217 protein-coding genes, 6 tRNA genes, 1 pseudogene and 1 riboswitch (2 of these 225 cut by a window edge) are annotated in these 222206 nt (G+C 60.9%); of the genes and pseudogenes, 102 read left to right on the forward strand and 122 right to left on the reverse strand.

The window, feature by feature from the left end; all coding sequences use genetic code 11:
• The 3 genes from AADW22_RS12070 to acnA form a co-directional block, all read right to left on the reverse strand.
• Positions 1-3470, reverse strand: partial view of a translocation/assembly module TamB domain-containing protein gene (locus AADW22_RS12070; protein WP_407473802.1) — the 5' portion only. The gene continues 688 nt to the left of window position 1, outside the view; the window shows 3470 of its 4158 coding nt (coding positions 1-3470); the start codon lies at positions 3468-3470; the stop codon falls past the left edge of the window.
• The gene (locus AADW22_RS12075) at positions 3467-5290 is read right to left on the reverse strand and encodes an autotransporter assembly complex protein TamA (protein WP_407473803.1); all 1824 of its coding nucleotides are present in this window, start codon (positions 5288-5290) and stop codon (positions 3467-3469) included. The genes AADW22_RS12070 and AADW22_RS12075 overlap by 4 nt, the downstream gene beginning before the upstream one ends.
• Positions 5291-5588: 298 nt before the next feature.
• Positions 5589-8363 (reverse strand): aconitate hydratase AcnA, encoded by a 2775-nt coding sequence (gene acnA, locus AADW22_RS12080; protein WP_005854263.1) that lies wholly within the window; start codon positions 8361-8363, stop codon positions 5589-5591.
• A gap of 234 nt (positions 8364-8597) precedes the next feature.
• Between acnA and AADW22_RS12085 the strand changes: the two genes are divergently transcribed.
• Positions 8598-9296 (forward strand): DUF1223 domain-containing protein, encoded by a 699-nt coding sequence (locus AADW22_RS12085; RefSeq protein WP_407473804.1) that lies wholly within the window; start codon positions 8598-8600, stop codon positions 9294-9296.
• Between the two features lie 28 nt (positions 9297-9324).
• Here the strand turns inward: AADW22_RS12085 and AADW22_RS12090 are convergent, their stop codons facing one another.
• The 3 genes from AADW22_RS12090 to purB form a co-directional block, all read right to left on the reverse strand.
• Complete coding sequence (locus AADW22_RS12090; protein ID WP_407473805.1) at positions 9325-10227, reverse strand: lysophospholipid acyltransferase family protein; 903 nt, start codon at positions 10225-10227, stop codon at positions 9325-9327.
• A gap of 126 nt (positions 10228-10353) precedes the next feature.
• Positions 10354-10878 (reverse strand): hypothetical protein, encoded by a 525-nt coding sequence (locus AADW22_RS12095; RefSeq protein WP_341205443.1) that lies wholly within the window; start codon positions 10876-10878, stop codon positions 10354-10356.
• Positions 10879-11057: 179 nt separating this feature from the next.
• Complete coding sequence (purB, locus tag AADW22_RS12100; RefSeq protein ID WP_005854277.1) at positions 11058-12362, reverse strand: adenylosuccinate lyase; 1305 nt, start codon at positions 12360-12362, stop codon at positions 11058-11060.
• 254 nt (positions 12363-12616) lie between these two features.
• Between purB and AADW22_RS12105 the strand changes: the two genes are divergently transcribed.
• The gene (locus AADW22_RS12105) at positions 12617-13765 is read left to right on the forward strand and encodes a trans-sulfuration enzyme family protein (RefSeq protein WP_407473806.1); all 1149 of its coding nucleotides are present in this window, start codon (positions 12617-12619) and stop codon (positions 13763-13765) included.
• Between the two features lie 68 nt (positions 13766-13833).
• Here the strand turns inward: AADW22_RS12105 and AADW22_RS12110 are convergent.
• Positions 13834-13919 (reverse strand) — tRNA-Leu (locus AADW22_RS12110).
• 174 nt (positions 13920-14093) lie between these two features.
• Here AADW22_RS12110 and AADW22_RS12115 point away from each other — a divergent pair.
• From AADW22_RS12115 to AADW22_RS12130, 4 genes are all read left to right on the forward strand, one after another.
• Positions 14094-14765: a DsbA family protein gene (locus tag AADW22_RS12115; protein ID WP_278375451.1), complete on the forward strand. Its 672-nt coding sequence runs from the start codon at positions 14094-14096 to the stop codon at positions 14763-14765.
• 36 nt (positions 14766-14801) lie between these two features.
• Entirely contained in the window at positions 14802-15479 is a 678-nt protein-coding gene (lipB, locus tag AADW22_RS12120) for a lipoyl(octanoyl) transferase LipB (RefSeq protein ID WP_407473807.1), read from the forward strand.
• A gap of 298 nt (positions 15480-15777) precedes the next feature.
• Positions 15778-17451, forward strand: coding sequence for a cytochrome c oxidase subunit I (gene ctaD / locus AADW22_RS12125; protein WP_005854284.1), 1674 nt, complete (start codon positions 15778-15780; stop codon positions 17449-17451).
• A gap of 237 nt (positions 17452-17688) precedes the next feature.
• Positions 17689-17763: transfer RNA gene (locus AADW22_RS12130), tRNA-Gly, on the forward strand.
• Positions 17764-18442: 679 nt separating this feature from the next.
• Here the strand turns inward: AADW22_RS12130 and AADW22_RS12135 are convergent.
• On the reverse strand, positions 18443-19168 hold the full coding sequence (locus AADW22_RS12135) for a hypothetical protein (protein WP_407473808.1): 726 nt from the start codon (positions 19166-19168) through the stop codon (positions 18443-18445).
• Positions 19169-19420: 252 nt separating this feature from the next.
• Here AADW22_RS12135 and AADW22_RS12140 point away from each other — a divergent pair, with 252 nt between their 5' ends.
• Positions 19421-20365: a PleD family two-component system response regulator gene (locus AADW22_RS12140; RefSeq protein ID WP_407473809.1), complete on the forward strand. Its 945-nt coding sequence runs from the start codon at positions 19421-19423 to the stop codon at positions 20363-20365.
• A gap of 2 nt (positions 20366-20367) precedes the next feature.
• On the opposite strand, the gene AADW22_RS12145 is transcribed toward AADW22_RS12140, so the two are convergent.
• Both AADW22_RS12145 and AADW22_RS12150 read right to left on the reverse strand, forming a co-directional pair.
• Complete coding sequence (locus AADW22_RS12145; RefSeq protein ID WP_235183796.1) at positions 20368-20598, reverse strand: hypothetical protein; 231 nt, start codon at positions 20596-20598, stop codon at positions 20368-20370.
• Between the two features lie 101 nt (positions 20599-20699).
• A complete protein-coding gene (locus AADW22_RS12150) occupies positions 20700-20939 on the reverse strand; it encodes an Lrp/AsnC ligand binding domain-containing protein (RefSeq protein ID WP_005854294.1) in 240 nt (79 codons plus the stop codon).
• Between the two features lie 150 nt (positions 20940-21089).
• Here AADW22_RS12150 and hisB point away from each other — a divergent pair, with 150 nt between their 5' ends.
• Together hisB and hisH are read left to right on the forward strand one after the other, a co-directional pair.
• Positions 21090-21677, forward strand: a complete 588-nt coding sequence (hisB, locus tag AADW22_RS12155; RefSeq protein ID WP_037944584.1) for an imidazoleglycerol-phosphate dehydratase HisB — start codon at positions 21090-21092, stop codon at positions 21675-21677.
• A gap of 2 nt (positions 21678-21679) precedes the next feature.
• On the forward strand, positions 21680-22318 hold the full coding sequence (gene hisH, locus AADW22_RS12160; RefSeq protein ID WP_005854298.1) for an imidazole glycerol phosphate synthase subunit HisH: 639 nt from the start codon (positions 21680-21682) through the stop codon (positions 22316-22318).
• Positions 22319-22333: 15 nt separating this feature from the next.
• Here the strand turns inward: hisH and AADW22_RS12165 are convergent, their stop codons facing one another.
• On the reverse strand, positions 22334-22726 hold the full coding sequence (locus tag AADW22_RS12165) for a DUF2147 domain-containing protein (protein ID WP_005854300.1): 393 nt from the start codon (positions 22724-22726) through the stop codon (positions 22334-22336).
• 130 nt (positions 22727-22856) lie between these two features.
• A complete protein-coding gene (locus AADW22_RS12170; RefSeq protein ID WP_005854302.1) occupies positions 22857-23246 on the reverse strand; it encodes a DUF2147 domain-containing protein in 390 nt (129 codons plus the stop codon).
• A 143-nt stretch (positions 23247-23389) separates the two neighbouring features.
• On the opposite strand from AADW22_RS12170, the gene hisA reads away from it, so the two are divergent.
• The 3 genes from hisA to AADW22_RS12185 all read left to right on the forward strand — a co-directional run bounded on the left by hisA (position 23390) and on the right by AADW22_RS12185 (position 25260).
• Positions 23390-24106, forward strand: coding sequence for a 1-(5-phosphoribosyl)-5-[(5-phosphoribosylamino)methylideneamino]imidazole-4-carboxamide isomerase (gene hisA / locus AADW22_RS12175; protein ID WP_064215638.1), 717 nt, complete (start codon positions 23390-23392; stop codon positions 24104-24106).
• Positions 24107-24196: 90 nt separating this feature from the next.
• Positions 24197-24958, forward strand: coding sequence for an imidazole glycerol phosphate synthase subunit HisF (gene hisF / locus AADW22_RS12180; protein ID WP_064215639.1), 762 nt, complete (start codon positions 24197-24199; stop codon positions 24956-24958).
• Positions 24955-25260: a phosphoribosyl-ATP diphosphatase gene (locus AADW22_RS12185; protein ID WP_037944588.1), complete on the forward strand. Its 306-nt coding sequence runs from the start codon at positions 24955-24957 to the stop codon at positions 25258-25260. Before hisF ends, AADW22_RS12185 begins: the two co-directional genes overlap by 4 nt.
• A 50-nt stretch (positions 25261-25310) precedes the next feature.
• Here the strand turns inward: AADW22_RS12185 and AADW22_RS12190 are convergent, their stop codons facing one another.
• The 3 genes from AADW22_RS12190 to rlmB all read right to left on the reverse strand — a co-directional run bounded on the left by AADW22_RS12190 (position 25311) and on the right by rlmB (position 27114).
• Entirely contained in the window at positions 25311-25778 is a 468-nt protein-coding gene (locus AADW22_RS12190; protein WP_184581706.1) for a CoA-binding protein, read from the reverse strand.
• Positions 25779-26009: 231 nt separating this feature from the next.
• Positions 26010-26327, reverse strand: a complete 318-nt coding sequence (locus AADW22_RS12195) for a hypothetical protein (protein ID WP_407473810.1) — start codon at positions 26325-26327, stop codon at positions 26010-26012.
• Between the two features lie 10 nt (positions 26328-26337).
• A complete protein-coding gene (rlmB, locus tag AADW22_RS12200; protein ID WP_037944591.1) occupies positions 26338-27114 on the reverse strand; it encodes a 23S rRNA (guanosine(2251)-2'-O)-methyltransferase RlmB in 777 nt (258 codons plus the stop codon).
• Between the two features lie 127 nt (positions 27115-27241).
• On the opposite strand from rlmB, the gene AADW22_RS12205 reads away from it, so the two are divergent.
• From AADW22_RS12205 to AADW22_RS12215, 3 genes are all read left to right on the forward strand, one after another.
• Positions 27242-27325 (forward strand) — tRNA-Tyr (locus AADW22_RS12205).
• 121 nt (positions 27326-27446) lie between these two features.
• On the forward strand, positions 27447-28451 hold the full coding sequence (locus AADW22_RS12210) for a hypothetical protein (RefSeq protein ID WP_407473811.1): 1005 nt from the start codon (positions 27447-27449) through the stop codon (positions 28449-28451).
• A gap of 122 nt (positions 28452-28573) precedes the next feature.
• The gene (locus AADW22_RS12215; RefSeq protein WP_260003297.1) at positions 28574-29866 is read left to right on the forward strand and encodes an O-acetylhomoserine aminocarboxypropyltransferase/cysteine synthase family protein; all 1293 of its coding nucleotides are present in this window, start codon (positions 28574-28576) and stop codon (positions 29864-29866) included.
• 93 nt (positions 29867-29959) lie between these two features.
• Here AADW22_RS12215 and AADW22_RS12220 read toward each other — a convergent pair whose 3' ends face one another.
• Positions 29960-30658 (reverse strand): SIMPL domain-containing protein, encoded by a 699-nt coding sequence (locus AADW22_RS12220; RefSeq protein WP_254704214.1) that lies wholly within the window; start codon positions 30656-30658, stop codon positions 29960-29962.
• A gap of 224 nt (positions 30659-30882) precedes the next feature.
• Here AADW22_RS12220 and AADW22_RS12225 point away from each other — a divergent pair, with 224 nt between their 5' ends.
• A complete protein-coding gene (locus AADW22_RS12225; RefSeq protein ID WP_407473812.1) occupies positions 30883-33543 on the forward strand; it encodes a hypothetical protein in 2661 nt (886 codons plus the stop codon).
• 66 nt (positions 33544-33609) lie between these two features.
• Here AADW22_RS12225 and hppD read toward each other — a convergent pair whose 3' ends face one another.
• Positions 33610-34704, reverse strand: coding sequence for a 4-hydroxyphenylpyruvate dioxygenase (gene hppD, locus AADW22_RS12230; RefSeq protein ID WP_037944596.1), 1095 nt, complete (start codon positions 34702-34704; stop codon positions 33610-33612).
• A 133-nt stretch (positions 34705-34837) separates the two neighbouring features.
• Here hppD and AADW22_RS12235 point away from each other — a divergent pair, with 133 nt between their 5' ends.
• Both AADW22_RS12235 and AADW22_RS12240 read left to right on the forward strand, forming a co-directional pair.
• Positions 34838-35296, forward strand: coding sequence for an Lrp/AsnC family transcriptional regulator (locus AADW22_RS12235; protein ID WP_005854326.1), 459 nt, complete (start codon positions 34838-34840; stop codon positions 35294-35296).
• A gap of 45 nt (positions 35297-35341) precedes the next feature.
• On the forward strand, positions 35342-37279 hold the full coding sequence (locus AADW22_RS12240; RefSeq protein WP_407474595.1) for a cation:proton antiporter: 1938 nt from the start codon (positions 35342-35344) through the stop codon (positions 37277-37279).
• A gap of 79 nt (positions 37280-37358) precedes the next feature.
• Here AADW22_RS12240 and AADW22_RS12245 read toward each other — a convergent pair whose 3' ends face one another.
• From AADW22_RS12245 to AADW22_RS12265, 5 genes are all read right to left on the reverse strand, one after another.
• Positions 37359-37874: a CarD family transcriptional regulator gene (locus AADW22_RS12245; RefSeq protein ID WP_009825020.1), complete on the reverse strand. Its 516-nt coding sequence runs from the start codon at positions 37872-37874 to the stop codon at positions 37359-37361.
• A gap of 306 nt (positions 37875-38180) precedes the next feature.
• Positions 38181-38519, reverse strand: coding sequence for a ferredoxin FdxA (fdxA, locus tag AADW22_RS12250; RefSeq protein WP_005849180.1), 339 nt, complete (start codon positions 38517-38519; stop codon positions 38181-38183).
• 52 nt (positions 38520-38571) lie between these two features.
• Entirely contained in the window at positions 38572-38958 is a 387-nt protein-coding gene (locus tag AADW22_RS12255; RefSeq protein WP_407473813.1) for an RNA-binding S4 domain-containing protein, read from the reverse strand.
• Positions 38959-41886 (reverse strand): helicase-related protein, encoded by a 2928-nt coding sequence (locus AADW22_RS12260; RefSeq protein WP_407473814.1) that lies wholly within the window; start codon positions 41884-41886, stop codon positions 38959-38961. It lies immediately after the preceding gene.
• An 18-nt stretch (positions 41887-41904) separates the two neighbouring features.
• The gene (locus tag AADW22_RS12265; RefSeq protein ID WP_184581699.1) at positions 41905-42471 is read right to left on the reverse strand and encodes a tetratricopeptide repeat protein; all 567 of its coding nucleotides are present in this window, start codon (positions 42469-42471) and stop codon (positions 41905-41907) included.
• Between the two features lie 75 nt (positions 42472-42546).
• Here AADW22_RS12265 and AADW22_RS12270 point away from each other — a divergent pair, with 75 nt between their 5' ends.
• The 5 genes from AADW22_RS12270 to AADW22_RS12290 all read left to right on the forward strand — a co-directional run bounded on the left by AADW22_RS12270 (position 42547) and on the right by AADW22_RS12290 (position 48405).
• Positions 42547-42837, forward strand: coding sequence for an SCP2 sterol-binding domain-containing protein (locus AADW22_RS12270; RefSeq protein WP_407473815.1), 291 nt, complete (start codon positions 42547-42549; stop codon positions 42835-42837).
• A gap of 1 nt (position 42838) precedes the next feature.
• Complete coding sequence (locus tag AADW22_RS12275) at positions 42839-43783, forward strand: alpha/beta fold hydrolase (protein WP_064215649.1); 945 nt, start codon at positions 42839-42841, stop codon at positions 43781-43783.
• Positions 43784-43897: 114 nt separating this feature from the next.
• Complete coding sequence (locus AADW22_RS12280; RefSeq protein ID WP_407473816.1) at positions 43898-44917, forward strand: ligase-associated DNA damage response exonuclease; 1020 nt, start codon at positions 43898-43900, stop codon at positions 44915-44917.
• Complete coding sequence (locus AADW22_RS12285; RefSeq protein WP_407473817.1) at positions 44914-46512, forward strand: ATP-dependent DNA ligase; 1599 nt, start codon at positions 44914-44916, stop codon at positions 46510-46512. Before AADW22_RS12280 ends, AADW22_RS12285 begins: the two co-directional genes overlap by 4 nt.
• 72 nt (positions 46513-46584) lie before the next feature.
• The gene (locus AADW22_RS12290; RefSeq protein ID WP_407473818.1) at positions 46585-48405 is read left to right on the forward strand and encodes a M3 family oligoendopeptidase; all 1821 of its coding nucleotides are present in this window, start codon (positions 46585-46587) and stop codon (positions 48403-48405) included.
• Between the two features lie 102 nt (positions 48406-48507).
• On the opposite strand, the gene AADW22_RS12295 is transcribed toward AADW22_RS12290, so the two are convergent.
• From AADW22_RS12295 to AADW22_RS12310, 4 genes are all read right to left on the reverse strand, one after another.
• The gene (locus AADW22_RS12295) at positions 48508-48777 is read right to left on the reverse strand and encodes a DksA/TraR family C4-type zinc finger protein (protein ID WP_005849195.1); all 270 of its coding nucleotides are present in this window, start codon (positions 48775-48777) and stop codon (positions 48508-48510) included.
• 52 nt (positions 48778-48829) lie between these two features.
• Positions 48830-49795: a Gfo/Idh/MocA family protein gene (locus tag AADW22_RS12300; RefSeq protein ID WP_407473819.1), complete on the reverse strand. Its 966-nt coding sequence runs from the start codon at positions 49793-49795 to the stop codon at positions 48830-48832.
• 129 nt (positions 49796-49924) lie between these two features.
• Complete coding sequence (gene rpoH, locus AADW22_RS12305; RefSeq protein ID WP_005849199.1) at positions 49925-50821, reverse strand: RNA polymerase sigma factor RpoH; 897 nt, start codon at positions 50819-50821, stop codon at positions 49925-49927.
• A gap of 166 nt (positions 50822-50987) precedes the next feature.
• Entirely contained in the window at positions 50988-52022 is a 1035-nt protein-coding gene (locus tag AADW22_RS12310; RefSeq protein ID WP_407473820.1) for an RluA family pseudouridine synthase, read from the reverse strand.
• Here AADW22_RS12310 and AADW22_RS12315 point away from each other — a divergent pair.
• Positions 52021-52305, forward strand: coding sequence for a DUF6476 family protein (locus AADW22_RS12315; RefSeq protein ID WP_037944608.1), 285 nt, complete (start codon positions 52021-52023; stop codon positions 52303-52305). The two genes, AADW22_RS12310 and AADW22_RS12315, sit on opposite strands and share 2 nt — an antisense overlap.
• A gap of 90 nt (positions 52306-52395) precedes the next feature.
• On the opposite strand, the gene AADW22_RS12320 is transcribed toward AADW22_RS12315, so the two are convergent.
• Positions 52396-52472, reverse strand: a tRNA-His gene (locus AADW22_RS12320).
• A gap of 148 nt (positions 52473-52620) precedes the next feature.
• Between AADW22_RS12320 and AADW22_RS12325 the strand changes: the two genes are divergently transcribed.
• Entirely contained in the window at positions 52621-52821 is a 201-nt protein-coding gene (locus AADW22_RS12325) for a DUF6324 family protein (protein WP_005849205.1), read from the forward strand.
• A 91-nt stretch (positions 52822-52912) separates the two neighbouring features.
• On the opposite strand, the gene AADW22_RS12330 is transcribed toward AADW22_RS12325, so the two are convergent.
• A complete protein-coding gene (locus tag AADW22_RS12330; RefSeq protein WP_009825034.1) occupies positions 52913-53380 on the reverse strand; it encodes an MmcB family DNA repair protein in 468 nt (155 codons plus the stop codon).
• Between the two features lie 93 nt (positions 53381-53473).
• On the opposite strand from AADW22_RS12330, the gene AADW22_RS12335 reads away from it, so the two are divergent.
• The gene (locus AADW22_RS12335) at positions 53474-54802 is read left to right on the forward strand and encodes a hypothetical protein (protein ID WP_407473821.1); all 1329 of its coding nucleotides are present in this window, start codon (positions 53474-53476) and stop codon (positions 54800-54802) included.
• The gene (locus tag AADW22_RS12340; protein ID WP_407473822.1) at positions 54799-55566 is read left to right on the forward strand and encodes a hypothetical protein; all 768 of its coding nucleotides are present in this window, start codon (positions 54799-54801) and stop codon (positions 55564-55566) included. Before AADW22_RS12335 ends, AADW22_RS12340 begins: the two co-directional genes overlap by 4 nt.
• 277 nt (positions 55567-55843) lie before the next feature.
• Here the strand turns inward: AADW22_RS12340 and nusB are convergent, their stop codons facing one another.
• From nusB to AADW22_RS12365, 5 genes are all read right to left on the reverse strand, one after another.
• Positions 55844-56323: a transcription antitermination factor NusB gene (gene nusB, locus AADW22_RS12345; RefSeq protein ID WP_009825037.1), complete on the reverse strand. Its 480-nt coding sequence runs from the start codon at positions 56321-56323 to the stop codon at positions 55844-55846.
• Positions 56320-56868: a 6,7-dimethyl-8-ribityllumazine synthase gene (locus AADW22_RS12350; RefSeq protein ID WP_009825038.1), complete on the reverse strand. Its 549-nt coding sequence runs from the start codon at positions 56866-56868 to the stop codon at positions 56320-56322. The genes nusB and AADW22_RS12350 overlap by 4 nt, the downstream gene beginning before the upstream one ends.
• A 5-nt stretch (positions 56869-56873) precedes the next feature.
• A complete protein-coding gene (gene ribB, locus AADW22_RS12355) occupies positions 56874-57998 on the reverse strand; it encodes a 3,4-dihydroxy-2-butanone-4-phosphate synthase (RefSeq protein WP_005849217.1) in 1125 nt (374 codons plus the stop codon).
• Between the two features lie 136 nt (positions 57999-58134).
• A complete protein-coding gene (locus AADW22_RS12360; RefSeq protein WP_064216609.1) occupies positions 58135-58704 on the reverse strand; it encodes a hypothetical protein in 570 nt (189 codons plus the stop codon).
• Positions 58701-59288 (reverse strand): riboflavin synthase, encoded by a 588-nt coding sequence (locus AADW22_RS12365; protein ID WP_037944614.1) that lies wholly within the window; start codon positions 59286-59288, stop codon positions 58701-58703. Before AADW22_RS12365 ends, AADW22_RS12360 begins: the two co-directional genes overlap by 4 nt.
• Positions 59289-59396: 108 nt before the next feature.
• Between AADW22_RS12365 and AADW22_RS12370 the strand changes: the two genes are divergently transcribed.
• The 3 genes from AADW22_RS12370 to AADW22_RS12380 all read left to right on the forward strand — a co-directional run bounded on the left by AADW22_RS12370 (position 59397) and on the right by AADW22_RS12380 (position 64015).
• On the forward strand, positions 59397-60716 hold the full coding sequence (locus AADW22_RS12370) for a capsule biosynthesis protein (protein WP_407473823.1): 1320 nt from the start codon (positions 59397-59399) through the stop codon (positions 60714-60716).
• A gap of 167 nt (positions 60717-60883) precedes the next feature.
• Positions 60884-61969 carry a polysaccharide biosynthesis/export family protein gene (locus AADW22_RS12375; protein WP_005849224.1) on the forward strand — a complete coding sequence of 362 codons (1086 nt, stop codon included), beginning with the start codon at positions 60884-60886 and terminating at the stop codon, positions 61967-61969.
• A 9-nt stretch (positions 61970-61978) separates the two neighbouring features.
• Positions 61979-64015, forward strand: a complete 2037-nt coding sequence (locus AADW22_RS12380) for a capsular polysaccharide biosynthesis protein (RefSeq protein WP_407473824.1) — start codon at positions 61979-61981, stop codon at positions 64013-64015.
• 81 nt (positions 64016-64096) lie between these two features.
• On the opposite strand, the gene ribD is transcribed toward AADW22_RS12380, so the two are convergent.
• Positions 64097-65200, reverse strand: a complete 1104-nt coding sequence (gene ribD, locus AADW22_RS12385) for a bifunctional diaminohydroxyphosphoribosylaminopyrimidine deaminase/5-amino-6-(5-phosphoribosylamino)uracil reductase RibD (protein WP_407473825.1) — start codon at positions 65198-65200, stop codon at positions 64097-64099.
• Between the two features lie 2 nt (positions 65201-65202).
• Positions 65203-65670 carry a transcriptional regulator NrdR gene (nrdR, locus tag AADW22_RS12390; protein ID WP_005849229.1) on the reverse strand — a complete coding sequence of 156 codons (468 nt, stop codon included), beginning with the start codon at positions 65668-65670 and terminating at the stop codon, positions 65203-65205.
• Positions 65671-65863: 193 nt separating this feature from the next.
• Between nrdR and AADW22_RS12395 the strand changes: the two genes are divergently transcribed.
• On the forward strand, positions 65864-66535 hold the full coding sequence (locus tag AADW22_RS12395; RefSeq protein WP_407473826.1) for an SDR family oxidoreductase: 672 nt from the start codon (positions 65864-65866) through the stop codon (positions 66533-66535).
• Positions 66536-66537: 2 nt separating this feature from the next.
• Here AADW22_RS12395 and AADW22_RS12400 read toward each other — a convergent pair whose 3' ends face one another.
• The 7 genes from AADW22_RS12400 to AADW22_RS12430 form a co-directional block, all read right to left on the reverse strand.
• The gene (locus AADW22_RS12400) at positions 66538-66951 is read right to left on the reverse strand and encodes a secondary thiamine-phosphate synthase enzyme YjbQ (protein WP_407473827.1); all 414 of its coding nucleotides are present in this window, start codon (positions 66949-66951) and stop codon (positions 66538-66540) included.
• A 34-nt stretch (positions 66952-66985) separates the two neighbouring features.
• A complete protein-coding gene (locus AADW22_RS12405; protein ID WP_132997390.1) occupies positions 66986-67384 on the reverse strand; it encodes a hypothetical protein in 399 nt (132 codons plus the stop codon).
• A gap of 17 nt (positions 67385-67401) precedes the next feature.
• A complete protein-coding gene (locus AADW22_RS12410) occupies positions 67402-67812 on the reverse strand; it encodes a hypothetical protein (protein WP_407473828.1) in 411 nt (136 codons plus the stop codon).
• Positions 67813-67953: 141 nt separating this feature from the next.
• Positions 67954-69936 carry an RNA polymerase sigma factor RpoD gene (gene rpoD / locus AADW22_RS12415; RefSeq protein WP_005849238.1) on the reverse strand — a complete coding sequence of 661 codons (1983 nt, stop codon included), beginning with the start codon at positions 69934-69936 and terminating at the stop codon, positions 67954-67956.
• A 134-nt stretch (positions 69937-70070) separates the two neighbouring features.
• A complete protein-coding gene (gene dnaG, locus AADW22_RS12420) occupies positions 70071-72044 on the reverse strand; it encodes a DNA primase (RefSeq protein ID WP_407473829.1) in 1974 nt (657 codons plus the stop codon).
• 171 nt (positions 72045-72215) lie between these two features.
• The gene (locus AADW22_RS12425) at positions 72216-72524 is read right to left on the reverse strand and encodes a hypothetical protein (protein ID WP_005849241.1); all 309 of its coding nucleotides are present in this window, start codon (positions 72522-72524) and stop codon (positions 72216-72218) included.
• 254 nt (positions 72525-72778) lie between these two features.
• The gene (locus tag AADW22_RS12430) at positions 72779-74209 is read right to left on the reverse strand and encodes a Glu/Leu/Phe/Val dehydrogenase (protein WP_037944623.1); all 1431 of its coding nucleotides are present in this window, start codon (positions 74207-74209) and stop codon (positions 72779-72781) included.
• 344 nt (positions 74210-74553) lie between these two features.
• Here AADW22_RS12430 and AADW22_RS12435 point away from each other — a divergent pair, with 344 nt between their 5' ends.
• Genes AADW22_RS12435 through AADW22_RS12445 form a run of 3 tightly spaced genes read left to right on the forward strand, consistent with a single transcriptional unit; the run spans position 74554 to position 77092 of the window.
• Positions 74554-75996 carry a TadE/TadG family type IV pilus assembly protein gene (locus AADW22_RS12435; RefSeq protein WP_289084179.1) on the forward strand — a complete coding sequence of 481 codons (1443 nt, stop codon included), beginning with the start codon at positions 74554-74556 and terminating at the stop codon, positions 75994-75996.
• Complete coding sequence (locus AADW22_RS12440) at positions 75993-76532, forward strand: TadE/TadG family type IV pilus assembly protein (protein ID WP_005849245.1); 540 nt, start codon at positions 75993-75995, stop codon at positions 76530-76532. Before AADW22_RS12435 ends, AADW22_RS12440 begins: the two co-directional genes overlap by 4 nt.
• Positions 76532-77092 carry a TadE/TadG family type IV pilus assembly protein gene (locus AADW22_RS12445; protein WP_064216599.1) on the forward strand — a complete coding sequence of 187 codons (561 nt, stop codon included), beginning with the start codon at positions 76532-76534 and terminating at the stop codon, positions 77090-77092. Before AADW22_RS12440 ends, AADW22_RS12445 begins: the two co-directional genes overlap by 1 nt.
• Positions 77093-77151: 59 nt before the next feature.
• On the opposite strand, the gene AADW22_RS12450 is transcribed toward AADW22_RS12445, so the two are convergent.
• The 5 genes from AADW22_RS12450 to AADW22_RS12470 all read right to left on the reverse strand — a co-directional run bounded on the left by AADW22_RS12450 (position 77152) and on the right by AADW22_RS12470 (position 79927).
• On the reverse strand, positions 77152-77646 hold the full coding sequence (locus tag AADW22_RS12450) for a hypothetical protein (RefSeq protein ID WP_005849249.1): 495 nt from the start codon (positions 77644-77646) through the stop codon (positions 77152-77154).
• A gap of 113 nt (positions 77647-77759) precedes the next feature.
• Complete coding sequence (locus tag AADW22_RS12455; protein ID WP_407473830.1) at positions 77760-78269, reverse strand: periplasmic heavy metal sensor; 510 nt, start codon at positions 78267-78269, stop codon at positions 77760-77762.
• A gap of 3 nt (positions 78270-78272) precedes the next feature.
• The gene (locus AADW22_RS12460; RefSeq protein WP_235208518.1) at positions 78273-78635 is read right to left on the reverse strand and encodes a hypothetical protein; all 363 of its coding nucleotides are present in this window, start codon (positions 78633-78635) and stop codon (positions 78273-78275) included.
• The gene (locus tag AADW22_RS12465; protein WP_373276847.1) at positions 78622-79224 is read right to left on the reverse strand and encodes an RNA polymerase sigma factor; all 603 of its coding nucleotides are present in this window, start codon (positions 79222-79224) and stop codon (positions 78622-78624) included. The genes AADW22_RS12460 and AADW22_RS12465 overlap by 14 nt, the downstream gene beginning before the upstream one ends.
• A gap of 55 nt (positions 79225-79279) precedes the next feature.
• Positions 79280-79927, reverse strand: coding sequence for an EF-hand domain-containing protein (locus AADW22_RS12470; protein WP_407473831.1), 648 nt, complete (start codon positions 79925-79927; stop codon positions 79280-79282).
• A gap of 212 nt (positions 79928-80139) precedes the next feature.
• Between AADW22_RS12470 and AADW22_RS12475 the strand changes: the two genes are divergently transcribed.
• Together AADW22_RS12475 and AADW22_RS12480 are read left to right on the forward strand one after the other, a co-directional pair.
• Positions 80140-80544 (forward strand): DUF983 domain-containing protein, encoded by a 405-nt coding sequence (locus tag AADW22_RS12475; protein ID WP_005849256.1) that lies wholly within the window; start codon positions 80140-80142, stop codon positions 80542-80544.
• A 48-nt stretch (positions 80545-80592) separates the two neighbouring features.
• Positions 80593-81288: an NUDIX hydrolase gene (locus AADW22_RS12480; RefSeq protein ID WP_407473832.1), complete on the forward strand. Its 696-nt coding sequence runs from the start codon at positions 80593-80595 to the stop codon at positions 81286-81288.
• Here AADW22_RS12480 and AADW22_RS12485 read toward each other — a convergent pair.
• The 5 genes from AADW22_RS12485 to AADW22_RS12505 are packed head-to-tail and all read right to left on the reverse strand — an operon-like array spanning position 81285 to position 86181.
• On the reverse strand, positions 81285-82202 hold the full coding sequence (locus AADW22_RS12485; protein WP_407473833.1) for an EamA/RhaT family transporter: 918 nt from the start codon (positions 82200-82202) through the stop codon (positions 81285-81287). The genes AADW22_RS12480 and AADW22_RS12485 overlap by 4 nt on opposite strands.
• A 15-nt stretch (positions 82203-82217) precedes the next feature.
• A complete protein-coding gene (locus AADW22_RS12490) occupies positions 82218-83693 on the reverse strand; it encodes a carnitine 3-dehydrogenase (RefSeq protein WP_407473834.1) in 1476 nt (491 codons plus the stop codon).
• Positions 83690-84193 (reverse strand): lipocalin family protein, encoded by a 504-nt coding sequence (locus tag AADW22_RS12495; RefSeq protein WP_407473835.1) that lies wholly within the window; start codon positions 84191-84193, stop codon positions 83690-83692. The genes AADW22_RS12490 and AADW22_RS12495 overlap by 4 nt, the downstream gene beginning before the upstream one ends.
• A complete protein-coding gene (locus AADW22_RS12500) occupies positions 84190-85098 on the reverse strand; it encodes a 3-keto-5-aminohexanoate cleavage protein (protein ID WP_037963816.1) in 909 nt (302 codons plus the stop codon). The genes AADW22_RS12495 and AADW22_RS12500 overlap by 4 nt, the downstream gene beginning before the upstream one ends.
• Before the next feature lie 42 nt (positions 85099-85140).
• Positions 85141-86181: an aldo/keto reductase gene (locus AADW22_RS12505; protein WP_317938453.1), complete on the reverse strand. Its 1041-nt coding sequence runs from the start codon at positions 86179-86181 to the stop codon at positions 85141-85143.
• 166 nt (positions 86182-86347) lie between these two features.
• On the opposite strand from AADW22_RS12505, the gene AADW22_RS12510 reads away from it, so the two are divergent.
• A complete protein-coding gene (locus tag AADW22_RS12510; protein ID WP_005849273.1) occupies positions 86348-87577 on the forward strand; it encodes an MFS transporter in 1230 nt (409 codons plus the stop codon).
• Positions 87578-87632: 55 nt separating this feature from the next.
• Complete coding sequence (gene metG, locus AADW22_RS12515; protein WP_407473836.1) at positions 87633-89345, forward strand: methionine--tRNA ligase; 1713 nt, start codon at positions 87633-87635, stop codon at positions 89343-89345.
• A gap of 100 nt (positions 89346-89445) precedes the next feature.
• Here the strand turns inward: metG and AADW22_RS12520 are convergent, their stop codons facing one another.
• The 3 genes from AADW22_RS12520 to AADW22_RS12530 form a co-directional block, all read right to left on the reverse strand.
• On the reverse strand, positions 89446-90681 hold the full coding sequence (locus AADW22_RS12520; protein WP_407473837.1) for an ATP-binding protein: 1236 nt from the start codon (positions 90679-90681) through the stop codon (positions 89446-89448).
• 117 nt (positions 90682-90798) lie between these two features.
• Positions 90799-90885: transfer RNA gene (locus tag AADW22_RS12525), tRNA-Leu, on the reverse strand.
• Positions 90886-90982: 97 nt separating this feature from the next.
• Complete coding sequence (locus AADW22_RS12530; protein ID WP_005849280.1) at positions 90983-91438, reverse strand: Lrp/AsnC family transcriptional regulator; 456 nt, start codon at positions 91436-91438, stop codon at positions 90983-90985.
• A 128-nt stretch (positions 91439-91566) separates the two neighbouring features.
• Between AADW22_RS12530 and putA the strand changes: the two genes are divergently transcribed.
• The 3 genes from putA (at position 91567) to AADW22_RS12545 (ending at position 96167) form a co-directional block, all read left to right on the forward strand.
• Positions 91567-94986, forward strand: a complete 3420-nt coding sequence (gene putA, locus AADW22_RS12535; protein WP_340244111.1) for a bifunctional proline dehydrogenase/L-glutamate gamma-semialdehyde dehydrogenase PutA — start codon at positions 91567-91569, stop codon at positions 94984-94986.
• 69 nt (positions 94987-95055) lie between these two features.
• On the forward strand, positions 95056-95799 hold the full coding sequence (locus AADW22_RS12540) for a rhomboid family intramembrane serine protease (protein ID WP_407473838.1): 744 nt from the start codon (positions 95056-95058) through the stop codon (positions 95797-95799).
• Positions 95796-96167: a GFA family protein gene (locus AADW22_RS12545; RefSeq protein ID WP_064216588.1), complete on the forward strand. Its 372-nt coding sequence runs from the start codon at positions 95796-95798 to the stop codon at positions 96165-96167. The genes AADW22_RS12540 and AADW22_RS12545 overlap by 4 nt, the downstream gene beginning before the upstream one ends.
• Before the next feature lie 62 nt (positions 96168-96229).
• On the opposite strand, the gene AADW22_RS12550 is transcribed toward AADW22_RS12545, so the two are convergent.
• The gene (locus AADW22_RS12550; RefSeq protein WP_005849287.1) at positions 96230-97015 is read right to left on the reverse strand and encodes an inositol monophosphatase family protein; all 786 of its coding nucleotides are present in this window, start codon (positions 97013-97015) and stop codon (positions 96230-96232) included.
• Positions 97016-97175: 160 nt separating this feature from the next.
• Between AADW22_RS12550 and AADW22_RS12555 the strand changes: the two genes are divergently transcribed.
• From AADW22_RS12555 to AADW22_RS12565, 3 genes are all read left to right on the forward strand, one after another.
• Complete coding sequence (locus AADW22_RS12555) at positions 97176-98216, forward strand: NADP-dependent oxidoreductase (protein WP_005849292.1); 1041 nt, start codon at positions 97176-97178, stop codon at positions 98214-98216.
• A 126-nt stretch (positions 98217-98342) separates the two neighbouring features.
• Entirely contained in the window at positions 98343-98849 is a 507-nt protein-coding gene (locus AADW22_RS12560; protein ID WP_005849294.1) for an antitoxin Xre/MbcA/ParS toxin-binding domain-containing protein, read from the forward strand.
• Complete coding sequence (locus AADW22_RS12565; protein WP_005849296.1) at positions 98846-99343, forward strand: RES family NAD+ phosphorylase; 498 nt, start codon at positions 98846-98848, stop codon at positions 99341-99343. The genes AADW22_RS12560 and AADW22_RS12565 overlap by 4 nt, the downstream gene beginning before the upstream one ends.
• Positions 99344-99355: 12 nt before the next feature.
• Here AADW22_RS12565 and AADW22_RS12570 read toward each other — a convergent pair whose 3' ends face one another.
• Positions 99356-100261, reverse strand: coding sequence for a LysR family transcriptional regulator (locus AADW22_RS12570; protein WP_005849298.1), 906 nt, complete (start codon positions 100259-100261; stop codon positions 99356-99358).
• 96 nt (positions 100262-100357) lie between these two features.
• Here AADW22_RS12570 and metF point away from each other — a divergent pair, with 96 nt between their 5' ends.
• Both metF and AADW22_RS12580 read left to right on the forward strand, forming a co-directional pair.
• The gene (gene metF / locus AADW22_RS12575; RefSeq protein ID WP_407473839.1) at positions 100358-101224 is read left to right on the forward strand and encodes a methylenetetrahydrofolate reductase [NAD(P)H]; all 867 of its coding nucleotides are present in this window, start codon (positions 100358-100360) and stop codon (positions 101222-101224) included.
• Between the two features lie 73 nt (positions 101225-101297).
• Positions 101298-101783: a PaaI family thioesterase gene (locus tag AADW22_RS12580; RefSeq protein WP_005849301.1), complete on the forward strand. Its 486-nt coding sequence runs from the start codon at positions 101298-101300 to the stop codon at positions 101781-101783.
• Positions 101784-101827: 44 nt separating this feature from the next.
• Here the strand turns inward: AADW22_RS12580 and AADW22_RS12585 are convergent, their stop codons facing one another.
• Positions 101828-104125: a xanthine dehydrogenase family protein molybdopterin-binding subunit gene (locus tag AADW22_RS12585; RefSeq protein ID WP_407474596.1), complete on the reverse strand. Its 2298-nt coding sequence runs from the start codon at positions 104123-104125 to the stop codon at positions 101828-101830.
• Between the two features lie 194 nt (positions 104126-104319).
• Here AADW22_RS12585 and AADW22_RS12590 point away from each other — a divergent pair, with 194 nt between their 5' ends.
• Positions 104320-107256 (forward strand): valine--tRNA ligase, encoded by a 2937-nt coding sequence (locus AADW22_RS12590; protein ID WP_407473840.1) that lies wholly within the window; start codon positions 104320-104322, stop codon positions 107254-107256.
• Positions 107257-107463: 207 nt separating this feature from the next.
• Here AADW22_RS12590 and AADW22_RS12595 read toward each other — a convergent pair whose 3' ends face one another.
• Positions 107464-108255 (reverse strand): crotonase/enoyl-CoA hydratase family protein, encoded by a 792-nt coding sequence (locus AADW22_RS12595; protein WP_407473841.1) that lies wholly within the window; start codon positions 108253-108255, stop codon positions 107464-107466.
• A 137-nt stretch (positions 108256-108392) separates the two neighbouring features.
• On the opposite strand from AADW22_RS12595, the gene AADW22_RS12600 reads away from it, so the two are divergent.
• Together AADW22_RS12600 and AADW22_RS12605 are read left to right on the forward strand one after the other, a co-directional pair.
• Entirely contained in the window at positions 108393-109496 is a 1104-nt protein-coding gene (locus tag AADW22_RS12600) for a pyridoxal phosphate-dependent aminotransferase (protein WP_288959718.1), read from the forward strand.
• 53 nt (positions 109497-109549) lie between these two features.
• Positions 109550-109732 (forward strand): hypothetical protein, encoded by a 183-nt coding sequence (locus AADW22_RS12605; protein WP_353627976.1) that lies wholly within the window; start codon positions 109550-109552, stop codon positions 109730-109732.
• Here AADW22_RS12605 and AADW22_RS12610 read toward each other — a convergent pair.
• Entirely contained in the window at positions 109729-110937 is a 1209-nt protein-coding gene (locus AADW22_RS12610) for a pyridoxal-phosphate-dependent aminotransferase family protein (RefSeq protein ID WP_407473842.1), read from the reverse strand. The two genes, AADW22_RS12605 and AADW22_RS12610, sit on opposite strands and share 4 nt — an antisense overlap.
• A gap of 149 nt (positions 110938-111086) precedes the next feature.
• Between AADW22_RS12610 and AADW22_RS12615 the strand changes: the two genes are divergently transcribed.
• Positions 111087-112946, forward strand: a complete 1860-nt coding sequence (locus AADW22_RS12615) for an ABC transporter ATP-binding protein (RefSeq protein ID WP_005849313.1) — start codon at positions 111087-111089, stop codon at positions 112944-112946.
• 20 nt (positions 112947-112966) lie between these two features.
• On the opposite strand, the gene AADW22_RS12620 is transcribed toward AADW22_RS12615, so the two are convergent.
• Positions 112967-113641 (reverse strand): TIGR04283 family arsenosugar biosynthesis glycosyltransferase, encoded by a 675-nt coding sequence (locus tag AADW22_RS12620; protein ID WP_407473843.1) that lies wholly within the window; start codon positions 113639-113641, stop codon positions 112967-112969.
• Between the two features lie 66 nt (positions 113642-113707).
• On the opposite strand from AADW22_RS12620, the gene AADW22_RS12625 reads away from it, so the two are divergent.
• The gene (locus AADW22_RS12625; protein WP_407473844.1) at positions 113708-114451 is read left to right on the forward strand and encodes a YgfZ/GcvT domain-containing protein; all 744 of its coding nucleotides are present in this window, start codon (positions 113708-113710) and stop codon (positions 114449-114451) included.
• A gap of 214 nt (positions 114452-114665) precedes the next feature.
• Here AADW22_RS12625 and efp read toward each other — a convergent pair whose 3' ends face one another.
• Positions 114666-115229, reverse strand: a complete 564-nt coding sequence (gene efp, locus AADW22_RS12630) for an elongation factor P (RefSeq protein WP_009825091.1) — start codon at positions 115227-115229, stop codon at positions 114666-114668.
• Between the two features lie 220 nt (positions 115230-115449).
• Between efp and AADW22_RS12635 the strand changes: the two genes are divergently transcribed.
• Complete coding sequence (locus AADW22_RS12635; protein ID WP_005849321.1) at positions 115450-115770, forward strand: DUF6280 family protein; 321 nt, start codon at positions 115450-115452, stop codon at positions 115768-115770.
• A 299-nt stretch (positions 115771-116069) separates the two neighbouring features.
• On the opposite strand, the gene AADW22_RS12640 is transcribed toward AADW22_RS12635, so the two are convergent.
• The 12 genes from AADW22_RS12640 to AADW22_RS12695 all read right to left on the reverse strand — a co-directional run bounded on the left by AADW22_RS12640 (position 116070) and on the right by AADW22_RS12695 (position 128236).
• Complete coding sequence (locus tag AADW22_RS12640; RefSeq protein ID WP_039912143.1) at positions 116070-116405, reverse strand: DUF1992 domain-containing protein; 336 nt, start codon at positions 116403-116405, stop codon at positions 116070-116072.
• A gap of 159 nt (positions 116406-116564) precedes the next feature.
• Entirely contained in the window at positions 116565-117614 is a 1050-nt protein-coding gene (locus AADW22_RS12645; protein WP_407473845.1) for a hypothetical protein, read from the reverse strand.
• 74 nt (positions 117615-117688) lie between these two features.
• The gene (locus AADW22_RS12650) at positions 117689-119125 is read right to left on the reverse strand and encodes a TolC family outer membrane protein (RefSeq protein WP_407473846.1); all 1437 of its coding nucleotides are present in this window, start codon (positions 119123-119125) and stop codon (positions 117689-117691) included.
• Between the two features lie 57 nt (positions 119126-119182).
• Positions 119183-119836, reverse strand: coding sequence for a protein-L-isoaspartate O-methyltransferase family protein (locus AADW22_RS12655; protein WP_407473847.1), 654 nt, complete (start codon positions 119834-119836; stop codon positions 119183-119185).
• A gap of 198 nt (positions 119837-120034) precedes the next feature.
• Positions 120035-120108, reverse strand: a tRNA-Cys gene (locus AADW22_RS12660).
• A gap of 137 nt (positions 120109-120245) precedes the next feature.
• A complete protein-coding gene (gene proB / locus AADW22_RS12665; protein WP_009825097.1) occupies positions 120246-121406 on the reverse strand; it encodes a glutamate 5-kinase in 1161 nt (386 codons plus the stop codon).
• 157 nt (positions 121407-121563) lie between these two features.
• A complete protein-coding gene (locus tag AADW22_RS12670; RefSeq protein WP_009825098.1) occupies positions 121564-122007 on the reverse strand; it encodes a thioesterase family protein in 444 nt (147 codons plus the stop codon).
• Entirely contained in the window at positions 122007-123167 is a 1161-nt protein-coding gene (locus tag AADW22_RS12675; RefSeq protein WP_407473848.1) for an iron-containing alcohol dehydrogenase, read from the reverse strand. The genes AADW22_RS12670 and AADW22_RS12675 overlap by 1 nt, the downstream gene beginning before the upstream one ends.
• Before the next feature lie 256 nt (positions 123168-123423).
• Positions 123424-125685 carry a phosphoenolpyruvate--protein phosphotransferase gene (gene ptsP / locus AADW22_RS12680; RefSeq protein WP_005849365.1) on the reverse strand — a complete coding sequence of 754 codons (2262 nt, stop codon included), beginning with the start codon at positions 125683-125685 and terminating at the stop codon, positions 123424-123426.
• A 161-nt stretch (positions 125686-125846) separates the two neighbouring features.
• Positions 125847-127085, reverse strand: a complete 1239-nt coding sequence (locus tag AADW22_RS12685; protein WP_407473849.1) for an aspartate kinase — start codon at positions 127083-127085, stop codon at positions 125847-125849.
• A 161-nt stretch (positions 127086-127246) separates the two neighbouring features.
• Positions 127247-127720 (reverse strand): DUF1178 family protein, encoded by a 474-nt coding sequence (locus AADW22_RS12690; RefSeq protein WP_407473850.1) that lies wholly within the window; start codon positions 127718-127720, stop codon positions 127247-127249.
• A gap of 57 nt (positions 127721-127777) precedes the next feature.
• On the reverse strand, positions 127778-128236 hold the full coding sequence (locus AADW22_RS12695; protein WP_243250566.1) for an NUDIX hydrolase: 459 nt from the start codon (positions 128234-128236) through the stop codon (positions 127778-127780).
• 108 nt (positions 128237-128344) lie between these two features.
• On the opposite strand from AADW22_RS12695, the gene modA reads away from it, so the two are divergent.
• Genes modA through modC form a run of 3 tightly spaced genes read left to right on the forward strand, consistent with a single transcriptional unit; the run spans position 128345 to position 130844 of the window.
• On the forward strand, positions 128345-129073 hold the full coding sequence (gene modA / locus AADW22_RS12700; RefSeq protein ID WP_407473851.1) for a molybdate ABC transporter substrate-binding protein: 729 nt from the start codon (positions 128345-128347) through the stop codon (positions 129071-129073).
• Positions 129070-129759: a molybdate ABC transporter permease subunit gene (modB, locus tag AADW22_RS12705; RefSeq protein ID WP_074634645.1), complete on the forward strand. Its 690-nt coding sequence runs from the start codon at positions 129070-129072 to the stop codon at positions 129757-129759. Before modA ends, modB begins: the two co-directional genes overlap by 4 nt.
• The gene (gene modC, locus AADW22_RS12710) at positions 129756-130844 is read left to right on the forward strand and encodes a molybdenum ABC transporter ATP-binding protein (protein ID WP_407473852.1); all 1089 of its coding nucleotides are present in this window, start codon (positions 129756-129758) and stop codon (positions 130842-130844) included. The genes modB and modC overlap by 4 nt, the downstream gene beginning before the upstream one ends.
• Here modC and AADW22_RS12715 read toward each other — a convergent pair.
• Together AADW22_RS12715 and AADW22_RS12720 are read right to left on the reverse strand one after the other, a co-directional pair.
• A complete protein-coding gene (locus tag AADW22_RS12715; RefSeq protein ID WP_407473853.1) occupies positions 130841-131605 on the reverse strand; it encodes an EcsC family protein in 765 nt (254 codons plus the stop codon). The two genes, modC and AADW22_RS12715, sit on opposite strands and share 4 nt — an antisense overlap.
• Before the next feature lie 53 nt (positions 131606-131658).
• Positions 131659-132192 (reverse strand): GNAT family N-acetyltransferase, encoded by a 534-nt coding sequence (locus AADW22_RS12720; protein ID WP_009825105.1) that lies wholly within the window; start codon positions 132190-132192, stop codon positions 131659-131661.
• Positions 132193-132229: 37 nt separating this feature from the next.
• Here AADW22_RS12720 and AADW22_RS12725 point away from each other — a divergent pair, with 37 nt between their 5' ends.
• The gene (locus tag AADW22_RS12725) at positions 132230-132835 is read left to right on the forward strand and encodes a flavin reductase family protein (protein ID WP_168592508.1); all 606 of its coding nucleotides are present in this window, start codon (positions 132230-132232) and stop codon (positions 132833-132835) included.
• 78 nt (positions 132836-132913) lie between these two features.
• Here AADW22_RS12725 and AADW22_RS12730 read toward each other — a convergent pair whose 3' ends face one another.
• Complete coding sequence (locus AADW22_RS12730; protein WP_005849385.1) at positions 132914-134575, reverse strand: SulP family inorganic anion transporter; 1662 nt, start codon at positions 134573-134575, stop codon at positions 132914-132916.
• A 168-nt stretch (positions 134576-134743) separates the two neighbouring features.
• On the opposite strand from AADW22_RS12730, the gene AADW22_RS12735 reads away from it, so the two are divergent.
• Positions 134744-135616 carry an S-methyl-5'-thioadenosine phosphorylase gene (locus AADW22_RS12735; RefSeq protein WP_009825108.1) on the forward strand — a complete coding sequence of 291 codons (873 nt, stop codon included), beginning with the start codon at positions 134744-134746 and terminating at the stop codon, positions 135614-135616.
• A gap of 215 nt (positions 135617-135831) precedes the next feature.
• Positions 135832-136362, forward strand: a complete 531-nt coding sequence (locus AADW22_RS12740) for an adenine phosphoribosyltransferase (RefSeq protein ID WP_009825109.1) — start codon at positions 135832-135834, stop codon at positions 136360-136362.
• 17 nt (positions 136363-136379) lie between these two features.
• Here the strand turns inward: AADW22_RS12740 and AADW22_RS12745 are convergent, their stop codons facing one another.
• The 3 genes from AADW22_RS12745 to AADW22_RS12755 are packed head-to-tail and all read right to left on the reverse strand — an operon-like array spanning position 136380 to position 139218.
• A complete protein-coding gene (locus AADW22_RS12745) occupies positions 136380-137801 on the reverse strand; it encodes an FAD-binding oxidoreductase (RefSeq protein ID WP_407473854.1) in 1422 nt (473 codons plus the stop codon).
• Between the two features lie 51 nt (positions 137802-137852).
• On the reverse strand, positions 137853-138638 hold the full coding sequence (locus tag AADW22_RS12750) for an SseB family protein (protein ID WP_132997710.1): 786 nt from the start codon (positions 138636-138638) through the stop codon (positions 137853-137855).
• The gene (locus AADW22_RS12755) at positions 138631-139218 is read right to left on the reverse strand and encodes a uracil-DNA glycosylase family protein (protein WP_407474597.1); all 588 of its coding nucleotides are present in this window, start codon (positions 139216-139218) and stop codon (positions 138631-138633) included. Before AADW22_RS12755 ends, AADW22_RS12750 begins: the two co-directional genes overlap by 8 nt.
• A 126-nt stretch (positions 139219-139344) precedes the next feature.
• On the opposite strand from AADW22_RS12755, the gene AADW22_RS12760 reads away from it, so the two are divergent.
• The 5 genes from AADW22_RS12760 (at position 139345) to kdsA (ending at position 143995) form a co-directional block, all read left to right on the forward strand.
• The gene (locus AADW22_RS12760; RefSeq protein WP_407473855.1) at positions 139345-139701 is read left to right on the forward strand and encodes an ArsR/SmtB family transcription factor; all 357 of its coding nucleotides are present in this window, start codon (positions 139345-139347) and stop codon (positions 139699-139701) included.
• Positions 139702-139713: 12 nt separating this feature from the next.
• Positions 139714-140616 carry a cation diffusion facilitator family transporter gene (locus AADW22_RS12765; protein WP_407473856.1) on the forward strand — a complete coding sequence of 301 codons (903 nt, stop codon included), beginning with the start codon at positions 139714-139716 and terminating at the stop codon, positions 140614-140616.
• A gap of 202 nt (positions 140617-140818) precedes the next feature.
• Positions 140819-141478, forward strand: a complete 660-nt coding sequence (locus AADW22_RS12770; protein WP_005849402.1) for an ABC transporter ATP-binding protein — start codon at positions 140819-140821, stop codon at positions 141476-141478.
• Positions 141456-143165: a capsule biosynthesis protein gene (locus AADW22_RS12775; protein WP_407473857.1), complete on the forward strand. Its 1710-nt coding sequence runs from the start codon at positions 141456-141458 to the stop codon at positions 143163-143165. The genes AADW22_RS12770 and AADW22_RS12775 overlap by 23 nt, the downstream gene beginning before the upstream one ends.
• Complete coding sequence (kdsA, locus tag AADW22_RS12780; protein ID WP_407473858.1) at positions 143162-143995, forward strand: 3-deoxy-8-phosphooctulonate synthase; 834 nt, start codon at positions 143162-143164, stop codon at positions 143993-143995. Before AADW22_RS12775 ends, kdsA begins: the two co-directional genes overlap by 4 nt.
• A gap of 18 nt (positions 143996-144013) precedes the next feature.
• On the opposite strand, the gene AADW22_RS12785 is transcribed toward kdsA, so the two are convergent.
• From AADW22_RS12785 to trmB, 8 genes are all read right to left on the reverse strand, one after another.
• A complete protein-coding gene (locus tag AADW22_RS12785) occupies positions 144014-144658 on the reverse strand; it encodes a phosphoribosylanthranilate isomerase (RefSeq protein WP_407473859.1) in 645 nt (214 codons plus the stop codon).
• A 34-nt stretch (positions 144659-144692) separates the two neighbouring features.
• Complete coding sequence (locus tag AADW22_RS12790; RefSeq protein WP_009825117.1) at positions 144693-145043, reverse strand: LapA family protein; 351 nt, start codon at positions 145041-145043, stop codon at positions 144693-144695.
• A complete protein-coding gene (gene ihfB, locus AADW22_RS12795) occupies positions 145043-145327 on the reverse strand; it encodes an integration host factor subunit beta (RefSeq protein WP_005849411.1) in 285 nt (94 codons plus the stop codon). The genes AADW22_RS12790 and ihfB overlap by 1 nt, the downstream gene beginning before the upstream one ends.
• A 275-nt stretch (positions 145328-145602) precedes the next feature.
• A complete protein-coding gene (gene rpsA, locus AADW22_RS12800; RefSeq protein ID WP_235183804.1) occupies positions 145603-147279 on the reverse strand; it encodes a 30S ribosomal protein S1 in 1677 nt (558 codons plus the stop codon).
• A gap of 316 nt (positions 147280-147595) precedes the next feature.
• Entirely contained in the window at positions 147596-147973 is a 378-nt protein-coding gene (locus tag AADW22_RS12805; RefSeq protein WP_407473860.1) for a rhodanese-like domain-containing protein, read from the reverse strand.
• Positions 147974-148065: 92 nt separating this feature from the next.
• Positions 148066-148680: a d(CMP) kinase gene (locus AADW22_RS12810; RefSeq protein WP_037944691.1), complete on the reverse strand. Its 615-nt coding sequence runs from the start codon at positions 148678-148680 to the stop codon at positions 148066-148068.
• Positions 148680-150032 carry a 3-phosphoshikimate 1-carboxyvinyltransferase gene (gene aroA, locus AADW22_RS12815; protein ID WP_074634656.1) on the reverse strand — a complete coding sequence of 451 codons (1353 nt, stop codon included), beginning with the start codon at positions 150030-150032 and terminating at the stop codon, positions 148680-148682. The genes AADW22_RS12810 and aroA overlap by 1 nt, the downstream gene beginning before the upstream one ends.
• 91 nt (positions 150033-150123) lie before the next feature.
• The gene (gene trmB / locus AADW22_RS12820; RefSeq protein WP_235183805.1) at positions 150124-150825 is read right to left on the reverse strand and encodes a tRNA (guanosine(46)-N7)-methyltransferase TrmB; all 702 of its coding nucleotides are present in this window, start codon (positions 150823-150825) and stop codon (positions 150124-150126) included.
• A gap of 200 nt (positions 150826-151025) precedes the next feature.
• On the opposite strand from trmB, the gene AADW22_RS12825 reads away from it, so the two are divergent.
• Positions 151026-152636, forward strand: a complete 1611-nt coding sequence (locus AADW22_RS12825; protein WP_289089414.1) for a BCCT family transporter — start codon at positions 151026-151028, stop codon at positions 152634-152636.
• A gap of 66 nt (positions 152637-152702) precedes the next feature.
• Here AADW22_RS12825 and metK read toward each other — a convergent pair whose 3' ends face one another.
• The 8 genes from metK to miaB form a co-directional block, all read right to left on the reverse strand.
• Complete coding sequence (metK, locus tag AADW22_RS12830) at positions 152703-153887, reverse strand: methionine adenosyltransferase (protein ID WP_005849425.1); 1185 nt, start codon at positions 153885-153887, stop codon at positions 152703-152705.
• 4 nt (positions 153888-153891) lie between these two features.
• Positions 153892-153939, reverse strand: a riboswitch (SAM-SAH riboswitch).
• An 8-nt stretch (positions 153940-153947) separates the two neighbouring features.
• Positions 153948-155465 (reverse strand): apolipoprotein N-acyltransferase, encoded by a 1518-nt coding sequence (gene lnt, locus AADW22_RS12835; protein ID WP_407473861.1) that lies wholly within the window; start codon positions 155463-155465, stop codon positions 153948-153950.
• Positions 155465-156373 carry a hemolysin family protein gene (locus tag AADW22_RS12840; RefSeq protein ID WP_037944697.1) on the reverse strand — a complete coding sequence of 303 codons (909 nt, stop codon included), beginning with the start codon at positions 156371-156373 and terminating at the stop codon, positions 155465-155467. Before AADW22_RS12840 ends, lnt begins: the two co-directional genes overlap by 1 nt.
• 20 nt (positions 156374-156393) lie before the next feature.
• Entirely contained in the window at positions 156394-156918 is a 525-nt protein-coding gene (gene ybeY, locus AADW22_RS12845; protein ID WP_037944698.1) for an rRNA maturation RNase YbeY, read from the reverse strand.
• A gap of 67 nt (positions 156919-156985) precedes the next feature.
• A complete protein-coding gene (locus AADW22_RS12850; protein ID WP_009825126.1) occupies positions 156986-157975 on the reverse strand; it encodes a PhoH family protein in 990 nt (329 codons plus the stop codon).
• A 154-nt stretch (positions 157976-158129) separates the two neighbouring features.
• Entirely contained in the window at positions 158130-158441 is a 312-nt protein-coding gene (locus tag AADW22_RS12855) for a hypothetical protein (protein ID WP_005849430.1), read from the reverse strand.
• Positions 158442-158456: 15 nt separating this feature from the next.
• A complete protein-coding gene (locus AADW22_RS12860) occupies positions 158457-159032 on the reverse strand; it encodes an OmpA family protein (RefSeq protein ID WP_005849431.1) in 576 nt (191 codons plus the stop codon).
• Between the two features lie 220 nt (positions 159033-159252).
• Positions 159253-160572, reverse strand: coding sequence for a tRNA (N6-isopentenyl adenosine(37)-C2)-methylthiotransferase MiaB (miaB, locus tag AADW22_RS12865; protein ID WP_180827981.1), 1320 nt, complete (start codon positions 160570-160572; stop codon positions 159253-159255).
• 114 nt (positions 160573-160686) lie between these two features.
• Here miaB and AADW22_RS12870 point away from each other — a divergent pair, with 114 nt between their 5' ends.
• Positions 160687-161562 (forward strand): glycosyltransferase family 2 protein, encoded by an 876-nt coding sequence (locus tag AADW22_RS12870; protein ID WP_037944702.1) that lies wholly within the window; start codon positions 160687-160689, stop codon positions 161560-161562.
• Positions 161563-161604: 42 nt separating this feature from the next.
• Here AADW22_RS12870 and irrA read toward each other — a convergent pair whose 3' ends face one another.
• Positions 161605-162024 carry an iron response transcriptional regulator IrrA gene (gene irrA, locus AADW22_RS12875; RefSeq protein ID WP_005849434.1) on the reverse strand — a complete coding sequence of 140 codons (420 nt, stop codon included), beginning with the start codon at positions 162022-162024 and terminating at the stop codon, positions 161605-161607.
• A 193-nt stretch (positions 162025-162217) separates the two neighbouring features.
• On the opposite strand from irrA, the gene fabA reads away from it, so the two are divergent.
• From fabA to AADW22_RS12890, 3 genes are all read left to right on the forward strand, one after another.
• Positions 162218-162727 carry a bifunctional 3-hydroxydecanoyl-ACP dehydratase/trans-2-decenoyl-ACP isomerase gene (gene fabA / locus AADW22_RS12880; RefSeq protein WP_005849435.1) on the forward strand — a complete coding sequence of 170 codons (510 nt, stop codon included), beginning with the start codon at positions 162218-162220 and terminating at the stop codon, positions 162725-162727.
• Between the two features lie 177 nt (positions 162728-162904).
• Positions 162905-164134 (forward strand): beta-ketoacyl-ACP synthase I, encoded by a 1230-nt coding sequence (gene fabB, locus AADW22_RS12885; protein ID WP_005849436.1) that lies wholly within the window; start codon positions 162905-162907, stop codon positions 164132-164134.
• A 9-nt stretch (positions 164135-164143) separates the two neighbouring features.
• Positions 164144-164935: an enoyl-ACP reductase gene (locus tag AADW22_RS12890; RefSeq protein WP_005849437.1), complete on the forward strand. Its 792-nt coding sequence runs from the start codon at positions 164144-164146 to the stop codon at positions 164933-164935.
• Positions 164936-165058: 123 nt separating this feature from the next.
• Here the strand turns inward: AADW22_RS12890 and AADW22_RS12895 are convergent, their stop codons facing one another.
• Both AADW22_RS12895 and AADW22_RS12900 read right to left on the reverse strand, forming a co-directional pair.
• Positions 165059-166171 carry a class I SAM-dependent RNA methyltransferase gene (locus AADW22_RS12895; protein ID WP_407473862.1) on the reverse strand — a complete coding sequence of 371 codons (1113 nt, stop codon included), beginning with the start codon at positions 166169-166171 and terminating at the stop codon, positions 165059-165061.
• Positions 166172-166267: 96 nt separating this feature from the next.
• Positions 166268-166696 carry a peptidylprolyl isomerase gene (locus AADW22_RS12900; RefSeq protein ID WP_005849439.1) on the reverse strand — a complete coding sequence of 143 codons (429 nt, stop codon included), beginning with the start codon at positions 166694-166696 and terminating at the stop codon, positions 166268-166270.
• 183 nt (positions 166697-166879) lie between these two features.
• Here AADW22_RS12900 and AADW22_RS12905 point away from each other — a divergent pair, with 183 nt between their 5' ends.
• From AADW22_RS12905 to AADW22_RS12945, 9 genes and pseudogenes are all read left to right on the forward strand, one after another.
• On the forward strand, positions 166880-167566 hold the full coding sequence (locus AADW22_RS12905; protein ID WP_407473863.1) for a haloacid dehalogenase type II: 687 nt from the start codon (positions 166880-166882) through the stop codon (positions 167564-167566).
• The gene (locus tag AADW22_RS12910; RefSeq protein ID WP_407473864.1) at positions 167566-168390 is read left to right on the forward strand and encodes an alpha/beta fold hydrolase; all 825 of its coding nucleotides are present in this window, start codon (positions 167566-167568) and stop codon (positions 168388-168390) included. The genes AADW22_RS12905 and AADW22_RS12910 overlap by 1 nt, the downstream gene beginning before the upstream one ends.
• On the forward strand, positions 168387-169358 hold the full coding sequence (locus AADW22_RS12915; RefSeq protein ID WP_260003499.1) for a threonine/serine dehydratase: 972 nt from the start codon (positions 168387-168389) through the stop codon (positions 169356-169358). The genes AADW22_RS12910 and AADW22_RS12915 overlap by 4 nt, the downstream gene beginning before the upstream one ends.
• Positions 169359-169379: 21 nt before the next feature.
• The gene (gene pcaD / locus AADW22_RS12920; protein WP_407473865.1) at positions 169380-170168 is read left to right on the forward strand and encodes a 3-oxoadipate enol-lactonase; all 789 of its coding nucleotides are present in this window, start codon (positions 169380-169382) and stop codon (positions 170166-170168) included.
• Entirely contained in the window at positions 170161-170871 is a 711-nt protein-coding gene (locus AADW22_RS12925) for an alpha/beta fold hydrolase (protein ID WP_407473866.1), read from the forward strand. Before pcaD ends, AADW22_RS12925 begins: the two co-directional genes overlap by 8 nt.
• A 3-nt stretch (positions 170872-170874) precedes the next feature.
• Positions 170875-172200 carry a lyase family protein gene (locus tag AADW22_RS12930; RefSeq protein WP_407473867.1) on the forward strand — a complete coding sequence of 442 codons (1326 nt, stop codon included), beginning with the start codon at positions 170875-170877 and terminating at the stop codon, positions 172198-172200.
• 25 nt (positions 172201-172225) lie between these two features.
• Positions 172226-172492: pseudogene (locus AADW22_RS12935) on the forward strand (MFS transporter); the annotation flags it as partial.
• A 143-nt stretch (positions 172493-172635) separates the two neighbouring features.
• A complete protein-coding gene (locus AADW22_RS12940) occupies positions 172636-173727 on the forward strand; it encodes a zinc-binding dehydrogenase (RefSeq protein ID WP_407473868.1) in 1092 nt (363 codons plus the stop codon).
• Between the two features lie 63 nt (positions 173728-173790).
• A complete protein-coding gene (locus tag AADW22_RS12945) occupies positions 173791-175023 on the forward strand; it encodes a mandelate racemase/muconate lactonizing enzyme family protein (RefSeq protein ID WP_407473869.1) in 1233 nt (410 codons plus the stop codon).
• Positions 175024-175068: 45 nt separating this feature from the next.
• Here AADW22_RS12945 and AADW22_RS12950 read toward each other — a convergent pair whose 3' ends face one another.
• Positions 175069-176292 (reverse strand): acyl-CoA dehydrogenase, encoded by a 1224-nt coding sequence (locus AADW22_RS12950; RefSeq protein WP_407473870.1) that lies wholly within the window; start codon positions 176290-176292, stop codon positions 175069-175071.
• Positions 176293-176390: 98 nt separating this feature from the next.
• Here AADW22_RS12950 and AADW22_RS12955 point away from each other — a divergent pair, with 98 nt between their 5' ends.
• The gene (locus AADW22_RS12955; protein WP_037945092.1) at positions 176391-177284 is read left to right on the forward strand and encodes a LysR substrate-binding domain-containing protein; all 894 of its coding nucleotides are present in this window, start codon (positions 176391-176393) and stop codon (positions 177282-177284) included.
• Positions 177285-177393: 109 nt separating this feature from the next.
• The gene (locus AADW22_RS12960) at positions 177394-177750 is read left to right on the forward strand and encodes a hypothetical protein (protein ID WP_005849451.1); all 357 of its coding nucleotides are present in this window, start codon (positions 177394-177396) and stop codon (positions 177748-177750) included.
• Between the two features lie 98 nt (positions 177751-177848).
• Here the strand turns inward: AADW22_RS12960 and AADW22_RS12965 are convergent, their stop codons facing one another.
• Positions 177849-179405, reverse strand: coding sequence for a bifunctional UDP-sugar hydrolase/5'-nucleotidase (locus tag AADW22_RS12965; RefSeq protein ID WP_037944716.1), 1557 nt, complete (start codon positions 179403-179405; stop codon positions 177849-177851).
• A 169-nt stretch (positions 179406-179574) separates the two neighbouring features.
• Here AADW22_RS12965 and AADW22_RS12970 point away from each other — a divergent pair, with 169 nt between their 5' ends.
• From AADW22_RS12970 to AADW22_RS12980, 3 genes are read left to right on the forward strand one after another with little or no spacing between them, the layout of a single operon-like run.
• Complete coding sequence (locus AADW22_RS12970) at positions 179575-179922, forward strand: DUF952 domain-containing protein (RefSeq protein WP_037945094.1); 348 nt, start codon at positions 179575-179577, stop codon at positions 179920-179922.
• Positions 179922-180353, forward strand: coding sequence for a DUF1330 domain-containing protein (locus AADW22_RS12975; protein WP_407474598.1), 432 nt, complete (start codon positions 179922-179924; stop codon positions 180351-180353). Before AADW22_RS12970 ends, AADW22_RS12975 begins: the two co-directional genes overlap by 1 nt.
• Positions 180350-181393, forward strand: a complete 1044-nt coding sequence (locus tag AADW22_RS12980) for a quinone-dependent dihydroorotate dehydrogenase (protein WP_184581607.1) — start codon at positions 180350-180352, stop codon at positions 181391-181393. Before AADW22_RS12975 ends, AADW22_RS12980 begins: the two co-directional genes overlap by 4 nt.
• Positions 181394-181460: 67 nt before the next feature.
• On the opposite strand, the gene AADW22_RS12985 is transcribed toward AADW22_RS12980, so the two are convergent.
• Genes AADW22_RS12985 through AADW22_RS12995 form a run of 3 tightly spaced genes read right to left on the reverse strand, consistent with a single transcriptional unit; the run spans position 181461 to position 183749 of the window.
• Positions 181461-182825, reverse strand: coding sequence for an MATE family efflux transporter (locus tag AADW22_RS12985; RefSeq protein WP_407473871.1), 1365 nt, complete (start codon positions 182823-182825; stop codon positions 181461-181463).
• Positions 182818-183330 carry a PaaI family thioesterase gene (locus AADW22_RS12990; protein WP_064217103.1) on the reverse strand — a complete coding sequence of 171 codons (513 nt, stop codon included), beginning with the start codon at positions 183328-183330 and terminating at the stop codon, positions 182818-182820. Before AADW22_RS12990 ends, AADW22_RS12985 begins: the two co-directional genes overlap by 8 nt.
• The gene (locus AADW22_RS12995) at positions 183327-183749 is read right to left on the reverse strand and encodes a PaaI family thioesterase (RefSeq protein ID WP_005849458.1); all 423 of its coding nucleotides are present in this window, start codon (positions 183747-183749) and stop codon (positions 183327-183329) included. Before AADW22_RS12995 ends, AADW22_RS12990 begins: the two co-directional genes overlap by 4 nt.
• A gap of 114 nt (positions 183750-183863) precedes the next feature.
• Between AADW22_RS12995 and AADW22_RS13000 the strand changes: the two genes are divergently transcribed.
• Positions 183864-184241: a MerR family DNA-binding transcriptional regulator gene (locus tag AADW22_RS13000; protein WP_005849459.1), complete on the forward strand. Its 378-nt coding sequence runs from the start codon at positions 183864-183866 to the stop codon at positions 184239-184241.
• Between the two features lie 119 nt (positions 184242-184360).
• Here the strand turns inward: AADW22_RS13000 and AADW22_RS13005 are convergent, their stop codons facing one another.
• Both AADW22_RS13005 and AADW22_RS13010 read right to left on the reverse strand, forming a co-directional pair.
• Entirely contained in the window at positions 184361-184606 is a 246-nt protein-coding gene (locus AADW22_RS13005) for a hypothetical protein (RefSeq protein WP_005849460.1), read from the reverse strand.
• 100 nt (positions 184607-184706) lie between these two features.
• Complete coding sequence (locus AADW22_RS13010; protein ID WP_037944721.1) at positions 184707-185453, reverse strand: LuxR family transcriptional regulator; 747 nt, start codon at positions 185451-185453, stop codon at positions 184707-184709.
• Positions 185454-185684: 231 nt separating this feature from the next.
• Here AADW22_RS13010 and AADW22_RS13015 point away from each other — a divergent pair, with 231 nt between their 5' ends.
• The 7 genes from AADW22_RS13015 to AADW22_RS13045 all read left to right on the forward strand — a co-directional run bounded on the left by AADW22_RS13015 (position 185685) and on the right by AADW22_RS13045 (position 192921).
• Entirely contained in the window at positions 185685-186086 is a 402-nt protein-coding gene (locus AADW22_RS13015) for a MerR family DNA-binding transcriptional regulator (protein ID WP_037944722.1), read from the forward strand.
• Positions 186087-186174: 88 nt separating this feature from the next.
• Positions 186175-187956 carry an acyl-CoA dehydrogenase C-terminal domain-containing protein gene (locus AADW22_RS13020; RefSeq protein WP_184581599.1) on the forward strand — a complete coding sequence of 594 codons (1782 nt, stop codon included), beginning with the start codon at positions 186175-186177 and terminating at the stop codon, positions 187954-187956.
• A gap of 54 nt (positions 187957-188010) precedes the next feature.
• On the forward strand, positions 188011-188223 hold the full coding sequence (locus AADW22_RS13025; protein ID WP_005849464.1) for a hypothetical protein: 213 nt from the start codon (positions 188011-188013) through the stop codon (positions 188221-188223).
• Positions 188224-188524: 301 nt separating this feature from the next.
• On the forward strand, positions 188525-189163 hold the full coding sequence (locus AADW22_RS13030; protein ID WP_407473872.1) for a glutathione S-transferase family protein: 639 nt from the start codon (positions 188525-188527) through the stop codon (positions 189161-189163).
• Positions 189164-189181: 18 nt separating this feature from the next.
• Complete coding sequence (locus tag AADW22_RS13035; protein ID WP_132997737.1) at positions 189182-190393, forward strand: acetyl-CoA C-acetyltransferase; 1212 nt, start codon at positions 189182-189184, stop codon at positions 190391-190393.
• Entirely contained in the window at positions 190393-190692 is a 300-nt protein-coding gene (locus tag AADW22_RS13040; protein WP_317938505.1) for an acetyl-CoA acetyltransferase, read from the forward strand. Before AADW22_RS13035 ends, AADW22_RS13040 begins: the two co-directional genes overlap by 1 nt.
• A gap of 27 nt (positions 190693-190719) precedes the next feature.
• Positions 190720-192921, forward strand: coding sequence for a 3-hydroxyacyl-CoA dehydrogenase NAD-binding domain-containing protein (locus AADW22_RS13045; RefSeq protein WP_407473873.1), 2202 nt, complete (start codon positions 190720-190722; stop codon positions 192919-192921).
• Positions 192922-193006: 85 nt separating this feature from the next.
• Here the strand turns inward: AADW22_RS13045 and AADW22_RS13050 are convergent, their stop codons facing one another.
• On the reverse strand, positions 193007-193657 hold the full coding sequence (locus AADW22_RS13050; RefSeq protein WP_304950969.1) for a sulfotransferase family 2 domain-containing protein: 651 nt from the start codon (positions 193655-193657) through the stop codon (positions 193007-193009).
• 140 nt (positions 193658-193797) lie between these two features.
• Here AADW22_RS13050 and AADW22_RS13055 point away from each other — a divergent pair, with 140 nt between their 5' ends.
• Positions 193798-195423 (forward strand): AMP-binding protein, encoded by a 1626-nt coding sequence (locus AADW22_RS13055; protein ID WP_407473874.1) that lies wholly within the window; start codon positions 193798-193800, stop codon positions 195421-195423.
• 6 nt (positions 195424-195429) lie between these two features.
• Here the strand turns inward: AADW22_RS13055 and AADW22_RS13060 are convergent, their stop codons facing one another.
• Positions 195430-195954 (reverse strand): GNAT family N-acetyltransferase, encoded by a 525-nt coding sequence (locus AADW22_RS13060; RefSeq protein ID WP_005849471.1) that lies wholly within the window; start codon positions 195952-195954, stop codon positions 195430-195432.
• A gap of 105 nt (positions 195955-196059) precedes the next feature.
• On the opposite strand from AADW22_RS13060, the gene AADW22_RS13065 reads away from it, so the two are divergent.
• Positions 196060-197073, forward strand: coding sequence for a hypothetical protein (locus tag AADW22_RS13065; RefSeq protein ID WP_037966171.1), 1014 nt, complete (start codon positions 196060-196062; stop codon positions 197071-197073).
• Positions 197074-197160: 87 nt separating this feature from the next.
• Here AADW22_RS13065 and AADW22_RS13070 read toward each other — a convergent pair whose 3' ends face one another.
• The 5 genes from AADW22_RS13070 to AADW22_RS13090 form a co-directional block, all read right to left on the reverse strand.
• Positions 197161-198486 (reverse strand): SPOR domain-containing protein, encoded by a 1326-nt coding sequence (locus AADW22_RS13070; protein ID WP_348000909.1) that lies wholly within the window; start codon positions 198484-198486, stop codon positions 197161-197163.
• A gap of 90 nt (positions 198487-198576) precedes the next feature.
• On the reverse strand, positions 198577-199218 hold the full coding sequence (upp, locus tag AADW22_RS13075; RefSeq protein ID WP_005849474.1) for a uracil phosphoribosyltransferase: 642 nt from the start codon (positions 199216-199218) through the stop codon (positions 198577-198579).
• Positions 199219-199384: 166 nt separating this feature from the next.
• Complete coding sequence (locus AADW22_RS13080) at positions 199385-200578, reverse strand: phosphopentomutase (protein WP_407473875.1); 1194 nt, start codon at positions 200576-200578, stop codon at positions 199385-199387.
• Entirely contained in the window at positions 200578-201882 is a 1305-nt protein-coding gene (locus tag AADW22_RS13085) for a thymidine phosphorylase (RefSeq protein WP_243250613.1), read from the reverse strand. Before AADW22_RS13085 ends, AADW22_RS13080 begins: the two co-directional genes overlap by 1 nt.
• 3 nt (positions 201883-201885) lie before the next feature.
• On the reverse strand, positions 201886-202281 hold the full coding sequence (locus AADW22_RS13090) for a cytidine deaminase (protein ID WP_132997742.1): 396 nt from the start codon (positions 202279-202281) through the stop codon (positions 201886-201888).
• Between the two features lie 252 nt (positions 202282-202533).
• Here AADW22_RS13090 and AADW22_RS13095 point away from each other — a divergent pair, with 252 nt between their 5' ends.
• Positions 202534-204807: an NADP-dependent malic enzyme gene (locus AADW22_RS13095; RefSeq protein ID WP_037944737.1), complete on the forward strand. Its 2274-nt coding sequence runs from the start codon at positions 202534-202536 to the stop codon at positions 204805-204807.
• A gap of 60 nt (positions 204808-204867) precedes the next feature.
• Here AADW22_RS13095 and AADW22_RS13100 read toward each other — a convergent pair whose 3' ends face one another.
• The gene (locus tag AADW22_RS13100; protein ID WP_005849481.1) at positions 204868-204996 is read right to left on the reverse strand and encodes a hypothetical protein; all 129 of its coding nucleotides are present in this window, start codon (positions 204994-204996) and stop codon (positions 204868-204870) included.
• Between the two features lie 304 nt (positions 204997-205300).
• On the opposite strand from AADW22_RS13100, the gene AADW22_RS13105 reads away from it, so the two are divergent.
• Positions 205301-207196, forward strand: a complete 1896-nt coding sequence (locus tag AADW22_RS13105; RefSeq protein WP_407473876.1) for a propionyl-CoA synthetase — start codon at positions 205301-205303, stop codon at positions 207194-207196.
• Positions 207197-207267: 71 nt separating this feature from the next.
• On the opposite strand, the gene AADW22_RS13110 is transcribed toward AADW22_RS13105, so the two are convergent.
• Both AADW22_RS13110 and AADW22_RS13115 read right to left on the reverse strand, forming a co-directional pair.
• Positions 207268-207465, reverse strand: a complete 198-nt coding sequence (locus AADW22_RS13110; RefSeq protein ID WP_005849485.1) for a CsbD family protein — start codon at positions 207463-207465, stop codon at positions 207268-207270.
• A gap of 111 nt (positions 207466-207576) precedes the next feature.
• Positions 207577-208332: an NAD kinase gene (locus AADW22_RS13115; protein WP_407473877.1), complete on the reverse strand. Its 756-nt coding sequence runs from the start codon at positions 208330-208332 to the stop codon at positions 207577-207579.
• A 171-nt stretch (positions 208333-208503) separates the two neighbouring features.
• Between AADW22_RS13115 and glyA the strand changes: the two genes are divergently transcribed.
• The gene (glyA, locus tag AADW22_RS13120) at positions 208504-209781 is read left to right on the forward strand and encodes a serine hydroxymethyltransferase (RefSeq protein ID WP_132997743.1); all 1278 of its coding nucleotides are present in this window, start codon (positions 208504-208506) and stop codon (positions 209779-209781) included.
• Positions 209782-209944: 163 nt separating this feature from the next.
• Here the strand turns inward: glyA and AADW22_RS13125 are convergent, their stop codons facing one another.
• The gene (locus AADW22_RS13125; protein ID WP_180828006.1) at positions 209945-210319 is read right to left on the reverse strand and encodes a hypothetical protein; all 375 of its coding nucleotides are present in this window, start codon (positions 210317-210319) and stop codon (positions 209945-209947) included.
• 54 nt (positions 210320-210373) lie between these two features.
• Here AADW22_RS13125 and AADW22_RS13130 point away from each other — a divergent pair, with 54 nt between their 5' ends.
• The 4 genes from AADW22_RS13130 to AADW22_RS13145 all read left to right on the forward strand — a co-directional run bounded on the left by AADW22_RS13130 (position 210374) and on the right by AADW22_RS13145 (position 216634).
• A complete protein-coding gene (locus AADW22_RS13130; RefSeq protein WP_407474599.1) occupies positions 210374-211138 on the forward strand; it encodes an alpha/beta fold hydrolase in 765 nt (254 codons plus the stop codon).
• Between the two features lie 148 nt (positions 211139-211286).
• Entirely contained in the window at positions 211287-214646 is a 3360-nt protein-coding gene (carB, locus tag AADW22_RS13135; RefSeq protein ID WP_407473878.1) for a carbamoyl-phosphate synthase large subunit, read from the forward strand.
• Positions 214647-214810: 164 nt separating this feature from the next.
• Complete coding sequence (locus AADW22_RS13140) at positions 214811-215935, forward strand: beta-ketoacyl-ACP synthase III (RefSeq protein WP_340287857.1); 1125 nt, start codon at positions 214811-214813, stop codon at positions 215933-215935.
• A 120-nt stretch (positions 215936-216055) separates the two neighbouring features.
• Positions 216056-216634, forward strand: a complete 579-nt coding sequence (locus AADW22_RS13145; RefSeq protein ID WP_005849498.1) for a thymidine kinase — start codon at positions 216056-216058, stop codon at positions 216632-216634.
• On the opposite strand, the gene AADW22_RS13150 is transcribed toward AADW22_RS13145, so the two are convergent.
• The 5 genes from AADW22_RS13150 to AADW22_RS13170 all read right to left on the reverse strand — a co-directional run bounded on the left by AADW22_RS13150 (position 216631) and on the right by AADW22_RS13170 (position 219833).
• The gene (locus AADW22_RS13150; protein WP_386168365.1) at positions 216631-217581 is read right to left on the reverse strand and encodes a 2-hydroxyacid dehydrogenase; all 951 of its coding nucleotides are present in this window, start codon (positions 217579-217581) and stop codon (positions 216631-216633) included. The genes AADW22_RS13145 and AADW22_RS13150 overlap by 4 nt on opposite strands.
• The gene (locus AADW22_RS13155) at positions 217578-217916 is read right to left on the reverse strand and encodes a tRNA-binding protein (RefSeq protein WP_005849502.1); all 339 of its coding nucleotides are present in this window, start codon (positions 217914-217916) and stop codon (positions 217578-217580) included. Before AADW22_RS13155 ends, AADW22_RS13150 begins: the two co-directional genes overlap by 4 nt.
• The gene (proC, locus tag AADW22_RS13160) at positions 217909-218724 is read right to left on the reverse strand and encodes a pyrroline-5-carboxylate reductase (protein WP_407473879.1); all 816 of its coding nucleotides are present in this window, start codon (positions 218722-218724) and stop codon (positions 217909-217911) included. The genes AADW22_RS13155 and proC overlap by 8 nt, the downstream gene beginning before the upstream one ends.
• 34 nt (positions 218725-218758) lie before the next feature.
• Positions 218759-219259, reverse strand: coding sequence for a YbjN domain-containing protein (locus AADW22_RS13165; RefSeq protein WP_005849506.1), 501 nt, complete (start codon positions 219257-219259; stop codon positions 218759-218761).
• 331 nt (positions 219260-219590) lie between these two features.
• Entirely contained in the window at positions 219591-219833 is a 243-nt protein-coding gene (locus AADW22_RS13170; protein WP_005849508.1) for an accessory factor UbiK family protein, read from the reverse strand.
• 96 nt (positions 219834-219929) lie between these two features.
• Here AADW22_RS13170 and lgt point away from each other — a divergent pair, with 96 nt between their 5' ends.
• The 3 genes in view from lgt to pgeF are tightly spaced (each overlapping or abutting the next) and all read left to right on the forward strand, a layout consistent with a single transcriptional unit that may run on beyond the window.
• Positions 219930-220814 carry a prolipoprotein diacylglyceryl transferase gene (gene lgt / locus AADW22_RS13175; protein WP_005849509.1) on the forward strand — a complete coding sequence of 295 codons (885 nt, stop codon included), beginning with the start codon at positions 219930-219932 and terminating at the stop codon, positions 220812-220814.
• A complete protein-coding gene (locus AADW22_RS13180) occupies positions 220811-221875 on the forward strand; it encodes a class I SAM-dependent methyltransferase (protein WP_407473880.1) in 1065 nt (354 codons plus the stop codon). The genes lgt and AADW22_RS13180 overlap by 4 nt, the downstream gene beginning before the upstream one ends.
• On the forward strand, positions 221872-222206 hold the 5' end (the start) of the coding sequence (gene pgeF / locus AADW22_RS13185; protein WP_342579871.1) for a peptidoglycan editing factor PgeF. It continues 421 nt past the right edge of the window; only the first 335 of its 756 coding nucleotides appear in the window; its start codon is at positions 221872-221874; the stop codon falls past the right edge of the window. Before AADW22_RS13180 ends, pgeF begins: the two co-directional genes overlap by 4 nt.

Below are 222206 nucleotides of genomic sequence, written 5' to 3' on the forward strand. Positions count from 1 at the left end.
CCAAACCCCGGCCCGCTGTCGCCACTTGCCGCGGGATCCGTGCCCGCGTCGGCACCGGTCAAACCGGCCTTGCGACGGGTCGCCACAACATCTGCTGGCGCGCCGATGAAATCGATCTGTGGAATATCACCGATGCTGGTCATACCGGTTGACGGCACGCTTACCTCGGTCTCGCCCACGTCGATCTGACCGCTGATATTCGCCCCCCCCGAAAGCGGTCCCGCAAGACGCAGGTTGCCATCAAGCGACGTGCGATACAGCGATGGATCGATCAGCACGAGGTTGTTCAATCCGATCTGGATATCGGCGGGCAGTGATCCGGTCAGGGTCACCGCCCCGCCCGCCTTGATCTGCCCCCCGTCCGCGCTGCGCGCAGATAGGTCGATTTGCGCGCGATTATTGGCCAGCCGGATATCCGCTGCGATGTCCTGAAGTGTCACCCGAAGGTTGGGGGCGGACAGCGACGCGTTAGAGGTTTGAATGCTCCCGTTGACCGACCCAAGTGCCGGCGGCCCGTTCACCGTCAAATCGAACCGTGCCTGACCTTGCAAGCTCCGCGGCGCAATGAACGGGGCGGACAGCCCCAATGGCGCGTTCCCGTTCACGTCAAGGTTCAGATTGCCATCGCTGCCCACAAGCCCCGCGATCGTGGCACGGGTGCCCGCTGGTCCGGTGGCGTTCGTATTGACCCGCCAGCCAGCGCTTTCCTGCTGTGCGGTACCGGTCACATTCAGCGGGCCGGACAGTTTTGGCACCACGGCCCCCAGATTGGGGATCGTGACATCATAATTCAGCGCGGGCGCATCCCCCGTGACAACCCCCTGCACAGACGCCCGGGCCGCATAGGGGCCCGTCGCGTTTGTATCTACGGCGATGCCGGCGGGCGTTTGCCGCACCGATCCTTTTGCCGCCAGCGGGCCGGACACGCCCGGCACCAGCGGCTGCACATTTGGCACCGACACGTCAAACGTCAGCGACATATCGGGGCCTGTGGCCAAGCCTTCGACCATCGCGCGCGCGCCATATGGGCCTGTCGCGTTGGTGTCGACGAAGAACCCCTTTTCCGTCTGACGCACGGTCCCTGTCGCCGCAAGTGGCCCGTTCACCTGTGGCACCACCGCCTGAAGATTCGGGACCGATGCGTCGAAAGAGATATCGACCATAGGTGTTAACATCCCCTGAACTGCAACCTGCGCGGCGTAGGGGCCACTGGCTTTCGCGTCGATCTGGAACCCTTCTTCCAACTGCTTGAGGTTGCCCGACGCCTCTACCGCGCCGGTCACCTGAGGTGCAAAAGCCTCTACCCGCGGGATCGAGGCGCTAAAGTCCAGATCCAGCGGCGTCAGCAGACCCTGGACCGAGGCGGTAACATCTTCGGGGGCGGAGGCTTTGGTGTCGACCTGCCACCCGTCCGGCGTCTGGCGGAGCACACCATCCAACGCGATAGGGCCCTCGACCGGCGCGTCGGGCACAAAGTCACGCAGTTCGGGCACATCGGCGGTGAAGTTGAGCACCGCATTCTCGCCCGTTGCCAGCCCTTTGGCGGTCAGCGCGGCTCCGTAGGGGCCGTCCGTCACGGCATCAACAGTCCAGCCACGGGTGTCCTGCTCGGCCTCGGCCTTGATCGTGATGGGACCGGAATATTGCGGCAGCACGGTCGCGATATCGTTCAGCTTTGCATCAAACCGCGCTTGCGACTTATTGCTGCGCAGCTCGACGCCACCGCTGGCGGTCAATGCGTCATTTTCCAGCAGCAGGTCACGCACGAAGGTGCCCGTCTCGTCACGCGATGCGCCAAGGCTTAGCGTCGTGTCGCCGACCAGCAATGCGTCCGCCTGTTCGATCCCCACTTTCAAATCTTGCGTCAGGCCAGAGATGTTCAGGTCGAACGTCCCGTCCAGTGGCGTGATCTGACCCGCGATCTCTACATTCGCGGCCCCGTCCATCTCGCGTCCGGCAAGAGCGGAAAAGCGGCTGATGTCAGTGGCTTCAAGGCGGGCTTTCAACTGGGTAAGAAAGCTATCGGCTGGCCCGCTAATCGTGACATCGCCGGTCAGACCATAATCCGCGCCAGAAAGATCAAGCCCCGTGATCTGAACCGGTGTGCCTTCGGTATAGGCGATGGTTGTACGTCCATTGATGGACTGGCCGACAGCTTCGGAAACCGCGGCGTTGGTCAGCGTCAGCCCGTCAGCCGAAAATGCCAGATCGCCCATGAATTCGCCGACGGTCCCTGCAGCACCTTGCAACGTCCCGTTCAGCGTCAGTTGCGTCGCGTCAATCGCCAGCGCGTCTGTGGCCAGTTCGGTCACGTCGAACGTCGCGTCAATCGCGTCGCCATCTTGCGCGTTATAGTTCACATCAAGCCCGACGCGCCGCACGTAAGTATCGCCTCCGGCCACTGGCAGCAAAACGCGACTGCCATCGGCGCTGGCAACAGTGCCCGTGATGTCGATCAGGCTGGGCCAGTTGTCGCTGTTCAGCGTGACCTTGCCCTGCAATTCCGCGGATTGCGCCTTGAGGGCAAAATCGCTGACCTCGACACCGCCTTCAGCCTGCACCAAAGCATCCACGGTCAGCGCGACATCGGGGCCAAAAAATTCGCGGTACTGCGACAGGATCAGCGCGGTCACGTCGCCGTTCAGGTCGGCCTGAATACGGCGGTCAGGTGCGGCGCTATCGCCTTGGGCGGCAACGATAACCTGACCGGCAAGCCGTTGTTCGCCGTCGGTCGAAAGGTTGATATCCGTCGCGAAATCAGAAAGCGGCCCCTGCCCCGCAATCACCAGATCGACGGACGGCTCATCAGGCAATTTCAGCGTGCGCGAGATGATGCCCTTGGCTTCCTCTGAAAGGGTCACGGCCATGTCCAGCAGGCTGTCATTGCGATCCAGATCAGCGGTGATTTTGAACTCGCCCTTCTTGCCATCGGTGCGCGCGGCCAGAATATCTACCGTCGCCGTGTCGTCATTCAACAGCGCCGTGGCTTGAACGGTCAGTGTGGCCGCTTCGCCCAGAATTGGCGCACCCAGATTGATCTCGTCGACCGAAAAGTCAGCCACATCGATGGCGACGGGCAGATCGGGGATCGCGGGAAAGGTAAAGGGTTTCGCCTCGGGATCGGGGAGCGTTTCTTCCTGCGCCACCGGCAATCGCGGCACGCTCAGCCGCTTTGCGGTCAGGGCCTGCACCTCCAGCCGACCGCGCAACAGTGCGGATCGGTTCCAGTCCAACTCCACCTCTTCCAGCGTCAGCCAGACCCCTTGGTCGTCAGCGATGGTCATCCGGTCGAACCGCGCGCGCGAGCTGAGCGCACCCGCGAAACCGTCAATACTGACCGTGCGGCCCGCGCCGCTGAGGGCGTCTTGGATCGTGCGGGTCAGGAAGCCTTTGTCATCCTCTTGGGCCGAAGCGACAGAGCCGACAAAGATCAGGGCAAAAACCAGAAAGCTGCGCATGAAGTGGATCAAAACGATTGTCCAATACCGATATAAACTTGAAAATTCTCATCTGTTTCGGGGCCCGACACAGGCACCGCGAGGTCGACGCGGATGGGGCCGATGCCCGTGGCATAGCGCAGACCAAGCCCTGCGCCTGACTGCCAAGTGCCTGAACCATCGTAGAATTCCTCGGCACCGATGTAGCCTGCGTCGGCAAAGGCCACGACGCCGATCTTGTCGCGTACCTGCCAACGTGCCTCTGCGGATAGGCCAGCAAAGCTGCGACCGCCCACTGTATCGCCACTGGCCAGATCAACGCCAAGCGATTGGTAGGGTTGCCCGCGCACGGTGCCGCCGCCGCCGGAATAGAACAGATAGTCCGCGGGCGATTCAGCCAGTGTCGGGCCATAGACCGAGCCGAGCTGTCCCCGCAGGGCAAAGGTCACGGGCCGCGTGGTGCCAAAGGTTTTATAGCCGCGCACGTCGATGTAGGTGCGCACGCCGTTATCCGACCCCGACAGCGCCACAAAAGGCGTCACGCTGGCCTTGGCGTAGTAGCCATCTTTCGCATCAAGCCGATTGTCGCGGTAATCATGTTCCGCGCTTAGGGGCAGCGTCAGCAACGTATATTTGTTCTCGCCAAAAGCGTCGCGGGTTTCAGCGGTACGCAAACCGACGCCAAGCGTATAGGTCCGTTCCTCGCTGGCGATGCGTTCGATCCCGGCCTCAAGGTCGAGCTGACGCGAGAAATAGTTCACCTCGTCAAGCTGTTCGATCTCGGCCAGCGCGTAGAAATTCGTGTCGGCATTAAAGGTCGCAGGGCGTTCAAAACGTGTGCCAAGACGATAATCTGTGCCGCCGGAATCGCCGCCGATCCCCGACACCTCGCCCTCGACACGTAGGCTTTCGGCACCGCCCAGCAGGTTACGGTGCAGCCAGTAGGTGCTGACGCTGAGCCCTTCAAGCGACGACAGTTCCCCGCCGAAACCAAAGCGCCGCTTGGGCGCGTCAGTGATCTGCGCTGTAATCGGCAGAACATCGGGCGCGGTGATCTGTTCGGCCTCGATCATCGCGACAGAGCTGAAAGCGCCCGTGCGCCGCAACCGTGTGGCGGCCAGATCAAGTTGCTCTTGTGAATAGACCTCTCCGGTGGGCAGGCCGGCGATTTTGACGATCCGGCGCAGGCGCACATCGCTTTTTCCCTTTACCGTCAACTCTCCGAAACGCAGTCGCGGTCCCGGACGCAGACGCAGGGTTGCCGCCAGCGTGGCATCGGGCACGCGGGCGGTCAGCTGCTGGTCGGCCAGTTCGGCTTTGGCGTGGCCCTGATCGCGCCAGCCTTCGATACCGGCGGCGACGGCCTCTTTCATGACGCCGAGACTTGCGGTTTCACCTGCGGCGAATTGTTCGGGCAGCTCGGTTTCGGGGGCGACAGGGGCGATTTCGGCCTTGGAAAAGCTGAACTTGCGACCGGTTTCGATATTGATCACAGCGCGGTTGATCTGGCGCGGCGGGGCGACCGGCGCGATGGCAGAGGCGTCTACACCGTCGATGGTAATCTTGATGACCGCAGCAAAATACCCTTCGTCATAGAGCACGGCCAGAAGGCGGGCATAATCGGCCTGCGCGGCAGCCAAAAGCTCTTGCGTGGTGGGGTCTGCATCTTCGTCTGTTTGTTCGCGCAGAAGCGATCCGCCGAGCACCGTCTCGTATAGATCAGAGTCCTTATCGATGCCGGTGATGTCGAGCGTCGCCGCGAGACCCACCGTGCATCCTCCCCAGACCAAAGCTGCCGCGGCCGTAGACGCCCGCAAGAACTTTGCAAAACTGTCTGATTGAAAATGCCCCATGCGGTGCTCCCTGTACTCATAGAACGACGTGCCGTTGGGTGAGACATAGAGCGCGCGACCGCAACGTCAGCAAACTTGTTTATTATTCCCTTGTGCATAGCGGAAAGCGCCTGCCATCGGCAAACAGTCTGTTGGCCAAAATCGCGATTGTGAACCGCAAAACACATCCGGTTATGTCATTTTACGCAAGCAGGCGGAAGTTTGCCGTGAAAATGGCGGCGCATATGCAAAACGCCCGCCAGGGGGAACCTGACGGGCATTCTTTTCAAGGCCGTGCGAAACGGCCAGTGGCCGGTGGTTAGGCCGATTTCGCGAGGTTGCGCAGCACGTAGTGCAGAACGCCACCGTGTTCGATGTATTCAATCTCGATCGCGGTATCGATCCGGCATTTGATCATGATCTCTTTGACCGAGCCATCTGCCATTGTGATCGTGCAAGGCACTTCTTGCAGCGGCTTGATGGTGTCCAGACCGCTGATCGAAACGGTTTCGTCACCGGTCAGGCCCAAGCTCTTGCGGGTGTCGCCGTTGGTGAACTCGAACGGGATAACACCCATGCCAACCAGGTTGGAGCGGTGGATACGTTCAAAGTTCTCGGCGATGACCGCCTTGACGCCCAGCAACGCCGTGCCTTTGGCCGCCCAGTCACGGGACGAACCCGCGCCGTATTGTTCACCACCGAAGATGACCAGCGGCGTGCCGTTTTCCTGATGCGCCATAGCCGCGTCAAAGATCGAGGTCTGTTCGCCATCGGGGCCTTTGGTATAGCCGCCCTCAACACCGTCCAGCATTTCGTTCTTGATACGGATGTTGGCGAAAGTGCCGCGCATCATGACCTCGTGGTTACCACGACGGCTACCGTACGAGTTGAATTCACGCACAGGCACCTGACGTTCCACCAGATACTGACCCGCTGGCGTGGTTTCCTTGAAGGAACCGGCAGGCGAGATGTGGTCGGTCGTGATCATGTCACCCAGAACGGCAAGCACTTTGGCGTTCTCGATGTTGGTGATCACACCCGGCTCTGGCGACATGCCCTGGAAGTAGGGCGGGTTCTGCACATAGGTCGAGGTTGGTGGCCAGTCATAGGTCTTGGCGTCGGTGGTTTCGACGGACTGCCACTTTTCATCGCCCTTGAAGACGTCGGCATATTTTTCCTGGAAGGCTTCGCGGGTCACGGTCTGCTCGACCAGATCAGCGACTTCCTTGGATGTTGGCCAGATGTCTTTCAGATAGACGTCATTGCCGTCCTTGTCCTGACCCAGCGGGCTGTTGGCCAGATCGACGTTCATGTCACCGACCAGCGCGTATGCCACGACCAAGGGAGGCGACGCCAGATAGTTGGCGCGCACGTCAGGCGAAATCCGCCCTTCAAAGTTCCGGTTACCCGAGAGGATCGATGTCCCGATCAGGTCGTAGTCGTTGATCGCCTTGCTGATCGGTGCTTCGAGCGGGCCAGAGTTACCGATACAGGTGGTGCAGCCATACCCGACGAGGTTGAAGCCGATGGCGTCCAGATCCTCTTGCAGGTTTGCGGCCTCAAGATAGGCGGACACAACCTGGCTACCGGGCGCGAGCGACGTCTTGACCCAAGGCTTGCGTGTCAGACCCAAGGCACGCGCCTTGCGTGCAACCAGACCGGCACCGATCATCACATAGGGGTTGGACGTGTTGGTGCACGATGTGATCGACGCAATGACGATGGACCCGTCATGCAGCTGGTAGTTGCCATCTTCGGTTTGGACGTAGCCACGCTTGTGGTTGCCCTCGTCACCGGGGATGTCTTGAGGCTCGGGCTGGCCGCCCTCACCTTCCCAGCGGACTTCGGCGTTGGCTGTGGTGTCTTTACCTTCGCGCACGCCCTTCACGTATTCTGCAAATGCAGTGTGTGCCGAGGTCAGTGCAATGTAGTCTTGCGGACGCTTCGGACCCGAGATCGCAGGCACGATGGTGCCCATGTCGAGCGACAGAGTGTCGGTGTAAACCGGCGCATAGTCATCGCCGCGCCACATGCCGTTTTCCTTGGCATAGGCTTCGACCAGCGCGATGCGGTCTTCATCACGGCCGGTGGTGCGCATGTAACGCAGGGTTTCGGCGTCGATCGGGAAGAAGCCGCAGGTCGCACCGTATTCGGGGGCCATGTTAGCAATTGTCGCGCGGTCCGCCAGAGGCAGGCTATCAAGGCCGGCACCGTAGAATTCAACGAATTTACCAACCACGCCCTTCTCGCGCAGCATTTCGACCACTTTCAGTACCAGATCGGTCCCGGTAGTGCCTTCCATCATGGCACCGGTCAGTTCAAAGCCGATCACCTCGGGGATCAACATCGAAATCGGCTGACCCAGCATCGCGGCTTCGGCCTCGATCCCGCCAACGCCCCAGCCCAGAACGGCCATGCCGTTTACCATTGTGGTGTGGCTGTCGGTCCCGACGAGCGTGTCAGGATATGCGACTTCGACGCCGTCCTGATCCTTGTCGGTCCAGACGGTCTGCGCCAGATATTCAAGGTTCACCTGGTGGCAGATGCCGGTGCCGGGGGGCACAACGCGGAAGTTGTTAAACGCCTTCTGACCCCATTTCAGGAAGGTATAGCGTTCGATGTTGCGCTCGTATTCGCGGTCAACGTTCATCTGGAACGCGCGCGGATTGCCGAACTCGTCGATCATGACCGAGTGGTCGATGACAAGATCAACAGGGTTCAGCGGGTTAATCTTGTCGGCATCGCCACCCAAGGCAACCAGCCCGTCGCGCATCGCCGCAAGGTCGACAACTGCGGGAACACCGGTGAAATCCTGCATCAACACGCGTGCGGGACGGTAAGCGATCTCGCGCGGGTTCTGGCCGCCCTTGGCACCCCATTCGGCGAAGGCCTTGATGTCATCGACGGTGACAGTTTTGCCATCTTCGAAACGCAGCATGTTCTCGAGCACCACCTTAAGCGCGGCTGGCAAGTTAGAGAAATCACCCAGACCGGCTTCCTGTGCTGCAGGAATCGAATAATAAGCGATGGATTGGCTGCCCGAAGATAGAGTTTTGCGGGTTTTGGCGGTGTCCTGGCCAACGAAGATGGTCATGGATGGCTCCCTTTATGGGTTAAAAAAGGTCGGTGACTTGGGGCCTAAATGCCTTATTGCGCGGGTCGTTTCAACTGCAAACACGCGCTTCTGGCGCTTTTGTATACCGTTGTGTACTGGATTGAGGCATTTCATACGCAATCCCGTGACGTTACAGCGCCTCAACAAAGGTTGAGTGGTAATTACAACGGGTGCAGTCTACGAATTGAGCATCCAAACCGAAAGTACCCTGCGATGCCCCGCCTGTTTACGTCCCTGATTGCCGCTGGCCTGCTGTCCATAGCGCCCGCTTTTGCTCAGGATCGCCCCGTTGTCGTCGAACTCTATACCTCGCAAGGGTGCTCTTCCTGCCCTCCTGCTGACGAGATGTTTGCCGAGCTGTCCAAAAGGGACGACGTGATCGCGCTGGCGCTGCATGTGGATTATTGGGACTATATCGGCTGGCAAGACCCCTTTGGTGCGCCTGAGCACGCCGAACGCCAGCGCGCCTATGCGCTGACTGGTGGGCGGACGTCGATTTACACGCCCGAGATGATCGTCAACGGCCAGTCCGATGTGGTCGGTGCCAAACCCATGAAGCTGATGGAGGCGATCAACAAGCACAAAGAAGACGCCCCGCAGGTCGACCTATCTATCGCACGCGACGGGGAAACCCTGCGCATCAACGCGCATACGGTATCGGGTGCCGCCGGACCGTTTGACGTGCACATGTTGCGCTATCACCCGATGGCGGTCACGCAGGTCAAACGCGGCGAAAACGCGGGCCACACGTACGAGAATTATAACATCGTCGAAGGCTGGCAGACGGTTGACCAGTGGGACGGGCAAGCGCCGCTATCACTCTCTGCCGCCATCACCGGCGATATGCCGGTGGTTGTGCTGGTGCAGCGCAGCAACGCGGGGCCGATCGTGGCAGCGGCGCGGATCAAATAGTCGTTCAAAACACCTAGATATTTAGGCATTAATTGTCGTGGATGCGCCAGCGACGATGGACCCAGAACCATTGCTCGGGATCCGCTTTGACCCGTGCGGTAAGACTGTCATTCAACGCCTGCGTCATCGTGACAGCATCGCTGTGTGGCACAGGTGCCTCCAGCACCGTTTCGAATGACACCCCATCAGCTTGTCGAATGCCGTAGAACGGGATCAACAGCGCATCATAGCGCAGTGCCAGCTCGGCGGCAGAAAGCGCTGTATTGGCAGGTTGCCCCAAGAAATCGAGCGCCGGCGCGCCAAAGACGTGTTGATCAAACAGCAGTACAAGCTGCCCGCCCTCTTTTAGATGCCGTACGAAACCCGCCGTGCCGCGTCGGCCTTGCGGGAAGACAGGGCCGCCGAAAGCCTCCATCGTTTGGACGTAATGCGCGTTGAAATAAGGGTTTTTCATGTTGCGGTAGAGCCCGCCGATGTCATACCCTCGCGCCACAAGACAGGCACGCATCGCTTCGTAGTTGCCATAGTGGCCCGTCACCAGAATGACCGGTTTGCCTTGTTCTGCCGCTTTTTCCAGCGCCGCGACGCCTGCGCCGGTCGGCGTATTCTTTGCCATACGCTTGGGGAAGTCGCGCGCTGAATAGTTTTCGATAAAGCTGCGCCCCACGTTGTTAAGGCACTTTGAAGCAATTTCTGCGCGCCGTTCTTGCGGCATCTGCGGCCAAATCATCGCAAGATTTTCAAGCGCCCGCGCCCGATATCCCGCGACCGGCCCGATCACATGTTGAACAACCCAGCCGACGAAGGCTATGCGCGCTTTATACGGCAGCACCAAGGCCAGTCGAATAAGGCCGACGATAAAGGCATTGGTCAGGTAGTGCCCTGCACGTCGGCTAAATCGAACTTTCTTGGGATATTTGGGACTGGCCATGCGCATCTGCCTGCAAGGAAAAGCGCCCCTAAGGGGCGGGGCCTGCCGTTCATACCGCGCAGGGCCCCGCGCAACAAGCGTGTTTCACCCAGGCGGCAATGCGCCACCGGATGCAACAGCGGCTGGTTAATAGCTAAACGTCTGACCGGTTGCGATCGCTGTCCGCAAGGAGGTTTCGGCCCATGTCCCTGCCCCGCCATGCGCGCGAATGGCACGAAGTTCGGCCAAAGCTTCGGGGATATCGCCCTGCTCTACCAAAGCTTGCCCGCGATAGGACCGCGCGAGAACATTCGCAGGGTTGACTGCCAGCGCACGCGCATAGAACGCCATTCCGCCAGCTTGGTCGCCCATTTTGCGCGACGTGAACCCCATGTAGGTCAATCGACGATCGTCCTGCTCAGGCATAGCGGCAAGTACGATCTGCGCATCCGAATATTCCCCTGCATAGGCCAGTTCACGAACAGTTTGATAAAGGTCATCCGGTGTTAACCGGCTATCCTTTGCATCGATACAGGTCTTTGACTTCTTGTCATACACCTGCCCGTCTTCGCACTTCACAACGGGCTTGGGTGGGGACGTATCATTGGAGCCAGCGGCAAAGGCCGCGAAAGGAATAGCCAATGACAGGATGGACGCAAACACAACACGCATACTCAAACACTCCTGAACTAAATACACGGCTGATGTTAGACGATCCGCGCCATAGGTAAAGCACTAGGTTCAAACCTACCGTCTCGATATGGCGCGAGATAGGGCATTAATACGCAGCTTTTGAATCAAAAAGGCTGCACCGCCGTCAAGCGATGCAGCCCTGAATGCCTGCGCGTGTATCAGTCCTTGAAGACGCGCTTAAAGATCGTATCCACATGTTTGGTGTGGTAACCCAGATCGAATTTTTCTTCGATCTCTTCTGCACTTAGTGCGGCCAGAACCTCTTCGTCAGCCAGCAGCTCGGTCTTGAAATCCTTGCCGTCTTCCCAGACCTTCATGGCGTTGCGCTGAACCAGCTTGTAGCTATCTTCGCGGCTCACGCCGGCCTGCGTGAGCGCGAGCAAGACACGTTGCGACATCACAAGACCGCTAAACTTGTTCATATTTGCCAGCATATTGTCAGGATAAATCAGCATATTGTCGATGACGCCGGTCAAACGGTGCAGCGCGAAGTCAAGGGTGATGGTGGTGTCGGGGCCGATCGCACGCTCCACGCTGGAGTGGGAGATATCGCGTTCATGCCACATGGTGACGTTTTCCATCGCTGGAATCACAGCCATGCGAATTGTACGGGCCAGCCCGGTTAGGTTCTCGGTCAGCACAGGGTTTTTCTTGTGCGGCATCGCCGAAGACCCCTTCTGACCCGCCGAGAAAAACTCCGCCCCTTCCAAGACTTCGGTCCGTTGCATGTGCCGCACTTCGGTCGCAACGTTCTCGATAGAGCTGGCGATCACACCAAGTGCTGCGAAGAATGCCGCGTGACGGTCACGGGGGATGATCTGCGTGCTCACGGGTTCGGGCGACAGGCCCAGCTTTTCGCAGACATGTTCCTCGACCCGCGGATCGATATTCGCAAATGTCCCCACAGCGCCGGAAATCGCACCGGTAGCAATCTCGGAGCGTGCTGTTTTCAGCCGCGTCAGGTTGCGGTCCATCTCTGCATAAAAGCGCGCAAAGGTAAGGCCCATCGTTGTGGGTTCAGCGTGGATCCCGTGGCTGCGCCCGACGCGCACAGTATTTTTATGTTCCATGGCACGGCGTTTCAGCGCGGCCAGCAGCAAGCCCATATCTTCGATCAGAATATCAGCTGCGCGGGTTAATTGCACGTTAAAGCAGGTGTCCAATACGTCAGAAGAGGTCATCCCCTGGTGCACAAAACGCGCCTCGTCGCTGCCCACATGCTCTGCCAGATGCGTCAAGAACGCAATAACGTCATGCTTTGTAACGGCTTCAATCTCGTCAATCCGCGCGACGTCGAACTCGACATCTTTGGCTTTCCAAACCGCCTCCGCATTTTCGCGCGGGATCACCCCAAGGTCAGCCATGGCGTCACAGGCATGCGCCTCGATCTCGTACCAGATGCGGAACTTGGTTTCGGGGGACCAGATCGCAACCATCTCGGGGCGGGAATAACGGGGAATCATGTGGTGATACCTTTGTTTTGGGGTGTTTTGATGTACGCGCGGGATAGACCGCGGGGGGGTAAAGAACAAGTCTGAACCCTTGCGCCACCAAGGCAGGGACGCTTGCTGCCTCGCCGATAGGCGCCTCCGGCGGGAGTTTTCAGAGCAAAATGAAGAAGGGGCGGGTTTGTCCCATTCAGGTCTGGCAGTTTACCTTCGGACAGGCAAAGGTGCCGCAAATTGAATATATTACGCCATTAGGGAATCGCTAAGAAATGTCTGATACGTCTCGCTTAAGCCCCGCTACGATTGCTGCCCAAGCAGCGGGAGCGGTTGATGCGCAAACCGGCGGGGTGGTCCCGGCGCTGCCTATGGCCACGACCTATCTGCGGGATGAAGCATACCAACCGCTGCGTGCAGACAACATCTACCTGCGCGATCAGAGCGATATTGTACGCGTTGCAGAAAAAGTGCTCTCTCAACTGGAGGGGGCGAAAGAATCGCTGCTGTTCCCGTCAGGCATGGCAGCGCTTGCCGCCGTCTTCCGTACCGTCCCAAATGGCGGGCGCGTGCTGGTGCAAAGCCAGATTTACTGGGGCACCACCAAGTGGATCCGGGATTTCTGCACCCGGCGTGACATTGAGCTGCGAGAGGTCGAAGCCTCTGACAAGGCGGCGTTTGCCGCCGCCTGCGAGAGCTTTAAACCAACCTTGGCGCTCATCGAAACGCCGTCAAACCCGTGGCTTCGCGTGGTCGATATCCAAGCTGCGGCTGATGCGGTGCATAGCGCAGGTGGGTTGCTCGTGGTGGATAGCACGGCCGCGACGCCGATTCTGCAACAGCCGCTTAAACACGGTGCCGACGTTGTAATGCATTCTGCCACAAAGGGCATTAATGGACATTCGGACGTATTGGCGGGCGTTCTGGCGACCAATGACGTCACGGGCCGCGTGTGGGAAGATATCAAAGCGGACCGGCATGATGCAGGCGCGGTTATCGGCCCGTTTGAAGCATGGTTGCTGGTCCGCGGGATGCGCACCCTGCCCCTGCGCGCCAAGCAAATGTCGTGCAACGCCATGGAATTGGCAGAATTTTTGCAAAATCACCCGAAAATCGAAGAGGTTCTCTATCCGGGTCTTGCGTCACATACGGGCCACGAATTGGCGACGCGGCAAATGTCAGGAGGATTTGGGTCGCTTTTGTCGTGCATTGTAAAGGGTGGCGGCGCAGCGGCGCTGGAGGTTGTTGGCAAGCTGGAAGTTTTCCATCGCGCAACGTCTTTGGGCGGGGTCGAAAGCCTTGTCGAACACCGCCACACGATCGAACCCCACACCGGGATTCCCGAAGGGTTGCTGCGTTTATCGGTGGGGATTGAAGATATCGAAGATCTAAAACGCGACTTGAGCCAAGCGCTTGATGCATAAAGATACTTCGGGGCGCTCGCGCCCCGGGACCCCATGTCTTTCGAAGATGATTTGAAGGATACAACCAGTGGTGCGGTCGGAGAGACTCGAACTCTCACGGGTGTTACCCCACAGCGACCTCAACGCTGCGCGTCTACCATTCCGCCACGACCGCACGCCATGGTTGGTGAGGGTCGTTTAGACAAACTCTTTCACAAAGTGAAGAGCAAAATTGCGCCAGATTAAGTCCTTGTTCAGATTCGTGTGATTTATCATTCAATCGGGCGGGGTGGCTTGAAAAACAGTGCGAAGACGTAAACTTAAAGGAGGATATGAATCGAGGAACAATATGACCCAAGCGCCCATAGATCCCCCTGCCCTGCAGATCGACATCGTTTCTGACGTGATGTGCCCTTGGTGTATTGTCGGGTACCGCCAGCTAGAGCAGGCGTTAGCCGCCTTGAATATCGGCGCGTTCATCCGCTGGCACCCTTTCGAGCTCAACCCCCAAATGGGCCCCGAAGGACAGAACCTGACCGAACATATTACCGAAAAATATGGTGCATCACCTGAGCAATCGGCGCAAAACCGTGCGCATCTTGTGCAGCTTGGCACCGAACTTGGAATCGACTTCAATTTCAACGCCGATAGCCGCATCGTCAACAGCTTTGCCGCGCACCAGCTGCTGGATTGGGCTCAAGATCAGAACCTGCAGCACCCTCTTAAGCTTGCTTTGTTTGAAGCACATTTTACGAAGGGATTGGATGTTTCAGACCAAAGTGTTCTTGTTGATGTCGCTGCAGATGTCGGATTGGATCGTAGTTCTGCACAGGACGTTCTCGACAGCGGCAGCCATGTAGAACGTGTTCGCGAACGCCAGTCGGTTTGGACATCGCAGGGGATTTCCGGCGTGCCTTCAATGATCTTCGCGGGCAAATACCTTGTGACTGGTGCGCAGGGTGTCGATAATTATGTGCAAATTATCCAGAAAGTAATTCAAGAGGTAAGCGCCGCGGAATGACTGTTTCGTTTACCTCGGCTCAATGGTGCGCACAGAATGGTTGAATGGATCACCTCCAAGGGCCTTGTCGATTACCGGGAAGCCGAAGCATGGATGGAGGAACGCGCGGCCCTTATCGCCGCGGGAAATGCCGATGAATGCGTCTGGCTTGTAGAGCATGCTCCGCTATATTCTGCGGGCACCTCAGCAAAATCAGAAGATTTGACTGACCCCAAGCGGTTTCCGGTATATGAAACGCGCCGCGGCGGACAGTACACATACCATGGGCCGGGGCAGCGGGTTGTTTATGTGATGCTGGACGTCGGTAAACGCGGCCGGGACGTCAGACGTTTTGTTCAAGACCTTGAACATTGGGTGATCGCGACCCTTGCAAGCTTTACCATCAAAGGCGAGATCAAGGAGGGGCGCGTCGGCGTCTGGGTGGAACGTCCCGAGAAACCGCTCACGGCGCAGGGTGGCATTCGCGAAGATAAAATCGCGGCGATCGGTATCCGACTTAGAAAATGGGTCAGCTTTCACGGAATCAGCATAAATGTTGATCCAAATCTTGAGCATTTTTCCGGGATCGTCCCCTGTGGGATCCAAGAACATGGCGTTACGTCTTTAGTTGACCTTGGCCTGCCAGTTATGATGGAAGACGTTGATATCGCCCTGAAAGCGCAGTTCGACACGGTTTTCCCTCCGCTGTCTGAATACGCGCCCAAAGACGGATAATGTTCCTCGCCGCTCAAACGTTTCACTGCGCTTGTGCTATTTCCGCCGCGGCTTTACGGTTTCTTCATCGCTAGAGGCGTATGTCATCCAGCATGATGAGCACTTCTGACACCTCCTCCCCCCGTCACGACAAGGCTGTGCGCCTCCGACACAGTTTGATAAATGATCTGTCTTTTTTCGTGCCCTGCGTCAAAGGCGGCCATTGCCCATATTGGCAAGCCGCACTAGAACGAACCTTAATTCAATGCGCGCCCCCTGTCGGGGCGTGAGTTGACAACCCAATCTCAGGAGGCACCGCATGGCAGACGCAGCCATTCACGGGCAAGACCATCACGACGAGCGCGGATTTTTCACGCGCTGGTTCATGTCCACAAACCACAAAGACATCGGGCTATTGTACCTGATTGTTTCGGCCCTCGTTGGCTTTATCTCTGTATGTTTCACCATATATATGCGCTTGGAGCTTATGCACCCAGGCGTGCAATATATGTGTATGGAAGGCGCGCGGTTTATCGCTGATAGCGCAGCGACCTGTACGCCAAACGGCCACCTTTGGAATGTTCTGATCACCGCGCACGGCATCTTGATGATGTTCTTCGTGGTTATCCCCGCTTTGTTCGGTGGTTTCGGCAACTATCTGATGCCATTGCAAATTGGCGCGCCTGACATGGCGTTCCCGCGGATGAACAACCTCTCTTTCTGGCTATATGTTGGCGGCACAACGCTTGCAGTCTGCTCCGTGCTGACACCCGGCGGCAGCGGCCAGCTTGGGTCAGGTGTGGGCTGGGTTCTCTATCCTCCGCTCTCTGTTCGTGAAGGCGGCATGTCGATGGATTTCGCGATTTTCGCTGTGCACGTATCCGGTGCGTCGTCGATCTTGGGTGCGATCAACATGATCACAACATTCCTCAACATGCGCGCCCCTGGCATGACGTTGTTCAAAGTGCCGCTGTTCAGCTGGTCCATCTTTGTTACAAGCTGGTTGATCCTTCTGTCCCTGCCCGTTTTGGCCGGTGCCATCACCATGCTTTTGATGGATCGCAACTTCGGATTCGCATTCTTTGACCCAGCAGGCGGTGGTGATCCGGTTCTGTATCAGCACATTCTGTGGTTTTTTGGTCACCCCGAAGTGTATATCATTATTCTTCCAGGCTTCGGCATCATCAGCCACGTCATCGCAACCTTCAGCCGCAAACCTATCTTCGGATATCTTCCGATGGTTTGGGCGATCATCGCGATTGGCGCATTGGGCTTCGTCGTTTGGGCGCACCACATGTACACCGTTGGTATGTCTCTGAACCAACAAGCTTACTTCATGTTGGCCACCATGGTTATCGCGGTGCCGACGGGCGTTAAGGTATTCAGCTGGATTGCGACCATGTGGGGTGGTTCGGTTGAATTCAAAACACCTATGCTGTGGGCCTTCGGCTTCCTGTTTCTTTTCACCGTTGGCGGTGTGACAGGTATCGTTCTCTCGCAGGCAGCTGTGGACCGCTACTACCACGACACATACTATGTGGTTGCGCACTTCCACTATGTGATGAGCCTTGGTGCCGTCTTCGCGATCTTCGCCGGTATCTATTTCTACCTGCCGAAGTTCACGGGCCGCATGTATCCTGAATGGGCTGGCAAGCTGCACTTCTGGGCGATGTTCATTGGCGCGAACCTGACGTTCTTCCCACAGCACTTCCTGGGCCGGCAGGGCATGCCACGCCGCTATATCGATTACCCCGATGCGTTTGCATATTGGAACCTGTGGTCGTCGATCGGCGCGTTCCTCAGCTTTGCGTCCTTTATCTTCTTCTTCGGTGTTATGTTCTACACGTTGACACGTGGGGCCCGCAGCCCAGCTGCGAACCCTTGGAACGAATATGCGGACACTCTGGAATGGACGCTGGCAAGCCCCCCACCAGAGCATACGTTCGAAATTCTTCCCAAGCAGGAAGAATGGGACAAACAGCCTAGCCACTAAGCTAGCACACCATTGAAATGAGAGGCTCCAACGGCGGTTGGGGCCTTTTTTCGTTCTACCCGGGCTCTCGGTACAGTTTCATAAAGACGAATGTTTATCGGCGGTTAGCCAAAATCTTACCGCGTCCCCCCGTAAAATAAGGGCTTCCCAAAATTGTCTGAAATTAATTTCGAAAAATGTTATTTTTCCTCTTGCGGCTCACCGCCGCTATGGGTATTCCACGCCCTACCAGAGGATGCGGGCGTAGCTCAGGGGTAGAGCATAACCTTGCCAAGGTTAGGGTCGGGCGTTCGAATCGCCTCGCCCGCTCCAACTGGTTCTCTGCTTACCCAGCAGGACAGCAAGGCCACCTTCGGGTGGCCTTTTGCTGTTCCGGGCTCCTGTAACAATGCAGCTGTTCACAGGCCTGCAAAGGACCAGCACACTTACCAGTTCGGACAACGATCCGTGCGTTTATGCCCAGTCTAGCACTCTGATCAGGGATGAAGCAGGCACGGCTGCGGCGCAAAATATACTGTCGCCACAATGATACGCCCAAGCGGCACGTGACAAAGCTTTCACCGCTGAATGCCCTCACTCTACGGCCTACAAGGGCTCCCTAGGCCTCTCTCTGAGGGCAGCAGCACAACAGGCCCGATACCCCTCCCCCGTTGCTACGAGAGCACCTGAGGCGTCTCAGGCCTGTACCAACGAAGCTGGGGCAAGTGGATACTCGCGAGGCTCTACGCGCTCAGCCTGTCCTTGCGGATCATCGCTGATGAGTTGGATTAAACGCCCCAGGCGCGTGCCGCAGAGTCAAATACAGAGCACGTTTCAATATGGCAACGAACGAGTTTCTGCCGACGCCTAACGTCAGTCAAATACCGTTGTGATCAAAAGAAAAAAGCGGGCGCTGAAAGCACCCGCCTGCGTCGGCTTATACCTGTTCGAATGATGGCACTATGAACACGACCGCCATACAGCAAACGCCGGTGACGCAATTATTTTCCGCTTAAAGAAGAGATATCGTCGAACGTGCTGATAGTGTTTCACGCTCCATCTGCTCGATGGCGCGAATGTGCCACTCCAAACCGGTTTGACCCTGATCGGCCGCTTCGGCCAAGTTGTTCTGCGCCAGCTTCGCCTGGTCGGCCGACAGAACCAACGCCTCGGCGACCTCTGCGCGGCTGGTGCGTATATCGGCAAGCTGCGCGTCATAGGCATCCTCCGAAATCGCCCCTGAGGCCTTGAGCTGATTCAACGTCGCCACATCTTCTTGCTGCTGTGCGAGCATCTGGGGAAGATGTGTCGTGATATCATCCAGCTGGTCATTGGACTTGCGGATACTGCGCACGAGGTCATTCGCGGAAACCAGCTCCATCCGTTGGGCGACTTCTCGTTTGCCAGCGAGATTCCCACTCACCGCACCAACAACGCCACCGGCCGCAGCGGCTCGCAGACAGCCCGAGGCATCGGATGCGGCAAGCACCGAGATACCGCAGCCCACCGCGGCACCAACCGCGGCATGCTTGATTGTGGAGTTGCGGACAATATCGCGCATCAACGCGTCAAGCGCGGCGGTTTGCTCCACCATACCGGCGTCATTCTCACGGTTTTCCTTGAAGCTTAGCGTGCCGGACGAAGGGCCGAATTGCGCAGCGCGATCGGCAGTGGGCGCAGCACATCCTGAAACAAGAACGGCAGCGGCGAGGGAAATCGTTAGAACAGTGGTTTTCATTACATAGATCCGTTGAGCTAGGCGTATTCGCGACAAATAGACGAAAATTATGCCGATTTTACGGCATGTTCGCCATGAAGTTTTCCGACGTTAACGTTTATCTATTCACCTTCGTGCCACAAATGCCCATAGTTCCCGCACAGGGTGAATTTTTTAAAAAGTCATATTGTTGCCGGTTTTGTTCACTATCGTTTAGGGAGTTCGACATAGGTTGCCTCGGAGCCCCGAAGCAAATCTTGGAAGGAGACCACATTGAAAATTCTAGCAGTCGACGATGATCCATTCATTCTAGAACTCCTTCCCGCGATGTTTGAACAGGCAGACCTGAACGATCTGCACACGGCCCCTTCGGGTCCGGCTGCTCTCGACATGATCAAAGCTCAGAAGGTGCCATTCGATTGCATGCTGCTGGACGTCGATATGCCGGAAATGGACGGGATCGAGCTTTGCCGAAGAATTCGCACTGTCCCCGGGTATGAGGATAAACCGATTTTGATGCTGACGGCGAAGACAGATTCGATCTCTATCGAGAAAGCGTTTGCCGCCGGTGCGAATGACTACATCGCCAAGCCATTTAACCTGAAGGACATCTACAACCGCATTCGCGTGGCCGAACGCCTGTTGGTGTCGTCCAAGACCATCAAACGCATCGACGCGAACGACCTGTCCAAAGAAGGCACACAGGTAGCTGAAGATATCACACTGGCCGACAAGGTCTTTTTGGCGAATGTCGGCAGGCTGATCCTGTCATTCTCCCTTGGGAACTACATTACGCAGCTCGATCGGAGCGAACTGGACAACTATCAGGTTTTCGGCGTGTCGATTGATGACGCGGAACGTATTTTCGAAGAAACGTCACAACAGGGGTTCCTTCATATCCTCACCAGCGTGGCAGAAACCCTGACCGACCTTATCACCTGCCCCCATCTGCTGATGTCCTACGAAGGCAACGGTGCCTTCCTGTGTATCACGCGCGACCCGAACCTGCCCGAATGGGACCGGATGGAGGCTGGCCTACAGGCCAAGCTGGATGCGCTGAACTTGCTAAGCGATGATCTGAAGCAAGAGAGCATCAGCCTGTCAGTCGGCACGCCCATTGCGCCGAATGCGAACCGGACGCAACGGGTGAAAAAGACCTTCGAACGGGCGCTATCGCGGGCTGAAATGCGCTATGCGAGCAAATGCGCCGCCGCCTGATCCTAGTTGATCGGGAATTGCACCAGACACTGCGCCGCATGTTTACGGTAATCCTCTAGCGTCTGATCGATCGAGCGGCGGTCGCGCATTTTGCCCATGGCCGATTTCTTTTGCGCCCGCGTGCCGCTCACATGGCGTTCTAGGATCAGGACCGTTACGCCCAGCATGATGGTCTTCTCATCCTCACCGATCATGTCCGCACGCGCCAAGGTCACCGCCGTATAGGCGATCATATTGGCGCAGCGCAGCGCCGCGGCCTCTTCCCCTTCATAGGTAAGCGCATGCGCTGGCCCCCAAAGAACAGATCCGCAAAGAAGCGCAGAAAGCAGGAGCCTCAAAACGCTTTGAACGTCATCGTTGTAAGCGAACGTTCAATCCCTTCGATGTCCAGAAGGTTATCGTTGATGTAAACGCCAATATCTTTTCCCGAAGGAATATAAAGCTTCATCAAAAGATCGTAATCACCAGAGGTTGAATACAGCTCGGAGTGTATTTCCCGCAGCGCGACCTCTTCGGCAACGCGATACGTACTGCCGGGCCGGCACCGGATCTGGATAAAAACGCAGGTAGACATGGACAGGCCTTAGGCTGGTTACAACACGTCCAAGCTGACATAAGGGGGCAACAGCCGCAATCGCTGATTGGGACCGATCGGCATCGAAACGCTTTGTCTTGGCGCGACGGCCTGCCCTGCTATAAGAGCCCGAAAGACGGAGATATTCATATGCGCCAGACCACCATCAATCGTTCGACCGCAGAGACCGAGATCAGCGTCGAAATCAACCTCGACGGGACAGGGTCCTACGCCAACCACACGGGCATCGGGTTCTTCGATCACATGCTGGATCAATTGGCGCGTCATTCGCTGATCGATATGAAAATCAGCGCAAACGGCGACCTTCACATTGATGATCACCACACCGTCGAGGACGTAGGCATCACGCTGGGCCAAGCGCTAAGCACCGCATTGGGCGACAAACGCGGCATTCGCCGATACGGCGCGTGCCTGCTCCCAATGGACGATGCCTTGGTGCGTACCGCGCTTGATCTTTCGGCGCGGCCTTTCTTGATCTGGAATGTGAACCTGCCGACTGCAAAAATCGGGAATTTCGACAGCGAATTGGTACGTGAGTTTTTCCAGGCGCTCAGCACGCATGGCGGGATCACCTTGCACATTGATATGCTGCATGGCCTGAACAGCCACCACATCGCCGAGGCCGTCTTTAAGTCTGTCGCCCGCGCCCTGCGCGAAGCGGTAGAAACCGACCCTCGGAAATCTTCTGATATCCCCTCGACCAAGGGTGCGCTGTAACGATGTTAACCGCGATTATCGATTACGAATCGGGCAACCTTCATTCGGCGCATAAGGCGTTCGAACGGATGGCGCGTGAGTGTAATGCTGGCGATGTGGTGGTCACTGCTGACGCCGATGTCGTGGCGCGCGCCGACCGCCTTGTTCTGCCCGGCGACGGCGCATTCCCCTCCTGCATGGCCGCGCTGAAAGGCCAAAGCGGCATCTATGCCGCAATGGTTGAATCCGCCGTCGACAAGGGCCGCCCCTTCCTCGGGATCTGTGTGGGCATGCAGTTGATGGCATCCATGGGGCGCGAGTATGAAGACACAGCAGGCCTAGGCTGGATCAGTGGCGAAGTGACCAAGATCACGCCACGCGACCCATCCCTAAAAGTACCGCATATGGGATGGAACGACCTTGTCATAGACCACCCTCACCCCGTTTTCGACGGAATCGAAACCGGGGATCACACGTATTTTGTCCATAGTTTCCATATGGATGTACAGGACGAGTCCGAGCGGTTGGCGCATGTCGATTATGCTGGTGACGTCACTGCTGTTATCGGCCGTGACACCATGATCGGCATGCAATTCCACCCGGAAAAAAGCCAGACAACCGGCCTTCGTATGATTGCGAACTTTCTGAACTGGCGCCCCTGAACCGGGCACCGCCTTCTACCGAAGGCGGGTCCAGATCATTTCGTCGCAAGCATTTCCTGTGCAGGTCTGTAACCGCATCGCATTGCCGTCGACCAACATCTTCGCCTTATGTTTTTTTGAGGCAGAAGGCTCCAGCAACGTGCCGACATAGCTCCCGTCTGGTTGCGGCTTCATATCCCAGAAGACCCGTTTGCCAACCGCTGTAGAGCGTTTGTCATATCCACGCCGATCCTTGGCACGCTCGACGGTGCCGCATAACGCAGGCCCGCAGGGCTTCGCCCGTACGTGAACAACCAATCCGTTAACATCCGGCGCAGATTTCCAGACACCTTCAACTACATCAGCAAATACAGTGGTCGAAGAAGCTGCAAAAATAGCAGCATAGAAAATATATTTTGTTAAAAACATCGTATCACTCCCCCAAGCGACACATGCCTTACAGCTTTTTAGCAACGCACCAAAAAACCAAGGCGCGGGCATATTCTACACCCGCGTCCCGATTCGCGCAAATCCCACTCATTTGGGATGGAAATGAAGCTTACTGGACCCGCTGCCAGTCCTGCTTTGAACACAGCAACCCGCCCGCGACACAGCCCGACAGTTTCAGGCTGTTACCGGCAACGGTCATCTTGCCGATGTAGATTTTGTTGTTTGAAGGTCGCCAAACCTTACCTGCATATTTGCCGCTCCCGTCAGGTTTCATGTCGATGACCAACTGCTTTCCGATATTTTCGGACTTATATTCGCCCGACGCGTTGAACGTCCGCTGAATCGTACCGCAGATCGCCCCACCACAGGGGGTCATTTTGACATGCGCATAAGCCCCGTCATCCGGTTGCGTTTTCCAAACGCCAACCGCCGGGTCGGCAGCCATGGCTGTTCCTGCAAAACCAATGCCAACGATGGCCGCAATAATCGTTCTTTTCATGATATATCCTCCCGATATGCTCTCAGATTGAAGCGAATACGACGATTCAGGCAAGCTTGACGTAGGGGACACCTCTGCCGCGTTGCAAAAACCCGCCCGCCGTGGCAATTGAAACCAACTCCCCCAATGCCAAGGGCAACACTATGATCCTCTACCCCGCTATTGACCTTAAAGACGGCCAAGCCGTTCGTCTTGTGCACGGCGACATGGAAAAATCCACTGTTTTCAACGATGACCCCGCGGCGCAGGCCCGTGAGTTTGTGGATGCGGGCTGCACTTGGCTTCACTTGGTGGACTTGAACGGTGCCTTCGCAGGGACGCCGGTCAATGCCGCCCCGGTGGAAGCGATTTTGAAGTCTTGCAACGTCCCCGCCCAGTTGGGAGGCGGCATTCGCGATATGGCGACGATCGAAGCTTGGCTGGACAAGGGTCTCGCACGCGTCATTCTGGGCACTGTCGCGGTCGAAAATCCCGCTTTGGTGCGTGAAGCAGCGCGAGCTTTTCCAGGCAAGGTCGCGGTCGGCATTGACGCCAGAAATGGTCGCGTGGCAACCAAGGGATGGGCTGAGGAAACCGATGTAATGGTTACAGATCTCGCTAAATCTTTCGAAGATGCAGGTGTCGCGGCGTTGATCTACACCGATATCATGCGAGATGGGGCCATGGGCGGTCCAAACATTGACGCCACCGCCGCTTTGGCGCGTGCCGTCAATATTCCTGTCATCGCCTCCGGGGGCGTCAGCTCCCTTGCCGACCTTGAGGCGCTGAAAAAAACTGGCGTGATATCCGGTGCCATTTCCGGCCGGGCGCTTTATGATGGCGCGATCGACCTGAGCGAAGCTTTGAAGGCCCTCGCCTGAGTTTCCAAATGGTTTCAAATCCTCGGGTGGTTTGGAGGGCAGACAGCCCTCCAAAGGTTTGTTCCGCTGCCCCGTCGCGAGAAAGAAGACATGCTTAAGACCCGTATTATTCCCTGCCTCGATGTCGCCGATGGTCGCGTTGTCAAAGGCGTTAATTTTGTTGGCTTGCGCGATGCCGGTGACCCGGTTGACGCAGCGATCGCATATGACGCTGCAGGGGCGGACGAGCTTTGTTTCCTTGATATCCACGCCACACACGAAAACCGTGGTACCATGTTCGACCTGGTCACACGCACAGCCGAACACTGCTATATCCCGCTTACTGTAGGTGGCGGTGTACGCACCGTTGCAGATGTTCGCGCCCTGCTTTTGGCTGGCGCCGACAAGGTCAGCTTTAACTCTGCCGCGGTGGCTAATCCGGACATTATTGCGCAGGCAGCAGACCAATTCGGCAGCCAGTGCATCGTCTGTGCCATCGATGCGAAAACCGTCGCCCCCGGGAAATGGGAGATTTTTACCCACGGTGGCCGCAAACCCACGGGCATAGATGCCGTCGAATTCGCAAAGACGGTGACAGAGAAAGGCGCGGGAGAGATTCTGCTTACCTCCATGGATCGTGACGGTACCAAGCAAGGGTTTAACATTCCGCTAACGCGCGCGATTTCCGACGCGGTTTCTGTGCCTGTCATCGCCTCTGGCGGTGTCGGAACGCTGGATCATCTTGTCGATGGCGTCGTTCAGGGCGGCGCTTCAGCGGTGCTCGCAGCCTCGATCTTTCACTTCGGCGAATTTACGGTCGCTCAGGCGAAACAACACATGGCTGATGCCGGTATCCCAATGAGGCTCTCATGACGCTCGACGATCTATTTGAAACAATCCAATCAAGAAAAACTGCTGATCCATCAAGCAGTTGGACGGCGCAGCTTTTGGCAAAAGGTCCCGAGAAATGCGCCGAAAAATTCGGTGAAGAAGCGGTCGAAGCGATCATCGAGGCCGTGAAGGACGATAAAGCTGGCCTGACGTCGGAAGCCGCAGATGTGCTGTACCACCTGCTTGTCATGCTCGCATCCCGCGACGTCGCGCTGTCAGATGTACTGGATGAACTGAGCCGCCGACAGGCGCAAAGTGGCCTCGCTGAAAAAGCCGCCCGCTAACACGGGGCACGTTTACCACAGTATATTTCTTGACGCGTAGCAAACTGGGGTCAAAGCTTGCTGGAGATTATTCCCGTTGCAAAGCCTCCCATGCGCAATTCGCCGAAAAGGCGCTGATATTCAATCTTCGGGCATCTGTTTTGAATAACGGTCACGCCCTTTGCTTCCGCTTTTGCGGCAGCTTCAGGATGCTGCACCCCGATTTGCATCCAGATCGTCGCCAGATCAGGAAACACCTCTAATGCCTCGTCAACGATTTCTGGCACAGTCTCTGACCGTCTAAAAATATCGACCATGTCAACGCCACCTTCGATGTCTGACAGCTGCGAAACCACCGTTACCCCCAATAGTGTCTTCCCCGCATGCACCGGATTTACCGGAACAATATCGTAGCCCTTGGTCTTCAAATATCGCGCGACATAATAGCTTGGCCGAACCGGGTTCAACGAAGCCCCCACGACCGCGATACGCTTCGTCTGCGTCAGAATATTTTTCAATTGGGTATCGGTGTAGGTCATGCTTCTTACTAAACCTCTAACGGTTCAAAAAAAAGCGCCCTCGACGATAAACGTGAGGGCGCAAAGGTATGGAACGAGGGACAGTTAGGTGATCGGCGAGAGTTCCAAACTCGCCGTCATACACGATAGGTAGGAACGATTTGCTCCATTCAAAGTGCATGTGACAAATCCGTGAAGAAACGATGAATGCGCCAGCCATTTTCCGCCGAATCTCGCTCCTGACAGCGTAAACTAGTCAAATATATCGTCGATCACATCCGCGACCTCACTCGCGACCTTTGTGATCCAGGTTTTCTTTTTCTTCACTTTTCGATGCTTAGGCTTGCGAATAGCAGCTGCCGCTTGGGCATGTGGAAATTTCCGCAGCCCCGCCGCAGGCCTGCCGCTGGTATTGGGCTTTTCAGAATTGCGAGGGAGCGGAATTTGTTTCAGATCATGCAATGGTGCGCCGCATTGTGCGCAAGCCAGCTCGTGCCGCCCTGCCCCCAATGTCAGCGCTGCCTTGCTGCCGCAAAAACAGCATGTCGCGATTTTTGTCGGGTAACTCATGCAATTATGCTCAGCTGTGATCCCGCGACGCATATAGCGCGATCGCCGCTGCATTTGACACGTTTAGCGAACCGAACCCGCCCCCTGCGTCGATTCGGACCAGCGCATCGACGGTTTCTTTGGTTTTTTCACGCAGACCTGGCCCTTCGGCCCCCAGCACAAGCGCCACCGGACGGTCGCGCTTCCCCTCCAGCGCAGATTCGACAGTCATATCGGCTTCGCCGTCCAGACCAAGAACAAGATACCCCATCGATTGAAGCTCCTTGATCGCGTCGGCTAGGTTCCGGACACGCAAATACGGCTGCCTCTCCAGCGCGCCACTCGCTGTTTTCGCAAGCGCCCCGGTCTCGGGCGCAGCGTGATGACGCATGCCCACAACCGCCGATGCGCCTAATACCTCTGCGGACCGCAGAATTGCACCAACGTTATGGGGGTCTGTCACCCGATCCAGCAGCAACACGCGCGGTGCTTCAGCCCCGATGCAGACATCCTTGAGCGCCCCCCAACTCAGCGGTTTGACCTCTAGTACGGCTCCTTGATGCACGGACCCGGGGTCCAGCGGCGGGCGAAATTTTCGCGGATCAACGACCTCTGGTTCAATGCCGGCCTTGGCAATCGCCTCTTCCAGCTTGATCTGAGCATTCGGCGTGACCATCAGCTTAATCTTTTCACGCGCGGGATTTTCCAGCGCGTCGCGCACCGCATGAAGGCCAAACAACCAAACTGTTTGGTTCGCATCTGCCTTCTTTTCCTGCTCTTTTTGCACAACCCACTTAGGTTTTTTCATCGCCGAACCTTCTATCTTTCATCGCAAGGTAAAATTCCCTGCATTTCGCGCCGGTTTTCGCCTTGACGCCTATACTGCCCGCTTGTAATCACGCCTTCACATCCGGTGCAATGCACAGGGTGAAAGTGGGCGACAGGCCGCAAGGTGTGGCAGGGGACTGTAACTCCCTCGCGGAGACGCACGCCTGGTTCGATTCCAGGGTCGCCCACCACTTTCCCCTCTTCGACTATCCTCAAGTATAGCGGCACAGCCGTTTGATACATTGTGTTCCGATGTGAATTTGTGACACATCTTATGCATTTAGAACGCATACGAAATGATAGGGGTGACCCGTGTCCCATGCTTCCCGGCCGGATCAGGCTTTCAACATCGCGATCGTCGGGCAACACGGGCGGCTGGCTTATGAGGCTCTGTTGTTTGCTGCATCGCTGCGCCACCACAGCCCCCATTTTTCGGGCAACCTCTATGTGATGGAGCCGCAGCCCGGCCCGCTTTGGTCGGGAGATCCACGAATCAAGAACCCCGATGTTATCAGCGCGCTCCACAATCTTGGCGCAGAGGTGATCCCGTTTGACACAAAGTACTTCGGCGAGAGCTATCCATATGGAAATAAAATCGAAATGCTCAATGCGCTTCCAAAAGCTGAGCCCTTCGTTTTCTTCGATACGGACACGTTGATCACTGGCGACCTGATGTCGGTCCCCTTCGACTTTGACCGCCCGATGGCATCCATGCGGCGCACAAACACATGGCCTGTTCCCCAGCTGTACGGACCACAATACGCCGGTCTGTGGAAATCCCTTTATGACAAGTTTGACCTAGATTTTGACAGCAGCCTCGACCTGTCTCAGCCCGACGACTATTGGCAACGGTATCTGTATTTCAACGCAGGCTTCTTTTTCTATCGCTGCCCTCACGAATTTGGTGAAAAGTTTTTGCACTATGCCCTGGCGATCCGCGATGACGCGCCGGAAGAGCTGTGCGCGCAGTCTTTTGACCCTTGGCTTGACCAAGTCGCGTTGCCGCTGGTTATTCATGCGCTTGGTGGGTCGCGCGATACCTTGCCTGACGGGCTGATCGACGGGTCTGTTAGCTGCCACTATCGCCTGCTGCCCTTGCTTTACGCACGCGAACCGGACCACGTCGTTGAGACTTTAGAAACGATTGCAGCACCAAATAAACTGAAGAAAGTTTTAAAGGGTTCGGAGCCGATCAAGCGGATGGTCTATCAAGGCCGCGGTCGCAAGGCGCGGGCTCTCTTTGATCAGGACAACCTGCCGCGCAAAGAGCAGGCCATTCGGAACCGTTTGAAATCAAACGGCTACTGGATGCGGTAGCGTCGACCGCATTTTATCCGAGTCGGCAAACAACATCCTAAGCGTGACAGAAGCGACCTACAGCTTGTGCGTTCACATCGGTTCACCTAACCATATTGAAGACAATTTTAGGGAGAACAACGATGACAGATAGCCCCAACTATGGTTTTGATACCCTGCAGATACACGCAGGGGCCAAACCTGATCCGGCGACCGGTGCGCGGCAGACGCCGATCTACCAAACCACGGCCTATGTGTTTCGCGATGCGGACCACGCGGCGGCGTTGTTCAACCTGCAAGAGGTGGGGTTCATCTATTCCCGCCTGACGAACCCGACCGTTGCTGTCTTGCAGGAACGCATCGCCACGCTTGAGGGGGGCGTTGGTGCCGTGTGTTGCTCTTCCGGGCACGCGGCACAGATTATGGCATTGTTCCCGCTGATGGGGCCGGGCAAAAACATTATCGCCTCTACCCGTCTATATGGGGGCACGGTGACGCAGTTCAGCCAAACGATCAAACGTTTCGGTTGGTCTTGCAAGTTTGTCGACTTTGACGACGTTGATGCCGTGAAAGCAGCGGTTGACGACGATACCCGTGCGATCTTTGGCGAAGCCATTGCCAATCCTGGCGGCTACATCATGGACGTACGTGCCATTGCCGACGTGGCGGATGCGGCAGGCGTTCCGCTGATCATCGACAACACAACCGCGACACCCTACCTGTGCCGCCCAATCGAACTTGGCGCGACTCTGGTGGTACATTCGACGACGAAATACCTGACCGGCAACGGCACGGTAACAGGCGGCTGTATTGTGGATTCAGGCAAGTTCGATTGGTCCGCGAATGATAAATTCCCGTCGCTGAGCCAGCCGGAACCTGCTTACCACGGTCTCAACTTTCACGAGACCTTTGGCGGCTTGGCCTTTACCTTCCACGGCATCGCGATCGGTTTGCGGGATCTTGGCATGACAATGAACCCGCAGGCCGCGCATTACACCCTGATGGGGACAGAGACACTTTCGCTGCGCATGGAACGCCACGTAGAAAACGCCCAGAAAATCGCGACTTGGCTCGAGAATGATGACCGTGTCGACTATGTCACCTATGCGGGGCTCGAATCCTCGCCCTATTTCGAGCGTGCGAAAAGCGTTTGCCCCAAAGGGGCCGGCGGGTTGTTCACCTTTGCGGTGAAGGGCGGATACGACGCCTGCGTCAAATTGGTAAATGCGTTGGAGATTTTCAGCCATGTCGCAAATCTTGGCGACACCCGGTCGCTGATCATCCACTCTGCCTCCACCACGCACCGTCAGCTTAGCCCCGAGCAGCAAGAAGCCGCGGGCGCCGGCGCGAATGTTGTGCGCGTTTCCATCGGGACAGAGGATGCCGCCGACCTGATCGCCGATCTAGATCAAGCGCTGTCCAAAGCGACGGCTTAAGCTACGACCTATAAAAGACCCCCGCCAAAGCAACCCTTCGGCGGGGGTATGTTTACCCATTCAAACCTTCAAATGCCGCGAGGCAGCAGAGGTTTAGTCAGCCTCGGCGATTTCGAACTGCAGCGTGACTTGCGCGCTGATGTCGATCTCTCCGGTCTCGATGGGCATATCCATACTTTTCATCTGGGCACCCCGCATCTCCATCGGGCGGAAACCCTGGCTCGATTCGGACATGCTGGTGAGTTTACCAAGCTTAACGCCAGCGGCATCTGCAAGCTGCTGCGCACGCGCCATCGCATCCTCAACGGCCCTCTCTCGGGCCTTGGCCAGCGCCGCTGCATTATCCTGCAAGCCGAACTGCAAGCCGTTAAAATCATTCGCGCCCTCGGCCACGACCGCATCCAGCAATTGCCCAAGTTTGCTTAGATCGCGAACCGTTACACTGACGGTGTTACCCGCCTCGTAGCCCGATACTTCCACCGGGGACGCATCTTCGCGGGGGCGATTGTCATAGACGGGCCGCAGATAAAGCCCGCTGGTCTGACGGTCGAGGCCCGCGATCTTCAATGTGTCCAATTGGTCTAGAATGCCGCGCACTTTTTCAGACGTCTGCGCCATTGCGTCCGAAGCAGAGGCCGCCCGCTCGCTCACGCCCAAGCGGATCGTCGCGGTATCAGGGGCAAGCGATACAATGCCCTCGCCATTCACGGTGATCCCCTGAGGTGCTTGTTGCGCCAACGCCCCTGACGCAAAACCGGCACAGACGATCGCAGCAATTTTCAACATTCGCATATTCATGACCTTTTTTTACTGTGATATCCCTTGGCAACATATGTGGCCTCCCGCCTAAGTTGCCGCAAGCCTCCTCTGCGCTCCGCTCTTTTCATGAGCAAACTACTGCTCTATTCTTTTGCTGTGAACGGGCGCTCTGTTTTGCAGGCGATCCCCATGGTATTGGCAATCTGCTGCCGTCCGAATGTCCCACCGTCCCAATGCCTCTAGTCAAAAGCGTTCCAATGAAGCCCAATTTTGCACTGTCTCTCTCCTTCGAAGGTATTCGCCTCCTGCACCGCGCCCCTGATGGATGGCGGCAGGTGGGTGAAGTGGCCGTCGACGCGGAGGATATGGCCGCCCAACTGGCCGCCTTGCGAAGCACCGCCACCGCGCTAGAGCCGAGCGGCCTGCGCAGTAAGCTGCTGATTCCGAACGATCAAATCAAATACATGACAATCGACACCGCAGGGCTTAGCGATCAGGCGCGGCGCGAACAGGCCGAAGTGGCCCTTGATGGCGCGACGCCCTATGCCGTCGAAGATTTGGTCTTTGACATCAGCAATGACGGCCCCCGCACGCATATCGCCGCCGTCGCCCGCGAAACACTGGCCGAGGCCGAGGCCTTCGCGACCGAGCATCGTTTTCACCCCGTCAGCTTTGCCGCCCAGTCCGACGATCATGATTTTACCGGCGAGGCATTTTTCGGCCCAACAGACTCCGCCCCCAAATGGTTGGAGCCGGGCGATTCTGTGGAGCGTGACAAAGGGCCATTCGTTATCCTGGGCGATGTGGAGCTGCCTCCGGAGGATACTTTGCCGCCGAAAGGTGATACGGCTGCTGAGACGGAAAACCCCGGTAAAGCCGATGATGTGACGGCGGATGCGTCGCAGGAGGGTGACAGCACGTCGGATGCTCCGGCGGCTGATGCCGCAAAGCCGGAAGCAAAGACGGCTGATGCGCCTCAGCCTGCAAGCCAGAAACCAGCAGACGCCCCCGCGCCCAAAGCGGCAAAGCTTGACGCGCCTCGCGTTGCACCCGCGTCCCCATCGGTGACGCCCCCGCCACGCAGGGCGTCGGCCCCTGCCCACGCCAAAACGCCCGAAGTGTCAACTGGAAAGGCACCGGCACCCGCGGTACTGAAACCAGATGCCACATCTGTTGAAAAAAATGGGGCAGCGACACCCAAGCCCGCGCCCGCCGTGTCCAAAGCCCCGCCCGCGGCACCTGCCGCACCGAAAGCCCCCGCGGATTTTTCCAGCCGACGCAGCGCGCCCATCGTCACGGGTGCCGCCGTGCGCGGTAGCGTGCAGCCCTTGTCGCACACGGGCGGGCCGGTCCCCGATAGCAGTTCGTTAACCGGTGCCAAACACACACAGCCCGCCAAGTCGTCGCCTTTCGGCTTTCTGAAACGCCGCAAGCCCCGCGCGACACCACCTCCGCCCAAACCAATCGCCGCAAAAGCGGCCCCCATTCCCGGCAAGGCCCTTGCCACGGGGGCCAGCGAAGTCGACCAGATGACCGTTTTCGGGGCCCGCAAAGAGCAGTCCATCGGAGGCAAGCCGCGCTTTTTGGGGCTGGTTCTGACCGCAGCTTTGCTGGTGTTCCTCGCGGGCGTTGCAGCTTGGGCGTCTGTCTTCCTTGATGATGGGTTAGCGCTTTCGCGGCTCTTTGGCGGTCGTGACACCACGCAGACCGCCTCTGCCCCACCGGAGCCGGTGGTCAAACAGCAGGTGGAAAGCCGTGAGGACCCCATCATACCGCAGGCCCCGCCCGAGACTACGGCTGACACCACTGTCGCCGCGCTTGATCCCACGCTCAGCGATGAAGACGGTGCGGTTTTGGACGCGATGCGCGTGCCACAGCAGCTGCAACCGCGCGAGCTGACCGCGCAGGAAATCGAAGCGAAATACGCGACAACCGGCATTTGGGCCATCGCGCCAAAGACACCAAAAGCGCCGTCGATGGTGACGCTGGATGATCTGTTCATGACCAGCATCGATCCCGTCAGCACCTCGAATGACGCTGTTGCACTGCCGACGCTCGCGTCCTTTGGCGGGGATACGGTCGATATCAGTTCGGCCCCTCCGGCGGCGGCGGGCACGTCGTTCACGCTGGATGATCGTGGTCTGGTTGTTCCAAGTCCGAATGGCACGTTGAACGCGGATGGGGTTTTGGTTTTAGCCGGGAAACCGGCCCGTGTGCCCCCTGCGACCCTCGCCCGCCCCGGTGCGGTCGAAGAGGAAGAGGTTGAGGATACGGTTGTTGCGGCCCTGCTCGGCTTTCGCCCCAAGCTGCGCCCCGAGGATCTGCCCGAACAGAACGAGCGCGCCAATCTGGGCGGGGTGACCCGCAACGAACTTGCCGCGTTCCGCCCCACCCTGCGCAGCGCCGACGTCATCAGGGCCGCCGCTGCAGCCAAACAAGCCGAGGTTGACGCCGCAGCAGAGGCAGCAGCCGCCGCGATCAAAGCCGCCTTGCCGCAAGAGCCGGTGAACAACGCGACGCAATACGCGACAGAGGTGTCCAAGCGACCAGACACGCGCCCCGGTAACTTTTCGCGCATCGTACGTCGGGCCGAACGGGCGCAGCCTGCGCCTGTGACGGTCGCCAGTGCGCCGGCTGCGGTCACGCCACAGGTAGTACAGCCTTCGGTGCCGTCGAAAGCCTCCGTATCTAAGCAGGCAACTGTGAAAAATGCGATCAAACTGCGTCAAATCAATCTGATCGGGGTCTACGGCAAACCATCAAGCCGCCGCGCCTTAATCCGGCTGAGCAACGGGCGGTACCAGAAGGTTGCCGTCGGGGATCGTCTGGATGGCGGCCGCGTCTCCGCGATTGGCGAGGCCGAATTGCGGTATAACCGCCGCGGGCGCGATGTCGTGCTCAAGATGCCGCGCGGCTAAACCACGCAAGATCTGACTGCTCGCTACATGAAAAAGCCGCATCCGAAGATGCGGCTTTCTGTCGTTTCAGGCTTCGCTCAACTCGCCACTGTCGATTTGTTCTTGCTCGATGCTTTCGAACAGCGCCTTGAAGTTCCCTTCGCCAAAACCGTCGTCCCCTTTACGCTCGATAAACTCGAAGAAGATCGGCCCGATGACAGTTTTCGAGAATATCTGCAGCAAAATACGGGTTTCGCCGCCATCGACGACCCCTTCCCCGTCAATAAGGATGCCGTGTTTTTTCATCCGATCAAGCGGCTCTTGGTGGCCGGTGACGCGATCCTTGCTCATCTTATAGTAGGTCTCGGGCGGGCCGGGCATGAATTTCAACCCGTTGTCCGCAATGGCATCTGTCGCATCATAGATGTTCCGCGCGCCCACGGCGATGTGCTGGATCCCCTCGCCGTTGTATTTCTTGAGATAGGCCACGATCTGCCCCTTCTCGTCGCGATCCTCGTTGATCGGGATACGGATGCGGCCGCAGGGAGATGTCAGCGCGCGCGAGGTAAGGCCGGTAAACTTGCCTTCAATATCGAAAAACCGGATCTCGCGAAAATTGAACAGATCGCCGTAGAACTTGAACCAGACGTCCATGTTCCCCTTAAAGACATTGTGGGTCAGGTGATCGAGATAGTAGAAACCGACGCCAGCGGGTTTGGATTGCGCGATCCAGTCGTATTCCTCGTTATAGGGCGACGTGTCGTAGTACTGATCCACAAAGTAGATTAACGACCCGCCGATCCCCTTGATCGCGGGCACATCCAGCACCTTGCCTGCGCCTGTATATTCCTCCGCCCCTTTGGCAACAGCGTGGTCCAGCGCCTTTTGCGCATCCACAACCCGCCAGCCCATCGACGGCGCACAGGGGCCATGCTCGGCCACAAAGCCTGCGGCAAAGCTGTCAGGGTCAGCGTTCAGCACATATGTGATGTCCCCCTGCTGCCAGAGTTCGATTTTCTGCGTCTTGTGGTTCGCCACATGGGCATAGCCCATACGGGTAAATAGATCGCGAAGCTCCTGCGGGTCGGCGCTGGCGAACTCGACGAATTCGAACCCGTCGGTGCCGGCCGGGTTTTCATCGGTGATTTTGGATTTTTCGGCGTCATGCGGAAACGGACCCATGAGATGCTCCTTTAATAGCGTTCGTGCGCAGTCTATCGCCGGAATCACGCTATCTTTGCGCAAACATACAAGTGTGACTGGCTATTCGCGCGGGGTTGACGCATGGTTTTATCATTCTATGTGAGAATACCGCATGACATTAGATGATATCGATAAACGCCTGCTGGCGGCGCTGCAAAAGAACGCACATCTCACGGCTCAAGAGCTGGGAGAGAAGCTGCACCTATCCCCGTCCCAAGCAGGTCGGCGGCGGCAACGGCTTGAAACCGAAGGGTATATCCAAGGCTATACGGCTCGGCTCAACCCCGAACGGTTGGGGCTGACGGTACAGGGCTTTGTGCAGGTCCATCTGGGCACCCACGGGCCCGAACATTCCGCCAGCTTTGCGCGGCTTTTGGCCACCCGCCCCGAAATCGTTAGCGCCTGGACGATGACGGGGGATGCGGATTATTTGCTGCGCGTCTATTGTGCAGACCTGCCCAGCCTGAACCGCCTCATCCATGATGTGCTGCTCCCCCATGGTGCTGTCGCAAAAGTGCATAGCCAGATCGTTATGGATCAGCTTAAACGAGACGGGCCCTTGCCCACCTGATTGACCCGCTCGGGGCCTGCCCGACACAAAGAAAGTATGCCCCTTATGGAAGGTTTCCTGTTTCAAGCCTCGATCTATCTCGCTGCGGCGGTGATTGCGGTTCCCATCGCATCGCGTCTGGGGCTGGGGTCGGTGCTGGGATATCTCGCGGCGGGGATCCTGATCGGGCCGGCCTTCGGGCTGGTTGGATCGGAGACCAAGGATTTGCAGCATTTCGCCGAATTTGGTGTGGTGATGATGCTGTTCCTCATCGGGCTAGAGCTTGAACCCCGCGCCCTGTGGAACATGCGCCACCGGCTGCTGGGGCTTGGCGGGATGCAGGTCGTGCTTAGCGCTGCGGCGCTGATGGGCATCGCGATGGCCTATGACCAACCGATGGGTGTGGCGATTGCGATCGGCCTCACGCTGTCGCTGTCGTCAACCGCGATCGTGCTGCAAACCCTTTCAGAAAAGGGTTTGATGCAAACAGCGGGCGGTCGGTCCGTCTTTTCGGTGCTGCTGACGCAGGATATCGCGGTGATCCCGATCCTCGCGTTCCTGCCGCTGCTTGTGGCGCAGCTGCCCGCGCAAATGCGACCGGACGGGTCGATCTCGGTGAACCCCGAGGATGCCGCCCACGGGACAGAAGCAGCCTCGGGGCACGGTCCTGCGGCGGCGGGTCATGGTGCGGAAACCGCGCAGGCGGCAATTTCACTGGTGCAGGGGCTGCCGGGTTGGGCCATCACGCTGGTCACCTTGGGTGCCATTGCCGGGATCATCATCACCGGCGTGTTTTTCACCCGCCCCGTTTTCCGGTTTATCCATGCCGCCAAGCTGCGCGAGATGTATACCGCTTTGGCCCTGCTGATCGTCGTCGGGATTTCCTTCCTGATGATGCTGGTGGGCCTGTCGCCCGCACTTGGGGCCTTCCTTGCGGGGGTGGTGCTGGCCAGCAGCGAATTCCGGCACGAACTGGAAACCGACCTCGAGCCGTTCAAAGGGCTGCTGCTGGGGCTGTTCTTCATCACCGTGGGGGCGGGTATTAACTTTGACCTGCTGTTCGCCGATACGATCATCATCGTCGGGATGGCGCTGCTGGTTATTCTGGTGAAGGGCCTGATCCTTTACGGGCTTGGCACCCTGTTCAAGCTGCAAGGGCGCGACCGTTGGCTCTTTGCGCTTGGTCTGGCGCAGGCGGGTGAATTCGGCTTTGTGCTGGTCAGCTTCTCGGTCGCCACGGGGGTCATGCCCAATGACGTGGCCGAGACATTGTTGCTGGTCGTCGCCCTATCGATGCTGATCACACCGCTGCTGTTCATCACCTATGACCAGATCAGCAAACGGATGGATACGAAATCCGGCCCCATCGTTGCGGACGAGATTGACGAGCAAGGCACCGTGATCATCGCAGGTGTCGGGCGGTTCGGGCAGATTGTGAACCGTCTGGTGCAAGCCAGCGGCTTTCGCACCGTCGTTCTGGACCACAACCCCGAAACCATCGCCGTCATGCGCCGCTTTGGCTTCAAGGCGTTTCTGGGCGATCCGACCCGCGCTGATATTCTGCGCAAGGCCGGTCTGCGCGATGCCAAGGTTCTGGTCGTCGCGCTGGATGATCCCAAGTCGGCCTTGCAGCTTATCGCCTATGCGCGCAAGGAACGGCCCGACCTGCATATCGTAACCCGCGCCCATGACCGGACGGATGTGTACCAACAATACCAGGCCGGCGCGAATGACATCGTGCGCGAGATGTTCGACAGCTCGCTTCGGGCGGGGCGCTATGTGTTGGAAAACCTCGGGCTCTCCGACTACGAGGCGGCAGAGGCGCAGCGGATGTTCTATTCGCACGACCGTGCGTCTGTCCGCGAGCTGGCGGCCCTGTGGCGCCCTGACATCCCACCAAGCGAGAACAAAGCCTATGTGGCCCGCGCGAAAGAGCTACAAAAGGATCTGGAAACCGCGTTCCTGAACCGGATCGACCAAGAGGATAAGACCCAAGGGTCGTAGCCCCCCTCGCCCTTCAGACACCAAAAAGCCGCGCCCGATATGATATCAGGCGCGGCTTTTCTAAATTTAACGGATGCGATCAGGCCGCGGCGACGCGGCTTTCCAACACATCACCGACCTGCTTGGAGGCCGCCAGTTCGTCCCCACCGGCGACGGCGGCAACTTCACGGGTCAGACGCTCAAGCGCGGCTTCATACAGCTGACGCTCGGAATAGCTTTGCTCGCGCTGGTCGTCGGTGCGGTGCAGGTCGCGTACGACTTCGGCGATGGCGATCAGATCACCGGAGTTGATCTTTTGCTCATATTCCTGCGCGCGGCGCGACCACATGGCGCGTTTGACCTTGGCCTTCCCCTTCAGGGTTTTCATCGCATGGCTGATCACGTCAGGGCTGCTAAGCGCGCGCATGCCAATTTCTGTGGCCTTATGGGTGGGCACCCGCAGCGTCATCTTGTCTTTCTCGAACGCGATCACGAACAGCTCCAGCGAGATGCCCGCGACTTCCTGCTCTTCGACCGAGATGATCTGACCAACGCCATGCGCCGGATAAACAACGAATTCATTCGGGCGGAAATCTAGCTTCTTCGACTTGCTCATACAGTGGCTCCTTGGGCGCGGGGACGGCCCGCATGGGTAAATATGCTGTCACAACGACAAAGGCCGACCGGCCCAAAGAGCCGTCAGCCTCATTTCATAACTTCAGATGTTCTGGTTCAACCTGTGCAAAACGGTTGAGATTTGGCGCGTAGGTATCATCATTTGCGACAACGTATATCACAAAATTGCCCCCCCCGAAAGCGGGGGGCGGCATAGATTCGATCAAATACGTGTTAATCGAATAAATAAAGGGGATCAGGTGGTGTCACACGCAGCGATCAGCCCATGCGCCCAAGTCCGAATCGCTTAGCCGCCTTCGCCGGGTGCTTCAGAGAAATACTTCTCCAGCTTGCCCTCTTCACCATCACGTTCCTCTGCCTCGGGCAGTGGGTCTTTCTTGGTGATGATCACGGGCCAAAGTTCGGAGTATTTGCGGTTGAATTCAACCCACTTCTCCATGTCCGGCTCTGTATCGGGGCGGATCGCGTCGGCGGGGCATTCAGGTTCGCAAACGCCGCAGTCGATGCATTCATCTGGATGAATGACCAACATGTTTTCGCCTTCATAGAAGCAATCCACCGGACATACTTCAACGCAGTCAGTGTATTTGCAGGCGATACAGGCATCGTTAACGATATAGGTCATAACATCATCTTTTATGGCAGGTTTAACGCAGGAGATACGTCAGCACAGCGTATCATTCAAGGTGGCGCGCCCGAGAAAGATCAAGCACGCGGCGATCACGCTTACTGGGGCGCCCTTTTCCCTCAAATGCCGGATTTTCAGGTTGTATTTTCTCGGATCGGGGGACCGGCGGGGACAGATCGGTGTAAAGCGTTTGCGCCTCGGGGGCCGGACCACGGCGGGTGCCGATGCCATCTATCTGGATCACCCGCACATCGTCGCCCATAGCAAAGGTCAGCACGTCGCCAACCACAACCAGCGTCGCACGCTTTTGCGCGACGCTGCCGTTGACCCTGACGGCTCCCGCTTGCACGCGGGCAGCCGCCAGAGAACGCGTTTTATAAAACCGCGCATGCCACAGCCATTTATCAAGCCGCAGCTTTGTCGGCGCTTCGGACAATTACTTGTTGTCTTTCAGCCCCATCAGCGCAGCGGCGAATGGGTTGTCGGGGTCGATCGGCTTTTCGGCACGGGCGGGCTTGCTGCTGAACTTCTGGGCTTTGCCGCCCTTGTCCCCGCGTGGTGCACCCTTTTTGCCACGCGGTCCGGGTTTCCCCTTCCCTTGTGGGCGATCCCCGCCGCCGCGACGCTGGCCTTGGGCATTGCCACGGGGCGTTCGCCCCCAGGTGAAGACATAATATGTCTCAAGCTCGGCACCTGCGATATCGGCGTCAGGCGCTGTGCCTTGGGGGTTTTCCTCGGCAGGGGTGTCGGGGATGTGGTCGTCGACCTCCGGTGTCTCGGCCAGTTCCTCGACCATCGGGGCGATCCCGTCGTCGGGCATATCCGCGGTTGCGGGCACTATGTCATCCGCCTGAGCAGCCGCCGGATCTTCGACGATACCACCGGCTGGTTGCTCGTCCGCGACATCCATCACGGGCGTCTCGGCATCTGCGCCTTTGTCGGCAGCCATCGGCGCACCGTCATGAGGCACGACAGTATCAACTGCTTTTACCTTGGTGCGCTCGGCCTTTTCGGCCTTATAGCCCAGACCTTCCATCAACGTGGCGAATTGTTCAAGCGTCATGCCCGTGATCGACAGCATATCGGCCTTCGCCTCGAACCCGCCGCGCGAATCTTCGGAGCGCAGCATATCGGCCAGACGTTCCAGCATATCGATACGGATCGCGCGTTCACCAGCATTACGGTACCCAGCCATCGTCGCAGCGCCTTCGGGCGCGCTGGTGTCTACGGGGATGGTGACCAGCCCAGGGGGCGGCGATTCAGGGAATTCGTTCAGCCCCTTGGAAATCGACCATAGCACCAGACGCAAACGGGTCGGCGCAGGCTTCAGCAACAACGGCATAAAGATGGTGAACTGACCAAAGCGCAAACCATGCTTGCGCAGCGCGCCACGGGCGTCCTGATCCAGGGCTTTCACCTCATCCGCCACATCAGCGCGGGGCAGAATACCAAGGTTTTCAACCATGCGGAAGGCAAAGCCACGAGCCAGACCAGTCAGCGCCTCATCCTTTGACAGGGCGATCAGTGGCTCGAACAGGGCTGCGACCTTGCGATCGATGAAATGCTGCAAGCGGCGCTGCACTTTTTGCGCGACCTCGGGGCCCGCAACGTCATCGACGAAGACCTCGACACCGGGCTTCAGCGGATCGGAGCCCGCAACCAGTTTACCCACGGCAGAGCTGCCCCACATGAGGCCGCCCTGCTCTGTGAAATCAATCTCTGTATCAGGCGCGTTGTAGAAACGATCCGCCCGCAAATGGAACTGAGGAGCCAGCGCCTGCAACGATGCAGCTTTGATCGTTTTATCTTCGGCAACGCCTGCGCCTTTGTCTTGGCGAAAGCGGAACCCGTCCAGCTTGCCAACAAATTCGCCTTCAACGGTTACTTCACCGGTCTCGTTTACTTCGGCCACCATGGCTTCCTTCTGTCCTAGCCGGCGCAAAAGCACGGATGTGCGCCGATCTACAAATCTTTGGGTCAGACGCTCGTGCAGCGCATCCGACAGTCTGTCTTCTACGACACGCGCCTCGTGTCGCCAATGGCTTTCGTCACCTGTCCAGCCTTTGCGCTGTGTCACGTAGGTCCAGGTGCGAATAAACGCCAATCGTTTGGATAACGCATCAATGTCGCCATCGGTTCGATCTATGCGTTTAATTTGCCGCGCCAGCCAGTCGTCGGGGATCGAACCGCGCTGGTGCAGGAAGTTGAAAATCTGCTCCAGCAGGCTGGCGTGCTCTGCATGGCTTATTCCACGAAAGTCGGGAATCCGGCAGACATCCCACAGTAGGCGCACCGATGGCCCATCGGTACAGCGCGCCGCGATCTCGGCATCAACGGCGAGATTCTTGAGCGCGCGCAGATCATCGGCCTCGCGCGCTTTGAACAAGCGTTCATTGTCCGGCGACATTTCAAGCGTCTGGATCAGCCGGTCAATGGACCCGAACTGCAGCGCGGGGTTGCGCCAGTTGAGCTTGTTCTGCGGTGCGAACTGATGATCCATAATGGCCCGCGCGACACCATCATCAAGCGGAGACGCATCGCCCGTGACACCGAATGTACCGCTCTTGAACCCGCGCCCTGCCCGTCCGGCAATCTGCGCCAGTTCGTTCGGGGCCAAGGGTCGCATCCGACGCCCGTCAAACTTGCTGAGCGCCGAGAAAGCGACGTGGTCCACATCAAGGTTCAACCCCATCCCGATGGCATCAGTCGCCACCAGATAGTCGACCTCGCCATTTTGATACATCGCGACCTGCGCGTTACGTGTGCGCGGGCTGAGCGCGCCCATAACCACCGCCGCACCGCCCTTCTGACGCCGGATCAGCTCTGCAATCGCATATACATTCTCAACCGAAAAACCAACGATTGCGCTGCGTGGACGCATCCTGCTTATCTTTTTCTGACCAGAATAGATCAATTCCGACATTCTCTCACGCCGGATGAACTGCGCCTCTGGCACAAGCGCCGCGATTGAGCCGCGCATGGTGTCGGACCCCATGAAAAGCGTCTCGTGTTGACCGCGCGCACGCAAAAGACGGTCGGTAAAGACATGCCCCCTCTCAGGATCCGCACAAAGCTGGATTTCATCGACCGCAACCAGATCAGCGCCCATACCTTCGGGCATCGCCTCGACAGTGCAGACCCAATATTGGGTGCGCGGCGGCACGATCCGTTCTTCGCCTGTGACCAGTGCCACGATGGACGGGCCACGCAGGGCAACGATGCGGTCATAGACCTCGCGGGCGAGCAAACGCAGCGGCAGCCCGATCACCCCCGTGCGATGCGCCAACATCCGTTCGATTGCATAGGTCGTCTTGCCTGTATTGGTCGGGCCCAAAACGGCCACGACCCTGCTGTCACCTGCCACCAGAAATTCCTTAGATCGTTAAAGCGTGCGCCCGATTCCGTCGCGCCGCAGCCCGTCGAGCGCCCTTTGCGCGTTATCATGGTGAGGGTTAATGCTTAACACTCGGCGATAGAGATCGGCAGCCGCCCGCAGATCGCCAAACTCCTGCAGGATCGCCCCCAGACCGAAGATGGCGTTATACTGCTGCGGGTTCAAGGCAAGCGTCGTTTCCAGATCATCGATTGCAGGGCCATAGAGACCTGCGGCGAAATAGGCCTGTGCACGGGCGTGATAGCCTTCGGCAAAATCAGGGGCGTGATCCGTCAGAGCTGTCAGATGGTCGATCGCCAAGGTGGTGTCCCCCTCTGACATGGCATCACGACCACGGGAATATAGCAAATCCATCGCGGCCGAGCCGGACCGCGCCCACGCGCGCTGCACATCACGTTCGATTCGCGCCGCCTCTGCCGCGGGGGCATCGCGTAAATCCTGCAGCAATTCCGCCGCCGCGGGGGGCGACATTTGCGCGAAACTTATACCCCCAAGCAACACCCAGAGACCAAGTGCCGCGACGGTATGTTTGAGGTTGACGATGCGGTTGCCCATAACAAGAGTGAATGTAACAGGCTGCCGCCACAATTCCAGACGTGTCGGCACCATTTGCCAAGAAAAGGGCCTATGATGAGCGATATTGTGAACCAAGCTGTAACAGTGCTGAACGAAAAACTGGCGGGGGCCGACTTTGACGGCACAGCCAAGTTCGACATCGAAGACGAAGGCACTGTCATGATGGATTCGACCGGCGCACGCGCCGCGGATGAAGAAGCGGATGTAACCCTTTATGCTGACGCAGAAACTTTCCAGGCGATCCTGTCCGGCGACACCAACCCGACCGGTGCCTTCATGAGCGGCAAGCTCAAGATTGACGGCGACATGGGCATGGCGATGAAGCTGGCGTCCGTTCTCTCCTAATATGCTGGAAACCGCGCCCTTTTTCACCGACATTGCGCCGCTGCCCGAAACGGGTCAGGCGCATTGGGCCGAGACATCGGATGGTAAAAAGCTGCGCGTCGCGCATTGGCCGCTGGACGGGGCAAAGGGCACCGTGCTGCTTTTCCCCGGCCGCACCGAATACGTGGAAAAATATGCGATGACCGCAAGCGCCTTTGCGAAAAAGGGGCTGGCGGTCATGGCGATTGATTGGCGGGGGCAAGGTCTGTCGGACCGGTTGATCCCCGACCGCAACATCGGCCATGTCGATGTCTTCTCTGACTATCAAAAAGACGTGGCGGCCATGATGCGGACAGCCCGCGCCTTGCAGCTGCCGCGCCCGTATTTCCTGCTGGCGCACTCCATGGGCGGGGCCATCGGCCTGCGCGCCTGTATGGAGGGTCTGTCGGTGCAGGCAGCCGCCTTTACCGCGCCGATGTGGGGGATCCATATCGCGCCGCATATGCGTCTGGTGGCGGCGGGGCTGTCCAACCTGATGCCGCGCATCGGTCAGGGCTACAAGCTGCCCATGGGCACGCAGGCGGCATCCTATATCTCGACCGCACCGTTCGAGAACAACATGCTCACCACCGACCCCGAGATGTACGAGATGATGCGCACGCAACTGGCGGCCCATCCCGACCTGTCTTTGGGCGGGCCCAGCTTTATCTGGCTGCGCGAGGCTTTATCCGAGACCAAGCATCTGTCCCTGCGCGCCGCCCCCAGCCTGCCCTGCGCCACATTCCTCGGGTCCAACGAACGTATCGTGCACAAGGGCCGCATCCACGCTCGAATGGAGACTTGGAAAGGCGGTAAGCTGCATATCATTGACGGCGCAGAGCACGAAGTGCTGATGGAAATCCCCGCCACCCGCGACAAAGCGGTGGATGAGATGGCGGCCCTGTTCTTTGGAAACGCCAAAAAATAGCGCGGATCGCAGGATGAACCTCCGCCTGCAACCTACCGCTATTCCAACGGAAAACTCGGCATCGACGAGGATTTTCTCACCCACCCTGTTCAAACGCGCGCGCCCCGCTAGCTTATGCGCATGGCCAAGCAACCTGTTCTGACATTCAACGAAAACGGCATTTATTGCCCCGCGGGTGATTTCTATATCGACCCGTGGCGGCCTGTGGACCGTGCCCTGATCACCCACGGGCATTCCGATCACGCCCGCTGGGGCATGAACCGTTACCTTGCCACCGACATCGCCCTGCCCGTCATGCGCCACCGTTTGGGCGACATCACCGCTGACGGCATCGCATATGGCGAGGTGCGGCAGATCGGCGGGGCGCAGGTGTCGTTTCACCCCGCCGGCCACGTCCCCGGCTCTGCCCAGATACGCGTTGAGGTCGACGGCGAGGTCTGGGTTGCCTCGGGCGATTACAAGGTGGTCAATGACGGGCTGTCCGACCCGTTCGAGCCGGTGAGATGTCATCACTTCATCACCGAAAGCACCTTTGGCCTGCCGGTGTTTCGCTGGGCTGAGCAAGCCGCCGTGGCGGCAGAGATTAACGCATGGTGGGCAGGCTGCGCGGCACAGGGCAAAACGGCGTTTCTGGGGGCTTACGCCTTGGGCAAGGCCCAACGTTTGCTATCGATGCTCGACCCCGACATCGGCCCGATCCTGACCCACACCGCGACCGAGAACACCAACCGCGTCATGCGCGATCAGGGGATCCCCCTGCCCGACACGATCCTCGCCGATGCGGATCTGAACCCCAAGGATCACCGCGGCGCGATTGTGCTGGCCCCACCCGGTGCCTTGGGCAGTGCGTGGTCGAAAAAATTCGGCCCGCAGGAAACCGGTTTTGCCAGCGGATGGATGGCCGTGCGGGGTGTACGTCGACGTCGTGCGGGCGATCGCGGCTTTATCATCTCGGACCATGCGGACTGGGATGGGCTGCTGTCGGCGATCAGAGCAACCGAAGCCGAAAACATATATGTGACACATGGTTACACCGATGTCTTCAGCCGGTTTCTGGCCGATAGCGGCTGGCAAGCGCAGGTTGTGCCGACCCAGTTCGAAGGTGAGTCCCTCGATAAGGACGCAAGCGAATGAAACGGTTTGCTGCGCTGTTCAACGCCATCGACCAAAGCACCAAGACGACAGTGAAAGTCGCCGCACTGGCCGATTATTTCAGCGCGGCACCGGATGACGACCGGCTATGGACCATCGTCCTATTTTCCGGCCGCCGCCCCAAACGCGCCGTCACCACCACCAAGCTGCGCGAATGGGCCGCCGAGCGCGCGAACATCCCCCTGTGGCTGTTCGAGGAAAGCTACAGCATCGTCGGCGATCTGGCCGAGACGATCACGCTCGTTCTGCCCCCCAACCCGACGCAGGATGATCAATCGCTTGCCGCGTGGATCGCGGCACTGCGCGAGATTTACACCCAGGATGAAGAGGCCCGCAAAGCCTTTGTCCTTGACGCATGGGCGACGCTTGGCGGGACCGAACGGTTTATCTTCAACAAGCTGATCACCGGCGGGTTTCGAGTGGGCGTCAGCCAAAAGCTGATGACCCGCGCCCTGTCTCGCGCCACAGGCAAACCCGAACCCGAGCTGGCGCATCGCCTCATGGGGAACTGGCACCCCGACGACACCACATGGCATGGGCTGGTAGAGGCAGAGGATGCCTCTGCCGACGCATCGCGCCCCTATCCCTTCTATCTGGCCTATGGGCTGGAAGCCGAGCCGCAAGAACTGGGGGATCCGCAAGACTGGCGAGCCGAATGGAAATGGGACGGCATCCGCGGGCAATTGATCCTGCGGGACGGTGCCTATTTCGTCTGGTCGCGCGGTGAAGAGCTGATGACCGACCGCTTCCCCGAGCTCGCCCGTGCAGTGGACTTCATGCCCGACGGCACGGTTCTGGACGGCGAGCTGTTGGTCTGGCCTGACGGTCAGCCTGCGCCCTCCTCCTTCAATGCGCTGCAAGCCCGGATTGGCCGCAAGATCGTGCCGAAGAAACTGCTGGCCGAAGCCCCTGTGGTGCTGCACGCCTACGACCTGCTGGAATGGCAGGGCCAAGATATTCGCTCCCGCCCCTTTGCCGAGCGCCGTGCGCTGCTGGAACAGGCCTGCGCCGCCCTGCCCGACGATGCGCCGATCCGCCTGTCGCCGCAACTGACCTTCCCTACATGGGATGCACTGGCCGACCAACGCGCCACCGCACGCGAAGCGCAGGCCGAAGGGGTCATGCTGAAACGTGCCGACAGCCCCTATCTGGCGGGGCGTAAGAAGGGCGATTGGTGGAAATGGAAGCTGGACCCGCTGACCATTGATGCGGTGATGATCTATGCCCAATCCGGGTCAGGACGACGCGCCAACCTGTTCACAGACTTCACCTTTGCGGTCTGGAACGGCAATGATCTGGTGCCTTTTACCAAAGCCTATAGTGGTCTGACGGATGCCGAGTTTCGCAAGATCACGGCCTGGGTGCGCAAGAATACGCTCGAAAGGTTTGGTCCCGTGCGCAAGGTCACCCCGCATCATGTGTTCGAGATCGCCTTCGAAGGCATCCAGCGCAGCACGCGGCATAAATCAGGCGTCGCCTTGCGCTTTCCGCGGATGCTGCGCTGGCGGCAGGACAAGCCCCTGCAAGAAGCCAACACATTGGCCGATCTTGAAGAAATGCTGCGGATTTACGGCTAATCCGCGCCGCCATCGCCTTGCTTTGCCGCGGACCCGTGCTTAGGTAGATTTAACGTCAAAAAGAGGTTTTTCATGTTTCAACTGCCCGTCCCCGTCCTTGATGCCAACGCCGGTTCCGGGGCCTCTGCCTTCGGCAAGCTGCCTGAATGGAATCTTGACGACCTGTACACCGGTGAAGACGCGCCCGAGCTCAAGCGCGATCTGGACTGGCTTGAAGAGGCCTGCCGCAGCTTTGCCGAAGATTACGAAGGCAAACTGGCCGAACTGGATGCCAACGAATTGCTGGACTGTGTGCTGCGCAATGAGAAGATCAACCAGATCGCCGGTCGCATCATGTCTTACGCGGGGCTGCGCTATTACCAGCTGACCACCGATTCCGTCCGTGCAAAATTCATGTCGGACGCGCAGGAGAAGATCACCAACTTTACCACGCCGCTGGTATTCTTCACGCTTGAGCTGAACCGGCTGGAGGATGACCACCTTGCCAACCTGCTAAGTCAAAAAGCGGATCTGGCGCGGTATAAGCCGGTGTTCGACCGTATCCGCGCGATGAAAGATTACCAGCTTTCCGACGAGATGGAGAAGTTCCTGCATGATCTGGGCGTCGTCGGCGACGCATGGGAGCGTCTGTTCGATGAAACCATCGCCGGCCTGGAATTCGAGGTAAACGACGAGCCGCTGAACATCGAAGGCGTGCTGAACCTGCTGACCGACCCGTCGCGTGATCTGCGCGAAGCCGCGGCGCGCGAATTGGCAGATGTGTTTCAGGCCAATATCCGGACCTTTGCCCGCGTGCATAACACGCAAGCCAAGGAAAAAGAGGTCATCGACCGCTGGCGCGGGATGCCCACACCGCAAACCGGCCGCCACCTGTCAAACCACGTTGAGCCCGAGGTGGTCGAAGCATTGCGCGATGCGGTGGTCAACGCCTACCCCAAGCTCAGCCACCGCTACTACGAGCTGAAACGCAAATGGCTGGGCCTCGACACCATGCAGGTCTGGGACCGCAACGCCCCCCTACCGATGGAAGATCCCAAAACCGTCAGCTGGGAACAGGCCGAAAAGACCGTCATGGACGCCTATAACGCCTTCGATCCCCGTATGGGCGAAATCGCAGCCCCCTTCTTTACCGAAGGTTGGATCGATGCAGGCGTCAAACCGGGTAAAGCCCCCGGTGCCTTTGCCCACCCCACCGTGACCGACGTGCACCCTTATGTGATGCTGAACTACTTGGGCAAACCGCGCGATGTGATGACACTGGCGCATGAGCTGGGCCACGGCGTGCATCAGGTGCTGGCCGCAGGTCAGGGCGAGATGTTATCCTCCACACCGCTGACCTTGGCCGAAACCGCCTCTGTCTTTGGCGAGATGCTGACCTTCCGCAAGATGCTGGACGGGGCCAAAACTAATGCCGAGCGCAAAGTGCTGCTGGCCGGCAAGGTTGAGGATATGATCAACACGGTCGTGCGCCAGATCGCCTTTTATGATTTCGAATGCAAACTGCACGACGCCCGCCGTGGTGGAGAGCTGACACCAGACGATATCAACGCGCTGTGGATGTCGGTGCAGGGCGAGAGCCTTGGGCCAGCGTTTGAATTCATGGACGGCTACGAGACCTTCTGGGCCTATATCCCCCACTTCGTCCATTCGCCCTTTTATGTCTATGCCTACGCCTTCGGCGACGGCTTGGTAAACGCGCTGTATGCGGTCTACGAAGAAGGCGAGCCGGGTTTTGAGGACAAGTATTTCGATATGCTGAAAGCGGGCGGATCGAAGCACCACAAGGAGCTTCTGGCCCCCTTCGGCCTTGATGCCTCTGACCCCGCGTTCTGGGATAAGGGCCTGTCGATGATTTCGGGCTTCATTGATGAACTGGAAGCGATGGAGGATTGATCCGGCGGGAAGGCATAAGAGTTTAATGCCTTCGGCGAGGATTTAAGACCATTTGGAAATTGGTCGGGGCGGTGCAGATGCAGCGCCCCGTTTTGCTTTTGGCTATTTCAGCTGGCTGTCTTTGCTGCCGCGCCGGTTGATGCCACCGCGGGCCTGCGCCAGACCGTCCCGTTCGCGCACGCAATCAATGCAGAGCTTTACGCCCGGCAAGGCTTGGCGGCGCGCCTCGGGGATCGGCTCTTCGCATTCGGCGCAATGGGTGCGGCTTTCGCCCTGAGGGGCCTTGCGCGCCTTGAGGCGGGCCAGTTCATCGTTGATCGACGCTTCGATCTGTTCACTGACAGCGCCGTCTTTCGCCCATCCTCCGGCCATGATCATCCCCCTTGCGTGTTACCCCTTATAGGTAGGGCGCATGCCCCAAGGCTCAACCCCCAGCGGCAAAGGCCATATCCGTCATGCGTTGCGTGCCGCGGCTGAATTCAAGCGGACAGGGATAGGCCGCGCCCTCGGTCACTGACGCGCCAAAGTTTTCGACCTGCTGCACATAGTGGTTAACGCCGGGGAAGCGTTCGACGGTGGTGCTGTTCTGTGTGGTCTCGAGATGCAGCTCGGCCTGGGAATAGACCGTCGGGTTGAACGGGCAGGTCAGACGCAGAATACCTTTTTCGCCGTGAATAACGACCTGCTGAAACGGGAACATACGCATGGACACGGTTGCGGAAAGGTCAAACCCGTCGAAGCGGGCCGCGACCTGTGCGAAGACATCGACATCGTTTTCATAGTCGATCTCGGCATGGGAGATCGCGGTCGGCTCTTGCCCCGTGACGAAGCGAGTGCAGCCAAAGGCATAGGTGCCGATGTCCGGCAGCACGCCCCCACCGGCCTTGGGGTCGTTGCGGATGTTGCCGGTATCGTCGTTGAAGAACGAGAAGTTGACCGCCACGTGGCGCAGCCGACCCAGGCTGCCCGATTGCACGATCTCTCGGGCGCGTATCCATTGGGGGTGATGGACGATCATGAAGGCTTCGGCCGCCAGCAGGCCCGTGGAATCGCGTGCGGAGATCAACTGCTCATAGTCTTGCGCCTGCATCGCCATCGGCTTTTCGCATAAGACATGCTTGCCCGCCTTCAGCGCCTTGAGCGTCCATTCCACATGCAAATGGTTGGGCAGTGGGATATAGACCGCGTCGATATCCGGATCGGCGAGCAGCGCCTCGTAGCTGCTGTGCACTGCAAGCTGCGGGGCAAAGGCCTGAAATGGCGCGGCTTTGTCAGGGTGAGATGTGGCGAGGGCAACCAGTTCGGCCCCTTTCGCCGCGTGGATGGCCGGGGCCATCTGTTCTTGTGCGAATTGGGCAGCCCCGAGGATGCCCCAGCGTAGCGTTTTCATCGTGATCCCCTGATGTTTGGTGTCGCGCGACTGTAGGAGGAGCCGCAGCAGATCATCAAGGGGCGCATAAAAAATCCCCGCAAAGCGACGCGCCTTGCGGGGATCAATGTTCAAAACCGTGGCTGGCGATCAGGCGGTGCCCATCAGACCTTTTTCACGGGCCAGATCACGCATGCGTTTTTGCAGTTTCTCAAAGGCGCGCACCTCGATCTGGCGGATACGCTCGCGGCTAACGTCATACTGGCTGCTCAGATCTTCGAGCGTGACCGTTTGGTCCGACAAGCGACGTTGGGTCAGGATGTCTTTCTCGCGGTCATTGAGCACATCCAGCGCCTCTGCCAGCATCTCGCGGCGGGTTTCCAGTTCGTCCCGTTCCTCGTAGTCGGTGGCCTGGTCGGCGTCTTCGTCTTCCAGCCAGTCCTGCCACTGCATCGTCCCCTCGCCTTCGGAGCCGACCGTGGCGTTCAAGGACGCATCACCGCCCGACATACGGCGGTTCATAGAGATGACTTCGGTTTCAGTCACGCCAAGGTCCGTCGCGATGCGTTTGACGTTATCGGGGTGCAGATCGCCTTCTTCCAGCGCGCCGATGCGGTTCTTGGCCTTGCGCAAATTGAAGAACAATTTTTTCTGGCCCGAGGTCGTGCCCAGTTTCACCAGCGACCAAGACCGCAGGATATATTCCTGGATCGAGGCGCGGATCCACCACATGGCGTAGGTCGCCAGACGAAAGCCTTTTTCAGGATCGAAGCGTTTGACCGCCTGCATCAGGCCGACGTTGGCTTCTGAAATCACCTCTGCCTGCGGCAGACCGTAGCCGCGGTAGCCCATGGCGATCTTGGCCGCCAAACGCAGGTGCGAGGTGACCATGCGATGCGCGGCTTCGGTGTCTTGCTCTTCGACCCACCGTTTGGCGAGCATGTATTCTTCTTCCGGCTCCAACAGGGGAAACTTGCGGATTTCCTGCATATAGCGGTTCAATCCGCCTTCCGGTGTTGGCGCTGGCAGATTTGCGTAATTAGCCATCTTTGTCCCTTTCCCCAATTTCCGGGGCCCATGTTATTAGGATTAACATAGATATGGAGAGGGCCCCGCTCCGTTTCAAGTGCCCAGCCTAACGCATGGGACGGTGAATTGGGCCCAATAATCCTTAAAAAACCGTTTTACTACAGGTCGATCACACAACTGTGCACTAGGGCAAGTTGTAGCCTACGGCCCCGAGCAGGTCGGTCATATCGCCGGGCAGCGGCGCTTCGAAGCGAACGTAGTCGCCCGTGACCGGATGATCGAACCCCAGTACCGCCGCATGCAGGGCCTGGCGCGGAAAGCTGCGCACCGCTTCGGCGGCGGTGTCAGAGACCGCACCTTTTGCGAGCTTGCGTTTGCCACCGTAGGTCGGGTCGCCCACCAATGCGTGACCGGCATGGGCCATATGCACCCTGATCTGATGGGTACGGCCGGTTTCAAGCCAGCATTCCATCAGCGCCAGAACCTCTGGATTGCCAAGCCGCGCAACGGTGCGCGCACGGGTCACGGCGTGGCGGCCGCCCTGAAAGAACACGGCCTGACGCTGACGGTCGGTACGGTGACGCGCCAGCTGCGTGGTGAGCTTGAGGATATTGCCCGGCTCGAAGCTGGCCCCCTTCACCCCCCGTAAGCGCGGATCGTTGGCATCCGGCACGCCGTAGACCAAGGCCTGATAATAGCGTTCAACGGTGTGTTTCTCGAACTGTTTGGCCAGCCCGTGGTGGGCTGCGTCAGACTTGGCGACAACCAGCAGACCCGAGGTATCCTTGTCGATCCGGTGCACGATGCCTGGACGTTTCATGCCGCCCACCCCCGACAGGTCATCGCCGCAATGCGCTAGCAGCGCATTGACCAACGTCCCCGACGGGCTGCCCGGCGCAGGGTGAACCACCATGCCTGCGGGCTTGTTGATCACGATCAGATCCGCGTCTTCAAAGACGACCTCCAACGGGATTTCCTCGGCGAGGATATGACTGTCTTCGGCCTCTTCCACATCGACGGTGATCTGCTGCCCCGCTTCGGCACGGCTGCGCGGGTCGGTTACCACTGCCCCGTCGACACGCACGGCCCCTTGTTCCAGCAAACGCCCCAGCCGTGTGCGCGACAGGTTCGCATCCTCTGGCACATCGCGCGCAAGCGCCTTATCAAGGCGAGGTGGCGGGCTGTCCGCGATGGTAAACGTAATTTGACGGTGCGACATGACTGATCCTTCCGAGCCCCCGAACATCAAATTCCTGCGGCGGCTGGTGACGGTGCTGACCGCCACAATGATTTTCGGCCTTCTAGTCGTGATCGGGCTACTTGTCATCCGCTTCTCGAACAAGAGCCCCGATTTACCGGCCTCTATCACCCTGCCCGACGGCGAAAAAGCGGTGACCTTCACCCAAGGCCCCGACTGGTATGCTGTGGTGACACAGGAAGATGTGATTCTGATCTTTGACCGGATGACAGGCGAGCTGCGGCAGCGCGTTACGATCGAGTAACGCGCGCAGCCTATGCGCCACAGTGCCGAGGCAATGCGCACAAATACATCACGCCCATCAGACATGTGGTCTTTTTTTTGGGGGGGGGAGTGGTACCACCTCCTGGTCTCGAACCAGGGACCTCCTGATCCACAATCAGGCGCTCTAACCAACTGAGCTAAGGCGGCACTGCGGTCGATCTAGCGTTCATGAAAAAGGAATGCAAGCACATATCCGTCGCAAACTTCGATTTGTCCTGTCGCAGGTGAGAATGGCAAAACTTGCCATTTCCAGCGCCGCAGGGTACGGGACCTGACACAGTTTCGGAGAAACCTCATGGGCATCGACACAGAACGCGACATTGAAGCCAACCTGCAAATCGGGCCAACCGATAAGGGCATGGTCCGGCTGTTCATCGAAGCGGAAGGCGGGATCGAGATCCCGATGGATTTCACCACGGATGAAGCCGTTGAAATCGCGGAAGAGATTATGGCCGCTGCCCATCGTGCGGGCAAAGCTGGCAAGAACAAGCGATAAGGCACGTTGCCCGGTCGGGATGGGGGCCAGCCCCCGCCGCGCCTTTGCGCGGCACCCCCGGGATAGTTTCCATTTGGAATATTGATGTGCCCTAGCCCCACTGCGGCATGGCATGCGGGTCGCGCAACATATGCAGCCGGCGCGCGGCATGGGTGGCAAAAAGATGGGTCATCTTTTTGCGGCGCGCGGCAGCCAGTCGGGTTTCCGGCCCCATGCGCACGAGCTCTGCCCCGTAGCTGTCGCCGATAAACAGGCCGGTGTCCTCGGGCAGCAGGTCGACGTCGAAATCCGCATCCACCGCCCAAAAGAACCTGTCGGCCCATTCGAGGTACCCGTCCCATTTGCTGTCGGACATGAAATCGGCGCGGCTGGATTTGCATTCGACGATCCAGATCTCCCCCTTGGGACCAAGCGCCATCACATCCACACGCAGCCCCCGTGTCGGCACCAGTTCCTCAACGCTCGCGAAACCGAGTGCGGCAAGCTGGCGGGTCACACCACGGGCAATCAACTGTCCGGGTTGCAAGGTCGGGGCGGTCATCAGGTCGGTCTGGGTCATGGGGGTAATATGAACAATTCATGAACATCAGGCAAGCGCTTGGTAATCCGCAGCGCGCAACCTATCTAGTTCAAAAGAAAACAGGGTGGGCATATGGCGCGCGACGGCGAAAACTCGACACATCAACAGCGCGGCATCCGTTATGCGCGCGAACTTGAAGGGCATCTAGGCTGGCTCGATACGTTTTCGGGCACAGCGCTTGGGGTACTGGCGGTGGCGTCGGGCATCTACACCTATCTTGGGGTATCGTCTTTGCTGGATGACAACGGGGCGATGTCGGCCTTTGCCGCGATCGCCTATTCCGCTGCTGTTTCCGTGGGCATCTTTGTGTTCTGGTCCTATATGCTGCGCCTGTTTCCGGCGGTGCGCAGCGCCCGTGCGCGGGTCGGGCTGTTGGGGGCCATGTCGCTGGGAAGCGTCGCGATCATCGCCATGTCGAGCTGGCTGAACGCCGCCGCCCTTGCCGGATCTGCAGCGGTGGAACAGCATCTGGCCGAGACCGTGCAGGATTACCAAGGCTCCTTGGAGCGCGCGCATGAGATCACCCTTTCCGCCCAAGGGCTGGAGCGTGACGTTGCCCGTGTCCGTCAAAGCTTCGAGGATCTGAGCGAACAGGAGGCCACGGGCGGGCTGTCGGGCTTGGCGGGGCGTGGTGCCGTGTTCCGCGTGCTGCGTCAGAAATCGGCAGAGCTGTCGGGGCTGGAGGCGCAGATCGCCACCCAGACCCCGCTGGTCAATGACGCCTTTGTCGAGGGCAACCAGATCCTCAGCCGGATGCGTGCGCTGACGGTCGAGCCCGGTCCGGTGGAAGCGCGATCAGTCGAATTTTCCGAACAGGCGGTACGGCTTGCCGGGTTGATCACGCGCTTGCGGCAACTGTCAGTCGCCCCGCTAGTCGAACGCGCCGCGCAAGATCTGTCGGCCTCTGTCGTGCTGCCCGAACTGGATGGCAGCAGTGTCGAGGTGCGGGGCAATCAGGCCTCGACCATCAGTGCCGTGCTTGAGGTTCTGGCCCAACGTGCCGCAACACTGGAGCGTGCAGCCCAAGACGTGCTGGCCATGGCCCCGCCAACAGAGACGACCTACACCCCGATTTCCAGCGCCGATGCGGTGATCAAATACGCGCGCAACTTCGTGCCCTCCTGGGCTGGCGCGATTGCCATTGATCTGTTGCCCGCCGTGTTGGTCTTCATTCTCGCCATCACCCAAGGCGCGATCCGCGAAGGTCGCGAGGGCAGCGCGATCGAGGAAACACTCACCCTCGCCGAACTGCGGGCCGCGGTGCTGGCGATGCGTGACATGGATGCGGCGATGAAGGGCACATCTGTTGATGAGGACGCGCATGATGACCGCGATGAAAGCGCGCCCCGTGATATCGTGACCGAGAATCCTGCCCTTAGCACGCCTTCGAAAACCACATGAAACTGCGACGTGATCCTTCCAAACGCCCTCCCGTGGCACGGGTTCTGGGCGGCGTTCTGATCTTTCAGCTGGGATTGGCGGGGCTGCTTTTTTGGGGTGATCTGGACGAGGGGCTGCGCCTGCCCGGCTTTGGCCCGCGTGCCCCGGGGCTGACCGAACCCACGCGCCCCGGCGACCAAACCCGCCGGTTTCAACCCGACCGCGCCCGCCCCGGCGGCCGCCCCATGCCGGACACACCCCTGCCCGAACGGCTGACCCTGACCGTGGTCGAAGGCGGCGCGCGCGTGCTGCTGGAAGGGGGCATCATGGCGGGTGATGCCGAACGCATCGAGAAACAGATCTCCGCGCTTGATCCCCAACCAGAGGGCGTGATCCTGAATTCCCCCGGTGGGTCGGTCAGAGACGCGCTGCGTCTGGGGCGGTATCTGCGGGATGCTGAGCTCACGACCGCCCTGCGCAGCGGCGATATCTGCTATTCCGCCTGCCCCTATCTATTGGCCGCAGGCACCAGCCGCGACGTGCCAGAGGATGCCTCTGTCGGGGTGCACCAGCATTTCTTCGGTGAAAGCACCCTGCTGCCCGCCTTTGTCGCGGTGGAGGACATCCAGCGCGGCCAAGGCGAGGTCATGACCTATCTGGATCAGATGGGCATCGACCCGCTGGTCATGCAGCACGCGCTGGTCACGCCGCCTGATGAAATCTATCTGCTGCTGCCCGAAGAGCTGACCCGCTACCGCTTTGTCGAAAACACCGAGCCAAGCTAGAATACCCCTTGTCGCAGGCTATGGTCGCGCCTACTTAACGGGGGTGACGGGTTCTGCCCTGTTTGTAAAAGTTACATTCCAGTGGCCTTAAGCAAATCCGAGGGAGCTGGCTCTGTTCGAGCCCTGGTTCGTTTATCTGGCGCCCACCTGTACATACAGGTCCTCGGGAATATAGAACAGAACGGCAGCGGTGGTCCCGTCACACTTTCCCGAAAATATCAGATTTTTCGCTGGCTCGTCGCTGCCTACCAAAGACGATGATCTGAGCCTGTCCGGCTCAGAACTCTTCCGGACGGGCTTCGCGGGCCATATGATCCAGAACGGCGTTCACGAACTTCGGCTCGTCGCCCCCCTCAAAGAATGCACGGGCGACGTCGACATATTCGTTGATCACGACCCGCGGCGGCGTTTCCTGCGCGCGCAGCTCGGCACCGGCGGCGCGGAACAAGGCACGCAAAGTAGGGTCGATCCGCGCAATGGCCCATTTAGCCACCAGCGCACGGTCGGTCATCTGGTCAATCGCCGCCTGATAGTTCACCGCCGTCTCAAGCAGGTCTGCAAAATGCCGGATGTCACCATCGATCATTTCCTGACCGTCGTAAGTGGCGCCAAAGCGGTGCTCAAGGAACTCCTTGCGCACGGTGTCAAAGCTTTGCGAGGAATGCTCCATCTGGAACAGGGCCTGCACGGCATAAAGCCGCGAAGCTGATTTCATCTTGCGTTTTTGATTGCCCGAAAGGCCGGCGGAGGATGTCATGCTGTCTTGGGTCCGTCATTGTCGCCCGCCATCAGATATTCATCCGAGCGCGGCTTGAAACCGATGTCTTTGCGAATGTCGCCCCACTTACGGCTCAGCGCGATCAGATGCAAGGCCGCAGCTGCCGCACCGCCCCCCTTGTTTTGCCCCGCCGGATCAGCGCGCACGGCGGCCTGTTCGTGGTTCTCGACGGTCAGGATGCCGTTGCCGATACAGATGCCCTGCAACCCCATCAGCTGCAAAGCGCGGCTGCTGTCGTTGCACACGGTCTCGTAATGGGTCGTCTCGCCGCGGATGACACAGCCAAGCGCCACGTAGCCGTCGAAATTGCTCTTGCGGTCAGAGATGCCGATGGCGGTCGGGATTTCCAGCGCGCCGGGCATTTCCACCACGTCCCATTCAGCCCCGGCGGCCTCGAGCTCTGCCTTGGCGCCTTTCAGCAAACCCTCGGCGATGTCCGAGTAATAGGGCGAAATGACGATCAGAACCTTAACCGGCGTGTCAAAACGCGGTGTGGTCAGCGTCGTATGATTTCCAGCAGCCATTGCATTTACTCCTGCGTGATGGGGCGCGTGCCCACGATGCTAAGGTCATAGGCGTCCAGCCCCAGATAGCGCGTATCGGGGTTATCCGTCAGCAAGATCAGCTTGTGCAACCCAAGGCTCGCCATGATCTGCGACCCAAGGCCGGTGCGTTTGACGGTACGGGGGCGATCATCCTCTTCGTCCTCGAAACGCAACCGCGGGTCGGGATCGCGGAACAACAGCACCGCGCCACGGCCTTCGTCCGCGATGATCTGCATCGCGCGTGGCAATTCGTCGGCGGGGCTTGGCCCGAGGCCGAGGATATCCTCAAGCGCGTTGATCGCATGGGTGCGAACTAGAACCGGCGCATCCGTCGTAATATCGCCCTTGGACAGGACCACATGATCGGTGCCGCTGATCTCGTCGGTGAAAATCTGCATCTTCCAGTCACCCCCATAGGCAGAGGTTACGGTGCGGCTGTCGCGCTCCACCAGCAGGTTGTCATGCTTGTGGCGATAGGCGATCAGATCGCTGATCGTGCCGATCTTCATGTCGTGCTGCTGACAGAAGGCAACCAGATCCGGCAGGCGGGCCATGGTCCCGTCTTCCTTCATGATCTCGCAGATCACACCCGACGGATGCAGCCCCGCAAGGCGCGAGATATCGACGGCAGCCTCGGTGTGGCCCGCGCGGACCAAGACACCGCCATCGCGTGCGCGCAGCGGAAACACATGCCCCGGCGTGGCGATATCCACCGCGCCTTTATCCTCGTCGATGGCGACCTTGACGGTCAGCGCACGGTCGGCGGCGGAAATACCGGTGGTCACCCCCTCGCGTGCTTCGATCGATACGGTAAAGGCTGTTTCATGGCGGGCAGAGTTATTCACCGCCATCATCGGCAGACCCAGCGTGTTGACCCGTTCCTCGGTCATCGGCAGACAGATCAGCCCGCGCCCGTGGGTGGCCATAAAATTGATCGCATCCGCATCCGCAAATTGCGCAGGGATTACCAGATCGCCTTCGTTCTCGCGGTCTTCGTGGTCGACCAGCACGAACATGCGACCCTGCCGGGCCTCTTCGATGATCTCTTCGATGGGCGCGATGGCATCCGCCAATTCAGCCTCGACCGGTCCGGGCGTTTCAAATTGCATGGGGTCACCTCAATCGTTGTTGCATTGGCACATACCCCACCCCACGCGCCTTTGCCAGAGCAGGGCCGCCCCCCGCCCTGCTTCATTTTGCCAAATAAACTCAATTCCGCACCGTCATCCCGCGCGACGGTCCGCGTTAAGCGCCGAAATAGCGCGCGGCCTCCACATAGCCCGCCGCCTTGCTTGCAGTGGCCCAGTCCCGTTCCAATCCGGTGTCGCCGATGATCAGCACCTGATCGCCGACCAGCTTGCGCCCTTGAACCACCTGCCCCAGATGATCGCGCATCGCGCTCCAGCTGTCGGTGAACTTGGGGGCCTCGGCCACGTGATCCAGCACGGGATTCGCCTGTGCCACACTGTCGGGGCGCAGCGGGCGATGTACCAGCGCCAGCTTTTGGGCGCGCTGCACCTTGTCCAGCACCTCGGCCTCGCGCAGGGGGATATGCGGTGCCCCCGCACGCACCACCCGCAGCGCATTGGACGAGAACAGCAGCGCCAGAATATCGCGCCCCGTGGCCTGACGGATCGCGGCATAGGCCTTGTAGTCCAACCCCAGCTCGCGGGCGCGCGCCACGCGCATCTTGACCACCATCAGCGGGATCGCTGAAGGCATCGCCGCCTCGCGTGCCTTTTGCCACTGGAAAGCGCGCCACTTCTGGCCGCGCTCAAGGCTGGGGCCCTGATTATGTCCGATCCCCGCGATCACGACATTTCTGCCAGCCGCGCAACATAGCGGGCCAATGTGTCGATCTCCAGGTTGATGCGGTCCCCGACAGCGACATCACCCCATGTGGTCACCTCTTTGGTGTGGGGGATAAAGTTGATGCCGAAATCGCAGCCGTCGACCTCGTTCACGGTCAGCGAGGTGCCGTTCAGCGCGACAGAGCCTTTGGGGGCAATGAAACGCGCCAAGTCTTCGGGCGCGCGCAGGGTCACGCGGGTGCTGTCGCCCTCATCGCGCAGCGCCACCACCTCGGCCACACCATCGACATGGCCCGACACGATATGCCCGCCCAATTCGTCCCCGACCTTCAGCGCGCGTTCAAGGTTCAGACGGCGTCCGACCTCCCATGCGCCAAGGTTGGTCTTGTCCACGGTCTCGGCGCTGATCTGCACCTCGTACCAATCGGCCCCCAGATCCACCACGGTCAGGCACACGCCATCACTGGCGATAGAGGCCCCCATATCGATGCCGCTGGTATCATAGCCCGTTTCGATCCGCGCGCGCAGGTCGCCTTGCTGCTCAAGCTTGGTGATCTTTCCGATGTCCGTGATAATGCCTGTAAACATGCGCCTGCCTCTTCTATACTGGTCGCTACCGAAGTAGACCTCTGCCCGCAGCATGACAAGTCCACAGACACGCCACATTTTCGCCGGTATCCGGTGTTTGTCTGCCCGATGACCAAGATAAACCGAAAGCAACCGATGAACGCCGCAGCACCCCGTGAACGGGTCTTCCTTTTCCTGCAAGGGCCGCATGGCCCCTTCTTCAACCGTCTGGGCAAGATGCTTCGTCTGGCGGGGGCGCAGGTCTGGCGTGTGGGGTTCAACGCAGGCGATCGGGCCTTCTGGTTCCACCCGCGCAGCTATATCCCGTTTCGCGGAACAGCTGACACGTGGAAAGACACCTTTGTTGCGCTGCTCGCCGACAAGGGTGTCACAGATATCGTGCTTTATGGCGACACCCGCCCGATCCACGCCCAAGCCGTGGCCGAGGCCAAGGCCCGCGGGCTGACCGTGCATGTCTTTGAAGAAGGCTACATGCGCCCCTATTGGGTCACCTATGAACGCGGCGGGTCCAACGGCAATTCCCGGCTGATGGACATGACCATCGAACAGATGCAGGCCGCACTGGCCAATTCGGATATGGAGGCCCCCCTCCCCCCCGGTCATTGGGGTGATATGCGCCAGCATGTGTTCTATGGCGCGCTCTATCACTGGTTTGTGCTCTTCCGGAACGGCGACTACCGTAACTTCCGCCCGCACCGGAGCTTGCCGGTGACCAAGGAGTTCAAGCTGTACCTCAAGCGGCTGCTGCTGATGCCCGCGCTGGCGCTGGACCGGCTGATCGCAACGCTGCGTATCCGGCTGGGCGGCTTCCCCTACCATCTGGCACTGCTGCAGCTGGAGCATGACAGCTCGTTCCAGGAACACTCCTCCTTCGAGACGATGACCGATTTCCTGACCGTGGTGCTGGAAGGCTTCGCCAAGGGCGCGCCGCGCCACCATCATCTAGTTGTGAAGGCCCATCCGCTGGAAGACGGCCGCGCACCGCTGCGCCGCGTGGTCAAACAGGTGGCGCGGGATTTAGGTGTCGCGGACCGGGTGCATTTCGTGCGCGGCGGCAAGCTGGCGCAGCTGCTCAACGATGCCCGCACCGCCGTTACCGTGAACTCCACCGCCGGTCAGCAGGTTCTGTGGCGCGGAATTCCGCTCAAGGTGTTTGGCAGCGCCGTCTATGCGAAACCCGAATTCGTCTCGGACCAGCCGCTGGCGCAATTCTTTGCCGCCGCCTCGCGCCCCGATAACAAGGCCTACAAGGATTATCGCCGGTATTTGCTGGAAACCTCGCAGGTACCGGGCGGATTTTATGCGGCACGCGCGCGCACGCAGTTGATGCGGCAAGTGGTCGATATGATGCTTGCCCCCGAAGACCCCTACGACGCGCTAGAGCTGGGAACCGCGGCACCAAGGCAACAGTTGCGGGCCGTCACCTGAGCGTTTTTCGCCCAGACAGTAGCTTTTCGATCCAATCTGCGCTAAGCCGATGATAATTACGCCGAAAAAATCGGCGAATTCGAGGCAGAACAAGAACAGGTCGAGGAGACCGGGCAGTGAAATCCGTACCCTTCCGGTGGGCGCGTCCCATCGCATTACTTGCGGCTATGGCCGTGGTATCTTCATGTGGCCTTCCGCAGGTTGGCCCGAACAAACGTCAGATCTTTGCCGGATCGGTCCAGAAGGAAGGCGACGCATTTGTTGTCGCCGTCAACGACCGTGTGACCCGCGCCACCGCCGTCGCCCCCGCGCTTGGCTTTAGCCCGGGGTTCATCAACGCCGGTCAGCTTGGGTCGGATACGATCAACCCCGGTGATACGCTGGGGCTGACGATCTGGGAAAACGTCGATGATGGCTTGCTGGCCGCCCAAGGGGCCAACGCCACCGTGCTGGAAGAAGTGCAGGTCGACGGATCGGGGTTCATCTTTGTGCCCTACGCGGGCCGGATCAAGGCCGCTGGCAATTCCCCCGAAGCGATCCGCCGCATCATCACCAACAAACTGTCCGAACAAACGCCAGACCCGCAGGTTCAGGTGCGCCGTCTGGCCGGTGACGGGGCGACCGTGTCGCTTGTCGGCTCTGTCGGGGCGCAGGGTGTCTATGCGATTGAACGCCCGACACGCACGCTTGCCACCATGCTGGCGCGGGCCGGTGGTGTGACCATCACCCCCCAGATCGCGCAGGTCACCGTGCTGCGTGGCAATCAGCGGGGCAAAATCTGGCTTGAAGATCTTTACAGCCACCCAGAGCTCGACATCGCCCTGCGCGGCGGGGATCGCATCCTGATCGAGGAAGACACACGGTCCTTCGTGGCCCTTGGTGCCACCGGCGCGCAGCAGAAAGTCCCGTTCGAGACCAAGAACCTGTCGGCGCTTGAAGGCATTGCACAGGTCGGCGGCCTCAACGCGGGCACCGCTGACCCGACAGGTGTTTTCGTCTTCCGCAACGAACCCGAAGCGGTCGTGGCACAGGTTCTGGGCCGCAATGACCTGCAAGGCGCACAGCGCATGGTCTATGTGCTTGACCTGACCAAGCCCAACGGCATGTTCATGGCCCGCGATTTCGTGATCCGTGATGGCGATACGCTCTACGTCACCGAAGCCCCCTTCACCCAATGGAGCAAGGTCATCTCCTCGATCACGGGGTCGGCCAGCTCGGTCAACAACCTGTCGTCGCTCGCGTCGAGCAACTGATCTGGGCCGATGGCTTTAGGGCCTGAAATATACGACACACCCGCCGCCGGTTCCCCACGGGACCGGCGGCTTTTTGTGTTTAACGGCGGCTTCATCACCAACCGACGGGTGCGGCGCATCTTGCAGCTGTCGGGCTATAGCCTGCATCTGGGCATGCCGCGCGACGGGGATGCCATCGCTGTCTGGGGCAATGCTGGCACCGCGCATCGTGGGTTGGCCGTTGCATCCAAAAAGGGGCTACCCGTTGTCCGCGTCGAAGACGCGATGCTGCGGTCGCTGTTTCCCGGTCGCGCAGGCGAGCCGCCGCTGGGGCTGCTGATCGATCACAAGGGGCTGCATTTCGACCCGGCACAGCCCTCCGAGCTTGAGAACATCCTGACCAGCCACCCGCTGGATGACACGGCTTTGCTGGACCGCGCGCGCGGTGCCATCCACCGCATCACCGAGGCGCATCTGACCAAATACAGCGGGTTCGACACCGCGCACCCCGCGCCGGATCCCGGCTATGTGCTGGTGATCGACCAGACCTTGGGTGATGCGTCGGTCGCGGCCTCGGGCGCGGACCGGTCGCGGTTCCTTGAGATGCTGGTCTTTGCCCAGCAAGAGAACCCCGGCGCGCGGATCATCATCAAGACCCATCCGGAAACCGCAAAGGGCTATCGCAGCGGGCATTTCGGGCCTGAGGACGCCAACGACCGCATCACCCTGCTGACCGCCCCCATCAGCCCTTGGACCCTGTTTGAAGGGGCCGTGCGTGTCTATACCGTGTCGTCACAAATGGGGTTCGAGGCGATCTTTGCAGGCCACAAGCCACGGGTCTTCGGGCAGCCCTTCTATGCGGGGTGGGGCCTGACCGAAGACGAATTCCCCGTGCAGCGGCGGCAACGTGTGCTGACCCGTGCGCAACTTTTTGCGGGGGCGATGATCCTTTATCCAAAATGGTACGATCCGCACCGTGACTGCCTGTGTGATCTGGAAACGGTGATAGAGGCGATGGCCGCGCAAACTCGGGCCTGGCGCGAAGACCACCGGGGCTGGGTCGCCTCTGACATGCGCCTGTGGAAACGTCAGCCCTTGCAGCGTTTCTTTGGCCGCTGGTCGCCGGTGACCTACCAGAATGATCCAAAGGCCGCCCGCGCCACAGGCAAGCCCTGGATGGTCTGGGCCTCGAAAGCAACGCAGGCCCATGCCGGTGCCCTGCGGGTGGAAGACGGTTTCCTGCGCTCGCGCGGATTGGGGGCCGATCTGGTGCCGCCCCTGTCGCTGGTCTGCGATGATCTGGGTATCTACTATGACCCGCGCAGCCCCAGCCGGTTGGAACAGCTGATCACGTCGCGCGCCAAAATGCGCCCCGACCAGTCGCGCCGCGCGGCACGGTTGATTGCGGTGCTGCGCGACGCGGGGCTAAGCAAGTATAACCTTGGCGGCGGTGGCGATCTGTGCGCCCTGCCCGCCGGACGGCGCATTCTGGTACCGGGTCAGGTGGAGGACGACGCCTCCATCCGTGCGGGCACCGAAGCGGTATCCACCAATCTGGCGCTGCTACACGCCGCGCGCGCCGCGCATCCCGACGCCGTGATCCTGTACAAGCCCCATCCCGATGTAGAGGCCGGGCTGCGCCTTGGCGCGATTGACGCAGGCGGGCTGGCGGACCGTGTGCTCACCGATGCCGACCCCATCGCTCTGCTGGCGCATGTGGATGAGGTTTGGACCATGACATCGCTGCTGGGGTTCGAGGCCCTGCTGCGCGGCGTCAAGGTGGTGACCTTAGGTGCCCCCTTCTACGCGGGCTGGGGGCTGACCGAAGACCGCGGCGATATCCCGGCGCGGCGAAGGGCAGAGGTGAGCATCGAAGGTTTGGCGCATGCCGCCCTGATCGATTATCCGCGCTACTTTGATCCGCGCAGCGGTACCGCCTGCCCGGTCGAGGTGGTGGTAGAGCGGTTGGCCTCGGGTGATCTGTCGCGGCGCGGGGTGGCGAACCGGGTGCTGGCGAAGCTGCAGGGCGTGTTTGCCACACAGGCGCATTTGTGGCGGCGGCGATAGCACAGCGGGGCCAGCCCATGTGCAGATCAGAGGCGGGGGCCAGCCCCCGCGCCCCCGGGATTTTAAGCCATTTGGAAGGGGTTAGGCGGGCGTGTTGCCGCGGGCCCAGATGTGGAGGAGGTCGGGGCCGATGCGCGAAGTTTCGGTCAGGGTGAAACGCGGGGCCTGTGCCAGACGTTGAAGCTGCAGCGGCGCGATGGCGGGCAAGCCGTCCGCGCCAAGGGCCAGACCCGCCGTAAACCCGACGAGTTGATCCACGAGATCCGCCTTTAGCAGCGTCGCAGCCAGTCCGCCGCCACCCTCGCAGAAGATGCGTGTCAGACCGTGGCGTCCAAGCTGCTGGAGCATGTCATCGGCGTCGATTTGGCCCATCTTTGGTGCGCAAGAGATCAGCGTCGCGCCAAGGCTTTCCCAGGTCTCGATCAGCTCTGCCGGGGCCTTGGGGCCGTGGCAAAGGATCAGGGGGATGTCATTGGCGGTTCTGGCGAGCGCGCCATTCAGCGGGATGTCCAGCCCGTTCGACACAACAATCCGTGTCGGCTGGCGCGTGGTGCCAAGGTCGCGCACGGTCAGGCTGGGGTCATCCTGCCGCGCCGTGCCACCGCCCACCATGACCGCATCATGGCGACTGCGCATGGCATGGACCACGCGGCGGGCGGGCGCGGCTGTGATCCATTGGCTTTCGCCCGACGCGGTGGCAATGCGACCGTCAAAGCTGTTCGCGAGCTTGAGCGTCACCATCGGGCGGCCTTCGTCGACACGCAGGAAAAAGCCCAGATGATCCGCGCGGGCTTCATCTTCGAGCACGCCCACGTCAACGATAATGCCCGCCGCACGGAGGATCGCAATGCCCTTGCCGCTGACGCGTGGATCACTGTCGGTGCAGGCAATCACCACGCGCGCAGGCTTGGCGGCGACAAGCGCATCGGCGCAGGGCGGCGTCTTGCCGGTATGAGCGCAGGGTTCGAGGGTGACATAGACCGTCGCCCCCTGTGCCGCAGGTCCGGCCTGACGCAGCGCTTGGGGTTCCGCATGGGGCCTGCCGCCCGGCTGGGTCCAGCCACGCCCGACAATGCGGCCTTGTTGCACGATGACGCAGCCCACGGCGGGATTGGGCCAGACAGCCCCCTGCCCGCGCCGGCCCAGCGACAAGGCCAGCGCCATAAAGCGCGCGTCGTCAGGCATGTTTATTCGTCCGCAGGGGTATCGGGTCGCAGTTCCTGCACGAATTTATCGAAATCATCTGCCGCCTGAAAGTTCTTGTAGACGCTGGCAAAGCGGACGTAGGCGACGGTGTCGATGCGGGCCAGCGCCTCCATCACGATCTCGCCTATCTGTTTCGATCCGACATCGGTTTCGCCCATGCTTTCCAAACGGCGCACGATGCCGCTGATCATCTGATCGATCCGTTCCGGATCAATCGGGCGTTTCTGCATCGAGATCCGGATAGAGCGTTCCAGCTTGTCACGGTCGAAATCCTCGCGCTTGCCCGAGGTTTTGACGACAACCAGATCGCGCAGTTGCACCCGTTCGTAGGTGGTAAACCGGCCCCCGCAGGCGGGACAGAAACGGCGGCGGCGGATCGAAACGTGATCCTCGGCCGGGCGGCTGTCTTTAACTTGGGTGTCGATATTTCCGCAAAACGGGCAGCGCATGGCCGGTCCCCTTATCTTAAACCTGCTCAATAGGGGGTGAAACACCCCCATTCCCCAAAACTATAGGACCAACGCGAGGTTTTGGGTAGGGGCGAAATGCCCATCTATATGTTGTAGCGGGGAAAACTGCCCTGAACTTTGCCTGATACCATGCGTTGTCCCTGCAAGACGACTGATCTGAAAGGAATTCACTATGACCAAGACGCTTTTCATCACCGGAGCCTCAAGCGGGATCGGTGCTGCCACCGCCCGCGCTGCGGCCAAGGCCGGCTGGAACGTCGGGCTGTTCGCCCGCAGCGAAGACAAGCTGAAAGATCTCGCGCGCGAGATCGGGGATCAGGCGCTGGTGCTGACCGGAGATGCCACGCAATACGACGATCAGGAACAGGCCATGAGCCGTCTTGCCCAGAAGTTCGGGCAAATCGATGCTGTCTTTGCCAATGCAGGACGGGGGACATCGCCGGGCGGCACCGAAAAGGGTGACCCGGACGACTGGAAATCGATGGTCGATCTGAACGTGATGGGCGCGCTCTATACGGCCCATGCCGCTATGCCATATCTGCGCAAGACCACGGGGCAGTATGTTGTGACCGGTTCCGCCGCAGGACGCCGCCACATCAAGGGGTCGATCTACGGCGCGACCAAGTTCTTTATCCATGGCTTTGCGGGCAACCTCGCCGACGAAATGGCGGAATGGGGTGGGCGCTGTATGGTTGTCTCTCCCGGTATGGTGGACACGGCGTTCTTTGACGAAGCCAAGCCCGACAAGCTGAAACCAGAAGACGTGGCATCGGCCGTGATGCACGCGCTAGAGGCACCGGCCCACGCAGCCGTGCGCGAGATCCACCTGATGCCGGTGGATTGAGGTCAGGCGAAATGCACCGCGATGCGCCTGCTATGGGGCGCGTCGCGGTGTTCGAAGAGATAGATGCCTTGCCATGTGCCCAACACCATGCGGCCTGCAACCACGGGGATGCTGAGCGTAACGGGCAGCACTGCCGCCTTGATATGCGCGGGCATGTCATCTGGTCCTTCCAGCGTATGCCGGAGGTAGGACATTGACGGGTGATCCGCAGGCGGCACCAGACGCGAGAAATAGGCCAGCAGATCGCGCTGCACATCCGGGTCCGCGTTTTCCTGTATAAGCAGCGAGGCGGAGGTATGGCGCAGAAACAGTGTCACCAACCCGTCAGAGCGCTGCCCCGATAGCGCCTGATGCACCTGATCCGTCACCTCGTAGAGCCCCTGCCCGCCGGTCTTGACCGTAAACTCGCTATTCATTCCGCCCGCCTTGTGCTGATGGGTCAGGCTAGCCTCAACGCCCGGGCGATTGCAAACCACCGCAGAGCGTGATCCCGTGGCTGATGGTCATGGCCGACCCGGCCTTAGTCAAGGATCCGCCCAGGATCACGACGGGCGATGGGGTCAGCCCCGCGGGATCCAGCGTGAAGGTGACGCCACCATCGCCGCCAAAACCACGCGCGCGCGGCTCGCTTACATAAAGCTTCTGACTGTCCTGCGCGCCCATTTCGCGCAGCGCATAATCCGCCGCGGCACACCAATGCCCGCGCGCACCAAAGCCGGTGCTGCCGCTGATATGCACGCCGCCCTCGGTGGGTGTGAAAGTCAGACGGTCATTCGGCACATAGGCCTGTGCGAAGGCCGGGGTCGTTGCCAATGCGGCCAGTACGAAAGCGGTGGTCAGGGTTTTCATTGTGGTATTCCTGGTTTTCAAAAGTCTTTAAGTTCAAGGATGTAGTCCTTGCAGAACTGGATGGCGTGGCCCACGGGCAGGGCCTGACCCGCGTTGCGCACCGATACCGAATAGGATTTGAACGCAGGCTCCGACAGCTCTGCATCATTCAGGGTAAAGACGACGCCCTTGCGCCCTACCCCGCTGATAGATGGCCCGCGCGGCGTCTTGACGTAGATCTCAGCAGCGCTTGGCGTGCCCAGCCTTTCCTCGGCAAATTCGGCGGCGGCACACCACATGCCCCGGGCCCCTTCACCATGATCCTCGATCACCTCGAAGGATGCGCCCGACAGCGGGATGACCTGCAGCTCGTTCACCGCTGTAAAGGATTGCGCAAACGCGGCGAGCGGGGCGGCAGAGAGAATGGCGGCAAGGGCAAGGCGTTTCATGGCGGCTCCTGTTTGGTGCGTGGTTCACAGATAGGCTGCGCGGCGGGATTTTAAATTCACAGCTTCGAGATCGTCGCTTCAGTCCATGAAAAAAGGCGGGTACCTGGACACCCGCCTTTCAAAACTCTCGCGATCACGCGCTTACTGATCGAGGAACGACCGCAGCTTGCGCGACCGGCTTGGGTGCTTGAGCTTGCGCAGCGCCTTCGCCTCGATCTGACGGATACGTTCGCGGGTCACGCTGAACTGCTGGCCGACTTCTTCCAGCGTGTGGTCGGTGTTCATGCCGATGCCAAAGCGCATCCGCAGCACACGTTCCTCGCGCGGGGTGAGGCTGGCCAGAACCCGTGTCGTGGTCTCCTTGAGGTTTTCCTGAATGGCGCTGTCGAGCGGCAGCACGGCATTCTTATCCTCGATGAAATCACCAAGCTGGCTGTCTTCCTCGTCACCAATAGGCGTTTCGAGCGAGATCGGCTCTTTGGCGATCTTCATCACCTTGCGCACTTTCTCAAGCGGCATCTGCAGTTTCTCGGCCAGCTCTTCCGGCGTCGGCTCGCGGCCAATCTCGTGCAGCATCTGACGGCCGGTCCGAACCAGCTTGTTGATCGTCTCGATCATGTGGACCGGAATACGGATGGTGCGCGCCTGATCCGCGATGGAACGGGTGATCGCCTGACGGATCCACCATGTCGCATAGGTCGAGAATTTATAACCGCGACGGTATTCGAACTTGTCGACGGCTTTCATCAGACCGATGTTCCCTTCCTGAATAAGATCAAGGAACTGCAAGCCACGGTTGGTGTATTTCTTGGCGATCGAGATCACGAGACGCAGGTTCGCCTCGACCATTTCTTTCTTGGCCTGACGGGCCTCTTTCTCGCCCTTCTGAACCTGCTGCACGATGCGGCGGAATTCAGAGATATCAAGACCGACGTATTGACCCACCTGCGCCATATCGGCCCGCAGCTCATCCACCTTGTCAGAGGACCGTTCGATGAACATCTGCCAGCCGCGACCGGATTTCTCGGCCATCCGCTCCATCCAGTTGGGGTCCAGCTCGTAGCCGCGATAGGCGTCGACGAATTCCTTGCGGTTGATGCGCGCCTGATCGGCAAGCTTCACCATCGCAGAGTCGATCTGCATGATGCGGCGGTTGATGCCGTAAAGCTGGTCGATCAGCGCTTCGATACGGTTGTTGTGCAGGTGCAGGTCGTTGACCAAAGCCACGATCTCGGAGCGGACGCGCTGGTACTCTTCCTCATCGGTCTTCGAAAAGGTGCCGTCCTCGTTCAGGGTGGCCGAAATCCGGCTGTCCTGAATTTGGCTCAGCTTGACGTAGTCATCGGCAATGATGTCGAGCGCTTCCAGCACTTGCGGCTTCAGCGCGGCTTCCATCGCGGCCAGCGACATGTTGGCCTGTTCGTCATCATCCTCGTCGTCGTCATCGTTCGAGATCGGGTTGCCGTCGGCGTCCACTTCGCTTGTGCTTTCGGCGGGCTTTGTCTCGGTGCCCGCGGTTGGCACGACCGGAGTCGTTTCTTCTTCGTCGCCCATCTGGGTGCCGAATGTCGCCTCAAGGTCGATGACATCGCGCAGCAAAATGTCTTCGGACAAAAGTTCGTCGCGCCAGATCGTGATCGCCTGGAAGGTCAGCGGGCTTTCACACAGCCCCGCGATCATCGTGTTGCGCCCTGCCTCGATCCGCTTGGCGATGGCGATCTCGCCCTCGCGGCTCAGCAGTTCAACCGATCCCATCTCGCGCAGATACATGCGAACGGGGTCATCCGTGCGGTCCAGTTTTTCGGACGTGCCAGAGGACAGCGCCACATCACGGTTGCTTTCCGTGGTCGCAATTTCGGTCCCGCCCTTGGCGTCTTCTTCTTCGGCTTCTTCGTCTTCGATCACGTTGATGCCCATTTCGGACAGCATCGACATCACATCCTCGATCTGCTCCGAGCTGACTTGGTCAGGGGGCAGAACGGTGTTCAGCTGATCGTAGGTGATATAGCCCTTTTCACGGGCTTCGCCGATCATCTTTTTGACGGCGGCTTGGCTCATATCAAGCGAATGGCCGGCATCCTGGTCGTCAGACTTCGCGTCTTCGTTCGTGTCTTTGGCGGCCATGAAATTTCCTCCAGCGAATGGGTGCGAATCACGTGACGTGATTCGGTTGTTCGAATCATGCGGGGTTCTGGGTGATTCTTAAACCCGTTACCCTGTATTTTGTTAAACATCCCGGCGAAAAAGCCACGCCGGGTTCATTTTTCGTCTTTCGCATCACCCTTCAGGATCGACCCCAGCAATGCGTCAAAAGCGCTGCGTTCGTCCCGGCTGATGTGGGCACCGTTCTCGGCAATGTCGTATTCTGCGGTATCTTCCTGCCCGCTGCGCTGTGCGCGATCAGCGTTGCGTGCCGCTTCGCCCAACCGCCATGTCAGCCCTTCATCCGCGGTGCCGGTCAGATCTTCGACCGCATCGGCAATCTCTTCGTCCAGCCCGCGCACGGCTTCCAGCTTGCCCAGTTCTTCGGCGACAGTCATGCGCGTCTTTTCCAGGTTGCCAGGGCTTCGGATGCAGGGCGTGATGGCTACGTGGCGCTGCGCCAGCATGTTTTCAAGGGTGTACTCCCCCACTGCGTCATAAATCTTTTCGCGCAACACCGCCGGATCGTGATGTACATGGCGCAACATCAAATCGCGGATACGCCCGTGATCAGGATCCTGGCAACGCATCGCGGCCAGCCCGTTCTCGAACTCTTCCACCAACTGCGGACAGCCCAGCAGGGCCATCAGGATCACCGCCTCGCGCAGATGCTCCGTCGCTCCCAGCCCGGCTGCGGTCACCAGAATAGAGGACTTCGCACTCGGGGACGGCCCCTGCGGCGCGGGGGCCCACTTGCCTCCACCGGAGGCGCGCGCGACGGGGCTAAAATCTCTCTTGGCCTTTTGCGGACGGAAAAGCTGCCAGCGCAGATCCTTGATTTCCTGGCCATAATGGCTGCGGATCGACGGGTCTTTGATCATCATGATCTTTTCGCGCAACGCCTTGTCCAACCCTGCCTTACGCTCGGGGCTGTCGAAAACGCGACCGTCGGTCTCGCGCTGCCACAGCAGACGCACCATCGGCATCGCGTTATCCAGTAACTTTTGCAACGCTGGTGCCCCGTGCGCGCGGAGCAGATCATCCGGATCCTGCCCGTCAGGCATCACGGCAAAACGCAAGGATTGCCCCGCCTCAAGCAGCGGCAGCGCCAGATCGATCAAGCGCATTGCCGCACGTTGACCCGCCGCATCCCCGTCCAGCGTGATGATCGGCTCGGGCGAGATGCGCCACAACATCTGTAGCTGGCTCTCGGTGATCGCCGTGCCCAAGGGGGCCACCGCCGCGCCGAAACCGGCCTGCACCAATGCAATCACATCCATATAGCCTTCGGCCACGATCAACGGCTTGCCCTGCCCTGCCGCTGTCCGCGCATCGCGCACATTGTAGAGGCTGCGGCCTTTGTCAAACAGCTCCGTCTCGGGGGAGTTCAGATATTTGGCGTTGTCATTCGGGTCCATTGCCCGCCCGCCAAAGGCAATCGCCCGCCCCCGGGCATCCCTGATCGGATACATGATCCGGCCCCGGAAAGTATCATAAGGCCGCCCGCCCTTGGACGAAGGCTTGGCCAGCCCCGCCCCAAGGATCAACGCATCCTCGATATTCTTGGCCTTGAGGTGATCCCAAAGCCCTTGCCACTGGTCCGGCGCGAAGCCGATTTCCCATTGCTCCAAGGCCTGCGGCGTCAGCCCGCGCCCGGCAAGATAGTCGCGCGCGGCCCCTGCCGCGGCGGTGCGCAGCTGCAGCCGAAAATACTGCACCGCCAGCTCCATCACCTCGGCCAGTTGAGAGCGCTTATCCGCCTTCTCCTGCGCGCGCGGGTCTTGTTTTGGCATGGGCATCCCAGCCTCACGCGCCAGAATCTCTACCGCTTCCATAAAGCTGACATTCTCGGTCTCGCGCACGAAAGAGATCGCGTCCCCCTTAGCGTGGCACCCGAAACAATAGTAGAATCCCTTGCGGTCATCGACATGGAAGCTGGCGGATTTTTCCTGGTGGAACGGGCACGGAGCCCACATATCGCCCTTGCCCTGATTGGACTTGCGCGGATCCCACATCACTTTGCGCCCCACCACCTGTGACAGGCTGGCACGGCTGCGCAGTTCATCCAAAAATCCAGGGGGCAGGCTCATACTGTTTTATATTGGGTCGGCAGGGCCAAAGTCCAGCACCCAAAGCCTGCGCGACGGGCTTCATTTTGCCGGATAAACTCCGGGGGGATCGTCCGTCAGGGCGATGGGGGCTGGCCCCCGTCCTACCGCCCCGACAGGGACTACGGCGCGATCAAACGACGCGCGCGGGCGTCATTGGCCCAAACACATTTCGTTCCAGGCGGCAGAAAGGTCGTTGCCCTTCACGTCGCGCATTTTCATTTCATAGACCCAAGGGGCGACCAGCGGGACAACCGCGTCATAGCGATCGGGCCATTCGGGGTTCTTGGAGGCGATGTGATCCGGCACGTCACGCTCTTTCACGCGGTCGATCCGCGCTTGCCGGACGGCCTGCACGACATCTGCCTGATACTGGCAATCGGTTTCAGCGCTGGTGGCGGCGAAGACAGGCGCGCTGGACGTCGCCAGTGCTGCGGCAATCATGAGTTTACCAAATTTCATCGTCACATCTCCTAAATGTTTCTTTGCAAGCCCGCCGCCCTTCCACGGCCTACGCCGTTTAAAGTTAAAGGCTGCAGCGGACATGAGAGCGGGTGCTCATGGCGCAGGAACCTAGCCAGCCCCCGTTGGAATACAAGTGACAGAGCGGTTTTCCGCAGTACGCGCTTGGCGGTTTGGCGCGTCTTTGCCGAAAGCCGCTATCACAGCGGCTTTCGGGGAACTTTTCAGGGGCGCAGCATAGGGCCCGCGCGAGGTTACAGCCCCTTTGCGCGGTAGCTGGCGGCGACCTTGCCGATGCTCACCAGATAGGCGGCGGTGCGCAGGTCTTCGACATCGTCGCGGCTGTGCCAGACTTCCGCCATCGACCGGTAGGCGTCGCTCATCGTGTCGTAAAGACCGGAGCGGACCAGCTCAAGCTCCCCGGCACCCCGCAGGTATTTATCCTTGAAGTTCGGGCTTAGCTGCCAGCCGACACCGCTATCGGCGCTCAGACGTTCCAGCTCGTCCACCAACAGCTGGTGGCGGCTTTCCTCGTTGCGGCGCTGCATACGGCCAAAACGGATGTGGCTCAGGTTCTTGACCCATTCGAAATATGACACCGTCACACCGCCGGCGTTGGCATACATGTCAGGGATGATCACGACGCCCTTTGCACGCAGGATATCATCGGCACCGGCGGTTACGGGGCCGTTGGCGGCTTCGACGATCAGCGGGGCCTTGATGTTATGCGCGTTGGTCAGGTTAATCACCCCTTCCAGCGCCGCAGGGATCAGGATGTCACAGTCCGCTTCCAGCAGCTTGGCACCGTCTTCTTCAAGGGGCGCATCGGGATAGCCCTTGATCGTACCATGCATGGAAATCCAGCGGTGCACCTCTTCCACATCAAGACCACGGTCATCGAACAAAGCGCCGTCGCGTTCAATGATCGCGGTGATCTTGCAGCCATCCTCTTCGCTCAGGAACTTGGCGGCGTGGTAGCCCACATTGCCCAAGCCCTGCACCACGACGCGTTTACCGTCCAGCTCACCGCCCAGACCGGCCTTTTCCATCCCCTCGGTGTCGCGGAAGAAAGCGTGCAGCGCATATTGCACACCGCGGCCTGTCGCTTCGGTGCGGCCATGGATGCCGCCCGCGTTGATCGGCTTGCCCGTCACACAGGCAACCCCGTTGATATCCGTGGTGTTCATGCGCTTGTACTGATCCGCGATCCAGGCCATCTCGCGCTCGCCCGTGCCCATGTCGGGGGCGGGAACGTTTTGCGCGGGGTTGATCATGTCGCGCTTGATCAGCTCGTATGCGAAACGGCGGGTGATCAGTTCCAGCTCGTGTTCGTCATAGTCGCGCGGATCAATGCACAGCCCACCTTTGGAGCCCCCAAACGGTGCCTCGACCAGCGCGCATTTATAGGTCATCAACGCCGCCAGCGCCTCTACCTCGTTCTGGTTTACGCCGGGGCTGTAACGGATGCCGCCCTTGACCGGCTCCATGTGTTCGGAATGGACCGAGCGATAGCCGGTGAAGGTCTGGATACCGCCGCGCAGGCGCACGCCGAAACGCACCGTGTAGGTCGCGTTGCACACGCGAATCTTCTCTTCCAGACCCGGCGACAGGTCCATCAGGGCCACCGCCCGGTTAAACATGATGTCGACGCTATCGCGAAAGCTCGGTTCGGTTCCGGGGTTCATTCTACGCTCCTAAATTGGCTCTGCGACCCTGATGCGGGCCGGTTCATCGCCTCGCCTTTTGAACATGGCACCTGCGTCAAGCAAAGCTGTAAATCACCATATTTCGAAGTTTTCGCACAAATTTTAATCAGTTTGAAAACTTATCACGCAAAGCGAGTAGTCACGGCACACAAGACAAGTCCTGCGCGAAGTTTCCTGACAGGGGACAGTCCGGCTGCTCCGGCGGGATCTGCCCCAAAAACGGTCTGAGTATACACTTTTTTAAACGTATTTCGCCCTATTTCGGCCAACTTCACCCCGCATATCTGCTGGCAACGCCGATCCGCCCGAAATGCGTCTGTCGCATGGGTCGCACGAATAAGGACATGGAAATGCCGGTGAACGATACAGTGAGTAAATGGGTAACCCTCCCCCTGAGCAAGCGGCTGACGCGGTTCGCACGTGAAGACGACGGGTTGGTGACGATCCTCGCGCTTTTCATGATCATGATGATGATCGCCGTGGGTGGCATCCAGCTAGATTTCATGCGCCACGAGATGGAACGCTCGCGTCTGCAAGCTGTGTCGGACCGTGCCGTTCTGGCCGCTGCCGATCTGGATCAGATGCGTGACCCCAAAACGGTGGTGGAAGACTACTTTGCCAAATCGGGCATGACCGAGTTTCTGTCGAATGTCGTGGTGGATGACGGTCTGAACTTTCGCACCGTGACGGTCGACGCAAGCAAGGACATGGACACCCAGTTTATTGGCCGCTTTGGTTTCCCCACGCTCGAAGTGCCCGCCCATAGTCAGGCGGAAGAACGCGTTGCAAAGGTCGAAATTTCGCTCGTGCTCGATATCTCGGGTTCGATGGCCACCAATAACCGTCTGGGCGAAGTACAGAATGCCGCCGATATCTTTCTGGACACTGTGCTGAAGGACGAGAACGAAGACCTGATTTCAGTCTCCCTGGTCCCCTACTCGGAACAAGTGAACGCGGGCCCGCTGATCATGGACCGTATGAACGTGAACAGAAAGCACGACTATTCCCACTGCATTGATTTCGACAATGGCGACTTTGATTCAATCGCGATGAACAGCAGCACACGGTATAACCAGATGCAGCACTTCCAGTGGAACTACGACGGCCGCAACAACTATCGTGACGATACGGTTTGCCCGCGCTACGATTACGAGCGTATTACCCCGTTTTCACAAAACAAACGCACGTTGAAGAACCAGATCGATGATCTTGTACCGCGCGCTGGTACGTCGATCTTCCTTGGCATGAAATGGGCCGCGGCGATGCTTGATCCGGCGTTCCGGGACATCAACAACTCGCTGGTGAATGCCGGTCATGTCGACCGTGAATTCTATAACCGCCCCGCGAGCTATACCGATTCAGAAACGCTTAAGACTGTTATCCTTATGACGGATGGCGCGAATGATAACTCGTTCCGCATCAGTAATACGTACTACAACGAAGATAGCGAGTATGTTCACTGGAATAGGTACAACCTTTGGTGGTATCTACGCCGCGAGGTAAACTCGCGCTACTGGGGCTACTTCTATTATCAGAAGTACAACAAATCGCTGGGCAACACGTTGCTGTCGAATATCTGCGACGCCGCCAAAGCCAAGCGGATCGTGATCTGGTCCATCGGGTTCGAGGTCGATGACGAGGACGTGCCCGCGATGCAGGATTGCGCCTCCTCGCCCAGCCACTTCTTCCGCGTCGAAGGTGTCGAGCTTTCCGAAGCCTTCCGCGCCATCGCCCGCCAGATCAACCAGTTGAGATTGACCCAATGATCGCCCGCATTTCACAAGCGCTGCGCCGGTTCCGCCGGGGTGAGGATGGCGCAGTTGTCCTGATCGAGTTCGTGATCCTCTTTCCGGTCATCTTCGGCATGTTCCTCGCGTCGGTCGAGGTCAGCCTTTATTCCCTGCGGCAGTTCCACCTGAACCGCGGGCTGGAAACGGCAGTACGGTATATCCGGCTGAACACACGCACGACGATCACCCACGACATGATCAAAACGATGATCTGTGACAACGTGGGCTATATCGGCGACTGCAAGGATACCCTGCGCCTTGAGATGGTGCTGGTGAACCCGCGCAACTTCGCCGCGATGAACGCCTCGCCCGACTGCGTGGACAAATCCCTGCCCGTCAAACAGGAACGCGGTTTTACCCTTGGGGCGCAGCACCAGCTGATGCTGCTGCGGGCCTGCGTCAAGTTCGATCCGATGCTGCCGGGCAGCGCTATGGGCTTCAAGTTCGAAACTGATGGCGCGGGACAGGGCAGCATGTACGCCGTATCCTCCTTTGTGCAGGAGCCAAGCTAATGGTTATCACTTATCTCAAACGCCGTGTACTGGCGCGTTTTCTGCGCGATCAGGACGGCAGCGCCTCGATCGAAGCGGTAATCATGATGCCCATGGTCTTCTGGGTCTATCTGGCGATGTTTACCTTCTTCCAGACCTATCAGGAATATTACACCAACCAGAAAGCGGCCTATACCATCGGCGATATGATCTCGCGCGAGACGCTGCCGATGGACACCGAATATATGGACGGCATTCAGGATCTGCTGGACTATATGACCCGTTCCTCGGGTGAAACGACAGTGCGCATCACCTCGGCGAAATACGATCAGAAGAACAAACGCTTCCTGCTGCATTGGTCCCGCGCCCGCGGCAGCCTAAGCGACGCGACCCAAGCAGATGTGACGGGCTGGACGGATAAAATCCCGGAACTGGAGGATGGTGAATATATCACCGTCACCGAGACATGGACGTCATTTGCCCCGCCCTTCAACATCGGGCTGCCGGTGCAAGAGGTGAAGAACTTCGTCTTTACCCGCCCGCGCTACGCCCCTTGGGTGCTGTACTCGGACGGGGCGTAAAAGCTGACGATAACGACAAAAAGAAAAGGCCCGCGGCGATCTGCCTGCGGGCCTTTTGCTTAGGATCGTTCAGCCATCATGGCAGAGATGATCTCGGACATGAACTTGGTCTGACTGCCGGGGGTCATGCCGCCGACACCGATGCGCCGGCCAATCCGCCACCACAGGCCCGGCCGCCAAATGCGGTCACCGCCTGTGCCGGGCTTGGTGCGCAGTAGAAAACCGTTAGACGGCTTGAACGCAAAAACGCCGCGATCCAGCCCGATGATGTCTTCGACCCGTGCAATCACCGTACCGTCGCTGTCGCGTAATTCGGTGGCGGTCAGCTCGATCGCGCCCGCGGTTGCGCGGCGCATCTTGTCGGCCATCCAAAGCGCCAGCCCCCCCATTGCCAGCAAGAACACCTGCCAGCCCAGACCGGGCGACGAGGTGAACGCGACGTAGATCAGGAACAGCCCCAATATCCCAAGCGCCGTCAGCCCGATGGCCCTCCGCCCAGAGGAGGCACGCGTGGTGGCAAGAACTTCGTTTGGATCGTTGAATTCAGGGAGCATGGGGCGCGACTTTCGTTAAGGTCGCTTTGCCTACCGCGCCGGGCGCGCATTTGGCAAGCCCGCGCCGCGCAATCCCGCACGGCAGGCCCTGACCGCTTGGGCCAGTTGCCAGCCTATTGACCGGCCTTCGGAGACTTTGCGCCGTCGCGTTTGCCCTTTTTGCCGCGCTTGAGCATTTCCTCGACACGGTCGGCATAGGCTGCACGCTCGGGTGCCGACATCTCGGCCAACTCGGACAGCCACGCGTTTTGAACGGTCTGCTGAACGGTCAGCGTGGCGTCGCGTTGCAGGTCCAGCACACGGCGTGCCTCTGCGGGGTCGAAGGGCTCTGCGCGGATGGCGGTCAGCGCCTCTTGATACAATGCGCGGCGTGCGGCACGGCTGACGGATTTATCCTCGCGCCCCTTGCGCGCATCGGCAAAGACGGCGCGGCGGCGTTCTTCAGGCAGCGCCATGACGTAGGGCGTGCCATAGTCGCGCATGTGCCGCATCGCGCCACCATGCGGCCCGTCAAAGCGATAGACCGCCCCCGCAACCAGCCCCAGCACCAGCAGGTTCACCCCCAGCGACAGCCCCAAGGCCCACCGCAGTGTCTTCGTGCTTTTGAATGCAAAGCCTGCCATTTTCTATCCCTCGTCCAAGTCCCAGCCGAACGCCGTCAGATCTGACGTATAGGTGTCCAGCGATGTCGCATCGGCGACGATGTAATCGTCGCCGCCCGTGATAATCTGCGTCGCGACATCCGGCAGGCCGCTTGGCGGGGCGACCCCGATCCAGAACCCGACAGCCGTTGCGGTGATCAGCCCGCCCAAAGCCGGTGCGCCGCCGATGGCGCGCCAGAACCCACGCCAGCCCCCTATCGCAGGGGCGGGCTGTGCCGCCAGCGCATCGGCGATCAACCGGTCCATCATGCCCGCAGGCATCTGCGGCGGGGTCGCCCGCGCCTGTTCGAAATGCGCCTCTAGCGTCTCTGTTTCACGTTTTGTCATCATCGTATCCCAAGGCGTCACGTCGTGCGCCCAAAAGTTTCGCCAAAGCCCTTTTGCCCCGTGCGGTCAGGCTTTCAACCGCTTCGACCCCGACATCCAGAATGGTCGCGATCTCGGGGTTCGCCAACCCGTCTATGTGGCGCAGCACCACCGCCTGCCGCTGCCGCTCGGGCAATCTGTCCAGCGCCGCTTGCAAGGCATCCTCGCGCGCCGTGCGCTGCAGCCGAGCCTCGGCGCTCTCCGCCGGATCGGTGGGTTCCGCGATGTCCTCAAGCGGGACACCCCGGCCGCGTTTGCGCAGCCGGTCGGTGCACAGGTTGGCGGTCACACGGTACAGCCAGGTGGTCACCTTCGCTTCGCCATCGCGCCAGTCCGGAGCGATCTTCCACAGGCGCATCAGCGCGTCTTGCGTCACGTCTTCAGCCTCGGCCGCGTTGCCCAGAATGCGGAAGGCGTGACCAAAGATGCGCGGTGTCAACTGGAGCGTCAACAGCCGTGCCGCCGCCGCATCCCCCTGCACATAGCGGTGCAGCAAGGCGCGTTCGGGGTCATCCACCCCGTCGGCATCCGTCGTATCGTGCATATCCATCAAACCGGAGGTAGCCTTTGCGGGCGCGCCGTTCAAGCGCGCCCGCATGCTTGCCTTATTCCGTTGCAGCCGCGTCGCCGTCATCGGACTTGTCGTGCTTCATGTGTTTGCCGGGTTTACCGTGCCCGTCCTTGCCGCCATGACCACCGCGTTTGCCGTGATGCTTGCCACCCATACGGGCTTTGGCGAACTCTTCCGCGCTCAGCGATCCGTTCTTGTCGGTGTCCAGCTTCTCGATCATCTGCTCGGGGCTGTGACGCCCGGCCATTTCTTCCATCGACAGCTTGCCGTCTTCATTGGCATCCATGCGTTTCATCATCTTGTCGTGGCGCTTGGCCATCCGGTCGCCTTTGCCTTTGCCCATGGCTTCAAGCTCGGTCGCGGAAAGCGACCCGTTGCCGTCGGTGTCCAGCTTCTCCAGCATGCGCTGGCTGCGCTCGGCGTGGCGTGCCTTGGCTGCGGCGGCCAGTTCATCCTGTGTCAGGAAGCCGTCGCCATCCGCATCAGCAGCAGCGAAACGTGCCGCAGCGTGGGCTTTCATTTCTTCGGCAGTGACTTCACCGTTCATATCGGTGTCCAACTGGACAAAGTGGCTTTGCTTGCCGCCCTCTGCCTTCTCCGCATTCTGCGCGACCAGTGTCGTGCCGCCCAATGCGATCAACCCGCTCAAGAGTGCGATCTGAAGATTTGCTCGTTTTGTCATCTGTTTCTTCCTTTGGTGATCTATCTAACGCCCGCCGTTTTCAGCGTGGCGATACCGGTTCAAACGACAGCCGCCCGTCATTCCGTCGCAAAAATGTGAAAAAGTTTTGGGCACCCCTGCGCGGGCTTTGCGACATGGCGACGCAACTGCCCCGAGATCCCTTTATTTCGCGGCGTTTTGGCCGCATGTAGGATGGGAACAAGGAAGCCCAGATGACTGACCAGACCGTAAATATGCCTCACGTAGACACAGATGAACGCAGCATGAAGAAATCCCTGCTGCGCGGCTGGCGGCGTAAATGCCCCAACTGCGGGGCCGGTCCGATGCTGAAAAGCTATCTGAAGGTCAATGATACCTGCACCGTCTGCGGCCAAGAACTGTTCCACCACCGCGCCGATGATGGTCCGGCCTATCTGACGATCCTGCTTGTCGGGCACCTGCTGGCCCCGGGGCTGCACATCGCCTTTGTGGTCTGGCGACCCGAGCCGCTGACGTTGTTTACAATCTTTTCGGTTGGCTGCGTCGGATTGTCCCTCTACCTTCTGCCCAGACTGAAAGGAGCCATGATCGGCTTCCAATGGGCAAAGCGCATGGGCGGGTTCGGCAGCACCAGCTGACCGGCACCCCGAAAGCCCCGCTAGAAAAACAGGATATGGGGCAAGGCGATGACCATCGACAAAAGTAAAATCCGCAACGCAGCCACGGTGATCGTGATCCGCGACCGGCATACCGCGCCGCGGATCCTGATGGGGCAACGTGGCGCGACAGCGGCCTTCATGCCCAATAAATTCGTTTTTCCGGGCGGCGCGGTCGATCTGGGCGATGCGCAGGTGCCGCTTGCCAGCATGGTCGATGAAACCTGCCAGAACCGTCTGGCCGAAGACGCCGATGACAGCCTTGCACATGCCCTGGTGGTGGCCGCGATCCGCGAGCTTTGGGAAGAGACCGGCCTGATCCTTGGCCAGAAAGGCGCATGGGAGGGCACGCCCCCTGCCGATTGGCTGACCTTTGCACAGCGCGGCTATCTGCCCCACGCGGCCCCGCTGCAATTTGTTTTCCGCGCGCTGACGCCTCCCGGCCGTCCACGCCGCTTTGATGCGCGTTTCTTTCTGGTCGATGCCGAGGATATCGCCACCGATCTCGACAATTTCGACGACGCCTGTGACGAGCTTTCGCATCTGCAATGGGTGGCCCTGTCGGACGCGCGCAAATTCGACATGCCCTTCATCACCGAGGTGGTGCTGGCCGAAGTCGAGGCCCGCGCGCGGCAGCTTGACCCGCCCGCCTCGGTTCCGTTTTTCAAGAATAGCGACGAAGAAAGCCTGTTCCTGCGTTTGCGCGGGCGCCCGATGCCAAGCTAGGCGACCATCACCAGCATCAGGATCGACGCGATCAGCACCGCCATGCCTGCCGCCTCTCGGGGGCTGATTTTCTCGCGGAAGAACAGGGTGGAGGCCGCGACGCTCAGGATCAGCTCTACCTGACCAAGGGCTTTGACATAGGCTGCGTTCTGCAAGGTGAAGGCGATGAACCAGCACAGCGATCCGCCCATCGAGGTCAGCCCGATCCAGACCGCGACCCGGCGCGCGCGCCAGACATCGCGAATCTGCCCCGGTTCGCGCAGCCGCAGGTACACCGCCATGATCAGCGATTGCATCGTCACCACCGCCGCAAGGGTCACGCCTGCGCGCAGCACCGGCAGATCGGTCTGCACGGCCAGCGACGCCCCGCGGTAGGACACGGCCGACACCGCGAAAAGCGCGCCTGACGCGATCCCCAGCCCTGCCGCGCGATTGCGCAGGTCGCGCAGGTGAAACCCCTTGGCCTCTGCCCCGCCGGACAGCAGCAACAACCCGACCACGCCAAGGGCAATCGCGGCGAAGCCAGTGGCGCTGACGCCCTCGCCCAGAATGATCCAACCCACCAGCACCGTCAGGATGACTTCGGTCTTCTTGAAGGTGATGCCCACGGCAAAGTTGCGCTGTTTGAACAGTAGCACCACACAGACCGTCGCGAGGATCTGCGCCGTGCCTCCGACCAACCCATGCGCCCAGAACCCCGGCCCAAGCGGCGGCAGCGGTGTCGCGCTGAGCGCCAGATAGGCCACGAGCCCCAGTAGGATGAAGGGCGCGGAATACAGAAACCGCGAGAACGTCGCCCCCGCCGCCGACAGGGTCGCGGTCGCGAGGTATTTTTGCAGCATGAACCGTCCGGTCTGAAAGACCGCCGCGGCCAGCGTCACGAGGATCCACAGATCCGGCAGCGTGTCAGCCATGGGCGCGGACCCCGATCACCGCGGCGCGCCCACAAAGCGGCCCACGCCCTCGGGCATCGGCAAGGCCGCATGGGCTTGGGCAAAGCGCGTCAACGCCGCCGCGATCTCCGTAGACGGATCAGAGGGTTTGCGGGTTTCAAGGCTGACATGCAGCAAGAAGTGTTCCCCCGTGGCAAGCAGCCGGTCGCCTTCGTACATCTCGTGCCACAGATGCATTTTCTTGCCCGCCCCCAGCAGCACGCGGGTGCGTATGTCGATCACCGCGCCCGCATGCACTTCGTCCACGTGGCGGATATGGGTTTCAGCAGTGAAAAAGCTCCCGCCCGAGGCAATATACGCCGCGTCGCAGCCGATCAGCTCCATGAAACGGTCGGTCGCGTCGGCAAAGGCCTGAAGGTATTTCGCCTCGGTCATGTGGCCGTTGTAATCGGTCCAGTCCAGCGGCACGGCACGATGGACGGTGGGCACCGGCTGGGACGGGTCGTCGATATCCGCCGCTCGCGCCTCAAGCACGGTGCCTGCGCGCAAGGCCGCCTCGTGCTGTTTCATCAACCGTCCTGCGCCCCAATCCTGCTGTTTCAACGCCCGCATCATCGCGACCAGATTATTGTCGCGGATGCGTTCAAGGTCACGGATGCCATAGGCCCCCGACTGCGCGTCCGATTGCCCCGCGATCAGGTCAACAAGGGTCTCGTCAAATTCCGGCACATCCATCAGCTTGGTCCAGGGCCATTTCAATGCCGGACCGAACTGCGACATGAAATGCTTCATCCCCGCTTCGCCACCGGCAACGCGATACGTCTCGAACAGGCCCATCTGCGCCCACCGAATGCCAAAGCCATAGCGGATGGCGTCGTCGATCTCTTCCGTGGTGGCGATGCCGTCCTTGACCAGCCAGAGCGACTCGCGCCAGACGGCTTCGAGCAAACGGTCTGCCACATGGGCGTCGATCTCTTTGCGCAGATGCAGCGGGTACATCCCAAGCCCTGTCAGCAGTTCCTTGGCGCGGTCTACCAGCGGGCCGTCCTGCCCCTCGGCCGGGACCAGCTCGACCAGCGGCAAAAGGTAGACGGGATTGAACGGATGGGCGACCATGATCTGATCGGGGCGCGTGCTGCCCGCGCGCAGTTCTGACGGTTTGAACCCCGATGTCGACGATCCGATCACCGCCTCCGCATCACAGGCGGCCTGAATTTCGGCGAGCGTGCTGTGTTTGACCTCAAGCCGCTCGGGCACGCTTTCCTGTATCCACACGGCGCCCTCCACCGCCTCGGCGATGCTGGAGCAAAACCGGAGCCCCCCTTCGGCGGGCAGGGCGACATCGGTCAGACCGGGCATGGAGCGGCGGGCGTTTGCCAGAACTTCGGCGATCTTGCGTTCGGCCTGCGGGTCGGGGTCGAACACCTGTACCTGCCAGCCATTTAGTGCAAAACGCGCGGCCCATCCGCCGCCGATTACACCACCGCCGATGATTGCTGCGATTTTGGTCATTGTCGTATCCTCAGCTGGTCCGTGTCATAGCCGTTAAAGTCCAATATCTCGCGCGCGGCCGCGATCCGGTCCGCGCCGCCGCTGGCGCTGCGGTCAAGGATCCAGCCAAAGTCGCCGGCGGGATTGCCGACCACCGCGGTGCGGAACCCTTCGTCGATCCAAAGCACCCAAAGCGTGCGCGTGCTGCCATCGGGGCGCGACAGCACATAGCGCCCCTGCCCCTGCTGCTGCGCCAGCCACAGCGTGCCGCCGTCGCCGCAGCCGACCTGTGTGCACAGCTGGAACGCGGGGCCCTTCGTCGTCTCGACCAAGGCCACCTGCGCCACGCCGTCGCCAAAGCTGTCACGGACCAGCCACGGCCCTTTGAAGCGCGCCGCGTCATAGCGGCTGGTCGCGCCAATCAGCGCTTTGCTATCCCGCAGGCCCTGCGCGGTATCGGGGACCCGAGCCGCGCATCCAGCCAGAAGCGCCAGCACCAGCGACAGCAGCGCGCGCTTCATGCGGCGGCCCGTTTGGTCAGCCCAAGCTGTTCGCGCACCTGCGCCGGGCCGATGACCCGTGCGCCCATATTCTCTATGATCGTTCCGGCGCGTTCGACCAGCTGCCAGTTTTCCGCCAGAACGCCCTTGTCGAGCCAGAGGTTATCCTCGAGCCCCACGCGCACATTGCCCCCCGCCAAAACGCTGGCGGCGACATAGGCCATCTGGTGACGCCCCAGCCCGAAGGCGCTGAAGGTCCAATCGTCCGGCACGTTGTTCACCATCGCCATAAAGGTGTTCAGATCATCGGGGGCGCCCCAGGGCACGCCCATGCATAGCTGCACCAACGCAGGGCTACCCAGCACACCGTCCTTGACCAGCTGTTTGGCGTACCACAGATGGCCCGTATCAAAGGCCTCGATCTCGGGCTTCACGCCAAGCTCGGTCATCATCCGGCCCATGGCGGTCAGCATACCAGGCGTGTTGGTCATCACGTAATCGGCTTCGGCAAAGTTCATCGTGCCGCAATCAAGGGTGCAAATCTCGGGCAGGCATTCCTTGATATGCTGCACCCGTTCCGCCGCGCCGATCATATCGGTCCCGGCCACAGGGGGCAGCGGCTGCTCGGTCGAGCCAAAGACGATGTCGCCGCCCATCCCCGCTGTGAGGTTCAGGATCACGTCCACCTCTGCCTCGCGGATGCGCTGCGTCACCTCGCGGTACAGATCAAGCCGACGGCTCGGCGCGCCTGTTTCGGGGTCGCGTACGTGGCAATGGACCACCGCAGCCCCCGCCTTGGCCGCCGCAATCGCGCTGTCGGCGATCTGTGCGGGCGACCGTGGCACATGGGGGCTGCGGTCCTGACTGCCCCCCGACCCCGTGACCGCACAGGTGATGAATACGTCCTTGTTCATGGTGAGAGGCATCAGAATCTCCTTGGGTTCAGGGCCGGCGTGGCGTTTGAAGGGTCAGAACGGCATTGGATGTGCTTTATGCGCGGCATCCAGATCGGCCATCACCTCGTCATCCAGATGCAGGTCGATCCCGCCGAGGATCACCTCGAGCTGGTCAAGCGAGGTCGCGCCAAAGATCACCGAGGTCATGAAGGGCCGTTGGCGCGTGAAGGCCAGGGACATCTGCACCGGATCCAGCCCGTGTTTCTGCGCGATCTGCAAATAGGCGTCCACCGCATCAAACACGCGATCCGTCTTGCGCCCGCCCAGATCCCCGTTGATCGCCATGCGCGATCCTTCGGGCAACGCGCCATTCTGGTATTTGCCGGTCAGCAGCCCCGCCGCCAGCGGAGAATACGACAGCATCCCGATATCTTCGTTGTGGCATGTTTCGGCCACGTCGGTATCAGCGATACGCGCCAGCAGCGAATATTCGTTCTGGACCGAAACGGCACGCGGGCCGCCCGTGCGTTCGGCGGCATTCACCCATTGGGTCAGCCCCCAAGCGCTTTCGTTGCTCAACCCGAAGGCGCGGATGGTGCCGCGGGTCACCTCGTCTTGCAGCGCGCCAAGGCAGTCCTCCATATGCGCCATCGTCTCGGCACGGCTCTGCGACGAGGGGTCATACTCCCAGTTCTTGCGGAACATGTAGCTGCCGCGATTGGGCCAGTGGAACTGGTAGAGGTCCACATAATCGGTGTTGAGCCGCTTCAGCGATCCTTCAAGCGTGCTACGGATCGTATCGGGTGAAATCCCCGCGCCGTCACGCACCGGAGCCCCCGCGCCTGAGTGCTTCGTCGCCAACACAAAGTCGTCGCGCCGTCCGGTCTTGGCGATCCACTGGCCGATGATCTCTTCAGTGCGGCCAATGGTTTCCGCCTTGATCGGGTTAACCGGATACATCTCGGCGGTGTCGATAAAATTGATCCCCGCATCAAGGGCGCGTTCAATCTGCGCATGGCCTTCCTCGGGGGTGTTTTGCGTGCCCCAAGTCATTGAACCCAGACAGAAATCAGTCACTTCGATACCTGTGTGACCCAGCGTGTTCTTTTGCATTGGAATTCCTCGTTTAGATTTGCGCCTACCCTTTCTGTTCCGCCACGTCACCGCAAGCGCATTTTCCGGGCAGCCGTGCCGTGCAAAAGCCGAAGGGTGAAAATTTTCGCGTGACTGTCGCTTTGGCCATTGGTCTTGCCCGAAAATGGGCACAGAGTACCATGATATGCGCCTTCTCATTTCCTTCGCCGCCCTGTTTCTTTCCGTCATTCTGCTGCAACTGTCGTCAGGCGGTGTGGGGCCGTTGGACGTGTTGTCGGGCACGCAACTGGGGTTCACCAACCAGCAGATCGGTCTTTTGGGCTCGGCGCATTTCGTCGGCTTTTTTCTGGGCTGCTGGGGCGCGCCGCGCCTTTTGGGCACTGTCGGGCACAGCCGCGCCTTCGCCGCCTTTACCGCTGCGGGCGCGATCGGGCTGCTGTCGCATATGATGGTGCTGGACCCCTATGCCTGGGCGCTCATGCGGGTCGCGTCCGGGTTCTGCGTCGCCGGATGCTATACGGTGGTCGAAGCATGGTTGCAGGCCAAGGTCACGAACGAGACGCGGGGCCGCACCATGGGGGCCTACCGTGTGGTGGATACCAGCGGGTCATTGGCAGCGCAGATGATCATTGGCGTGCTCGCGCCTGCGTCCTACGTGTCCTACAACCTGTTGGCGATCCTGTGCTGTGCCGCGCTGATCCCGCTGGTGCTGACCCGCCTGCCCCAACCCGAAACCCCCGAAAAAGGGCGGCTGCGCCCCAAGCTCGCGATTGATAGATCCCCGCTGGCCGTCGCCGCCGTGGTTGTCGCGGCACTGTCCAGCGCGTCTTTCCGGATGGTCGGGCCGATCTATGGGCAAGAGGTCGGGCTGACCGCCGGTCAGATCGCGTGGTTCCTGTCGGCTTTCGTGCTGGGAGGCGCTTTGGCGCAGTTCCCCGTGGGCTGGCTGGCCGATAAATTCGACCGCCGCTGGGTGCTGATCTGGCTGTCGGCTGCATCAATGCTTAGCTGTGCGGTCACCGTGATGTCAGCAGGCATGGGCACGCAGGCGATCTTCCTTGCCGCGACCTTCTTTGGCCTCACGACCTTTCCGATCTATTCCGTCGCGGCGTCCCACGCCCATGACTTTGCCAGCAGCTCGGAACGGGTAGAGCTTTCGGCGGCGCTGATGTTCTGGTTCGCGGTCGGGGCGATCTTTGCGCCCTACATCGCCTCGGTGCTGATCGAAGGCTTTGGCCCCGCGGCGCTGTTTACCATGATCTCGGTCGGGCACGGGGTGCTGGTGCTCTTTGGGCTGACGCGGATGCGCGCCCGCCCTACGGCGACAAAACGCACCCCCTATGTCTATGCGCCGCGCACATCCTTTACCATTGGCCGCCTGATGCGCCGCAGCCGCGAACGCGACGCCCCCTAGCCCTTGCCCCGCCGCTGCGCTAGAGACGTGCAAAAGTAGTTTCGGGGTCCAAGTCATGACGCGCCACCTTATCACCTCCGCCATTCCGTACATCAACGGGATCAAACATCTGGGCAACCTCGTGGGCAGCCAGCTGCCCGCCGATCTATACGCCCGCTATCAGCGCGGGCGCGGCCAGGAGGTGTTGTTTCTCTGCGCGACGGATGAACATGGTACGCCCGCTGAACTGGCTGCTGCCAAAGCAGGTAAACCGGTGGCGGAATACTGCGCCGAGATGCACGAGGTTCAGGCGCGGATCGCGGAAGGGTTCGGCCTGTCCTTCGATCACTTTGGCCGGTCCTCCAGTGCGCAGAACAAGGCGCTGACCCAACATTTTGCCGCAGCACTTTATGATCAGGGCCTGATCGAGGAAGTCGAACAGCGCCAGATCTACTCCGAGACCGACGGGCGGTTCCTGCCCGACCGCTATGTCGAAGGCACCTGCCCCAACTGCGGGTTCGAGGATGCCCGCGGCGACCAATGTGACAACTGCACCAAACAGCTAGATCCCGAAGATCTGATCAACCCGCGATCGACCGTTTCCGGTGCCACCGACCTCGAGATGCGCGCCACCAAGCATCTGTTCCTGCGTCAATCGCAGATGAAGGACAAGCTGGACGAATGGATCAACAGCAAGGCCGACTGGCCCGTGCTGACCACCTCTATTGCAAAGAAATGGCTGCATGACGGTGACGGGCTGCAGGACCGTGGTATCACGCGCGATCTGGACTGGGGTGTGCCTGTCAAACGCGGCGACGCAGATTGGCCGGGGATGGAGGGCAAGGTCTTTTATGTCTGGTTCGATGCCCCCATCGAATACATCGCCTGCGCGCAGGAATGGGTCGATGCGGGCAAAGGGTCGGATTGGGAAAGCTGGTGGCGCACCGACAAAGGTGCCGACGACGTGCGCTATACCCAGTTCATGGGCAAGGACAACGTCCCGTTCCACACGCTCAGCTTCCCTGCAACGATCATGGGTTCGCAAGAGCCGTGGAAGTTGGTCGACTACATCAAATCGTTCAACTATCTGAACTATGACGGCGGCCAGTTCTCGACCTCGCGCGGGCGTGGGGTGTTCATGGATCAGGCGCTGGAAATCCTGCCGGCGGACTACTGGCGCTGGTGGCTGCTGTCCCATGCGCCCGAAACCTCGGATGCGGAGTTCACGTGGGAGAATTTCCAGTCCTCCGTGAACAAGGATCTGGCGGATGTCTTGGGCAACTTTATCAGCCGCATCACCAAATTCTGCCGCTCGAAATTCAGCGAAGACGTGCCAGCGGCGGGCGAATACGGGCCCGAAGAACACGCGCTGATCGCGGATCTGACTGAACGGGTAGCCCGCTATCAAACCGCGATGGAGGCGATGGAAGTCCGCAAATCCGCCGCCGAACTGCGGGCGATCTGGGCTGCGGGTAACGAATACCTGCAAGCACAGGCCCCTTGGACGACCTTCAAGACAGACCCCGACAAAGCCGCGGCTCAGGTGCGTTTGGCGCTGAACCTAATCCCGCTTTACGCGGTCTTGTCTGCACCATTCATCCCGACGGCCGCCGCCAGCATGCTTGACAGTATGAAGGTTGAAAACGCCGCATGGCCGGATGATGTGCCTGGCGCCTTGGCCCAACTGGCCCCCGGTCACACCTTCGAGGTGCCAGAGGTGCTGTTCGCGAAAATCACCGACGACCAGCGCGACGAATGGGCCGAAAAATTCGCAGGCGTGCGCAGCTGATCTGCCAAGGCTCCGCCGTCTGACCACACCGAAAACGATCAAGGGCCAGCGCATCGCGCTGGCCCTTGATGTAGTCCCACCAGAGAACCCTGAACGGCGTTCAGGCCGCCAGCAACGGCACACGGAACGCAAATGTGGTAAGACCGTCATCGCAGGTCACGTCGATCTGACCGCCATGCGCCACCGCGATCGAGGATGCGATATGCAGGCCAAGCCCTAGCCCCTCGCCCTTGGTCTGGTCGCCACGTTGGTAGGGTTGGAACAGCTTTTGCTTCAGGCTTTCGGGGATCGGCGCGCCGCGGTTGGCAACGGAAATCACGGCCTCCGCCCCGCTGACGCGCCCGCGCACCGTGACCTCGCTGCCGTCATCGGCATAGCGCACGGCGTTCGATAACAGATTCGACACCGCCTGCGCCACGCGCGCGGCATCGCAGCTCACGGGGCGGTCAAAGTCCAGATCGACGGTGATCTTGTGATCGGGTGCTGCGGCGCGCACCTCTTCGACCACGTGGTTCAACGCGTCTTCCAACCCCGCGTCCGGCGTGGCCGAGATGCGGATACCGCCGCCCAACCGCGATTTTGCGTGCAGCATGATATTGTCGATAAGCTCGCTCATCCGGTGGATAGAGCTCCCCATCAGCGGCAGAATTTTCCGCGCCTTATCTGACAGCGGCTCCTTGTCGAGCTGGCGCACACCTGCGTTCAGCGCGGCGACCGAATTGCGCAGGTCGTGGCCCAAGACGGCGACGAACTCCTCTTGCACCGCGGCCATCTGGCGTTCGTGCTCTACCAGTCGCTCCTGCGCCTCAAGCCGCTCTTCGGTTTCCAGACTGCGCCCGATGATATCGGCAAACATCTCGAGCATGGCCACAACGCGGGGATGTTTGACGTCGCGCGGTTCGGTATCGATGGCGCAGAGGGTGCCAAAGAACGACCCGTTGCTGCGGAAGATCGGGATGGAGGCATAGCTGACGATGCCGAATTGCGCGGCAATCGGATGGTTACGATAGACATCATCCGTGGCGACATCGTTGAACATCACTTTTTCAGAGGTCTCGCGCACCGATTGGCAGAAGGTCTGGTCGATCCCGATCTCGTCACCTTCGGACAAGCCAAAGTTCACCTCGTCCACCGTGCGACAGGCGACCCAGCGATCGGTCGTCACCCGCGCCACAGCAGCAAAGCGCATATCTGTCGCCAGCATTACCGTTTCCAGCAACGTCCCCACAGTTTCGCTTGCCGCGAGCATTTCGATATCTGACTGGAAATCATGCGCACCGGCAAGATAGGCCTCATGATCCTGAATGATCGCGCGCATGTTCGTTTTGTCGTCCACCCGATATCCCCCATTTGTTTCGCATCCGCTACCATATGCACAGCCACGAGCAACGACAATGCCATGATAACCGGCCTGTCACGCTTTTCGGAGACTGGATTTAAGTGGAGGGATGAGTGGTGCGGGCGGTGGGACTCGAACCCACACGGGCACAAGGCCCAACAGATTTTAAGTCTGGTATGTCTACCATTCCATCACGCCCGCAGTGCCGCGCACAATAGCTAGGTTGCGGGCGGTGTAAATGGTCAGATGCAGGGCAGCCGGCATCAAAATCACGATTGGCCCCGTGCGCCTTCGCGGCTTACGCCATGTCCGCGAGCATGATTTCCTTGACCGCTTCCATCGCCACATAGGTAGAGGTGTTGGCGACATAGGGCAGCGTGGTCACCGTCTCGCCCAGAAAACGACGGTAGGCGGCCATGTCACGGGTGCGCACCTTAAGCAGGTAATCAAAGTTCCCTGCGATCATATGGGCCTGTTCAATTTCAGGCACACGGGACACGGCCTCGTTAAAGGCGCGCAGGGCGACCTCGCGGGTGTCTTCCAAACGGACCTCTACGAAAGCGACGTGATCCAGCCCCAGACGGATCGGGTCCAGCAGGGCGCGATAGCCCAGAATGACGCCGCTATCCTCAAGCCGTCTTAGCCGCGCTTGGGTGGGAGATTTGGACAGCCCGATCCGTTTGGCGAGGTCAGTGATGCTGATGCGCCCGTCTTCGGCCAGTACCGTCAGAATCGCCGCATCGAAGCGGTCCATTTTAAAGTCGTCGTTTGTCACGCAAGAGGCCCAATAATAAAGCGGTTTACCCACCAAACTGGCCGGAATCAGGAACTAATACTACTATTCCCGAGCTATTCTAGCGCAATTATCAGTTGGAGTACCTCATGGCACGCGATTCTTCCCCTATTTTGCGCCACCAGATTGACGCAGGCACCTACACCGACCAAGACAACGTCTTGCGTGAACTGGTGCGCAATGCGCATCTGTCGCCAGAGGAACGGGTCAAGATCACGCAAGACGCGGCGCAGATCGTGCGCGATATCCGCGGCCATACCTCCCCCGGTATCATGGAAGTGTTTCTGGCCGAATACGGTCTGTCCACCGACGAAGGCGTCGCGCTGATGTGCCTTGCCGAAGCGCTGCTGCGTGTGCCTGACGCCGAGACCATCGACGCCTTGATCGAGGACAAGATCGCGCCCTCTGACTGGGGCCGCCATATGGGGCACTCCACCTCGCCGCTGGTGAACGCGTCCACATGGGCCCTGATGCTGACCGGTCGCGTGCTGGACGATGACCAACCCGGCCCCGTGCGCCACCTGCGCGCAGCCATCAAACGTCTGGGCGAACCGGTGATCCGCACCGCCGTCAGCCGTGCGATGAAGGAAATGGGCCGCCAGTTTGTTCTGGGCGAGAACATCAACGCCGCGATGGAACGCGCCAAGGGCATGGAGAAGAAAGGCTACACCTACAGCTATGACATGCTGGGCGAAGCCGCGCGCACCGAAAGCGATGCCAAACGCTATCACCTAAGCTACAGCCGCGCGATCTCTGCCATCGCGACGGCCTGCGTGCACAAGGACAGCCGCAAGAACCCCGGCATCTCGGTCAAGCTGTCGGCCCTGCATCCGCGTTATGAGGTCGCGCAAGAAGCATCCGTCATGCGTGATCTGGTGCCGCGTCTGCGGGCGCTTGCCTTGCTGGCGAAATCCGCCGGCATGGGGCTGAACGTCGACGCCGAGGAAGCCGACCGTCTGGGCCTGTCGTTGGATGTGATCGAAAAAGTGCTCTCCGAACCTGCGCTGTCCGGTTGGGACGGTTTCGGCATCGTGGTGCAGGCCTATGGCCCCCGCGCTGGTGTGGTGATCGATGCGCTGTATGACATGGCGATCCGCCACGACCGCAAACTGATGGTCCGCTTGGTGAAAGGTGCCTACTGGGACACCGAGATCAAACGCGCACAGGTCAAAGGTGTCGAGGGCTTCCCCGTCTTCACCCAAAAAGCCGCGACCGATGTGTCCTATATCGCCAACGCGCGCAAACTGCTGAACATGACCGACCGGATCTATCCGCAGTTCGCCACCCATAACGCGCATACGGTCGCCGCCGTACTGCATATGGCCGAGGATAAAGAGAAGTTCGAATTCCAACGTCTGCACGGCATGGGCGAAACCCTTCATAACATCGTGATGGACAAGCACGGCACCCATTGTCGCGTCTACGCCCCCGTGGGCGCACATGCCGATCTGCTGGCTTATCTTGTGCGACGCCTGTTGGAAAACGGCGCGAACTCAAGCTTTGTGAACCAGATCGTTGACGAAGACGTCGCCCCCGAGGTCGTGGCTGCCGATCCCTTTGACAGCCTCGCGGAAAGCGGTTTGCACATCCCCACCGGGCCCGAGCTTTATGCCCCTGCGCGCGTGAACTCGATGGGGTTTGATCTGATGCATACGCCGACGCTGGACGTGATCGAATCCGCCCGCGCGCCGTGGAAAGCCCACCGTTGGGCCGCCGTGCCACTGTTGAACGGCGAGGCAAAGCCCAAGAAATCGGCACGCCTGATGAACCCTGCTGCCTCTGGCCGCAGCCCCGGCACCGTGCGCAACGCGTCCGAGGCTGACGTCGCCAAAGCGTTGGACAATGCCGCCGTCTGGGACGCCCCGCTAGAGGAACGCCGCGAGGTCCTGTTGCGCGCAGCCGATATGCTGGAATCGCACTACGGCGAGATTTTCGCCCTGCTGTCGCGCGAGGCCGGCAAAGGCTTGCCCGACTGCGTGGCAGAACTGCGCGAGGCGGTGGATTTCCTGCGCTACTACGCACAGCAGGCGACCAACACGCCCCCCGCTGGCATTTTCACCTGCATCTCGCCGTGGAACTTCCCGCTGGCGATTTTCTGCGGGCAGGTCAGCGCGGCACTGGCTGCGGGTAATGCGGTGCTGGCCAAGCCGGCGGAACAGACCCCGCTGATCGCCTTCCTTGCCGTGACCTTGCTGCATGATGCCGGCGTGCCCCGTCACGCCTTGCAACTGCTGCCCGGCGGTGGCGAGGTCGGCGCGGCGCTGACCTCCGACAAACGGATCAACGGTGTGGCCTTCACCGGATCTACCGCCACAGCGCTGCGCATCCGGTCCGCGATGGCTGAACATTGTGACCCCGGTGCGATCCTGATCGCGGAAACGGGGGGGCTGAACGCCATGATCGTCGACAGCACCGCCCTGCCCGAACAGGCCGTGCAATCGGTTGTCGAAAGCGCGTTCCAATCTGCCGGGCAACGCTGCTCTGCCCTGCGCTGCCTCTATATCCAGGAAGACATCGCCGAAGATGTGATCGAGATGCTGGAAGGCGCGATGGACGCGCTGGTCATGGGCAACCCTTGGGACATCTCGACCGACGTGGGCCCCGTGATCGACGAGACCGCGCAAAAAGGCATCGCCGAGCATATCGAGACCGCCCGCGCCGAGGGCCGGATCATCGCCGAGCTGACCGCCCCAACCGTCGGCACTTTCATCGCGCCGACCATGATCCGCGTGAACGGGATCGCGGATCTGGAGCGCGAGATTTTCGGCCCCGTCCTGCACATCGCCACGTTCAAGGCGACCGAGCTCGACAAGGTCATCGACGCGATCAATGCCACCGGCTACGGGCTGACCTTCGGGCTGCACACCCGCATTGATGACCGTGTGCAGCATGTCTCGGAACGGATCGAGGCGGGCAATATATACGTCAACCGCAACCAGATCGGCGCGATCGTCGGCAGCCAGCCCTTCGGCGGCGAAGGCCTGTCGGGTACAGGTCCGAAAGCGGGCGGTCCGAACTACCTCCCACGTTTCAGCGCGCCTGACCTCAAGGTGGTGGAGGACACATGGGACAGCACGCAGAAAGACCTGCCCAAGCTGCCCGGCCACAGTGGGGCCTTCCTCGAAACCATCACGCTGCCGGGGCCTACGGGCGAATCCAACCGGCTCAGCACCCTGCCGCGTCCGGCGCTCTTGTGCATGGGGCCGGGCAAGGACACCGCAACCGAGCAAGCCCGCGCGGTCACGGCCCTTGGCGGGAATGCGGTGGAGCTGTCAGGCAGCATCGACGCGACCGCGCTGACCGATGGGCCAGCCTATGGTGGTGTGCTCTGGTGGGGTGACGAGGCGACCGCGCGCAAACTGGAACAAGCCCTGTCTGAACGCGAAGGGCCGATCATCCCGCTGCTGCGCGGGCTTCCAGATACCGCCCGCGTCCGCGCCGAACGCCATGTCTGCGTCGACACCACCGCCTCTGGCGGGAACGCGCAACTGCTGGGGGCTGCCGGCTGATCTGCCACATGGGCGGGCGTTCCGACGCCCGCCCTTGACCACACCCGCGCAATGGCTAAGGGTCAGCCCATGCTCCCCATTCGCGATCACAACCCGTCCGGCCGCACGCCCTATGTCACCTATCTGCTGATGGCGGTGAACATCGGCGTTTTCCTCAGCTATGTCGGGCTTTTCAGCGACGACCGCGCGCTCAATATCTTCTTCTTCGACTGGGCGCTCATCCCCGGCCGCGTCACCACGGGGGATGGCTATACCGGCATCCTCACCTCGATGTTCCTGCATGGCGGCTGGATGCATCTCGCGGGTAACATGCTGTTTCTCTACATCTTTGGCGACAATATAGAGGACGAGATGGGCCACGGTGCCTATCTGCTATTCTACCTCGCCTGCGGGCTGCTGTCGGCGCTCGCCCATGTGATCTCTGCCCCCTATTCGCCGGTCCCGACAGTCGGGGCATCGGGCGCGATTGCGGGGGTGATGGGCGGCTATCTGTTGCTTTACCCCAAAGCCAAGGTCGACATCCTGATCATCTTTATCGTGTTCTTCCGCATCTTCCCGATCCCCGCATGGATCATGCTGGGCTTGTGGCTGGGGATGCAGTTTATCGGTGGCGTCGGGGCGGACCCGACCGTGGGCGGCGTCGCCTATTGGGCGCACGCGGGCGGGTTTATCGTGGGGATGGTACTGACCATTCCATTGTGGCTGCGCTTGGGCGGGCCCCGCTTCTGGTCGGCCACGGACGGCCACCCGCCGCACCCGCAAGCGACCTACCCCACCTCCGCCAGCCGTATCCCGAAAGTGAAACGAAAATGACCGCCAGCACCCATAGCGCGACCTGTCACTGCGGCAGCGTCACCCTGACCGCCACCCTGCCAGAGGGGCTCTCCTCTGCCACACGCTGCACCTGTTCCTTTTGCCGCCGCCGCGCGGCACCGGCGGTGACGGCGCTCACCAGCACGCTCAAGGTGACCAAAGGGGCCGAGCATCTGACGCTCTACACCTGGGGCACCCATACGGCGAAACATTACTTCTGCAGGATCTGTGGCATCTACATGTACCACCAGCGTCGTTCAGACCCCGCGCAATGCGGCGTCAATCTGGGGTGTATCGACGGGGCCGCGCCCTGGACACAGGAACCGATCCCCTACACCGACGGGATCAACCACCCGTCAGACAAATAGCCGACGGGCGCTTCCAAATGGTTTAAATCCTCGCCGAAGGCATCCCGCCCTCGGCCACAGGATCACCCGCGTGCGATTTTTGAAAATCCGCTGAACAACGCCTCATTGGCGCAGACGATCTCGCCATCGTCCAGAATGTTGCCCTCGGGGTTCAGCGGCTCGACCATGCCGCCTGCTTCGCGCACGATCAACATGCCCGCGGCCAGATCCCATTTGTTCAACCGGCGCTCCCAGTAGCCATCATAGCGACCGGCGGCCACATAGGCCAGATCCAGCGCGGCAGAGCCCCAGCGACGCACACCGGCGCAAACCGGCAAGATGCGGCCCAGATCACGCAGGGTGTCCGGCAAATCTCCGCGACCGCCAAAGGGCAGACCGGTGGCAAAAACCGATTCAATCATCCGCGAACGGCCCGAGACACGCAAACGGCCTTCGTTCATCCAAGCACCCGTGCCTTTTTCGGCAAAGAACATCTCGTCCTTGGCGGGATCAAAGACGACGCCCGCAACGATCTGGCCTTTATGCTCCAGCGCGATGGAGACCGCCCAATGGGGCAAACCGTGCAAAAAGTTTGTTGTCCCGTCCAGCGGATCGACGATCCAGCGGCGTGTGGGGTCTTGGCCCTCTTCCTCGCCACCCTCTTCGGCCAGCCAGCCATAGGTCGGGCGTGCGCCCATCAGCTCGGCCTTGAGCGTCTTTTCCGCCTGAATATCGGCGCGGCTGACAAAGTCGCCGGCCCCCTTCATGGACACCTGAAGGTTCTCGACCTCACGGAAATCCTTGACCAACCCGCGCCCCGCCCGGCGGGCCGCCTTGATCATGATGTTTAGATTTGCACTGCCAACCATATTTCCGTGTCCTTTGATGGATCAGGCCGTGCGTATAAGCCCCCATGCCGCATTTGCCAAGGGGGCAGCGGCATCTGACGCAACGTGGCGCGCGCGGTTGCCTTGCTTGCCTTCGATTTCCATATAACGTGCCAGAAACATTGCTAAGGAGGAAAGCAAAATGTCCGACCAGATGAAACGAATTGTGCTTGCGTCGCGCCCTGACGGGGCCCCGACCGCCGATAACTTCCGCCTTGAAGAAGGGCCCGTGCCCACCCCCGGCGACGGCGAAGTGCTGGTCCGTGTGAAATACATGTCGCTTGACCCCTATATGCGTGGCCGCATGGACGACGCGAAATCCTATGCGGCCCCGGTGCCTGTCGGCGGCACGATGGAGGGCGGTTCGGTCGGGGAGGTCATCGCCTCCAACAGCCCCGACTTCAAACCCGGCGATCATGCCTTCGGGATGTTGGGCTGGGCCACACATGGCGTGCTGCCAGCGAACCAACTGCGCAAGGTCGATCCGGATCAGGTGTCGATCACCACGTCGCTTGGTGTTCTGGGCATGCCCGGATTTACCGGCTGGCAAGGTTTGATGGAATATGGTCGCCCGAAGGAGGGTGAAACACTCGTCGTCGCGGCGGCAACGGGTCCGGTCGGCTCGATGGTCGGCCAGATCGCCAAGTCGCACGGGCTGCGCGTTGTGGGCATTGCGGGCGGCGCGGACAAATGCGCCATGGCCAAGGAACACTTTGGCTTTGACGAATGCATCGACCACCGCGCCTATGATGACGCGAAATCCCTGCGCGCCGCGTTGAAAGACGCCTGCCCCAAGGGGATCGACATCTATTTTGAAAACGTCGGTGGCAAAGTGCTTGAAGCCGTGATCCCCATGATGAACCCGCATGGGCGTATCCCGATCTGCGGTATGATCGCATGGTATAACGCCGGTGGTCTGGGTGCTGGTGCCGCCGAAGAGGCGCTGACCGCGCCGAAACTCTGGCGCACGATCCTTGTGAACTTCCTCAGCGTGAACGGCTTCATCATCTCGAACCACTGGAACAACTTCCCCAAGTTCCTCAAGGAAGTCGCCCCCAAGGTCGCCGACGGCACCATTGCGGTGAAAGAGGACATTACCGAGGGTCTGGAAAACGCGCCACAAGCGTTCATGGACCTGTTGACCGGTGGCAACCAAGGCAAGGCCATCGTCAAGGTTGGCTAACACCCTACCGGCAGGGGCGTGCGCGCCCCTGCCCTTCATCGCATGAATGCGAGCCCCCCGCCCCCTTGAAAAACACCGCGTCACGTGTCATATATTTTACGACACATGACGAAAAGGAGTTCAGCCATGGGTGCGACGGCCTTTCAATCCGACAGCAGTGCAATCCCCCTGATCGACGTGGATGCAGATGACGCCGTGCGTGCCTTTCATCTGCTGGGCGGCCGCAAGGTGATCAACCAGACGGTGCGCAACTCGCTTGATGCGCATGATGTGATCGTCAAAGGCATCTCCTCCAAAGCGCTGCTGCATCTGGTCGATACCGTGTCGGTGTTGTCCTCGGGCGATGCGCTGAACAAGGCGATCGGGATGAGCCTGCGCACGCTTCAGCGCAAGAAAGCCGACAAGGGCAAGGACCGTCTGTCCCCCGAACAAAGCAGCCGCGCGTGGCGCTTTGCCGAGCTGCTGGCACAGGCGACGGATGTCTTGGGCGATCAGGACGCCGCAGAGGCATGGATGCTGGCCCCTGCCATCGGCCTTGATAACCGCCGCCCGATTGACCTGCTGTCGTCGGCAGCGGGGGCGGAAGCCGTTGAAAACGCGCTCACCCGGATGGAGTACGGGGTCTACGCTTGACCCCTTTGCCCCCGCCGCTTGGGACGGGCGAGCTGCGTTTTTGGCGGCTGGATCAACGGCAGCATGCGCCCACATGGCACAGCGGCGAAGGGGCTTACCGCGTCGGTGGACGCTGGAACAGCAGCGGTGTGCGGGCGGTCTATACCGCGCTCGACCCTGCCACCGCGATCCTCGAGGTTGCGGTGCACAAGGGGTTCAAGGCGCTGGACACCGCGCATCACGTGCTGACATCGGGCCGTGTGATCGACCCGACGACGGTGCATATGGTGCAAGCCGCGGATGTCCCCAACCCGAACTGGCTGGTGCCCGGTGCCCATGGTGCGGGGCAAAAGGGATTTGGCGACGCGCTGCTGCGCGATCACCTGTTTGTGCTGATCCCGTCGACGGTATCGCGGCACAGCTGGAACTTGATCTTTGACGCCCAAAAGGCAGCCGATCACTACGACGATGTGGTGCAGGAAGACTTCGCGCTCGACCCGCGGCTACATCGCTAAGGGCAGCAGCGATCAGGCCCGCTGCAGCTTGCGCGCCTCTTCCCCTGCCAACCCCAAGAGCTTGGTCATAAACGGTTTCTCCAGATCATCCTCGCGCACCGCCGCATAAAGCCTGCGGGTGATGCCGTTCTCGGTCAGCGGACGGGTGACGTAATCATTGCTATATTTCACCTCGCGCACGACCCAATCGGGCAGGACCGACACGCCCCTGTTCGACGCGACCAGCAGCAGGATCACCGCCGTAAGCTCCACCTGCCGGATCGCCAGCGGTTCGACCTTGGCGGGGATCAAGAGCTGGCTGAACACATCCAGACGGGTCCGTTCCACCGGATAGGTGATCAGCGTCTCGCCCCTGAAATCCGCGGCCTCAACATAGGGCTTCTGAGCCAAGGGATGCGTGCTGGAGGCGACAAAGACCGCCTTGTAATCAAACAGCTCGACGAATTTCACGCCCGGCAGCTCTTCGGGGTCGGAAGACACCACCAGATCGACTTCTTCGCGCAGCAAGGCAGGTAAGGCGTCAAAGGCCAGACCGGGGCGGATATCGACATCCACATCGGGCCAGCTTTTGCGGAATTGTTCGAGCACGGGGAACAGCCATTCGAAACAGGCGTGACATTCGATCGCGATATGCATGCGGCCTGTGCTGCCCGCGCGCAGACCCATGAATTCGGCCTGCGCTGCTTCAAGCTGCGGCAAGACCTGCTGCGCCAGCTTGAGCAGCCGCAACCCGGCGGGCGACAGCTTCAGCGGCTTGGACCGGCGCACGAACAGTTCCACGCCAGCCTGATCCTCCAACCCCTTTACCTGATGGGACAGGGCTGATTGGGTGATGTTCATCGTCTCTGCCGCGCGGGCCAGCCCGCCTGCTTCGTGAATCGCCTGAATGGTGCGCAGGTGACGGAACTCGATATGCATATGAGGCGCTCCTCATGTTGAAAATGAAAGTTATGAGTTTGTTTCACAACCGCATCTGTGCGACAAGAGACGAAAGCTAAAAACAGGATCGTAAAAATGACCAGTCCCGCCGTTTCATTCGAAGTCTTCCCGCCCAAATCCGTGGACGCGTCGTTCCGTCTTTGGGACACGGCGCAGGCCTTGGCACCGCTGGCCCCACGTTTCTTTTCCGTGACCTACGGCGCGGGCGGGTCTACCCGCGACCTGACCCATGATTCTGCGCATGTGCTGCGCCGCACCTCCGGCCTGCCGGTTGCCGCGCATTTGACTTGCGTGGGGGCCAGCAAGGCCGAAACGCTTGAGGTCGCCGACAGCTTTGCCGAGATCGGCGTGACCGATATTGTCGCCTTGCGCGGGGATCCCGAAAACGGTGCACCGACCTTTACGCCCCACGCGGACGGCTTTGCCGACAGTGTCGAGCTGATCGAGGCGCTGGCAAAGACCGGCAAGTTCACCCTGCGCGTCGGGGCCTACCCCGAACCGCACCCCGAATCCCACGATCAGGCGCAGAACGTCGAATGGCTGAAACGCAAATTCGATGCTGGCGCGGACGAGGCGATCACCCAGTTCTTCTTCGAGACCGAAACATTCCTGCGCTTCCGTGACGCCTGTGCCGCGGCGGGGATCACCAAGACGATCACCCCGGGCATCATGCCGGTGACAAATTGGAAGTCGGCGCGCAACTTTGCCACCCGCTGCGGGGCCAGCGTGCCAGCAGCACTGGACGAAGCCTATGCCGCCGCGATCCGCGATGACCGGCACGATCTGCTGTCCACCGCGCTCTGCACCGAAATGTGCAGCGAACTGGTGTCGGAAGGTGTCGAGAACCTGCATTTCTACACGCTCAACCGGCCCGAGCTGACCCGCGCCGTCTGTCGTGCCCTTGGGGTGAAGGCGCAAACATCGCTGTCCGACGTGGCGTAAAACCACCGCACAACTTGCCCTTGGGTCAAGAACAGAACAGTCTTCTCCGGCATTCAACTGCCGGAGATTTTTTATGCCACGCCTCGCCGAAACACCCGAAGATTTGCTGAGCCAATCCGAAGCGCTCTCTCTGAGCGGGTTGGAATTCATGCAGAAGATCCTGGACGGCACCAACCCCGGCCCGCCCATTGGCGGCACCTTGGGCTATGCGCTGCATGACGTGTCCGAGGGCCGCGCGGTGTTTCGCGGCACGCCCGAGTTCAACGTGACCAACCCGATGGGGACCGTGCATGGGGGCTGGTACGGCACCTTGCTCGATTCCGCGATGGCCTGCGCCGTGATGACCAAAGTCCCGCGCGGGTCGGTTTATACGACCCTGGAATACAAGATTAACATTCTGCGTTCGATCCCCTTGGGCATGCAGATCGACTGCATCGGCACGACCGATCACGTGGGTCGTTCTACCGGTGTCGCGCATGGTGAGATTCGCGGGGTCGAGGATGGCAAGCTGTATGCCACCGGCTCAACCACCTGCATCGTGATGAAGATCACGGGCTAAACCCCTGTCTCGGGGCGGGTGATGCGCCCCGAGACAAGCCAAGCTCACTCTGCCGCGATGGCGCTGTCGTTCAGCAAGGCCCAGACTTTATGCGGTGTGAACGGCATGTCGGCCTGACGCACGCCACGCTCCCACAGGGCATCCTGTACCGCGTTCGACACGGCCGCCAGTGCGCCCACGGTTCCCGCCTCGCCACAACCCTTCATCCCCATCAGGTTCGCCGTAGATGGCACGGGTTCGGAGTTGAAGGACACGAACGGCACATCCGCCGCGCGCGGGATCGCGTAATCCATGAAAGAGGCCGTCAGCAGTTGGCCGTCTTCGTCATAGACCACATGCTCCTGAATAGCTTGGCCGATGCCTTGCACCACCCCGCCATGCACCTGACCTTCGGCCAGCATCGGGTTGATCAGATTGCCAAAATCATCCACCACCGTATAGCGGTCAACGGTCACAACGCCTGTTTCGGGGTCGATCACAACTTCTGACACATGCGCCCCGTTGGGATAGCTGCGCCCCGGCAAGGTCGCCCGTTCGTGGTGCACCAGCAGATCGTCGCGGCCTTTCTGGCGCGCCATCTCGGCGACCTCCAGCATGGTGGGGGTCATGTTCGACCCGTCCGCGCGGAAGCGTTCGTCGTCAAAGCTGATCTGTGTCGCGGGCACGCCCATTTCGTCAGACAGAAAGGCGGTGAAAGCTTCGGTCATCTTGGCCACCGTCGCCAGCGTTGCCGTGCTTTGCGTGGTGACAGAGCGCGAGCCGCCGGTCCCGCCGCCCTGTTTGATCAGATCGCTATCGCCTTGAATGACATGGATCAATTCAGCCGGGATCCCGGTCTGATCCGACAGGAATTGCGCATAGACGGTTTCATGCCCCTGCCCGTTCGATTGAGTGCCAACATAGATGAACACGGTGCCGTCTTCGTTGAACGCGACCTTGGCCCCCTCTGCCGGATCGCCAAGGATGCTTTCGATATAATAGCAAAGCCCCTGCCCGCGCAGCAGCCCCTTGGCCGCATCCGCCGCCTTGCGCGCTGCAAAGCCATCATGATCCGCTTCGACGGCGACGCGGGTCAGCAAGCGGTTGAATTCGCCCACATCGTAAAGCTCGCCTGTGGCAGAGGTATAGGGAAACTGCTCGGGCTTGATAAAGTTGATCCGGCGCAGCTCCCACGGGTCGACGCCCAACTCGCGTGCGGCGCGGTCCATCAAGCGCTCCAGCACATAGATCGCCTCGGGTCGGCCGGCACCACGATAGGCATCGGTCTGCACCGTGTTGGTGTAGTAGCCTTCGACCTGCAGCCATGTGGTCTGCACATCATAGACGCCCATCAAGACCTTGCTGAACAGCAGCGCCTGAATGGGCTGGCCGAACTGGCTGTTATAGGCCCCGAGGTTGCATTTGGTGCGGACGCGGTAGGCCGTGATCTTGTTGTTTTCGTCAAAGGCGAATTCCGCAAGCGACGTCAGATCGCGCCCGCCATTATCGCTGAGCATGGCTTCGGTCCGGTCCGACATCCAGCGCACCGGACGCCCCAAGGCCCGCGCCGCCTGCGCGACCGAGAAATATTCGGGATAGGCGGCCGCCTTCATGCCGAAACCGCCGCCTGTGTCGGGGTTTGTGACTTGTACGTGGTCATCATCCAGCCCGAAAACGCGCTTGAGGTTGCCCTTGTGCACCCAGACGCCCTGCCCGTTGTTCGCAAGATGCACCTTGCCGTCGTTCCATTCCGCATAGCAGCCGCGCGGCTCCATCGCGTTGACGATGATACGGTTGTCGCCCACGTTCAGGCTGACGGTTTTCGCTGCGGCATCAAATGCCTTTTGCGTCGCCGCCTCGTCGCCCATGCCCCAGTCGAACGCCATGTTGTCCGGCGCTTCGGGGTGCAGCATCTCTCCGCCCCGTTCCAACGTCATATGGGTGGGCAGATCGTCAACGTCGAATGCGATCAGCTCCGCCGCGTCGCGCGCCTGGTTCAATGTCTCGGCAATCACCACCGCGACGGGCTCCCCCACGAAGCGCACGCGCCCCTTGGCGAGCATCGGACGCAAGGGCTTGGCCCCTTCCGTGCCATCGCGGTTCTGCAACACGGTCGCCGCCATAGAGATATCCATCCCCGCCGCTTCCAGATCCTCGATCGTGAGCACCGCATGCACGCCCTCTGCCTCGGCCGCATCTGAGACATCCAGGGTCGTGATCACCCCATGTGCGACGGGCGAGCGGAAGAAATAGGCATGCAGCGCGTCGGTTGGCGCGATGTCATCCACATAGCGCCCCTCGCCGGTCAGAAACCGCACATCCTCGACCCGTTTGACCGGTTGGCTTTTCCCGAATTTTTCCATCTGGCGGCATCCTTTGATCATCATCTTGGTGTTGCGCCCGACCTTAAGCGCCAAACCGGCGATGTCCATACGACGCGGGGCGAAAGCTGGGGCTGCTACGCCAAGTTTTCGGCCCCCCAGCCTTCCCCTTTACGCCCCGCTCGGCTAGATCATCCCAAAGCTCAAAGCGCTACGTGAATAGAAGGACGCTGATCATGGCCCTCGACAAGAATTTTGACGCCGCCCAGGCCGAAGCCCGCCTCTATGCCGCATGGGAAGAGTCCGGTGCCTTCAAGGCCGGTGCCAATGCCTCGCGCAAGGAAACCTTTTCGGTCATGATCCCGCCGCCCAACGTGACAGGATCGCTGCACATGGGCCATGCGTTCAACAATACATTGCAGGATATTCTGGTACGCTGGCACCGGATGCGCGGCTTTGACACGCTATGGCAACCCGGTCAGGACCACGCCGGTATCGCGACGCAGATGGTGGTGGAACGCGAACTTGCCAAAGACGGCAAACGCCGCACCGATTTCACCCGCGAGGATTTCACCGCCAAAGTGTGGGAGCAAAAGCAGAAGTCCGGCGGCACGATCATCGGCCAGCTCAAACGTCTTGGCACCTCGCTTGATTGGTCGCGCAACGCCTTTACCATGTCCGGTGCCCCCGGTGCCCCCGCGGGCGAGGAAGGCAACTTCCACGACGCCGTGATCAAGGTCTTCGTGGATATGTACAACAAGGGCCTGATCTATCGCGGCAAGCGCCTGGTCAACTGGGACCCGCATTTCGAGACCGCGATTTCCGACCTCGAAGTCGAATCCACCGAAGTCGACGGGCACATGTGGCACTTCAAATACCCGCTGGCCGATGGCGCGACCTATACCTACGTCGAGAAAGACGAAGACGGTAACGTGACGCTTTCCGAGGAACGCGACTATATCTCTATCGCGACGACCCGCCCCGAAACCATGCTGGGCGATGGCGCGGTCGCGGTACACACCTCTGACGAACGCTATGCGCCGATCGTTGGCAAGCTGTGCGAAATCCCCGTCGGCCCCAAGGCGCAGCGCCGCCGTATCCCGATCATCACCGACGAATACCCCGACAAGAATTTCGGCTCGGGCGCGGTGAAGATCACCGGCGCCCATGACTTCAACGACTACGGCGTCGCCAAACGTAATAATATCCCGCTCTACGCGCTGATGGACACCCGCGGTGCCATGCGCGCCGACGGCCTGCCCTATGACGCCGCCGCCGCACGCGCGGCCGCCATCGCTGAAGGCCGTGAAGACGCGCCCGCGGACGCGACAGAAATCAACCTCGTCCCCGACGCATACCGCGGCCTCGACCGGTTCGAGGCGCGCACCAAGGTCATCGCCGACATCACCGCCGAAGGATTGGCCGTCATGGTGCCGCCGACCGATCCACGCCTTGGCAAACCCGTCAAAGCCCCCCTCGCCCCCGAAGAAGGCGGCGAAGAGCGGGACGAGACGCTGGTCCCGTTGGTCGAGCCCAAAAAGATCATGCAGCCTTTCGGCGACCGGTCGAAAGTGGTGATCGAACCGATGCTGACCGACCAATGGTTTGTCGAGACCTCGAAGATCGTGCAACCCGCCATCGACGCCGTGCGCAACGGCGAGGTACAGATCCTGCCCGAACAGGACCGCAAGGTGTATTTCAACTGGCTGGAAAACATCGAACCCTGGTGCATCTCGCGCCAATTATGGTGGGGGCACCAGATCCCTGTGTGGTTCGACGACGAGGGCAAGGAATACTGCGCGGCAACCGAAGCCGAAGCTCAGGCGATGGCCCCAGGCAAGACGCTCACCCGCGACCCTGATGTGCTCGACACCTGGTTCTCCTCGGGCCTCTGGCCCATCGGCACGCTCGGCTGGCCAGAACAGACGGATGAGCTGGCGAAATACTTCCCCACTTCAGTGCTGATCACCGGCTTTGACATCATCTTTTTCTGGGTCGCCCGGATGATGATGATGCAATACGCAGTGGTCGATCAAAAGCCGTTCGACACCGTCTATGTCCACGCGCTGGTGCGCGACGAGAAGGGCAAGAAGATGTCCAAATCGCTTGGCAACGTGCTGGACCCACTGGACCTGATCGATGAATACGGCGCGGATGCGGTGCGCTTTACCCTGACGGCGATGGCCGCCATGGGGCGCGACCTGAAACTGTCGACCGCGCGCATCGCCGGTTACCGTAACTTCGGCACCAAACTGTGGAACGCCCACCGTTTCGCCGAGATGAACGGCGTTTTCGAGGATGGCGTCGCGGCAGTGACCTACACCAGCCACACCCAGGTCGATCACACGCTGAACAAATGGATCATCGGCGAAACCGCCCGCGTCCGCGAAGAGGTCGACGCCGCACTGGACAACTACCGTTTCAACGACGCGGCCAATGCGCTTTATGCCTTTGTCTGGGGCAAGGTCTGCGACTGGTACGTTGAACTCTCCAAACCCCTGCTGCAAGACGACGCGCCAGAGGCCGCCGAGACTCGCCAGACGCTGAATTGGGTGCTGGATCAATGCCTTGTGCTGCTCCACCCGATCATGCCCTACATCACCGAAGAACTGTGGCAGACCACGGCGACCCGTTCCAAGATGCTGGTGCATGGCGACTGGCCGACCTACAGCACCGCCGAGATGCTGGACGCCGACGCCGACCGCGAACTCAACTGGGTGATCGGCCTGATCGAATCTATCCGTTCGGCGCGCGCACAGATGCATGTGCCTGCGGGGCTCAAAGTGCCTATGCTTTATACCGACATGGACGACGCCGGCCAAACCGCATGGGACCGCAACGAGGCGATGATCAAACGTCTGGCGCGGGTCGAAACCCTCGAGCAGACAGAGAGCTTCCCCAAAGGCACCGTCTCCATCGCCGCACCGGGCGCGAGCTTTGGCCTGCCGCTTGCGGGGCTGATCGATATCGATGCGGAAAAAGCGCGTCTGCAAAAGTCGCTCGACAAACTGGGTAAAGAAATCGGCGGTCTGAAGGGGCGCCTGAACAACCCCAAATTCGCCGCCTCCGCCCCGGCGGAGGTCGTTGCAGAAGCCCAAAGCAACCTTGATGCGCGTCAGGAAGAAGCGGACCAGCTTCAGGCCGCTCTGAACCGTTTGGCAGAGCTGGGATAATCAGCACCGCTTCCAAATGGCTTTAAATCCTCGCCGAAGGCAAAAATCTCTTTTGACGCTCCAAAAGATGCCTTCGGCGAGGATTTTTTTACCATTTGGAAACGAATACCGGCGCAAGATACGCCTGCGGTCCTCGCTGGGAAGCAAAGATCGTCCATTTGGAAGGCCCCGTCTGAGCGATCAGGCGGGGCTGACTTTTTTGCGGCGCTAGTCTTTGAAGACCGCCGGGCGTTTGCCGAATTCGGCGGCGATGACTTCCATTTGGTGCGGGCGTCCCAGCAGCGCCGCCTGTTCACGGGATTCCGCGCGCAAAACCTCTGTTTCGGTTCCCGTCTCTGCCAAGGCGATCAGACGTTTGGCGGCCTTGATGGCGCTTGGACTTTTGCCAGCGATGGTGGTGGCAAGCGCCATCGCGGCGGCCAGCGGGTCTTCGGCGATCTGGGTGATGAGCCCCCAGCGTTCGGCTTGCTCTGCCCCGATGGGTTGCGCGGTATAGGTCATCAGGCGCAGCACGTCGCCGCGCACCAGTTTGGGCAGCAGGACCATGCCGCCCATGTCCGGGACGATGCCCCATTTCATCTCCATTACCGCCATTTCGGTATCAGGGGCCGCGATGCGGATATCGGCCCCGAGCGCGAGTTGCAGGCCCGCGCCGTAGGTCTTGCCATGCAGCGCCGCGATCACCGGCACGCCGACGCGGGTCCAGACCATCGCGACCTCTTGCCACTGGTTAGTGGTGCCGTCGCCATGGGTGCGCGTCATCATCCGTTCCGTCGGGTCGCCGCCCGCCAGCGCCCCCATATTGCCGATGTCGATGCCTGCACAGAACGCCCGGCCCTCGCCCGAGATCACGACGGCACGCGCGTTCGATGCAGCGACCTCGTTCCCGGCGGCGATTACGGCGTCGATCATATCCTGATCAACGGCGTTCATTTTATCGGCGCGGGTCAGGCGCACATGGGCGATGTGATTGTCATAGGTAACGGAAACGCGGCTCATTGGATCCTCCTTGAATTTTCGTCAGTTTGGGCATGAAGCCTGCGTGTTGCAAAGCGAAACGCTACGGCACCCAAAACCGCGCGCGGGCATGCTGATGTCACTTGCTCGAAGCAGGTCAGATGCAGTAGCTGATCCCCATGACACAGTATCGCCTCACCCCGCTTGCCGACGCCCTGCCCTCTACCGTGCCCTTTGTCGGCCCCGAAACGCAGGAGCGCGCCATGGGGCGCGCCTTTGATGCGCGGTTGGGGGCGAACGAGAACGTCTTTGGCCCCTCTCCCCGCGCGATAGAAGCGATGGCGCAGGCCCAGCAGTGGATGTACGGCGACCCGGAAAGCCACGACCTGCGCGCAGCACTTGCGGCGCATCATGGTATCTCGCCCGCCAACATCATCGTGGGCGAAGGGATCGACGGGTTGCTGGGCTATCTGGTGCGGCTCATGGTGACGGAGGGTGACGCGGTCGTGACCTCGGACGGGGCCTATCCGACATTCAATTATCACGTGGCAGGCTTTGGCGGTGTGCTGCATAAGGTGCCCTATGCCGGTGATCACGAGGATCCTACGGCCCTATTTGCCAAAGCTGCCGAGGTAGATGCCAAGCTGGTCTATCTGGCGAACCCCGACAACCCCATGGGCAGCTGGCATGAAGGGCCCGTCATTTCCAGCGCGCTAGAGGCATTGCCGAAGGGCTGTCTGCTGGTGCTGGACGAGGCCTATATCGATTGCGCCCCCGAGGGCACCGCCCCCGATCTTGTCGCCGATGACCCGCGTCTGATCCGGATGCGGACCTTCTCCAAGGCCCATGGTCTGGCGGGGGCGCGGGTTGGCTATGCCATCGGCGCACCGGATCTGATCACAGCCTTTGGGAAGGTGCGCAACCATTTCGGGATGAACCGCGCGGCCCAGGCCGGGGCGCTTGCAGCCTTGCAGGACAGCGACTGGCTGGCCCATGTGCAGGCTCGAATCGCTGAGGCGCGGGACCGGATTGCGCAGATCGCTGCGGATAACGGGTTGGTTGCCCTTCCCTCTGCCGCGAATTTCGTGGCGATTGATTGCGGGGCGGACGGCAGCTTTGCCAAGGCGGTGCTGGACGGTTTGGTGGCGCGCGGCGTCTTTGTGCGCATGCCCTTCGCGGCGCCGCAGAACCGCTGTATTCGGGTCAGCTGTGGCACGCCAGAAAACCTTGATGCCTTTGCCGCGGCGTTGCCGGGTGCCCTTGAGGATGCGAAAAAAGGCTGACGTAGCGCATATCCCGCCTATGCTGGGCCATGATCCAGTTGCGAGGTGGCATCATGCGCTCTTCCGACCGCGGCCAATCGGCCCCTAACTATACCAGCGCCTGTGTCGTGATGTTCGGCGTCAATATCCTGTGGCTATTCGTTGTGATCTGGGCGCTATGGGGCTTGTTGGCGGTGGTGCTGTCGGGCTGGGCCGTCAATGCCATGATCGATCGCATAGCCGCGCGACGGGGCTAGGCCCCGCCGATCACCTTCGCCGCCGCCTCTAGCGCGCCGGAGCCGCGTTTGATCCCGAGTGCAGACATCCCGGCCTCTATCCCGCCGAGCATCCCCATGATCATCTGACCGTTCACGTGCCCCATGTGGCCCAGACGGAAGAAACCGTGGCTTTCGGGGCTGTCCTTGGGGGCCATGCCCAGACCGATGCCGAGGGTCAGGCCGATGTTGCCTTCGACCCAGTCGCGCAGCTCTGTCGCTTGGGGGGCCTTGAGCCGCAGCGCTGTCACCGCATGGCTGCGCAAAGCGGGATCGGCGATGTTCAGGGAAAGATCGCCCTCTGCCCCCCACGCGTCACAGGCCGCCCATACCGCGCGCGCCAAGGTCTCGTGACGCTGCCAGACGGCTTCCAGCCCCTCGTCGTGGATCATATCCAGCGCCGCGCGCAGGCCGTAGATATGGTGCGTGGGGGCTGTGCCGCAGTGGTACTGGTAGAACTCCTCGGGATTGGCGCGCGGGGTCCAGTCCCAGAAACGGCTGACCCGTGGCATCGCATCGCGCACCGCAGCCGCACGGTCGTTGAAAAAGACGAAGCTCACCCCGGGCGGGACCATCAGCCCCTTCTGGCAGGCGGTGACCATGACATCAGCCCCCCAATTGTCCATCTCGAAGCGGTCGCACGCGAAGGACGCGATACAGTCCACCATCAGCAGCGCGGGGTGATCTGCCGCATCCAGTGCCGCGCGCAGACCGGCGATGTCATTAACCACCGAGGTCGAGGTATCCACATGCACAGCCAGCACGGCTTTGATCTCGTGGTTTGTGTCCGCCTCAAGACGATCGGCGATCCGGTCGATGTCCATTGTGGATTGCAGGCCGAAATCCATCACCTCGACGTCTGCCCCGATCCCCGTGGCGGCATCGCCCCAGCCGTGACCGAACCGCCCTGTCGCGGGCACCAGCACCTTGTCACCGGGGGCTACGACATTGCTAAGCGATGCCTCCCAGGCGGCGTGGCCGTTGCCAATATACATCGCCACATGATGCTGCGTGCCCGCGATACGGCGCAGGTCTTCCATCAACGGCGGCATCATATCGACGATCTCACCGGCATAGATATTGGGGGCCGGACGGTGCATCGCGTTCAACACAGCCTCGGGCATGACCGACGGACCGGGGATCGCGAGGTAGCCGCGCCCTTGGGACAAGTTGGAAAGTTTCGGCATGACACGGGGGCCCTTTAGCAGGAAAAATCTCTTGCAACTTATCCGCAGCCAGCGCCGCGTCAATCACACAAAGCGCGCAGGCAGCTTGCCCTGCCTCTAAGGGCTGCGTAAACCCGTAGCTGTATATGCCCAAAGGAACCGGCCTTTATATGAGTGATGTGACCTATACCTCGCGCGAACTGCTGACCTGGCTTTGGCGCGACTATCTGAAAAAGCATATGTGGGTGCTGCTTGTCGCGATCATCTTCATGTCGATCGAGGCCTCGACCATGGGCGGGTTGGCAAAGCTGATGCAGCCGATGTTCGATCAGGTGTTCGTCGCTGGTGAGAAAGGCGCATTGCTCTGGGTTGGTTTGGTGCTGGTGGGCATCTTCGTCCTGCGCGCCGTGTCAGGTGTGGTGCAAAAGGTGCTGCTGACACGCATCAAGCAGAAGTCGGCGGCTGATATGCGGATCGATCTGCTGGACCGGATGATGGTGCAGGACGGGGCCTTTCACCAACAGAACCCCCCGGGTTTTCTGATCCAGCGCGTGCAATCGGATGTGAATGCCATCGGGTCGGTCTGGCAGGCGGTGATCACCGGTGCCGGTCGCGACTTGATCGGGCTGATCGTGTTGCTTGGCGTCGCGATCTCTATCGACCCGGTCTGGGCGCTGCTGGCCTGCATTGGCTTGCCCCTGATGGTCATGCCCGCAGCATTGGCGCAGCGCTTTGTGCGCGCGCGGTCGCGCGAGGCACGGGATCTGGGCGCGACCCTGTCGACACGGCTGGACGAGGTTTTCCACGGCATCGTGCAAATCAAGCTCAACGCGCTCGAGAAGTATCAGGCCAAGCAATACCGCGACCTGACCAGAACATATATCCGTACCGAGGTACGTGCCTCCTTCGGGAACTCGGCCATTCCGGGGATGATCGACATCATCTCGGGCCTCGGGTTCATGGCCGTGATCCTTTATGGCGGCAACGAAATCATCGAGGGCGAGAAAACCATCGGTCAGTTCATGACCTTCTTTACCGCGATGGGGTTCACTTTTAACCCGCTGCGCCGTCTGGGGGCGATCAGCGGGTTGTGGCAGACGGCTGCTGCCGCGCTGGAACGCCTGAAAGAGCTGATGGACGAGCCGGTACACCTCACCTCGCCCGCCAAACCCACGCCTGTGCCCACCACCCCACCGCATATCGCGCTGGAAGGGGTGAGCCTGTCTTACGGGGATGCCAAGGTGCTGGACAATCTCACGCTGCATGCGGCGGCGGGCGAGACGACGGCGCTTGTCGGCGCATCTGGCGCGGGGAAATCGACGATATTCAACCTGTTGACCCGTCTGATCGACCCACAAGAGGGCAACGTCAGCATCGCGGGCGTCCCCCTGACAGAGATGGACATCCCCGCGCTGCGCGGCTTGTTCTCTGTCGTGACGCAAGAGGCGCTTTTGTTTGATGAAACCCTGCGCGAGAATATCGTATTGGGCCGCGAGAATGTATCTGACGAAGAGCTGCAGCAGGCGCTGGATGCGGCGCATGTGTCGGACTTTTTGCCCAAGCTCGAACACGGGCTGGAAACCCGCGTCGGCCCGCGCGGCTCTGCCCTGTCGGGGGGGCAGCGCCAACGTGTCGTGATCGCCCGCGCCCTGCTGCGCAACACACCGATCCTGCTGTTGGACGAAGCCACCAGCGCGCTGGACGCGCAGTCAGAAAAAGTCGTGCAGCAAGCGCTGGACCGTCTCTCTCAGGGGCGCACCACCTTGGTCATCGCCCACCGTCTGTCTACCATCCGCGGCGCGGATAAGATCGTTGTGATGGACCGTGGCCGCGTCATGGACGAAGGCAAACACGAAGACCTTCTGGCCCGTGGCGGCATCTATGCCGATCTCTATCGGCTTCAGTTCGAGGATGGAAAAACCGTCAGCGACGGGCGCAATCTAGCGGCGATGCGGCGCATGGAACGCGGCCTCAAACCTGTCGAGCCGAACCTGCTGCAACGTATCGGGCTCCGGCTGTTCGGCAACTAGGCCACCCCCCGGCACGCGGGTCACTTGGCATAGCCCTCGGCCAGCTTGGCCGGGGCGACCCCCGCGAAATAGCGGATCAATGTCCAGAGGTTGCGCGCCCCGCGACGCAACCAGCCCTGCCGCGCGTATTTGTCGGCGGACGTCACCGCGGTGACCTCCAGCCCCAGCAGATGGCCGCGCAGGGCACGCGCCAGCGCTACATCCTCCATCAGCGGCTGATCAGGATACCCACCAACCGATTGATACAGCGCACGTGGCAGCAGCAGCCCCTGATCCCCATAGGGAAGCCCCAAACGGCTACGCAGGTTCGCCCAAGCGGCCACCGCTTTGCCGGCCATGCCGCCTTGGTCAAATTGAAGCTGGCACCAGCCCGCTTTCTGCCCCTGCAGATGCGCGGTGACGGGCCCCGTCCACCCCGGTGCCAGCCGCGTATCGGCGTGTAACACCAGCAGCCAGTCGGATTGCGCTTTCGCACAGCCGCGCCGCAACTGTCCGCCCCGCGATGCCGGACCGCTGACGATCTCTGCGCCCCATGCGTCTGCCATTGTCAGGGTCATGTCGGTTGATCCCCCGTCGCTGATGATCAGCTCGCGGATGAGCCCCGCCTCCAGCCCCTCCATCAGGGCGGTCAGACAGCCGGTCAGGGGCGCTTCGGCATTCAAGGTCGGAATGACAACAGATATAGGCGCGCGCATGGTTGCCCCTTTCAGCTTCGAACTGCGCTGCTATATGTCATGTTAACCATTGAAAGGACAAGCGATATGACCAGCCGCCGCATCCTGAGACTGTCAGGCCCCGACACCCGCGAGTTTCTGCAGGGCCTTGTGACCAACGATATCCGCAAGCTGGATCAGGCCCCGATCTATGCCGCGATCCTGACGCCCCAAGGCAAATTCATCACCGATTTCTTCCTGTCTGCCGACGGGGACAGCGTTTTGCTGGACGTGGCCGAGGCGGATGCCGACGCGCTGGTGCAACGTCTGACCATGTACAAGCTGCGGGCTGATGTCACCATAGACGCGACCGGCCTGCATCTGCACCGCGGGCTAGAAAACGCACCGGATGATGCCTATAGCGACCCTCGCGATGCCCGCATGGGCTGGCGCGCCTATCGTGACACACCGCAAACCGATGACACCACGGATTGGGACGCGCTGCGGGTGACCTATATGATCCCCGAAACCGGGGCAGAGCTTACCTCGGACAGCTTCATCCTCGAAATGGGGTTCGAGCGGCTGAACGGCGTGGATTTTCGCAAGGGCTGCTATGTCGGACAAGAGGTAACGGCCCGCATGAAGCACAAGACCGAACTGCGCAAAGGCTTGGCCCAGGTCGAGATCAGTGCGCCGGTAGAACCCGGCACGGACATCACCGCCGATGGCAAACCTGCTGGTACGATCTTTACCCGCACCGGCACCCACGCGCTGGCCTATCTGCGGTTTGACCGCGCCAAGGCGGCGATGCAGGCGGGGGATGCCACGGTGACCATGGTGACGGACGGCTAAGGCCCCGCAACGGCCCTGCGCAAATATTAGGCAGCCCGAAATGACAGCGTGCGCAGCCTGTCGGAAGAGTTGCATATCGGCAACAAATACCCGTGATTGGGGAGTTTTGAGGCTCCCAAATCCGATACCCCGCAGCCCCGCAACGCAAAAGAGCCCCGGCATTCACCGGGGCTCTGCACTGCAGCGAAGCTATGACGTAGCGTCACACCACAGCTTACGCGCGTTCGGAATATTCCATCGTTTCGGTGTTCACGATGATCTCTTCATCCTGTCCGACGAAGGGCGGCACCATCACTTTGACGCCGTTATCAAGCACCGCTGGCTTGAAGGAATTCGCCGCTGTCTGGCCTTTGACGACCGGTTCAGTTTCGACAATTTTACAGGTTACTTTTTGTGGCAAGGACGCGTTCAGCGCCTCTTCTTCGTGATACTCGACCACAACCATCATACCGTCCTGCAAGAAGGGGCGACGCTCTCCCAGAAGCTCGGCTGAAAGCTGCACTTGCTCGTATGTTTCGGTGTCCATCAGAACCAGCATACCTGCGTCTTCATACAGGAATTGTTGGTCTTTTTGCTCTAGCCGGACCTTTTCAACCTTGTCGGCGCTGCGGAAGCGTTCGTTCAGTTTCGACCCGTTTCGCAGGTTGCGCATTTCGACCTGAGCAAAGGCACCGCCCTTGCCCGGTTTGACATGATCGACCTTGACCGCTGCCCAGAGACCACCGTTATGCTCGAGCACATTTCCTGGCCGAATTTCGTTCCCGTTAATCTTTGGCATGTATCAGCACCATAGCAATGAAGTTGAAGAGAGATTGGACCGACCTATATATATCAACGTCGACCCCCGCAAGACAGCGCACCCGATGCTGCAACCGCGAAAGCCATGCAGTAAATGCATGAGTGTTATGCAATAAAGGTGTATCCGAATCGAGCTCTTTCGGTCATAAGGAACCCCACGCCTAAATGACAAGAGCAAGAATAATAGAAAGGACGACGAGATGAAAGATTTCGTTGATGGCACTGCCTTTAACAATGAACAAGGTAACCGTGCCCGCAAACTTTTCGCAGCTGTGGTACTGGCTGCATTGGACGATGCGATTGCCGATGACAAGAAATACGGCAACGGTCCTGAACAGATTGCCCGTTGGGCCCGCTCCCGCGATGGCCGCGAAGTATTGAGCTGCGCGGGCATCGACCCCAACGAGCGTGTTGTCGAAGGTCTGATGGACTTTGTTGGCAAAGGTGTCCGTACCTCTGTCGCCCTGTCCCGCGAAGAGTCCGAGCGTCGCCACGCAGCACAACAGGCTGAAGCTGCCTGAAGACTGCCAAAAGTTTGAACAAAAAGACGCGGCTCACGGGCCGCGTTTTTTTTGGCTAAATGCGATTGTGTTATGCCGGAAAGCGTCGCGCCCGCCTGATGCGCTAAAGGGCAAGGTGTGACACCCGAGCCCCCTACCTGATGCGTTGCTCCGAAACGGTAAACTCCCGACAGCGGCGAATTTCTGCGAGAGTGCTGGGTTCTTGAATCTAGGTTGTAGCGACGAAGCTGGCGTTCGCTGAGGGTGCGCGATCAGGAAAAGTGCTCGCGCTGCTTTCCAAAAAAGCTGGGTAGTAGAATTTATCTGCGCATGAACTTCTGGCGAGCTTCACGAGCGATGTTGTATCGCAGTTCAAGGCGAGCGAGTTCAGCCATCGCTTCCTTCCGTTCAGGCCCGTTCGCAAGCGTGGCAAGATGGCTCTGATGCGCAGCCATCTTCTTCTTGAGTTCGATTTCTTCGGGCACGACACCGGCTTGAGCCATAATCCGGAACCCCGCAGCTTCTCCCGCATCCACAAAAGCATCTGCTGAGCGATCAGGCAGTGGTTTGCCTTCGCCCTCAAGACCTTCAAGCTGACCTTGCAGCTTCGCCTTCTGTATCTGGCGCTCGATGAGTCTCTGAAGATTTCGGATCATGCTGACCAATAGCACAGTGTTGAGGTAACGGATACTAAGGGCTCGAAGCGGACGTTGCGGCGGCGGCGTCTTGACCTGAGCTGCAACACATCTGGCAAGGGGCTTGCGTGACGCCCTGCCCCTTAATCCGCAAAGATGCGCCTTCGCGGTAAAGGCTCTTTATTCCAGATCTTGCGACGTCAGGGCGCGGTGTATTTCACGGCGCACCAGTTTGCGGACGTTGCGGGTGATCCGTTCACCCAAGGCCCCCTGCAGTTCCGTGCGCACAATTTCAGACACCAGGTCACGCAACATCTCTTCGTCCAGATATTCATCCGGCCCGAACCCGAGCGTCGCATCATCATCCTGCGCCGTTTCGGCAGGGGCGTCGGTGGTATCGGTCACAGTCGCATCTGCTGCGGTCACACGGGTGGCAAATGGGCCGTCCACAACACGATCTTGGGATTCGGCACGCTCTTGGGGTGCATGGGGCTCGACTGCATCGTGCCAGCCCATATCCTCGTCCAGCGGGGCCTCTTCCGCAGCGTTTTGGGCGGCATCGGACACAGGCGCGCCGGTGGCGTCGAATTCAACGTCGTCTTCCCAGGCCATCGCGGGGTCTTCGCTGCCGGAATAATCGCTTTTGCCGGGCTCGTCAGGTTCCCAGTTTTCGGGAATGCGGCTGATCGCTGTTTCGAGGGCAGCGATTTTCGCGCTCAACCGGTCCGGCGTCGGTGGCACGTCATCGACCAGCTCGGAAGAGCCAAGGTTGAGCATATCGGTGGAGTATGCCGCGGCACGTGGCGCGCTAAAGGCCAGCTTGCGCGGCGGCTCGGCCGTATCCTGCGGCTTGCCATCCCCTGCGGGCGTAGCAAACTGGGCGCGAAAACGCGGTTCGCGCCCGGAAATAAACTTAAAATCTTCGGCAACTTGATTGCGATCCGAGGCGGACAAATCCGCCGCCTCGCCCGTCTCAACGTCGGTATCCATGTCCTGCATCGCATCCTGATAGGACGCCGACCGGGGCTGAACCGCCTCTGGCTTCGCTTCTTTCCGAGGGGCAGCCACAGGCGCGTCATTGGACACGCGCAAAGACGGCGTCAGCACAAGTTTCTCTTCAATCGCAGGCGCTTCCGACGGCTTCTGCGCCGGTTTGCGATCCTCTGAGACCAGACGGCGGATCGAAGACAGAACGTCTTCGACCTCTGCATTTGTGACGGTTTCGGACATATTTAATCACCACTCGTTCTTCGCGAATAGTCTAACCCGAAGGTTGGCTTCTCACAATGGGGGTGGTGAAAATGTCAGTCTTTTTGCAGCGCCTTCAGCACACGATCCAACTGCTTCCCCTCTTTGGAGTATTTCGTCGGACCGTCCTTAACCATATTATAATAGGCGGATGGATCATAGATTTGCACCGGCAGTTTCAGGTCCTGCGCGGTCAGCTGACCCGTCGCGGAGAGCACGGAATAGGCCGCAACATAAAGCTGCGATTGCGCCGACACACGGGCAGAACGGGCGTCGAGCAAGGATTGCTCTGCGTCCAGCACATCAAGTGTAGTGCGCGCGCCCAAGCTGGCTTCCTCGCGGATACCGTCAAAGGCGATCTGTGCCGCGCGGACCTGACGTTGGGACGCCTCGATCTGCGCCCGGGCAGAGGCAAGACCGGCATAGGCATCGCTGACCGCGCGCTCCACGTCTTTAACCACCACATGCAGATTGCCGCGCTGTGCGTCGCGCTGCGCCTGGCTTTTGCGAACACCGGCCGACAAGGCACCGCCTTGATAGATCGTTTGCCCGACCTGAAAGCCGATCGACCCGCTGCGTGTCGAGGCTTGGGAATCAAACGTCTCGGTCAGACCGTAAGACCCCTGCACCGAGACATTGGGCTTCAGCGCGGTTTCGTTGCTGCGTACCAGCAGATCGGCAGCCGCGACCTGGTGCTGGACGGACAGGATATCGGGGTGCTGACGCACCGCCAGTGCCTTGGCCGTGGCGATGCTGTTGGACAGTTTCGGCAGGCTTGGTGGCGGGCTTAGACGACCAGGCTCACGCCCCACGGCCACCTTGTAATAGGCTTTCGCGCTGATGAAATCGCCCTGCGCACCGGCAAGATTGCTGCGTGCGGCGGCCAGCTCTGCTTCAGCCAGCGATACGTCGGTGCGGGTCACCTCCCCCACTTCGAAACGGTCACGGGCGGCGCGCAACTCCTGCGTCAGAACCCGCACGTTATTCTCGGCCAGAGAGACAAGCTGCTGCGTCTGGATCACGGTCATATAGGCATCAACAGCGCGCAGCAGAATCTGCTGTTCGGCGCTGACCAGCGTTTCGCGCGTGGCAAGCACGGTTTCTTTTGCCGCCTCGATCGAATAGCGCGACGACCCGAAGTCATAGACCAACAGCGACGCCACAAGGTTCACCGATGTCGTCAGTGAATCGGTGGAGTTCTTAAAACCTGCCGGTGTTGTGCCACCACCGCTGACCGACCGGTTATAGGATTGCGTCAGGTTCCCCGTCCACTGCAACACCGGCTTGAGCGCGGATTTCGCGATCGCCACATCTTCGTCTGCGGCGCGCAACACGGCGCGGTTCTGGTCCAGCAGGCCCGAGTTGTTATAGGCCCCGACCAGCGCATCGGCCAATGTCTCTGCCTGTGTGGCCATCGGTGCCAGCAGCCCCAAACCGACGCAGGACGCCGCGATCATGCTGCGGACAGACCGCATCTTGCCCGTATTCATCATATTTCACACTCCATCGGTGTCACTGCATCTGCCGTCATCTGCAGCAGTTCTGATAGCTTAAAGCTGGAATTCTTTCGCGCGGGTAAACCCGTCCAGGACAGGTGCGGCGGCGTTGAAACTTTTGCGCCAGCTGATGCCACGTTCGCTTTTGTAGCCCAAACGCACCTCGCCCAGGGGGCCGTCCATGAACAGGCACGCGATCCGCCCGCCATCCTTGAGCTGCGCCAGCAGCGTTTCGGGTACGTCAGCCACGCCGCCTTGCACGATCACCACGTCATAGGGCCCATGTTGCTGTGCCCCTTCAGCCAGCGGGCCGTGGTGTACGATGACATTGTCGATATCCGCGTTGATCAGGGTTTCCTGCGCTTCTTTCGCCATCTGCTCGTCATCCTCGACGGCAACGACGGCTTCGGCCATATGTGCGATCACGGCAGAGGAATAGCCGTAGCCACAGCCGATATCGAGCACCAGCTCGTCATTCTCTACCCCAAGATCGTCCAGCATCTTGGCCAGCGTCCGCGGCTCAAACAGCACGCGCCCTTCGCCCAAGCTGATGTTTTCGCCCAGATAAGCTGCCTCGCGGCGGGCCACCGGCACAAAATCCTCGCGCGCCACCTTGAGCATCGCATCAATGATCGGGAACTTGGTAACATCCGAAGGGCGCACCTGAGTATCAACCATCATGGTGCGGCGGGCTGTGAAATCTGTCATCAGCTAAACTCTTTCGTTCAGTTATTTGTCTCGTGAGATGCCACATCACCGCCCGCCGGGCAACGGCCAGTCGGGTCAATAGGCGCAATTTTCCGTGTTTGGCGGATAATACGGTTAAAACATAGAGGATGCCATAGCCACGACGCATGCCACGCGCGACCAGCCTGTGAGAAACATAATTTAGAGAGGGAAATATAGTGGAGGCGAGTAGGAGAATCGAACTCCTGTACACGGATTTGCAATCCGCTGCGTAACCACTCCGCCAACTCGCCTCGGCCGCGATGACGCGGCTGGCACATGGGCCACTGGCCCCTATGCGTTTGGCGCTTATCCCGATTTTCTCGGGAAATGTCTAGCCCAGTTTAAAGCAAAACGGCGGGAAAAATATCTCCCGCCGTGAAATGGACAATTACAGGGAAATGACGGGCTTGTCGTCTTCTTCGGGCGCGTCGAGCTGCAGGTGGTGATCTTCGAGGATCAGGATGTTTTCCGCCCCCACAACCGCGCTTTTGGTTTTGTAGCCGATGACGTCTTCGATCTCCATCTCGGGGTTACGCGCCATCAGGATCGTCTCTTCGGACGAGAAGTTGGTCAGCCCGCGGGCGAACTCGTTCCCCTGCTCGTCATAGACGTGCAGCACATCACCTTTAGAGAATTCGCCCTGAATCGATACCAGATCATCACGCTGCAAGCCGCGTTCCTTGGCGGTGATCGCGCGGACAGCCTCGTCCGTGACGACCAGCGTTCCGGCAACCTGCAAACGGTTGCTTAGCCAGATCATCAGCGGCGACGCGGCCTTGCCCGACGCCAGACAGCGGGTGTGGCGGCGTTCGTTGTTCAGTACCGAGGAAATTGGGCGTTCGATGATACCGTCGGCGATGATTGTCTCGACACCGGCGTTCTGTGCCATATTGGCCGCCAGCATCTTGGTCAGCATGCCGCCGCTGCCCAATTCGCTGATGCTTTTGGTGGATTCGAGGTGTTCGGACACGTCTTCGATTTCCTCGATGAACTGGGCACCGGGTTCGGAGGGGTCACGGTCATACAGACCTTCGACGCTGGTCAGGATGATCAGGTGATCGGCCTCGACCATCTGGGCCACCTTGGCGGAGAGACGGTCATTGTCGCCCACTTTCAGGTCGCGTGTGGCGATGGAATCGTTCTCATTGATGATGGGCAAGATCTGGTTTTCAAACAGCCGCAGCATGGTGTTCTTGATGTTCAGAAAGCGGCGACGCTCTTCCATGTCCTCGACAGTCACCAGCATTTGCGCCACGTCAAAATTGTATTCATTCGCAACCTGACGGTAGGCGTTCATCAGCAGGGGCTGACCACAGGCGGCCGCCGCTTGTTTGTCCAGAATACCGGCCTCTTCGGGGCGTTTCCCGATCATGTTCAGGCCAAGCGCGACCGAGCCTGACGAGGTCAGGATGATCTCGTATCCCTGGTCCTGAAGGTCCCCCAAATCCGCCATGAGACCGTTCATGAAAGCATAGCGCAATGTCAGCTTTTCTTCATTGGCCAACAGGCTGGATCCGATTTTAACGACGATACGTTTCTTCTTGGACACGGGGAGATTTCTCCGGTTTATTGTTAAATTTCAACGCGTCATCCCGCGCGACACAGAATGCCGCAACGCAGAAAAACGCTGTGATTCGGGGATGTATAACATGTGGACACCAAGCATTTGCAACCGCCAAGCTAGGGCGCGCGGGATTACGCCACGCTCATGCCGTGGTTTTCAGCCCTTCTAGCGCGGTACGGGTCGCGGCGGGAATCTCGGTCGGGCGGTGGTCGTCGCGGTTCACATAGACATGCACAAAGAACCCTTCGGCAGAGGCGTTTTCCTCGTCGTTCCGGAACAGGCCCAGCTCCATCCGGACGGAGCTTTTGCCAAGCTGCGCCACCCGCAGCCCCGCTGTCACGCGGTCGGGGAAGGCCATCTCTCCGAAATAGCGGCACCCGGTTTCCACGACGAGGCCAAAGGCGGGGCTGGTCTGCGGGTCCAGCAGCCCCCGTTCGATCAGCCAGCCGTTTACGGCCGTGTCAAACAGCGCATAGTGCACGACGTTGTTCATATGCCCATAGGTGTCATTGTCGTTCCATCGCGTCTGCAATGGATAGAAATCCGCGAAATCGGCACGGGTGGCGGCAGGTGCGCGGGCAGCCATTACCAAGCCGCCTCGTAGATTGCCTGAGTATCGGCCTGTGTCACCTCGCGCGGGTTGTTCACAAGCAGACGGGCCTGCACCATCGCGTCTTCGGCCATCTTGGGGATCGCGGACCGGGGGATATCGACATCGCGCAAGCGCGGCGGCAGCCCAAGCCGCTTGGACAGATCCGTCAGCGCATCAACGAAGGCGGCGGTGCGGGCCTGACCGCCTTCGACCTCTGCCAGGTCGGGGAAGGCATCGGCAGCGATCTCGGCATAGACACTGCCCGCTTGGGGCGCGTTGAAGCGCAGCACGTGGGGCAGCACCAGCGCGTTGGACAGCCCGTGCGGGATATGGAAGGTGCCACCGATGGGATAGGCCAGCGCGTGTACCGCCGCGACGGGGGCATTGGCAAAGGCTTGCCCCGCCAGCATCGACCCCAGCAACATCGCGCCGCGGGCCTCTAGATTGCTGCCATCCGCAACGACGGTTTCGATATTGGCCCCCAGCAGGCGCAGCGCCTCGCGGGCGAGAAGCTTGGACACAGGGTTGTTGTTGGCATTGACCGAGGCATAGGATTCGATCGCGTGCACCATCGCGTCAACGCCTGTGGCCGCGGTGATCGACGCGGGCAGACCGACGGTCAGGGACGCGTCCAGAATGGCCATGTCAGGCAGGATCACGGGCGAGGATACGCCGCGCTTTTCCTCTGCCCCGACGGTGATGATCGACACAGGCGTGACCTCTGACCCGGTGCCAGCGGTGGTGGGGACCAACACCAGCGGCAGGCGCGGCCCCTTGGCCTGCCCTACCCCCCAAGCGGCATCCAGATCCTCGTCAGAGCCAAGCAAAAGCGCCACAAGCTTGGCCACGTCCTGCGATGACCCGCCGCCAAAGCCGATGACTCCGGTCGCCCCCGCGCTGCGCCCTGCCTCTACCGCGCGCATCAATGTCTCGCGCGAGGGGTCGGCCTCTACATCATCGAAGACGGTGACCTGATGACCGGCTTTCTCAAGCGCGTCGATGCAAGGGTCGCACAGGCCAAGTTTGCGCAAACCGGGGTCGGTGATCAACAGGCACGTCTTGCCCAGCAACCCGCCTGCCAGCGCGGCGATACGCACGGCGGCCCCGTTTTCGAATACGACGGATTTTGTGGTGTTGAATACAAAAGGGTTCATATGCCCGCGCCTCTCCCATAGCTGGCTGCAGCGTTCCTCCGCGCTGCGACTTGGGGCATTAAAGGGAATTATCCTGCACGCGCATAGCCGTTATTTCGGTTACTTTTTTCGCTCTGCGAAACTGAGGTAAGAGCTTGGCCCGCCACGCGACAAATGTGCATAACCGCCCTGCGCGATTGGGTTTTTCAACGCGGCATCCAGCGCCCACGTGGATAAATCGGGCGCGTTTGACACATCAGACAAGCCGTCAGGCCCTTCAGGGCAAGCGGCGGACTTCGTTGGTCTGGCTGCGCAGATACTCCATCACCGCGGGACGTACCGATTGATCCCCGCGATCACGTGCGGCGTGGATCACCTCGCGGATTTCCCCCAGATCAGAGCGGTGCAACATGCTTTTGACCGGCCCGATGGACGCGGGACGCATGGACAGCGTTGTGATCCCGATGGCAGCAAAGCACAGGGCCTCTATCGGGCGGCCCGCATCCTCGCCACAGAACGACAGTGGCGTACCGGTTTCGCGGCAACGGTCCACGATGTTCTCCAGGAAGGTCAGGAAACTGACGTTCAACGTGTCATAGCGGCGGCGCACCAGCTCGTTCTCGCGGTCGGCGGCAAAGAAGAACTGCTTCAGATCGTTGCCTCCGATCGACAGGAACTCGACCTCTTCGAAGAACTTCGTCGGGGCAAAGGCCAGCGACGGGGTCTCCAGCATCGCGCCCACTTCGATTTGTGACGGCAGCACATGGCCCAAGCGCGCCTCGCGGGCGAGCGTCTTGTCCATCTCGGCACGGGCGGCGCGGTATTCTTCGAACTGCGCGACAAAGGGGAACATTACCGACAGGGGGCGCCCGTTCGCCGCACGGATCAACGCCTGCAGCTGCATCCGCATCATGCCCGGTTTGTCCAGCCCGACACGGATCGCACGCCAGCCCAAAGCGGGGTTCGGTTCGTCGTTGGGCTTCATATAGGGCAGCACCTTGTCCGACCCGATATCCAACGTCCGGAACACCACACGTTTACCCGACGCGGCATCCAACACACGGCTATACAGCGCGGACAGCTCCGACCGTTTCGGCATCTGGCTGCGTACAAGGAACTGAAGCTCCGTGCGGAACAGCCCCACCCCTTCGGCCCCAGACCCGTCAAGCGAGGGAAGATCCGCCATGAGACCCGCGTTCATATGCAGCCCGACCCGCGTGCCGCATTTGGTGATCGCCGGTTTGTCGCGGATCGACGCATAGCGTTCCTGCGCCTCGGCCTGCATCGCGATTTTGTCGCGGAAGGCAGAGGCAACGGTTTCCTCGGGGCGCAGATGCACCACGCCCTGTTCGCCATCCACCATGATCCGGTCGCCGTTCAGCGCATCATTGGTCACGCGGCTGGCGTGGACGATCAGCGGGATCGCCAGCGCCCGCGCGACAATCGCGGCATGGCTGCCAACCGACCCGCCCTCCAGCACGATACCGCGCAGAGAGCGGCCGTATTCCAACAGCTCAGCCGGTCCGATGTTGCGCGCCACCAGAATAGGATCGGTGGGCATCTCGGCCCCCGTGTTCGACCCCTGCCCTGTCAGGATGCGCAGCAAGCGATTGCTGAGGTCATCGAGATCGGACAGACGTTCGCGCAGATAGGCGTCGGCTGCCTGCCCCATACGGGCGCGCGCCAGAGATTGCTCTTTCTCGACAGCCGCTTCGGCAGACAGGCCACGGCCGATGTCTTCCTCCATCCGGCGCAACCAGCCTTTGGAGTTGGCGAACATCCGATAGGCTTCAAGCACCTGTTGCTGGTCCTTGTCCCCGCCCGCCATTGCCATCATCTGATCCACGCTGACGCGCAAATCATCGACCGCCTCGTTCAGGCGTGCGGTTTCACTGGCAGGATCGTCGGCCACAAGCTTTGACACGACAACACGCGGCTCGTGCAGCCAGACGTGGCCCTCGGCAACGCCCTCTTGCGCCACGGTGCCGCGGATCAGAACCGCCTGACTGTGCCGCGCCGACATCGCGGCACCCTCACCGACAAAGGCCCCCAGCTCGGTCATTTCGGCCAGCACCATGGCGACCACTTCCAGCGCATAAACCTCGTCAGCCGAGAATTCCCGCGCGGCCTTGGATTGCACCACCAGAACGCCCAGCATCTCTCCCAAGCGCTGCACCGGTATACCCAGAAAGCTTGAATACAGTTCTTCGCCCGTTTCCGGCATAAAGCGGAAACCGGGGGCCTGCGGGGCATTGGGCGTGTTGATAATACGTTTGCGTTTGGCGACGCGGCCGACCAGCCCCTCGCCCATCTTCATGCGCGTCTCGTGGACCGCATCGGCCTTCAGCCCCTCGGTCGCGCAAAGTTCCAGCGTGTCTTCATCGCGGAACAGGTAGATAGAGCAGACCTCGCAGCCCATAGAGGACGCGATCAGATGCGTGATCTTGTCCAGCCGCGCCTGCCCTGCATCATCACTGGCCATGGCATCGCGTAAGCGACCCAACAGCTTGCGGCTTTCTGTCTCTATCCCATCAGCCATGTGATCATTTCCCCCCGGCGATGCCAGCTTAGATCACAGGCGTCCCAAAATTGAAACGCCTGATATCATTGACATCTATCATCTGCTCCCCGAGGCCGGAAGATGCGTTTTCCCCTGTTGCGGGAAAACGCTGTGATCTTCGCAGATGGGGTGCCCGGGAATTAGGCGCGTTTGTCCAGCTCGAACGCGTCATGCAGCGCCTGAACGGCCAGCTCCATGTATTTGCGGTCGATCAGAACAGAGATTTTGATCTCGGAGGTGGTGATAACCTTGATGTTCACACCCTCGTTCGACAACACCTGAAACATCTTCGCCGCAACGCCGGTGTGGCTGCGCATGCCGATCCCCACGACCGACACTTTCGCCACATCGGTGTCCGCGATCAGATCGTCGAAATTCAGCTCGCCCGATTTTTTCGCAACATCGATCGCGACTTCCGCGCGTTTGATCTGATCGACGGGGCAGGACCACGTCATATCGGTGCGCCCCTCTTCCGAGATGTTCTGAACGATCATATCGACGTTCACGCCACCATCGCTGAGCGCGGTGAAGATCGCGGCGGCAATGCCGGGGCGATCCGCGACCGATACCAGCGTCATCTTTGCTTCGTCACGCGAAAACGCGATACCGGATACTACATTGCTTTCCATAATTTCCTCCTCGGCACAGACCAGCGTTCCAGCCTCGTCTGATTGTTCCTCAAAACTGCTCAGCACGCGCAGCTTGACCTTGTACCGCATGGCCAGTTCGACCGACCGGGTTTGCAGGACCTTGGCCCCCAGCGACGCCAGTTCCAGCATCTCTTCAAAGGCGATCTTGTCGAGCTTGCGCGCCTTGGCGCTCACCCGCGGGTCGGTGGTGTAGACCCCGTCCACATCGGTGTAGATATCGCAACGCTCTGCATCAAAGGCAGCGGCAAAAGCGACGGCGGTGGTGTCCGACCCGCCACGCCCCAGCGTGGTGATCCGGCCCTCGGGGGAAACGCCCTGAAAGCCCGCGACAACCGCGACGCGCATGCCTTCGCCGAATTTCGCCATGATGTTTGCAGGCGGAATTTCCTCGATCCGGGCGGAGGAATGCGCGGAGGTCGTCTTGACCGGCACTTGCCAGCCTTGCCAACTGCGCGCCGGTACGTCCATTTCCTGCAAGGTCAGCGCCATCAGGCCCGCGGTGACATTCTCCCCCGAGGAGACGACAGCGTCATATTCGCGCGCGTCATATAGCGGAGAGGTTTCGTTCACCCAGCCGACCAGCTCGTTCGTCTTTCCCGACATGGCGGAAACGATGACGATCACGTCATAGCCCTTGGCCACTTCAACGCCCACGCGTTTGGCCGCGCGGCGGATACGGTCCAAGGTGGCCACCGACGTGCCACCAAACTTCATCACCAGAACAGGCATATGTCCCCCGTTGCAAAACTCCGGCGCGGTGTACGCGCAAGCGCCGCCCTTAGCAAGCCCGCAGGCCGCTGTCGTAACGCAGGGAAATTATGTGTGAACCGTAAGTTGCAAGGTGACGGGGCGCGGTATCCGCCCGCCCAAGGTCGCCTGCGACCCGCCGTCTATGACGTGGTGCGTTTGGCCCGAAACGGCAGCGGGGTCAGCGGGATACCCTCTTCGATCAGGGCGACGGCTTCGTCCAGACGCGCCTCGCCATAGATCGAGCGGTCGGGCGCATCCCCGATGTGGATGGCACGGGCTTCACGCACGAAATCATCGCCCACATATTCCGAGGAGGTTTCGACCTCTTTGCGCAGCGCCTTCAGCGCCTCTTCCAACGCGCTTTGAGGTTTCGATAGTACCGGCACTGCGGCGTCCGGCTTTTGACCATCCTCACCGCGGTTCTCGCGGCGTTCGCCGGTTGTGACACGGGGGGCCATCATGCCCTTGGTCACCTTGGTCGACCCACACAGCGCGCAGGTCAGATGCCCCGCCTGCGCCAGCGCATCAAAGGCGGCGGCAGATTTGAACCAGCTTTCAAACTGGTGGTCCTGATCACATTTCAGCGAAAACTTGATCATCGCGCCCGCAGGCATCCTCTCGTCGTTAAGATATGTTAAAAATGGGGGCGCAAGCCGGTCCCGTCAAGCGGCTCAACTCCGCCCGCGCGGATCGAAGTCCCGGATCATGCGCGCCAGCTCGGGCTCTGACACCATTTTGGCGGCCTTCTTGCGCGACATCCACTTGCGGCGCCGCTGGCCGGCTTCGGGGTATTTATCGGCGGTGATCTTGACCTCTACGGGATAGAGCATGGCCACGACCGGCAACATCTCTCCACCGTCCATTTCCTTTGTGTAGGAATAGACGCCAAGGCAGCCGCCCGTGACCCGCCCGCGCACGCCCGCTTCTTCCCATGCCTCGCGCGCGGCGGCGGCACCGGGGGTTTTGGCATCCATCGGCCAGCCTTTCGGCACAATCCAGCGTTTCGCCCCCCGAGACGTGATCAACAGCACCTGCACCTTGCCTTGGCGCACACGGTAACACAGCGCGGCGAACTGTGTTCGCACCTCTCCCTTGCGGGCACCTTGCAGTGATATAGGTAGCTGTTTCATGCGGGGCATTCTGTCTCCGGGGTGGTACGGCAACAAAAGCCTACCCGTGCCGTGATGACAAGACCAGTCGCCCTTGCACGCCCCTACGGCATGGCGGATACTGCGGGAATGAAACGTTTTTTGCCGCTCATTTTTGCAGCGCTGCTGCCCACCCTCGCGCAGGCAGAGCAGCCTTCGGTGACGGTCTTTGCGGCCGCCAGCCTGCGCGGTGCCCTGGACGAGGTCGCGCGCGGCTATGACGGCGATGTGGCGCTGTCTTTTGGCGGGTCCGGCACGATGGCGCGGCAGATCGATGCGGGTGCCCCTGCCGATGTGGTCTTGCTGGCCGCACCGGTCTGGATGACATGGCTGCGGGATCGCGGCGCGGTCAAATCGGACGCGGTGGTTGATCTGCTGGGCAATTCGCTTGTGGTGATCGCCCCCGCCGACAGCAATATCGCCCCGGACCCCGCCGATCTTGCGGGTGCCCTTGGCGATGCGCGGTTAGCGATGGGTCAACGGGACGCCGTGCCCGCCGGTATCTATGCACGCGAATGGCTTGAGGTTACCGGACAATGGGAGGCGATCGCCCCGCATCTGGCAGAAACGGATAACGTGCGCAGCGCACTGGCTTTGGTCGCGCGGGCAGAGACGCCTTTGGGCGTGGTCTACCGCACCGATGCTTTGGCCGAACCACAGGTCCGCATCCTTTACGATATACCGCAGGACACACACAGCCCGATCACCTACCCCGCCGCCGCGCTTACTGACAGCGGCGCGGCCTTCATGGCGCATCTGCAGTCCGACGACGCCCGCGCGGTCTTTGCCCGCCACGGCTTCAAGCCGCTGCCTGAATGACCGCAGACGCCGCCGCCTGGGACGCGCTGCGTCTGTCGCTTTGGGTTGCAGTTTGGGCGACGCTGCTGGCAATTCCGCTGGCGCTTTGGGTGGCGTGGCTGCTGGCGCGGCGGGATTTCTGGGGCAAGGCGCTGCTGAATGCCGCCGTGCATCTGCCGCTGGTTTTGCCGCCAGTGGTCACGGGATATCTGCTGCTGATGGCATTCGGGCGGAACGCGCCCTTGGGCCGCGCACTGGACGCCATCGGATTGCAACTGGCGTTCCACTGGTCCGGCGCGGTGCTGGCGGCGATTATCATGGGGTTCCCCTTGATGGTCCGCGCCATGCGACTGGCGATAGAGGCGGTGGATCCCAAGCTTGAAGACGCCGCCGCAACCTTGGGTGCCCCCCGCGCGGCGGTTTTCGCCCGTGTCACCCTCCCCCTCATTTTGCCGGGTGTGCTGGCGGGGACCGTGATGGGCTTTGCCAAAGCCATGGGCGAATTTGGTGCCACGATCACCTTTGTCGCCAATATCCCCGGCCAGACGCAAACCCTGCCAAGCGCCATCTGGGCCGCCTTGCAGATACCCGGTGGCGAGGGTCAGGCGGTGGCGATGGTGCTCATGTCTTCGGCCATCGCGGTCAGCGCCGTGCTTCTGTCCGAGCTGCTCGCCCGCCGCGTTGCCAAAAGGATCGCGGGCACATGACGCTTTCCCTGTCCCTGTCGCACCGCTTTGACGGCTTCGCGCTGGACCTCGCGCTTGAGGCCGGGCCGGGCATCACCGCGCTGTTTGGCCGGTCGGGGGCCGGAAAATCCACCGTGATCAACGCCGTTGGTGGCTTGCTCCACCCCGACCGCGGGCGCGTCGTGATCGATGGTGAGGTACTGCTGGACACCGAGGGCGGCATCTATGTCCCCCCACACAAGCGACGCCTTGGCACCGTGTTTCAGGACGCGCGGCTGTTCCCGCATCTCAGCGTGGCGCAAAACCTGATGTTCGGTGCCCGCTATGCGCCGCGCGGCAGCAGCGGCCCGTCTCAACGCGACGTGGTGGCACTGCTTGGGCTAGAGACATTGCTCGACCGCGCGCCCGCCACGCTATCAGGCGGCCAAAAGCAGCGCGTCGCCTTGGGCCGCGCCTTGCTGAGCCACCCGCGCATGTTGCTGATGGATGAACCGCTCGCCAGTCTGGACGGGCCCCGCAAGCAAGAGATTTTGCCCTTTCTCGAACGGCTGCGCGACGGGCCGCTCGGGCTGCCGATCCTGTATGTCAGCCACGCGGTGGACGAGATCGCGCGACTGGCAGATACGCTGGTGCTGATCCAGAACGGAAAGGTTCAGGCGCAGGGTCCGCTGTTCGATGTCATGGCCGATCCCGCCGCCGTGCCCCTGCTTGGTGTCCGCGAGGCGGGTGCCGTGATCGAGGCGGATGTCCTTGAGCATGGCAATGACGGGATCACGACCCTGCGGATCAGCGCCGGAGAGCTTGAGCTGCCCGGCGTGCATGCCGATGCCGGTGCCCGCGTGCGTCTGCGGGTGCTGGCCCAAGACGTGATCCTGTCCCTGACCCGTCCCGAGGGGCTGAGCTCGGTCAACGTGCTGCCCGTCACGGTCGAGGCGGTTCATCCCGGCGACGGTCCGGGCGCGGCCATTGCCCTGCGTGCGGGGCGTGACCGGTTGCTCAGCCGTGTGACGGCCCGCGCTGTCGCCGAGCTTGGCCTGACACCGGGCATAACCTGCTATGCGATCCTCAAGGCCACCACGGTCGCGCCGGGCAGTATCGGGCGCTAGGCGATCTTGCGCAGCCCGACCTTGGCGCGCAGCCGTTCGACCAGTTCTTCGTGGGGGACATCCGCATCAATCGCCAGCTTGCGTAGCCCGAAATGCACATGGGCCATATCTTCGTAATAGCTGGTATAGGCATAGTTGGTCGCCGCACCGGCCACCGCCCCCAGCACCGGCACCGCCTGCGCGGCCAGCTTCTGCCCCAACACCAGCGCCAAACGCGGGGCCACTTTGGCAATCACCGCCTGCATGGCCCGCCCGCTTAACGCGACCCGCGCCGATAGAAACGCCAGATCGGCGCCGTCATCCTCTGACAAGGGCCCCGCGGCGCTGAACACCTGCACGCAATCGAACTGCACATTCTCGGCATGGGCATCAAAGCCGTGTTCCACCGCCACCCCCTGAATAACGCGGAGCAGCAAGGTCGTCGTCACCGGCAGCTCTGCCAGTGCCGTGGGCAAGCCACCTGCGCCGCCAGCCGCCCCCATCGCCGCGCTGACCGCCTGGTTCAGCCAGCTTTTCTGGTCCGGCACCATTGACCGCGTCGACGTCGCTGCCTTCATCGCCTGGCCCAATGCCTTGACGGTGGCGCTTTCGAGATTGCGGCGCACGGGCAAGGGAAGCTTGTCGATCAACCCCTCGGCGCTGCCGCCGATGACGTTCAACACATTGATACCCACGCCGCCCGCGCTTTTGTAGCGCTTGGCGATCTGGTCCAGCCGTGCCTCTACGTCAATGGTGCTGGGTAGGTTGCTTTCAATCTGCATGGGGTGGGGCCTCCGCCTGTTTGGCTAGAATGTGGGCCATCCCGCCGCCGCTTTCAATGTGGCCAAGCGGTGACATCGCCCGCGATGCCCTCCCACGCGCCATCGACCAGCGCACGGCCCAACACCCGTTCAGGGTTCGTTGGCGGCGGCATCACCACATCGGTCAGCAAGGTAAAGCCGAAGCGGTTATAGTAAGGCGCATCCCCCACCAGCATCACGCGCGACCACCCCAACGGGGCCGCTTGCGCCAGACTGCCCTCGATCAGCAAGGCACCCAAGCCTTCGCCCTGCCGCGTCGGGTGCACGGCAACGGGGCCCAACAGCAGCGCGGCATGGGCACCGATACAGATCGGCCAATAGCGTATGGCCCCGGCAAGGATACCGCCCGCGTCACGTGCCACATGGTTCAGCCCCGCCACCGGCGGCACCCCGTCGCGCAGGCGGTAGGACGACAACGCCTCGCGTCCCGGCGCAAAGCAGGTGTCGTACAACGCTTCGACTTCCCAGTGATCGGCAGCCGTCTCGGGGGTAATATGATACAAGGCGTGGCCCTCTGGACGGTTTTCCTGTGGCGCTGCCTTTATCATGGCGCTAGCCATAGGTGCAAACCATGAGGAGAGTTTGATGTTCTACCGCCCGCAAGACGGCCACCCCCTGCCCCATAACCCGTTCAACGCGATTGTCACCCCACGCCCGATCGGATGGATTTCCACCCGAGACGCGGACGGGAACGACAATCTGGCCCCCTATTCGTTTTTCAACGGGGTTGCCTATACGCCGCCGCAGGTGATGTTTGCCTCTACCGGGACCAAGGCCGATGTGGACGGGACCAAGGACAGCATGGCCAACATCCGCGAGACCGGCGTCTTCTGCGTGAACATTGTCGAATACGCGATGCGCGACGCGATGAACGCCTCCTCTGCGACGCTGCCCCATGGCGCGGATGAATTCGGCCACGCTGGCATCGAAAAGGCGAACTGCGACCAGATCAATTGCGCCCGTGTAGCGACCGCCCCTGCCAGCCTGGAATGCCGCATGACCCAGATGGTCAAGATCGAGGGAGAGAATAACTTTGTCGTCTTCGGCGAGGTCGTCGGCGTCCATATGCGCGACGATTGCATCAAGGACGGGCGCTTCGACGTGACGACCTACCAACCGCTGTCCCGCTTGGGCTACCGCGATTATGCCCGCGTGACCGACGTGTTCGAGATCATCCGCCCCGACGATTGATCCCGCCACATCCCGAAAAGCAAAAAGCCCCCGATGCGGACTGCATCGGGGGCTTTTTATTTCCCTCGGTCGGGCGGTTTAGTGACCGCCAAGAATGCCGGTACGGACCTGATAGTTCGCCGCGATCTCGTAATCGGGATCATCGTCGCTATCGATCATCAGATGCCCGGCCTTCTTCAGCAAACGGTGACAATCGCGGCTGAGGTGGCGCAGCTGGATGCGCTTGCCCGCGCCTTCGTATTTCGCGGCAATCGTCTCGATCGCTTGCAGGGCGGATTGGTCCACAACGCGGCTGTCCTCGAAATCGACGATCACCTCGCTAGGGTCGGCCTTGACGTTAAAGAGCTCGGCGAAACCTTCGGACGACCCAAAGAACAGCGGCCCCTGGATCTGATAGACCTTGGCCCCTTCAGGTGTGGTGTATGTCTTGGCGTGGATGCGACGCGCATTGTTCCACGCATAGGCTAGCGCCGACACGATTACACCGACGACCACCGCGACCGCAAGGTCTTCGTAGACGGTGACGACGGTAACCAGCAGGATCACGAAGGCATCGGTCAGGGGCACTTTGCGCAGGATCCCAAAGGAGTTCCACGCAAAGGTGCCGATCACGACCATGAACATCACCCCGACCAGCGCTGCCAGCGGGATCTGTTCGATCAGCGGCGCGCCGACCAGAATGAACAGCAGCAAAAAGACCGCAGCCGCAATCCCCGCAACCCGCGTGCGCCCGCCGGATTTCACGTTGATCATGGACTGACCGATCATGGCGCAACCGCCCATACCGCCGAAGAAGCCGGTCACGGTATTGGCCACGCCCTGCGCGATACATTCCTGGCTGGCTCCGCCACGGGTGTTGGTCAGGTCGCTGACAAGGTTCAACGTCAGCAGCGATTCAATCAGGCCGATGGCCGCAAGGATCACCGCATAGGGCAGGATGATATACAGCGTCTCGAGCGTGAAGGGTGCCAAGGCCGTGCCGTACAGGCCAACACCTTCGCCAAACGGCATGTGGAACGTCGGAAAGCCGCCCTCGATCGAGGCCAGATCGCCGACCCGTGGCACATCCATGCCCGTCGCGATCACCAGAATGGCGATGATGCCGATGCCTGCCAGCGGTGCGGGGATCAGCTTGGTGATGCGCGGCATGACCCAGATGATCGCCATCGTCGCGGCGACAAGCGCCAGCATCAGGTATAGCGGCCCACCCGACAGCCATTCGCCACCCGACATGCCGTGACCTGTATCAACCATCGTGCCCGGCACTTTGAACTGGCCCATCTGGGCAAGGAAGATCACGATGGCCAGACCGTTCACAAACCCCAGCATAACAGGATGTGGCACCAGCCGCATGAACTTGCCCCATTGCATGACACCCGCGAAAATCTGGATCAGCCCCATGAGCACGACCGTGGCGAACAGATATTCAACACCGTGCTGCGCGACCAATGCGACCATCACAACCGCCAAAGCCCCTGTCGCCCCCGAGATCATCCCCGGACGCCCGCCGATCAACGCGGTGATCAACCCCACGAGGAAGGCCGCATAGAGACCCACCAACGGGTGGACCCCTGCGACAAAGGCAAAGGCAACCGCTTCGGGCACAAGGGCCAGGGCGACGGTCAGCCCCGACAGCAATTCAATGCGCAGCCGCGACGGAGAGAACCCCTCTCCCGGCATCCATCTCAGGTCGGTCACATCAAGATTTTTGGTAAAACTACGGAACGTGGTACGCGCCATCGGGCATCCTTCGGGTCAAATCGCATCAATAAGTCGGAAAGGTCTTTGCGGCCTCCTAGCTGAAACGTGAACAAAATGGAAGCCACGCGACGGCGCGGGCCGGATTTGAGGCTTTCCCTATGGGCCAAGCTTGATACTCTGCCCGCAACTCAATCCAAGGGCGACTTCATGACACAGACGAAAATTGCCGTGATCGGCGGCTCCGGCATCTATGACATCAACGGGCTGGAGGGGGCCGAATGGCTTACCGTGGAAAGCCCCTGGGGCCCGCCCTCCGATGCGATCCTGACCGGCACGCTGGACGGGGTAGAGATGGCCTTTCTGCCGCGCCACGGACGCGGACATGTGCATGCGCCCTCTACCGTTCCCTACCGCGCCAATATCGATGCGCTGAAACGGCTCGGCTGCACAGATGTGATCAGCGTCTCGGCCTGCGGGTCGTTCCGCGATGAAATGGCACCGGGAGATTTTGTGATCGTGGACCAGTTCATCGACCGCACCATCGCACGGGAGAAATCTTTCTTCGGCACCGGCTGCGTGGCCCATGTCAGCGTGGCGCACCCCACCTGCCCACGTTTGGGCGACGCCTGCGAAACCGCTGCGCGCGACGCGGGCATCAACGTGCACCGCGGCGGCACCTACCTTGCGATGGAGGGGCCGCAGTTCAGCACATTGGCGGAATCCAAGATGTACCGCGAAAGCTGGGGCGCGGATGTGATCGGCATGACCAATATGCCCGAAGCGAAATTGGCCCGCGAGGCAGAGCTTTGCTATGCCTCGGTCGCGATGATCACGGATTACGACAGCTGGCATCCGGACCACGGCGAGGTCGATGTGACCAAGATCATCGAGACGTTGATGGGCAATGCCGACAAGGGCCGTCAGTTGGTCGCGCGCCTGCCCAAACTGCTGGGAGCCGACCGCGCCCCCTGCCCGCATGGCTGCGACCGCGCGTTGGAATATGCGATCATGACCCAGCCAGAAATGCGCGACGCGGCACTGGTGGCCAAGCTGGATGCCGTCGCGGGGCGCGTGCTTTAGGGCGCACTGCAAACGCCGTCGCAGCGCCCTTTGCAGGGGCTGTGGCAGGTGAGTTTATTTGGCAAAATGAAGCGGGGCCTTGCGGCTTTGACGTGATGTCCCGCGGGGCCGCGCTGTTGAAGATGCTTGCTGACAGGGGGCGTGTCGCTTAACGCTGTGGCGCGGTTGTTGCGCTGGTGTGGCGACCGACCAAAGCCCAACGACCGGAGCACTGCATGAAACAGGTTCAAGATTACATCCGTACCATTGTCGATTTCCCCCACGAAGGGATCATGTTTCGCGATGTGACCACGCTTTTCGCCGACCCGCGCGGGTTCCGTATGGCCATCGACCAGATGCTGCACCCCTATGCCGGCATCGACATCGACAAGGTCGTCGGGCTTGAGGCGCGCGGCTTTATTCTGGGTGGCGCGATCGCGCATCAACTGTCCGTCGGCTTTGTGCCTATTCGCAAGAAGGGCAAGCTGCCTGGTCGCACCATCTCTCAGGATTACAAGCTGGAATACGGCGAGGCGATTGTGGAACTGCACGACGACGCGATCCAGCCCGGTGAGAAAGTGTTGGTTGTCGACGATCTACTGGCCACCGGTGGCACCGCCGAGGCGGGGATCAAGCTGATCCAGCGTTTGGGCGGCGAGATCGTGTCCTGCGCCTTTATCATCGACCTGCCGGAACTTGGCGGGCGCAAGCGGCTGGAAGCGATGGGGATGGAGGTCAACGCGCTCTGTGCCTTTGAAGGCGCGTAAACCGCGTTGCCGAGACTTTATTCCGGCGCGGGGAACATCGCGCCGGGGTTCATGATCCCGTTCGGATCCAGCGCCGCCTTGATCGCGCGCAACGCAGAGAGCTTTGCCGGATCGCTATAACGTTCGAGGTCTTTGACCTTGAGCCGCCCGATCCCGTGCTCCGCACTGACAGAGCCGCCGAGCTCGTGCACCAGATCATGGATCGCCGTCTTGATGGGCAAGCGATCCTCCAGATGATCCTCGCGGCTTCGGCCCTGCACCGGGAAAACGTTGTAGTGCAGGTTGCCGTCGCCCACATGGCCGAAACAATTGATCCTGAAATCGCCCAGCGCGCCGATCTTTTCCCCCGCACGGATGATAAACTCGGGCAGCGCGCCCAAGGGGACCGAGATATCGTGGCTGGAGATCGACCCGATCTGGCGGTTGGCGTGGGGCATCATCTCGCGGACGGCCCAGAAATCTTCGGACTGCTGCTGACTTTGCGCGATGAGCCCGTCTGCCACCAGCTCCGCCTCGAAGGCGGCGGCAAACAGCGTCTCGAGCGCCGCCATCGGTTCCAGATCACCGCTGAGGCCCAATTCGATCAGCACGCTCCATTCTGGCGGGGTGTCGAAGGGCTGGCGGAGTTCGGGCATCTTTTCGGTGAGGAAATCCAGCCCGACGCCGTTCATGATCTCGAACGCGCTGATCATCTCGCCCAATTGACTGCGCGCGAGCGACAGCAGCTTCAGCGCCGCCGCCGGAGAGTTCACGACCAGCAGCGCGGTCCCCGTCTTGGCGGGCCGCGGGAAGAGTTTGAGCGCAGCGGCGGTGATGACGCCAAGCGTGCCCTCGGCACCGACCAGCAGGTGACGCAGATCATAGCCGGTGTTGTTCTTGCGCAGCCGTGTCAGGCCGTTCCATATCTGGCCATCGGGCAGCACGGCCTCTAGCCCCAGACAGAGATCACGGGCGTTGCCATAGCGCAGCACGCCGGTGCCGCCCGCATTTGTCGCGAGGTTCCCCCCAATTCGGGCAGAACCCTGTGCCGCGAGGGTCAGGGGAAACAGGCGATCCGCCGCCTCGGCGGCGTCTTGCACGTCGGACAGGATCATCCCCGCTTCGGCCACCAGCACGTTTTCATCGGGGTAGACTGCGCGAAGTTTGTTCATGCGTTCCAGCGACAGGATCAGCGGAGCGGGGCCAGAGTCTGCCACCTGGCCGCCCACAAGTCCGGTACCACCGCCATAGGGGATCACGCCGACCCGTGCTGCATTGGCATGGCGGATCAGGGTCGCGACCTCTTCGACCGTGCGTGGCAGGGCCAGCACGGCCGATTTTCCGGCATAAAGCCCGCGGGGTTCTTCCAGATAGCGGGGTTCGACCGCACGGAAGACGTCGGGCGACAGATCGGCACGCAGCGCGGCCTCGAATGCGGGATCGGCGGGGTTCAATGTCATGGCCTATTGATCGCGCCAAGCGGGGCGGGATGCAAGCGGCTTTGGTCCTCGCTAATGCAGGATCGGCGGCTTTGACGGGTCAGAGCCGGGGGCCTCCATCCGCGGGGTTTTTTCCAGCGGGTCCATCTGGGGCAGATCAAAACGCAGCCCGACTTTCGACAGTTTTTCAACCGTCGGATCAGAGGGCGCGAAGAAGCCCACATCCATCGCCCCCGCATCGATACCCGAGAAGGTCAGCGCCTCGGAAGCGGCACGTACCAGCGCGTCTTGTGCGCGCGGGATGGCCCCGACAAAGCCCAGCAGATGCCCGCGCCCGCCGCCGGTGTATTCAACCCCGACCAGCCACGCACCTGCCGCCATGCCTGTGGCGGTCGCCAGCTTGGCATCAATCGCGGCAATCAGCGTTTCGGGCAGGCCCTTGGGCGGCAGAACACGGTCGATGCGCGCCTCGACTTCTCCGGCTTCATGGGCGAGTGTGTCGCGCAGCCAAGCCACGGCGCTGTCGGGCAGCAGGATCGCCGAAGGGGCGACATCCAGGTTCACCGCCATGCCAAGCGGTTGGCCATCCAGCATCCCCGCGATCGCGCGCCCCGACAGTGCCACATAGGGCGCGGGCTGCCCGACATAGGCCGCAAGCCGTTCGATCCGGTCAAAGACCAGCACATAGGCGTCCTCGAGCAGGACAGGGCTGACCTGATCGGCGTCCGGTTCGTCTTCGAGCAGCAGGAAAAGCTCCACATCCGCCATGCGTTCATAGAACCGCAGGCGGGCAGCGTCATCGCTTTCATCGGCCATCATGGCGGCATGGGCGATGTCCAGTGGCGTCGCTTCAGTCATCCAGTACATTCCTTACAGCAGCGCGGAGCCGGGGAAGCACGTCCTCCTCGAACCACGGATTTTTCTTGAGCCAACCGGTATTGCGCCACGAGGGATGAGGCAAGGCAAAGACGCCCTTGGGGTGGTTTTGCCAATCGGCGACGGCGCGGGTGACTGTGGTGAACCCGGGCAGGTGATAGCGCATGGCATAGGCCCCGATCAACACGGTCAGCCGGACATCGGGCACAGTATCCAGCGCCCGGGCCCGCCATGTTTTCGCACAGATCGGCGGAGGCGGCAGATCGCTGCCCTTGGCGTCATAGCCCGGAAAGCAAAAGGCCATGGGGATGATCGCCACGCGGCTGCGGTCGTAAAAGGTCGTCTCGTCCACGCCCAGCCAGTCGCGCAGCCGTTTGCCCGAGGCATCCCAGAAGGGGGTGTTTGCCTCGTGCACTTTCAACCCCGGCGCTTGCGAGGCGATCAGCAGCCGCGCGCCCGGTTGGAACCAGACCACCGGATTGGGCCGGTGCCCCGTCGCCGTAGCCGCAAAGCGGTCGGCGCAGAGGGTGCATTGGCTGAGTTCGGAGCGGATGTCGGTCATGGGGGTAGACCTAAGCGGTGGCGCGCCGGTTTCAAAGGGGGCGGTGACGCGGTGGTGTCCAGCACTCATTTCGAAACCTTTTGAAATGAGCTTGACGCGGCTAGTCATTTCTATATTTCTAAAAACATGAAAATGAATCCCGCCTCCCCCCATGATCTCGCCTTGGCTGCTGCGCGCTTTGCCGCGCTCGGATCAGAGCAACGTTTGCAAGTTCTCCGTTTGCTGGTGCGCGCAGGCCCTGACGGGCTGACCATCGGCACGCTGGGTGATCGCGCGGGCATCACCGGGTCGACGCTGACCCATCATCTGAAACTGCTTGTGGCCGCGGGGCTGGTGCGCCAGCAGCGGCAGGGGCGCAGCATCATCTGCGCGGCGGTATCCCATGATGCGGTACAGGATCTGTCCGAGTTCCTGATGACAGAGTGTTGCGCCGACGCCGCGGTCCCCTGCCCTGATCATCCCCACGGTAAACATCACAGATAGCGAAATCCCCCCATGTCACACGGTCACCATCATCACGTCGATCCCGACAGCGGCGACGGCAAGATTGCCCTCGCGGTGGCGATCAACCTCGGCCTCACGGTCGCGCAGGTCATCGGCGGGATCGTCGCGGGCAGTCTGTCGCTGATCGCCGATGCGCTGCATAACTTCAGCGACGCCATCGCGCTGATCATCGCCTTTGCCGCACGCAAGATCGCCCGCCGTCCAGCCAATGCAGATATGACCTTTGGCTACGGCCGGATCGAGGCGGTCGCGGCGCTGATCAACTATACCACCTTGATCGTGATCGGCCTGTATCTGGTCTATGAGGCCGCGATGCGCTTTGCCAATCCCGAACCCGTGGCGGGCTGGATCGTGGTGATCGTCGCCGGCTTCGCCTTGCTGGTAGATCTGGGCACCGCCGCGTTGACCTTTCGCGCATCGAAATCCAGCGTGAACATCCGCGCGGCCTTTTTGCACAATGTGGCGGATGCCTTGGGGTCGGTTGCCGTGATCGTGGCGGGGACGCTGATGATCCTGTTCGGCTGGGCTTGGGTGGACCCACTGGCCACGCTGCTGATTGCCGGATATATCCTTTGGCAATCCGCGACCGAACTGCCGCAGGTGGCGCGGATCTTGATGCTTGCCTCGCCCGATGCGCTGCGCACCGAAGACGTGATCGCGGCACTGCGCGACCAGCCCGGTGTTGCAGACGTCCATCATGTGCACCTGTGGCTGATGGAGGAACACGGCGCGGCCTTTGACGCCCATATCGTCGCCGAACTAGGCACCGACCCAAGCGCCCTGCGTCAAGCCTTGAAATCCTACCTGAAGTCCGAGTTCGATCTGAACCACGTCACGCTGGAGCTTGAGACCCAGGATGCCCATTGCCACGATGCCAAGGTGATCGGTCACTAACACCCGCACCCCTCGACCTTTCGTATAGCGCGCCCTGCAAACCATCGCCGATGGCACCGCCTTCGGGCGCGTGGGTCGTTTTGGCTCCTTGTAATTTCGGCCTCAACTACGACATAATATAGTCAAAATAGAGGGCTAGACACCTCCCAAGGCTCGGGAAACAGGGCGCGACATACCCGCAACAGCACCAATCGGAGCAGGCATGCTGGAATTCGACAACGTCTCCAAGTCCTTTTGGACTGGCACGCAACACAAGGTCATTCTCGACCATGTGTCATTTCGTGTGGATTTGGGGCATTCCCTTGGCATCCTCGCCCCGAACGGCACCGGCAAGACGACCCTTATCAATATGATGGCAGGGCTGGAAAAGCCGGACGAAGGTGAAATCAGACGCGGCTGCAACATCAGCTTCCCGCTGGGGTTCATGGGCGGTGTCGTCAACAAGGTTTCCGCGGTAGAGAATGCCCGCTATATTGCCCGTCTCTATGGGCTGGACCCTGACTACGTCGAAAGCTTTTGTCGCTGGCTGTGTGGGTTGGGGGAATATTTTGACCAGCCCGTCGGGACATATTCGGCCGGGATGAAATCACGGTTTTCGTTTTCACTGCTGCTTGCGCTTGATTTCGACATCTATTTGATCGACGAAGGCATGCCGAGCACCACAGATGTGGAGTTCAACCGCAAGGCGGGCGAAATTCTGCAAGAACGGCTGCGCACGACGACGATCATCATCGTTTCGCACCAAGCCGAGACGTTGGAACAATTCGCGCGGTCCGCTGCTGTCTTGCTTGGCGGAAAGCTACATATCTTCGACACCTTGGAAGAGGCCAAACAGCTTTATGACTACGAAACCCAAGGCTAGAAAATTCCGCATCAAACGTGCGACCCCTGCTGCGGCCCCAAAAGGAACCGACGCGGTCGAACGTGATGCCCCCGCGGCAGCCCCGCCAAAGCCGCAGGCCCCCGACGCGCCACGCGCTGCGGCTGCATCACGCGGCGAAGCACCGAAAGCTGCAGCGCCCAGCCAAGCTGCCGCAGCCTCCGCTGCGCGCCCGACCCCACCCACCGACGCCCGCAGCGGCGAGGTGTCATCGGCGACCGAAGTCAGCGGAGAGCAGGACATCGACGCGATCCGCCGCGAAGGGCTGACCGGCCGCCAGTTGCGCATGGCCCGTCGCGTGGCGCAAAAACACGGGCTTGCCCCGACATCTGACTTCGATGCGGTGCGGCTGCTGCGCGCCGAAGGGATCGACCCGTTCCAACGCTCCAACATGCTGGAACTGGTCGTTCCTCAGGACAAGCAATCCACCGGCACGGCACTGCAAAAAGGGCGCATCCAGCTTCCCCAGACAGTCCCTGCCGGGGGGCGCAATCTGCCCTCGACCGACGTTAATCCGATGGAACGCCGCATGCGCGAGATCTCGGACATCCAGCGTGACATCACCAAGCGCCGCCGTCGCAAGATGGGGCTGCTTATGGTGCGTCTGGCGTTCTTTGTCGGGCTGCCCACAATCATGGGCGGGTATTATTTCTACAACATCGCCACCCCGATGTATGCGACAGACAGCCAGTTCCTGATTATCCAGAACGAAGGCACAGGCGGGCTTGGCCCCCTTGGCGGGCTGCTGCCGACGCAATTTGCCAACTCCGCCGATAGTATCGCGACACAAAGCTACCTGCAGTCAAAAGACGCGATGCTGCGGCTGGACCGTGATGTCGGCTTTATGAAGCATTTCTCGGACCCCGCGATCGACCCGATCCAGCGGATGAGCCCCGATGCGTCGAACGAGGAAGCGTATAAACACTATAAGGACAACGTTAAAATCGGCTACGACCCGACCGAAGGCATGATCCGCATGGAGGTGATTGCCGCCGATCCCGAGGTCGCGAAAGACTTTTCCGAACACCTGCTGGAATATGCCGAAGAACGCGTGAACGCCCTGTCGCAGCAAAAGCGCGAAGATGGCATGCGCGACGCCCGCGAAGCCTTTGAGCAGACGGTCGCCAAACGCCGCGAGGCGCAGGAAGCGCTGATCAAGCTGCAGGTCGACAACGGGGTGGACCCGCAGGCGGTGATCGCGTCGATCCGCGGGCAGATCACCAATTATGAAACCTTGCTGCTGGAAAAAGAGCTTGAACTTGCCGCCCTGCTCGACAACCCGCGCCCGAACCGCGCCAAGGTGGACGGTGCCCAAGGCGACGTGCGCCGGCTGAGTGCGCAATTGGACAAGCTGAACGAACGCATGAACAGCGCGACCGAGGGCACCAACTCGCTTGCACAACAAGCGGTCAGCTTGCAACTGGCGCAGGCCGATCTGGCAGCGGCGGATGCCGCCTTGCAGGCGTCCCAGACCCAGATGGAGCAAGCCCGAACAGAGGCCAGCCGTCAGGTCCGATATCTGACCGTCGCGGTGCGTCCGGTGGCGTCGCAAAGCGCCTCATACCCACGCAAGTTCGAGAACACGATTTTGACATTCCTGATCTTTGCGGGCATCTACCTCATGCTATCGCTGACCTCCTCCATTCTGAAAGAACAGGTAACAAAATGACCCAAGTCACCGTTGGAAATGTCGTCATCGGGAATGATCGCCCGCTGACGGTGATCGCAGGCCCCTGCCAGCTGGAAAGCGAAACCCACGCACAGATGATCGCCGGCCAGATGAAAGAGGCATGCGATGCCGTGGGTGCCCAGTTCGTGTTCAAGGCAAGCTATGACAAAGCCAACCGCACCTCCCTTAAGGGTAAACGCGGGCTTGGCATCGACGAAGGTCTGGCTGTGCTGCAATCGGTGGGCAAATCCATCGGCGTGCCCGTCCTGACCGACGTGCATACCGAAGCGCAATGCGCCATCGCGGCCGAGGCTGTCGACATCCTGCAAATCCCCGCCTTCCTGTGCCGCCAGACCGATATGCTGCTGGCCGCGGGCAATACGGGAAAGGTCGTGAACGTCAAAAAGGGTCAGTTTCTGGCCCCGTGGGATATGCCCAATGTCGTCGCCAAGATCGAATCCACCGGCAACAAGCGTATCCTGCTGACCGAACGCGGCACCTCCTTTGGCTACAACACGCTGGTCGCTGACATGCGCAGCCTGCCGCAGATGGCGCAAACCGGATACCCTGTCGTGATGGACGCGACCCATTCAGTCCAGCAGCCCGGTGGGCAAGGTGGCTCCAGCGGCGGACAGCGCGAGTTCGCCCCCGTCATGGCGCGCGCAGCGGTCGCGATTGGCGTGGGCGCGGTCTTTATCGAGACCCACGAAGACCCGGACAACGCACCGTCGGACGGGCCGAACATGATCTATCTGGATCAGATGCCTGCGCTGGTTGCGTCGTTGATGAAATTCGACGCGCTGGCCAAGGAATACCCCCTCACCTTCTAAGGGGCCATCCTGCCAATACTAGACCTTCGCGGCGTTTCCGAATGCCGCGATCAGCCCCGCGTCCTTTACACCCGGCGCGCTTTCCACACCGGAAGAGACATCTACCTGACGTGCCCCGGTCATACGGGCGGCCTGAGCCACATTGTCAGGGGTCAGCCCCCCTGCCAGCATCCACGGCTTGTCCCATGTGCGATCTGCGATCAGACGCCAGTCAAAGGACAATCCATTGCCACCGGGCAGCGCTGCCCCTTTGGGCGGTTTCGCGTCGATCAGGATCTGGTCTGCCACGGCCATATAGGCATCAATCTGTGGCAGGTCATCTGCATCGGCCACACCGACCGCCTTCATCACCGGCAGCCCATAGCGCGCCTTGACCTCGGCGACACGCTCGGGCGTTTCCTTGCCGTGTAGCTGCAGCATATCAATAGGCACAGCCGCCGTCAGCGCGTCCAGAAAGGCGTCATCCGCGTTGACCGTCAACGCGACCTTACACAGCCCAATTGGCACCTCTATGGTCAGTTCAGCGGCTTGATCAATCGTGACGTGCCGGGGAGATTTTTCAAAGAAAACAAAGCCGACATAGCGCGCGCCAGCGGCAGCCGCCGCCGCAATATCCTGCGTGCTGCGCAAGCCGCAGAATTTCACGTGCAAATTTTGGGTCATCGGATACTTCCTGCGCTAAGGGGCGTAGGCCCGCTTAGCTTGCTTGATCCAGCAGCGCCAGAACCTCGTCCTGGTCCTGATATTTCTCGCCCTTCAGGCGTGCGACTTCACGTTCCAGGCGGCGCATTTCGCGGGCCTGACGTGCGGCTTCGGCACGCTGGCCGTATTCGCGGATCCATTCCCAGACGAAACCCACCAGCAGACCGGCGATGATGCTACCCAGAATGACAATAAACAGCGGCACCTGAATTTCAGGGTTCAACGCGAACCAGCCCGATACCTCGGTCGGTAGCAACTTCAGCGACACCATAGACCGGTTGGCCAAGGCAACCGCGATCAGTGCAATGGCGAAGATTGCGATGCAGAGGTAGCGAACATAACGCATTAGGAATTCCCGTTTAAACGATCTCTAAGCAGTTTACCGGTCTTGAAGAACGGCACGTGCTTTTCTTCTACATGAACCGTTTCCCCAGTGCGAGGGTTCCGGCCCACACGGGCGTCACGTTTTTTCACTGAAAAGGCACCAAAGCCGCGCAGCTCTACCCGATCACCGTCGGACATCGCGCCGGTGATCTCTTCGAAGATGGTATTTACGATCCGTTCCACGTCGCGCTGATAGAGATGGGGATTGTCGTCGGCAATCTTCTGGATCAGTTCTGACCGGATCATTTAACGTCCTCCGAGGTGCGCAATTAATGTCTTAACTAGATGGGACTATAGCAAACCAAACGCGTTCGTGAAGTCATGCATATTTCTATTATTGCGATTAAGTAGCGGGAAGTCGCTGTTTTCCAGTCATTTTTTAGTCACATTTCACGCAACCACCCGGAACAGCGCTGCCAGCCGCCCTTCCCTGCCCCTCGCCACAGATTGCGATTCGCAACGAAAAAGGGCCCCGCAGTCTGCACTGCGAGGCCCCTGATCTGTGCAACAAGCGCTAAGGCTTATTCGTCGCCTTTCAGAGCGGCACCCAGGATATCACCCAAGGATGCGCCGGAGTCAGAGGAGCCATACTGCTCGACTGCTTCTTTCTCTTCTGCGATTTCACGTGCTTTGATCGACACGCCCAGACGGTGCGCTTTCGCGTCAACGTTGGTGATGCGGACGTCAACCTTGTCACCAACCGAGAAACGCTCGGGGCGTTGTTCGGCACGGTCACGCGACAGATCGGAGCGACGGATGAAGGCTTTCATGCCTTCGTATTCGACTTCGATGCCACCGTCTTCGATGGAGGTCACGGTCACAGTCACAACGGAACCGCGCTTCACGCCGCCCACTGCTTCTGCGAACTTGTCGCCGCCCACACCTTTGATCGACAGGCTGATGCGTTCTTTTTCCACGTCAACTTCGGAAACAACGGCCTGAACCGTGTCACCTTTGCGGTAGTCCTGGATCGCTTCTTCGCCGCGCTGGTCCCAGCTCAGGTCAGAGAGGTGAACCATGCCGTCGATGTCGCCTGGCAGGCCAACAAACAGACCGAATTCGGTGATGTTTTTGACTTCGCCTTCAACTTCGGTGCCTTCTGGGTGTGTTTCAGCAAACACTTCCCATGGGTTGCGCATGGTCTGTTTCAGACCAAGGGAAACGCGACGCTTGGCGCCATCGATTTCCAGAACCATGACTTCGACTTCTTGGCTGGTGGAAACGATCTTGCCGGGGTGTACGTTCTTCTTTGTCCAGGACATTTCGGAAACGTGAACCAGACCCTCAACGCCTGGCTCCAGCTCAACAAATGCACCGTAATCGGTGATGTTGGTGACGCGGCCAGTGTGCGTGGATTCCAGCGGGTACTTGGCTTGAACCAGATCCCATGGATCTTCTTGCAGCTGTTTCATACCCAAGGAGATGCGGTGCGTCTCTTTGTTGATCTTGATGACCTGAACCTTGATGGTTTCGCCGATCGACAGGATCTCGGATGGGTGGTTCACACGGCGCCATGCCATGTCTGTGACGTGCAGCAGGCCGTCAACGCCGCCCAGATCAACGAAGGCACCGTATTCGGTGATGTTCTTGACCACACCGTCAACTTCCTGACCTTCGGTCAGGTTGCCGATCACTTCGGCACGCTGTTCGGCACGGGATTCTTCAAGGATTGCACGACGCGAAACAACGATGTTGCCACGACGACGGTCCATTTTCAGAACTTGGAACGGCTGCTTCAGACCCATCAGAGGGCCGGCATCGCGCACGGGGCGCACGTCAACTTGGGAACCGGGAAGGAAGGCAACTGCGCCGCCCAGATCAACGGTAAAGCCACCTTTAACGCGGCCAAAGATCGCGCCTTCAACGCGCTCTTCTGCGGCATAGGCTTTTTCCAGACGGTCCCAGGCTTCTTCGCGACGGGCCATCTCGCGCGAGATGACAGCTTCGCCACGGGAGTTTTCTACCTGACGCAGGAATACTTCGACTTCGTCGCCGACTTCCACTTTGGGTGCTTCGCCAGGCTCGGCAAATTCTTTCAGTTCAACGCGGCCTTCCATCTTGTAGCCTACGTCGATAATAGCTTGGCCCGCTTCGATCGCGATAACCTTGCCTTTGACAACAGAGCCCTCTTCGGGCGTGTCCATTTCAAAGCTTTCTTCCAAAAGTGCTTCGAAGTCTTCCATTGAGTTCATAGCCATGTAGCTTGATTTTCCTTTAGCATTTGGTTTCTGGCCGCGCGGTTGTCTCCGCCGGTCTGTGGTTAAAATTGTCATCCGCGATGGGATTCGATCCGCAAAACAAAGAGGGCCGGATGAAACCGACCCTGCCTGATATCTCGCGCCCGAAACGTGTATCCGCCCCTTAGACAGTCGCGCGTATAGCCCTGTTTCGGGGCAAAGGCAAGGGCCGGCACGGGTGAACCCCTGTTCATACAGCTTCATACAGGGCGATGTCAGCAAAAAGGGCAGACCGTAGCCTGCCCTTGTCCATTCGGTCATCCGCGTAGCGGCGCGATCAGCTTTCAGTCGGGCCGCCCGCCTCTTTCCAGCCGGGAAAACCGCCGATGTTGGTGACATTCGTATAGCCCATGTCGTGCAGCGTCTTACCCGACAGCGCGGCCTGACCGCCTGCGCCGCAGATCAGGTAAATCTCTGCGTCTTTTTCGAAGATCGGGTTATACATCTCTTCCTTGTTGGGATCGGCGCGGAATTCGATCATGCCGCGCGGCACACGATGCGCGCCCTTGATGGTCCCGCTTTTAGCGATGTCGCCGGAATCGCGCACGTCGACAAAGACGCCCTTGCCTTCGGCATGTTTCGCAATCGCGTCCTTGGCGTCCATCTTGGGGACAACGGCATTCGCATCGTCGAGATAGTCTTGAGCGGTCTTCATAGTCAGCACCTCTTGTTTATTCCTATCGTGCCCAGCCTATCGCCAGACACGTCTTAGTCCAACGTCAGGCACCGACATTCGTTCCGCCGCGTCTAGTCACCTCTACGTGCGGCCACCAGTTCGATGGCGCGGGCCACGGCTGTCTCGATATCCATGGTCGAGGTATCCATCAGCTCTGCATCCTCGGCGGGCTTCAGCGGTGCTTCGGCGCGGGTGCTGTCGCGGGCATCGCGGGCCTGCACATCGGCCAACACCCCTTCCAGCGTGACCTCGGCCCCCTTGGCGCTAAGCTCGGCAAAGCGGCGCTGTGCACGGACCTCGGGCGTGGCGGTAATGAATAGCTTGACCGGCGCATCGGGGCAGATCACCGTACCAATGTCGCGCCCGTCCAGCACCGCGCCCCCTGCCCGCATGGCAAAGCTGCGCTGGAAATCGACCAAGGCGGCCCGCACAGCCGGGATCGCAGCGGCGCGGCTCGCGGCCTCTGCCACGGCATTGGTGCGCAGCTGGTCATTCTCAAGATCATCGGCTTGCAGGGTCAGGGCGGCCTCTTCGGCGGTCATGCCCTCCAGCACTTTCGCCCCTACGGCGCGATAGAGCAGGCCGGTGTCCAGATGCGCAAAACCGAAATGCGCCGCAACAGCGCGCCCGACGGTGCCCTTGCCCGCCGCAGCCGGCCCGTCAATCGCAACGGTAAAGCCCAGCATCACGCATCCCCCCGCGTCACATCCGCGCCAAGGCGTTTCATCAGCGGTTCGAAGATCGGGAAGGACGTGGTGATCGGCGACCCGTCGTCCACACTGACAGGCGAGGTTGCGGCCATGCCAAGGATCATAAAGGACATCGCGATGCGGTGGTCCAGCTGGCTGGCGCAGGTGGCCCCGCCCGGCACGTTCCCGTGCCCCCGTCCGGTGACCGCCCACCAATCGGGGCCCTCGTCCACTTCGATCCCATTGGCGCGCAGCCCCTTGGCCATCGCGTCGATCCGATCGCTTTCTTTGACCCGCAGCTCTTTCACGCCGCGCATCATGGTCTGGCCCTGCGCAAAGGCGGCCACGACAGAGAGCACCGGATATTCGTCGATCATCGACGCCGCGCGCGCTGGCGGCACCTCGATCCCTTTGAGGTCGGGCGAGAATTTGGCGCGCAGGTCGGCGACAGGCTCGCCGCCCTCGGTCCGCTCGTTCTCATAGGTCAGATCGGCCCCCATCTCGCGCAGCGTGGTGAACAGCCCTGCCCGTGTCGGATTCAGCCCGATCCCCGGCACCAGCACGTCGGAGCCCGGCACAATCAAGGCGGCACAGACCGGAAACGCAGCCGAGGACGGATCGCGCGGCACATCAACATGCTGGGCCTGTAGCTCCGGCTGGCCGGTCAGAGTGATCACACGGCCCTCATCCGTGTCTTCCACCGAGATCTCGGCACCGAAGCCCGCCAACATCCGCTCCGTATGGTCGCGCGTTGCCTCGGCCTCGATCACGACGGTCTTGCCGGGGGCGTTCAGCCCTGCCAGCAAGACGGCGGATTTCACCTGTGCGGACGGCACTGGCACGGTGTAGCGCACGGGCACAGGGTCAGCCGCCCCCACGATGGTCATGGGCAGGCGTCCGCCCTTCCGCCCGACAGATTGCGTGCCGAACAAGGCCAGCGGATCGGTGACCCGCGCCATGGGGCGGCCGTTCAGGCTGGCGTCGCCGGTGAATGTCGCGGTGATGGGGGAGGTCGCCATTGACCCCATGATCAAGCGCACCCCCGTGCCCGAGTTTCCGCAGTCGATCACCCCGTCCGGTTCTGCGAAACCGCCCACGCCCACACCGCGCACAGACCAGTTGCCGCCGCCCATATTGGTGACTTCCGCGCCAAAGGCCTGCATCGCCTTGGCCGTGTCCAGCACGTCGTCGCCTTCAAGCAATCCGCTGATGGTGGTTTCGCCAATGCACATCGCGCCCAAAATCAAGGACCGGTGCGAGATCGACTTGTCCCCCGGCACCTCGGCCACGCCGGACAGCGGGCCGCAAGCGGTAGAGGTCATCGGGACGGGCGTGGCGTGGCTGGACATGGATAACCCTCAAAAAAACTTCCTGAAAGCCCGTCTTAAACCAGCGATCCCGCCCCGTCCATTGCCCGCGTTCTTGCCCGCGCCCGCCCGCTCAGGTCTTGCGGAAAGTCAGGTAGTGCGGCACGCGCCCCTCGCGCAGGGCTTTTTGTTCGTAGCGGGTGGAAATCCAGTCGCCCCAGGGTTCTTTCCAGTCGCCGGGGCGTTCCGCCAGCCATTCGAACCCGTGGCGCGGCACCTGCTCAAGCGTCTGGCGCACATAGTCTTCGATGTCCGTGGCAACGCGAAAGATCGCGCCGGGCTTGAGCACCTTTGCCAGCGGTTCAAGATGTTCCGGCGTCACAAAGCGACGACGGTGGTGGCGCGTTTTCGGCCACGGATCGGGGTAAAGCAGGAAAGCGCGGTCAATCGACGCCTCTGGCAGCACGTCAAAGATATCGCGTGCATCGCCGGGGTGGATCGCCACGTTATCGACACCCGCGCGGCGGATCTTGCCCAACAGCATCGCGACCCCGTTGATGTAGGGTTCACAGCCGATGATGCCCACGTCAGGGTTTTGCGCGGCCTGATGCACCATATGTTCGCCGCCGCCAAAGCCGACCTCGAGCCAGACGGGCTTGCCGCCAAACAGCGTCGGCAGGTCCAGCGGTGTACGGTCGGGGTTCGCGTCCCAATCGACAGGACCGGGCGACAGCGCCTCTAGATCCTCTTCGATATAGCCTTTCTGGCTTTGCTTAAGCGATTTGCCTTTAAGGCGACCGTAGAAATTGCGGCGGGGGCGTTCAGGATGTGTCATGGCGCTGGCTTTAGCCTGCGCGGGGGACGGGCGCAACATTTCGCGTAATCCTGCGCCGCAAAAGCCCACGCGCCCCCTGCGCAACGGCGGTGCCGCCCCTGTGAAGCGCAGCAAACCCGGAACGATCACAGGGACTTTACGTTGAGCCACAGGGTTCTACCTGACCAAGAACCGATAATAATGCAGCGGAGGACGTGCGAATGCGGGAACTGGCAAGCCGACTAGGACTACGAACGGACCCTACAATCTTCTTTGTTTCCGCCCTGTGTACCGCCCTATTTGTACTGGCTCTTGTCCTTGCCCCTGAACCGATCGGGGATGCTTTCGCCGCAGGCCGCGCCTGGATCGTATCGCATCTGGGGTGGTTCTTTATTCTTGGCGTCAACGTCTGGCTGGGCTTTCTGATCTGGGCCGCGATGAGCCGTCACGGCCATATCCGCCTTGGCCCGCGCGACAGCCGTCCCGAGTATACAAACCTGTCGTGGTTCACCATGCTTTTCGCGGGCGGCATCGGCACCGTGCTGATGTTCTGGGGCGTGGCCGAACCGATCAGCCATTTTTCGGACCCGCCCCTGCCCGGCGTTGAACCTTTCACGGAACAGGCCGCACAAGACGCCATCTCTATCGCCACATACCACCTTGCGCTGCACACCTGGACGATCTTCGCGCTGCCCGGTCTGGCCTTTGCCTATTTCATCAACCGCTATGATCTGCCCGTGCGGGTCAGTTCGGTCTTTTACCCGCTGTTGAAAGAGCGCATCCACGGCCCTTGGGGCAAGGCGATCGACATTGCGTCGATCCTCGGCACGCTGTTCGGCGTCGCGGTCTCGCTTGGGCTGGGGTCATCGCAGATCGCAGCGGGTCTGTCGGCGCTGTTTGGGTGGAACGACGGCGTGCCGCTGCAGGTCGGCATACTGACCGCGCTGACCGCCGTTGCCGTGGTGTCTATCGTGGCGGGGCTGGATAAGGGGGTAAAGCTGCTGTCCAACCTCAATATCGGCATGGCCGTGGCGTTGATGGTCTTTGTGCTGGTGACCGGTTCGACCCTGTTCCTGCTGCGCGGCATGGTCGAGACCTTTGGCCTGTACCTAAGCAACCTGCCACGGCTCGCCTTCTGGAATGATATGCTTGCCGATACCAATCCCGCGAATGGGGATTGGGGCTGGCAAGGCAGCTGGACGGTGTTCTACTGGGCCTGGACGGTCACGTGGTCGCCCTTCATCGGGCTTTTCGTCGCGCGGATTTCGCGGGGGCGCACGATACGGGAGTTCGTCTTTGGCGTGCTGCTGGCCCCGTCCCTGTTCACGCTGATCTGGTTCTCGATCTTCGGCTGGCAAGCGATGGAGATTGACGGCATCGGCACCGCCGCGCGCACGGCTCTTGGCGCGCAGGCCGGTTCGCTGAGCGCCGCAGTGGCTGACTCAGTCCCGCTTGCCATGTTCGCGTTTTTCGAAAGCTTCCCTTTCGCCGATATCGTGCAGGGTATCGCCGTGCTGGTGGTGGCGATCTTCTTTGCAACATCCTCGGATTCCGCGTCGCTGGTTGTCGACATGCTGTGCACCGGTTCGCCCGAACCCGGCCCCACCCGTCAGCGGGTGTTCTGGGGCGTGTCCGAAGGGCTGGTCGCGGCGATGCTGCTGATTCTTGCAGGTGATTTGGGGCTGACCGCCTTGCAACAGGTGATCACGGTCGTCGGCTTGCCGATCTTCCTGCTGGTCTTTGCGATGATCCCTTCGCTGATCAAGGGGTTCCGGACCGAAGATATCGACCACGTCTCTATCGGCAAACGCCCCGGCCTAGGGGATCTATAGCAGCCCCCATCAACGCAAAAGGGCAGCCCATCGGGGCTGCCCTTTCTTGTACCATGAAGCATGTGTTTACAGCGCGGCCTTCAGCGCATCGACCAGATCGGTCTTTTCCCAGCTAAAGCCGCCATCCGCTTCGGGCGCGCGTCCAAAGTGGCCGTAGGCCGCGGTGCGTTCAAAGATGGGGCGGTTCAGCTGCAGATGCTCGCGGATGCCGCGCGGTGTCAGGTCGATGATCTGGCGGATCGCCTTTTCAATCGCCGCATCCGTGACATCCGCGTCGCCCCCATAGGTATCGCAGTAGATCGACAGGGGTTTGGACACGCCGATGGCATAGCTCAGCTGGATCGTACACTTTTCGGCCAGACCGGCAGCCACGACGTTTTTCGCCAGATAGCGCGCCACATAGGCGGCAGAGCGGTCAACCTTCGTCGGGTCTTTCCCCGAGAACGCGCCGCCCCCATGAGGTGCCGCACCGCCATAGGTATCCACAATGATCTTGCGCCCGGTCAGGCCCGCGTCGCCGTCAGGGCCGCCGATGACAAAGGTCCCCGTCGGGTTCACCCACCATTCGGTGTCGGGCGTGATCCAGCCTTCAGGCAGAACCTGGGTGATATAGGGTTCGACGATGTCGCGGATGTCGGCACTGGTCTGGCCTGCATCGGCGTGTTGCGTCGACAAGACGATAGAGGACACGCCAACAGGCTTGCCGTCTTCATAGCGCACGGAAAGCTGGCTTTTGGCGTCCGGGCGCAATGTCGGCTCTGTCCCGTCTTTGCGCACCTCGGCCAGACGGCGCAGGATCGCATGGGCATAGTGGATCGGCGCCGGCATCAGCTCTGGCGTCTCGTTGGTTGCGAAACCGAACATGATGCCCTGATCGCCCGCGCCTTCTTCCTTGTCGCCTGACGCATCCACGCCTTGCGCGATATGCGCCGACTGCGGATGCAGCAGGTTGGTGATCTCGCAGGTGGCGTGGTGGAATTCATCCTGCTCGTAGCCGATGTCCTTGATGCAGGCGCGGGCGATGCCGTCGATCTTGCCAAGGTATTCATCCAGCTTGTCCTTGTTCGACAGGCCAACCTCGCCGCCGATGACCACGCGATTGGTGGTGGCAAAGGTCTCCGCTGCGACACGCGCTTCGGGTTCTTCGGTCAGAAAGGCATCAAGTACGGCGTCGGAAATCCGGTCGCAGACCTTATCCGGGTGGCCCTCGGAAACGGATTCCGAAGTGAACGTGTAGTTTTTGCGGGACATTTAGTGCTCCAATAGATTTCTTAGCCACGTCAGGAAGCCGTTGTGGCCGATTAACGGGGCTTAGCTTTGCCTGCCCCTTTGGTCAAACTTTAAGTTGCGTCGTCGGCGCAGGATAACAAGGGCAAACCCCGCCAAAGTGATGAAAAGAAACGGCCATTCTCCCCACCTGCTATAGGGTGTCGCAGGGCGTGGTGCGGGCAGAGGGGCATCCAGAAAGCCTGCCTCGTTCAGGGCCAAACTCTTTGTGATGCGGCCCCAGGGATCAATCATCGCCGAAACGCCCGTGTTGGCGACGCGTGCCATGGGCAGACCTTGTTCTATCGCGCGCATCCGGGCCTGAGCCAGATGCTGCAACGGCCCCTGCCCCTTGCCGAACCACGCATCATTCGTGAGCTGCATCAAGAACGCGGGCCGCGCCGGTGCAGCGTTGACGTCCCGCGCAAAGACGGCCTCGTAGCAGATCAGGGGCAGCGCCTGGCCCAAGGGCCCCAGATCCATCAGCGCGGCCCCCGGACCCGAGGAAAACCCGCTGCCAAACTGCGCCGCCATGCCGCGCAGACCGATACGGCCCAACAGGTCGCCAAAGGGGATGTATTCGCCAAAGGGCACGAGGTGGTGCTTGTCATAGGTCTGCACAACCTCGGCGTCTGGCCCCAGCAACACGGCCGAGTTGTAATAGGCCATGTCGTCGCGCCGCTGCACCCCCAGCACCACAGGCGTACCGGCGGCGGCTTCGCTGATATAGGTCAGCGCGCCATGGGCCAAATCAAGCGGCCACGCGATGGCGGTTTCGGACCAGAGTATCAGATCAGGCGCCGCATCCCCCTGCGCAGACGGCGCAGCTGTCAGCGCCAACTGGCGATCAAAGAATTCGGGGATTTTGACGGGGTCCCATTTGTCTTTCTGCGCCGCGTTCGGCTGCACCATACGGATCATATGGTCGGTGATCGGAGCGTCGCCCCCCCAAAAGGGCACCGTCAACGCCGCCACACCCAAGACCCGCGCGCCCCAGACAGCGCCCTGCCGCAGCAACGTGCCCCGCGCGCGCTGTACCACCGCCACAGCCAGCGCGACCAAGGCAAGGGTCATGCCGTAGGGCCCCACCAGCGCAAGCCCCTGCCCCGGCCAATGGTTGACCAAAGACTGAGAGAACATCCCCCACGGGAAGCCGGTGAACAGATAACCGCGCAGCATTTCCGCGGCGGGCAGGACGAAGATCAGCGGCCAGACCTGTGCCGACAACCGGCGGGACACGTAGAACGCCAAAGCCCAATACAAGGCCAAACCGCCCGTCAGCCCTGCCACAGCAAAAGGTGCCATCCAGGCATAGCGTTCAGGGTCGACCATGAAGGGCGAAACCAGCCACGACCAGCCATGCAAGAAATAGCCAAAGCCAAAGCCCCAGCCGAGCGCTGCGGCCTGCCGGGGCGTTGCAGCAGCACGGTATATCAACAGAACAGCCGCAAGTGCAGCCAGCAAGACCAACGGCAAATCATAGGGTGCCTGCCCAAAGGCCGCGACAACGCCCGCAAGCACCGCGGCCCCGAACCGCATCCAAGCGCCACTGCGCAAAGTCATCAGTGAGATCCGGCCATACGCACGCGCAAACGCTTGATCCGGCGCGGATCGGCGTCGATCACCTCAAACTCGGGGCCATCGGGATGCACGACCACTTCGCCACGCGCCGGCACCCGTCCCGACAGCATGAAGACCAACCCGCCGAGGGTGTCGATCTCTTCTTCGTCGACATCATCGTGGTCGGTCAGCGAATGGCCAATCTCGGCCTCGAAATCATCCAGAGGCGTCTTGGCCAGCGCAAGATAGCAGCCGGGCTTTTCGACCGTCCAGTATTTGCCTTCGTCCACGTCGTGTTCGTCTTCGATCTCGCCGATGACCTGTTCGATCAGATCCTCGATCGTGACCAGCCCGTCGACGCCGCCGTATTCGTCAATCACCAGCGCCATGTGGCGCCGTTCGGCCTGCATCTTGGTCAGCAAGACGCCAATGGTCATGGACGGCGGCACGAACAGCAAGGGACGCAGCATCGCCTGAAGGTCAAATTCGGTGTTTCGGCCATTAAATCCGTGGGTCAGAGCCAGATCCTTGAGGTGGGCCATGCCAACGGGGGTATCGAGCGTGCCGTCATACACCGGCAGGCGCGTCAGACCGCTATCCTTGAACACGCCGACCAGTTCATCCAGCGTCGAGGTCACCGGCACCGCGGTGATATCCGCCTTGGGCACCGCCACATCATCCACCCGCATCCGGCGCAGGTTCATCATGCCGCGGGTCGACAGTCTGTCAGTCTGTGCCGCAGTGATCTCCTCCTCTTCCTCGTTGTCTGACGCGCTGAGTGCGCCCATGACCCGGGAAAAGAAGCCACCGGATTTCGGGGTGTCTTCGGTTTCTTCGGCCTCGGAGGCCGGTATGATGTCTTCCAACTGCGCGCTCTGCGCCGCCTCAGATGATCCGTCTGTGTCGCCCATCGGGTCCTGTCTTTATGTGTTTAGGCAGGCGGTTGCACTGCGTCGTCTCTATATGGGTCATCCAACCCCAATTTGCCAAGTATTTCTACCTCTAACCGTTCCATCAGGGTCGCATCCCCGTCCCGTTCGTGGTCATACCCCAACAGGTGAAGCAGCCCGTGCACGATCAAATGGGTCACGTGATCGGCCATCGGGCGGCCTGCGGCCTCTGCCTCGGCGTGGCAGGTGTCAAATGAAATCGCGATGTCGCCCAGTTCCAGCATATTGTCGAACCCCGGCGTGACCGGCAGCGGAAGTTCGCCGTCGCGCGCGGCACCGCGTTCCTCGGCGGGCCAGCTGAGCACATTTGTCGGCGTGGGCTTGTCGCGGAAATCTGCGTTCAACGTGGCGATATGTGCATCGTCGCAGGCCAGCACCGTCACCTCGGCGGTGTCGGCATCCAGCGACAGATGCGCCAATGTGGCGCGCATCGCGCGGGGGCATAGGGTATCAAGGTCCAGACCGGCCCAACGGGGGTCTTCCTCCATCACGTCAAGCGCCTGCATCAGCGCCCCACCGGGGGCCAGCCCCCGGCCCCCCGGAGTTTATCTGGCAAAATGAAGCAGCCGGGCATCACGCGTGGCCTGCATCTGCTTCATAGGCTTCGATGATCGCGGCCACGAGCGGGTGGCGCACCACGTCTTTCGAGGTGAAGTAGTTGAAGCTGATCTTGGGGATCGTCTTGAGCAGCCGTTCCGCGTCTTGCAAGCCCGATGGCACGCCGCGTGGCAAGTCGATCTGGGTCCGGTCACCGGTGATCACCATCCGCGAGCCTTCGCCCAGACGGGTCAGGAACATCTTCATCTGCATCGAGGTCGCGTTCTGCGCCTCGTCCAGCACGACGAAGGCGTTGGACAGGGTGCGCCCGCGCATGAAGGCCAGCGGCGCGATCTCGATCTTTTTCTCTTCGATCAGCTTGGCCAGTTGCTTGCCGGGCAAGAAATCATTCAGCGCGTCATAAAGTGGCTGCATGTAGGGATCGACCTTGTCTTTCATGTCACCGGGCAGGTAGCCCAGCTTCTCCCCCGCCTCCACGGCAGGGCGCGACAGGATGATACGGTCCACATGGCCACCAATGAACATCGACACGCCGACGGCCACCGCAAGATAGGTTTTACCCGTACCGGCAGGGCCGATGCCGAAGGCCAGTTCGTTGTCGAACAGTGATTGCACATAGGCTTTCTGCGCAGCCGTGCGGGGTTCGACGCGTTTCTTGCGGGTCTGGATTTCGACGCCGCCCAAATTCGGCATCTCGATCTGGTCACCCGGGCGCACCCCCGTCCCAGCCGCTGAATCACCCATGCGTAGCAAACTGGTGACATCGGCGGGCTCCACACTGCGGCCGCCTTCCAACCGGGCATAAAGCCCTTCGAGCACTGAGGCCGCGCGGGTGGTCGCGTCTTCCTCTCCCATCACCGACAGGTGGTTGCCCCGACGCACGATCTGGACCTCAAGCGCCGTCTCTACGGCGGTCAGGTTGGCGTCATAGGGGCCGCAGAGATCGATCAGAAGCCGGTTGTCCGGAAATTCAAGTTGCTGCGCGTGAGAAGCGGGAGGCGTCATTGTGTCACTAGATGGCAAAGCGTTTTCCTAATTGGAGGTGTCTTTGGATTAATATGGGTCCCATATTCAAACTATGTACCCCTTTGAGCCGACAAAAAAGGGCCGGAGCGTAAAACGCGCCGGCCCGATCCTATGTGCAGGAGTGGTCGCAAGATCAGTTGGGATCTCGGACGCGCGAGCCGCCTTTGAAGTCGCCCGCCGTATATGTGGGCTGGGCCACGCCAGAGCAGACCGGCTTGCCGTATTTGTCCAGTCGCTGGCTCAGGTAGCCTTCGACGCCGTCGTCGATGATCCAGTGGTCGCAGCCATTGGGATCGACCCAGATGCCGGCCTGAAGCTGGCTCAGGTGCTTTTTGTCAAAGCCACGGTCGACGGTTTTATCGGCGGGATAGCCCCGGCCTTCGTAGTCAGCGCAGGCACCCAGTGTCAGGGCGCAGGCGGTGACCATCATAATCTTAGCTTTCATCACGTTACTGTCCCCTTAGCGAATGCAGATGATTTCGACGCGGCGGTTCTTGGCCATACCGCCCGCTGTGCCATTGGACGCCGCTGGCATCCGTTCGCCATAGCCGCGGACATCCGCAATGCGGGCCCCCGATTGCTGGGCGATGCTGGCAACCGCATTGGCACGGTTCAGCGACAGCTTCATGTTATAGGCATCCGACGCGCGGCTGTCTGTGTGCCCGCTGATGATATAGGACACGGCACCCGTGGTCTTGAAGAATTCAGCCAGACGGGCGCGGCCCTGCGGGTGCACACGGTAGCTGTCGGTGTTGAAAAACTGGTCCGTATTCATCACGCCGCAGACGTTACCCCGGCGGCAGACCGGAATACCCTGACGGGTGACATGCGGTGTCATATAGCCTTCGGCACCGTCATCCATGACCCAATGTTCACACCCATCGGGGTCAACCCAGATCGTTGGAATATACTGGCCCTTGTCGCGGCCCTGTTGAGATCTTGTTTGTGCATCGGCAGCAGATGCCTGAAGCACGAATGTTGCGGCAATCATCGTGCCCGCAAACAGCCGTAGCCCCTTGGAAATTGTATTAAACACAGCCCTCGTCCTTTTCTTACTGTCCCCCAGTCGGAAGACCCACAGATACCCCAGGCACCACGGTCGTCCGCTATATGTTGTGAGATTAAGAGGTAAACGCGCTTCTGTGAAGCGCGAATGCGGCCATATTTACTATATTACTGCCACACTTACGCCATTTTCCGGCCATTGCAGCCGTTTTGGTCTACAATCATTGCGGGCAAATCGCGACCGGTGACACCTAAATCTGACGCGCCGTCAGCGAATTGGTTTTGGCATCAACGATTCTGACGCGGACAACGTCGCCAACTTCGGCCTGCGCCTCGTCGATATGCACAGAGTGGAGGTATTCGGATTTCCCCACCATCTGCCCCGCCTCGCGGCCCGTTTTTTCGACAAGAACAGAAACATCGCGCCCCACCATGCTGTTCTGGATCTCGCGCTGTTGACCGGTGATCAGCCCTTGCAAGCGCTGGAGGCGTTCGTCGGCTATGGCGGGTTCTACCTGCGGGCGTTCGGCGGCGGGGGTGCCGGGACGGGTCGAGTATTTGAACGAATAGGCGTAGCCGTATTTCACCTCGCGGACGAGCTCCATCGTGGCTTCGAAATCCGCGTCGGTTTCTTCGGGGAAGCCGACGATGAAATCACCCGACATCACGATATCGGGGCGCGCGGCGCGGATGCGTTCGATCAGCCGCAGATAGCTTTCGGCGGTGTGGCTGCGGTTCATCCGCTTGAGGATACGGTCCGAGCCGGATTGCACGGGCAGGTGCAGATAGGGCATCAGCTTGTCGATCTCGCCGTGGGCGGCGATCAGCGCATCGTCCATATCGTTGGGGTGGCTGGTGGTGTAGCGGATACGCTCTAGCCCGTCGATCTTGGCCAACTCCTTGATCAGGCGGGCAAGCGTGTAATCCGCCCCCTCTTCCCCCACGCCGTGATAGGCGTTGACGTTCTGACCCAGCAGGGTGACTTCGCGTACGCCGCGTTCTACCAATTCGCGCGCTTCGGTCAGCACGCGGGTCGCGGGGCGCGAGACTTCGGCCCCGCGGGTATAGGGCACCACGCAGAAGGCGCAGAATTTGTCGCAGCCTTCCTGCACGGTCAGAAACGCAGAAGGCGCACGCGTCGCTTTGCCGCGGCCTTTCAGCTTTTCGAATTTATCCTCTTCGGGGAAATCCGTATCAAGCGCGGTTTTGCCAGAGCGCACGCGCGCCTCCATTGCGGGAAGGCGGTGATAGGATTGCGGCCCCACGACCAGATCGACGGCCGGCTGACGGCGCATGATCTCTGCCCCTTCGGCCTGCGCCACGCAGCCTGCGACGCCAATCTTCAGATCGGGGTTCAGTTCCTTAAGAGGCTTCAGGCGGCCCAGTTCGGAATAGACTTTTTCTGCTGCCTTTTCACGGATGTGACAGGTGTTCAGCAGGATCATATCGGCGTCAGCTGCGGTCTTTGTCTCGACGTAGTTATCGCCCAGAGACTCGGCCATACGTTCACTGTCGTAGACATTCATCTGGCAGCCGTAGGTCTTGATGAACAGCTTTTTTGGCGCGGTCATGGCAGGGTCCGTTGATCAAAGGTGCAAAAGCGCGGTCTAACAGCGCCAGCGTTCTCTTGCAATGCGTCCCGATTTGACAGATTTAAGGCACAGTACAAATAGAGCCGAGGTGTCATGCAGTACCGCAGTCTTGACCATTTTATCAGCGACAGCAAAGCGGTGCTGAGCAAGGGGCCCATTGCCCTCATCATGGTCGAGGACGCGATAGAGATCGAGACGACGCTGCGCCACCACCAGCAGCTTGGCTTTGCCACCGTTGTCGCGTTTATGCCCGCCAGCTTCGCGCTGGCCCGTGATGTCGCCGAAAGCAAAGGCGTGCTGCGCGTGGACTACGACATGGACCGCGAGGGCGCGCTGGAAAATGCCGTAAACGCCGTGATCGAGGCCGCACCGGGGCAATGGCTTTATACCTGCTACAACGCCGAATATCTGTTCTACCCTTTCTGCGAGACGCGCACCGTGGGGGAGTTGCTGGCCTTTCACACGGAAGAGCGCCGCGATGCGATGCTCACCTATGTCGTTGATCTTTATGCAGATGATCTAGGTGCCGCTCCGAACGCGGTATCGCTGGACAACGCCTTTCTGGACCGATCCGGCTATTACGCGCTGGCGCGGCCTGACGGCACGCCGGACAACCACCCCAAGGAACGGCAGCTTGATTTCTTTGGCGGATTGCGTTGGCGGTTCGAGGAACATGTCCCCGCCGCGCGGCGCAAGATCGACCGTATCTCGCTGTTCCGCGCCAAGCCTGGCTTGCGGATGCGGGACGATCACACCTTCACGGATGAAGAATACAACACCTACGCCTGCCCGTGGCACCACAATATCACGGCGTCGATCTGTTCTTTCCGCACGGCCAAGGCGCTCAAGTCCAACCCGGGCAGCAGGGATCGTATCGCCAGCTTCAAATGGCACAACTCCGCGCCGTTTGAATGGCATTCTCGCCAACTGCTGGATCTGGGGTTGATGGAACCGGGGCAGTGGTTCTGAACGCAGGGGACCGGAAAAAACCGTGCCCCAGACCGAACAGCCCTAGCCCTTGCGGCGTAGACGGATCACCACATCGACCGAGGCGATCTCGGCCCCTTCGGGGGCGTCGGGCAGTTGCGCGATCACCAACTGGTCAGAGGGCGCATCGGACAGGCGTGCCTCGTCCTCCCAGAAAAAATGGGGGTGATCATGGGTGTTGGTATCGAAATAGCTTTTGGACCCGTCAACCGTGACTTCCTGCATCAGCCCCGCGTCGCAGAAGGCGCGCAGGGTGTTATAGACCGTCGCCAGCGACACGGCATCGCCCTGCCCCTTGGCCGCGTCAAACAGGCTTTCGGCGGTGACATGCCGGTGCTGACCGTCGCCCACCAACAGATGCGCCAGCGTCATGCGCTGCCGCGTGGGGCGCAGGCCCGCCTTGGCAAGCCACTCAGAACTGATCTGCTGTGTTGTTTGGGTCATTGGCTATAAGTACCTCTCATGCGCTATATATAAGGGGCAATGGGGACGGTTTTCAAACGGAAATCCGGAAACTCTTGCCAGCGCCGCCTTTCGCCGTCGCGTAAATGTGGTGTGCCTGCGCCCTTGCGGGCCTGCGGCGCGCAATGCTAAACCTGCCGGGATTTGAAATTCAGCCCTCAGGAGCCGCGATATTATGGCCGACTACCCCACCAGCTTTGACAAAGAAGCCCTGCTCAAATGCGCCCGTGGCGAGCTTTTCGGCGAAGGCAACGCGCAGCTGCCCGCCCCGCCGATGCTGATGATGGACCGGATCACAGACGTCTCCGCCGATGGCGGTGCCCATGGCAAAGGCCACATCACGGCGGAATTCGACATCACGCCCGACCTGTGGTTCTTTGACTGCCACTTCCCCGGCAACCCGATCATGCCCGGCTGCCTTGGCCTGGATGGTCTGTGGCAGCTGACCGGCTTTAACCTTGGCTGGCGCGGCTGGCAGGGGCGCGGCTATGCGCTTGGCGTGGGCGAAGTGAAGCTGACCGGCATGGTACGCCCTGACCGCAAGATGCTGACCTACAAGATCGACTTTACCAAAGCGATCCAGACCCGTCGCCTGACCATGGGCGTTGCCGATGGCATCGTCGAAGCCGACGGCGAAGTGATCTATCAGGTCAAGGACATGAAGGTCGCGCTGAGCGAGAGCTAAGCCCACCCGTCAGATCATCGCTCGGATCACCTTGCTGATCATCCAGACAGACTGATGACTTGATTTGTCGCCCCATAGGCGGCAAACGGGAAACGAACGTGCGGCCCCGCGACAAGCGTGCGGGCCGCGCAGCATCAAGAGGGCACCCGCCCCACACAGATCAAGGGAGTGCAGCCCATGCGCCGCGTCGTCGTCACAGGATTGGGAATTGTCTCGTCCATCGGAAACAATGCAGAAGAAGTTCTGGCATCGCTGAAAGACGGGACCAGCGGCATCGTCGCCAGCCCCGAAATGACAGAGCACGGCTTTCGCAGCCGCGTTGCAGGGACGCTCAAGATTGATGTGGCCGACCACATCGACAAACGCGCGCTGCGTTTCATGGGCGGCGGTGCGGCTTATGCCTATATCGCCATGCAGCAGGCCATCGCGGATGCGGGCCTGAGCGAAGACCAGATCAGCAACCCGCGCACCGGCCTTGTGGCGGGCTCTGGCGGGCCGTCGACTTCGGCGCTGTTCACTGCGCATAACGTGGTGCGCGACACCGGCGCGACCAAGCGGATCGGACCGTTTGCCGTGCCGAAATGCATGTCCTCCACCGTCAGCGCGAACCTGTCCACCGCCTTCAAGATCAAGGGCATCAACTATTCCATCACCTCGGCCTGCTCTACCTCGCTGCATTGCATCGGCAACGCGGCGGAACAGATCATGCTGGGAAAACAGGACGTGATGTTCGCTGGCGGCGGCGAAGAGCTTGACTGGACGCTGTCCTGCCTGTTCGACGCCATGGGCGCGATGAGCAGCAAATATAACGACGCCCCCGAAACCGCGAGCCGCGCCTTTGACGCCAACCGCGACGGGTTCGTCATCTCGGGCGGCGGCGGCATGCTGGTGCTCGAAGAGCTTGAGCACGCCAAGGCGCGCGGTGCCACGATCTATGCCGAAGTCACTGGCTATGCGGCGACATCCGATGGTCACGACATGGTGGCCCCGTCCGGCGAGGGCGGCGAACGCGCCATGCGCTTGGCACTGGAAACCCTGCCCGAGGGCCGCAAGGTCGGCTATATCAACGCGCACGGCACCTCCACACCTGTCGGCGACGTGGGCGAGATCGAAGCGGTCCGTCGCGTTTTTGGCCAGGGCAGCACGCCCCCCGTCAGCTCGACCAAGTCGATGACCGGCCACGCCCAAGGAGCCGCCGGCGCGCTCGAGGCGATCTTCTGCCTGCTGATGCTCAAGAATGACTTTATCGCCAAATCCATCAACGTCGTTGATCTGGACCCGAAACTGGACCCGTCCGAAATCGCGCTGGAGCGTGTGGACAATGCCGGTCTGGATTCGGTGATGACCAACTCCTTCGGGTTTGGCGGCACCAACGGATCGATGATCCTTTCCAAATTCCAAGAGTAAGGGCAGCAGATGTCAGACATGCTTAAAGGAAAACGCGGCCTGATCATGGGTGTCGCGAACGAACGCTCCATCGCTTGGGGCATTGCCAAGGCGATGGCCGAAGCCGGTGCGGAACTGGCGTTCACCTATCAGGGCGAGGCCTTTGGGAAGCGTCTCGAACCTCTGGCGCAGAGTGTAGGGTCGGACTTCATGGTCGATGTCGATGTCACCGACGACGCCTCGCTTGATGCCGCGTTCGAGCAGTTGGGCGCGCGTTGGCCCACGATCGATTTCGTCGTCCACGCCATCGCCTTTTCCGACAAGTCCGAGCTGACTGGCCGCTTCCTGAACACCAGCCGCGCGAACTTCAAGAACTCGATGGATATCTCAGCCTACTCCTTCATCGAGATCGCCCGCCGTGCGCACCCGCTGATGGTCGAGAATGGCGGCACCCTGCTGACGCTGACCTATATGGGATCAAACCGCGTGACGCCCAACTACAACGTCATGGGCGTGGCAAAGGCCGCATTGGAAAGCGCCACGCGCTATCTGGCGAATGATCTGGGCCCCGAAGGCATCCGCGTCAACGCGATCAGCCCCGGCCCGATGAAAACGCTTGCCGGTGCCGCGATTGGCGGGGCGCGCAAGACCTATAAACACACCGACACAAACGCCCCCATGCGCGCCAATGCGACACTGGAAGCGGTTGGCGGCACGGCGGTCTATCTGGCCTCGGATGCCGGTGCTTGCACCACGGGCGAGATTATCCGCGTGGATGGCGGGTTCCATGTGCTGGGGATGCCGCAGGCGGAGAACCTTTAACGGGACTGGCGGACCGGGGCGCTGCCACAAATTCTATTTCCGGGGCGCTGCCGCAAAGTTCTATTTACGGGGCTCTGCCCCGGACCCCGGGATTTCAGACCATTTGGAAATAGGGCGGCGCGTTTAGCGTAGGGGCGGGGTTTGATAGAGCCAGACCTTCATGCCGCCATGGGCGATAGCAGGGCCTTGGGGTTTCCACGGCAGGCCGGTTGCTTTGGCCAAGGGCGGCTCGGACGTGACAAGGCCGACGCGCCAGCCTTTAAAGCGGGTCAGCAGCGTTTGGCCGAGCGTGCCATAAAGCGGATAAAGCAGTTTCTTGTTGCCGATGCGCCCGCCGTAGGGCGGGTTCACCATGACAAGGCCGGGGGGGGCATCGGGCGGGGACAGCTCGCCCGCGGCGTGGTTTTCGAAGGTTACGGCATCGGCCACCCCTGCCCGTTCGGCATTCATACGGCTCATCCGAACGGCACCCGCGTCACGGTCAGAACCATAGAAACGCAGCGGCGTGGATGTGGTGGGGGTGTCGCGCATGGCGGCCCATTGGTCAGCGTCAAAGCTCGCGAGGTCTTCGAAAGCGAAAGGGCGCGAGCGGCCGGGGTTGAGGCCCATGGCGATCTCGGCCGCCTCGATCACGAAGGTCCCTGAGCCGCACATCGGATCGACCACCGTCTCGGTGCCCGTGTACCCCGCCTGACGCAGCATCAGATAGGCCAGGTTTTCGCGCATCGGCGCTTTGCCCACGGCTTCCTTGTGGCCGCGTTTGTGCAGCGCATCGCCCGAGGTATCGAGGCTGATGGTCACCACATTGTCGTCGATCCGGACCTTGAGCACGAGAGCCGCCTCGGGCGAGATCGTAACCCCGAGGCTTTCGCGCAAGGCGGTTTCAATCCGCTGGGTCGCGGCACCAGCGTGATAGATTTTAGAGGCTTTCGTGGTTACCTGCACCCGCAGCGGCACATCGGCGCGCAGCACATCGTCCCAGGGGAACTTGCGCGCGCGTTTGTCCAGCTGCGCCAGATGGAACGCCATGAAGGACCCGATCCGCGCCAGCACGCGCGAGGCTCCGCGCAGTTGCAGGTTCGCGCGCCAGACCTCGGGCCAGCCGCCCTGCACCGTGATCCCGCCGGGCGAGGCCACAGGATTGGCAAAGCCTTTCTCTGTCACCTCGGCGAGAAGCATGTCTTCCAGACCGGGGGTGGCCACGATAAAAATGTCGAAGGTGTTTTGACTGTCCATAACCGCTGCTTACTGCGCGGCGCGCGAGGTTTCGAGCGGTTTCTTGGAGCAAGACAGTCCGGCGCGATCAAAAGCGCCGGACTGTATGGGCCTGGTTCAGGCGATTTTTACCAGTTCGATGTCGAACTGCAGGTCTTTGCCCGCCAGCGGGTGGTTGGCGTCAAGTGTCACAGTGGCGTCGTCAACCTCGACAACCATCACCGGCATCGCCTGCCCATCCGGGGTTTGCATCTGCAACTGCGTGCCGATTTCCAGCGGGATATCCGCAGGGATACCTTCGCGTGGCACGGCCTGACGCATCTCGGGGTTCACATCGCCGTAGGCCTCTGCGCTGCCGATCTTGACGACTTTTTTGTCGCCGACTTCCATGCCGGGCATCGCGCTGTCGAGGCCGGGGATGATCTGGCCGGACCCGACCGTGAACTCCAAAGGCTCGCGCCCTTCCGAGCTGTCGAAGGTGCTGCCGTCAAGCAGGGTACCAGTGTAGTGAATAGCAACAGTATCGCCGGATTTAACCTGCGTCATAGAAAGCTCCGATCCATAAAGGGAAAATACAGGAGGCCGCGTATCTGCGCGGGTGCTCCGGGTTCGGCGCGCAGTGTTTCAAGCCTGCGTCCCGTCGTAAACCCCCATGAGGCCAGTTTTTCGGCCTTTTCTGTCGTGACGGGTCGTGACAGTCTTGCGGAAGAAATATTCAGGGGGGAAATCATGGCGATTACAACATGCGTGTTCGACGCATATGGCACCTTGTTCGATGTGGCCGCCGCCGCACGACAAGCGGCGTCAGAGCCGGATTTTGCAGCGATAAAAGACAGCTGGCCGCAGGTCGCCGAACATTGGCGGCAAAAGCAGCTTGGCTATTCCTGGCTGCGCGCTGTCACCGGGGCCCACGATGATTTCTGGCAGGTCACCCAAGAAGGTCTGGACTGGGCACTGGAAAAGACCGGAAACGATAACGACCCCGCCCTGCGTGAACGCCTGCTGGCGCTTTACTGGGAGCTTCAGGCCTTCCCCGAAGTGCCCAAGATGCTGAAAACACTGAAGGAAGCTGGGCTGAATACCGCGATCTTGTCGAACGGATCACCAGCCATGCTGGACGGTGCGGTTTCCTCCGCCAATCTGCGTGACACGCTGGATGCGGTGCTGTCGGTGGAAAGCGTCGGCGTCTTCAAACCACATGCCAAAGTCTATGAACTGGTCGGTCAGCGCTTTGATTGCGCGACCTCCGAGGTGTTGTTCGTCTCGTCCAACGGATGGGATGCGGCGGCGGCGACAGGCTTTGGCTTTACCACCGCTTGGGTCAACCGCGCGGGAGAGCCGATGGACCGGCTGCCGTGGCAACCGGCCCATGTGCTGCAGGACCTCAACGGCATCCCAGAACTGGCAGGCGTATAATGGCTCATTTCACCACATCCGACGGGCTATCGCTGTATTTCACCGACGAAGGGGCGGGTCTGCCGATTCTCTGTCTTGCAGGATTGACGCGGACCACAGCGGATTTCGACTATGTCACCCCCCATCTGGAAGACGTGCGTCTGATCAAGATGGACTATCGCGGGCGCGGGCAATCAGACTTCGACCCTGACTGGTCACACTATTCCCCCCCTATTGAATGTCGTGATGCGCTGGAGCTGCTGGATCATCTGGGCATCGACAAGGCCGCCGTGCTTGGCACCTCGCGCGGGGGGCTGAATGCATTGGGGCTGGCCAAGGGGGCCAAGGATAGGTTGCTGGGCGTCGCCTTTAACGACGTTGGCCCGCATATTGACCCGCAGGGGCTGGATTTCATCATGGGCTATATCGGCCGCAACCCTGCTGCCAAGACCCATGCCGAGGCCGCCGCCGCCATGCCGCGTGTGTTTCCCGAATTTGACGACGTGCCCGACAGCCGTTGGATGGCAGAGGCGCAAAAGCATTACACCCAGACTGAAAGCGGTTTGCAGATCACGTATGACAAGCACCTGCGCGATGCGGTGGCCAAGACGTTCTCTGCCCCCTCCCCCGACCTGTGGCCGTTCTTTGACGCGCTTGACTGGCTGCCGATTGCCTGCATCCGTGGCATGGCGTCCAATCTGCTGAGCGAGGAAACCTTGCAAGAGATGGAACGCCGCCGCCCCGATATGGTGGTCGCGCGGGTGCCGGGACGTGGGCATATTCCGTTTCTGGACGAACCAGAGGCGGTTGCGGCCTTGAACGAATGGATCGAGAAGATGCAATGAATATCGACATGATCCGCGCGGCAGCGCGGCGGCTGGAGGGGCACGTGCGGCGCACGCCTTTGCTAAACTCTCCGTTTCTGGATGACATCGCGGGGCGGCGCGTTTGGGTCAAGCCCGAGTGCCTGCAACACACCGGCAGCTTCAAATTTCGCGGCGGCTGGTCGGCGGTGTCGGCACTGGAGCCCTCCGTGCGCGCCAAGGGGGTCATCGCCTTTTCCAGTGGCAACCACGCCCAAGGTGTTGCCTATGCGGCCAAGCTGCACGGGGTGCCCGCGGTGATCATCATGCCCGCCGACGCGCCCCGTCTTAAGATCGCCAACACCCGCGCGCTTGGGGCCGAGGTCGTACTTTATGACCGCATGACGGAGGACCGCGACGCCATCGGCGCGGCTATGGCGGAGGAACGCGAATTGACGCTGATCAAACCGTTCGACGACCCGCTGGTGATTGCCGGTCAGGGGACAACGGGGCTCGAGATCGCGCAGCAGGCCGCCGAAGCGGGGATCGCCCGCGCCGATGTGATTGCCTGCTGTGGTGGCGGGGGGCTGACCTCTGGCATTGCGCTGGCGCTTGAAGCCGAGGCACCCGGGCTGCGCGCGCGCACCGCCGAGCCCGAAGGCTTTGACGATGCCGCGCGGTCGCTCGCCGCAGGAGAGATCACGCGCAACGCCGCCCTTGGCGGGTCGATCTGCGACGCCATCGTCACGCCGCAACCGGGCGATCTGACCTTTCCGATCCTCAAGCGGCTTTGCGGCCCCGGCCTTGTGGTCAGCGACAACGAAGCGCTGCAGGCGATTGGCCATGCGTTCAACCGTCTCAAACTTGTGGCCGAACCCGGCGGGGCTGTGGCCCTTGCCGCCGCGCTGTTCCGGCAAGACGAGATCGACGGCGACGATGTGATCGTCACCATCTCGGGCGGGAATGTAGACAGTGATATTTTCTCGCGGGCGCTTGCCACGCTTGACTGACGCCCCACAGGAGGTTCTGACATGAAGATTTTCGATACTGGCGACGTGCGTCTGCACTACCGTGTGGATGGCCCCGACGATGGTGCGCCTGTGGTCTTTGCCAACTCACTGGGGACTGATCTGCGCCTGTGGGATCCGATCCTGCCGCTGCTGCCCAAGGGTCTGCGCATCATCCGTTTTGACAAACGCGGGCATGGGCTGTCGTCCTGCCCGCCTGCGCCCTATGCGATGGGGGCGCTGATTGGCGATACGGAAAAGCTGCTGGATCACCTGGGCGTAAAGGACTGCGTCTTTGTCGGGCTGTCCATCGGCGGGATGATCGCCCAAGGGCTCGCCACCAAGCGGCTGGACCTGATCCGCGCCATGGTGCTGTCTAATACCGCCGCCAAGATCGGCACCAAGGATATGTGGGCGGACCGCGTGCGCGCCGTGCAAGACAGCGGGATCGAACCGATGGCAGACACCATCATGGAACGCTGGTTCGCCGCCCCCTTCCGCGCCACGCCCGAGCTTGAGCTTTGGCGCAATATGGTCGTACGCCAACCGGCCGAAGGCTATGCCGGTTGCTCTGCCGCGATTTCGGGGACGGATTTCTATACCCCCACGGCGGCGCTGCGCCTGCCGGTGCTGGGGATCGCGGGCTCCGAAGACGGGTCCACCCCCCCTGATCTGGTGCGCGAGACCATCGAGCTGATCCCGGGATCCAAGTTCAAGATCATCCGCAAGGCCGGCCATCTGCCCTGCGTCGAACACCCGCAGGAATATGCGGCGCTGCTGACCGAGTTTTTGCAGGGCGTTGGCCATGTCTGACATCCTTTTGGTCCACGGCTCGTGCCACGGCGCGTGGTGCTGGCGTGATCTGATCCCTGCGTTGCAAGAATTGGGTCACAGCCCTCGTGCGATTGACCTGCCCAGCCACGGCGACGACAGGACGCCGGTCAACGCGGTCACGCTCGACAGCTATGCCGATGCGGTGCTTGCGGCCTCTACCCCCGATACGGTGGTGGTGGGTCATTCGATGGGCGGTTTTGCCATCGGGGCGGCGGCACAGAAAGATCCAAGCGCCATGGCGCGGCTGATCTATCTATGTGCCTACGTCCCTGCGGCGGGGCTATCGCTGGCCGAGATGCGCAAACAGGCCCCGTCGCAACCGCTGATGCCCGCTGTGCGCCTCGCCCCCGACGGCAAAAGCTTTACCCTTGATCCCGCAATGACAGAGGCGCTGTTCTATCACGACTGCCCGCCGGATGTCGCAGGTTTTGCCGCACCGCGCCTCTGCGCGCAGGCCGTGGCCCCGACGATCAAGCCTTTGCCGGATACTGCCCGTGCGGACGCCATGCCGCGCAGCTATATCCGCTGTATGGACGACCGCACCATCCCGCCCGCCTATCAGGTCACGATGACGAAAGACTGGCCAAGCGCGGATGTTCATGAGATGGCCTGCGGGCATTCACCCTTCTTTACCGATCCCGCCGGTCTGGCGCGGATCATTGACGACATTATCCCGAGGTAACCCATGGCCGCCAGCGTCTTTGACAGCCCCCTGTTCGCACAGCTTTTCAACACCGGTGACGCAGGGCGCCTGTTCTCGGACAGCGCTGCGATCCGCGCGATGCTGCTGGTCGAAGGGGCGCTGGCCAAGGTGCAGGGCAGCCTTGGTATCATCCCCGAGATGAGCGCCGCCGCGATCCACCGCGCCTCTCTCGAGATTCAGGTCGACCCCGGGGCGATTGCCGCCTCTACCGGAGAAAACGGCGTGTCCGTGCCGGGGCTTCTGGCGCAGTTCCGCGCCGAGATGCAGGCACCGGAATTTGCCCAGCACGTCCATTGGGGCGCGACCAGTCAGGACATCATCGATACCGCGCTGATGCTGCGCCTGCGTCAGGCGCTCAAGCTGGCGGAAACCGATCTGCGCGAGATCATCGCGGCCCTTGCGGCAGGGGCCGAACAGCACCAATCCCTGCCGATGCCTGCCCGCACCTATGGCCAGCACGCCACCCCCACCAGCTGGGGCGCGGTGCTGGCGGAATGGGGCATGCCACTGTGCGATGCGCTCGACCAGCTTGAGGCGCTGCGCGAAGGGTCGCTGTTCGTGTCCCTGTCGGGGGCAGCGGGGACGGGCTCTGCCCTTGGTCCCAAGGCTGCCGAGACCCGCGCGCAGCTGGCCCAAGCGCTTGGGCTGCAAGACCCCGGGCGCAGCTGGCATGTGGACCGCGGTCCCGTGCTGCGCATCGCGGATTGGCAGGGCCGCGTGATGGCAGCGCTGGCGCATATCGCGCAAAGCACGCTGGCGCTGACCATGACCGAAACCGCCGAGCTTGCCCTTGGGGCGGCAGGCGCATCGTCGACCATGCCGCAAAAACAGAACCCCGTGGGGCCCTCGGCGATTGTCGCCCTCGGGCACCAGTTCACCGGCCAGCGCGCCACGCTACAGGCCGCCGCGGCGCATCAGCATCAGCGTGATGGCGGCGCGTGGTTCGCGGAATGGATGGCCGTGCCTCAGCTGGCACTGAGCCTTGCCGCCGCGCTGAACCACACAAAAAGCCTTGTCGCGGGGCTAACGCCGCACCCTGTGAAAATGCACAGCGCGCTGACAGAGGGGCTGGGCCTGATCCACGCCGAAGCGCTGAGCTTTGCCCTGGCTAAGACGATGCCCCGCCCCGCGGCCCAGAAGATCACAAAACAGCTTTGTCAGGATGCGCTGGCCAAACAGGTGCCGCTGGCCGATCTGGTCCACGCGGATTACCCCGACTTGGCCGAGACCCTCTTTGACCCGTCAACCCAGATGGGACAGGCCCCCGCAGATGCAGCCGCTTTTGTGGCCCGTGCGCGTGCGCTGTAACCGCGCAACCGGCGCGCAATAGCCCATGCGTCCGGCGGTCATATTTATCATCCTGACCGTCATGATCGATGCCATGGGCATTGGTCTGATCATCCCTGTGATGCCGGACCTGATCGCGCAGGTCCAATCCGCCGATCTGTCACGCGCCGCGCTGTGGGGCGGTGTGTTGGCGACGACATTCGCGGTGATGCAATTCCTGTTCAGCCCGCTGGTGGGCAGCCTGTCCGACCGCTTCGGGCGCAGGCCGGTGCTGCTGACCTCGCTGACCGTAATGGCGCTGGTGGTCGCCTTGGTGCTCTTCCGGCGCGTGCGTATAAATCCCGCGCATGTGGACTGACATAACGTAAGCCTGATGCAGCGCGGCGCATATAGGCTTGCGGGAGGGGGCAGAGCTTGCCACCCTTCCCAAAACTCACGCGCCCGGAAGGACCCGTTATGCCGTTGATCAAAGCCGCCGTTTGCCATGAATTTGGTGCTCCCCTGAAAATCGAAGACGTAGAACTCCGCGCCCCGGAGGGGGCCGAGGTCGAGGTGACGCTGGATGCCGTAGCGATCTGCCATTCGGACATCTCTTTTGCCAGCGGCGGCTGGGGCGGATCGCTGCCCGCGGTCTATGGTCACGAGGCCGCGGGACGGGTGACCGCTGTGGGTGACAGGGTAAGCGGCGTCTCGGTCGGGGATAGTGTCGTGGTCACGCTGATCCGCGCCTGCGGCAGCTGCCCCAACTGCGCCAGCGGTCGTCCTGTGATCTGCGAAACCCCCTATGACGGCGACACCGGCCCGCTGAAAACCAAGGACGGCGGCAAGCTGCATCAGGCCATGGCATCCGGTGCCTTTGCCGAAAAAGTCGTTGTGGATCAGGCGCAGGTCGTCAGGATCAGCGCCGATATTCCCAAGGATGCCGCCAGCCTGATCGCCTGCGGGGTGATCACCGGCGTCGGTGCGGTGGTCAATGCTGCGCAATTGCGGGCCGGTCAGGACGTTGTGGTCATCGGTGCCGGTGGCGTCGGGCTGAACGCCATTCAGGGCGCGCGCATCGCCGGGGCCCGCCGCATCGTCGCCGTGGATATGAGCGCCGAGAAGCTGGAGGTCGCCAAGGAGTTCGGGGCCACGGATGGTATCCTTGCCACCGAAGACAAACCCTGGGGGCAGTTGGAACAGGCGATTGGCCGTAAGGGCGTGGATGCGGTGATCGTGACCGTTGGGGCGATCCCTGCCTATAACGACGCGCCGAAATACCTTGCCGCGGGGGGGCGTGTGGTCATGGTCGGCATGCCTCATATCGGCGACGGCGCGACCTATGATCCCGGCACATTCGCCGCAATGGGTCAGGGCACGGTCGGCTCCAAAATGGGCGATGTGGTGATCCAGCGCGATATTCCGTGGATGGTCGATCTATATGTCCAAGGACGGCTGAAACTGGACGAGCTGATCTCGGGGCGGTGGTCGCTGGAGCAGATCAACGACGCAATCGAGGATACCAAGACCGGTGCCGCGCGGCGCAATGTCATCCTGTTTGACCGCTAGCGCCACGGGGGCCAGCCCCCGTACCCCCGGGATTTTGAACCATTTGGAAAAGAGGATCACGCGATGAAATTGCAAGATCTTGAGGTTATCGTCACAGCGCCCCCTGCCCCCGGTTGGGGCGGGCGCTATTGGATATTGGTCAAGCTGACCACGGATACCGGCATTGTAGGCTGGGGCGAATGCTATGCGGCGTCGGTCGGGCCGCAGGCCATGCGCGCGGTGATCGAGGATGTTTTCGCACGCCACATGCAGGGCGAGAATCCCGAAAATATCGAGCTGATGTACCGCCGCGCCTATTCGTCAGGCTTTACCCAGCGGCCCGACCTGACCGCCATGGGCGCGTTTTCGGGGCTGGAGATCGCCTGCTGGGATATTCTGGGCAAGGATCGGGATCGTCCGGTCTATGCCTTGATCGGCGGCAGGATGAACGAACGCGTGCGGGGCTATACCTATCTTTACCCGCTGCCGCATCACGATATGACCGCCTTCTGGACCTCGCCCGAGATGGCGGCGGAATCGGCGCTGGACTGTGTGGCGCGTGGCTATACCGCGATCAAGTTCGATCCGGCGGGGCCCTATACCATGCGCGGCGGGCATATGCCGGCGATGACCGACATCTCGCAATCTGTCGCCTTTTGCAAAGCGATCCGCGCGGCGGTTGGCCACAAGGCCGATCTGCTGTTCGGCACCCACGGGCAATTCACCACCGCAGGCGCGATCCGACTGGGACAGGCCATCGCGCCCTATAGCCCGCTGTGGTACGAAGAGCCGATCCCGCCAGATGCGGTCGAACAGATGGCCGCCGTAGCGCGTGCCGTGCCGATCCCTGTCGCGACCGGAGAGCGGCTGACCACGAAGGCCGAATTCGCGCCTGTGCTGCGGTCGGGGGCGGCGGCGATCCTGCAGCCTGCCTTGGGGCGTGTCGGTGGCATCTGGGAGGCCAAGAAGATCGCCGCCATGGCAGAGGTCTATAACGCGCAAATTGCGCCGCATCTTTATGCGGGCCCGGTGGAATGGGCGGCCAACATCCATCTGGCCACGTCGATCCCCAATATCCTGATGTGCGAATGTATCGAGACACCGTTCCACGACCAGTTGATCAAGAGCACGATCAAGGTGGAGGACGGGTTCATCACAGCCCCCACCGCAGCAGGTTTGGGCATAGAGGTGGACGAGGCATTGGCCCGCGCGCATCCGTATACCGGCAACGGGCTGCACCTGGAAATGCAGGAAGCGCCGTGTGATTACGTCAACGGGAATGCGTTTGAAGGGGGGGCACCGTCGGTCAAATCCTGACGGGTCCGGTGGTATGAGGGGGCCGAAGCCCCCTCTGCCAGAGATTTAGAAGAACGCCTGCAGGCCGGTCTGGGCGCGGCCCAGGATCAGCGCGTGCACATCGTGCGTGCCTTCATAGGTGTTCACCGTCTCGAGGTTCAACATGTGGCGGATCACCTGGAATTCGCCGCTGATGCCGTTGCCGCCGTGCATGTCGCGGGACATGCGGGCGATGTCCAGCGCCTTGCCGCAGTTGTTGCGCTTGACGATAGAGATCATTTCCGGCGCGGCGTTGGCGTTGTCCATCAGACGGCCCACTTGCAACGAGGCTTGCAGGCCAAGCGCGATTTCGGTCTGCATATCGGCAAGTTTCTTTTGGAACAGCTGCGTCTGCGCCAGCGGCTTGTTGAACTGTTTGCGGTCCAGACCGTATTGACGCGAGGCGTGCCAGCAGAATTCAGCGGCCCCCAGTGCGCCCCAGCTGATGCCATAGCGGGCACGGTTAAGACAGCCGAACGGGCCTTTCAGACCTTCGACATGAGGCAGCAGGGCATCTTCGCCGACTTCGACGTTGTCCATCACGATCTCGCCTGTGATCGAGGCGCGCAGCGACAGTTTGTTGCCGATCTTGGGCGCGGACAGACCCTTCATGCCTTTTTCAAGGATGAAGCCGCGGATCTTGCCGCCGTGCTCTTCGGACTTGGCCCAGACCACGAAGACATCCGCGATCGGCGCGTTCGAGATCCACATTTTAGAGCCGGTCAGCTTGTAGCCGTTGGCAGTTTTCACCGCACGGGTTTTCATGCCCGCAGGGTCGGAACCCGCATCAGGTTCTGTCAGGCCAAAGCAGCCGATGAATTCGCCGCTGGACAGTTTGGGCAGATACTTCATGCGCTGCTCTTCCGAGCCATAGGCGTAGATCGGGTACATGACGAGGCTGGATTGCACGGACATCATCGACCGATAGCCGCTGTCCACACGTTCCACTTCGCGCGCGACCAGACCGTAAGACACATAATTGCCGCCCAAGCCGCCGTATTGTTCGGGCACGGTGACACCGAGAAGGCCCATGTCGCCCATCTCGCGGAAGATCGCGGGGTCGGTGGTTTCATTGGCGAAAGCGTCGATCACGCGGGGCTGCAGCTTTTCCTGCGCATAGGCGCGCGCGCTTTCCTGGATCATGCGTTCGTCTTCGGTCAGCTGTTCGTTCAGGCGGAACGCATCCGCCCAATCAAAGCTGCCCATGTCGGGGGCGTCTTTGGCTTTCAATACGGGCAATTCGGTGCTCATGGTATGTCCTCCTCGGGGTTCGGATTTGGGCGCAGTATTGCAAAGCCCGGCGGCAATGACTATCGCTGGTTACTCCTGAACCTATGAGTCAAAGTCATATGATCGCCCCGCGTCGCTTCCTTCCGTCGGTCAACGCCCTGCTCGCATTCGAAGCAGTGGCACGCTTGGGCAGCGCCACATTGGCGGCGCAGGAACTGTCCCTGACGCAAAGCGCGATCAGCCGGCAGCTCAAGACGCTCGAGGCGCAGTTGAATGTGGCGCTGCTGGATCGCCAGGGGCGTCAGCTGGTGCTGACAGAGGCGGGAAAAAGCTATGTTATTCAGGTGCGTGACGTGTTGAACAGGCTGGCTCAGGCATCCATCACCGCGCGCACGAACCCGATTGCGGGGGCGCTGAACCTTGCCATTCTGCCGGGGTTCGGGATGCATTGGCTGGCCCCGCGGCTGCGCGACTTTGCCCAGTCCCACCCGGAGGTGACGGTGAACCTCAGCACGCGGCTGCATCCGTTTTCCTTCCAGAACAGCCCCTTCGACGCTGCAATACATTTTGGCAAGGAAGACTGGCCCGGTGTGCGCTATTTGCCGCTGATGCCAGAGACGGTGGTCCCCGTCTGCGCGCCCGAGCTGCTCACCGAACCGCTGGAGGATCCCAGCCAGATCCTGCGCTATGCGCTGCTGCATCTGGATACCCGCCCGCGCGGCTGGTCGCGGTGGCTGAGCGCGCTTGGTGTCACGCAAGAACCCCCTGCCGGCATGATGTTCGACCAGTTTTCAACTATGGCGCAGGCGGCGGTGCACGGGTTGGGCGTGGCGCTGCTTCCTACCTTTTCGGCCGAGCCCTACCTGCGCGACGGGCAGCTTGTGCTGGCATCAACGCAGACGACACAGAGCATCGGGAATTACTACCTCGTCTGGCCCGAGGACCGTGCCGAAACCGCGGCCTTGCAGTCGTTCAAGACGTGGCTCGACGGGCAAACGGGTCAGGTTCTTTAGCATAGGCCAAGGTTCTGAAGCATATCCGCCCTATTTCCGCCGCAATCCTGCATTAGCACACCCTTCATCAGTTTTAAGGGGGGGGCCCCTTTTGAAAGGGAGCATGGATATGCCAATTTCACTTACCAAACTCATTTCTGCTGGCGCGACAGCGGTCACACTTGCGGCTGCCACCGCAGCGACCGCGCAAACCCATGACGTCGTGATCTTTGACGACGCCTTCTTTCCTGCCGTGATCTATGTCGACGCCGGGGACGAGCTCCGTTTCGTCAACAACGCCAGCGCCGCGCGCAACGTCAGCGCGGGCGACGGATCGTGGTCATCCGGCACGCTGGAAACCGGCAGCAGCTTTAGCCAAACGGTAGAGGCAAACAGCCAAGTGACCTTTATCGGCACATCGCTTGGGGAAAACCCCAAAAGCTACTCCGGCGAGATCAGCTTTGACCCCGCACCGCTGAGCGAGTGATCGGGTCCATCCCTGCGCTTGTCGCAGGTGCTTGAAATAAAAACGGCGCGCCCCTGTTTCCAGCGGCGCGCCGTTTCGCGTTGATATGGCGATGTGGCTTACTTCACCGTGATGCGGCCATCGGTGTAGGGCGTATAGGCCCCGTTGGCGGCGATGAATTCAGCCGTTACATCTGCCAGATCGGGACCGTAGTCATAGGCGTTCTGCGCAGAGGTAAACGGCGCATAGCCGTCGCCGCCATTGCGCACATAATTGTTGGACACGACGCCATAGGTCTTTTCGGGATCAAGCGGCATGCCGGATACGGTGACATCGCTGATGCGGCTGCCCGGCTCGGCGCTGGTGTCCACGGTAAAGGTCATGCCCGCCACTTGCGGGAAACGACCTGCGACCTCTTCGATCTGGCTCACGCCATTTTCCAGCGCCTCTACCAGTGCCGCACCGGTGACCTGAAAGGTCGACAGGGTGTTCTGGAACGGCAGCACCGCCAGCACTTCGCCCATGGTCACCTCTCCGGCGTCGATGGAAGAGCGCAAGCCGCCGCTGTTCTGGATCGCGACCTCGATCCCCTGATCCGCCACACGGGCCAGCATCGCATCGGCGACGAGGTTGCCCATCTGACATTCCTGCACGCGGCAGACCGACCGGTCGCCCTCGATCGGCTCGGTCGTTTCGGCGACGACCTTGCTGCGCAGTTCTTCCAACGGTTGGGCCAGCTCGCCGATACGGGCGACGGTGGTCTCGTCCTCTGCGACGCCTGCGTCGATCAGGATCGGATCGCCCGAGGCTTCCTTGATCTTACCTTCGTCATCGAAGGTCACGTTCAGCTCGCCCAGATATTTACCGTAGGCATAGGCCTGCACGATCGCCGTATCCTTGACCATCGTCGGATAGGCCCCTTCGGCTTTTTCATCGGTATTGGACAGCAGCGTATTGGTGTGCCCCCCGACGATCACATCAACGCCTGTGGTATTCTCGGCGACCATCTGGTCGACCCCATAGCCCGAGTGGCTGAGCACGATGATCTTGTTGATACCCTGCGCTGTCAGCAGATCGACCTCGCCCTGCACGGCAGCCACGGAATCGGTAAAGACAACGTTGTCTCCGGGGCTCGACAGTTCGTGGGTGTCTTCGGTGGTCAACCCGATCAGGCCGATCTTTTCACCGCCACGCTCGATCACGGCAGATTTCGCCAGCTTGTCCGCCAGCAGCGGTTCGGCAGAGACATCGGCATTCGACATCAGGATGGGAAAGTCGATCGCTTCCATGAAACCGGCAAGCACTTCGGGGCCATCGTCGAATTCGTGGTTGCCCACGGTCATGCCGTCATAGCCCAGCATGTTCATCATCTCGGCTGCCATCTTGCCCTTGTAGTGGGTGTAGAACAGCGAGCCCTGAAACTGGTCCCCGCCGTCGACCAGCACATAGTTGTTGGTGCGCGCCTTGGCGTCCTTGATCGCGTTTACCAGCCGTGCCGTCCCGCCAAAACATTCACCGGCGGTATTGTCCTCGGCGGAACAAGGGCCATCGTATTTGCTGATCGGTTCAAACCGCGCGTGGAAATCATTGGTGTGCAGGATGGTCAGACTATAATCCGCCGCTGCCATGCCCGAGGTCAGCGCAAGCGCTGCCGTGGCTGTCAGGAATCGTTTCATGATGGGTCCCCCCTTTGGGTTGAATTATGCACCTATGGTGACCCCCAGTTTGCCCCCTTGTCAAAGACCATCTGAGCGCAAACCCGCCCTTCCCCAAGGTCACCGCCCTGCGCTGCGGCAAAGCGCACAGCCCTTGACCGTTTGCACCGACCAAGGCATCACAGCGGCTATGTTGATTTACAAAATTTTCCGCTCCGATGAATGGCAGGCCCTGCGCCGCGACGGCTCTACCACGGGCGCGCCGGTTGATGTCGCCGATGGCTATGTGCATTTCTCGACCTCTGAACAAGCGGCTGAAACGGCTGCGAAACACTTTGCCGGTGAGGCAGACCTGTTTCTTCTGGCCGTAGAGACCGACCGCCTTGGTGATGCACTGAAATGGGAGGTGTCGCGCGGCGGCGCCGAGTTCCCGCATCTGTACCGCATGCTCATGCTAGAGGATGTGGTTTGGGCCCAGCCCCTGCCCTTGCTGAACGGGGCGCATGAATTTCCCGCTGGCTTTAAGGAAGCTGAATGATGACAGGATATATCGACCCGGATCGCGCACAGTTCGACGCCTTCAAGGGGCTGGACCGCGACACGCCGCTGAATATGGTGAACCTTGTCAAACTGCGCGACAAGGCCGCCTACCCCGACGATCACTCGCTGGCCGCCAAGGCGCTGACAGGGGCGCAAGCCTACAAGAATTACGGCGCGGAAAGCGGTCCGGTGCTGGCGGATGTCGGCGGATCGATCCTATGGCGCGGCCAGTTCGAGGCGACGCTGATCGGCCCCTCGGACGAGGATTGGGATGTGATGTTCATCGCGCAATACCCCAACGCCCATGCCTTTTTGCAGATGATCTCGGACCCGCGGTACAAACAGGCGGTGGTTCACCGTCAGGCCGCGGTTGTGACATCGCGCCTGATCCGCAGCGCACCGCTGCCCCTGACGGATGAATTTGCATGAAACGCATGGCCGAGCAGCTGGGGCTGCGCGCCCTGCATCAGGTTGACCCCGAAACGGCCCATGGTCTGGCGATCACCGCGCTGCGGCTTGGCTTGGCCCCGACACCCGGTCCGGTCACATCGAAGCGGCTGAAAACCTCGCTTGCCGGGATGAGCCTGCCCAACCCTGTCGGCCTTGCTGCGGGGTTTGACAAGAACGCCACCGCCGTCGCGCCGCTGTCCAACGCGGGGTTCGGCTTTATCGAGGTCGGGGCCGCAACGCCTCTGCCCCAACCCGGCAACGACAAACCCCGACTGTTCCGCCTGACCGAGGACCGCGCGGCGATCAACCGCTTTGGCTTCAACAACGAAGGCATGCAGGCGATCTGCACGCGTCTGGCGCGCCGCGGCGCGGGCGTGCCCGTAGGGCTCAACCTTGGGGCCAACAAGACCAGCACCGACCGCGCCGCCGATTTCGCCCGCGTGATGGAGCTTGCTCGCGATCACGTGGATTTCGCCACGGTCAATGTATCCTCGCCCAATACCGAAAAGCTGCGCGACCTGCAGGGCAAGGCCGCCCTCGCAGCACTTCTGGCCGGCGTGATGGAGGTGCGCGGCGATACGCCCGTGTTCCTGAAAATCGCCCCCGACCTCACCGAGGCGGAGATCGCCGATGTGGCCGAGGTCGCCAATGACGCAGATGTTGCCGCGATCATTGCCACGAATACAACGCTGGACCGCGCCGGCCTGAAGAACGCGCAGCGTGACCAGATGGGCGGGCTGTCGGGCGCGCCCCTTTTCGAAAAATCCACGCGCGTGCTGGCGCGCCTGTCGACGCTTACCGATATTCCGCTGGTGGGCGTCGGGGGCATCGGCTCGGCCGAGGATGCCTATGCCAAAATCTGCGCAGGCGCTTCGGCGGTTCAGCTTTATACGGCGCTCGTCTATGGCGGGCTGTCACTGGCGGCGGATATCGCCAAGGGGCTCGACAAACTGCTGAAGCAGGACGGGTTCGATACCGTGGCCGATGCCGTGGGCAGCAACCGCAGCGCTTGGCTTTGACAGGACGCCCCGGCGGAGATCGGGGCGCTATCCGCGCGACTTCGCCCCGACCCTGCGCGGGCGGGGCCTATCCCGCCGCACGCTCCAACGCGGGGTAGCGCAGCGCCAGCGTGACCCCACGCGCGACAAAGGACACCAGCAGCGAAATCCACAGCCCATGGTTGCCCAGCCACGGCACCAGCAGCGCCGCGCTTGCACAGTAGATCACAAAAGACACTGCCATCATATTGCGCATGTCCCGTGACCGCGTGGCCCCGATAAAGATCCCGTCCAGCATCCATGACGCCCACCCCAGCAGCGGGGCCGCGACCATATAGGGCAAGAACACCCGCGCCTCTGCGCGCACAAGCGGGGCCGTGGTCATGAGGTCGATGATCATGCCCCCGCCCCATGCGAAGCCCACGGTCATCAAGGCACAGGCCAGCAGACCCCAGCCGCTGGTCAGCACCGCGCCGCGCCGCAGGACATCACGCTGCTTGCCGCCCATAGCCCGCCCGACCAGCGCCTCGGCCGCAAAGGCGAAACCGTCAAGCGCAAAGGCCGTGATCATCAGGAATTGCAAGAGCACCTGGTTGGCGGCGAGTTTCACGTCCCCCAACCCCGATCCCAGAAACAGGAACGAGACGAACACCGCCTGCAACAAAAGCGACCGCACAAGGATATCGCCGTTGACCTTCATCATGTTAATCCAGCGCGGCCCGTCGAACACCTGCGCCCAGTCCCGCCATGCGGGCACTCCAAACGCCGCACGGCAGAACCACAGCCCAAGTGCCGCACCCGACCATTCCGCCAGAAAGGTCGCGATGGCGACGCCCTGGATACCCCAGCCGAGCCCCAGCACGAACCACAGATCCAGCGCGATATTCAGCCCGTTCATCCACAGTTGCACCACCAGCACGGCACGGGTGCGTTCCTGCGCGATCAGCCAGCCGGTGATCGCGTATATCGCAATCGCCGCCGGGGCGGACCAGACGCGGATCCCCATATAGGACCGGGCGAGGCTTTCGACCTCGGCGCTGGCCGGAGAAACCTGAAACGCCGCCCAGAACAGCGGTATCTGCAGCATCACCAGCGCAAGGCCCGCCAGCCCGCCGATCAGCAGCCCGCGTGTCAGCAGTGCCGCGACCTCTGCCGCGTCGTTGTTGCCTGCCGCCTGCGCGGTCAACCCGACGGTGCCCATCCGCAGAAAGCCGAATACCCAGTAGAGCGATGACAGGATGATCGCGCCGATGCCCACGGCTCCGATCGGGGCCGCCAACCCGATCTGCCCGACGACGCCGGTATCCACCGCGCCCAAGATGGGCACGGTGGCGTTGGAGATAACAATCGGGATGGCGATATTCAGCACGCGGCGGTGGGTCACCACGTCTTTCGCGGATAGTTTGCCTTGGGCGACGGCGCTGACTTCGCCCTTGGGGATCGCGTCAGTCACGGCGTTGGGGCATCAGGAAATGGCCCGTTGCCTGCGCGAAAAGCTTGCTGCGGTTGTCCTGCCATGCCTCGACATGCACCGAGGCATAGCGCCGCCCCGACCGGTTGATCCGCGCGCGCGCATAGGCATCGCGCGGCAGGCCCGAACGCAGGTAATCGACGGTAAAGTCGATGGTCTTGGGCAGTCGTGGCAAATGCGTTGCATCCATCTTGTCGACGGCCAGCGCACCGGATTCAAGATCCTCCCACAGGTATTCCCAGCTGAGCGTGATGATCGACGTGACCTCAAGGAACGAGGCCGTGACCCCACCGTGCAGCGCCTGCAACAGCGGGTTGCCGATCAGCTTGTCGGAAAACGGCAGAACGCCGGTCAGCTCGTCGCCACGGCGGTCGAACTCGATCCCCAGAAAGCTGATGTAGGGCACGCCGTCCACCAGCGCGCGCAGCGCCGCATCGCGACGCTTTTTGACGACCTGTACCGCCTCTGGTTTGCTCCGTGTGCTCATCGTTTGCCCTCCACCGTGAAACTGCCGGTGGCGGTGGCGACCGGGCTGCCGTCTTCTTCGTCCTGTGCCGTGGCGCGCACAAAGGCAACATTCCGCGTCACGTGATAACATTCCGCCCGCGCCGTGATCCGTTGACCGGGCACAGCCGCGCGCAGATATTCGATGCGCAAATCAATCGTCGCCGTCCCACCGGGATTGCTGGGGTGGCTCATCACCGCGGCCCCGCAGCAGGTATCCATCAACGCCGACACGGCCCCGCCATGCAAGACACCTGTGCGCGGATCGCCGATCAGCCGTTCATCATACGGCATGTCGATCACGGCGACGCCACCATCCAGCTCTTGCAGTTCCATCCCCAGGGCACCGCTGTAAGGCAGCGCCGCGATGAACTGCTTGGCGATGCGAAGTTTGTCTGACATTTTTTACTTCCTTGGCGTTATTCTCCCCATATCAACCGAGCGGCCAAGCAAGAGCAACCCCAGTGTTGCGCTTGGAAAGTGAACCGCATAGTTTCCGAACTTGAGGAGACCAAGATGACAGACAAACGCCTGAACTTTAAAGAAATGTGTGCGGAGTTTGACGTCACGCCGCGCACGCTGCGCTATTACGAGTACATAGAATTGCTCCACCCCGAGCGCGAAGGCCGGTCGCGCAGCTATGGCGCGCGGGAAATCGCCCGCATGAAGCTGATCATGCGGGGACGCAAGTTCGGGTATTCGCTGGAGGGCATCCGCCAGTGGCTGCTGATCTATGAAAACGAAGGCACCGAAGCGCAAATGCGGGCGTGGGTCGTGAGCGCGGACCGCCAGTTGGGAGAGCTGGCAGAACAGCGCAAGCAGTTGGACGAAGCCATCGAAGAGCTGCAAAAATCCCGCGACGATACAGAGGCCGCATTGGCCAAGCGCGACTGATATTTGCGTAGCGCCTTGGGTTTACGGGGCGCTACCACAACTGACAGCCGCTGGCTGGAGGGTGCCGTCGTTGGCAGCATCAAGCTATGGTATTAGAAACCGACGCGATGCGGGCCGGCTTACGCCTGCCGCGCGGCCATCCGACCCATCACATCGGAAAGACGGGTAAGATCTGCGGCTGTCACAATCAGCTCCGACAGTGAATCAGCGTCGAGACAGGCAGCAAATTCATACGCCACGTCTTCAACAAGCTTGGCCGCATCCTTGAGCCCCCGCGATGCGGAAGACGCCGAAATCACGGGCCCCTGCGCAAGATCATAGGTATTCGGTGTTGTTGAGGGTTTCGGGGGTTTGTTCTGCGCCACGGCCTGTCCACTTACGGTTGAGAATTCGCCACGACTATGCGTCCGACAGGTGATGCGCACGTCCCGTAAGTGCGCGACATCCGGGTGCGCCCTCTTGCATTTACGACAGGTTATCCAGCGACGGGTCGATCAGGCCAAAGGCCAGGCCCCGCACCGCCGCGCGAGTCCGGTCGGTCACATCCAGTTTGCCAAACAGACGCCGCATGATCGTATCGACCGTGTGCCGCGACACCCCCATGATCTGCGCGATCGAGGTGTTGCTCTTGCCGCGCGCGATCCAACGCAGCAATTCCAGCTCGCGCGGGGACAAGCGCCGATTGGGTGCAGCAGGGCCTGCCACAAGCGCGCAAAACCGCATATGGGCAAACTGGCTGGCGACGTGCAGGTCCAGAACCTCTGCATCGCTCGGGCGCGGCCTGTCGTGGTGGAAGCCGATACTGACCAAAGCATTGCGCGCCTGTGGCCCAAAGACCTGACAGACCAGCCCATCGGCAAAGCCGAATTCTCTCGCTCTGTTCAGATAGGCTTTCTGCTTTTCGGTCAAGGTGGTCAGCTGCGGCAGGTCACGCCAGAAAAACGGGGTGATCTGTGAGGCCGCGAAGGGGGGGAAGGGATCGTCCAGATACAGGTGCTCTTCGGTATACATCCGGTGAAACTCTGCCGGGATACCGATCGCGACAGCGCCAAAGCTGGAGTCCCCAAGCGATTGCACATCAATACTGTGATAGGTGACCGTGCGAAAATCCTGCGCTTTGGCAAAGCGTTGCACCAGCAGCCATAGCGCCGAAACGCTGCTGACCTCGCGCAGACACTCTGTGAATAGTCGCGGATCCATATCCTCGGACATATCACCCCCCCCGGCCGATAAAACTTGCTCCCCCAGACCACTTAGTCGGCGCGAGATACCGATCAATGACCGCCTCGGGAAAATCCTCGCGGGGTTACGCAGATTTACTCAACGTAAAGCAAATGTTTGACGTAGCGTCCAACTTACGTAAGCTTGTTTCTGGGTTATACCGCTCCCAGTTTAGGTGAAGTTGACCGTTCTACAGCAGTGATAGAATAGCGAGTAACTGATATGTCCAACACTACGATGACCATCCGCGAGATGTGCACCGCCTTCGATGTGACCCCGCGCACCTTGCGGTTCTACGAAGCGAAAGAACTGCTTTTCCCCGAACGTCAGGGACAAAAGCGCCTGTTTACCAAACGGGACCGTGCGCGGCTGAAACTGATCCTGCGTGGCAAGCGCTTTGGCTTCAGCCTCGAAGAAATCCGCCAGTTGCTGGACCTGTACCACATGGGCGACCAGCAACAGACCCAATTGGCGCGCACCTATGACATCGCGCGCGAACGTCTGGCCGACCTCGAAGCACAGCGCGAGGATCTGAACAACGCCATCGACGACCTGCAAAACCAGTTGAAATGGGGGGAGAAAATGATCGCCTCCATCAACAGCGCTCGCAACGCGGCAGAATAGGCCCGCAGTCCGGCGCACCCGAACACCTGATACACCGACCTAGATATACTGACCAAACGACGGCCAGATGGCCAAGGGAGAACACCACATGCCGAGCTACACCGCCCCGATCAAGGATATGCAATTCGTCCTGCACGATGTGCTGAACGTCACCGCGTCATCCACCCCCGGCTACGACGAGCTTGAGGCGGATTTCACCTCTGCCATTCTGGAAGAAGCAGGCAAGCTGACCTCCGAAGTCCTCGCTCCGCTGAACGCGGTAGGTGATCAGGAAGGCTGCCGTCTGGAGAACGGCGTCGTCTACACCCCCAAAGGGTTCAAGGACGCCTTTGCGAAGGTCAAGGAAGGCGGCTGGACCGGTCTGGACATGCCAGAACAATACGGCGGCCAGAACATGCCCTATATCCTCGGCACCGCCGTGGGCGAGATGTTCTCGGCGTCCAACCAGGCGTTCACCATGTATCAGGGCCTGACCCACGGTGCGGCCTCGGCGATCCTCGCCCACGGCTCTGACGCCCAAAAGGATACATATCTGCCCAACATGGTGTCCTGCGAATGGACCGGCACCATGAACCTGACAGAGCCCCACTGCGGCACCGATCTGGGCCTGATGCGCACCAAGGCAGCCCCGCAGGAAGACGGCAGCTATAAGATCACCGGCCAGAAGATCTTTATCTCGTCCGGTGAACACGACATGGCCGATAACATCATCCATCTGGTGCTGGCCAAGATCGAAGGCGGCCCCGAAGGTATCAAGGGCGTATCGCTGTTCATCGTGCCCAAGTTCATGGTCAAGGAAGACGGCTCGCTTGGCGAACGCAACGCGGTGTCCGTCGGCTCCATCGAAGAGAAAATGGGCATCCACGGCAACTCTACCTGTGTGATGAACTATGACGGCGCGGTCGGCTACCTGCTGGGGGACGAACACAAAGGCATGCGCGCGATGTTCACCATGATGAACGAAGCCCGCGTGGGCGTCGGCATGCAGGGTCTGGCGCAGGCCGATGTGGCCTATCAGAACGCGCTGGCCTACGCCAAGGACCGCCTGCAAGGCCGTGCCGTCACCGGGACAGAGCACCCCGACAAGCCTGCGGATCCGTTGATCGTCCACCCCGATATCCGTCGCAGCCTGATGGAGCAGAAATCCTTTGTCGAAGGGGCCCGGGCGTTCATCCTCTGGGGGGCCAGCCTGATCGACGCGGCGCACCGCGCGGATGACAAGGATGCCGACGGGCTTGTCTCGCTGATGACCCCCGTCATCAAAGGCTTCCTGACCGACATCGGCTATGACATGACGGTCAAGGCGCAGCAGGTCTATGGCGGCCACGGCTATATCGAGGAATGGGGCATGTCCCAGTTCACCCGCGACGCCCGTATCGCCATGATCTACGAAGGGGCCAATGGCGTTCAGGCGCTGGACCTCGTGGGCCGCAAGCTGGCGCAGGACGGTGGCAAACACGTCATGGCCTTCTTTGATATGGTCAAGACCTTCATCAAGGAAAACGCAGGCCAGGACGCCGAGTTCGACGCCAGTTTTATGGAGCCGCTGAAGGCTGCTAGCAAAGACCTTCAGTCGGCGGGCATGTACTTCATGCAGAACGGCATGAAGAACCCCAACAACGCGCTCTCGGGGTCGAATGATTTCATGCATATGTTCGGGCATGTCTGTCTGGGCCTGATGTGGGCGAAAATGGGTCTGGCCGCGAAGAAAGCGCTGAAAGATGGCACCGGCGACGCGTCCTTCTACGAGACCAAGCTGGCAACCGGCCGTTTCTACATGGCCCGTCAACTGCCCGCGACTTCGCTGCACCTCAAGCGGATCGAAACCGGCGCGGATACTGTGATGGCGCTGGACGCGGCAAACTTCTAGGTTGCACCGGGGTGGGGACATCCCCCACCCCGATGCTGACTGAAAGGACGCCCGATGCCCAAACGTTTCCGCCTGACCCGCCGCTTCCCTGTCGCCATGACCGAAGACGGCTACCGCCGCCTGAAGAAATTCGCGGCAGAGGCCGGATTGGATGAAGGCGAAGCGCTGTCGTTTCTCTTCGAGAACTTCAACAGCGTGATCGACGAAGAGAACCTGACCGCGCGACTGCGGCTGTTCAACGCGGAACTGGACGGACGAAAGAGGTAGCACAGCACCACACCCCGAACGCCCTGCCGAACCCGACCCTTCGGGGAGAGTTTAAGGGGCAAAATGAAGCGCAAACACCCTGCCCTGATCCTGCGATCCGCACGACCAAAGCAGGGCTTCACTTTGCACGCGGCTCAGCTCTCCAGCCTGCCGCGCGGGGGTTGAATACGACAGGATGATTAGTAACTGATTAACGCAAACCCGCGCATCTTCATTTTGCCGGATAAACTCCACGGGGGTGTGGGGGTGTGAAACCCCCACGGGACGACAATCGACACACAGGACTTGAGGGAGGGTTCAGATGACCATCAAACTGCATTGCTTCGGCGAAAGCGGAAACGCCTATAAGGCGGCGCTTGCGCTGCAGCTGTCGGGGCTCGACTGGGAGCCGGTGAAAGTTGATTTCTTCGGCGGCGAAACCCGCACGCAGGATTACCGCACGACGATCAATAACATGGGCGAAGCGCCGGTGATGATTGATGGTGACATCCGTCTGACCCAATCCGGCGTGATCCAGGATTATATCTCGGAACAATCCGGCAAATTCGGTGGGAGCAATCCCGAAGAGCGCCGCGAGATCCTGCGGTGGGTGCTGTGGGACAACCACAAGCTCAGCTCGAACGCCGGTATGACGCGTTTTTTGATGAACTTCCTGCCCGAAGACAAGCAACCCAAAGAAGTCATCGGCTTTATGCAGGGGCGTTTGTCTGCGGCCTATGCCGTGCTGAACGACCATCTGAACGGCCGCGACTGGATTGTGGGCGACGGGATCACCAACGCCGATCTGAGCTGTTGCGGCTATCTGTATTACCCCGAGCCTTTCGGCTTTGTCCGCAAGGACTGGCCCCATATCGACGCGTGGCTCACGCGTCTGAGCGACACACCGGGCTGGAAAGCCCCCTACGACCTGATGCCCGGCAGCCCTGCTGACCGCGCCTGACCCAAAGGGAGACACCACATGACCGAAGCATATATCTACGACGCCCTGCGCACCCCGCGTGGCAAGGGCCGCAAAGACGGCGCCCTGCACGAACTGACTTCGTTGCGCCTGTCCGCACTGACGCTCAATGCGATGAAAGAGCGCAACAACCTGGAAGGCCATGCCGTCGAGGACGTGATCTGGGGGAACGTGACCCAGGTGATGGAACAGGGCGGCTGTCTGGCGCGCTCTGCCGTGTTGGCATCCGATCTGGATGAACGCATCCCCGGCCTTGCCATCAACCGTTTCTGCGCCTCTGGCATGGAAGCTGTGAACCTTGCCGCCAACCAGGTGCGCGGCGGCGCGGGCATGGGCTATATCGCCGGTGGCGTTGAAATGATGGGCCGCGTGGCCATGGGCAGCGACGGTGCTGCGATTGCCGTTGACCCTTCGCTCGCGATGGAGCGGTATTTCGTGCCGCAGGGCATCTCGGCTGACATCATCGCGACCGAATACGGCTTTACCCGTGACGAGGCCGACAAGCTGGCGATGCAGTCGCAGCAGCGTGCCAAGAAAGCCTGGGACGAAGGGCGCTTTGATAAATCCGTGATCGAGATCAAGGATCAGAACGGTCTGTCGATCCTCAGCCATGACGAATACATGCGCCCCCAGACCGACATGCAGTCGCTTGGGTCGCTGAACCCTGCGTTCCAGCAGATGGGCGAGGTCATGCCCGGCTTTGATAAGGTCGCGCTGATGAAATATCCGCATCTCGAAAAGATCAACCACATCCACCACGCGGGGAACTCCTCGGGCATCGTGGACGGTGCGGCGGCTGTCCTGATCGGGAACAAGGAATTCGGCGAGAAACACGGTCTCAAGCCACGCGCGCGCATCCGTGCAACCGCCAAGATCGGGACCGACCCGACCATCATGCTGACCGGCCCAGTTCCCGTGACCGAAAAGATCCTTGCCGACAATGGCATGAACATCAACGACATCGATCTGTTCGAGGTCAACGAGGCCTTTGCCGCCGTGGTCATGCGCTTCATGCAGGCGTTCGACGTCGATGAAAGCAAGGTCAACGTGAACGGCGGGTCGATCGCCATGGGTCACCCCTTGGGGGCCACCGGCGCGATGATCATCGGCACGCTGCTGGACGAGCTTGAGCGTTCGGACAAGGAAGTCGGGATGGCCACGCTTTGTATCGCCTCCGGCATGGGTGCCGCCACCATCATCGAGCGCGTTTGATGGGCGACCAGCCGCATCCTTTCCACGCCGTGGCCGAACTGGCAGCGCGGCGTGGGCTGAGGGACCTTAAGCTCGCAGAAGAACGCGGGGGGCAATATGTGCGCCTGTATCAGGCCACGCCGCCGCTGTTCTTCAAGCATCGCAACGATCCAAGCGACAGCTATGACCGCGAGCGGTTCAAGGACTTCAAACGGATACTGCTAAGCGAGGAAGACTGCGACAAAGGCCCCGAAGCCACCATCGCCTTGATCCGCTCACTGCTTGAAAAATTCGCTGACTATACGCCTCAGCGCTCGTAACACACTCCAAATCAGGGAGAGATTTAAATGACCGATTTCACCATGAAGACAGACGCCGACGGCGTCGCCATCATCACCTGGGACGTGCCCGGAAAATCCATGAACGTCATGTCGATCGAGGGCCTGTCCGAGCTGGACAGCATCATCGACACGGTCCTGTCCGACGACGCCATCAAGGGGGCCGTGATCACCTCTGGCAAGGACGGGTCCTTTGCCGGTGGTATGGATCTGAACCTGCTCGCCAAGATGCGCGAAGACGCAGGGGACGACCCCGCACAGGGGCTGTTTGACGGCACGATGAAAATGCATGCCCTGCTGCGCAAGATCGAACGCGCGGGCATGGACGCCAAGACCAACAAGGGCGGCAAGCCGATTGCCTCTGCCCTGCCCGGCACTGCCGCGGGCATCGGGCTTGAACTGCCGCTGGCCACGCACCGCATCTTTGTCGCAGACAACCCCAAGGCCCGTATCGGTCTGCCCGAGATCATGGTCGGTATCTTCCCCGGCGCGGGCGGCACCACCCGTCTGGCGCGCAAACTCGGCGCGATGGCCGCATCGCCCTTCTTGCTGGAAGGCAAGATGGTTGCCCCTGCTGCCGCGAAATCTGCCGGTCTGATCGACGAAGTTGTCGCTGATCCGGTAGCCGCCGCGAAAGAATGGGTGCTGAATGCCAAGGATGCGGACATTCTGAAACCCTGGGACGCCAAGGGCTACAAGATGCCCGGCGGTGCCCCCTATCACCCTGCGGGCTTCATGACCTTCGTCGGGGCCAATGCGATGGTCAACGGCAAGACCCAAGGTGCCTTCCCTGCCGCCAAGGCCCTGCTGAGCGCCGTATACGAAGGCTCGCTAGTGCCGTTTGATACCGCGCTAAAGATCGAGGCGCGCTGGTTCACCAACATCCTGCTGAACCCGTCCTCCTCTGCCATGATCCGGTCGCTGTTCCTGAACAAGGAAGCGCTGGAAAAAGGCGCGGTACGTCCCGAAGGCGTTGCCGACCAGCGCGTCAAGAAGTTGGGCGTTCTGGGGGCTGGCATGATGGGTGCGGGCATCACGCTTGTCTCCGTGCAAGCCGGGATCGAGGTCGTGTTGATCGACCAGACCCAAGAAGCCGCCGACAAGGGCAAAGCCTACTCCGCCAGCTTCTTTGACAAGGGCATCGCGCGCAAGAAATCCACCGAGGAAAAGAAAGCCGCCGCCCTTGATCTGATCACCGCGACCACCGATCTGGACGCGCTGAAAGGCTGTGACCTGATCATCGAAGCGGTCTTTGAAGACCCTGCCGTCAAGGCCGAGATGACCAAAAAGGTCGAAGCCGTGATCCCCGAGGATTGCATCTTTGCCTCCAACACCTCGACCCTGCCGATCACCGAGCTGGCCAAAGCCTCCAGCCGGGCGGATCAGTTCATCGGCATCCACTTCTTCTCGCCCGTCGAGAAAATGGCGCTGGTCGAGATCATCAAGGGGGCCGAGACTGGCGACCGTGCGGTGGCCAAATCGCTCGACTATGTGCGCCAAATCCGCAAGACGCCGATCGTGGTCAACGACGCGCGGTTCTTCTATGCCAACCGCTGCATCATCCCCTATGCCAACGAAGGCGCGCGGATGATCACCGAAGGGGCGGCACCGCAACTGGTCGATCACGCGGCACAGCTTTTGGGCTTCCCTGTGGGGCCGGTGCAGCTGACCGATGAGACCTCGATCGATCTGGGGGCCAAGATTGCTCGCGCGACCAAGGCGGCCATGGGCAATGCCTATCCTGCCAGCCAAGCGGATGATCTGATTTTCTGGATGGAAGATCTGGGTCGTCTGGGCCGCAAGGCGAACGCGGGCTTCTTTGATTATGACGAAAAGGGCAAGCGTCAGGGCTATTGGAAGGGGATGCACGACAAGTTCCCGCTGGCCGAGGAACAGCCAGACCTGCGCGACGTGCAGGACCGTCTGATGTTTGTTCAGGTGCTCGAAGCTGTACGTGCGCTGGAAGAAGGCGTGCTGGAAGACATCCGCGAAGGCGACGTGGGCGCGATCCTTGGCTGGGGCTTTGCGCCTTGGTCCGGCGGCCCGTTCAGCTGGCTCGACATCATCGGCACGCCCTATGCCGTGGAACGTTGTGACCAGCTGGAAGCGCAGTTCGGCGAGCGGTTCAAATGCCCTGACCTGCTGCGTGAAATGGCCGAGAAGAACCAGACCTTCTATGGTCGCTTCGGGCCGGACGCCAAAGCCGCCTGAGACGTCAAAGCCTGATAGAGAAACGGAAACGGCCAGCAGTTCTTGCTGGCCGTTTTGCTTTGCGGGGGATGTACCGCCCGCGCGCTCAGCCGTCGAAGCTGTAGCCGAAACGCGCGATATCCTCGGCACAGGTCGTGGCGATCAGGTCGCGGGTTTGGGGGGTGTAATAGTCCCCATAGCCCGCCGCGCGGTCAGACGCATTCGCATGCGGCAACGTCAGATCAAAGCCCAGATGGTCAAACAGCGGCTGCGCGTCCTGCGCGAAATGCTCGATCCGGATGAACAGGTTGCTTTGATCCTCGCCTGCGCCGTCACGCAGATATGACCCGTAGGGAGAGGCCAGAAGGCTGCCCTGCACGGTAGGCGTCTGCACGAAGGCGTCAAACGCCAGCGACTTGGCAAGCCCCACGGCGGGATGATCGAACCCCTGCGCGCGCAGCCAATGGTAATAGCTGACCATCCGGTCCCACGGGTTGCGCACCAGCGCAAAGGCGAACATCCGGGCAATCTCTTGGCGGGTGACCACGCCTTCGATATCGGCGAGGGTTGCGTGTTTCCAAAGCCGTCCTGCCGACGCCGCCCCTGACAGACGCTTGCGCCGCTTGACCGCCTTGGGCGTGTCGCCCAGCATCAGATCGTCCTTCATCGCCCGTGCTTCCAGCGCGAGCGCAAGGGACGTACCTCCGGTCTTGGGGATATGCACAAAGATGTAGTTGCGCCCGCGGCTGATGATCATGACCGCCCCGCCGCATCTGTGATTGGCCGCTTTACGCTCGTGCCCATATCCTGCCTCTGCCCTGCTTTTATCATCCTTCCCAAAACGGGGGATGCTGCGCAATAGTAACCGGGACAAAGCGAAAAAAGACAGGGTGCGCCATGGGCTGGATGACGAACGAAGACGGGTTGGACAAATGCGCGGCGAATTACGTGCCGCTCACGCCTCTGTCGCACCTGAAACGCGCGGCCCATGTCTTTGCCGATGTGACGGCGGTGATCTACGGCGCGCATCGGGTGACCTATGCGCAGTACCATGCGCGCTGTTCGCAGCTTGCTTCGGCCTTGGTGGCGGCGGGGGTTGAACCGGGTCAGGTTGTGGCGACGATCCTGCCCAATATCCCCGCGCAGGCAGAGGCGCATTTCGGCGTGCCCGCCTGCGGTGCCGTGCTTAACACCATCAACACGCGGCTGGATGTGGATACGGTGGGCTACATCCTCGACCACGGCGAAGCGCGGGTGCTGCTGGTCGATACGCAGTTCGTCGATCTGGCCGAGGCGGCCTGGGCAACGCTCGACGGCCCGCCCCCGCTGCTGATCGAAGTCCCTGATCCCGCGGCGGGGTTTCCGGCAACGGGTCGCCACACCACATACCATGATTTCATCGCCACCGGTGACCCTGCGTTCAACTGGATCATGCCGCAGGACGAATGGGAAAGCCTTGCGCTCAACTATACCTCTGGCACGACGGGGCGGCCCAAGGGCGTGGTCTATCACCATCGCGGGGCCTATCTGATGACCATGGGCACGGTGGTCAGCTGGCGTATGGTGATGCGGCCCGTGTTCATGCAGATCGTACCGCTGTTTCACTGTAACGGCTGGAACCACACGTGGATGATGCCCCTCTTGGGGGGCACACTGGTCTGCTGCCGCGACATCACTGCCGCTGCGATCTATGACGCCATCGCCGACGAAGGCGTGACCCATTTTGGCGGTGCCCCCATCGTGCTGAACATGATGGTGAACGCAACGGAAGCCGAACGCCGCGCCTTTGATCATCAGGTGGAGGTCTTTACCGCCGGTGCGCCCCCTGCCCCTGCCACCCTGTCCAAGATCGAAGCTTTGGGGTTCAACGTCACGCAGGTCTACGGGCTGACCGAGACCTACGGCCATGTCACTGAATGTCTATGGGACCCCGCATGGGACAGCGCCCAAGGGGCCGAGCGCGCCGCGATCAAGGCCCGTCAGGGCGTCGCCATGCCGATGATGGAAGAGATCACCGTCATGGACAGCGAAATGGCCCAGGTCCCGCTGGACGCTGCCACACAGGGAGAGATCATGATCCGCGGCAATTCGGTGATGAAGGGATACTTCAAGAACCCCGCCGCCACGCGCGCGGCCTTTGCGGGCGGGTATTTCCATTCGGGCGATCTGGCGGTGCAGCATCCAAACGGACATATGCAGATCGCAGACCGCGCCAAGGACATCATCATCTCGGGCGGCGAGAATATCTCGTCCGTCGAGGTCGAAGGCGTATTGATGGGCCATCCGGATGTGAACCTCGCCGCCGTTGTCGCGCAACCGGACGAGAAATGGGGCGAAGTGCCCTGTGCTTTTGTCGAGCTAAAACCGGGCCGGAGCGGGGACGAAGCCGCCATGATCGCCTTTGCGCGCGACACGCTTGCGGGGTTCAAAGCACCCAAACGCGTGGTGTTTCAAGAGCTGCCGAAAACCTCGACCGGCAAGATCCAGAAATTCGAACTGCGCGCACAGGCCGCCAGGCTTTAGTGCGGTCTACATCGCGCGCTGTGTGACAACCGGATCGGCGACGATCACCGCCTCTGCCTGCTCTTGCGGGCCGAGCCGTTTTTCGTACCGCCAAACGTCAATCTGCAACGGCCCCTCGCCGGTTTCCACCTCGTAAGGGATCGTGCCGGCCTGCACCCAGCCGCAGGCCTCATAGAACCGCGCGGCGCGGGTGTTGCCAACCGAACAGGCCAGCCATTTCAGCCCATGTCCCAGTTCTGCTTCGGTCGCCGCCATCATCTGCTGCGCCAGACCGCTGCCCTGAAAAGCATCACTGACATAGAACTGGTAGATCTCGTCATGGTCCACCATGAAGAACCCCGCGATCTGCCCTTCGACCCAGACCACCTGCGTATGCTTAAGGTGCACACGCATCCGCATCGTGAACTCTTCGAAACTGCGCAGGGCGGTCAAGGCGGGCGGCACGACATCGGCATGGGCCTGATGCCAACCACGATACCAGATCTCGACAAGTCTGGCGGCATCATCGGGATGTGCGGGCTTGATCTGCATGGGACGCTCCTTTCGAATTCTCCTATGCTGTCTTAAGTCCACCCATTGCTCAACCCGTGTCAGGTGGTAAACTATCCAAAACAGTTAGGCACTATACTTCAGGATATGACAGCCCTTTCCAAATACGCCCGGTTGGAAGCAACCGGACTATGGCGTTCGGCCCCCGATGCCCAACGTCGCGAGGTCATCGTGTCGATCGGCGATGCGACACTGGTGATTTCCGACCTCAAGGATCAGGCGCTGACCCATTGGTCACTGGCGGCTTTGGCGCGGTCAAACCCTGGCACCCGCCCTGCGATTTTCCACCCCGACGGCGACCCCAGTGAAACGCTGGAAATCCCCGACAGCGAGGGAGAGATGATCGACGCCATCGAAACCCTGCGCCGCGTGGTCGAACGCCGTCGCCCCCGCCCGGGGCGGCTGCGCTTTGCCGGGGTGCTGACCTCGGCGCTGGTGGTGGCGGCGGTGGCGCTGTTTTGGCTGCCGGGCGCGCTGCAAGATCACACGCTGCGGGTGGTGCCCAAGGTCAAACGCGCCTCCATCGGGGCGGCGCTGCTGAAAAAGATCGAACGGGTGTCCGGCCCCGCCTGCACCAACGCCCGCGGGCGCACGGCGCTGGCAAAGCTCGGCGCGCGGCTGTCGTCTGATCCGATGGTGGTTCTGCCCGCCATGACCCGCCCCAGCCTGCACCTGCCCGGCGGGCTGATCGTGCTGAACAAGACCCTGTTCGAGGATTACGAGTCTCCCGATATCGCGGGCGGCTATATTCTGGCGGAGCAAGCGAAACGCGCCGTCACGGACCCGCTTGAACATATGCTCGCCACCATCGGCATCCGCGAAAACTTCCGCCTGCTGACCACCGGCGATGTGTCGGATGCGGCCCTCACACGCTACGCCGAACATCTGATGGCCGAACCCGCGCCGGAACCGCCCGTTGACGCCCTGCTTGCCCGTTTCGAAAAACAGCGCCTGCATAGCACTCCTTACGCGCAAGCCCGCGACATCACCGGAGAGACGGTGCTGCCCCTGATCGAAGGCGATCCGATGAACGGCAAGGAAACCGACCCGCTGCTGAATGATGCCGACTGGCTACGGCTGCAAAATATCTGCGGCGGCTAAGGCAGAGATACACACTCCGACCTTCAACGTAAAAGGCCAGCCGGATCGCCCCGACTGGCCTTTTATCTGCACTGTCCTGCGGTTGCGTCAGCGAATATAGGCATCGCCGTAACCGGCACCGCGCAACTTACCCAAAGCCGCCGGGGCCGCGGACGTGCCAAAGGGCCCCGCCTGCACCGACAGATAGGTCTTGCCGCCGCGGGTGGACTTACCGATGCGCGCGCCCATCCCCATCCGCGCGATACGCTGTGCCGCACGCTGCGCGTTTGCGCTGTCCCCATAGACGCCGATCTGCACATAGGTCTTGCCTGCGGCACGCGGGGTCGCTGGGGCTGTGGCGACTGGCTTGGGGGTCGAACGGCTGGAGTAGACCGGCTTGCGCGCGGCAGGCGCTGCGTTCTTGTTGCGGACGATACGTTTGACCAGTTGGCCGTTGCGCTTGGCAAAGCTCACCTCGCCCAACTCGCGGCGCTGCTGCTCGACCGAGGTATAGGGGTAGACCAGCGGCAAACGCGCGGTCACGTCCTGCCCGGTGCTTTGGTTCACTAGACGGCGCGGCACGGTGTTGGTCCAGATCAACAACATCTTGGACCGCCCCTCAAGGTTCTGTTCGGCCCGCTTGGGGTTCAGACGGTCGTCTTCCCACACGGGGCGGTATCCTTTGGGCACCGAGACGTTGGCATAGGTGTTCTGGCGGTTGATCGCGACATGTTTCGGCACGATCCGCGTATGCGCATGCGCCGCTGCGGGTCTCGCCGTGGTTGTGACGCTGCCTGTGGTTGCCCCATAGGACGGCGCAGATGCCACCGCCCCGGCCTGCGCGGTGGAGGGCAGGATCGGCGCGGTTTGCGGGCCGCAACGCACGGCGAGCCCCTTGGTCCGCGACCCGGAATATTGCTGGCTGATGGCAGAGCGTCCGGCACAGGTGGTCGGCACCTGCGCCACCGCCACCGGCGCTTGCGCGCGCGGTGCGGCCGGCACGTCGACCGAGCGTGGCACCGGCTGGCGCACCGGCTTGGGTGCTTTCTGGCGTACAACAACCGGCTTGGCCTTGCGCTGTGGCAGAGGGCGTGCCGCAACCGTGGGCTGTTTGGCCGCGGCGGGCGCGTTGTTTACGGTGATCTGCACCGGCGCATCAGCACCACCGGCAGGCGCGCTGGCCGCTGTCTGCACATTGGTCGGCTTGAAGCCGCAGACCCCCTGACGCTTGCGCGACACGCGCGGCACCCAGGTCACATTGCCGTCGATACCGGCCCGAATAAACACACAGCCTTTGCTGTCGACATATTGCTTGCCCTTATACGAGGCCGACGGGAATTCCGCCGGCTGATCGCGAAAGCTTTGCGCTTGGGAAATACCTGCCCCAAACGTCGTCATCAATGCCGCAACTGCCACAATACTAGTAAATTTCATCTGCGCCCCCACACAATGTAGTACATAAACCATGCGCGATCCCGGTTTCAGAGTAAAGCACCCTGATCACCGGATCGCCCATTTTGCGCCTTACTTGGTCCCGAACATCCGGTCACCGGCGTCACCAAGCCCGGGAATGATATACCCCTGCTCGTTCAGCTTCTCGTCGACCGCCGCGGTGACGATCGGCACATCGGGATGCGCCTCTTTCATGCGGGCCACGCCTTCGGGGGCCGCCAGCAGACACAGGAAGCGGATATTGGTCGCACCGGCTTTCTTCAGCATGTCGATCGCAGCCACGGATGAATTACCGGTGGCGAGCATCGGGTCCACGGCGATCACCAGACGGTCGTCCATACCCTCGGGCACCTTGAAATAGTATTCCACCGGCTGCAACGTTTCCTCGTCACGATACAGGCCAACAAAGCCTACCCGTGCCGACGGGATCAGCTCAAGCACGCCATCCATCAACCCGTTGCCCGCCCGCAGGATAGAGATCAGCGCGAGCTTCTTGCCGTCCAGCGTAGGTGCGTCCATCGGCTGCATCGGCGTGTCGATCCGCTTGGTCGTCATCGGCAGGCCGCGGGTCACCTCATAGGCCAGAAGCTGGCTGATCTCGCGCAGCAACTGGCGGAACGCCGCGGTCGATGTGGATTTATCCCGCATGATTGTCAGCTTGTGCTGCACCAGCGGATGATTAACGACGGTCAGGTGTTCAACGATATCGGACATCGGGGCGCTCTCCATATTACTTGGCTGAACTCATGCCCCGAAAAGCCGTGCCCCGCAACCATCGCATCTTCGCCAGCTTCATTTTGCCAGTCAAACTCCGGGGGGATCGCGGCCCCGCCGCGATGGGGGCTGGCCCCCACCCGACCGATACGCCGCCGAACAGAGTTCAGTCGGGCACCGCAACCCCAAGATGCCGCGCCACCAGCCCAGCGACATCGCGAAAGCTGATCTGCCCCAAGCGGCCAGCACCCTGCCCTGCCACCAGAACCGGTGCCCGTTCGCGGGTGTGGTCGGTGCCCACCCATGTCGGGTCGTTCCCGTGATCTGCGGTCAGCACCAGCAAATCCCCGTCACGCAGTTGCCCCAGCAGCTTACCAATCTCGGCATCAAACCACTCAAGCGCGCGGGCATAGCCCGACACATCGCGCCGGTGCCCATAAAGACTGTCAAATTCCACAAAATTCGCAAACGTCAGGCTGCCGTCTTCGGCGTGCTCGACCAGATCGCCAAGATGGCCCATCAACGTCTCGTCAGACCCTTTGCGCACCTCGTCAAAACCGGTCATCGAAAAAATGTCGCCGATCTTTCCAACGGCATAAACACGGGCACCACTGTCCTGCACCCAGTTGCTCAGCACCGGCGCGGGTGGCTTGATCGCAAAATCACGACGGTTGGTGGTGCGGGTAAAACCGCTTTGCGCATCCCCGATGAAGGGACGCGCGATCACCCGTCCGACTTTCATCTCATGCGCGATCGGGGCCATGTTTTCGCATAGGTCCAACAGCCGTTGCAGGCCGAAACTCTCTTCATGCGCGGCGATCTGCAACACGCTGTCAGCCGAGGTATAGCAGATCGGGAAACCGGTCTTGATATGCTGCGCGCCGAACTCCTCAATAATGGCGGTGCCGGGGGCGTGGCAATTCCCCAAGATCTCGTCCGTGCCGGCAAAGGCCGCAAGCTGCGCGACCAGCGCGGGCGGAAAGGACTTCGACACATCGGGAAAGTAATGCCACTCCCACGGGACCGGCAAGCCGGCCAATTCCCAATGGCCCGAGGGCGTATCCTTGCCGCGCGAAATTTCTGTCGCCGCGCCCCATGTGCCGCTGACGGTGTCATCAAGGCTTGCGATATGCAGCCCGCTGGCCAGTTCAATCGCGGGGCCAAGCCCCAGCGACGCCATATGCGGCACGTTCAAAGGGCCGCTGCGCCCGTCTTCTGCACGGCCCTCTGCACAGGCCTGCGCGATATGACCAAGGGTATTCGCGCCGGTGTCCGGCACACGCCCGTTAAAGAAGGTATCCGCATCAGGGGCACCGCCGATACCGACTGAATCCATCACAACCAGAAAAGCACGCGCCATCAGCCGACCCTCTCTACAATCAAATCCGGCACGGCGACCGGCTTCGGGCCGATGGTGATCGCACCGCGCACCGCCTGTGCGGCCCGCTCTGCGTCACCGGCACGGGCGGCATGAACCACCGCCAGTGGCCCCTTGGACGATACTTTCGCCCCCAGGCGGACGACATCCGAAATCCCCACGGCCGGGTTGATCTGGTCCGTCTCGACCGCGCGCCCGCCGCCCAAAGCGACGACGGCAAGGCCCAAGGCCTCCCCATCAATCGCGGTCACATATCCGGTTTTCGGTGCGGGGACCTCTCCGATGATCGTCGCCTCGGGCAGGAACCGCGTCCAGTTTTCGACAAACTTCGCAGGCCCGCCCATGGCCGCGATCATCACGCCAAAGCGTTCCGCCGCGCGGCCCGACCGGATTGCCTGCACGATCATATCCGCCCCGACCTGCACATCGCCCGCCAGCCCTGCATTGGCCAGCAACACCCCCCCAAGAGCCGCACAGACCGAGACAATCGGCCCCTTGTTGTGCCCCGTCAGCACGCGCATCACCTCGGCCACTTCCAGCGCGTTCCCAAGGCTCGGCACCAGGGGCTGGCTCATATCGCTGATAACCGCCGTCGTCCGGCATCCACTCGCATTCGCAGTCTTGGTCAACGCCGTCGCCAGCGCCTGCGCCTGCGCCAGATCTTTCATGAAGGCACCGCTGCCGACCTTGACGTCCAAGACCAGACCATCCAGCCCCGCCGCCAGCTTCTTCGACAGGATCGACGCGGTGATCAGATCGAGGCTGTCCACGGTCGAGGACACATCGCGCACTGCATAAAGCCGCTTGTCTGCGGGGGCGATACCGTCGGTCGCACTAACAATCGCACAGCCTGCCTCGGCCACCACGGCGCGAAACTGCGCCTCGTCCAATGTGGTATTCACACCCGGAATGGCCTCAAGCTTGTCCAGCGTCCCGCCGGTATGCCCCAGCCCACGCCCCGAGATCATCGGCACATAAGCCCCGCAGGCGGCCAAGGCAGGGGCCAGCACAAGGCTGACGCAATCGCCCACACCGCCCGTCGAATGTTTATCCAGCACCGGCCCGTTCAGATCCCAGTCGAACACCCGCCCGCTGTCGCGCATGGCGAGCGTCAGGGCAACGCGGCCCACATCGCTCAGCCCGACCTGACAGACCCCCATCGCAAAGGCCCCCGCCTGCGCATCACTGACCCGCCCGTCGGCAAGGGCCATCGCGAACCAGACAAGCTCTTCTCGGTTCAGCGACCGCCGGTGCCGCAGTTTGGACAGGATCGCGCGGGCATCCATGGCTTAGCCCTCCATATGCGCGCGGCCAAAGGCACCGGGCAACAGCTCGGCCATGGTCATCACCTCTTCAACGCCCGACAGGGTCGCCATCGTCACCCGCGCGTCCCCCTGACCGAATTCCGCCAGTTTCTGACGGCAGCCGCCACAGGGCGTGACGGGCGTGGGGCTGCCCGCAATCACATAAGCCTCTACAAAAGCCGTCTCGCCCGCCGCGATCATGGCGGCGATGGCACCGGCCTCGGCACAGGTGCCTTCCGGGTAGGCGACGTTTTCCACGTTGCAGCCGACAAACACCGCACCCGAGGCGGTGCGCAACGCGGCCCCCACTTTGAAATTGGAATAGGGCGCATAGGCATTTTCCTGCACGGCGATGGCGTGCTGTCGCAAATCACTGGTCATAATTCCCCCACGTTTCACAAAACTATAAAAACCTTTCGCCAAAGTTGCGATGCCAAAAGCGGAAAAATGCCGTGCTTCATTTTGCCAGACAAACTCCGGGGGAATCGTGGCCTGCCACGATGGGGGCTGGCCCCCTTCCCGCCCCATAATCTGCGCCGCATGGGCGGTGACACGCCCCGCTCCAAAAGTCGTGTTGGCGCGGCTGGCAAAATAGTTTAACGCTAAACTACTCTCTTAAAGGACCGCCAAAACATGACCGATGCGCCCAATCTGCGCCAAGCCGCACTTGACTATCACGCTTTCCCCAAGCCCGGAAAACTCGAAGTGCGCGCGACCAAACCACTGGCGAACGGCCGCGATCTGGCGCGCGCCTATTCCCCCGGCGTGGCCGAAGCCTGCCTTGAGATCAAGGCCGACCCGACCACTGCCGCGCATTACACAACCCGCGCGAACCTTGTGGGTGTGGTGACCAATGGCACGGCGGTTCTGGGGCTCGGCAACATCGGCGCGCTGGCCTCCAAACCGGTGATGGAGGGCAAGGCCGTCCTTTTCAAGAAATTCGCCAATATCGATTGTTTCGACATTGAGCTGGACCAGAATGACCCCGAAAAGCTCGCCGAACTGGTGTGCGCGCTAGAGCCGACCTTCGGCGCGATCAACCTCGAAGACATCAAGGCCCCCGATTGCTTTACCGTCGAACGCATCTGCCGCGAGCGGATGAACATTCCGGTTTTCCACGACGACCAGCACGGCACCGCGATTGTCGTTGGGGCCGCCGTGAAGAACGCGCTTTTCGTGGCGGGCAAGAAGTTCGAGGACATCAAGATCGTATCCACAGGCGGCGGCGCGGCGGGCATCGCTTGTCTGAACATGCTGCTGAAACTCGGTGTGAAGCGCGAGAACGTCTGGCTTTGTGATATTCACGGTCTGGTCTACGAGGGACGCGAGATCGACATGAACCCGATCAAATCGGAATACGCGCAGAAATCCGACCTGCGTGATCTGGCCGATGTGATCCATGATGCCGATCTGTTCCTCGGCCTCTCTGGCCCCGGTGTCCTGAGCCCCGAAATGGTGCAGAAAATGGCGCCGCAGCCGATCATCTTTGCGCTGGCCAACCCCACGCCGGAAATCATGCCCGATCTGGCCCGTGCGGTGGCACCTGATGCGATTATCGCAACGGGCCGGTCGGATTTTCCCAATCAGGTCAACAACGTATTGTGCTTTCCCTTTATCTTCCGCGGTGCGCTGGATGTGGGGGCAACCACGATCAATGACGAGATGAAGATCGCCTGTATCGACGGGATCGCCGCACTTGCCCGTGCCACCACCTCGGCCGAGGCTGCCGCCGCCTATCAGGGCGAACAGCTGACCTTTGGCCCCGACTACCTGATCCCCAAACCCTTTGACCCGCGCCTGATCGGGGTCGTCTCTACCGCCGTCGCGAAAGCCGCGATGGACACCGGCGTCGCCACCCGCCCGATCGAGGATCTGGGCGCCTATCGCCACAAGCTGGACAGCTCGGTCTTCAAATCGTCCATGCTGATGCGCCCCGTGTTCGAGGCCGCGCGCGTGGCCCCGCGCCGGATCGTCTTTGCCGAAGGCGAAGACGAACGCGTGCTGCGCGCCGCCCAAGCTATGGTTGAGGAGACCAAGGAACGCCCGATCCTGATCGGCCGCCCCGAGGTGATCGAACGGCGCATCGAAAAGGCTGGTCTGACAATCAAGCTGGGCGAGACGGTGGATCTGGTGAACCCCGAAAACGACCCGCGCTACCGCGACTATTGGGAGACCTACCACAACCTGATGGCCCGCCGCGGCGTGTCACCTGATATCGCGCGCGCCATCATGCGCACCAATACCACCGCCATCGGCGCAGTGATGGTGCACCGAGAAGAGGCCGACAGTCTGATCTGCGGCACCTTCGGGGAATTCCGCTGGCATATGAATTATATTGAACAGGTTCTCGGTCGCGACGGGCGGCGCCCCCATGGGGCCCTGTCGCTGATGATCCTGGAAGATGGGCCCTTGTTTATCGCGGATACGCAGGTGCATCTGCACCCCACCCCCGAACAGATCGCCGAAATCGCCATCGGCGCTGCACGTCACGTGCAACGTTTCGGCATCGAACCCAAGATCGCCCTGTGTTCGCAAAGCCAGTTCGGCAATCAGGGCGAAGGGTCGGGCAAACGTCTGCGCGCGGCGCTGCGGCTGCTGGATGCGGGCAACCATGATTTCTGCTATGAGGGCGAGATGAACATCGATGCCGCCCTCGACCCCGAGCTGCGCAGCCGTCTGCTGCCTTCGAACCGGATGGAAGGTGCTGCGAATGTTCTTGTCTTTGCCCATGCGGATGCGGCATCGGGCGTGCGCAATATTCTGAAGATGAAGGGAGGCGGGCTTGAGGTCGGGCCGATCCTGATGGGGATGGGCAACCGTGCTCATATCGTCTCTCCGTCGATCACCGCGCGCGGGCTGCTAAACGTCGGTGCGATCGCCGGTACGCCGGTCGCCGAATACGGCTGACGCCCCGCGCGAAAACGCCGCCCTTATGCGGGGCGGCGCATGGACCGGAACCGGCCGAAATTACTTGGCCGGTTTGGTGCCCTTGGCCGCAAAGGGTGCCTTGATGTCAGACACGCTGCTTGGCATCGGCTTGGCAGGCCGTGCGTCTGCTTTGGCCTTTTTCTTCTTGTTGGCGAGCTTATCACCCATTGTTCTGAACCTTTGTTCAAAGACGAAGGGCGGCGACATGCCGTCCCTATCCGTGATGCTGCGCCCCTTTGCGCGATCGATCTGATCCAAATTCGACGCGGTAAGTCATATTCGACACGCGCTGTGCGAAATTCTGTGCGCTATCGGAAATAGGCCGAAACGCGCTTGTAAATTTTGACACCGCGCGTGGGGGAGCGGCTGTAAACTTTGTTGCCGGATGGCCGCGATATAGGCGCAAGCTCTTGCTCTTTCCCGCGGCCGTGGCCTACCAAATGGTATTCGCGTTCACGGGAGGGAGCCGCATATGGGATATCACGACATTTACAAAAGCTGTCAGGACAACCCTGAAGCCTACTGGCTAGAGCAGTCCAAAGCCATCGATTGGGAGGAAGCGCCCCGTCAGGCTTTGTTCGACAAGGGCAATGATCTGTACGAATGGTTCGCCGACGCCAAAGTAAATGCGTGCTATAATGCCGTTGATCGCCATGTGGAAAACGGCCGTGCCGATCAGGTGGCGATCATCCATGACAGCCCGATCACCGGCACCCAGACCAAGATCACCTTTGCCGAGCTGCAAACCCGCGTCGCCACTGTCGCCGGTGCGCTACAGGCCAATGGCGTGGGCAAAGGCGACCGCGTGATCATCTATATGCCGATGGTCCCCGAAGCGCTTGAGGCGATGCTCGCCTGTGCGCGGATCGGGGCGGTACATTCGGTCGTGTTCGGCGGCTTTGCCTCGAACGAGCTGGCCGTGCGGATCAACGACTGCACCCCCAAAGCGATCATCGCCGCATCCTGCGGGTTGGAACCGGCACGCGTCGTGGCCTATAAGCCGCTGCTTGACGGGGCCATTGAACAGGCCGACCACAAACCCGATTTCTGCCTGATCCTGCAACGCGAACAGGCCCCCTGCGATCTGACACCGGGGCGCGATCTGGATTGGCACGCGGCGCAAAAAGGCACCACCCCCGCGCCCTGCGTCGCGGTGGAGGGCAACCACCCCGCCTATATTCTTTACACCTCGGGCACGACCGGCGCGCCCAAGGGCGTGGTGCGCCAAACCGCGGGGCATCTGGTGGCGCTGAACTGGACGATGAAGAACATCTACAATGTCGATCCGGGCGATGTCTTCTGGGCCGCCTCCGATGTGGGCTGGGTCGTGGGGCACAGCTATATCTGCTATGGCCCGCTGGTGCATGGCAACACCACCGTTGTGTTCGAAGGCAAGCCCGTGGGCACACCCGATGCGGGCACCTTCTGGCGCGTCATTTCCGAACACAATGTCCGCAGCTTCTTTACCGCCCCCACCGCGATCCGCGCCGTCAAACGCGAAGATCCCACGGGCGAGGAGATTGGCAAATACGACATTTCCTGCCTGCGCGCGCTGTATCTCGCGGGCGAGCGCGCCGACCCAGACACCGTGATCTGGGCGCAGGAAAAGCTGGGCATACCCGTCTATGACCATTGGTGGCAGACCGAAACCGGCTATACCATCGTCGGCAACCCCGCCGGACTAGAGGCGCTGCCGGTCAAGGTCGGCTCCCCCACGGTGCCGATGCCGGGCTATGACGTGCAAATCCTGAACGAGGCGGGTGAACCGCAACCCGCTGGTACTTTGGGGTCTATCGCGATCAAGCTGCCCCTGCCTCCCGGCACGCTGCCTACCCTGTGGAATGCCGAAGATCGCTTCCGCAAAAGTTACCTCACGACCTATCCCGGATACTACGAAACGGGGGATGCGGGCAGGATCGACGAGGATGGATATCTGTATATCATGGCGCGCACCGATGATGTAATCAACGTCGCCGGTCACCGCTTATCCACCGGCGCGATGGAAGAGGTTCTGGCCGGCCACCCCGATGTGGCTGAATGTGCCGTGATCGGCGTCAGCGATCCGCTGAAGGGCCAAGCCCCGATGGGGTTTGTGTGCCTGTCCAAAGGGGTCGACCGCCCCCATGCCGAGATTGCAGCCGAATGCCAGCAACGGGTACGTGACCAGATCGGGCCAGTGGCAGCCTATAAGATGACGCTGGTGGTGGATCGCTTGCCCAAGACGCGTTCAGGCAAGATCCTGCGGGCGACGATGGTTAAACTGGCCGATGCAGAGCCGTTCAAACTGCCCGCCACGATCGACGATCCGGCCATTCTGGACGAGATTAAGTCGGCGCTGCAAACCATCGGCTACGCCAAGGACACCTGATAGATCCGGCACCCCAGAACGCGAAAAAGGCGGCTGTAACAGCCGCCTTTTCTATTCGATATCTAGGCCAGTTAGTGTTTGGCCACGAAGCTGTCTACCTGACGCTCCGCCTCGTCTTTGGCAACGCCGTAGCGCGCCTGAATCTTGCCGACCAGCTGGTCGCGTTCGCCGGCGGCTTCTGTCAGGTCATCGTCGGTCAGATCACCCCATTCTTCTTTGACCTTACCGGTCATCTGGCTCCAGTTACCTTTGATTGTATCCCAATTCATGTCAGGTCTCCTTTTGCTAAAATTCCAAACGATGAAAGCACCTGAACGGCCTCTCATGCGTCTCGGAATATCAACGCGCCAAAGGCACCGCGGTTCCGTCTGAAACGCGGATTAGTTGAACTGCTCGCTGATCAGCCGTTCTTCCAGACCGTGGCCCGGATCGAACAGGATACGGTGCTTGATCAACGGGTCCGAGGTGATCTCGACCGCGACGACATCGCGATAGGAATTCCCGTCGGCGTCGGCCATCACAGGGCGTTTGGCGGGCTCTAACACATCAAAGCGCACGGTCACCGTTTTCGGCAGCAAGGCCCCGCGCCAGCGCCGTGGCCGAAACGCCGCCATCGCCGTCAGGGCCAGCACATCCGCGCCAATCGGCAGGATCGGGCCGTGCGCGGAGTAATTATAGGCAGTGGACCCGGCAGGCGTCGCCACCAGTGCCCCGTCGCAGACCAGCTCTTCCATCCGCACGCGCCCGTCGACGCTGATCCGCAGCTTGGCGGCCTGCGGTCCCTCGCGCAGCAAGGCGACCTCGTTCAAGGCCAGCGCCTTTGAGGTCTCGCCATTCGCATGTGTGGCGACCATCACCAGCGGGTTGATCACCGCCTCTTCTGCTGCGCGCAGACGATCCACCAGATCCTCTTCGGCATAGGCGTTCATCAAGAACCCGATGGTGCCGCGGTTCATGCCATAGACCGACGTCGACAGCTCTTGCGAGTCGTGCAGCGCCTGCAGCATGAACCCGTCCCCCCCGAGGGCGACGATGACCTCTGCCTCCTCGCGCGTGACATTGCCGTATCGTGCGCTCAGCGCCGTCAACGCATCCTGTGCAACATCAGAGCGGCTGGCGATAAAAGCGATCTTCATGGGCGGATGTTTCCAATGAGGGATATTCACAGTCAAAAGAACCACATATCGCGCCGACCTACCAGCTTTGCCGCATATGACGGTGCGACCGGCGCATTACGACCTTCACCCCCGTGCCGGATTAAGCTAGATAGCCCGCAACCCGCACACGTAGTCAAAGGAACCACGCCCATGTCCGGTTTTTTCACCACCCCCCTGTCCGAAGCCGATCCCGAAATCTTTGGGTCCATTACAGACGAGCTGGGTCGCCAGCGTAACGAGATCGAACTGATCGCCTCCGAAAACATCGTGTCTGCGGCTGTCATGGCGGCGCAGGGGTCGGTGATGACCAACAAATACGCCGAAGGCTACCCGGGCCGCCGCTATTATGGCGGATGTGATTTTGTCGATGTGGCGGAAAACCTGGCGATTGAACGCGCGTGCAAATTGTTCAACTGCGACTTCGCCAACGTGCAGCCGAATTCGGGCAGCCAAGCCAACCAGGGCGTGTTCACCGCGCTGCTGCAACCCGGTGACACCATTCTGGGCATGAGCCTCGACGCGGGCGGCCACCTGACCCACGGGGCCAAGCCGAACCAATCCGGCAAATGGTTCAACGCCATCCAGTACGGCGTGCGCAAACAAGACAACCAGCTTGACTATGACCAGGTCGAAGCGCTTGCGAAGGAGCACCAGCCCAAGCTGATCATCGCCGGTGGTTCCGCCATCCCGCGCCAGATCGACTTCAAGCGGATGCGCGAGATTGCCGATATGGTCGGTGCCTACCTGCAGGTGGACATGGCCCATTTTGCCGGTCTGGTCGCTGCGGGCGAACACCCGTCCCCCTTCCCCCATGCGCATGTGGCGACAACCACCACACATAAAACCCTGCGCGGTCCGCGCGGCGGCATGATCCTGACCAACGACGAAGCGCTGGCGAAAAAGTTCAACTCGGCCATCTTCCCCGGTATTCAGGGGGGCCCGCTGATGCATGTGATCGCGGCCAAGGCCGTGGCCTTTGGTGAAGCGCTCAAGCCCGAGTTCAAGACCTACATCCAACAGGTCATCAAGAACGCCCAAGCACTCAGCGACCAGCTGATCAAAGGCGGGCTCGACACGATCACACACGGCACCGACACCCACCTGCTGCTGGTCGACCTGCGCCCCAAAGGCGTCAAGGGGAACGACACCGAAAAAGCCCTGGGCCGCGCGCATATCACCTGCAACAAGAACGGTGTGCCGTTTGACCCTGAAAAGCCCATGGTCACCTCCGGCATCCGTTTGGGCTCACCTGCGGCAACAACACGCGGGTTTGGTGAGGATGAATTCCGTCAGATCGCCGACTGGATCATCGAGGTCGTCGACGGGCTGGCCGCCAATGGTGCCGATGGCAACGCCGAGGTCGAAGCCAAGGTCAAAGCCGAAGTCGAAGCGCTCTGCGCCCGTTTCCCGATCTACCCCGACCTCTGAAGCCCCAACCTCTAAAGCAATGCGCCCCGGGCCCTTCCAAATGGATTAAATCCCGGGGGGCCCGCAAGGGCGGGGCAGCGCCACAAACCACGCCTCGAAACAAAGCCCCGCTTGCAGGTCCGCAGCGGGGCTTTTGCGTATTTGATCGTAACAGCAGCGCCCGTCAGACGTAGCCGCGCCACCACAGAAATGTGATGAACGCCACCGCAACGCAAATCAAGTTGAACGCCACACTTGCCGCAAGACCAAGCCAGCGGTCCTTGCGCCGTTCGGCCACGTCGATCCCGGCAAGATGCTCCATCACGCGGTCATAGGCGGACTGCACCGTTGCCCCCTCGAGCCTGCGTGCCATCTTAGGGTTGCGCGCCATAAAAGCCGCCTGTGCAAAGACCTTGCCCTCACGCCGCACCCGCGCAGGCAGACGTCGCCCTGCGCGCGCCAACGCATGAGAGACATCGCGCCCCTGCACACCCAGCTTTGCCTGCAAGCCGCGCTGCATTTCACGTGCCTTGGTCTCTAGGTCTTTTTGATCCAGCATGTTTCGACCCTAAACGGTCTGGCACATCGGCTGCAATGGCCCTACATCTTGGGCATGTTGAATTACACTGAATATGGCACCACAGGCGACGCCCCTGCCCTGCTGATCGTGCATGGTCTTTTCGGGTCAGGCCGCAATTGGGGCGTGATCGCCAAACGGATGTCCGACCAGCGCCGCGTGGTGACCGTCGACATGCGCAACCACGGGGACAGCCCGCGCGCGCAGACGCAAAGCTACCCCGAGATGGCCGCCGATCTGGCAGAGGTCATCACCCATCTTGGCGCGCCAATGGACGTCTGCGGGCATTCGATGGGCGGTAAGGCGGCGATGATGCTGGCGCTGAACCATCCCGAACTCGTGAAACGTCTGGTGGTCGCCGATATCGCGCCTGTCGCCTATGGCCACAGCCAGCAAGAGTTTATCGATGCGATGCGCACGGTTGATCTGGCCACGCTCACCCGCCGCTCCGACGCCTCTGACCAATTGGCGGCTGCAGGGGTCGAGCCTGCGTTGCAAAGCTTTTTCACCCAGTCTCTGGATGTGCCCAACAAGACTTGGAAGCTGAACCTTGATGTGCTTGAGGCAGAGATGTCCAAGATCGTCGGCTGGCCCGATGGGGTCGATGGACAATACGAGGGGGAGGTGCTGTTCCTGTCCGGCGGCAACTCCACCTATGTCAAACCCGAAGACCGCCCCGTGATCAAGGCGCTGTTCCCGCAGGCGCGCTTTGCCAAGCTGCCGGGCACAGGCCATTGGCTGCATGCAGAAAAGCCGCGCGACTTCGAGGCGTCTTTGCGCGCTTTCCTGACGCTCGGGTAAGGCAAAGCGGCACCGCATCGGGCGGTGCTGCGCCCCTGCCACATGGGTGTTGCCTGAAAACACGCCCCATATCCCGACATGCCCCCTTGCACCTCTCCCCCCAAAGCCTATAACGCGGAGAATTTGCAAACATCCGGGGGCCTGAGCCATGCCAAAAAGAACCGATATCCAGTCGATCATGATCATTGGAGCGGGGCCCATTGTCATCGGTCAGGCGTGCGAGTTCGACTACTCCGGCGCGCAGGCCTGTAAGGCCCTGAAAGAGGAAGGCTACCGCGTCATCCTCGTGAACTCCAACCCTGCGACGATCATGACCGATCCGGGGCTGGCGGATGCCACCTACATCGAACCCATCACCCCAGAAATCGTCGCCAAGATCATCGAGAAAGAACGCCCCGACGCGCTGCTGCCAACGATGGGCGGTCAGACCGGGCTGAACACCTCGCTCGCGCTCGAAGAGATGGGCGTGCTCGAGAAATTCAACGTCGAGATGATCGGCGCGAAACGCGAAGCCATTGAAATGGCAGAGGATCGCAAGCTCTTCCGCGAGGCGATGGACCGTCTGGGCATCGAAAACCCCAAGGCGACCATCGTCACCGCGCCCGTTGCCGCCAGCGGTAAGAAAGACCTTGCGGCGGGCGTGCAGCTTGCGCTCGACGCGCTGGAATATGTCGGCCTGCCCGCGATCATCCGCCCTGCCTTCACCATGGGCGGCACCGGCGGCGGCGTGGCCTATAACCGCGACGATTACGAATTCTACTGCCGCTCGGGGATGGACGCGTCGCCGATGGGGCAGATCCTGATCGACGAAAGCCTGCTTGGCTGGAAAGAATACGAGATGGAAGTGGTGCGCGACACCGCTGACAACGCGATCATCGTATGCTCGATCGAGAACGTCGACCCGATGGGCGTGCACACAGGCGATTCGATCACCGTGGCCCCTGCCCTGACGCTGACCGACAAAGAATACCAGATCATGCGCAACCACTCGATCGCCGTGCTGCGCGAAATCGGCGTGGAAACAGGCGGATCGAACGTGCAGTGGGCCGTGAACCCCGAAGATGGCCGCATGGTCGTGATCGAGATGAACCCGCGTGTATCGCGCTCTTCTGCGCTGGCGTCCAAGGCGACGGGTTTCCCCATTGCCAAGATCGCGGCCAAGCTGGCGGTGGGCTTTACCCTGGACGAGCTGAACAACGACATCACCGGCGTGACCCCTGCGTCCTTCGAGCCGACAATCGATTATGTCGTCACCAAGATCCCGAAATTCGCGTTCGAGAAATTTCCCGGCTCCGAACCCTACCTGACGACCGCGATGAAGTCTGTCGGCGAAGCGATGGCGATTGGCCGCACGATCCACGAGTCGCTGCAAAAAGCGCTGGCGTCGATGGAATCCGGGCTGACCGGCTTTGACGAAATCGACATCCCCGGTCTGGACAGTGACCTGCCCGCCGACGCACCACAAAACGAAGCCGCGCTGATTGCCGCGATCAGCAAGCAGACCCCCGACCGGATGCGCACCATTGCTCAGGCGATGCGACACGGTATGTCCGACGTGGATATCCACGGTGTGACCATGTTCGACCCGTGGTTCCTTGCCCGCATCCGCGAGATCGTCGACGCCGAGGCGCAGGTCCGCAAAGACGGGCTACCGCTGACCGAAGACGGGATGCGCAAGCTCAAGATGATGGGCTTTACCGATGCGCGCCTTGGCACGCTGACCGGTCGCGACGAAGACAACGTGCGCCGCGCGCGTCTGAACCTTGGCGTCAAGGCCGTGTTCAAACGGATCGACACCTGCGCCGCCGAATTCGAAGCGCAAACGCCCTACATGTATTCTACCTACGAGGCACCCGCCTTTGACGAGGTTGAATGCGAAGCCCGCCCCAGCGACCGTCAGAAAGTCGTCATTCTGGGCGGCGGCCCGAACCGGATCGGCCAAGGGATCGAGTTCGACTATTGCTGCTGTCACGCCTGCTATGCGCTGACCGACGCGGGCTACGAGACGATTATGGTCAACTGTAACCCCGAAACCGTCTCGACCGACTATGACACCTCGGACCGGCTGTATTTCGAACCCGTCACCTTTGAACACGTGATGGAAATCCTGCGGGTCGAACAGGAAAACGGCACGCTGCACGGCGTCATCGTGCAGTTCGGCGGCCAGACACCGCTGAAGATCGCGCAGGCGCTGCAAGAGGCGGGCATCCCGATCCTTGGCACCACGCCCGACATGATCGACCTTGCCGAAGACCGCGAACGGTTCCAGCAGCTGGTGCAATCGCTGGGCCTGAAACAGCCGCATAACGGTATCGCCCACTCCGACGCCGAAGCGCTTGAGATCGCAGCAGACATCGGCTTTCCGCTGGTGATCCGCCCGTCTTACGTTCTGGGCGGCCGCGCGATGGAGATCGTGCGCGATCAGGCCAGCCTCGAACGCTATATCCGCGACGCGGTGGTCGTATCGGGCAAAAGCCCCGTGCTGTTGGATCACTACCTCTCGGGCGCGGTAGAGCTGGACGTAGACGCGCTGTCAGACGGCACGGATGTCCACGTTGCGGGCATCATGCAGCACATCGAAGAGGCCGGCGTTCATTCGGGCGACAGCGCCTGCTCGCTGCCCCCCTATTCGCTGAGCCGCGAGATCATTGCCGAGGTCGAAAAACAGACCAAGGCGCTGGCGCTGGCATTGAATGTAGTGGGCCTGATGAACATCCAGTTCGCGGTCAAGGACGGCGAGATCTACCTGATCGAAGTCAACCCCCGCGCCTCGCGCACCGTGCCCTTTGTCGCCAAAGCGACGGACAGCGCGATTGCGTCAATCGCTGCGCGGATCATGGCGGGCGAAAAGCTGTCGGCCTTCCCGCAACGCGCGCCCTACCGTGAGGATGCCGCCTATGACGACGTGCTGCCTTTGGGTGATCCAATGACACTGGCGGACCCGAACATGCCTTGGTTCTCGGTCAAGGAAGCCGTGCTGCCCTTCGCCCGCTTCCCCGGCGTCGACACGCTGCTTGGGCCGGAAATGCGGTCAACGGGCGAGGTTATGGGCTGGGACCGCGATTTCCCCCGTGCCTTCCTCAAGGCGCAGATGGGTGCGGGCAACCCGCTGCCGCGCAACGGCTGTGTGTTCTTCTCAATCAAGGATATGGACAAGTCGGACGACATGCTGACTGCCGCGCGTATCCTGCTGGAGCAAGGGTTCACCCTGCGCGCCACCCGTGGCACCGCCGCCTGGCTGACAGAGCATGACATCGCCTGCGAGATCGTGAACAAGGTCTACGAGGGGCGCCCGAACATCACCGACATGATGAAGGACGAAGCGATCCAACTGGTGATGAACACCACCGAAGGCGCGCAGGCGGTCGAGGACAGCAAATCCATCCGCTCTATCGCGCTGTATGACAAGATCCCGTATTTCACCACGGCCGCCGGTGCCTATGCCGCAGCGCTGGCCATCAAGGCGCAAGCCGAAGACGAGATCGGCGTTAAATCGCTTCAGGGCTAACCTGCCCTTTCTGACCTGCGCCGCGTCTTTGATGCGTGGCGCAGGTCTTTCCCCTCTCCTCCCCCCCCTCTCATTGTCCGTCGCCCTTGCATGCCAGCCCCCGCTGGACTTGACCCCGCAGCCGTTTCTTGGCCTACTCGGACAACGCTGAAAAAGGTTTACCCATGTACACACCCGCCATTACTGGTAGCGGCATCTTTACGCCGGAACAGGTCATCACCAACGCCGAGCTGGTCAAGGCGTTCAACGCCTATGCCGATCTGTACAACGCCGAACATGCCGCCGAGATTGACGCCGGAGAGTTGCCCGCCAAGGAACACTCCTCGGAAGAATTCATCGTCAAGGCGTCGGGGATCGAACAGCGCTATGTCATGGATAAGACGGGTATTCTGGACCCCAAAGTGATGCACCCCCTGCTGCGCCAACGGTCCGACGACGAACCCGGCCTGATGGCCGAGATGGCGCTGGATGCGGCACAGAAGGCGTTGCAGGCGGCAGGGAAAACCACGGCTGATGTTGATGCCGTCATCTGCGCGGCGTCGAACCTTGAACGCGCCTATCCGGCGGTAGCGATCGAAATCCAGCAGTTGCTGGATATCAACGGCTTTGCCTTCGATATGAACGTCGCCTGTTCGTCCGCGACCTTCGGCATCCAAGCGGCGGCGGATATGATCCGCTCCGGCTCGATCCGCTCGGCGCTGGTGGTCTGCCCCGAGATATGCTCGGCCCATCTGGAGTGGCGCGACCGTGATTGCCACTTTATCTTTGGGGACGTGGCCACCGCCGTGCTGATCGAACGCGCCGAAGATGCAGCCGGTGCTTATTTCGAGATCAAATCAACCCGTTGCGCGACCGAGTTCTCGAACAACATCCGCAACAACAATGGCTTTTTGCGCCGGTCCCGCCCCGATGGCGTCGCGGACCGCCGCGACATGCAGTTCATGCAAAACGGGCGCAAGGTGTTCAAGGAAGTGCTGCCGATGGTTGCCGAACACATCGCGGGCCACATGGCTGACGAAGGCGTTGAGGCCGCTGATCTAAAGCGTCTGTGGCTGCATCAGGCGAATAAATCGATGAATGACTTCATCGGTCGCAAAGTGCTGGGTCGCGCGCCCGAAGCGGGCGAGCAGCCCAACATCCTGCAAGACTACGCCAACACCTCCTCTGCCGGGTCGATCATCGCGTTTTCAAAATACTCCGACGATCTGACCGATGGGGACACCGGGCTGATCTGTTCCTTCGGGGCCGGATATTCCGTGGGGTCTGTGCTGGTGCAGCGCCACGGCTAAGCCCACCGGCACAGAGCCACCTCAACACCTGTGACATGTGGGGCGCGGTCTGCGACAGACGCGCCCCCGCTGCCCTCCCCCCACCTTGAACGCCAAGGTCGCCTGACGCTAAAGAGGGCCATGGCAAAGCTTTACTTTCATTATTCGACCATGAACGCGGGCAAATCGACCGTGCTTCTGCAGGCGGCTCATAACTATGTCGAACGTGGCATGGTCCCCTATCTGATGACCGCGAAATTCGACCACCGCGCCGGACACGGGCGGATCGCATCGCGTATCGGGATCGGGCACGAGGCCGATACCTTCGAGACGGACGAAGACCTCTTGGCGAAGATCGAAAAGCGTTTGGCTGAAGGCCCTTGCGCCTGCATTTTCATCGACGAGGCGCAGTTTCTCAGCCCTGATCAGGTCTGGCAATTGGCCCGTGCGGTGGATGACCTGCGGGTGCCTATCATGTGCTATGGGCTGCGCGTGGACTTCCGTGGTCTGCTCTTCCCTGGGTCTGCGACGCTGCTCGCCCTTGCCGATGAAATGCGCGAGGTGCGCACGATCTGCCACTGCGGCAAGAAAGCGACGATGGTGGTGCGGCAGGATGCCGAAGGCAAAGCGATCCGCGAAGGGGCGCAGGTGCAGATCGGCGGCAACGAGACCTATATCTCATTATGCCGCCGACATTGGCGCGAGGCCGTGGGCCGTTAAACGAGGTTCGGTGGCGTTTCGCCCGCGACGCCCGCTTTCAAATTCTCAACCGCCATCATCCACATATCCACACGCACCTCCCGGGAGGACGTGCCTAGATGCGGTAATAGCACCACGTTATCCAGATCCCGCAGGGCTTGCGGCACCTCTGGTTCGAACTCATACACATCCAGCCCTGCGCCGCCGATGGTGCCCGCTTGCAGGGCCTCGATCAAAGCGGCTTCCTCGACGATATTGCCGCGCGCGATGTTGATCAGGAAGGCATGCGGCTGCATCGCCGCCAGCACATCCGCATTGATCAGATGCTGCGTGTCATCCCCGCCCGGCACAGCGATAACGACCACATCAACAGCGGCGACCAACTGTTTGAGATCACTGATATGTTCCGCCGGATAGGCGACGCTTTTCGCACTGCGGCTAAAGTATTTCACATCCATCGAAAAGCCGTAGTGACAGCGCCGCGCGACGGCTTGGCCGATACGTCCCATCCCGACGATCCCGACAGTCTTGCCCGTCAGATGCATGCCCAAAAGCTGCGAAGGCTCCCATCCGGACCATTGACCTGACCGCACCAGCCGTTCGCCTTCTCCCGCACGCCGTGCGGCCATCAGCATCAGCGTCATGGCGATATCGGCGGTGGCATCGGTCACAGCACCGGGCGTGTTAGAGACCTGAAGCCCCGCCGCCTTTGCCGCCTCGACATCGATGTGGTTATAGCCCACCCCGAAATTGGCGAGCATCTTGCACCGTGGCATGCCGACCTTGCCAAAGACATCCGCGGTAAAGCGGTCGCCCAAGGTGGCCAGCACCCCGTCATAGTCGCGCAGGGCGTCCTGCATCTCGTCCTCGGACAAGGGCGCGCTGTCCTCGCGATAGGTCACGTCAAAGCCTTCCAAGGCCTCGTGCACTTCGGGGGGCGCAGGGCGGGCGATCAGTAGTTTCGTCAATGCAGACGTCCTCCGTTCGGGGTGGGTTGCGTGGGGCGCATCAGCACAATCGCCCCGTCCTCGTCCGGCACCCCAAGCACCAGAACTTCGGACATGAACGGCCCGATCTGACGCGGTGGGAAGTTGACCACCCCCATCACCTGCGTGCCGATCAGCGTCTCGGGCGTGTAATGCACCGTCACCTGGGCCGAGGTTTTACGCTCACCGATATCGGGACCAAAGTCGATCCACATCTTGATCGCGGGCTTGCGCGCCTCGGGGAAGGGTTCGGCACGGGTGACCGTCCCGACCCTGATGTCGACTTTCATGAAGTCGTCAAAGCTGATCTCAGCCATTCGAAAGCTCGCGCGAACGATCGGCGGCTGCCGCCACAGCGCGTTTGAGCAGGACCGGAAAGCCGTCTTGCTCGTTCATCAGCACATCCAGCGCGGCCTGTGTGGTGCCGTTGGGGCTGGTCACGTTGATGCGCAGCTGGTCCGGGCCTTCGTCGACGGATTTCGCCAGCGCCCCGGCCCCTGCCACCGTCGCCGTGGCGAGTTTTAGCGCGAGCTCGGGGCTGAGCCCTTGCGCGATCCCGCCCGCGGCCATGGTTTCGATCATGTGGAAAACATAGGCCGGACCCGAGCCGCTGACCCCTGTGACCGCGTCGATCTGGGATTCTTCCTCAAGCCGGACAACGTCGCCCACGGCCGACAGCAGCTCTTCGGCTTCGTCCATGCCTTTGGCGTCGACGTGGTCGTTGCCGACGATGGCGGTGATGCCTTGGCTGATGGCGGCGGGTGTGTTGGGCATGGCGCGCACGATTGGCGTCTGTGCCCCCAGCGTTTTCTCAAACGTCGCGATGGTGGTGCCGGCGGCGACGCTGACAAACACCGTCTTGCCGTTGCCCATGGCCTGCAACGTGGGCAGCGCGTCACCCATCATCTGCGGCTTCACCGCCACAAGAACCACAGCGGGCTCCTTGGGCAGATCGACGTTCAACTGCACGCCCTGCTCTTTCAACCAATCAGAGGGTTTCGGATCGATGACATATACCGAAGATGTCGGAAGCCCGCGTGCCAGCCAGCCCGCCAGCATCGCGGATCCCATCTTGCCACAGCCCAGTAGAACCAAACCGTCTTTGGCGATGCGCGTATCTTTCATATCTGTACCCCTAAATTAACATTCGGGGATACACCTATGCGTGGCCGTACGCCTCTGCAATGGCAACCTGAAGGGCTTGTCGGGGCGTCTGGTCGCCCCAAACCGCCAGTTGCACCGCGGGATAATACCGCTCTGCGTTGCTCACGGCGGCGTTGATCATGGTATCAATCTGCTGCGCAGAGGCATCCTGCCCCCCGGCAAGAACCAGCCCATAGCGATAAACCATCAGCTTTTGTTCCGGCCAATAGGTGAAGGCACCGGTCCAGCATTGATCGTTCACATCGTTGAGCAAGTGATAGAGCACCGGCAGTTTTTCCGCGGGCGGATCCATTTCGAAGGTGCAGACAAGGCGCAGGGTTTCGTCAAAGGGCGACCACGCGAGGGTGATGGAATAGGTCCGCCACTGCCCTTCGACGGCCATCGCGATCTGTTCGTCCGATATACGGTCGAAGTCCCAGTCGTGATACGCCGCGAGATTTTCTACGATGTCGATGGGGTGAATGTCTTCTTCAAGATACTGCTCTGTCAGGGCCATGTGGTCACCTCTTTGGATCCGGGTATTCATATGCGCAGGCACATCAATACATGGGTGCATCTACCATAAATCGCCGAAGCTCTTAGCGACCTATACCAAATATGGTGCGCGCAACGCGGCCCTGAGGCAAGTCTTTTTCTGGGGGTAACCACGAAAGATAGGGGATAACCTCAGTATCTTGTGGATAAAAGCAGCATAACCCCCAATCTATAGAGCGCTGACCCCGACAGACAGCATTCGAAGCGGAGGTGCCACCGGGAAAACGAACACACCCGCCAAAAGGCGGGTGCGGATCACATCGTTCAACGTAGGCCGAAGGTAAGCGCGGCGATCAGCCCTTGCTGTCCATCGCATCAAGCCGCGCTTTCAGCGCTTCATTCTCTTCGCGGGCTTTTTGCGCCATGGCGCGCACCGCGTCGAATTCTTCGCGTGTCACAAAATCACGGTCTGCCAGCCAACGGTCCAGCATGCCCTTCATCGCGGTCTCTGCTTCGGTCTTGGCCCCTTGGGCCACGCCCATGGCATTGGTCATCATCTGCGAGATGTCGTCGAAAATCTTGTTGCGCGTTTGCATGGTCATTCTCTCCTGATCGGCTGTTGCTCACTATATGGTGTGCAAAGCGGGTTCTCGCAAGGTTGACTTCCGTTTACGGTCAGGCTCAATCAGCGCATGAATGCAATGCTCCCCTTCCCCGACCTATCGCCCGAGATTTTCTCGTTCACGTTATTTGGCATGACCGTCGCCCTGCGCTGGTATGCGCTGGCCTATATCGTCGGCATCCTCGTTGGCTGGCGCATCGTAGTGCGCGCGGTTGAGCGGCCCAAGCTTTGGGCGGGCAATACCCCCGTCATGACCAAACAGCAGGTCGAGGATCTGCTTTTCTGGGTCATTCTCGGCGTCATTCTGGGCGGGCGTCTGGGATATGTACTATTCTATCAACCGGGCTATTACCTCAGCAATCCCGCGCAGATCCTGCGGATCTGGGAGGGGGGCATGTCGTTCCACGGCGGCGCGCTTGGGGTGATCTTTGCGGGCATCGCCTATACCAAACGTCACGGCATCAGCACGATCTCGACCGGCGATGTCGTCTGTCTGGGGCTGGCACCTGGCCTGTTTCTGGGGCGTCTGGCGAATTTCATCAACGCAGAGCTTTGGGGCCGCCCCACCGATCTGCCCTGGGGCGTGGCCTTTCCCACGGTGGCCGCACAGGACTGCCCAGACATTGCAACGATCTGTGCGCGGCATCCCTCGCAGCTATATGAGGCGCTGCTTGAGGGGCTGATCCTTGGGGCCCTGCTGATCTATCTGGCATGGCGGCGCGGCGGGCTGAAATCGGAGGGGCTGATCGGCGGCGTCTTTCTGGCCGGCTACGGGGCCGCGCGTTTCATCGTCGAATTCGTACGCCAACCTGATGCGCAATTTGTCAGCGCCAACAACCCGCTAGGGCTGGCGTGGCATGTAAACGGCTGGGGACTGACCATGGGCCAACTGCTGAGCCTGCCGATGATTGCCATCGGGGTGTTCCTGATCTTGCGAGCGACGCGCAAGGCATGACCACACTGCGCGACATTCTACACAGCCGCATCGCGTCCAACGGGCCGATGCGGATCGACGAATATATGGCCACCTGCCTGCTGCATCCGACGCAGGGCTATTATACCACCCGTGACCCCTTTGGCACCCAAGGCGATTTTACCACTGCCCCCGAGATCAGCCAGATGTTCGGAGAGCTGTTGGGCCTGTGTCTCGCGCAGAGCTGGATCGCCCAAGACGCGCCCTCGGCCTTCACCTTGGCCGAGCTTGGCCCCGGCCGCGGCACCCTGATGGCCGATATCCTGCGCGCGACCCGTAACGTGCCCGGCTTTATCGAGGCGGCGCAAATTACGCTGGTAGAGGCGTCCCCGACGCTGCGCGATGTGCAGGCCAAGACCCTTGCGGGGCATCAGGTGATCTGGGCCGACGGGACCGACGCGCTGCCCGACCAGCCGCTTTTTCTGGTGGCGAATGAATTTTTCGACGCGCTGCCGATCCGCCAGTTCGTCCGTGGCGAAACATCGTGGCGCGAACGGCAGGTTGGGCTGGCGGACGGCGCGTTGAGCTTTGGGCTGGGGCCCGAACTGCCGCAACCCGCGCTGGCCGACCGGCTGGCAGATACCACGCCCGGCGATCTGGTCGAGGATTGCAACCAGCTTGCGCCGATCCTCCACCCTGTGTCGGAACGGATCGCGACCCACGGCGGTGCCGCGCTGATCGTGGATTATGGCGACTGGCACAGTCTGGGCGATACCTTGCAGGCGCTGCGGGGGCATGAAAAAGCCGATCCGCTGGCCGCCCCTGGCCAGGCCGATTTGACAGCACACGTCGATTTTGAAAAGCTTGCCCTCGCGGCCGCACCGGCTAGCCACACTCGCATCACCCCGCAGGGCGTCTTTCTTGAACGCCTCGGGATCACTCAACGCGCACAGACCCTTGCCAAGGGCATGACCGAGGACGCGCTGAACGCCCATGTCGCCGCACATAGACGCTTGACGCATCCGTCAGAAATGGGAAATTTGTTTAAAGTGATGGGGATTTATCCTCCGCACCACAGCCCGCCCCCAGGATTGGAACCATGACGCTGGAAATACTCACCTCCGATAGTCTTGGCGACGTGCGCCACGGGTTCTTTACGCGCCGCGGCGGAGCCTCCTCTGGCGTGTTTGCCGGGCTGAATTGCGGGGTTGGCAGCTCGGACCAGCGCGAGGTCGTAGAGATCAATCGTGCCCGTGTCGCCGATGCAATGGACGTGGCACCGGACCATCTGGTTGGCGTGCATCAGATCCATTCCGCCACCGTCATTAGCGTCGATGCCCCCCAGAACGAGAAACCCCGCGCCGATGCGCTGGTCACCGCGACACCGGGGCTGGCCTTGTCGATCCTGACCGCCGATTGCCAGCCTGTGCTGTT

Source organism: Sulfitobacter sp. PM12 (assembly GCF_045586035.1).
In the GTDB taxonomy this organism is placed as follows: domain Bacteria; phylum Pseudomonadota; class Alphaproteobacteria; order Rhodobacterales; family Rhodobacteraceae; genus Sulfitobacter; species Sulfitobacter pontiacus.

Excerpts from the sequence above, each read along its gene's own strand:
- hisA (WP_064215638.1), top strand. The coding sequence starts at position 23,390 with ATGATCCTCTACCCCGCTATTGACCTTAAAGACGGCCAAGCCGTTCGT.
- modA (WP_407473851.1), top strand. The coding sequence starts at position 128,345 with ATGAAACGTTTTTTGCCGCTCATTTTTGCAGCGCTGCTGCCCACCCTC.
- AADW22_RS12975 (WP_407474598.1), top strand. The coding sequence starts at position 179,922 with ATGACAGGATATATCGACCCGGATCGCGCACAGTTCGACGCCTTCAAG.
- AADW22_RS12490 (WP_407473834.1), bottom strand. The coding sequence starts at position 83,693 with ATGACCAAAATCGCAGCAATCATCGGCGGTGGTGTAATCGGCGGCGGA.
- AADW22_RS12945 (WP_407473869.1), top strand. The coding sequence starts at position 173,791 with ATGAAATTGCAAGATCTTGAGGTTATCGTCACAGCGCCCCCTGCCCCC.
- AADW22_RS12805 (WP_407473860.1), bottom strand. The coding sequence starts at position 147,973 with ATGAAGACCGCTCAAGACTATCTCGACGATGCGAATGCCGTTGTCCCC.
- ptsP (WP_005849365.1), bottom strand. The coding sequence starts at position 125,685 with ATGGCTGATGGGATAGAGACAGAAAGCCGCAAGCTGTTGGGTCGCTTA.
- rpsA (WP_235183804.1), bottom strand. The coding sequence starts at position 147,279 with ATGGCTATGAACTCAATGGAAGACTTCGAAGCACTTTTGGAAGAAAGC.
- AADW22_RS12280 (WP_407473816.1), top strand. The coding sequence starts at position 43,898 with ATGCGCATGGCCAAGCAACCTGTTCTGACATTCAACGAAAACGGCATT.
- AADW22_RS12265 (WP_184581699.1), bottom strand. The coding sequence starts at position 42,471 with ATGGGCAACCGCATCGTCAACCTCAAACATACCGTCGCGGCACTTGGT.
- AADW22_RS13000 (WP_005849459.1), top strand. The coding sequence starts at position 183,864 with ATGACAGACAAACGCCTGAACTTTAAAGAAATGTGTGCGGAGTTTGAC.
- AADW22_RS13130 (WP_407474599.1), top strand. The coding sequence starts at position 210,374 with ATGTTGAATTACACTGAATATGGCACCACAGGCGACGCCCCTGCCCTG.
- AADW22_RS13035 (WP_132997737.1), top strand. The coding sequence starts at position 189,182 with ATGACCGAAGCATATATCTACGACGCCCTGCGCACCCCGCGTGGCAAG.
- AADW22_RS12775 (WP_407473857.1), top strand. The coding sequence starts at position 141,456 with ATGACTACGAAACCCAAGGCTAGAAAATTCCGCATCAAACGTGCGACC.
- rlmB (WP_037944591.1), bottom strand. The coding sequence starts at position 27,114 with ATGAAAAAACCTAAGTGGGTTGTGCAAAAAGAGCAGGAAAAGAAGGCA.
- acnA (WP_005854263.1), bottom strand. The coding sequence starts at position 8,363 with ATGACCATCTTCGTTGGCCAGGACACCGCCAAAACCCGCAAAACTCTA.
- AADW22_RS12235 (WP_005854326.1), top strand. The coding sequence starts at position 34,838 with ATGACATTAGATGATATCGATAAACGCCTGCTGGCGGCGCTGCAAAAG.
- ctaD (WP_005854284.1), top strand. The coding sequence starts at position 15,778 with ATGGCAGACGCAGCCATTCACGGGCAAGACCATCACGACGAGCGCGGA.
- AADW22_RS12075 (WP_407473803.1), bottom strand. The coding sequence starts at position 5,290 with ATGGGGCATTTTCAATCAGACAGTTTTGCAAAGTTCTTGCGGGCGTCT.
- AADW22_RS12190 (WP_184581706.1), bottom strand. The coding sequence starts at position 25,778 with ATGACCTACACCGATACCCAATTGAAAAATATTCTGACGCAGACGAAG.
- AADW22_RS12315 (WP_037944608.1), top strand. The coding sequence starts at position 52,021 with ATGACTGATCCTTCCGAGCCCCCGAACATCAAATTCCTGCGGCGGCTG.
- AADW22_RS13040 (WP_317938505.1), top strand. The coding sequence starts at position 190,393 with ATGGGCGACCAGCCGCATCCTTTCCACGCCGTGGCCGAACTGGCAGCG.
- AADW22_RS12955 (WP_037945092.1), top strand. The coding sequence starts at position 176,391 with ATGATCGCCCCGCGTCGCTTCCTTCCGTCGGTCAACGCCCTGCTCGCA.
- AADW22_RS13085 (WP_243250613.1), bottom strand. The coding sequence starts at position 201,882 with ATGGATGCCCGCGCGATCCTGTCCAAACTGCGGCACCGGCGGTCGCTG.
- AADW22_RS12510 (WP_005849273.1), top strand. The coding sequence starts at position 86,348 with ATGCGCCTTCTCATTTCCTTCGCCGCCCTGTTTCTTTCCGTCATTCTG.
- AADW22_RS13050 (WP_304950969.1), bottom strand. The coding sequence starts at position 193,657 with ATGATCATCAGCCGCGGGCGCAACTACATCTTTGTGCATATCCCCAAG.
- AADW22_RS13165 (WP_005849506.1), bottom strand. The coding sequence starts at position 219,259 with ATGGCCCTGACAGAGCAGTATCTTGAAGAAGACATTCACCCCATCGAC.
- putA (WP_340244111.1), top strand. The coding sequence starts at position 91,567 with ATGGCACGCGATTCTTCCCCTATTTTGCGCCACCAGATTGACGCAGGC.
- AADW22_RS12310 (WP_407473820.1), bottom strand. The coding sequence starts at position 52,022 with ATGTCGCACCGTCAAATTACGTTTACCATCGCGGACAGCCCGCCACCT.
- AADW22_RS12730 (WP_005849385.1), bottom strand. The coding sequence starts at position 134,575 with ATGGCGCGTACCACGTTCCGTAGTTTTACCAAAAATCTTGATGTGACC.
- ihfB (WP_005849411.1), bottom strand. The coding sequence starts at position 145,327 with ATGATCCGGTCAGAACTGATCCAGAAGATTGCCGACGACAATCCCCAT.
- AADW22_RS12790 (WP_009825117.1), bottom strand. The coding sequence starts at position 145,043 with ATGCGTTATGTTCGCTACCTCTGCATCGCAATCTTCGCCATTGCACTG.
- AADW22_RS12450 (WP_005849249.1), bottom strand. The coding sequence starts at position 77,646 with ATGCTCCCTGAATTCAACGATCCAAACGAAGTTCTTGCCACCACGCGT.
- AADW22_RS12405 (WP_132997390.1), bottom strand. The coding sequence starts at position 67,384 with ATGAAAACCCTGACCACCGCTTTCGTACTGGCCGCATTGGCAACGACC.
- AADW22_RS12300 (WP_407473819.1), bottom strand. The coding sequence starts at position 49,795 with ATGAAAACGCTACGCTGGGGCATCCTCGGGGCTGCCCAATTCGCACAA.
- AADW22_RS13045 (WP_407473873.1), top strand. The coding sequence starts at position 190,720 with ATGACCGATTTCACCATGAAGACAGACGCCGACGGCGTCGCCATCATC.
- glyA (WP_132997743.1), top strand. The coding sequence starts at position 208,504 with ATGTCCGGTTTTTTCACCACCCCCCTGTCCGAAGCCGATCCCGAAATC.
- AADW22_RS12870 (WP_037944702.1), top strand. The coding sequence starts at position 160,687 with ATGCAGTACCGCAGTCTTGACCATTTTATCAGCGACAGCAAAGCGGTG.
- AADW22_RS12965 (WP_037944716.1), bottom strand. The coding sequence starts at position 179,405 with ATGAAACGATTCCTGACAGCCACGGCAGCGCTTGCGCTGACCTCGGGC.
- AADW22_RS13170 (WP_005849508.1), bottom strand. The coding sequence starts at position 219,833 with ATGCAAACGCGCAACAAGATTTTCGACGACATCTCGCAGATGATGACC.
- AADW22_RS12245 (WP_009825020.1), bottom strand. The coding sequence starts at position 37,874 with ATGAGCAAGTCGAAGAAGCTAGATTTCCGCCCGAATGAATTCGTTGTT.
- AADW22_RS12725 (WP_168592508.1), top strand. The coding sequence starts at position 132,230 with ATGTTCTACCGCCCGCAAGACGGCCACCCCCTGCCCCATAACCCGTTC.
- AADW22_RS12740 (WP_009825109.1), top strand. The coding sequence starts at position 135,832 with ATGAAACAGGTTCAAGATTACATCCGTACCATTGTCGATTTCCCCCAC.
- AADW22_RS12970 (WP_037945094.1), top strand. The coding sequence starts at position 179,575 with ATGTTGATTTACAAAATTTTCCGCTCCGATGAATGGCAGGCCCTGCGC.
- AADW22_RS12675 (WP_407473848.1), bottom strand. The coding sequence starts at position 123,167 with ATGAACCCTTTTGTATTCAACACCACAAAATCCGTCGTATTCGAAAAC.
- proC (WP_407473879.1), bottom strand. The coding sequence starts at position 218,724 with ATGAAAGATACGCGCATCGCCAAAGACGGTTTGGTTCTACTGGGCTGT.
- AADW22_RS12380 (WP_407473824.1), top strand. The coding sequence starts at position 61,979 with ATGGCTTTAGGGCCTGAAATATACGACACACCCGCCGCCGGTTCCCCA.
- AADW22_RS12765 (WP_407473856.1), top strand. The coding sequence starts at position 139,714 with ATGTCACACGGTCACCATCATCACGTCGATCCCGACAGCGGCGACGGC.
- AADW22_RS12600 (WP_288959718.1), top strand. The coding sequence starts at position 108,393 with ATGACACAGTATCGCCTCACCCCGCTTGCCGACGCCCTGCCCTCTACC.
- kdsA (WP_407473858.1), top strand. The coding sequence starts at position 143,162 with ATGACCCAAGTCACCGTTGGAAATGTCGTCATCGGGAATGATCGCCCG.
- AADW22_RS12905 (WP_407473863.1), top strand. The coding sequence starts at position 166,880 with ATGGCGATTACAACATGCGTGTTCGACGCATATGGCACCTTGTTCGAT.
- AADW22_RS13140 (WP_340287857.1), top strand. The coding sequence starts at position 214,811 with ATGTACACACCCGCCATTACTGGTAGCGGCATCTTTACGCCGGAACAG.
- AADW22_RS12745 (WP_407473854.1), bottom strand. The coding sequence starts at position 137,801 with ATGACATTGAACCCCGCCGATCCCGCATTCGAGGCCGCGCTGCGTGCC.
- AADW22_RS12500 (WP_037963816.1), bottom strand. The coding sequence starts at position 85,098 with ATGCCTCTCACCATGAACAAGGACGTATTCATCACCTGTGCGGTCACG.
- AADW22_RS12165 (WP_005854300.1), bottom strand. The coding sequence starts at position 22,726 with ATGTTTTTAACAAAATATATTTTCTATGCTGCTATTTTTGCAGCTTCT.
- AADW22_RS13110 (WP_005849485.1), bottom strand. The coding sequence starts at position 207,465 with ATGAATTGGGATACAATCAAAGGTAACTGGAGCCAGATGACCGGTAAG.
- AADW22_RS12460 (WP_235208518.1), bottom strand. The coding sequence starts at position 78,635 with ATGACAAAACGTGAAACAGAGACGCTAGAGGCGCATTTCGAACAGGCG.
- AADW22_RS12425 (WP_005849241.1), bottom strand. The coding sequence starts at position 72,524 with ATGAAATTTGGTAAACTCATGATTGCCGCAGCACTGGCGACGTCCAGC.
- AADW22_RS12220 (WP_254704214.1), bottom strand. The coding sequence starts at position 30,658 with ATGCGAATGTTGAAAATTGCTGCGATCGTCTGTGCCGGTTTTGCGTCA.
- ybeY (WP_037944698.1), bottom strand. The coding sequence starts at position 156,918 with ATGCAGGCGCTTGACGTGATGGAGGAAGACCCCCGTTGGGCCGGTCTG.
- nusB (WP_009825037.1), bottom strand. The coding sequence starts at position 56,323 with ATGACATCCTCCGCCGGCCTTTCGGGCAATCAAAAACGCAAGATGAAA.
- AADW22_RS12605 (WP_353627976.1), top strand. The coding sequence starts at position 109,550 with ATGCGCTCTTCCGACCGCGGCCAATCGGCCCCTAACTATACCAGCGCC.
- AADW22_RS12685 (WP_407473849.1), bottom strand. The coding sequence starts at position 127,085 with ATGCCTGTTCTGGTGATGAAGTTTGGTGGCACGTCGGTGGCCACCTTG.
- AADW22_RS12470 (WP_407473831.1), bottom strand. The coding sequence starts at position 79,927 with ATGACAAAACGAGCAAATCTTCAGATCGCACTCTTGAGCGGGTTGATC.
- AADW22_RS12810 (WP_037944691.1), bottom strand. The coding sequence starts at position 148,680 with ATGCTGGGCTTTACCGTTGCGATTGACGGGCCGGCTGCGGCGGGCAAG.
- AADW22_RS12145 (WP_235183796.1), bottom strand. The coding sequence starts at position 20,598 with ATGATCGCCTATACGGCGGTGACCTTGGCGCGTGCGGACATGATCGGT.
- AADW22_RS12135 (WP_407473808.1), bottom strand. The coding sequence starts at position 19,168 with ATGAAAACCACTGTTCTAACGATTTCCCTCGCCGCTGCCGTTCTTGTT.
- AADW22_RS12695 (WP_243250566.1), bottom strand. The coding sequence starts at position 128,236 with ATGAAACAGCTACCTATATCACTGCAAGGTGCCCGCAAGGGAGAGGTG.
- metK (WP_005849425.1), bottom strand. The coding sequence starts at position 153,887 with ATGTCCCGCAAAAACTACACGTTCACTTCGGAATCCGTTTCCGAGGGC.
- AADW22_RS13145 (WP_005849498.1), top strand. The coding sequence starts at position 216,056 with ATGGCAAAGCTTTACTTTCATTATTCGACCATGAACGCGGGCAAATCG.
- AADW22_RS12275 (WP_064215649.1), top strand. The coding sequence starts at position 42,839 with ATGCTGGAAACCGCGCCCTTTTTCACCGACATTGCGCCGCTGCCCGAA.
- AADW22_RS13095 (WP_037944737.1), top strand. The coding sequence starts at position 202,534 with ATGACCGATGCGCCCAATCTGCGCCAAGCCGCACTTGACTATCACGCT.
- AADW22_RS12625 (WP_407473844.1), top strand. The coding sequence starts at position 113,708 with ATGACCAGCCGCCGCATCCTGAGACTGTCAGGCCCCGACACCCGCGAG.
- AADW22_RS12640 (WP_039912143.1), bottom strand. The coding sequence starts at position 116,405 with ATGATCCGAAATCTTCAGAGACTCATCGAGCGCCAGATACAGAAGGCG.
- AADW22_RS12980 (WP_184581607.1), top strand. The coding sequence starts at position 180,350 with ATGAAACGCATGGCCGAGCAGCTGGGGCTGCGCGCCCTGCATCAGGTT.
- AADW22_RS13080 (WP_407473875.1), bottom strand. The coding sequence starts at position 200,578 with ATGGCGCGTGCTTTTCTGGTTGTGATGGATTCAGTCGGTATCGGCGGT.
- AADW22_RS12150 (WP_005854294.1), bottom strand. The coding sequence starts at position 20,939 with ATGTCTACCTGCGTTTTTATCCAGATCCGGTGCCGGCCCGGCAGTACG.
- AADW22_RS12580 (WP_005849301.1), top strand. The coding sequence starts at position 101,298 with ATGCCACGCCTCGCCGAAACACCCGAAGATTTGCTGAGCCAATCCGAA.
- AADW22_RS12465 (WP_373276847.1), bottom strand. The coding sequence starts at position 79,224 with ATGGATATGCACGATACGACGGATGCCGACGGGGTGGATGACCCCGAA.
- modC (WP_407473852.1), top strand. The coding sequence starts at position 129,756 with ATGACGCTTTCCCTGTCCCTGTCGCACCGCTTTGACGGCTTCGCGCTG.
- AADW22_RS12690 (WP_407473850.1), bottom strand. The coding sequence starts at position 127,720 with ATGCCTGCGGGCGCGATGATCAAGTTTTCGCTGAAATGTGATCAGGAC.
- miaB (WP_180827981.1), bottom strand. The coding sequence starts at position 160,572 with ATGACCGCGCCAAAAAAGCTGTTCATCAAGACCTACGGCTGCCAGATG.
- AADW22_RS12185 (WP_037944588.1), top strand. The coding sequence starts at position 24,955 with ATGACGCTCGACGATCTATTTGAAACAATCCAATCAAGAAAAACTGCT.
- trmB (WP_235183805.1), bottom strand. The coding sequence starts at position 150,825 with ATGACACATCCTGAACGCCCCCGCCGCAATTTCTACGGTCGCCTTAAA.
- AADW22_RS12550 (WP_005849287.1), bottom strand. The coding sequence starts at position 97,015 with ATGGTTGGCAGTGCAAATCTAAACATCATGATCAAGGCGGCCCGCCGG.
- AADW22_RS12370 (WP_407473823.1), top strand. The coding sequence starts at position 59,397 with ATGACCAAGATAAACCGAAAGCAACCGATGAACGCCGCAGCACCCCGT.
- AADW22_RS12445 (WP_064216599.1), top strand. The coding sequence starts at position 76,532 with ATGGTTATCACTTATCTCAAACGCCGTGTACTGGCGCGTTTTCTGCGC.
- AADW22_RS12890 (WP_005849437.1), top strand. The coding sequence starts at position 164,144 with ATGTCAGACATGCTTAAAGGAAAACGCGGCCTGATCATGGGTGTCGCG.
- AADW22_RS13020 (WP_184581599.1), top strand. The coding sequence starts at position 186,175 with ATGCCGAGCTACACCGCCCCGATCAAGGATATGCAATTCGTCCTGCAC.
- upp (WP_005849474.1), bottom strand. The coding sequence starts at position 199,218 with ATGTCCGATATCGTTGAACACCTGACCGTCGTTAATCATCCGCTGGTG.
- AADW22_RS12215 (WP_260003297.1), top strand. The coding sequence starts at position 28,574 with ATGACAGATAGCCCCAACTATGGTTTTGATACCCTGCAGATACACGCA.
- AADW22_RS12170 (WP_005854302.1), bottom strand. The coding sequence starts at position 23,246 with ATGAAAAGAACGATTATTGCGGCCATCGTTGGCATTGGTTTTGCAGGA.
- AADW22_RS12485 (WP_407473833.1), bottom strand. The coding sequence starts at position 82,202 with ATGGCTGACACGCTGCCGGATCTGTGGATCCTCGTGACGCTGGCCGCG.
- AADW22_RS12635 (WP_005849321.1), top strand. The coding sequence starts at position 115,450 with ATGAAAGATTTCGTTGATGGCACTGCCTTTAACAATGAACAAGGTAAC.
- hppD (WP_037944596.1), bottom strand. The coding sequence starts at position 34,704 with ATGGGTCCGTTTCCGCATGACGCCGAAAAATCCAAAATCACCGATGAA.
- AADW22_RS12090 (WP_407473805.1), bottom strand. The coding sequence starts at position 10,227 with ATGGCCAGTCCCAAATATCCCAAGAAAGTTCGATTTAGCCGACGTGCA.
- AADW22_RS12330 (WP_009825034.1), bottom strand. The coding sequence starts at position 53,380 with ATGACCCAGACCGACCTGATGACCGCCCCGACCTTGCAACCCGGACAG.
- AADW22_RS12335 (WP_407473821.1), top strand. The coding sequence starts at position 53,474 with ATGGCGCGCGACGGCGAAAACTCGACACATCAACAGCGCGGCATCCGT.
- AADW22_RS12590 (WP_407473840.1), top strand. The coding sequence starts at position 104,320 with ATGGCCCTCGACAAGAATTTTGACGCCGCCCAGGCCGAAGCCCGCCTC.
- fdxA (WP_005849180.1), bottom strand. The coding sequence starts at position 38,519 with ATGACCTATATCGTTAACGATGCCTGTATCGCCTGCAAATACACTGAC.
- pcaD (WP_407473865.1), top strand. The coding sequence starts at position 169,380 with ATGAAGATTTTCGATACTGGCGACGTGCGTCTGCACTACCGTGTGGAT.
- AADW22_RS12085 (WP_407473804.1), top strand. The coding sequence starts at position 8,598 with ATGCCCCGCCTGTTTACGTCCCTGATTGCCGCTGGCCTGCTGTCCATA.
- AADW22_RS13180 (WP_407473880.1), top strand. The coding sequence starts at position 220,811 with ATGACCACACTGCGCGACATTCTACACAGCCGCATCGCGTCCAACGGG.
- AADW22_RS12240 (WP_407474595.1), top strand. The coding sequence starts at position 35,342 with ATGGAAGGTTTCCTGTTTCAAGCCTCGATCTATCTCGCTGCGGCGGTG.
- irrA (WP_005849434.1), bottom strand. The coding sequence starts at position 162,024 with ATGACCCAAACAACACAGCAGATCAGTTCTGAGTGGCTTGCCAAGGCG.
- metG (WP_407473836.1), top strand. The coding sequence starts at position 87,633 with ATGACGCGCCACCTTATCACCTCCGCCATTCCGTACATCAACGGGATC.
- AADW22_RS12430 (WP_037944623.1), bottom strand. The coding sequence starts at position 74,209 with ATGAACCCCGGAACCGAACCGAGCTTTCGCGATAGCGTCGACATCATG.
- metF (WP_407473839.1), top strand. The coding sequence starts at position 100,358 with ATGACCAGTCCCGCCGTTTCATTCGAAGTCTTCCCGCCCAAATCCGTG.
- AADW22_RS12655 (WP_407473847.1), bottom strand. The coding sequence starts at position 119,836 with ATGACAGATTTCACAGCCCGCCGCACCATGATGGTTGATACTCAGGTG.
- hisB (WP_037944584.1), top strand. The coding sequence starts at position 21,090 with ATGCGCCAGACCACCATCAATCGTTCGACCGCAGAGACCGAGATCAGC.
- AADW22_RS13115 (WP_407473877.1), bottom strand. The coding sequence starts at position 208,332 with ATGAAGATCGCTTTTATCGCCAGCCGCTCTGATGTTGCACAGGATGCG.
- AADW22_RS12940 (WP_407473868.1), top strand. The coding sequence starts at position 172,636 with ATGCCGTTGATCAAAGCCGCCGTTTGCCATGAATTTGGTGCTCCCCTG.
- AADW22_RS12770 (WP_005849402.1), top strand. The coding sequence starts at position 140,819 with ATGCTGGAATTCGACAACGTCTCCAAGTCCTTTTGGACTGGCACGCAA.
- AADW22_RS12505 (WP_317938453.1), bottom strand. The coding sequence starts at position 86,181 with ATGCAAAAGAACACGCTGGGTCACACAGGTATCGAAGTGACTGATTTC.
- rpoD (WP_005849238.1), bottom strand. The coding sequence starts at position 69,936 with ATGGCCGCCAAAGACACGAACGAAGACGCGAAGTCTGACGACCAGGAT.
- AADW22_RS12225 (WP_407473812.1), top strand. The coding sequence starts at position 30,883 with ATGAAGCCCAATTTTGCACTGTCTCTCTCCTTCGAAGGTATTCGCCTC.
- carB (WP_407473878.1), top strand. The coding sequence starts at position 211,287 with ATGCCAAAAAGAACCGATATCCAGTCGATCATGATCATTGGAGCGGGG.
- AADW22_RS12495 (WP_407473835.1), bottom strand. The coding sequence starts at position 84,193 with ATGAAGCGCGCGCTGCTGTCGCTGGTGCTGGCGCTTCTGGCTGGATGC.
- AADW22_RS12410 (WP_407473828.1), bottom strand. The coding sequence starts at position 67,812 with ATGAAACGCCTTGCCCTTGCCGCCATTCTCTCTGCCGCCCCGCTCGCC.
- AADW22_RS12195 (WP_407473810.1), bottom strand. The coding sequence starts at position 26,327 with ATGAGTTACCCGACAAAAATCGCGACATGCTGTTTTTGCGGCAGCAAG.
- AADW22_RS12455 (WP_407473830.1), bottom strand. The coding sequence starts at position 78,269 with ATGGCAGGCTTTGCATTCAAAAGCACGAAGACACTGCGGTGGGCCTTG.
- AADW22_RS12480 (WP_407473832.1), top strand. The coding sequence starts at position 80,593 with ATGACCATCGACAAAAGTAAAATCCGCAACGCAGCCACGGTGATCGTG.
- rpoH (WP_005849199.1), bottom strand. The coding sequence starts at position 50,821 with ATGGCTAATTACGCAAATCTGCCAGCGCCAACACCGGAAGGCGGATTG.
- AADW22_RS12440 (WP_005849245.1), top strand. The coding sequence starts at position 75,993 with ATGATCGCCCGCATTTCACAAGCGCTGCGCCGGTTCCGCCGGGGTGAG.
- AADW22_RS12115 (WP_278375451.1), top strand. The coding sequence starts at position 14,094 with ATGACCCAAGCGCCCATAGATCCCCCTGCCCTGCAGATCGACATCGTT.
- lipB (WP_407473807.1), top strand. The coding sequence starts at position 14,802 with ATGGTTGAATGGATCACCTCCAAGGGCCTTGTCGATTACCGGGAAGCC.
- AADW22_RS12960 (WP_005849451.1), top strand. The coding sequence starts at position 177,394 with ATGCCAATTTCACTTACCAAACTCATTTCTGCTGGCGCGACAGCGGTC.
- AADW22_RS12095 (WP_341205443.1), bottom strand. The coding sequence starts at position 10,878 with ATGCGTGTTGTGTTTGCGTCCATCCTGTCATTGGCTATTCCTTTCGCG.
- aroA (WP_074634656.1), bottom strand. The coding sequence starts at position 150,032 with ATGTCCAGCCACGCCACGCCCGTCCCGATGACCTCTACCGCTTGCGGC.
- AADW22_RS12290 (WP_407473818.1), top strand. The coding sequence starts at position 46,585 with ATGTTTCAACTGCCCGTCCCCGTCCTTGATGCCAACGCCGGTTCCGGG.
- fabB (WP_005849436.1), top strand. The coding sequence starts at position 162,905 with ATGCGCCGCGTCGTCGTCACAGGATTGGGAATTGTCTCGTCCATCGGA.
- AADW22_RS13155 (WP_005849502.1), bottom strand. The coding sequence starts at position 217,916 with ATGGCTGAGATCAGCTTTGACGACTTCATGAAAGTCGACATCAGGGTC.
- AADW22_RS12990 (WP_064217103.1), bottom strand. The coding sequence starts at position 183,330 with ATGAGCACACGGAGCAAACCAGAGGCGGTACAGGTCGTCAAAAAGCGT.
- AADW22_RS12105 (WP_407473806.1), top strand. The coding sequence starts at position 12,617 with ATGTCTGATACGTCTCGCTTAAGCCCCGCTACGATTGCTGCCCAAGCA.
- AADW22_RS12900 (WP_005849439.1), bottom strand. The coding sequence starts at position 166,696 with ATGACGCAGGTTAAATCCGGCGATACTGTTGCTATTCACTACACTGGT.
- hisH (WP_005854298.1), top strand. The coding sequence starts at position 21,680 with ATGTTAACCGCGATTATCGATTACGAATCGGGCAACCTTCATTCGGCG.
- AADW22_RS12720 (WP_009825105.1), bottom strand. The coding sequence starts at position 132,192 with ATGATAAAGGCAGCGCCACAGGAAAACCGTCCAGAGGGCCACGCCTTG.
- AADW22_RS13030 (WP_407473872.1), top strand. The coding sequence starts at position 188,525 with ATGACCATCAAACTGCATTGCTTCGGCGAAAGCGGAAACGCCTATAAG.
- AADW22_RS12325 (WP_005849205.1), top strand. The coding sequence starts at position 52,621 with ATGGGCATCGACACAGAACGCGACATTGAAGCCAACCTGCAAATCGGG.
- AADW22_RS12840 (WP_037944697.1), bottom strand. The coding sequence starts at position 156,373 with ATGGGCGACACAGACGGATCATCTGAGGCGGCGCAGAGCGCGCAGTTG.
- AADW22_RS12560 (WP_005849294.1), top strand. The coding sequence starts at position 98,343 with ATGGGTGCGACGGCCTTTCAATCCGACAGCAGTGCAATCCCCCTGATC.
- AADW22_RS12785 (WP_407473859.1), bottom strand. The coding sequence starts at position 144,658 with ATGACCCAAAATTTGCACGTGAAATTCTGCGGCTTGCGCAGCACGCAG.
- AADW22_RS12755 (WP_407474597.1), bottom strand. The coding sequence starts at position 139,218 with ATGACCGACATCCGCTCCGAACTCAGCCAATGCACCCTCTGCGCCGAC.
- AADW22_RS12610 (WP_407473842.1), bottom strand. The coding sequence starts at position 110,937 with ATGCCGAAACTTTCCAACTTGTCCCAAGGGCGCGGCTACCTCGCGATC.
- AADW22_RS13070 (WP_348000909.1), bottom strand. The coding sequence starts at position 198,486 with ATGAAATTTACTAGTATTGTGGCAGTTGCGGCATTGATGACGACGTTT.
- AADW22_RS12620 (WP_407473843.1), bottom strand. The coding sequence starts at position 113,641 with ATGCGCGCGCCTATATCTGTTGTCATTCCGACCTTGAATGCCGAAGCG.
- AADW22_RS12475 (WP_005849256.1), top strand. The coding sequence starts at position 80,140 with ATGACTGACCAGACCGTAAATATGCCTCACGTAGACACAGATGAACGC.
- AADW22_RS13060 (WP_005849471.1), bottom strand. The coding sequence starts at position 195,954 with ATGCAGATCAAGCCCGCACATCCCGATGATGCCGCCAGACTTGTCGAG.
- AADW22_RS12855 (WP_005849430.1), bottom strand. The coding sequence starts at position 158,441 with ATGAAAGCTAAGATTATGATGGTCACCGCCTGCGCCCTGACACTGGGT.
- AADW22_RS12295 (WP_005849195.1), bottom strand. The coding sequence starts at position 48,777 with ATGGCCGGAGGATGGGCGAAAGACGGCGCTGTCAGTGAACAGATCGAA.
- AADW22_RS12750 (WP_132997710.1), bottom strand. The coding sequence starts at position 138,638 with ATGACTGAAGCGACGCCACTGGACATCGCCCATGCCGCCATGATGGCC.
- AADW22_RS12715 (WP_407473853.1), bottom strand. The coding sequence starts at position 131,605 with ATGCAGATTGAAAGCAACCTACCCAGCACCATTGACGTAGAGGCACGG.
- AADW22_RS12645 (WP_407473845.1), bottom strand. The coding sequence starts at position 117,614 with ATGTCCGAAACCGTCACAAATGCAGAGGTCGAAGACGTTCTGTCTTCG.
- AADW22_RS12365 (WP_037944614.1), bottom strand. The coding sequence starts at position 59,288 with ATGTTTACAGGCATTATCACGGACATCGGAAAGATCACCAAGCTTGAG.
- AADW22_RS13125 (WP_180828006.1), bottom strand. The coding sequence starts at position 210,319 with ATGCTGGATCAAAAAGACCTAGAGACCAAGGCACGTGAAATGCAGCGC.
- AADW22_RS12650 (WP_407473846.1), bottom strand. The coding sequence starts at position 119,125 with ATGATGAATACGGGCAAGATGCGGTCTGTCCGCAGCATGATCGCGGCG.
- AADW22_RS12925 (WP_407473866.1), top strand. The coding sequence starts at position 170,161 with ATGTCTGACATCCTTTTGGTCCACGGCTCGTGCCACGGCGCGTGGTGC.
- purB (WP_005854277.1), bottom strand. The coding sequence starts at position 12,362 with ATGATTCCCCGTTATTCCCGCCCCGAGATGGTTGCGATCTGGTCCCCC.
- efp (WP_009825091.1), bottom strand. The coding sequence starts at position 115,229 with ATGCCAAAGATTAACGGGAACGAAATTCGGCCAGGAAATGTGCTCGAG.
- AADW22_RS12910 (WP_407473864.1), top strand. The coding sequence starts at position 167,566 with ATGGCTCATTTCACCACATCCGACGGGCTATCGCTGTATTTCACCGAC.
- AADW22_RS13025 (WP_005849464.1), top strand. The coding sequence starts at position 188,011 with ATGCCCAAACGTTTCCGCCTGACCCGCCGCTTCCCTGTCGCCATGACC.
- modB (WP_074634645.1), top strand. The coding sequence starts at position 129,070 with ATGACCGCAGACGCCGCCGCCTGGGACGCGCTGCGTCTGTCGCTTTGG.
- AADW22_RS12285 (WP_407473817.1), top strand. The coding sequence starts at position 44,914 with ATGAAACGGTTTGCTGCGCTGTTCAACGCCATCGACCAAAGCACCAAG.
- AADW22_RS13090 (WP_132997742.1), bottom strand. The coding sequence starts at position 202,281 with ATGACCAGTGATTTGCGACAGCACGCCATCGCCGTGCAGGAAAATGCC.
- AADW22_RS12340 (WP_407473822.1), top strand. The coding sequence starts at position 54,799 with ATGAAACTGCGACGTGATCCTTCCAAACGCCCTCCCGTGGCACGGGTT.
- AADW22_RS12585 (WP_407474596.1), bottom strand. The coding sequence starts at position 104,125 with ATGGAAAAATTCGGGAAAAGCCAACCGGTCAAACGGGTCGAGGATGTG.
- AADW22_RS12995 (WP_005849458.1), bottom strand. The coding sequence starts at position 183,749 with ATGTCAGACAAACTTCGCATCGCCAAGCAGTTCATCGCGGCGCTGCCT.
- AADW22_RS12400 (WP_407473827.1), bottom strand. The coding sequence starts at position 66,951 with ATGAATAGCGAGTTTACGGTCAAGACCGGCGGGCAGGGGCTCTACGAG.
- AADW22_RS12670 (WP_009825098.1), bottom strand. The coding sequence starts at position 122,007 with ATGGCTGCCCGCGCACCTGCCGCCACCCGTGCCGATTTCGCGGATTTC.
- AADW22_RS12850 (WP_009825126.1), bottom strand. The coding sequence starts at position 157,975 with ATGACGCCTCCCGCTTCTCACGCGCAGCAACTTGAATTTCCGGACAAC.
- AADW22_RS12270 (WP_407473815.1), top strand. The coding sequence starts at position 42,547 with ATGAGCGATATTGTGAACCAAGCTGTAACAGTGCTGAACGAAAAACTG.
- AADW22_RS13015 (WP_037944722.1), top strand. The coding sequence starts at position 185,685 with ATGTCCAACACTACGATGACCATCCGCGAGATGTGCACCGCCTTCGAT.
- AADW22_RS12350 (WP_009825038.1), bottom strand. The coding sequence starts at position 56,868 with ATGGCTGCTGGAAATCATACGACGCTGACCACACCGCGTTTTGACACG.
- AADW22_RS12375 (WP_005849224.1), top strand. The coding sequence starts at position 60,884 with ATGGCCGTGGTATCTTCATGTGGCCTTCCGCAGGTTGGCCCGAACAAA.
- AADW22_RS12895 (WP_407473862.1), bottom strand. The coding sequence starts at position 166,171 with ATGGACAGTCAAAACACCTTCGACATTTTTATCGTGGCCACCCCCGGT.
- AADW22_RS12595 (WP_407473841.1), bottom strand. The coding sequence starts at position 108,255 with ATGAGCCGCGTTTCCGTTACCTATGACAATCACATCGCCCATGTGCGC.
- AADW22_RS13010 (WP_037944721.1), bottom strand. The coding sequence starts at position 185,453 with ATGTCCGAGGATATGGATCCGCGACTATTCACAGAGTGTCTGCGCGAG.
- ribD (WP_407473825.1), bottom strand. The coding sequence starts at position 65,200 with ATGCCTGACGACGCGCGCTTTATGGCGCTGGCCTTGTCGCTGGGCCGG.
- AADW22_RS13065 (WP_037966171.1), top strand. The coding sequence starts at position 196,060 with ATGACAGCCCTTTCCAAATACGCCCGGTTGGAAGCAACCGGACTATGG.
- AADW22_RS12825 (WP_289089414.1), top strand. The coding sequence starts at position 151,026 with ATGCGGGAACTGGCAAGCCGACTAGGACTACGAACGGACCCTACAATC.
- hisF (WP_064215639.1), top strand. The coding sequence starts at position 24,197 with ATGCTTAAGACCCGTATTATTCCCTGCCTCGATGTCGCCGATGGTCGC.
- AADW22_RS12530 (WP_005849280.1), bottom strand. The coding sequence starts at position 91,438 with ATGGACCGCTTCGATGCGGCGATTCTGACGGTACTGGCCGAAGACGGG.
- AADW22_RS12570 (WP_005849298.1), bottom strand. The coding sequence starts at position 100,261 with ATGCATATCGAGTTCCGTCACCTGCGCACCATTCAGGCGATTCACGAA.
- nrdR (WP_005849229.1), bottom strand. The coding sequence starts at position 65,670 with ATGCGCTGCCCGTTTTGCGGAAATATCGACACCCAAGTTAAAGACAGC.
- AADW22_RS12915 (WP_260003499.1), top strand. The coding sequence starts at position 168,387 with ATGAATATCGACATGATCCGCGCGGCAGCGCGGCGGCTGGAGGGGCAC.
- AADW22_RS12545 (WP_064216588.1), top strand. The coding sequence starts at position 95,796 with ATGACCGCCAGCACCCATAGCGCGACCTGTCACTGCGGCAGCGTCACC.
- lgt (WP_005849509.1), top strand. The coding sequence starts at position 219,930 with ATGAATGCAATGCTCCCCTTCCCCGACCTATCGCCCGAGATTTTCTCG.
- lnt (WP_407473861.1), bottom strand. The coding sequence starts at position 155,465 with ATGACTTTGCGCAGTGGCGCTTGGATGCGGTTCGGGGCCGCGGTGCTT.
- AADW22_RS13105 (WP_407473876.1), top strand. The coding sequence starts at position 205,301 with ATGGGATATCACGACATTTACAAAAGCTGTCAGGACAACCCTGAAGCC.
- AADW22_RS13100 (WP_005849481.1), bottom strand. The coding sequence starts at position 204,996 with ATGGGTGATAAGCTCGCCAACAAGAAGAAAAAGGCCAAAGCAGACGCA.
- AADW22_RS12435 (WP_289084179.1), top strand. The coding sequence starts at position 74,554 with ATGGGTCGCACGAATAAGGACATGGAAATGCCGGTGAACGATACAGTG.
- AADW22_RS12540 (WP_407473838.1), top strand. The coding sequence starts at position 95,056 with ATGCTCCCCATTCGCGATCACAACCCGTCCGGCCGCACGCCCTATGTC.
- AADW22_RS12735 (WP_009825108.1), top strand. The coding sequence starts at position 134,744 with ATGACACAGACGAAAATTGCCGTGATCGGCGGCTCCGGCATCTATGAC.
- AADW22_RS12555 (WP_005849292.1), top strand. The coding sequence starts at position 97,176 with ATGTCCGACCAGATGAAACGAATTGTGCTTGCGTCGCGCCCTGACGGG.
- ribB (WP_005849217.1), bottom strand. The coding sequence starts at position 57,998 with ATGCAATTTGAAACGCCCGGACCGGTCGAGGCTGAATTGGCGGATGCC.
- fabA (WP_005849435.1), top strand. The coding sequence starts at position 162,218 with ATGGCCGACTACCCCACCAGCTTTGACAAAGAAGCCCTGCTCAAATGC.
- AADW22_RS12395 (WP_407473826.1), top strand. The coding sequence starts at position 65,864 with ATGACCAAGACGCTTTTCATCACCGGAGCCTCAAGCGGGATCGGTGCT.
- AADW22_RS13055 (WP_407473874.1), top strand. The coding sequence starts at position 193,798 with ATGGGCTGGATGACGAACGAAGACGGGTTGGACAAATGCGCGGCGAAT.
- AADW22_RS12950 (WP_407473870.1), bottom strand. The coding sequence starts at position 176,292 with ATGAGCACCGAATTGCCCGTATTGAAAGCCAAAGACGCCCCCGACATG.
- AADW22_RS12760 (WP_407473855.1), top strand. The coding sequence starts at position 139,345 with ATGAAAATGAATCCCGCCTCCCCCCATGATCTCGCCTTGGCTGCTGCG.
- AADW22_RS12615 (WP_005849313.1), top strand. The coding sequence starts at position 111,087 with ATGAGTGATGTGACCTATACCTCGCGCGAACTGCTGACCTGGCTTTGG.
- AADW22_RS12930 (WP_407473867.1), top strand. The coding sequence starts at position 170,875 with ATGGCCGCCAGCGTCTTTGACAGCCCCCTGTTCGCACAGCTTTTCAAC.
- dnaG (WP_407473829.1), bottom strand. The coding sequence starts at position 72,044 with ATGAGCCTGCCCCCTGGATTTTTGGATGAACTGCGCAGCCGTGCCAGC.